Source organism: Ktedonospora formicarum, from assembly GCF_016587355.1.
GTDB classification, from domain to species: domain Bacteria; phylum Chloroflexota; class Ktedonobacteria; order Ktedonobacterales; family Ktedonobacteraceae; genus Ktedonobacter; species Ktedonobacter formicarum.
The window spans coordinates 57,672-288,357 of sequence record NZ_BNJF01000006.1 but is presented as its reverse complement, the minus strand read 5'-3'; the positions used below and the strand labels follow the sequence as shown (position 1 = coordinate 288,357).

Below are 230,686 nucleotides of genomic sequence, written 5' to 3'. Positions count from 1 at the left end.
CTTTGACCGAATTACTGGTTGCTCCAGGCTCTAAAGATTTGAATTCTGTTGGAACTCCGTCCACTAATGCGTCAGGGGTCCGAACGTTGCTTTCGTTGCTTTCGGGGACAGCGACGACTTTATGTCCTTCAGCGCTTAATAAGTAGGCCAGACGTTTCTCCCGTGCACTGAAGCTCTTCTGTGTTTCATCAATGCGCGATTGCAAATCAGTCAGACGAGCATTTATCTCTGATGATGACAATGTTGTCGGGATACCAGCCAGCACAATTTGAATGATCGTGTTTCTATCGTATCCTAATCCGACAAGATTTTCTATGTCTGACTGGTTCGCTCCATAGACGCCATTGGCAGTCAGCCAGTTCATAATATTTTGTACCTGAGGCTGTTGAGCTGGAGTAGTAGGCGTCGGTGTAGTGGGTTCTGGTGTAGTGGGCGTCGGTGTAGTGGGTTCTGGTGTAGTAGGCGTCGGTGTAGTGGGTTCTGGTGTAGTAGGCGTCGGTGTAGTGGGTTCTGGTGTAGTGGGCGTCGGTGTAGTAGGTTCTGGTGTAGTAGGCGTTGGTGTAGTGGGTTCCGGTGTAGTAGGCTCCGGTGTAGTAGGCGTCGGTGTAGTGGGTTCCGGTGTAGTGGGCGTCGGTGTAGTAGGCGTCGGTGTTCCGATGCCCGAACAGCTCGGCGCATTGTCGAGCCAGTAGTTGCCACCGAAGATGGTCCCTTTGAGACCGCCGAACGCGGGGTGCGAGTTCGTCAGCACCTGGCAGTAAGCGGCGATCGCATCCTTTAGTGTCGAGAACGGCCCAAGCTTCACCTCATACTGGACCGGGATATCTTTGCCGCCCTGTTTACTGCACAAACCACCATCGGTGAAGTTGCACGTGAATCGCCGCCTCCGCACCTCATCCATGGTACCCACAAATATCGAGCCTGGGCTAGAACTGACATTCGTGAGCGCGAAGACGTAGTAGCCGGATGGCGACGTTGGTGGCACCGTAGGACTGGGGGTTGGACTCGGCGGCACCGTAGGACTGGGGGTTGGACTCAGCTGTTCTCCATGGAGATGAAGGCATGCGGTACATGGTCCTTTGAGGGATTTCCCGTCGGCAGTGGGAACAGTGACAGTAACGTCATAGTCGCCCGCTGTGGCATCCTGCGTATTGAGATCGGCGGTCATCTGTGAGCCTTTTGAGCTTTCAACGTAGGTGACGGAATTCGCAGGAATGCAGGAAGACCCGTCGGACGTGCAGAACTGAAGAGTGGCGGTTGGAGTAAAGCCAGTCCCACTCACGACGACATGGAAGCTGGAATACCCGCCCGGGACATCTCCGGGATTGACTCCGCTGACTTTCACCTCACACCGATCATCGACGCCGACGCCACTCAGCCCGTTCACATAGTTTTTGAGCTGGGTAAACTTGCTGATGATCTGGTGTCTCGATTCTGACCCCTCTTTTAAGTAGGTCTTGAGCTTATGAGCCTCTATGTTAGAGGAAGTCGGGACGTGGAATATGCTCTCCTTGGCATCTTTGTCCAGAGGAGGGGGTGGAATGGATGTGTAGGGCGCATCTGAAACGCCTGTTACCCTAAGGACGTCGCCTTTCAACATCACGTAACGCGTTGGATCGGAATCAAGATTGCCTCCCCGGAAGCTCCATTTCGAGCCAAAAGGTGGCGCTATATAGAGCATTCCGACCGGTGGCCAGTCTTGTTGGCACCCTCTGCGATATTGGTCGCGAAATTCGCCTTTCCACCACAGTCGGAGCTGATTCATTGCATTGTGGATGAAGAATCCGCCCTGGCTATGCGATATGAGCACAACCCGTCTCCCGTCCTGGATGTTTTGCTTCACCTTGGGTAGCAAATTCTCGAAAACGGGCATGCTGCTATAATCCAGGTGGGTATCGAAGAGCTTTTGGAATACTGGTTGGAGAAAGCCAACTGGAACTATTCCGGCACCGAACTTGATTCTCCCAACAAATTTACCGCAGAGCTTGTTGAGGGTATCAACGCCCAGGAAAGACGAGCCCACCAGGTATTGAATGCATGGGTCCTCGTTCTCCAGATGCTGCCAGATCGAAAAGTTGTAGATGGGGCACAGGGTGGCAGCAGCATCTGGATCCTCCTCTTTTACAGCATTTTGGAGTTCAGCGGCTGCCTCTGAAAATTCTAGATATGTGTTGTTCACGCCGTTGACGAAGTAGAGCTGCGGACTGTTCTGACTGGCGGCTAGCTGCGTAGGGCACTGGTTTCCGACCGCTGAGGTACTCAAAGTGCGGGCCTGCTGTTTCCGAGCGAGATTCAATGTATGGCCGTCTAACGCTGCGCTGGTGCGCATGAGGGCGTCCTGTCCCGAGCGTGTTGCTACCGCTTTCTCCTCTGCCGCCGCCACTTCCCGGCGAATCGATGGGAAATCGATGCCAGCCTCGTGGGCTGCAAGCATGGCCGCCCCGAGGTTGTCAAAGGCTCGCTGTGCATCATCACCTTGAAGGAGAGAACCCGCCGTGGTCAACCTGGTCCTAAGGGTATTCATGGCTGTCCTGGCTCTTTCATCCTGGCCAGGATGCGGGGAGGGATTGGGGAGGGATTGCAGGCAATGGAGGCGATGACAAGGTAGGCAGCCAGAATAAGCACTCTAAGGATCGCCACACTACGTGTGAGCCGTGGCGGTGAGCCTGCTGTGCGTCGCTTGAGTTCGAGCGGCTTTTCTGTCTTCATCATGGACCTCCTACGATCCGTCTGCTCAGACAGGCTTACTCAGATCATCAACGCGCCAGTACAAAGCCGTTTTTCCCGCGATAACAGACCCTACCGTTTCTTCGAGGCAAAGCATCTTCGAAGAATGCCTCAAGATCCTAGTATGGGCGCGGGAGCTTCATGGCTAACTCAAATACGTTCATTCATTTCTTCCTTACATGAGAAGTGCCACTGAATTGCCTCATCCTCTCCTCTACCAAAAGAGAAAAAATTAGCTAATCAATTGAGGCATCACCCCAATTCTTCTGAGAATGTAGCATATTTGCTGTTATTATGCAACTCCACAATACTTTTTTGATTCTACTGGTAAACCCAAAGGAGGAGAGGATTGCGCTCATCATCTTCATTGATGAGCAGAGAACAATGTGCCACCACCCGACCCAGCCTCACGCACGGCCGTGGTATATGCGTGGCTTGCCTGGGCGTTTTGCGCGAACTGCGTGAGTGTGGCAGGTGAGGCTTGCACAAAAGCATGAGGAGCCCTCCAGCCGTGAGCGCGAGGAGGAAGGCATGACGGAGCACAGAAAGGTGAGCAGATCTCCTTGATGACCGGTCGAGTGTTACCATCAAAACCTCCGCCTCTGGATACCCCTGCCCTTCAAGGCCTGTCACTTACACACAACTATGAACGTTTGCAGAAGATCCTCAGCATGATGCGAGGGAAGGGTATTGGGAAAACACCCCTTGATGCACACTGATGTGCTTTTCGCTTGGCGAGACAAGCGATGTTTTCACCGAACGCGTGTCACCTCTGGCGTGGGGAAAAACGAGGCACCTGCAACGCATCGCTTCCGAGCTCTTTCTCAAGGTCGCATTTTTGTGTGTAAGTGTCAGTCCTTCAAACGTAGGGTATCTGACCGATTCTAATCACCTGGACACTTTGGCGCGTTGTCGAGCCAGTAAAGCTGCCCATTGACAGTGCCCTTCGTACCACCATAAGCTGGATGGGTTTCTGTGCGCATCCTACAGTATGCAGCCACAGCCTGGTCGTATGTGTCGTAGCCTTCGCTCTTGTCTAGCGTGCCGAGGACACCCACGTTGGGTTGGCCCGCGCAAGGAGGGGGTCCTCCATCCACAAAATTACAACTAGGCTTCTGCGCACCTTCCTTCCCACAGATATAGATGGAGCCACCAGACTCAATGTTGAGCACGTAGATGAAGTAAGGCCCAGCCGATTGACATCCTGGAACATCTACACGAGCGTAGTGGGACTTGTTTTTCTGCTCACCCAGCTGAACAGAATGGCCGCCAGAGAGTGAACCTAACCAACTTGATAAACCCCATGCAAGTAGACCAAGAACTACAGTTGCAGCAAGAGCACCAGTAAGTGTTGCTCCCACTAAACTTACGCCTTCACTCAAACCAAGTCTTTTCAAAATCCATCTGCCAATTGCAGAGAGAGCTCTTCTCACTATGCCTTGCTCTGCTGCAGCTTCCATAGCCGCGGCTTCCATAGCTTCAGTAGCAGCTTCAGTACCATGTGTAATTACTTGAGTTGCTTGCGGAGATTCAACGCCATACTGCTCCATTGCTTCTGTAACTTTTTTTAATCCATTCGCCAACCTTTCCGCAGACCAAGAAATCCCCCTTCTATTAAGAAACTTAGAAGCCTGACCTATGGTTTCTTGGTTTTGTAGCATTCTTTCGGCTATCTCGTAAGCTTGTCGCGCTTCCTCGCTTAAAGTATTCCAAAAAGGGAAATTTTGAGCCATAGCGCTCCTCCTGTTGTAAATGAGGTAGCTCAATGGCTCATGCACGGATGTGATACTAGTGGCGAAGGTAAAAAAGTGCTCTTCAGCTTGTCATGGTGGATGCCGTGTGTGAAAATTGACCTCATCACCAATACCTCAAGTGGTCATGAGCCATGTAATTACCAAATTTACCCCTTCCTTTCACGAAGCAAGTAGATGGTTTTGTTTTTAGAATGTAGCGGATGGGATCAAGGAGATGCCACTTCCATTCGGCTAGCCGAATGGGACCCTCTATCAGGCGCCAATACCCAGCTGGGGATCAGTTGGTGGCGATCTCCAAGTGATTATCTAACTATCAACTGATCCTTGATAAAGAAAAACTATCTGCTTCTCCACTTCGCCTGCCATTAGATCGACCATGGGAGCAAATAGCCTCTCTTTCCAATCACGCTATAATCTCTTATGGCTTGCTAGCCGTGACTGCAAGGTCAAGTTCGACATTGACATTTTCAAATCCAGCTCTCTTTAAGGCTTCCGCCACGAGTTTCACATCCTCATTCGGGAAAAAATTCATGTCGAAGGTTCCCCCTGATCGCAAGATTTTGTAAGCCCCCTGGGCAATCTCATCCAATCCAAGTTTGCTAATAAGCAACCTATTCCCTACAACCTTATCAACGGTTCCAGCCTCAAATAGAGTGCCGATCATTTCGCCTCTTTCCTTAACAAAATTAGGAATCCCAATACGTGGTGCGTCTATATTTGGATTTACATTGATAGCAGTTGGAGGCTCATGTGGAGCTCCTGTACCGCCAATATTAACGATAACTTCTTCGCCATTTGCCGCAAGTCGCCTGAGCAATGATCTTGCGATAACGATTTGATCTCCTTGAGCCCTTCGGTTGGTAGCGGTAGCTCTTTTTCTGGCAGAGACGATGACGGCTCCTCTGGTGTGGCTGGCGCTGGTGGCTCTACTGTTGTTCCTTTCCCAAGCCCTAATGCACTGGCCGCTCTTCGCACCAGCGACGACACTAGCGTGAAAACCCCAAATACACCTAAAGCTGTATTGGCTGCCTGTTTTCCAGCTTCCTGATAATCACCCTCGTTGAATGCCTCCTGTGCCCCAATAATACCTTCTCCGACTTGGCTAACAGGATTAATCGCGTTAAATGCGCTTCTTACCTTGTCCCCTACTCCAGGCCCAGGTGCATGACTATAGGTATAACCAATCACAGAAGCGAATAGCGCGCCTGCGCCAACCGCAGCCGCGACGGGTGATATTACTGATACCAGCGCTGTTGCTCCTGCCACCAGACCGAAAGGCAGCAACCCTTCGCCAACACCCCATAGAAATCGTCCAGCTTTTGACCACCATCCCTCATTCGTCTTAGGTGGTTGCTTATTCGGAGTCCATCCAGCAATTGCGCCCAGGCTGAGCAGCACACTAATAAGAATTCCAAGACCAATTGCCGCCTTTACAGCAGCAGCGATCGTGTGATAACAATCCTGAAGACTACCACAGTTATCGATGTACACTGCTGGAGAGGTCAGCTGCCACAGTATGACACCTCCATAGAGCCCAGTCGCTAACTGAATGTATAGTCGTCGCATGGCTTTTCCCCTTCTCCTAGCTGGTTGGCTTTCTTCCTGGTTGCACCAGTTGCTTTGTCTGCGGGAGAAGAAGAGCCATGATAGTGATCGAGATTCCTATCGTGAGCAGGTAAGGCTCAAAGCTCGCGCTCGGCGTAGCAACGAACAGCTACGCCTGGGTCCAAAATACATTGATCGCACCCCAGGCAAGCACATAGATGATCAATAAGGCAGCGAGCAGGCGCATCAGAACAGGAACACGAGCTACCAACCGGGTCCAGCTTGTCCAAAAGCTAAAGCGAGGTAAGATCGTGCCTCGCATGATGAGCAGGAACCACAAGAACAGGAAGAAGATTAGACCTTCTCTCGGATCTGTGAGAACACCTCCCAGAACTAACGTCGTGATACCTGCTGAGACAAGAGCACGAAGGAAGGGAGGGAGCCGCCTCAGCACACCTGGATGTGCATCCGCCTCTTTGAAACCTCTGCTCAATCGCTCCTCACGCTCTATAAAAGATGACTTTGCAGATGCTCGGTATGCCAGGACATTGCGTAACACGAACGAAAAGACCGCGAACCATATGATCCATTTACTCATTTCTGGGGTTTGCAGATAGTACATGGCCGCTGTGGTGGTATTGAGGCGATACCAACCCCAACCCCAGAAGGTGCGAATCAAGAGCGGAGCTGCCTGTATCCAGGCATACACGAGGCCTCCCTGGATACAGGCCCCGACAGCCACAACCAGCAGGGAAGGTGAGTGGTTCAGTCGGCTCAGCCAGGCCATCAGTGCTTTGGCACACAATGTAGGAATCACCACGAGGAGAGCGAAAATCACATAGCTCAGCAGGTGGGGCACGTAGATGTTCAGCACAGCTGTCTGCGGCGTGGCGTACCACTCTGCTAATGCTGGATTATGAGCGTCAAAAGCTGTATGCAGTGTATCTCCAAGGGCGTAGCCAAGGACGGTAGTCAGACCTACATTCATGCTGAAGGCACTGGCTGCCGCCGTTAAGAGCAGGAGCGCAAAGAGTTGAGTAAAAGGCACGAGCATTTCGCCACCCGCATATGGATTGGGCAGGATGCCCTCATGGGTTATGCCTTCGAGAGCGCCAAAGAAGAAGAGTAAGAGTGGCAGGAGTGTTGCAGCCAATGGAATGGTTAACAGATAGCTACCATCACGCCAGATCTCAGAGAGAAGAACCGAAGAGCGGCGAAACCAGATAGGAAGACGAATCCACCAGAGTTCTACGAACGGATTTTTGCTCGGTCGTGATCCAGTTCCTATAACTAGGGGGTGGCTGAGTACAACTGGAGAGACAGAAGGGTCAGATAGATGAAGTGGTGGAAGCGCCTGGTGAGACAATATATGTCCACAGTGGGAACAGAACTTCCCCAGAGGACGATTTGCATATCCGCAACTGTCACAGACAATAGGCAGTCCCTGTTGCTCTGATATATCGGGAGGGCTGAAAGCTCTCCGTGCTAAAGCAGCGGAGGTTCCAGGGGTTCGGCCCACGCTTCCAGTTCTTCTCCTTTGGCGAGAAGAACAGGCTCTAGTGGTGGTTCCCCTGGACTTTCGGGCAGACGCACTCTGGCTCGAGTCAGACCCAAGCTTCGGGGCAGGACCTGCCCCTCTCTCGCGCGTTGGATGAGACACTCGTGCGCTGCCCGCAGGCGCGCCTCCGCACCTTCCCAATACGAGCGCGTATCGGGCACACGAGGGGATGGGATCTGCTGGATCAAGGTAGGCAGCCAGAAACGCTGAGTAGAGATCGCGTTGAATGGGACCCACACCGCATTCGCACTGATGCCAGCGCTGAGAGAGCGGTTTCTTGACCTTCTTGCCACAGCCGTGACACCACTGGCTCAGCGCGGTGGTGCGTGTAGGGACTTCTATCAGGGTGCCGCCCGTGCTTGCAACCCCCAGAGGGGCACGGCGGTGCGTTTCAACAGTGCTACAAACATCCCTGGAGCTCGCAGTCCCACACTTGTGCCGAATTGCCTCTGCCATGCCTTGTAGGAGATCTTTTCAATGATGATGGCGTTACCCAGCGCAAGCACCTCATGCACTTTGCGTCCATGCAGGCTCTTTCGATGCGCCGCCAGCTTGCGCTCTTTGGTGGCCTTGCGTCGTCGGGTGGCCTGATAGTGCTTGCTCTGTTTCCACCGCAGTTTCTTGGTCCCTTGCTTCTTGAGACGTCCCTTCTCGTCGTAGTGCTCTGGATTCGCTGCTCGCCTTTGCCGATCCATCCGCCGCTGCAGACGACGAATGGCTTTGGCATCTGGAGTCAGTTCGGCGCAAAACACTTCCAGGCTGGCTTCCCCCTCTTGGGGCACGAGTGCCAGGCTCGAGGGACCAAGATCAGCGCCAACGACTCCTTGCCCAACGGTGTGTTTGGGCTTGTGGTGGGGCGTGCCCTCCAGGATGAGTTGCACACAGTAGCGGTTCCCTTCTGCATCGGCACCGTCCGCTCGCTTGCTGCTGGCAGGGCGCTGGAGGAGGCGAACGTATTTGATGCGATGTCTCAGGCCATGACACACTACTTCATCCTGCCAATCAATACGGGCTGGGAGGCGGTCACCGTTCCAGAGCAGATGCCCATCATTGCCTTCCTCGGGGGCTTGCAACACAAAGCGCAGACCAGTGTCATTGCGCTTGTTCTCAATGCTGCAGAAGCCTCGCCCTCGGCTCTTGAAACGCACGCGTTTGGCCTTGCCCAGGCAGACACGATTGAGAGCACGATAGGCGCGGGTGGCCAGCGTTTGGGCCAGCACCGCCTCGATGTGTTCGGCAATCCATCCCACGCGCAAGCTTTTGATTGCTTCATGCAATGCCGCCTCGGTGAACCCGTGCTGCTTGCGCAAGGCAGAGAACGCTGCTGCTCGTTGGGTCTTCTGCGTGCGAGGAAGAGCGCGAGCTGCTTGCCAGGCAGCGTCAGTACGCATGCGGCGCAGGCGTTTCTGCCCCTGGGAGAGGATGGCGTTGTAGAGGTGACGAGCGGCTTCCAGGTGAGCGCGGAGTCGAGTGGCTTGTCCTGGATCAACGACGAGGGGTAATTCGAGCAGAAAGGTCGGCGTTGCCGGTCGCTTCTCCTTAGGAGGTGGCTTCTGCTGTCTCTGGCGTGGTCCAGGCATGTCGGCTCCTTCTCTCCATTCCCACTGATACGTCGTGCTGATCTCCCTATTCTACCAGAACGAGGAGAAGAACACAAGTTCTATTGCAAAACACGCACGACGCTATTCCATTCGCGCACGAGAGCGGATGTGGCGATTCATCCCTGCCATCAATGAGCAGGGCTTTCTCGCCACCTTCTCTGTAAAATAATGACCCTCAAAAAACGCTGGCTCCTCCTGGCTATCTTGTCACTCGGCAGTGGAATTGCTCTACTGGTCCACGTCTTGACCCCTATCTCTCTTGGGCTGGCGCTGGTGGTAACAAGCATCCTCAATGTCTGCATGGGCTTGTTTACCTGGCGCAGTCTGGGTACCGAGGCTCGATCCGAATTGGTCAGGCGCGTCAAAGCAGGAGTGTTGGCGGGTCTGCTGGCGACGCTCCTATATGACCTTTCACGGTGGTGCATCGTGACCATCTTTCATGACACCTTCTGGCCGTTCGATATTTTTCCGCTCTTCGGGGTTGCGATAGCCGGCCACGCCCTGGCTCCAGACGTTGCGACTACCATTGGCCTGCTCTATCACTATCTCAACGGACTCTTTTTCGCGGTTGCGTACGCCATTCTGTTCGCTCCACGTCGATGGTGGAATGGTATCCTCTGGGCATTAGGGCTCGAGGCGTTTATGTTAGGGATCTATCCAGGGTGGTTGCATATCAAGGCGTTGAACGAGTTTGTGAGTATCTCGATGGTAGGGCACCTGACCTATGGAACCGTTCTGGGGATAGTCAGTCGGTGGAGTTGGGCCAGGCAGATGCCTGCAAGGCCCGCCAACACACGTGGGTGAAGGTTTCTACTCCACTCAAAAAACGCTTGCACTCAACCAGCATACTATCCCAGGGAACCAACCACAGAACACGCGACATGAAGGGTATAGAGGTGGAAGATTGATCCACCTGCTATTGGTGTGCTTCGTGACCAGATGTATTATTGCTGTGAATGCAGTGGCGTGGTCGCTCGATGGGAAATACCTGGCCTCTGCACTAGCAGAGGCTATGGTGCAGATCGGTGTGGCAGAGTAGGGCGAAAGAAGAGGAGATTGTGATGCCTGATGAGAAGAAAGTTAGCCCACCAACCATTGGTTGCTCGGTCGCATGGCTCATCATGTTTGTACTCATGGGAGGTATTGGGATATATATTGAAAACAGCCATACCCATCTAAACCAGGTGATGGAATTCCTGGTAGGGGACTTATGCTCCTTGGCATACTTGGTACCATTGCCGCCGTATCGATGACCTTTGATGCTATGAAGGCAAAACCAAGAAAAGCTCTGCCAAAAGAACCAGCAACTCCACCAAAGAAAGAGCCAAAGGTAAAACCCACAAAAACTCCATCGGAAGAATTCGCCCTTCCCTCTGCGCACACTACTGGCTTGCTTTCTCCTTACTCTTTACTTGATAAGCACTATCAGATCATGAGCTCTTTGGGGCAGGGAGGAATGGGAGCCGTCTATAAGGCTGCCGATATCAAACTAGGCAACCGGCCAGTGGCGGTCAAGGAAATGAGCTTGCATGGGCTGGACGCTCAGAAGGTCACGGAGGCCATTGACGCCTTCAAACGGGAAGCGCTACTGCTGGCTCGCCTGCATCATCCCCACTTACCGCATATCTACGATCATTTCGAGGAGGGTGGGCGTTGGTATCTGGTGATGGATTTCATCGAAGGGGAAACGCTGCAGGAGTATCTCGAGACAAGGGGGGGGACGACTGTCTGTGAGGGAGGCGCTGGACATCGGCATCCAGTTGTCTAGTGTGCTGTGCTACCTGCACCAGCAGCAGCCTCCTATCATCTTCCGTGACCTCAAGCCCGACAATGTTATGCGCATCCCTGCTGGCGATCTTTACCTGATTGACTTTGGCATTGCCCGCCACTTTAAGCCAGGACAATCCAAGGACACCGTCGCTTATGGAACCATAGGCTATGCCGCACCAGAACAATTTGGCAAAGCACAGACCACCCCTCGCTCTGACATCTATAGCTTGGGGGCAACCCTGCATCAGCTGTTGTCAGGGGACGATCCCGCGGAGAATCCTTTCCAATTCGCACCGCTTACGGGTGCTGGCATATCTGCTGAGCTGAGCACACTGATTCGGAGCATGGTGAAGACGATTGAGAATGAGAGGCCGGCCAATATGGCGGATGTAAAACAGGCCTTGCAACGGATCGCTGCTCACCCGGCTAAAGCCTGACACTTACACACACATATGAGCGTTTACAGAAGATCCTCAGCATGATGTGAGGAAAAGGTGATGAAAAAACGCCCCTTGATGCACATTGATGTGCTTTCAGCGTAGCAAGACACGCGACGTTTTTGCTGAACGCGTGTCACCTCTCGCGTAGGGAACAACGAGGTCCCTGCAGCGCATCGCTTCCGTGTTCTTTCTCACGATCGCATAGTTGTGAAGAAGTGACAGGCATTCATGCCGGGGAGGTCTCATACCAAGTTGCGTCCTAACTCAGATTCATCATGACGGTATCAGCCGAGGGCAAGATCAAAGAGGTCATCAAGCCTTGCTCAGGTGCCACCGCAGCGAGAACATAGCTCGACTGGCGAATGATCTGCTGGAGAGCCCTCGGCCTTACTCCAGGTGGAGCCCAGGCACGTTTAGGGATACTAATACGGCCAAGGCGCCCCTCATCCTGGGCCATCTTTAAGATTGGGCGTTTGTCCTCAGGTGGGCGAGTCGCGACCGCTGCTGCAACGCTGGCAGAGAAGTTTTTTCAAACTGCTCTTGAGCTTCGAGGCTCTCTTTCGGATGGCTCGGACGAGGCATGGGCTTGCGCCATCCATGGCGTTTGAGAAGCCGCGAAATCGTACTTTTATGGACCTCGTGACCTACCTGTGCTTCAAACGCCCGCTTGATTTCCTTAGCGGTGGCAATTTCTCCGCGTTCGGCTCGGCTGAAAAAGGGAGCCAAGAACGCTTGCTCTTCTTTCCAACTCCTATACTGGCGGCGGCGGCCTTTGCCAGAGGTTTCGACACCAGCAATTCCCAGGCGATTGTAGCTGGCTATCACTCGGTGGACCATAGCGACCGTGGTGCCAGTATGCTTGGCAATTTCACTGGCTTCTCGCGGATCAACCAGAGCGTTATAGATGATCAGCCAACGTTGCCGATAGAAGGGGCGTGGCTCCTGTTGCCATTTCGTTTTCACTACTTCGGCTGAGACCGTGTTTTGTTAATCGCAGAGATGACCTCACATGATAGACTAGGAGGATGAGTACCAGTTATCCTAGCGATCTTTCTGATGCAGAGTGGGAGTGTCTGCAACGCTATCTGCCTCCGCAGTCCAGGCGTGGCAGGCCACCAATTCACTTCCTGCGTTCCATTTTTGATGCGATCTTCTACGTACTGCGCACGGGCTGTCCGTGGCGCTATCTCCCAGCCAACTTTCCACCGTGGCAGACGGTCTTCTACCATTTCCGGCGTTTGCGCCTCAAAGGGACCTGGACGCTCTTGCTGCGGGCGTTGCACTGGGCTGAACGCGAACGGCAAGGAAGGCATCCTGACCCAAGTGCGGCCAGCATGGATTCCCAAAGCGTGAAAACAGTCGAGGAGTCGTCTGGGATCTGTGGCTACGATGCCCACAAACACATCAAAGGGTGGAAACGGCATCTTCTCGTGGATACGCTGGGCATCCCCATTTCCATCTACGTGACCCCTGCCGATACGCACGATACCAAGGGAGCCCGTGGTCTACTCGCAGGGCTCAAGTTTTTCGTGCCCCGTCTAAAAAAGATCTGGGCCGATGCGGCCTATCGCGGGCAGGAGTTGGCTGAATGCTGTCAAGCCACAGGAGAGTGGGAGCTAGAGGTCGTGGAACGCCCACCTGGCACACGCGGCTTCAGCGTGGTGCCCAAGCGATGAGTGGTAGAGCGAACATTGAGTTGGATCTCTCGTAACAGGAGAATGAGCAAAGACTACGAGCGCAAAGTGCAAACCAGCGAAACACTGATCCAGGTGACAATGATTCGCCTACTCCTTGCTCGTTTGGGGCGCAAGAACGAACCAGCTCCCAAACACCCCATTAGGGCGTAAACCGTTTCCAGTGGCCTTCGGAGATAACTTCCACTGCTCCATCAATCACTTTGATAGCAGTCTGATCATCGATCAAGTAGGACGGTACCGGCATGCCCGCGGCCCATTTTTCAGCATTGGCCATGGAATTGTCTGGCATCTCTGGGTGATCCAGGTGCGGAAACATCGCAAAATCAACCAGTCCCAGTGTTCTATCGCCACCGGTGGGCGGCTTCCACCCGACAAAGTCCTCCCCAATGCTGGGGGCCATCACCATGCTCCCGGCGCTCAGCCCCACCCAGACCGTCTCGGGAAGCTGGGGCAAGAGGTCCGCTAGCCCGGACTGCCGCATCCAGTGGCACAGATACAGCGCATCGCCGCCGTTCACCAGCAGGACGTCTGCCCCTCGGACCCAGGGGACCCAGCACTCTTCACCGATGCTGGGCAGCGCGGTGAGCTCCAGCACTCCCAAGGACTTCCAACCCAGCTCGCACATGGGTGTGGAGGACTGACCGGTAATGAAACGCCATGCCCCACCAGGACTGCCCATGGGGTGCCCGTACCCCGCAGTGGGGATGCAGAGGGCGCTGGACTCGGCAATGGGTTTGCCCAGCAGATCAACCAGAGCGTTACGAATGCTGTCATTTTTGATGCCAGCAGAGGTGAGAAGCAATTTCATAATGGTTTCCTTTCCAATCCATGAAGAGCCGAAAGTCTTTTCCGCTCATGCTCTTTGAGACTGAAGCAGAACGACCCCAGAACGTCACGACTCCGTTTCTCCTAGGTTGAGTCGTCTGCTCGCGCGCTCGCAGTCTTGCGCGACATCCGGTCTTCCGCTCACCAATTGCATGCAAGACATTCTCCCATCAAACCTGCGCAAAAACTTCTCCGATCTTGCTCTTTTGGTCATGCGGCATGACCGCCGCGCATTCCAAAACACGGTCTGAGAGATGAGAAGCCGCTCGTGTCATTCTGGCCATGCGCCCCTCCTCTGGAACTTTCGCCGTAGTGGTCCCATATTCCCCTTCCCGACGTCGCTGCAAAGAGAGCAGCTCCCCCAGCCTTGGAGAGGACAGGGGAAAAGTCGCCTTGCCCCGCGCAAGGTGACTCTTCCTCTGGAAAGGTACCCAATGGAAGGGCCGGTGATCATTCGGATGCCTCACTCTTCTCGTCTTTCTTTGCCGCCTGAAGAATCTTGACCATAGTATGAAAGAAGCGGGTGGTCGTCCTGCTCCAATGAATGTGGGAAAACGTCTGCAAGCATCGCCTTCCTCCATCTTTTGTTGTTGCTGCTTCCTCCGTAGGTGCCTCAAGACCAGCTGGTCTTTTTGGTCTTACCCCGCGTCCACAGCCAAGTTTGCGTCTTCGTCCGAGCCAGTACCGGAGACGGCTTGAGCAACGAGCCCGATCAAGCGAAGGGCTTCTTGCAAGACATTGTGTCCAGCATTGTGATCGCGATCCTGGGGAACATGAACATACGAGCAGGAGGGATTCTGACACACAAAGAGGTGATCCTTGAGGCTCATCTCATCCCAGGTCCATCCACAGCCGTGGCAGGTCTTACTGGAAGGAAAGAAACGGTCGACCTTGATCACCTGTCCACCTTGTTGAGTGGCTTTGGCTTCCAGCAGACGCACCAGCGTGCCTAGCGAAGCGTCGGAGAACGCGCGCGCTAGACGTCGGTTTTTGAGCAATCCCTTGAGGTGCAGGTTCTCCACCCCGATGATTCCATAACTCTCCGTCAGCCTGGTTGTGAGCTTCTGAAGGACATCCTGGCGCAAGCAGACGATCTGGTAGTGCAGGCGTGCCACCTTTCTGCGCGCTTTGTCCCGATTCGCGCGATCCCACCTTCCGGCGATGCAGGCGTTTGTTGGCTTGGCGCAGCTTCCCCAGCGCGGTTGTGAGAAAGGCTTGGTTCTCGACGTGCTCTCCCGTACTCAAGGTTGCCAGGCGGTTGAGTCCAACATCGATGCCCACCGCTGCCGCTTTCTCCATCGGGTTCGTGTCCGGAAGTTCGACCTGGATGGAAACAAACCACCACTCGGCGGTTCTGGTGATGCGTACCCCGAGGACTCTTCCCTGAAAGCGCAGATTCTCGGCCATATTGACCCAGCCGAGCTTGGGCACCCAGAGGCGATGATCTCTGATCTTGCATTGATCGTTGGCAAGAGAGAAGCTCGGCTTGCTGCGTTTCTTGCTCTTGAACTTCGGGCGGTGAGCCTTCCCCTCGAAGAACGCCGTAAAGGCTTTGCCCACATCAAGAAAGGGCTGGTCAGAGGCGTTCTTGGTCACATCCCAGGTCCAGGGGAAGGATGCTCGTCGGATCGCGTTGAATTGCTTCCTGAGCTTGAGGGCAGTTGGTTGCTCCTGGGCTTCGTACTGCCGATTCCACTCGGCGAGCGCCCAATTCCACACGAAGCGAGCCACCCCTGCGGCGCGTGCAAGGGCGTTGGCCTGTTCTGAGGTGGGATGCAGTCTGATCTTATGGGCGCGAATCATGCGGTTCTGCTCTTTCTCTTGCCTGTTGGTTTCATTATTGTAGAGCAAATGTTCTCATCTGTCAAGCAGCCCGAAAGCGTGGCGCCTTGCACATGATTGATCCCTTTTTCCTACTTTTTCGGTAACAGTTGCATCCTCTTTCGTTTTCACATATTCCACTTGCGGATCTTAGGCTCCTTCAAGTTGGGCTATTCTTTTTTTATTCTCTTATATTCTCTACTTAGAACGCAACTTGGTATCAGAAGCTGTGTGAAAAGGCTTTAGGAGCTGTTTTGAGCCAAACGCCTAAGCATGATCCGGATCATGGCGAGATAGATCCAGGCTTCCTCACTGCTGGGAAGCATTTCATAGTCCTTGCCCAGCCTGCGCCAGGTGGAGAGCCAGGCAAACGTTCGCTCCACAATCCATCGCCATTTGAGCACGTGGAAGCCACTGGGGCGGATCTGTTCCTTCTCAATGATCGCATCCTTTGGAGCCCAGGTGCCGCGCTGGCCGCTCCAGGGATGCTCAACCACCTCCACCTCCCAGCCGAGCATCTCTTTGACCCATTCGATGAAGCCCCCTTTCTTGTAGGCGCTGTCAACCCAGATCAGCTTGAGCCGAGGAAAGCAGCCTTTGAGCGGCTTCAAGAGGGGCTTCCCACCCTCATGATCTTGGAGACCAGCCTCATGCACCAGCACATGGAGGATCAGGCCCAGGGTATCGACGAGCAGATGCCGCTTGCGCCCTTTCACTTTCTTTCCGCCGTCATACCCGCGAACCCCCCTTTTTGACTGGTTTTCACCGATTGGCTATCGATGATTGCCGCACTGGGTGTTGGCTCACGACCCTGCCTGACCCGGACCTGTTCACGCAAGGTGGTATGCATGCGTTGCCACGTTCCATCCTTGCGCCAGATGCGGAAATAGCTCCAGACGGTGGACCACGCAGGGAAGTCATGCGGCAACGCTCTCCATTGGCATCCCGTGCGATCCACGTAGAAGATCGCGTTGAGCACCTCGCGCATGTCTGTGGTTCGCGGGCGCCCACCCTCTTTGGCTGATGGGATCAACGGTTCCAGGATGGCCCACTCCCGGTCAGTCAGGTCGCTGGGGTAACATCGGGATGACCGTCCGCAAGTCGTCTTCGGGGAGAATGGCTGTTTCCTCCGCTCTCGCCTTGTAATCCTGTCTTCTTGAGCAGATGGGGTCTCAGGAGATGAGACGGAACCGGAATGGGTCTTGACGTCGGTACTGTGCTGCCTCCAGCCCTGTCGGTTCAGCAGGCGATAGATCGTGCTGTCATCGACCAGGTGTCCCACGTGCTCCTCAAAGGCGTGGTGGATCTCGGCCACGGTCACGTTCTCTCCTTGGGCTGCACAGGCCACGAAAGGCTGGAGGAAGGCGTGTTCTTGTTCCAACGTAAGGTATTGACGACGCCGTCCACCTTTCCCAGGTGTCTCGATGGCCGCCACTCCCTCCCGCTTGTAGGCGGCAATGACCCGGTGGACGGTTGAGACTGACACTCCCACCGTTTTTGCAATGTCCTCAGCTTTTCGCGGAGCGGTTAACGCTTGATAAATGATCTCCCATAACTTTCGCCGCCAAGGACGCGATTCTCTTTGCATTCGGGCGTACACTGCGCCCTCGGACAGATGCGTGGCCGCATGGGTGACTCGATTTCCCATCAGCTTGCTCCCTTTCTTTTGTCTTCCTCCTTTCTAGAATACTACGCAGATTGCGAGTCGGCTTGGTATCTTTGCATACAGTTTCTCAGTTCTATGTCGCCTGGCAACAGCAAGCATAGTTACAATACCACCTAATGATTCAGCATTGCATGTGACCAACCTGCAATATCAAAATGTGAATACAGGCGCGACGTTGTATCAGGCATAGCCAACATACGACGCGATTAACCCGAACACGGCATCGGATGTCTCCCTTCTGTAGTGTGGACACCACATGACAATTCCACAACGAAATGCACTATCCAGATGTTTTTGAAGAGAAAAAGTGAAAAGTTCTCACCCTCTTTGGAGGTAAACAGGTTTTAGATAAAAAGAATTTTACCTACTTTCATACGTTCTGCATCAAGTGTTAAAGAAGCGAAAATGGACAAAATAAGCGAAATATTTATGATAGCATAATAGTATTCTTATTTGGTCGTGTTTTGATGCTATCGTACATTTACAATAAACAGACTTCCTAACAGAGAAGAGCGCCACAAAATGAGGAGGTAGCCTGATGAATAAGTTTGTCTGGAGAAATTTAGTGGGCAACGTTACCCTGAGCCTATGTATTGTTTGGTTGCTTCTGGTTGTCTCTGCAACTCAGTCTTCTGCTTCAAACAAGCAGAAGACCATCGGCATACTTCCTGCAGTCTCGCACAGCAAGGCAACTGACATACACAGACGCTTTTTGCGTTGCGACTATGATAGCTCATCGGGAAAGATGATTTGTTACGATACAGAGGCAACTGAGGCAACCAGACTGACAACTATCCCCACAATCAGAGGCGCAAAGGTGCTAGCCACTTTTTGCAAGCAAACAGACAGCATTTATCATTGTGATACCCATTACGAGAACAACACTCTTCAACGATGTGACCTCTTCTGGGACCGTTTCGGCGAAAAGTGGATTACCCTGAACTGCCAGTTGGTAAAGTGACGACTCCCCACGACAAACATCAGGTGACGCAGACGCTCTGTTGACTTGCTCCCCACGGCAAGGGGTGCGCCAACCAGTCACACCAGAAAGGCACTAGGTCATTGAGCTGCGGCAGATCGGTCAGTGACAAATGCGCTAAGACGCTATTCATATCCAGGTTTGCTGCGCCGTTCTCCAGAACTTAGACAAATAGGACCAGGCCACATCTGATGTCTGGTGAGCTTGATCCACTTTTTTGGAGAGTACAAATGAGTGGCTAGTGCAGCTTCCTGAGACCAGTCTCAGGAAGCTGCACTAGGTCATCAACGCTTCATACTGAGAAGGACTCAGGTAACCCAAAGAAGAATGACGACGTTGACGATTGTAGAAATATTCGATGTACTCAAAAATGGCGTGTTTGGCGAGGGCACGTGTTGGGAAAATGATTCCAGAGATGCATTCCCACTTGAGTGTGCTCCAAAACGATTCCATTGGGGCATTGTCGTAACAATTGCCCGTCCGGCTCATGCTCACCATCATGCCTGCTTGAGCCAATGCCCATTGATAGCCTGCGCTGGTGTACTGTAATCCACGATCAGAATGGTGCAGCAGCCCGGGCTTTGGTTGACGCCGCCGCAAGGCCATTTGCAATGCGCATTGGACCAGGGCTTCATCTTGAACTGCTGCCAAAGCCCACCCCACAACCGAGCGAGAGAACAGATCGAGGACTCCCGCCAGGTACAACCAACCTTCGTAGGTCCAAATCGCGGTCACGTCTGTCACCCACTTCTGAGTGGGAGCTGTCGCCTTAAAATCTTGACCCAGCACATTGGCAGCTTTCTGATGCGTTGGATCTTGTCGAGTGGTGCGGGCTCGGACACGCTTGTGGCGGGCTGAGAATCCCTGCTCACGCATCAAACGAGCGACGCGCTTGCGCGAACAGCGATAGCCCTGCGCTTGCAATTCCGCCAAGATACGCGGGCTCCCATAGCTCTGCCAGCTGGCAGCATAGGCATGCTCAATGGCTTGTTTCAACTCGCCATTTTTTCGACGATGCTGGCTCTCTGGGCGGTGGCGCCAGGCATAAAATCCGCTCACAGACACACCAAGCGTTGCACAAAGCCGAGTGACTGGATACTCTGACTGCTCATCAGCAATGAATTGGTAGATCATCGCTCGGGTTTCTAAAAGATGGCGAGTGCTTGGTTCAGCAGTTCACTCAGATGCTTCGCACGCACACCTGGGAACAGCTCGACACCTGGCTTGAGAAGGTGCGCGACAGCCAGATTCGCGAGTTGCAGGGCTTTGTGGCTGGGGTAGAACAAGACAAGAAGGCTGCGAAAGCAGGCCTAACCTTGCCCCAGAGCAATGGGATGATCGAAGGAAAAGTGAACAAACTGAAGTTGGTGAAGAGGATGGGCTATGGCAGGACAAGTTTTCCTCTTCTTCGTCAGCGCATTCTTCATGCGTTGTGGCGAAGAGGGCAAAGATGAAAACCCATGCTTCTGTCGCAAGTAGCAAGCAGCCTGAATCGCCAAGAGCGAGACAGATCCCAAACGTGAGCACTTGCCCTCAATGTTGAACACTGGGACACGCGTTTCCTGGTAAAGCCGCATCTCCTCTGGTATACTTCTTCTGTAATCTGTAAATTGTGTTCCTCAGAATGTCCTTGAAGGCGGAAAATGTTCATGGGAGATGATCTTGCGGGAAGATCGGGTGTTTCATCTCTGACGGATGCTCTTGTCACAGCATTTCGCTCGCTACCTGCCACCCTCGCTGTGGTCCTGGCTGGTTCTCGGACCAGTGGGATAGCTGATAGCCGTTCGGACATGGATCTCTACATCTATGCGGACAGCCCCCCTTCTCTTGAAGAGCGGACGATAATCATGCACCAATTCGCTGATCATGGAGAGATCGGCAACACGTTTTGGGAACCTGGTGATGAATGGGCTGATGTGCGAACCCGCCTGGGCGTTGACATCATGTATCGGAGGCCGCAGTGGATGGAACAGGAACTCAAACGCATTCTGGTACATCATCAGGCTTCCCTGGGATATTCGACTTGTTTTTGGCACAATGTCCTGACTTCGACACCATTGTGGGAGAGACAGGAATGGTTTACGAAGTTGCAAGCATGGGCGAGACAACCCTATCCTGTGACCCTCAAACATGCCATTATCGCCAAGAATCATCCCATCCTGCGCCGGACGCGCTCTTCGCTGCTTCATCAACTTGAGTTGGCTGTCCTGCGTCATGATCTGGTGAGCAGAAACCATCGGGTGGCAGCGCTGCTGGCAAGTTACTTCGATATCGTCTTTGCCCTCAACGAAGTGCCGCATCCGGGGGAAAAACGTCTGGTCGAATGGGTGTTGTCCTCATGTGTTCACGTCCCACGTGATCTGGAGGCACAAATCACGGCTGTGCTCTGTGCATGTACTGCGCATCGGGAAAGTGATCAGAGCCTTCTCGATCATGTCCAGACCCTTCTCAATGGCTTGGATGAAGTCTTATGTGCACAGGGACTCATCAACAGGTAGCCCTCAGAGAAGCACTGCGGCAAAGTCCAGACCGTTGCTATGAATGAAGCAAGCAATGAAGTCAGTTGTTCATTCCAGCAAATCACAGATGCCAATTTACCGAGAACCGAGCAAGAAAGCCCCCGCTCTTTTAGGCATCTCTCGGGAATCGAACCCGTTCCTCCGCTACAGCCAGAGATCCGTATATCTAGCCGGGCAAGAGAGGTTTAGAGCTACAAAAACACGCGAGGGCTAGTCATCGCCCTCTTCGCCGCCCCAGTCGTCGTCCTCATCATCCAAGTCTTCACTGGGCTTCCCGCACTGCCTCTTCTCGCGGTTGCGTATCCGCTCCTGTATGTAGAAGACATTATTAGGAATATAACGTGACGAACGAATTGCTGGTGTGAAACATCTCGCGCCAATGGCTGCGGTAGATTGATTCTTTAAGCCTCCTAAGTAGGAAACGACCAGACTGATAAAAAGCAATATTTATTATATCATTGCCTTGATATAGGCAACAAAGGGTTGAGCAAGGGAGGTTTTACCTATAGAGATTGTAGAGAGGCGTCCTATCGCAGATAATCTGGAAAGAGAGTAAGAGATTGTGCAGGCTGCCTATGCGCCGCTGATCTCATATGTTACCCACCGCTGCCATAGGCGCGAGGTAAAAAGCTCTCAGTGGAACGTTATTGTGTTTTATCCTGGCTTATAGGCTGGGAAAAAAGACCAGCCCTGAGGTGAGAGGAGATACAGTATTGCACTGAGGGAAGTTGCTGCATTGTTGTCTTATTGGTTGGAGGAACAGCGCATGTCGAAGGATCCCAACAAGGACCTGGAGCAGAAGGCTCAAGCGAAGGACTACAAGGCCAATCGGGAAACTAACCCAACGAAGGCCGCGCAGCTCCGTCAGGAGGCAAAGGAGCTCCGGGAAAAGAAGACAGAGTAGTCAATTGGCGAACTACTAACCAGATGATGAATGAGCAGCAAGCAATGGAGGCGGACAACCAGCCCGCCTCCATTGTGCTTTTATATCTCAAATTGTGCTCAAGCAAGGCAAGAACGGTTAGAATTGTATACCACTCAGCCCTGCAGGCATGGGGAGCATGATCAATTTCTCTACTATCTCTTGCATGCTTATAAAAATTATCAAACGCTGCTTGCACAAACCAATCGCATAGACTTTGCGCATTTACAAAAATGCGCATACGATCTTTTACAAAAAGAGCAGGTACACAAACATATTACCCACGATCTACGCTATATTCTTGTTGATGAATATCAGGATACCAATTATATACAGGAGCAAATCCTCCTCTCACTGGCACGCGCAACGGGGAAAAACAATCTCTTTGTGGTAGGGGATGAAGATCAGGCTCTCTATCGCTTTCGTGGGGCTACTGTACGCAATATTCTAGAGTTCGCCAGGAAGCGCGAATTTGAGGGGCATAATTTGTATTCAAGAATACGGACAAAAAAGGGCAAACATGGACAGACCTTCCCTTGAAACAGCAGCGACTTTGTGGTATATTTGTTCTACATTCATCGCAGAGGAAGAAGAGCAGAAGATGGTACGTGGCTACCGAGGAGAACTTGATCTCAATAACGCGCAACAGACACTTTGTCGCAAACATGCCGGGGCCGCTCGCTGGGCCTTCAATTATGGCCTTCGCCGCAAACAGGAAGCCTACAAAGCTGGGCAGAAAACGCCCACCGCCATCGATCTGCATCGCGAGATCAATGCCCTCAAGCCCTCCCAGCCTTGGATGCGCGAGGTCAGCAAATGCACCTTTCAGGAGGGGTTGCGCGATCTGGATGCCGCCTTCAAGCACTTCTTTCGCAAGTGCCGGCTCAAGAAAGCGGGCACTTGGAAAGGCTCATGTGGCTATCCCCGCTACAAAAGCCGGAAGAAAGCCATCGGTGGTGCTCGCTTCACCGGGAGCATTCGAGTGTCTCCTGATGCCATCCAGTTGCCCCGTTTGGGGGTGCTCCGACTCAAAGAGCATGGTTATTTCCCCTTGAACAGCAAGATTAGCAGTGCCACCATCCATGAGCAAGCAGGCAGGTGGTTTGTCTCGATCTGTGTGCATGAGCAAGCCGAGGAAGCGAAAGACCCTCAGGCAGCCACGGGCGACGTCAACAGAGAGCCCATGACCTGACCGTCAGGTCGCGACAAGCTTCTTATTGCAAAATGACTACGCTTGGGTTTGGAGGAGATCGGCAATAACCTGTGGCTGTTCAGTGGCCATAAAATGCCCACAGCCTGCCGCTACCTGTGCCATCACATTGCGACAACCAAACTTTTTGGTGAGCTCATTGGCCGTTGGCCCCGGCTTACCGGAGCCATAGTCACCCTCGATGAGGAAGAGAGGCACATCCAGCTCGTCGCGGTGAGATCTCATGAATACCCGGTTCTTTTGATAGGTTCGATACAAGCCAAGCCCAGCTCGCAGCTGTTCGGGAAGTGTATAGGCGCTCGCATAGTGACGCATGTCTGCGTCTGTCATTGCCTGCTTGTCCTTTGCGAAGCGAAGGAAGAAGGCCCTTTTAAAGTAGGTGTACTCACGACCACCAATAAGCCGTTCGGGAAGTTTGGGGAGACGGTGAAAGGTGAAGTGCCAGAGAAATGGCATCTTGACCATGAGGTCGGTGCTGGCAGTACCGGGGAGCGGGCCGTCCAATAGAGCGACACCTCGGGTTTCGGATGGGTAAAGGCGAGCATATGCATACGCGATCATGGCGCCCATATCATGGCCAACAATGTAGGGATTTTTAAGAGCAAGCTGGCTGGCCAGCTCGTGAATATCATGAGCCTGTGTCTCTGCATCATAGTCTGCTCGCGTCGCTTTGGACTTTCCTATGCCCCGTAAGTCAACTGCAAGAACGGTGTATCGGTCAGCAAGCAAGCACATCACCTTGCTGAACTCGTACCAGTCTTCCGAAAATCCGTGCAAAAAAATAATCGGCGGACCGCTACCACCCGATACATACTGTACTGACGCATCACGTAACTGTACAGTGTCGGACTGAAACGCTGCGCCGAGTACAACGTTTGCCGGATCCTTACTGTCTAGCCCAATAACGTATGGGTCATTCATAGTCGTTCCTCTTTTCTCGTCTCTTGTTGGCTGGTCTGTTGTTCATCAGCCTCCATGATGTGCGCAATCTCCTCCAGTGCGCCAGCTACTGTGTCTAATTGCTCCGGGTTGAGTTTGGTCATAATATGTCGCGTCCATTCTTCATTGAGCGAAGAGATCGTCCTGAGAATGTCTGCTCCGTGCGGCGTCAGCTCAAGCAACGGTGAACGCCGGTTTGCTGGGTTATCCTGGTAGACAACCAGACCTTCTTTTGCCAAAACGTCTGCAACACGCTGCACGCTCTGACGAGCATGGCCCATATCCCGCGCGATCTGCGCCACCGTCTGCGGCTGATAGCCGACTCGACCAAGCACTTGCCATCTGGCGCTGCTTTGGCCGATGGATCGTGTCAGTCTATCGCCGTTGCGCAGAAGCAACCCGTTGATCCAAAAAATGCTTAACGCGAACCTGCCGAGAGGGTCGTTTGGTTTTCCTGTTGATTCCATAGCAGTAGTATACCATCTTGACAGCTTACTGTCGAGATGACACCGTACTGTCAAGATGGTGCTCCTGTATTTTTCTTTACTTTCCAAGTATGCGGGTCAGGACATCCTCCAGGGCCTGCTCGGGTTGTGTCTTGTGTGCTGGGGAACGCCATGCGACGAATCCATCGGGGCGCACCAGAGCCATTCCGGTGGTGCTCACACCATAGGCTGCATACCAGCGTTCTTCGACATCGCGTAGCCCAGTGGGGCTGATCTGCCAGGCATCCAATGGCATGCCCAGGCGCTCAGCCACGATGCGCGCGGCAGTGATCCAGGGAAAGCCCTCCGAGCCTGCCAGCAACACAAAGTTTCGTCCGAACAGATCTATCGTCGAGAGACGCTCTCCGGCGCGCTCAAGCACCATATGGGGAGCACGCGTTCCTGGCTCTCCGGAGAGTGTCCTGGGATGCTGTGTCAGGGAAGCTCCAGCCGAGTCCAATTCTGCCACCATTGCTCCACGCTGGTAGCGGTAGCCGAAGATCAGCGAGGCATCATCGATCAGAGAACTGGAACCACTGTGGGTGCGATAGAGGAAGCGCTGCATCGTTTGCTCCACCATCAACTTGCCAACTGGGAGTCGCTCCTCTTGGTAGGAGGCGAGCAGAGAAGGAGCAGCTTGTCCACCCAGGACCAGGGCCATCTTCCAGGCGAGATTGAACGCATCCTGGATACCGGTGCTGGCCCCCATCGCGCCGGTAGGCAGGATTGTGTGTGCCGAGTCACCGGCCAGGAAGACGCGATCCCGCTGGTACTGCTCAGCCCAGAGGGCGGTCAGTTCCCACAGCCCCACTTTGACAGTATCCCAGGGGTAGGCAGGCAGAATCTTGACATCGAGATCGGACACGCCAACAGCGACGCGAATCTGCTCAATACAGCGCTCATCGGTCAGATCCTCACGGCGTTCTCCGCGCTCGGGATGCAGAGCGGAGGTAAACATCCAGCGCCGCTGATTGTCGATGGGCATTAGAAAGCCCTGTCCATCAGGCAACTGAGGATTATCGATGTAGCAGAGCGTAACTCGTCGCCCACGCAGAACCGCACTCAGATCGGCCTCAAAGATGATGTTGGGGATGTGGGCAATCACACCGGGTCCCTGCCTTGCGATGCCGAGGGTCCGGCGAACTGTGCTATGGTTGCCATCCGCACCCACCAGATAGCTTGCCCGTACCTGCCGCGTATCGCTGCTCGTTCGCTCACGAAGCAGAGCGGTGACGCCCTGCTCATTCTGCTCAAACGAGACAAGTTCGGTGTTGAAACGGACATCAACTCCCATCGTCTGCAAGTGGGTCAGCAAGATGGTTTCCAACTGGTCCTGGTCAATATGGCACCAGGAGGTGGGTGAGGCTGTATTCAGATCCTCTGGCGCGCCCTCGAAAAGCTGTTCGATCTCGTGCCCGGCCAGCGATTCGACGCGCAGGCTCTGGCCATCGTCGTCGAGGGGCGAGCGGGCGGCACGGATGGGAGCTTCGAGGTCAAGCGCGCGGAACAATTCCATCGTGCGTGGGTTGATGGCTCGTGCTCGCGGGAGACGTGCTGGTGCTGGATGGCGCTCAACCACCAGGGATGGAATGCCTCGCCAGCGGAGAAACAGTGCCATCGAGAGACCGACCAGGCTGCCTCCCACAATGAGCACTGGCGTCGTTTCATCAATGGTTGTCTGCGATATTCCTGTATTCATGTTGACTCCTTCGTATCTGTTTGGAAGACGGTGATCACGATGGTTTTTCTGGTCCCTGACCCTTTCGTTCAGGATACGAGATGTGACCGACACCTAAGAATATACAGGAGAGAAGGAGAAAGTCTGCTCACCCTTAGGGGTGGTTCTCGCTCTGCTCTCGTTGATTCCCTTGCGGAGTTTGAGCTTGATTCGACATTGGGTATCACTTGCATATTCTCTGGCGAGCAGATACAATCACGCAAAAGGGAGACTGTTGGGTATCATCGAAACAGCGAACGGAGGAGACCGTGTATGCCAAAAGCGAGCACCTATCTCCTGCTCTGGTCTCCAGAAGATGATCACTACGATCTCTGTGACCGGGGCGACCAGGAACATCCATTGCTCCAAGGTGACACCGACGCGTGGTTCGCCTGGCTGAGCGCACGCCACGCGTTCTCCTTCCGGGGCAGGAGCGGTTCTTTGTCTCTGCAAAAAGAGTGCCGCAGCCGTGGTCAGGATGGCTATTGGTACGGCTATCGCCGCCAGGGCAGACAGATGGTGAAAACGTATCTCGGTAAAAGCGGTGCGCTATCGATGGCCCGCCTGGAGGCCGCCGCCTGTGCCCTGGAAAAAGAGGTCCGCAAGATCAGCACAACACAGCTCGCGATCGGAGAACCATCACAGAGACGCGCTCAAGCAAGCGAACTGGCGCAGAGAGAGGAATGTGTCCTTGATCGAGACCGTCGCGTCCCTGCCGAGGATGGATGGGGCGAAGAAGACCTGCTGCTGGCACCGAAATTGTGTCCGCCGCGCTTGCCCTCCTCGTTTGTTGCGCGTGAACGCCTGCTTAGCCAGCTCGATGCGAGCCTGGATCATAAGCTGATGCTGATCACCGCCCCAGCAGGCTTCGGGAAAACGACGCTGGTGAGCCACTGGCTGAGTGAACGGCGTTCACGCAACGACTTTCCCCCCGTTGCCTGGCTTTCCCTGGATGTGGACGACAACCATTCCCTCCGTTTCTGGCGCTATCTCTTGACGGCCTGTCGGGCATGGCAGGACGATATTGGACGCTCTGCGCTCGCACATCTCTCGCCAGAAGAGACGCCGCCCTTCTCTTTCCCGCCATTGAAGAAGGCATTGACCCTCTTTCTGAACGAACTCACGCAGAAGCGAAAGCCTGGCATCCTGATCCTGGAGGATTACCAGGTCATTACGGCTCAGATCATCCATGAGACAATGGCGTTCTTGCTCACCAACCTGCCCTCAACCTTTCATATCATGGTGGTCACCCGGGTTGAGCCGCCGTTCCCGCTGATGAGCCTGCGCGCGCGCGACGAGCTCGTGGAACTCCATGCCAGTGATCTGTGCTTTACTCAAGAGGAGTCCCAGCGCTTTCTGCAACAGGCGCTGCCTGTTCCGCTAGAGCGTTCGATGATCACTCATCTGGACAAGTATCTGGAGGGATGGATTACCGGGCTGCGATTGCTGGCGCTGATCATGCAGAAAGATCACTCAGAACAGCAGTCCGCCGACTTCCCACCCCCCTTCAAAGGCAGCCATGCCTATGTGCTCGATTACTTCGTCAAACAGGTGCTCGATGCCCAATCGGAATCACTCCAAACGTTTCTCCTGCAAACGAGTTTTCTCAAACGCCTGACCGCTTCCCTCTGCGATGCTGTTACAGGGCGAAACGACAGTCAGGCCATCCTGGCAGCGATCGAACACGCAGACCTTTTTCTCCAGACGATTGGGGACGATGGGCAATGGTATCGCTATCACGCGCTGTTCGCTGAAGCGATGCAAGCTGAGGCACTGAAACGCCTGACGCAAGATGCCCAGATCTTGTGCTTGATGCGAGCAGCAGCCTGGTACGAGCAGCACGGCCTCCTGTCGGAAGCGATCGAAGTCACCTTGCAGGCACGTACCTATCCGCAGGCAGTCGCGCTTCTTGAACGCTATGTGGGACAAGAGCAGCACTACACCGAGCGTCATGATCTGTCTAGGATGCAGACCTGGTTGCAGCAACTCCCTGAAACGCTGGTGCTGGCACATCCGGTCTTGAGCTTCATCAATGCGTGTGCGCTCACTTTCCTCTCTGCCTCTGACCATCTCGCGCCGACGACCAGGGATCGTGTCCAGACCTTTCTGGATGGAGCGGAGCGGGAATGGAGAGGGGCCGGGCAGATCTTCAAGCTGGGTGAGGTTTCCGCTTTTCGCGCGCTCCTGGCTGCACGGCAGGAATGTGTCAGCGAAGCCGAGAATCTCGCGAGGCAGGCGTTGACCTGCCTTTCCGACGAGCGGTCCGTATGGCGTACCGTCTGTCTGGGTGTGATGGGAGAGGCTGCACGGCAGGCGGGGCAGGTTGCCACGGCGAGAGCATACTACCAGGAGATCCTCTCCCTTTGCGCGACGACCAATAATCAGCCCGGGAAACGGGTCGCGCTCCTCTCTCTGGGCGAGGTATGCGGCGCGGCAGGCGAATTGCGGCAAGCAGCCACGTTTTTCAGGCAGGTAGTAGAGCTGGCAGACGAGGACCTCTCTGATCTAGGCAAAGCGCTCACAGGTCTGGCGGAACTCTCCTATGAGTGGAATGATCTGGAGCGCGCCGAAGAGGAGGCACGAAAAGCGCTTGACCTGGCAAGACAACTGGCGGATGAGCCGCTTGAGGTGCGGACGACGCTTCTGCTGGTGCGGATCTCCCACGCCCGTGGAGAGGTCTGCCAGGCGCAGGAGAGGCTTTCGACGCTGCTTGCCCGTGCGTATCCAGCGCGTTCGCCTCATCTTTCTCGAACGATCCAGATGATGCAGGCACGCCTGCGCCAGGCTCTCGATCCCCTGACCGAACTTTCGCGCTGGCTTCCGCCCTCCCCGGAGCCAGAAGAGCATCTTCCCCAGCTGTATCGCCTCCAGGAAGCGTTACTGAAGGCGCGCTGGCTGCTCGCGCAGGGTAACGCCCTGGAGACGCTGACGTTGCTCGCCCCCTGGGAAAAGGAAACCAGGGACTCTGGACAGCTCCGGTGCTTGCTGGAGATAGATTTGCTGAGGAGCCTGGCCTATCACCGGCTCAAAGACGTGTCGAGCACAAGATCGCTCTTGCGTCACGTCATCAGTCTAGCAGTTCCAGAGGGATATGCACGGCTCTTCCTCGACGAAGGCGAAGCTCTGCTTTCACTGCTGCGTCCCTTCGTCTCTCGTATCCGCGAGAAGCACCTCCAGAACTATCTCCAGCACCTGTTGAAGCTGTTTGCCGCCCAGGAAAGATCGAGCCGCCCTGCCGCGCCTTCTCGCGCTCTGCTGACCGAAGATCTCTCGCTACAGGAACTTCAGGTGCTTCGTCTGCTGGCCGAGGGATACTCCAGAAAGGAGATAGCGGAGATGCTGGTGATTACAATCAATACCGTAAAAACCCATCTCAAGAATATCTATCAGAAAATGCACATCAATAGTCGTTTCGAGGCATGTGAACGAGCGCGCCAGCTTGATCTTCTCTAGCCAGTCCAAAGAGGCCAGGCCAGCACTCCTTCCTCTGAACCAGCTGCGCCCAAGGCAAAAAAAGTCCCCCTGTGCCGGCATCAGGTGCGAGGAGAGCGAGAGAAGAAGCTAGGCGACGTGTTGCGGTGTCAGGTCAACGTGGTACCCAAGCCGCTCTAGCTGCTTGACCAATCGCCGTTGTTTCTCGTGTTGGTCTCGTTGGGTAAAGTAGTCTTCCCCTTTCTCTTCATAGGGCTGCCCCGTAGTGAGCATCTGGTAGTAGATCAGCAGAATACTGTGTCCCACCGCCACTGCCGCATGTTTGCGTCCTCGTCCCTTGCTCATCCGCCGAAATTGAGCTCCCAGGTACGTTTTGGTCTTTCCGGCAGCGTGACCTGCTTGCACCAGGATGGTTTTGGCATGTCGATTCCCTTTGCGCGTCCGTCCACTCATCCGCTTGCCTCCACTTTCATGCTGCCCAGGGCAGATGCCCACCCAAGAGGCGAGATGAGCCGCATCTGGGAAGGTCCCCAGGTCCCATCCGATCTCGGCAAAGAGCGTTTCCAACACGCGTTGACTGACCCCAGTGATCGCATCGAGTCGTTCCATCGTCTCCTTCTGAGGGGCAAGGCGCTCTTCGATTTCCCGATCCAGCCGTGCGATACTGCGCTCAAGGTGCTCGACCATCATGAGGAGTTCCCCCAACAAGAAGCAGTGATGGGCTCGCATGCAGCCTTGCAAGGCAGGAACCAAGGCATCCCGTTTGTGGGGCGCTCGTCGCAACGCCAGATCTGCTAACACTTCCGGCCTGATCTCCCCGGCGGCCAGGGCATGCAGAATGTCACGTCCTGTTTTGCACAACATGTCCGCGAAGATGGAACTCAACTTGATGTTGGTTTCCTCCAGCAATTTGTGGATACGGTTCACATGACGCGTTCGCTCTTGCTTGAGATTGCTGCGATAGCGGGTCAGATCGCGCAAGTCGCGCTGGGGTTGAGGTGGAATGAAGGAGGCTTTGAGGAGGCCATGTTGCAACAAATCAGCAATCCATTGGGCATCTTTGGTGTCGGTTTTGCGACCAGGGACTGCCGCGCATGTGCTGGGCATTGACCAACACGATCTCGAAGAGCCCCTCCATCAGGTTGAAAATTGGCTTCCAATAGACCCCCGTGGACTCGAGGGCCACATGCGTGCAGTGGGCAGCTTGGAGCCAATCAACCAAGCGGAGGAGATCAGGGGTGAGCGTGGAGAAGCGTTGAAGCTCTTTGTGCTGCTTGCCATCCTCGGTATACCAGATCAGACACGCAACCACGAAGCGCTTGTGAACATCAAGACCGCAACAACATTGGTAAAGCACATGCATGGCAACCACCCTCCTTGGTGAAACAGAGAGACGTTGGTGGGTGAAAGGTCACCAATGGGGTATCTGCACAGATGATACTTTCCTCTTCGTGCTTCCTCTCAAGGAGCGACATGCGGTGGTGCATTTCGATACCCAGGAACATCTTTTTAGCCAAGCTCAAGGCTTAACAAGCGTGAACTTCGTCCTGCGCGTTGGGACCCTTCCTTCCAAGTATACCTTGGTTCATCCGCGGTGGTGCTCCGAAGGAGCATGCCTCTTTTTAGCACATAGCGCTATCTCTACTCCTCTCGCACATGGTATCCTTTCATCACTTTTCTCCGCTTATTGTTCTTTTCTCGCTCACCATACGTTATCGCTATGTCATCCACGGGTCAGACATAATCCCGCAAGAGGGGCGCTTCGCGTTGCTGCCAGGCTGAGAGAATACAGGTCGTGCGCTGGCAACACCCTCATATATCATATACGCTTTGTGCTAAAGGCTGAAAAAGAAAGAGAACTGTAGTACGCTTTGGTTTGTAAGCAAAAACAACCAAGGAGCGTACCTATGATGCTTGACAAAGCAACAGTTCTCACCACCCTTTTTACCATAGTTGACGATACAATGAAAGGGTCAACCGTGATCCAAGAAGCCTTACAGCGGCCTGGAAGAGCGCCACATCTCTCCGATAGCGAGTTGGTGACCATCGCGCTCTATCAGGAACTCATTGGCGAACCACGAGAGGACCACTTCTTCCGACTGTATCAAGCAACGCTGCGAGTCTTCTTTCCTGGACTCAACGAACGTAGCCGCTACAATCGTCGCAAGCGTGCGCTCTGGTCAGTGATTCTCGCCATCCGTTCAAGCTTGCAACTGGTGCAAGAGGGCCTCTTGTTGGAAGAGACGGCTGCCATTGACTCAGCTCCTGTTCCCTGCGTGAGCTACAAACGCAGCAAACGAGCAAGCGATTTTGTTGGTCATGCCGATTATGGGATTTGTAGCAGCAAAGCCATGAAGTACTTTGGCTTCAAATTGCATACCGTCGTGAGCCTCACTGGTCTCATTCTCGGCTTTGTGCTCACCAAAGCCAGCCTCTACGATAATCAGCCAGTCGTCGATGTGCTGGACTCGTTTCCTCATCACCTCCAGCGATTGTTGGGAGATGGAGCCTACAATGATGCCGCTCTTGAGAGGTATCTTGAACAGCATCGTTCCCTTGTTTTGTTGTCTCCTGCAAAAAACAACCAGACGGCAAAACGGGCAGAGGCTGACCAAAAGCAGCTCAACCGGTTACGCTTGATCTGTGAAACCGTCAATGCTCAGTTACAAGAACAAATGCATCTCTCCAGACACTCTGCCAAAAGCCTCTGGGGGCTGATCACCCGGATTGCAACGAAGGTCACTGCACAGAGTGCTGCGATGATGGTCAACGTCCTTTTAGGGAGGCCTGCCCTCCAATTAGCTGATCTGGCTGTCTAAACCATTAGCACAAAGCGTATATGTTTTAAACACATATGATAGCCCTCGACCATCAGGGATACGCATATTTTGTGTCACAAATAGATCGACTGTTTCGACTCGTGTATAGGGGGGTGAAGCAAGAGAGTGCCTTAGAACTCGCATGAGGATGGGAGCCTGGGTTCTCTACCACTCTCAATACATTTCGAATGAAATACGCAGCTAGCCGCGAGAGAAAGATAACACAACAAGAAAAGGATAGAGTGATGACGACACATCCAGATATACAATTCCCGGTGATCATTGTTGGCGGAGGCCTCTCGGGCCTCTCAGCCGCCGCCTATTTAGCGCGAGCTGGTTACACCGTGCTGCTTTTTGAGAAGGCCAGCACGCCTGGCGGGCGTGCGAGAACTCGCGAGCAGAACGGCTTCTTTTTCAATCAGGGAGCACATGCGTTTCGCCTGCATGGACCAGGGGAACAGGTGCTGAATGAACTTGGCGTCTCCTATAGCGGTTCGCTGCCACAGCCCTCCGGGTCTTCCATCATTGCGGATGGGAAGCTCCATCCTTTGCCAACCGGAGCAGCCTCTCTCTTGGGGACTGGTTTCTTGACCCCCGCCGCCGAGGCAGAATTGATGCGCGTGTTTGGTCTTCTCAAACATCTGAACGTAGAGGAACTCCAGGGAAAAAGCCTGCAGGAATGGCTTGAAGAGAAAGTCCAGCATCTACAGGTCCGTCAGCTTCTGCTCGCCAGAGCGCGCATCTCAACCTATACCGATGCGCCTGAACTGCTCTCTGCTGGCCTGGCTCTTTCTCTGCTGAGCAGGCAGGTCATCTATCTGGATGGTGGCTGGCAAACGCTGGTGGATAATCTCCGACAAAAAGCGCAGGAGGCGGGGGCACGCCTCATCACGCATTCACGTGTCAAGGCAATTGAGATTGCTGGGGAAGGGTATCGCGTGCGTCTGGCGGATGATACACCCTACGAAGCAAGCGCGGTATTGCTCGCCACTGATCCAGAAACGGCCTCTGCTCTGGTTGCCAATGGGACGCATGAAACGTTGAGCCGTTGGGCCGCGCAGGCAATCCCAGCTCGTGTGGCCTGCCTGGATATCGCTCTGCGCTCCCTCAAGAGAGCAGAGAACCTCGCCGCCCTGTGCATTGACCGTCCGCTCTACTATGCAGTGCACTCCGCCTCGGCACATCTCGCGCCGGAGGGGAGCGCCCTGCTTCATCTCATGAACTATCTGCGACCCGGCGAAACGGAGGAGCCAGATGCGAGCAGACAAGAGCTGGAAGGGCTGATGGATCTCTTACAACCTGGCTGGCGTGCTGAAGTTGTCGAGCAGTCCTTCTTGCCGCATATGATCGCCTCCAATGCGATTGTCCAGGCGAGATATGGTGGTCTTCCCGGGCGTCCCGGCCCAGAGGTTCCAGGGCTCCCCGATTTGTATGTGGCAGGCGATTGGGTTGGCCCAGAAGGGGAAAAGGCCGACGCTTGTTTTGCCAGCTCCAGGAGTGCTACCATGCTGATGATAGCGAAGTTCAGCGACAGGCAGAGCGCCTCCCTGCCCAGCTCGTCGGATAGCAGAGGCTAAACGGAAAGGGGCAACGTTTCTGTTGCGGGTATGCGCGCTCGTGGCGATCTTTCAGCAAGAATGCATACCTGCAACAGAAACATTTCATGATGAAAAGATCACCCACACAACAGGAAGCGACGTTCCAGAACTATAAATCGTTACTCTTTTCTATCGCCTACCATATGCTGGGCAGCGTGATGGACGCTGAAGACTGCGTGCAGGAAGCCTTCTTGCAATGGTATGTCTCAGAACAGGAAGAACCTGTGGAAAATCCCAAAGCCTATCTCTGCACGCTGGTCACACGCAGATGTATTGATCGGCTACGCTCCGCGCAAGCGCAGCGCGAGTCCTATGTTGGTCTCTGGCTCCCCGAACCATTGATCGAAACCACCGATCCATTCGAATACTCGGAGCGCAATGAAACACTCTCCCTCGCGTTTCTCCTGCTGCTGGAACGCCTGTCTCCTATTGAGCGGGCGGTCTTTCTCTTGCGCCAGATGTTCGATTACGATTACACAGAGATTGCGGACATCGTGGGGAAAAGTGCGGAAAACTGCCGCCAGATCATGCATCGAGCGCGGCGGCATCTGCCTACGCACCCCATTCACATGTCCGTACCTCATGCGAAGCCTCAGCAAGTGTTTACGCAGTTTTTCCAGGCGTGCAGGAACGGTGATATGGAAGGGCTACTACAGGTACTCTCAAACGAGATCGTGCTTCACACCGATGGCGGAGGCAAAGTCCGCGCGGCACATCATCCTTTGTACGGGCCAGATCGCGTGGCTCGCTATCTGCTTGGGATTCAGCAAATAGTGTTCCCTATGATGAAGGTAGCAATCCAACCAACACTCATCAATGGTCAACCAGGTATGATTGGCTACCTGGAGGAAGGTCTGGACCCACAGTTCCAACGACGCCAGCAGCGAGAAAGGAAAGAAAATAGTAAGCACCCAGACGCGTGGCATCAACGCCCCCTCGCGAAGGGAGAAGCGGCTTTTGCCATCGGATTGACGTGCGCGGACAATGAGGTCCAGGAAATCGATATCGTCCTCAACCCAGAGAAATTGCAACACATTCCTGCCCGCGATGTCGACGACACTGGCATCATCATTTGTGGGCGCTAGGGCTAATGTATGAAGCGCTCATATGTAGTGAGCGCGCGCCCTCCTTTTTCGCCAGAAAAACACTGATAGGCTATTCGCCTGAATTGTGTAGTGGAAATAGCAAAGAAGAACGTTATGAATATCATGCTGATACTTGTGATATTGAGATATGTGCATATAAGTGCTGGTATAATCTGGCTTGGTGATAAGATTTCGCTCCTGTATATCGTCTATCCCCTGTTAATCAAAGGCTCTGCCGATGTGGGGCGTACCCTTTCCATCAAGGTGCCAGCCATAACGAACCGCGTTGGTGCTGTTGCGGGAGCGACGTTGATTCTGGCTGGCATCCTCCTGGGAACATTCTTCGGACGTATCCAGTCTTGGGAGCGGCTCATAGAGCCCTATGGCCTTGCTTGGATGTTTTCCTTGCTCCTCACCATTGTGCTGGCAGTCGTCTCGGAGACCCGCCGCAAGATGATAGGGGAGCTATGGGATGAGGCAGGACAGGTTCACACACGAGCCGTCTCCCGCCTAAAAATGATTCGCTTCTGGGAGTCACTGGGTTTTGTGCTGATTATTTCCTGCATGATTTTTATGCATTTCAATTGAGATAGCTTCTCCAAGTACGGCACGTCATGATTTGCATGAGAAATTGGATGCATATGCGGCAACTGGTAGTCCTGAATATTGGATTGTGACCCTTGATGCTCATATTGTAGAGATGTTGGTGTTGGATCGTGATTTCTATCGCCCTCAGTTTTTTTACTGCCGATGATGTGCGACCTTCTCAGGTGTTGCCTGGTCTACCTGTGACAGTGGAGCAGTTCTTTGCATAGCGGATTCCTAAATATGAGAGAGGCCATTCTTACTGCCTTGAGTGATGAAGAACAGTCTCTCTCGTTTTATGTTAAGACTCCCCTTTGCGGTGTGAGCGTGCAAGTACATATACAATCGGGGCATTCTACACACCCAATGCCGCTATCCAGAAAGTACTTGAGGTCAATGGGAACGACTCCAGAAAACGCGCATTTGGGCGATTTAGCAGGGTATATTTGGTCCATCCCAGCATTGTGACTGGCTATCGGTCTAGATTGTTTGGAGAACGTCTGGTCTTCGGTATCCATGGGTGGTGTGTAAACTTGCACCATGTTTTCTGGCAGATTCGCAAGTTCTGAGACGACTTCTCCCTCCATCCCACTTGTCTGATCTCGTCCGGTGGCGTCAGAGATAGGCCCTGCTGTTAGGTACTTGACTGATCCTTGCCAGCGGATTCTATCCTCAAAGACGAAAGCTTCTGAGAAGTCACTATTTCATTGATTTGCAAAATACGTGATAATAAAGTCACGAAATTCGCGTGCAGCAACAGAGAGATATCGCTCTTTCGACCAGAGCAGGAGCAATTCTCGTTGACAGCGTGGCTCTTTGATATGGACGGCGGCTCCTATCTCCGGTATACTTTTCCAGATGAGAGCGGGAATAAAGGCAATGCCCAGTCCAGAATTGACAAGGTGCAACAACGCCGTAGGTTCGTCTCCCTCAAACACGACCTTCGGAGTAAAACCGGCCTGTTGGCAAAAAGTATCAGTGAGTGTGCGCAGGCTATATTCCTGCTTGAGTGCTAAAAAAGGCTCTTGCGCAACTTCGCTCAAACGGACTGTCTCGCGGTCCGCCAGCCGATGCCCCGGAGGGACCGCAAGCACAATTTCCTCCATCATTAATGACGCTTGCTCTATCCCTGGCTGTTCGATTGGACGGTCAACGAAGCAGAGATCAATCTCTCCGCGTTCAAGTTGAGCGATTATTACCTGACGAGGATTGCTAAAAAGGCGAATGATGAAGCCTGGATGACTATCACGAAAGCACTGGAGGAGGCCCGGGAGGAGATACTCGCTCATAGACGCAATCGCCACCTGCCCCAGCTTTCCTGCTGCCAGATCAGCCAATTCGCGTTGCCCTTCATTCAATGCGGTAAATACCTGCTCCACCCGCCGAAGAAACGCTTTGCCATACTGGTTGAGTTGGATTCTGCGTCCCTGGCGATCGAACAGCGAGACGCCCAGCTCGTGTTCGAGATGGATAATGGTCTTACTCAACGAGGACTGTGAAATATAGAGTTCCTGCGCTGCCCGCGTCATGTGCTGGGTCCGGGCAACGGTCTGAAAATAGCGAAGTTGGAGCAGATCCATTCACGTTAACCTTTCCTCCTCTTATGGCCTACAGACCATGAACAAATGGATAGATATGTATTGTATCGCATAAGCAAAGCAGACTACAATGAAACCACAGCGTCAAGAGCTTCTATTGAGCAGAGTTTTTCTCTAGAAGAGACGTATAGAAAAATGGATCGCTTGAATGCGCTGGCTACACCTATTCGCAATCAAGGGACAAAGTTGTGTCCATGCTCGCCGATATCACGGATGAGGCGCTCAGGCTAATGGGATCATCGGCCGCGTGGATATTCTGGTCAATAATGCTGGGTTGGTCCTGTTGGGTTTGATCGACGGTGCGAACCCAGAAGATTGGCATCATATGGTGCCAATCTTCTGGGTTCGCTTTACCCCACGCATGCTCCTTTACCTCTCCATAAGAGACAGAGGAGCGGACATATCGTCAGCATAAAGAACGGCTGACAACGCGCCTTGCTAGTGCCAGAAGAGGTTCATCTATTGCTCTGTTGTAAGGAGGTATTATGGAACTTGGAATTGCATTACCTACATCTGGTCATTTTGTCTCACGTGAGGCTATTGTGCGCGTCGCTCAGGAAGCTGAGCGCCTGGGTTACAAAGGACTCTGGACATATGAGCGCTTGCTGTATCCTCTCGCGGAGGTTGATTATGTTGGCAAAGGTGAGACCGGGCCTCTGGATAGATATTATCGTATAGCGTTTGAGCCTATTGAAACTCTCTCTTATGTTGCAGCTAAAACTGAGCATATCAAACTGGGTACCAGTATCATCAACACGCCGTTTCATTCACCGGTTGTCCTTGCGCGCCGCTTTGCGACGCTTGATCAGTTCAGTAATGGGCGAGCCATTGCGGGTCTGGGTCAGGGATGGATGGAACAGGAGTTTATCACGTCAAACGTCACACGCAAATATCGGGGGCGTGGCTCAGAAGAATTCATTGCTGCCATGCGTGCAGCCTGGGGACCTGATCCGATCCAGTTCAGGGGAGAGTTCTATACCATTCCACCTTCCCTCATTGACCCCAAACCTATTCAAAAAGGAGGAATCCCTATTATCATGGGGGATTCTCCACTGCTGCTCTGAAGCGTGCTGCGCGTATAGCTGATGGATTCAATCCAATTCCAACGAGCTTCGAGGAGTTGGAAGAAGTGATTCGTACATTCCGCTCGTATGCACAAGAATTTGGACGCGATCCATCCATACTCAAGATTTATGTTCGTGTGAACGGATTGATCACCACCTCTCCTCTGCCTGAAAATCGCCGACCTTTCCTTGGTGGCTCTCCAGATCAAATCGCACGTGATCTGGACCGCGTGCGCAAGTTAAATGTTGAGCAGATCTTCTTTAGCGAAATGGTCGATCCCGATATGGATGAGTATGTCACTTCCAATCTAGATGATTACATCGAGAGTCTTGCACGCTTACAGTCTCTTGTACATGCTTGACACTCCCCCGGATAAATCACGGGGGCTTTCTCGCTCGTTTCCTGTAAATGTATCAGGAAAACGCAAAAGCAAGAAGCTTGGGAACCGATCTGGGAGGAGTTGCTGAGCCAACTCAAACCAGCGGTACCCAACGACTCTGGTCAGTTGTGATCGTGGCATCAGCGGAGCAACGTGTTTTCTTACATCGTGGTCCTGGGCTGACACCGTTCTACGAAATTTCCCCAAACATGGACATGGGCTTCCCGGACTTTTTGGGAGGGAAGAAACTGGGAGTCTAACGCATCAGTTGTTCAAATTCCACTGGACGCGAGGTAAGTAAGGGTGGAATGTCGACGAATACGATGGTAAAAACATTCGAGTCTGGCGGATACCGCTATGCAACAAAAAAAGTTCCAGCAGGTCGAGGAACTGAACAAACGAGCGCTCGCCATCTATGAAATGGTTGGGGGCCCAACTTTCCAGAGCTCAGTCAGCCCTTACTTGGTTTAGCGATACTCTATCACCAAGAGGGGAAACAATTAGAAGAAGCAGAGGCGCTCTGTGGGAAAGACATTTGGGAGAGGGCGATTAATCTGGTTGCCGTCTCTGTTCCTTCAACGGGAATATAAATTATCATTTGTAGATCTGGTTGGTCCGCAACCTGAAACGTTTTCGCTTGGAGCGTCAGTAGACCAACCAGGGGATGTTTGAGATATTTATGCTCAGTTTGTACCTCCTGAACATTGTGATGTGACCACCACTCGCGAAAGGAAGGGCTCGCTTGTTTGAGATCGGTAATCAGTTCGTTTAACCACGCTTCGCCGATATAGCGTTGTGTGCTAGCACGGAAGAGGGCGAGCATTTGTTGGGCAGACTTTTCCCAATCGACGGACATATTCTGATGCTCTGAATTGGTAAAGAGAAACCAGAGGATATGGCGTTCATGGATGGCCATCTTGTCAAAATCTGCGAATACATGACATGCTAACTGATTCCAGGCAATGATATCCCAGCGGGGATTGAGAACCAGAGCTGGGTAGCTCCCCATTGCATCGAGAATGAGCTGAAGTGAAGCATCAATGGTTTGTGTTAGAGGCAGCGGTCTGACTGGTAACTGTTGGCGTGCGAGGATAAAGAGATGTGCTCGTTCAGAAGCATCTAATTGTAATGCACATGCCAGACTATCCAGAACTTGTTCTGAGACCGCAATGTCTCTGCCTTGTTCAAGCCATGTGTACCAGGTTGTTCCGACTCCTGCGACCATTGCCAGTTCTTCCCTGCGAAGTCCAGGGGTTCTGCGGCGCGTTCCAGGCTGTAAACCCACTTGCCAGGGAGCTAGGCGCTCACGACGAGATCGTAAAAATTGAGCCAGTTCTGTACGTCGTTCATGTTCATTCATCAAAACCTCCGCCTCTGGATACCCCTGCCCTTCTAGGCCTGATTCTTACCCACATCTTTTTGGAGGGGCTTCGCAAGCCAATCACGCTCCATGTGTTTGTGGAACACTCAACAGAGGAGTTGGCCTCCTGAGCTGCTCCACCGAACCTGAGTGGAAGATGTGGGTAAAAGACAGCCCTTCTAGGCATGGGGAGGAAAGAGGCGTTCCTTTTTGGGGGCGTGGGGAGACTCTTCTCCCACACCAATTGACAAAACACGCTCTCTATGAGAGAGTATCCGTATGGATAGAACACTTGTTTTACAGCTTCAACCAACCCATGAGCAAGCCAAACACTTGCAGCAAACGGTGCAGGAGCATACTGCTTGCTTCAATGCCGTGGCCGATGAGGGCTTTACCTCTGGGTGCTGCAATGGGATTGAGTTGCACAAGCGCACCTACTATGATCTGCGTGCGCAGTATCCCCACCTGCCTGCGCAACTGGTGTGTGCCGCCCGCGTCAAAGCCACCGAAGCCGTCAAGAGTGCGCTTGATCGTCTCAAGAAGGGGCGCAAAGCGAGCGCTCCTCGCTCTCGTCTCTGTCCTATCCGCTATGACCAACGCTCCTACTGGGTCAAATGGAACTCGCACACCTGTAGCCTCGCCACTGTTGAAGGGCGTGTGCACCTCTCCTTCACGGTTCCCAAACAGGCCCAGAAGTACATCGGTGGGACGGTGTGCAGTGCTGATCTGTGCTCCCGCAAAGGGACATACACCCTGCACGTCGTCGTACGTCTCCCAGATCCTCTTGTTCTCTCTTCTGATGACGTGATTGGTGTCGATCTTGGCCTCAATCACCCTGCTGTCACTTCCCATCGCCACTTCCTGGGAGAACGACGCTGGAAAGAGCAAGAGCGCCGTCTCTTCCGCCTCCGTCGCAAACTGCAAGCCAAAGGCACCAAGAGTGCGAAGCGCCACCTGCGCAAGCTCTCTGGCAAACTGTTTCGGCAACGCAAAGACCATGACCATGTCCTCTCCAAACGCATCGTCGAGCATGCCACTGCTGGTTCGACCATCGTGCTTGAGAACTTGACGCATATCCGTTCGCGTGCTCGCCTGCGCAAGGGAGAGGGACAGCGCCGTCTCCATTCGTGGAGCTTTGCACAGTTTCACTCCTTTCTCTCATACAAGGCGCAAGAGAAAGGGATTGAGGTGGTGAAGGTGGACCCTCGCCACACCAGTCAAACCTGCTCTCGTTGTGGGCATCAGGCGCGCAACAATCGTCGTTCTCAAAGCCTTTTCCTCTGTCGCGCATGCGGGCTCAGCGTGCATGCTGACCTCAATGCCGCTCGCAATATCCGAGAGAAACACCTTGCCAGCCTTGGTACATCTTTGGCTGGTGGGTCGCAGTCAGACGGCCTCTCGTCTCAAGTGATCTAGCTTAGGGACAAGCCCCTTGCTTTAGCTATGGGGTATCTGACTGACTCAAATCCTATCCTGGTAGTTGCTATACCAGAATATATTGACTCCTTGTTCCAATAGAGAAACTCTGGCATGATTTTATCACATCGGGTAATGATGCCGTGTGTTTACAATAAACGAGCTACTCAATGAGTAGTTGAAAAAGAAGGAAACGCTATGCTGCTAACTATCATTCTGGGTTTCTTTGGTGGTCTCTTTGGAGCAAATGGGATTCCCCACTATCTGACAGGAGTGACAGGCCAAGAGCATCCATCGCCGTTTGGGAGCTCATCAGTGGTGAACGCTATTGAGGGATGGGCGATGTTTCTGCTTGGTGGAATCTTATGGTATTTTGCCTGGATACAGAATTATGTCCTCTCTGCCTTTATCTCTGCCGCACTGGGCATGCTTGTAATCGCTCTTGTGCATACGCAGGTGTGGGTGAAGAATCCCGAATTTTATAAACGCATGTTGCCGGGGCGCAACTGAAGCTCCCCGTGCTCAAGCACTGACACTTACACACAAATCATGAAGGATGGATGCGTGGCAAGATGAACGCCCTCCAAGACATCCATAACGCGCATCCATCCTTTCCATAAGGTCTGCCAACCAGGGGACCATCGCTTTTGCGGTCGAGGGCGCGCAAAAGCGTGCCACACTTCTTGAGCAGTGGTGATGCTGCGATGCCGTTTCTCCAGAAAGGTGAGACCTGAATGGCATTTTGCGAAACCACGTCGGTCGCTGGGATGTCTCCCGCCTGCTGTGCCGTGTGTCGAATGACCAACAGACGCAAGGCAATGGGCGTCAGCACATATGCTTGCACCTAGTGCTAAAAGGAGGAAACAATGAGCATTGATCTTGACGTTGGGATATTTATAGACCGTGCAGATGATGAAGATGACCCCTATGGCTTTTATGCTCACTATGAGCAGGAATTTCATGCCATCAATACCTTCCTGCGCTCAATCGGACTTTCTGTACATCATGAACCACGATCCCTTGCTGATGGAGGGCCAGGGTTTCATCGCAGTGCAAAAACAGAGTTGCGTGCATTCAAGGACATTGTCTGGGATATTGAAGACAAAACCAGTTTGCCCCTCCCTCATCTCGCCACACTCAGCATAGAAGATGCCATCTACCTCCCTCTCCTCTTTGAGGACGTTCTTGCATTTGCTGACCGCCCTCTTGGCTCTTCCTATCAATTATTTGCGGAATGCCGCCTGCTCGCAAAACTCCTGGGTATCTATGATGATATTGAATATGCAACCAACACGAGTGAGCGCGATCCTCTCGTTCTCCTGATAGAGCAGAGGTTAGATCTGACCGAGAAGGAAACAAGCATTCCCTTCTCACCACTCAAAAGCCAGATGCTCCATTGGTATCCTCTGCTCGCAGAAAATCCCTGGTCCGTGACTGGAACTGGTGGCTGTATGCATCTCTACGAAGCCGCAAAATTCTCAATCAAGCAGAATGCCGCTGTCGTCATACATTAGTGTCTTATCTTGACTTACTCAATTGAATACTCATAAGAAAGCAAATACAGTCGCAAAAGAGCCCTTGAGAGTGCCTTTTATTGCTCGTTTCCATAAAGCAAAGATATTTCTGATCCCTTGTCAAAAAAATCCTGAGTATTGCACGAGCCAATGGAGCCACTCCATCCACATGCGCATCTCGCTGCGCAACCCGTGGTATCTTCAGCTCCAAGGTCCAAAGGCATATAGTTAGTTTTCTATTCTCTAGACAGAAAGTGACAAATAAGGACATGTATCTCCCCTCTTGCCAAAGCCGTGGTAATCTGGTATGTTTGTTCTACTCTCAGCACCGAGGAGGAAGAGCAACCGATGATCCGTGGGTATCGGGGAGAACTTGATCTCAATAATCGACAAAAGACACTCTGCCGCAAACATGCCGGGGCGGCTCGCTGGGCGTACAACTTTGGTCTTCGCCGCAAACAAGAGGCCTACAAGGCAGGAGAGAAATCACCCACCGCCATCGATCTGCATCGCGAGATTAATGCCCTCAAACCCTCTCTCCCATGGACATACGAGGTCAGCAAGTGCGCCTTTCAGGAAGGACTCCGCGATCTGGACCAGGCCTTCAAACACTTCTTCCGCAAATGTCGGCTCAAGAAAGAGGGGATGTGGAAAGGGAAATGTGGCTACCCACGATTCAAAAGCCGGAAGAAAGCCATCGGTGGAGCACGCTTCACCGGAACCATTCGGGTGTCTGCCGGTGCCATCCAGTTGCCTCGTTTGGGGGTGCTCCGACTCAAAGAGCACGGCTATTTCCCTCTGGGTGGCAAGATTAGCAGTGCGACCATCCATGAGCAAGCAGACAGGTGGTATGTCTCGATCTGTGTGCACGAGGAAGCGAAAGACCCCCAGCCAGCCAGAGGTAACGTCATTGGGGTTGATCTTGGCGTGAAAACCCTGGCGACCCTCTCTGATGGACGCACCTTCGAGAACCCCAAGGCGTTGCGCAAGAAGATCACGGCACTCAAGCGAGCTTCACGACGTCATAGCCGCAAGGCCAAAGGATCACGCAATCGCCAGAAAACCAAACAGCGCCTCTCGCGGATGCATGCCCGGATCGCCAATGTGCGCAACAATGCTTTACACCAAGCGACGGCCCAGATCGTGGCGAGAACCAAACCTGATCAAGAGCGGCCGCGTGTGATTGTGCTCGAGGATTTACACATTGCAGGCATGCTCAAGAACCGCCGGTTGGCTCGCGCCATTGCTGATGTGGGCATGTACGAGTTCAAGCGGCAGATGCTCTACAAAGCCGAACAGGCAGGGGTGAAGGTGCTGCTGGCATCGCGCTGGGAACCCTCCTCAAAAACCTGTTCCTGTTGTGGCTGGATCAATGAAACACTGACGCTTTCGGATCGGGTCTTTGTCTGCATGGAGTGTGAGAATGTGCAGGATCGAGATGCCAACGCCGCAAGAAACTTAGCAGCGTTGGCACAATGAAAACGGCGTACCGCAAGTTCTGCGGGAAGTGACGCCTGTGGAGCAGGTGTAAGACGAGCGAAAGGCTTGCTCTCTGCATTGAAGCAGGAACCGAACACTGTGTATGGCTTGTCCATATCTGAGTAAGTTTCGGAGAACGGGATACAAACGGTTGCTCCTGTTCCTGGTGCTGAATCACGCCACGGAATCGGGAAGAACAGAACGAGAACAAATGCGAGAAATGGCACAGAAATTGGAAGGATTGGGCTCGCATTTAGACAAGACTATGGGGTAGTATCTTCTAATGCCCACTTGTAGGCAGTACAGCCTCCCTCAAGGAGCACCAGAAAAGGAGAACGTGAGGCCTACTCGCTCAATGCATTTCTCGGAAATGACGCGCTTACCATCGTTCCGCCGCTCTATCCTGTTGCGCAAGTGGTTCAACTGCATTGCGGGCTACAGATGCTCCCATTCACCAGAGCATTTACTACAGAACTTCGGGCCACTCTTTGGCAGAGCAGAGACTTCGTTGGGAAGAAGAGAAAAAACGAGGGGGCTGCCTTCCCATTTGGGGGCGATGGCTGATATCGTCGCTGATCTCGCGTGTCAACTCTCAGTGATAGGCCCTGTGGCCTATGTAGAAGCTGAATTCTTTGCAGATGCTGGAGGCCAGAGTGCTATCGTCTGGCAGCAAAGGCAGATCATCCTGGCTCTCCAAGAAGACGGCATAGGAGCCATCAATACGGCCTTGCGATACCTGGGAGTCCAGGCAAGCAGCCCAACTAGCTGGTTTGATGAGTTTTCCATGGTTGGACTAGGGCGGGAACGAGACACAGAAAAGTGGGGAAAAGTAGTAGTCCAGCAGGAGGCCAACGGCGTGTCTGAATGGAAATCAGAACAACTACGAGCAGCCCTGACGAGAGCCGAGAAAGCTCTCAACGAACTTGACCCAATGAGTCCAATCTACCAGGTAGCGGAGCAGCAGCTTGAGGAACTTCGCCGCAAGACAAGAGACGAAGGCAACATTACAAGAATCCGAGCGAGAAAGCCCTGCTCATGGATGGCAGGGATGCATCGCCGTTCCTTGAAAGGCGCAGGGGAGGGGCGGATCCTCGCACCAGCGGATGTCGGAGCACTTGACGAGATGTGACCATACTGCTGTTCTATAGAACATATGATCTAAATACAAAGCGCAATGCACAGGAGAGATGGGATGATGAAGCGTCAGGCTGCAAGCAACCACACACAAGCACCCACCATCCGCACCCCCACGTTCCTGCTGGAACTTCGTCAAAATGGGCAAACCTTGCAACATTTTGTCCACCTGAGACGATAAACGTATCAGCCTCCCTCATTCTATAATTTTTAACAAGATGAGGAAGGCTCATCATACGAAGATTGTCTAGCTGAGCTTCGTATACGTTACATCGAAGTCGTGCTCCCACGTGGAGCCATCATGTGATTTCTCCCAAGAGGCAGTGATAGTTTTGCCGTTCTGGTGTACTGTGCCTTCATAGCGCTGCCAGAATCCTGGGGCTTCTCTCCACATCTTCCACACCCCTTCCAAGAAGCTCATCTCATAGATCCTCGAAACGCTTCGCGAGTCATAGTAGAGCACGGTATAGTTTGGGACTGATTCATCTCGGCCGATGAACCAGAGGGCTGCGGGTGCGCTTGCGAGTTTGTCGCCCATGCACATGAGCAAAAAAGCTCCATTCTGCACCCATTCGAAAGAGATTGATCCTTTTACTGTATCGGATGGATGAGGAAGAAAAGATGCATTGGCAAGTTCCATTGCCCAATCGCCAACCAACCCTTCAAGGGATTTGAGTGCAGGGTTTGGCTGAGGCGGAAGTGCCTTCTCTTGTGCATGAGTATATTCATCTGTCATCTGGTTCTCTCCTATTTACTTCCACAGGGAGTTGCTATTACATAGATAGCCCTAGTATATCCCACATTCCGCAGGGTAATTGACAGGAAAACTGAAATTGGATAAGGTAATCTCAGAACGCGCAAGGAGTAGAAAAAGCATGCAACGAGCTGAGGATTACCAGAACGAACGTTTGGACCATTTGGGCATTGTGGCGGGCGTGTGCCAGGAATTGGGCTTGGCGCAGTGGTTGGATGCCTTGGAACCCAACCAACAGCGCGCAGTGAGTTACGGGACCTCCACTGTCGCCATGATTCTCAATGGATTGGGCTTTGCCAATCGTCAGCTCTATCTGGTGCCACAATTCTTCGAAAATAAACCGGTCGCGCACCTCTTGGGAGCCGGCATCAGCGCGGACATGCTCAATGATGATTGCCTGGGACGTACCCTTGATTGGCTCTATGAGCACGATGTGACCACGGTGTTCGCTGGCATTGCCCATCAGGCCCGGCAACGTTTTGGGATAACAGCCCAGCACGTGCATGTGGATACGACCTCGTTTTCGGTGAATGGAGCCTATGAAACCGAGCAGGAACATGAGCACGTCATTGCAGTCACCTATGGCTACTCGCGCGATCATCGCGAAGATCTCAAACAGTGGATGCTGGCTCTGGCGACCACCCATCAAGGGGATATTCCGCTCTTTTTGCAGCCGCTTTCGGGCAACCGCAGCGATAAAGAGAGCCTGATCAAGGTGATTGCCGACCTGCATGCCCAATTGCAAGAGACAGAACCCGAGGAAAACCCGCTCTACGTGGCCGATAGTGGCCTCTACAGTGCAGAGAACATGCGCCAGCTCAATCAAACTGGGGTACGGTGGGTCAGTCGCGTCCCCGAAACGAGCAAAGAAGCCAAAGCCGCCGTGATGCAAGACGAGGAGGCGTGGCAACCCAGTGCCGATGGAATTCGTCACCTGGTCGTGCAGCACATGGATCTGCCTCAGGGGCCTGAGCGGTGGATCATCGTTCGCAGTGATGCTGGGATCAAGCGAGCGTTGCAGACGGCGCGCAAGCAGGCCGACAAGCAACTGGAAATGTGGAGCAAGAAGGTGTGGCATGTGAGCACGAAGGCATTTGCCTGCCGAGAGGATGCGCAACAGGCCTGGGAACAAAGTCTCAAAGGGCTGCCGCAGTGGCTGGATGCCTCGATGGAACTGAAGAGCCAGGCGGTTTTTGAAGGACGAGGCCGTCCTGCACGCAATGCGCAGCCAAGCGGGGTGCGTTGGAGTGTCACGCCCCAGGTTCTCCTCAACGAAAGCAAACTGTTGGCCTTCGCCCAGCGCAAAGCCTGCTTTGTCATTGCCAGCAATGTGGTGGATGAAGCCGAGATATCCAACGATGCGTTGATCAACCTGTATCTGGAACAGGGAAGCGTCGAACGGGGCTTCCGGTTCCTGAAAGATCCCTTGTTCCTGGCGTCCTCGGTTTTTGTGAAAAAGCCAGAACGCATCGTGGCCCTGAGCTTGATCATGGTGCTTGCCTTGTTGGTGTACCGTCTGGCGGAACATCGCTTGCGTGAGCAATTAGAGGCAACTGGGCAAACTATCCCCAATCAAGTCAACAAGCCCACGGCTCGACCGACGATGCGCTGGGTCTTCCAATGCTTTGAAGGCGTTGAATTGTTGCACATCCGCACCGCAGCCACCACGCAATCGCTTGTCCTCCGCTTGCAACCATTGCATCATCAGATCCTTTCTTTATTGGGGCCTGCCTCTCAACAATTCTATTTTTTTTCAGATTAAAACTGCGGAATGTGGGGTATATGGGAAGAAAAACTGAAAAACTTCTTCTGTTTTGCTCTCATCAACATAGAGCTCGCATCATATCGAAGTGAGCTTGTCCTATCAGTTCACTGCTGAAAGGAGGCCCCTTCGCGCATCGATGTGAGGTGCATATTCCTGTCCCAGTTTTTGCTCTATTTGATTGACTACCCATCATATCGTGTGATGCTCTGCACTCGTCTTTTCAGAATGACGCAAAAAAGCTTGCCACACCCCTCTGACTCAACTAAGTACAGTCAAGCAATGTTTTGGGAAATGAGGTAGACTGTTGGGAGATGGAGGGAGCCATGCGAAAACCACTGGAGATACCGACCCCAACAGCAGAAGAGTTGGAAGCCTTAGAGAATTTATACCGAACGACGCGAGATGTGCGGCAACGCACTCGAGCTCAAATGATCCTTTTAGCAGCAGAACAACGATTGATGGCCCCAGCCATTGTAAAGATTGTGCGTGAAAATGACTAGGCAGTGCGTAATTGGTTCAAGCGCTATCTGGCCGAAGGAATTGAGGGGTTGAAAGATCGACCAATGCCAGGGGCTCCCCCCAAAGTCACCAAAGCGTATACAGAACAGTTGCTCCAGGTGGTACGACAGCGCCCTCGTGGTTTAGGGCAGCCATATTCCATGTGGACCCTACAACGATTGGCTGATTATATGGCAGAGCAAACAGGAATCCGTGTCTCAGATGAGACAATTCGCCAGTTGCTCAAGGATGGTGAAATTGTCCTCTCCCGCCCGCAACACAAAGTGAGTAGCCGTTCTCCGAAACTGACCCAAACATGGACGAGCCATATTTCGCGTTCGGTTCCTGCTTCAATGCAGAGAGCAAGCCTTTCGCTCGTCTAACACCTGCTCCACAGGCGTCACTTCCCGCAGAACTTGCGGTACGCCGTTTTCATCAGGCCAATGCCACCAAATTCCTGGCGGCGTTAGAGTCTCGATCTAGGACACTTCCACACTCTAGGCAGGCAAAGACCCGATCAGAGAGCGTCAGCGCCTCATTGACCCAGCCACAACACGAACACGTTTTTGAAGAGGGTTCCCAGCGGGAAGCCAGGACCACCTTCACCCCTGCTTGCTCTGCTTTGTAGAGGATCTGCCGCTTGAACTCGTACATCCCCACATCAGCAATGGCTCGGGCTAACCTGCGGTTCTTGAGCATGCCTGCAATATGTAAATCCTCTAAGACGATCACACGCGGCCTCTCTTGATTGGGCTTGGATCTCGCCACGATCTGTGCGGTCGCTTGGTGCAAGGCGTCTTGACGAACATGGGCGATACGAGCGTGCATCCGGGCAAGTCGCATGCGCGCTTTCTGGCGATTGGCGCTCCCTTTGTGCTTGCGACTGTGACGTCGAGAGGCTCGCTTGAGGGCGGTGATCTTCTTGCGCAACGCCTTGGGATTCTCAAAGGTCCGCCCATCAGAAAGCGTTGCCAGCATTCTTACCCCCAGGTCAACGCCAATGGCTTCGCCTGTGGCTGGTTGGGATGCTTCCTTTTCCTCATGCACACAGATGGAAACAAACCATCTGCCTGCTTGCTCATGGATGGTGGCACTGCTGATCTTGCTGTTGAGAGGGAAATAGCCGTGCTCTTTGAGCCGGAGCATTCCCAAACGAGGCAACTGGATGGCATCAGGAAACACCCGAATGCTCCCGGTGAAGCGAGCGCCACCGATGGCTTTCTTGCGGCTTTTGAAGTGAGGATAGCCACACGTGCCTTTCCATGTGCCCTCTTTCTTGAGCCGGCACTTGCGAAAAAAGTGCTTGAAGGCCTGATCCAGATCGCGGAGCGCCTCCTGGAAGGCGCATTTGCTGACCTCATACGCCCAAGGAATCTCACTGTGCTTCAAGGCATTGATCTCGCGATGCAGATCAATGGCGCTTGGGGTGGGCTGACCTGCCTTGTAGCAGGCTTGCTTACGTCGCAAGCCATAGTTGTACGCCCAACGAGCGGCTCCGGCATGTTTGCGGCACAGCGTCTGTTGGGTGTTGTTGAGGTCCAGTTCGACCCGATACCCACGTGCCATCTGTTTTCCGCCTCCTCTGCATCCAAAGTAGAACAAATAGACCAGAAAACCATCACTTTTGCAAGAAGGTAGAGGCAAGTTGGTATATTTGAACATATTTAACTACATATGTCTAGAAAATACAAAACTAACTATAGCCCCGATCTCGATTATCTGGTAAAAAAAGACGATCGAAGAAGCGCGAGACGGGCTAAAGGAGGAGGACGTATTTTTTATGCAGATGAGTTTAATCTGAGTTGGTTCCCGACACTGCGCTCCATGTGGAGTCCCAAAGGTCAGCAGGTGATGATCCCTACTCCAGGGCAGCCAGACAAATACTATGGCATTGGAGCGGTCAACTATCATACAGGAGAAACAGTGGTCCTTTTTCGGCGACACAAGCGGCGTCAAGAAATTGCCCAGCTGTTGGAAGAGCTTGTAGAGAAGCATCTGAAAGGAACCATCTATGTCGCTTGGGATAATGCCACCACACATGAGTATGATGAGGTGGAGGCCGTTGTACGAGCGGCGGCAGGACGCCTCGTTCTCTTGTCTCTCCTAACCTACAGTCCATGGCTCAATCCGATTGAAATGCTCTGGCGGCATTTTTGCCGGGAAGTCACCCATTGTAAGTTGTTTGAAACGAAACGGGCACTGCTTGCCGCCGCTCAAGGTTTCTTTGATCGCTACAATCTGTGCCCAGAGAAGATCCTGTCAGTGATCGGCTCCAATGCCCAAAAAGTGGCTTGACTGTACTTAGAGCTAACCGTCCCACTGATATGGGAAGGGCTGGAAGCGTGGGCCGGATCCCTGCCCCCTCCGCTGCTTGAGCATGGGATGCTTCAGATCTTGTATCTCAGTCATGCGTATCCTCCTTGCGATAGCATTGTATACATATCCTGGGCCACTCTCATGAGAGGTGAATAAACCAGTCTTTTGACTCGTGTTTTCAGCATCGGCCCGCTACAGAGTCAGGCCCGCTCAAGGATAGGTTGGAGTGGGTAGTGGATCCCGGTGAGTTGCTCGGAAATAGTCCAGAGGCGCCGCGCCAGATCGGCGTCCTGCGCGCTAGCGGAGCGTCCAATGAGCATAGGGGCGCCGCGCATGTGTGCGAAATGGCGGGGCCCGGCGAAGCTGTTGCCGGGGATGTCGGCGACAGCGGCGTACAAGGTAGGCAGCGCGCCCATATTGGCGTCCTGCGCCAACAGCCGGATCATGATTGCGGACAGACCGGACGGAGGGTGACCAGCATGGCTATAGATGTTCGTTGCGACGTAGCCGGGGTGTGCCGCAGTTGCCAGCACTCCCGATCCTGCGGCGCTCAGCCGACGCTGCAATTCCGCAGTGAACAGCAAGTTCGCCAGTTTCGATTGCCCGTAAGCGCCAAACGACTGGTAGGGTTTGCGCTCCCAGTTGAGGTCGTCAAAGTCGATGCGACCAGCCCGCTCAGCCTGCGAGGCAACAGTCACGACCCGTCCGGTGATGTGCTCAAGAAGCAGGTTCGTCAGGGCGAAGTGACCGAGATGGTTGGTACCGAATTGCATCTCGAATCCATCAGCGGTGCGGGAAAGCTCCGGTCCACCCACACCCGCGTTGTTGATCAGCAAGTCGATCCTGCCATCCCAATTGGCGGCGAACGCCCGCACAGAGTCCAGGCTGGCGAGGTTGAGTTCGCGGACCTCGGTCACGCCTGCTGTAGCAGCCGCAGCTGCACTGCCCTTTTCGATATTGCGCACCGCGAACACGACTCGTGCGCCGACACATGCCAGCGCATGTGCCGTAGCCAGCCCTATACCGCTGCTGGCGCCTGTCACGATCACCGTCTTGCCAGCCATATTAGGAATGTCAACGACACTGAAAGTACTCATGAGAAATTCCTCCAGTAGATGTAGAGTATGGGGTTCGATGGTATAGCTACCCTGTATTCTGATCTTTTGTAGCGACAACTTGTTGTCTTCGCAACAACTTGTTACAATAGATAGTGTAGTCTGGACAGTACCACGGGGCAAGCATCAATACTTTTCTTTTGTTATGTATGCAACACGGAGGGAAAAATGTCGCACGAAGTGCGGGCAGACTTGCGAATCCAGCGCACACATAAATTCTTGCAAGAAGCGATGTTGAACTAATTACAAAGAAAGTGTTCGGTGCCATCACCGTGGGTGATATTGTCAAACGAGCCATGATCAACCGAGCCACGTTTTACCGCCATTATCAGGATAAATACTATCTGGTGGTCAAGATCTTTGAAGAAGCAGCCAATCATCTTTCTCTTTCCTCATTGATCCAGGACGCTCTCGATCAATTGACTATCTGAGGATAGGACGTATTACTGGCCAACCATGTGGTTTGTTGAATGTCACTTAAGGGGTACCCACAGAAAAGTGTGCGTCGAGTGTAGAATGGGAAGATCAATGGAGCAGGGCATGTGTGAGAGATACTTCCATAATGACAAACAGCAGAGAGACGCACTACAAACCTATCCCATCTGTGTCATTCTATATGTGCAAAAAATAGTCTGTGGCCTGAGACCCTGAAGATCTATAACCAGACATGTAGTGTCGCGCCGAGATGATGTTGAGTGCGCATAGCTAGATCAAGACAGGCCAGTGCCTCTGTGGAATGACATTTGACAGATGGGAACATTCTGTGCTAAGCTCCAAGCACCTTTTCAAATAGCTAACAACAAGGATCGTAATGCAGCCATGATGAAACTACTTCACCTCTCCCCAACCTGCCCTATACACACCCTTGCTCACTCTGTCGGTGTGTTCGCGCCGCATGCGGCGCGAATCGAGGAGTAAGCGGAGAGGCAAGCTCTCCCCATTGTTTCCCCTGCCCGGATCTCTCTTCCTCTTTTTCGCACCGCACCCCTCTTGAGATACGCTTGAACCAATTTCGCATCTCAACGCGGATGTCGCGTGTGAAAGGATTTCTATGTTTCCCCACTTTTCCAAACGCCTGCGCGCCTTCCCAAAGCGCGCACTGCTCATCAATCGTAACTATACTTTGTTGTGGCTTGGTGGGACGATCTCGCTGATTGGCGATGTGCTGTTCACGATGATGCTCATCTTATGGGTCGGGACGCTGCTTGAGAACCAGAGCACGGCTCCCCTTGCTGTCAGCGGCGTGGTGCTGGCAGCCGCACTCCCGGCCCTCCTGATTGGCCCATTCGCTGGCGTGTTTGTGGACCGCTGGCCCAAACAACGGACGATGCGCATCATGGATGCACTGCGGGCGGTGCTGGTGTGCTCCCTTTTGCCAATAAGTCTCCCGCTCCCACTGCCACTCGCTGTCAAGCTCACTATCATGTATCTTGTGGTGGCAGCCGTTAGTGGTCTGAGTCAGTTCTTCACTCCGGCGACCAAGGCGATCCTCAAAGAGGTAGTCCCAGAGGAGCAGCTGACCCGCGCTTCGGCGCTGACCGTCGGGGCTGGCGTGTTCAGCTGGGCTATCGGGTCTACCTGTGCCGGCATCTGCTACGTCTCATTGGGAGCCGGGTGGGCGATTGCCTTGAATGCTGCTTCGTTTGCCTGTTCCTGGGTGTTGGTCGGGCGCATGCGCGTCTCTGCTGCAGCAGAAAGGCGCGCGTCAGCCCACCCCACATCACTGCGGCGCGTCCTGACGGAACTGCGCGAGGGGTTGCGCTTCATCGGGGGCCAGCTCCAGCTCCGCACGCTTCTGCTTACCGAGAGCCTGTTTGCCTTTGGATGGGGCATTGTGAGCGTCCTGGCCTTCTTCTACATCACCCAGAATACGCATGTGCCCGTGAGCCTGTTTGGCCTCTTCAGCGCTGTACCAGCCATTGGGGGCATCCTGGGGACCTTGCTCGTTGATCGTGCGGCGGGGAAATTTGGAGCAACCAGTGTCTATGCTCGCGCGCTTCTCTTTGCTGGGGTGATGGTCGTCGTCTCAACCGTCCCGAATCAGGCGATCATTGACCTGGTGGGTTTCACGCTCATTGGCATTGCCACGATGCAGGCAGAGGTGCTGGTTGGACCCCTGGTCCTCTTTGCCACGCCAGAGCAGATGGTGGGCCGCGTCTTCTCCACCTTGGGAACCATCACGACCCTCTCATCATTGCTCGCCACGTTCCTCAGCGGGTTTGTGGGTAGTACGCTGCTGCAAGGGGTCGTCGTCCATCTGCCCACAGGCGAACTGAACGCGATCAACCTGCTTCATATCGGAGCTGGGGTTCTCATCTTTGTGGCAGGACTGCACGCCTCTTGCCAGTTCAGAACACTTCATGAGCGTACTCAGATGAACAGGAAGGCAGATCACCACCCAGGCACAGAGTGAAGAGATCTTGGCAGGAGATCTTGTAACACAAAAGCGCCAGACCCACAATATCCCCTCACCCCAGCCAACTTGAGAAAATCGGCGCGGGGTGAGGGACGTTTCCACGGACGCTCCTCGACATTCCGACTCAGATGGGAGGAAAACAATATGAGTGCTCGAGATGGTCCTTGAGACCACAGCCAGTCAGCAGAGCGCCGAGGTGCGAGGATATGTCCGTCCGCTACCCCATGAATTGGTACTGGATGAGGCGTGTCTGAGTACAAAGAGGCGACAGCGCTTCTGGAACAAGGGTAAAGGAAAGCAAAAGGGGGACACTTTTAGAGGCATGCATTGGGTTGCGTTTCTTAGGCAAAGAAACGTGTGGACAACTGTTCGCGTCTCTCCATACGCAATATGTGATTGCATACAGATCAAGATTGGTACAGAGATAACTGAAAATGAAATTCATCTCATGATAACATTTATAGAGTGTCTGGTTGGGGTTATGATATACTTAATGATATTCGATACACTTCCCCATTTTTACTTTTAATGAGAGAGAAAACGAGGAATATTGTATGACGCAGGCGAAGATAAAAATTCGTCGGAACATTTATTCGCTCACCTCCACGCAAATTGACAAGCTTATTCAAGCAATCAAAGGCCTCAAAGCAACGAAGGATTACGATACGTATGTGGAGACACATAGCGACAAGAGTGTTGTGGATCTGGTTCACGGGCAGCCCCTGTTCCTCCCTTGGCATCGAGCATTCTTGTGGCGCTTTGAGCAGCAGTTGAATCTAGACTTTGGCCTTCCCTACTGGGACTGGACCGATGATAGAGGTCAGACCGATGGCAAGGGGAAGGTCACGAACCGGGGACCCTTGTGGCAGGCAAATGTGTGGGGAGGAGCGGGATTTCCTGTCAAGGATGGTCCCTTTACGGTTGCTAACGGCTGGGAAACGGTTCCTATAACCGTTGGAACGCTGAGTTTTGACAAACAATTGCTGCGCGGACTCTCTCTTGCTCCCTCTTTCGGCACCTATCCTACTCAAGAGGATATTCGCCGGCTCTTTGCTTTCAGACCTGCTTATGACCCCTCCATCTATGATAGCTTTCGGGAAGAAATCGAATTTGGCCCACACGGATACATGCATACGTGGGTTGGTGGCTTGAATAATACAAATCCCACGACAAGCAACAGCGGTCATATGAGTTTCTTTGAGACCTCGGTGAATGATCCTATCTTCTGGCTGCATCATGCCAATATCGATCGTCTCTGGGCCCAATGGCAACGTCTGTTTCCCAAATCCCCTGTCCAGGCGCCGGGAATGGACGGCAATACGTATATGCCTCCTACCTTTGGGAAAGACGGTCAGATGTATGTGAAAGATGTACTTGATCTGAGCAAATTGAGCTACTTGTATGAGGAACCGCAGCAGGTCTCGGCTACCTTTCGCGGCACAGACACGCCACCGCCATACATTGATTATGATAAATTCTTTTATACAACCTCTACATCGCTCAAGCAGGGAGAGGCGTTTGTGTGGCCCACGACGGCTCCAACGAAAAATACCAATACCTCCAGTGACGCTGGTCCCGCTCTGGCCTATATTCATGCTAAACGCGAGGCCATCAATGCCTTTCGCGGAGAAGACGGCAATGAGGATCTTTTCACCTCTACCCAGGTAGCAGGCGGGACATGGACGGCGAAAAGCAGTTTTGAGACCAATGGTCAGGGAAGCTATAAAAGCGCTGGAGAGTTGGGCCTGGCCTGGTTTAAGGAGAAACTCTACTGCGTTTATCGAGGCCCGGGCGGCGACGAACAACTCTATGTGACGGCGCGCGACCAGAAGGGGATCTGGTCTCTGGCAACCCCCCTCAATGGTTCAGGTCTCAATTATAGTAACTCCGGGGCAGCCTTAGCGGTCTACAATAACACGCTGTATTGCGTTCACGCAGGAGCCAGAAACCACGACGATTTCCTCTGGTGGTCCTCAACGACGGATGGTGTCACCTGGACACAAGACCAACAGTTTCCTGGCAGTTATAGTATCGCCAGACCAGCCCTGGCTGTCCTCAGGGAACGCCTGTATTGTGTCCATCGCGGAGGCAGAGGATCAGATGGAAATCAACTCCATTGGACGCAGTTGATCGCCACAGCCACTGGACTGAGCTGGGAGGTCAGCAATGCTCTCCCCAACCACATCATTGATGATGGACCTGGGTTAGCTATCTGGGAAGGGGTAGAGCAACGAAAGCCGACAGATCCTCCGCAGCTCGTCCAGCGGCTCGTCTGCCTGTATCGCACCCCTGACAAACTGGCAGGACTCAGATATGCCACGGCGAAGGTGGAGAGCAATTATATCCTTAGCTGGTCACCTGAGCAGCCAGCCAAAGGCACCACTCAGGCCAGCCCGGCTTTGTTCACCGGACCACTGGCGCTGAAGTAATGGCTGTGTGATAAGGATGTGATCGCCTTGTACCGCTTGCTCGATGAAGATGATGTGACGTTTGAGACCCTCATGCAGCCTCACTGGCAGCAGACTCGCGAAGACCTCGAGAGACAATCCATCGATCTGCTCGTGCAGGATACGACCCAGATTGACTTATGACGCCATCCCAAAACCACTGGTCTGGGGTAGGTTGGCAATGAGCGGGGGCGTGGAATGTACCTGCAAACCGTGCTGGCTGTGCATGCTGAGAATGAGCAGGTCCTAGGCTGTGCCATGCAGGAGCCTTTTGTCTGTACTTCGGCTCCCCAAGGGGAAACACGGGACCAGCGACGGCAACACAGCCAACGGGAAACCGATATCTGGGCACGGTTGGTGAAACGATTGGGCTACTTTGAGCCAGGTCTCGTGATTCATGTTGGCGATCGCACTGCTGACCTGTTCGCGTTTTTTGAGGCCTCTCAGGCAACACACGCCCATTTTCTGGTGCGAGGCATGCAAAATCGGCGTGCCGAAGAGAGGCAAGGAGAAACCACCCATGTGCTTGATGCGATCCGTGGCTGGCCCTGCCAAGAGACATCTCCCTTCAAGGTGCCAGCCACCCATGGCAGAAGCGCTCGTTGGACCCAGATCCATCTCGCGTTTGGACCCCTGAACGTGTTGCCTCCTCGCAATGAGCCAGGAGCCAAACACCGTTATCCGAAACTGACCCAAATAGGGACAAGCCATATCTGGCGTTGGGTTCCTGCTTCAACGAACAACCTGCCTGGATCTACCAGGTCTTACAGGATCTCCACAGGCGTACATTCCGGTGTCACTCACCGTACAATGCCAATAGATGCTTTCATCTCGTGGGGGCCTCTGCGACCGCGCGCACCACCTATTCTCTCAAACCTGTTGAATAGGCTTCTTTCATGTCTTTCGCCTTCTTTCAGCTCAAAACTTATGCATACCACTAAAGTAGTCTCTTGCCAAGACAACGACCGGACACGTTCAGGTCAATTTGCCCCATTCGCTTTACATGCCAATTTTATATCTTTTATACTATATTTACAAGAAAACCGAGCGAGAAAGCCTCGGTCATTTATGACTCTGTTGGGAATTTTTGTTCAGACATCTGAACATTCCTGTCGAGCCATCTCCTTGAGACGAGCAAAGGGGCGGCTCGGCGCTCAAAACGAGCATGTTTGCTTTGAGCTTGCGCCTGAAGATGCGCAATGATGCGTACCACATTGATCCCAGCCGCAATCTGCACATGGTGCAGATGCGTCTTTCGTTCCCCTCGATAGGGGCTCCGTCGCAGCCTGGTCCGACGAATGGCTTGTGAAATGGTTCCTTCGATCCCGGCGCGTCTAGCATATTCTTCTTGGAAAGCAGGAGTGTATTGCTCCTTTCGGCGCTTCTCTAGCGCATCATATGCTTCTCGGGGCAGCAATTTGAGAATGCGCCCTTTGACTCCCGTGGTGCAATGCTCTCGTGCCACACACGCCTGACAGATCTTGGGAGGAAAGCGAACCTCAATCTTGTCCGTACCGTGTCGGTCAAGGAAAGGACCCCATCGCTGGCTCACGTGCCCTTGTGGACAACGGACGTGCTGGTGCTGCCAATCCACTTCAAAGTCGTAGAGCCCATACCCCTTCCCTGCTTGGGCTTGCCAACTGGTTGATTCCCGCAGCGGGCCGATCACCTGGGTTCCTTGCTTGGCTTGCGTGACAAGAGAGGGAGCGCTCATGTAGCCTTGGTCTACCAATAGGGTCGCAGGAGCGATCTTGCGTTCACGCAGATCCTGCAGGATCGGTTCCACTGCCAGGCTGTCAGGAACAGTCGCTGGGACGGTATGAACCTGGAGAATCAGATGAGGCGCGTGTGGATCTTGGTCGCAGGTCTCTGTCAGATGCACTTTGTACCCCAACCAGATCAATTCTCGTTTGCGTGACGAGCGTGCTTGTTCATCGTAGGGCGAAACGATCCGATTCTCATTGGTGACTGCAGGTCCATCTCGCCATCGTACCCCTGAGCGCCCCCGCTCGTAATGTTGCTCGAAGATCTGCCGAAGCCGCCTTACAGAAGGGAGTTGCCCCAGAGTAGAAGGCGTTTCTGGGTGGTCGAGACACTCGAAGAGTCGTGCGACGTCCTCTCCAACTTGGCAACGCAGCGCCTGTTGCTTGCTCTCTGACTTGGGAAAGCGTGTCATCTCAAAGCGGTGGACATACCGATCGAACCAACTGGGCTCCAGATGTGAGCCCAGCCACTCGGGATGCAGCTGTGCGAGATCATTGAGCGCAGCGCGCATGCTTTCGCCAACACTTTCGAGGCTATTGAGCGCCCGCACAGCTGCAATCACGGCAGTTGAATCGGTCCGTTGCTTGCCTCCAGCTTTGAGCCAGCCACGTTCCCGGCTGATGGTCAAGATGGGCTCGAGCACAAGCGATTGGGCGTGAGCATCGATGAGCCGTTGACGAAAATCACTCAAAATGGAAAAATCGAACCCTTCATCATCGAGAGGCAAGCTCAAAGCATACTTCCAATCAATGCGTGCCCGGACCGCTTCAGCTGCTTGGCGATCCGTCAGGTGCTCAATGGTTTGTAACACCGTGACCACTGCTAAACGCCAAGGGGCTTCCGCTCGTCGTCCTCGCTTGGGAAACAGGTGAGCAAAGGTCTCGTCCGTAAAGATGCTTCCTAATTCGTCTCGTAGGGTCATCGCGAGGGTTCCCTTGGGGAAAGATCGATGGGCAATTCGGCTGGTTGTTTCTGGAACCTCATCAAGAGGTCTGGGTTGCATCGACATACACAGGCTCCTGAATTTCACCTTCCACCTTCTTTGTGTGAAGATGATCCTTTTTTTCTTACCTTACCACCTTTGCCCTTTCTTGACGAGTTGTCTGAACAAAAATTCCCAACAGAGTCATTCATGCCGGGGAGTGTCAAAAAAGTAGAACCACTATTATTGCGCGCATTGCATATCTGGGAGCGAACGCTTGGTCCTGACGATCCTCTTGTCGCCTATACACTCTATAATCTCGCAGAAATTTTTCGCATGCAGGGTCGCTATGACGAGGCCCAACGACATTATCAACACGGCTTGCGAATTAACGAACAGTGTTTTGGTTCTGAACACACTGAAGTGGCTTTAATTCTCGCTGGACTTGCCAACCTCTATCGTGATCAGGGCAAGTCAGTGGAAGCGGAGCCGCTCTACCAGCGAGCACTCGCTATCCGAGAACAACACCTGGGTCCACTCCATCCTGAAACAGCGCAAACCTTGCATGATCTAGCCATTTGTTCTCAAAGGCAGGGCAAACTGGACACAGCACGCTCCCTTGCCCAACGCGCTCTAGGCATTCGCTTACAGGCTCTGGGAGAGGCTCATCCCAAAACGATTGAGACGCAGAGACTCTCGACGCAACTTGCACAGGAACAGAGACAGACAGAAAAATGACATTTTACTCCCCAGAAGAAATGCAAGCGTTTTATAGATACGCGATCCAGCCCAAGGAAAGAGAATAAACCGTCCTTGCACGAGAGGAACCACACAACTGCGAAGCCATTCAACACGAGCGGTAAGCTCACGTGCTAAGGACAACCGCTGTCGTGCAAGAGGTGAAAGATATGAGTAAAACATATCCTACTGCAATACCTGGCGCAGGCGCGATATCATACATTCGTGAAAATTGATACTACCTGCACTCAACCATGCCGGCATGACAGCACCCTTCGCTCGCTCAATATGCACCATTCGAGCGCGTTCATCTATCGGGACGCAACATCGGATCTAAGAAAATGAGCTTGAAAAGTTTGGAAAAATATTTGAAGCCCAGCAAGCATAGCAAAAAGCATACGAATTTCGTGAGCGAGCAGAGGTGACCAACCTCTTCTTGTTTATGATGCTTTAATCACGGTAATATCTAAGGCACGATATGGCTCTAGCACGTCATCTGGAACGCTTTGTTCTGTAATGATTGCTGAAAGCTCACTCAACTGACCTACGATGTAGGGAGACGCCGTATTCAATTTCTCTGGTGCTGTTAAGGCGATGACCTCTGATGCGCTGGCGATCATGGCACGCTTGAGGTACGCTTCTTCAAGATGATTGGTGCTGATGCCCACCGAGGGGTGTAAGCTGCCTACCCCAAGAAAGTAGATATCCACACGCATCATGCGAATGGTTTCTAGTGCGGCAGTTCCAAGTGTAGCCATGGCTTCTTTGAGGATATTCCCTCCCAAGAGCACGATGTCAATATATGGGTGATGCGCTTCTAACGCTACCGCAACGTGAGGATTGTTGGTCACTACCGTCGCGTGCAGGTCTTGGGGAAGGTGCTGGGCAACCTGGACATTAGTTGTACCTCCATCCAGAAGCAGAACGTGCCCGTTACGCACGAAGGGGATTGCGGCCCGTGCGATAGTCGCTTTTCTCGCTAGAGCTTGCGTTTGACGCAACGTGAAGCTCCCGTAAACTGGTGGACGTGGGAGTGCTCCACCATGAACACGCTCAAGTGCCCCCTCGGCTGCCAATTCACGCAAATCACGTCGAATAGTATCTTCCGAAATACCAAGCTCTTCGCTCACACGTTTAGCGACTACTTTTCCCTCTTGCGAGAGCACCTGCAAAATATATTGCCTTCGTTCCGCTGTAAGCATTCTCTCACCTTTGCTCGTTTTTCCATGCTTTTCTCTATTATTGCCGAATTATGGCTAGATATTCACACAAAACTCCTTGACATTGCACGAAATTGCACATATTATCTTGAATATGTATAGTATAGCATACATGGAAAGAAGGTCTGGCAACCATGCAACGCTTTCACTGCGATGCCATTTTATTCGATCTCGATGGTGTGCTTGTGGATTCAACAGCTTGCGTAGAAAGGTTGTGGTATCAATGGGCTATTCGACATGGATTAGATGCGCAGGAAGTTATCACGCGTGCCCATGGCAGACGCACTATCGATACTCTGCGTGCTGTCGCACCCACCCTTGCCATTGAAGGTGAGGTTCGACGTATGGAAAAAGCTGAAATAGAAGATATACAAGGGCTTATGAGCATCACTGGGGCTGCGAGTCTCTTGGCTGGTTTAGCACCTACCCAATGGGCAGTGGTCACCTCTGGCTCACGCGCACTTGCAACTACTCGTTTACGTGCGGTTGGCTTGCCTTTGCCATCGATCTTTATTACCGCCGAGGACGTCACTCAAGGCAAACCTCATCCTGAAGGGTATGTGAAGGCTGCGTGCCTGTTAGGAGTACCACCTCAGCGTTGTATTGTGCTTGAGGATGCGCCAGCGGGAATTCAAGCCGCTCTCAAAGCTCATACGACTGCTATCGCGGTTGCGTCCACTCACCAGCCATCGGAATTACAAGCCGCTCGTGTGTGTGTGCCGTCACTGGCAGCACTCCACGTGAATCAGCAGAAGGCTTCAGATCAAGCCAAGCCATCTTTAACCATTACGGTAATAAGAACAATATATGACCAGTTGCATGCTTTCTAATGAGCAATCATCTATACAGAAACAAACTGATCCTCATCCCATCTCTCCTGTGCAGGGCGCTTTGTGTCTAGAACATATGCTCCATAGGATAGTAGCATGCTGACCTCTCGTCAAGTGCCCCACCATCCGTTGTTGCGAGGATCCGCCCCTCCCTTCAGCCTTTCAAAGAACGGCGATGCATCCCTGCCATCCATGAGCAGGGATGCATCGCTCGGATTCTTGTAACCTTCAACGAAATTCAATGGCTTTACAACACGCTTCCACACAGAATTGTGATAAGCCCAAAAAACCTATATTTGAGAGAGTCCCCGATCCGTTATCCGAAACTTACCCAAATATGGACAAGCCATATTTCGCGTTCGGTTCCTGCTTCAACGAACAACCAGCCTGGATATACCGGGTCTTACAGGATCTCCACAGGCGTGAATTCCGGTGTAACTCACCGTACGAGGAGCAATTCTAGCAGAAACGAGGGACGAACGCAAGAGCAACAGATGTCAACGGAAAGAGATATTTGTCAACTCTTCAAGAAACTTGTTTTAACCCCGGCAAAGAGCTAGCCGTTTCCTGTTTTGTTGTTTAGCAGGCGATGGTGACCCCAGGCCACCGCTCCTGGCGATGATCCATGCAGGATCTCGACGTTCAAACCCATCTCCTGGCTGTAGCGACTGGCAATATCCTTGATCTGCTTGTCGTCTCCACGCCGTGCCAGAACCGCGACAGTGCCACCGCTACCTCCGCCAGTAATCTTGCCGCCATAGATGCGCGCAGCTGATCCAGCCTCACGTACCAGCGCGACGAGGCGATCTGTCCCGCTTGAGCCAAGCCCACAGGCGCTATAGCTGGCGTGCGACTGGTACATTAACTCACCCAGCAGGATAAGCTGCTCTTCGCTGACGGGGCGCTGCGCCAGCAGAGCGCGGAAGAGTTGGACGCGGTGATGCTCGTAGATAGGATGAGCGGTCGGCTGGCGCAGCGCGTAGGTACGGCACGGATCGATATGGGTTACCGTATCGGTCGAGCCACCATAGCGTTCAAGGAAGGTTGCCCCGTCAAGTCGCTCAGGAACGCGCTCACGATAGATACTCTCCCACATAGAGGGTGTGATATTCGCCAGGTAGCCCTGCCACTGCGGATCGCTTATGCTGACCTGTCCATTACCAAGCGGCCGCGCGGAGAGGCCCGCCTGTTCGGCGATGATGCGGTAGCCCATAAACGCGCCAATGCGCACCGAGCCATAGTCCGCGCCGGTCACGGCATGGCGAATACCGGAATCGATTCCCCATACCTCGACTTCTTCAGGCAACGCGATATTGCCTTGAAGCTCGGCTGGCTGGCAGAGCAGCGCCAGTAGGGTATCTTGCACGCCACAGGCTGCCGTCATCTGGTCCATGACGCCGCAAGGTGCATTGACAATCAGGTTCTCAACCTGTTGACAAAGCAGAGCCAGCTCACGTCCCGCCAGAGCCAGCTTGAATGACGCGGCCACGGCTTGCATCGTGGCAACTTCGAGGGCTGCCGATGAGCTAACCCCCTTGCCCGTAGGAACCTCGGAGTGGATGAAGATGCGCAGGCCTCTATTAAGCACAAGACCGCGCTCGTGTTGTAGGATGATGAGCACACCAGCCACATAAGCTGCCCAGGCGCGCCGAGGCTCCGCTGTGAGCAGGGTATGCGCGGCGCTGTAATCCAGGGCATGCTGGTTGGTCTGGAACGCGTCGAGGGGGAGAGTGATCAAGGGGTCGCTCGTATCCTCCTCGACATTGGTACTGAGCAGAGTGATAAGAGGCTCGTCCGAGGGCTGGACGGCGGCCCAGGTAGCCACACCCAGCGGGAGTTCCAAGACCAGTGAACCGGAGTAGTCGGCGATACCGCCCATCAGGTCCAGGCGTCCAGGCGCGCGCCCCACCCAGAGCGGAGCGTGCTCATTAAAGAAGTCGGCCTGGCTGTTGAGCACGACGAGAAAACGTTCTGCGTCAGGGAGTTCCCGCGAGGAATCTTCAAAACGCCACATCTATGAGGTCCTTTCTGCATCCTTATTCAGATTGGTCGCATTCTCCAGCAACCCTCGCTCGCGCAAGACATCACGCAGCATGGGGGCAACCTGCTGATAAATCTGCTCGTTAGCATAGCCAACCCAAGAGATGCCTGATGTGACATCCAGGGGAGCCGCTTGCTGATTACCATATTCATCCGTTATGATAAGCCCTGCCTCGCGTCCGATCAACTCGGTACAGAGATCATAGGGATGACAATTGAGGCCGAAAGCCTTACCGTGCCTGCGCGCTTGTGCATCGATCAATGGACGCAAATCGGCTATCCAGCGGTCGTGTCCCATGAGTAGTTCATATAATTGTCCCCCGCTTGATAGATACTGGTCCTCAAACGTCTGTGCCTGACCCGGCTTGACTGGCCCCAGGATGCGCTCAACGACGGTATCATCTATCGCGGCCAATTCGGCACGTCCACCGGGAAAGAAGCGCGAGATCGCGCCAAAGCCAGAGGCAATTGTACTGGCACGCGATGGCTGCGGCTTAAGTGGCTGGCGTTCGCCCGTGCGGAAGTTTACTCGCTCGCCGTCTACCCCCTGCCCGGCAATGGACCAGAAGCAATCGCTGAGGTGCTGTTTGATCAGTGGGATCTCCGTCTGGACTGCAATTTCAATATCTTTGAGCGAGGTTTGCGCGCCCTGATTGGGTGCGACCCCGGTAAGAATCCAGGCCGCGCGTTTCTGATAGACGACACCGCGCGTCCCGTCGATTGGATCGATAATGATGCGCAGTTCGGCTTCATCGGGATCAGTACCAGCCGGGAATGTGCGTATCCCGTCTTCATCCAGCCCTTCAGCGATGAGCACGAATGAGCGCTCGCGCCCCAGGGCCGTAAAGTGCTCTACCAGCACCTCTTCCGAGACGTGATCAAGGGCGAAGATAGTATCTCCTGCCTGCTCCCCAACGATGGTGGAAAGCTGTTCGATAGCCTGCTGTTCGCAACTTGCCACCACGCTATCTCGAATGGACTCGTGAATAGCGCGTATCCGCGCGAGCAGTTCGTTAGCGCCCTGGATCATTGCTCTTCCTCCCTTTCGCGATAATGGATTGTTGGGACGGCCAGCAGTTCAGCTGCTTTGGCCTCTGGAGAGGTGTCACTGATGAAGTTGCCACCGCCAATTTCGGGACCCGCGAGATACTTCAATACGCTGGGACGCCGCAGTGGTGGATGGAAGGCAATGAAGAAGTGGAAGGGACTATAGTCTCCCCCATCGGTAGGAGCCTGATGTAGCGCCATGACATAGGGGAACGACATCTGCCAGAGGTTGTCAAAGCGCACAGTGACATTCTTCAGGCCGCGTGCCAGCGCCTCCACCTCGTCGTCGCGTAACGCATAGATGTGCGAGACACAGCGCTTGGGTGCCAGGTAGATCTCATAGGCATAGCGCGCGAAGTAGGGCACAAAGGCGATAACATGTTCATCTTCGTAGAGAATTCTGCGCCCATCAGCTTGCTCGGCGGCGATAATATCGGCGAACAGGTAACGATCCGTTTCTTGGTGATAGCGGCGCGAGGCCGTCAGTTCTTGTTCGATAGTCTTGAATACAAAGTTGGTGGCATAGATTTGCCCATGTGGATGCGGATTCGATACCCCAACAACTTCGCCCTTGTTCTCGAAGCAGAGCACATGATTGACTTCTGGCCGCTTGCCAAGCTCGAACGTTTGCCGCTGCCAGACCCGCACTATCTCGCTGATGGTCTTGTGCGACATCTCGGCTACTGTTAGGCTGTGATTTGGACTAAAGGAGATTACCCGTGCCAGGCCATTGGCCCGACGCGCTTTATAGGGTCCAGGAGGAAGCACCACGTCTTCTGGTGCTTCCGGTCCGACGCAGGGGTGATCGTTGTCAAAAACATAGATGCTCTCGTAGTCGGGATTGCTGGCTCCACCGACACGCTTGTTACCGGGACAGAGATAACAATCTGCTACATACGATGGCTTAGGAGCCTCGTCGATAGAGACGACGGCTCCACTCCAGGGGCGATTCTGACGATGGGCCGCGATAACCACCCATTCTTCTCGCAAGGGATGCCAGCGTTCCTCCCATAAGCCACTGGCACGTTCGGGATCAGCATTCATATCTTATACCTCCTGAAAGCCATTGGGATGCGTGCTATGCCAGCGCCATGCAGTCTCCAGAATCGTCTCCAGTCCGTACTGCGCCTTCCATCCGAGCTCGCGCTCGGCCTTGCTACAATCGGCCCAGACCGCCGCAGGATCGCCAGACCGCCGTGCTCCATATTCAACCTTGAAATCAACGCCGCTAATCCGTTTGGCCTCTGTGATGACTTCCTGAACGCTGTGGCCCGTTCCCGTACCAAGATTGTAGGCTGCGCTCGGATGGCCCTGTGTCAGTTGCTCGAGGGCTTTGACATGAGCGACCGCCAGATCGATAACATGAATATAGTCTCTAATGGCAGTCCCATCGGGAGTCGGGTAATCGGTGCCAAAGACGGTAACCGAATTTGTGCGCCCGACGGCAGCCTTCATCACCAGAGGAATCAGATTGTGCGTGTAGTCCCAATCCTCGCCATTGCTATTGTCCAGCGCAGCGCCCGAGGCGTTGAAGTAGCGTAGCGCGCTATAGTGAATACCCGCCGTCACATCGTACCACTTCAGCAGGGTCTCGCCCATCAACTTGCTTTCACCATACACGCTCTCTGGCTTCTTGGCCGCGTCCTCCGACACTGGCAATTGCTCTGGCGTTCCAAAAATGGAACAGCTTGAGGAGAAGACAATAGAGCGTGTACCGTGGCGCGCCATTGTATCAAGCAAAGAGACTGTACCTCCTACATTGGTGCGAAAGTACTTCGCAGGCTCATGCATCGATTCGCCAGGAGCCTTATACGCGGCAAAATGGATGACAGCCTCTGGCTTCTCCTGCGTGAATAGCTGCTCCAGGAGCCCCTCGTCGGTAATGCTGCCCTGCCAGAACCGAACATCCTCTATCGACTGCTTATTCCCAAGTTCTAATGTATCGAGCACTACAACTTCGTAGCCACGCTCGACTAACTCATGTACGGTATGTGATCCAATATACCCGGCTCCTCCGGTGACTAGAACCTTCATCTGCTGCTTCATCCTTTCTGTCGCTTATCAGATAGCTTCTGCACTAAGTATAATGCACAATTCGCGCAGAATCAATGCGCGAATGAGCAATATTATCACGCAAAATTGCCCTAACAGCCTTGAATAGATGAAAGAGAATGCAACTGTTACCGAAAAGTAGGAAAAAGGGATCAATCATGTGCAAGGCGCCACGCTTTCGGGCTGCTTGACAGATGAGAACACTTGCTCTACAATAATGAAACCAACAGGCAAGAGAAAGAGCAGAACCGCATGATTCGCGCCCATAAGATCAGACTGCATCCCACCTCAGAACAGGCCAACGCCCTTGCACGCGCCGCAGGGTGGCTCGCTTCGTGTGGAATTGGGCGCTGGCTGAGTGGAATCGGCAGTACGAAGCCCAGGAGCAACCAACTGCCCTCAAGCTCAAGAAGCAATTCAACGCGATCCGACGAGCATCCTTCCCCTGGACGTGGGATGTGACCAAGAACGCCTCTGACCAGCCCTTTCTTGATGTGGGCAAAGCCTTTACGGCGTTCTTCGAGGGGAAGGCTTACCGCCCGAAGTTCAAGAGCAAGAAACGCAGCAAGCCGAGCTTCTATCTTGCCAACGACCAATGCAAGATCAGAGATCATCGCCTCTGGGTGCCAAAGCTCGGCTGGGTCAATATGGCCGAGAATCTGCGCTTTCAGGGAAAAGTCCTCGGGGTACGCATCACCAGAACCGCCGAGTGGTGGTTTGTTTCCATCCAGGTCGAACTTCCGGACACGAACCCGATGGAGAAAGCGGCAGCGGTGGGCATCGATGTTGGACTCAACCGCCTGGCAGCCTTGAGTACGGGAGAGCACGTCGAGAACCAAGCCTTTCTCACAACCGCGCTGGGGAAGCTGCGCCAAGCCAACAAACGCCTCCATCGCCGGAAGATGGGATCGCGCGAATCGGGACAAAGCGCGCAGAAAGGTGGCACGCCTGCACGACCAGATCGTATGCTTGCGCCAGGATGGCCTTCAGAAGCTCACAACCAGGCTGACGGAGAGTTATGGAATCATCGGGGTGGAGAACCTGCACCTCAAGGGATTGCTCAAAAACCGACGCCTGGCTCGCGCGTTCTCCGACGCTTCGCTAGGCACGCTCGTGCGTCTGCTGGAAGCCAAAGCCACTCAACAAGGTGGACAGGTGATCAAGGTCGACCGTTTCTTTCCTTCCAGTAAGACCTGCCACGGCTGTGGATGGACCTGGGATGAGATGAGCCTCAAGGATCGCATCTTTGTGTGTCAGAATCCCTCCTGCTCGTATGTTCATGTTCCCCAGGATCGCGATCACAATGCTGGACACAATGTCTTGCAAGAAGCCCTTCGCTTGATCGGGCTCGTTGATCAAGCCGTCTCCGGTACTGGCTCGGACGAAGACGCAAACTTGGCTGTGGACGCGGGGTAAGACCAAAAAGACCAGCTGGTCTTGAGGCACCTACGGAGGAAGCAGCAACAACAAAAGATGGAGGAAGGCGATGCTTGCAGACGTTTTCCCACATTAATTGGAGCAGAAGATCCGTATCCTGGCGGCTTCGTAAGTTTGGTGGGCCTTCTCCTGAAGGTGACCTATTTTCTCCAGAAGTTGCTCGCCTTGATATACTAGGTTCCTGGGTGAAAATATGTGGACATGAACATCGGTAATGACCAGCGCGGCATCTGTCTTTTCCATAGGTAAATCTTGATAGGTTTGATTCTGAAAGTGAGCTAGCCGCGACTCAATTCATTCCGGTTGATGTATTTTGACTCCGAGTTCTTTGAACCATGCGAGTAGGTCGGTAGGGGCCTCGCGATCAGTCACAAGGGTATGCATCGCGGTAGAGGGGGCGATGGCGTGCAGAGCGACTCGACCGAGCTTCGTGTGGTCCGCCAGCACGATAGTTTGGAGTGCGCGTTGGATGGTCCGCCGATGTGTCAGCGCTTCTAATTGGTTCGGGCCTGTCAATCCATGTTCAGGGCTTACCCCCGTTACGCCAACAAAGGCTTTGCCCACATACATCTGATTGAGGCTCTCTTCGGCTAGCGGACCCACAAGCGCGAAGAAGTCTGGTAACAACAAACCTCCAGTCAATGTGAGAGTAATATCCTTGAGTCCATTCAATTCCATAGCAATATTGACAGCGTTTGTCACAACAGTCAGGGGCCGAATCTGGACATGGCGAATGGCGCGCGCGAGGTGGGTGGTAGTGGTACCTGGAGTGAGGGCTATGGAGTCGCCTGGTTGGATTAGGCCGAGAGCGACGCGGGCAATCTGGGCCTTCTCCTCGATCTGCTTGTTCATATTTTCCTGAAAGGTCAGATCGTAGGCGTAGGCGCTATATGCAGGCATATCGACAGGCAAAGCGCCCCCATGCACCCGCCGCAGCAAGTTCTGTTGTTCCAGGCGTTCCAGGTCACGACGTATGGTGGAGGTGTTAACCTGGAGCTGCTGACTTAACTGTTCGGCACCCACACGTCCATGAAGGAGAAGTTCTTGTAAAATAAATTCCGCTCGTTTTGCCGGATTAGACATAGCGCTCCTTATGATGGATCAGCAGTGGTGCCGCCATTATATGGTGCACTTTGTGGAATGTCAAGCCGCAAGTGAAACAAATACCATGTAGCCGTAGCGGTGGTCGTTCGTTCTGCTATAGCAGAACGAGAGTACTGCTCCGATTTTCCTATGCGAATGCATGCGAACATACGTTCACACCGAATTTCGTTGTTCCTGTTTCATTCGCAGGTGCCTTCGGGACAAAGCCCTCTGGTCTTACCCCGCGTCCGCAGGCAAGTTTGCGTCTTCGTCCGAGCCAGTACCGGAGACGGCTTGATCAATACACCCGATCAAGCGAAGGGCTTCCTGTAACACATTTTGACTTGCGTTGTGATCTCGATCCTGCCCAAACTGCTCATATGGGCAAGCGGGATTCTGACACACAAAGAGGCGATCCTTGAGCGTCATCCCTTTCCACGTCCAACCACAACAATGACAGGTCTTACTGGAAGGAAAGAAACGGTCCACCTTGATCACCTCTCCCCCACGTTGCGCCGCTTTTGCCTCGAGCAGACGCCTGAGGGTGCCCAGCGAAGCATCGGCAAACGAACGAGCGAGACGGCGATTCTTGAGCAGTCCCTTGAGGTGCAGATCTTCCACACCGATGATCCCGTAACTATCCGTCAGCCTCGTCGTGAGCTTCTGCAGGACGTCCTGGCGCAGGCAGCTGATGCGATAATGCAGACGGGCAACCTTTCGGCGCGCTTTCTCTCGATTCTTTGATCCCAATTTCCGGCGGTGCAACCGTTTGTTGGCTTGACGCAGCTTCTTGAGTGCAGTTTTGAGGAAGGCTTGGTTTTCGACGTGCTCTCCTGTACTCAAGGTTGCCAGGCGGTTCAAGCCCACATCAATCCCGACGGCAGCTGGTTTCTTCACCGCGATGGGATCAGGGATCTCGACCTGCAGGGACACAAACCACCACTCTGCCTGACGAGTGAGACGTGCACCTGTGACCTTGCCCTCAAAGCGTAGATTCTCAGCCAGATTGACCCATCCGAGCTTGGGGATCCATATGCGATGATCCCCCACCTCCAATTGATCGTTGGCAAGGTAAAAGGAGGGTTTGCTTTGTTTCTTGCTCTTGAACGTGGGGTGTTTGGCTTTCCCTTCAAAAAACGCGGTGAAAGCTTTTCCTAGATCAAGAAAGGGCTGATCTGAGGCATTCTTCGTCACCTGCCATGTCCAGGGGAAGTGCATCCGTCGAATCGCGTTAAATTGCTTCTTGAGTTTCAAGGCGGTCGGTTTTTCACCGGCTTCATGCTGCCGATTCCACTCAGCAAGTGCCCAGTTCCACACAAATCGGCTGGTTCCTGCGGCTTTTGCAAAATACTCGGATTGCTCAGGTGTGGGATGGAGTCTGATCTTATGGGCGCGAATCATGTGGTTCTGCTCTTTCCCTTGCCTCATATTTGCCTGAGTATAGGGCAAATGTTCTTATCTGTCAAGAAGCCCGAAAGCGTGGCGTCTTGCCTACAGTTGATCACTTCTTCCCACTTTTTGGGAAACAGTCGCAATCTCTATTCGCGGCATAAAGAGTATTGAGGTTCGGTCACCGTGCCGTTGCCCTGCTCGTCAACGTCAATGCCATGAGCCGCCCCCAGTGCCTGTTCATCGAGGAACACGCGAAAGCGCACGGACGTTCCTCGCGCTGGCGGCCCCATGACGAGATGGACATCGCGGGCATGAAAGCGGGACGCGATACGCCCATTGGCCGTGTTGAGCACAATGGCCTCTCTCTCCACTGTCCAATTACCTGAAAGCACCCAATGATTGAGCCTCAAGCGCGCGGAGGCAGCATAGACGCGACGCGTACCCAGGACTGCCGTTATCCGAAACTTACCCAAATAGGGACAAGCCCTATCTGGCGTTCGGTTCCTGCTTCAACGAACAACGTGCCTGGATAGACCAGGTCTTACAGGATCTCCACAGGCGTACATTCCGGTGTAACTCACCGTACAAGGAGGAATTCTCGCAGAAACGAGATACGAATGCAAGAGCAACAGATGTCAACAGAAAGAACTATTTGTCCACTCTTCAAGAAACTTGTTTTAACCCTACTGGGTGACGCAAAGTGCTCAGTGTGTGCATTCCCGAGATAGTTTTCTGGAGACCTCAAGTCGCCCCAAATAGCGTCTGCTTCAGCTCCCGGGCATCGACCGAAACCAGTTCATCACCGATACCGCCGATGCCAGCCTCGACCAGCAAGTGTTGATGAATTATTTCCGACTGCTTGTAGGTGCCCTCCCCGAAGTGATGATGTCGAATACGGCCCTGCGCATCAACGAAATAGAGGGCTGGCCAATAGTGGTTATGGAAAGCGCGCCAGATCACATAATCGTTATCGATGGCGATCGGACAGGAGACCCGCAGGTCCCTGGCCGCCCAGCGCACGTTCGCGGAGTGCATACTGTCGGGAAGTACTTTCCGGTATTCTCAAGGACTTGTTGGAGCGTACTTTGCCGCATATACAGACATGCCAGACGGCGAAGGTGGTGAGCGGAGACCTGCTGCATCATCTTACTGATCCTCCTTCTGCTGAGCCGGAAGTGCTTTGAGCATCTGGTTAAGAGATCCTATGTCTTCAAAATAAAGCACTGTTTTGCCAGCTGCAACAACTAGAAAGGGATCAAGAGGGGCGAGACTGGTCCAGGCTAGGGGCAGCGACCGGACCTGTTGGGTCTGCGGATCAGCAAAGAAGACGCGTTCCTCTCCCCAAGCTAGACTCTGCGAGAGCGGGGAAAACTGTGGCCACAGAGGGGATGGAAGGGATGGGTAACGGTAAAGCAATGTTCACCATTCGTGTTATTAGGTGTAGTTGGCAGTTCGTTTAAATGGCCCTGTCGAAGGCCAGGTGAATCGGCTGAAATTCATCAAACGCTCCATCCCATCAAAAATTGCGCCATGCGGGGACCCCTGGCTTGAGACATGGGGAGGAGCATGGTGCACGCCTTTCTTCTTTTCTCGCATTTTGCTATTTGACACAAACTACACATATATGGTACACTTTGTGTATGGATAGGACCGTACGGATTCAACTTCAACCGAATATGGAACAAGCACAAGCCTTGCATGAGACGTTGGCGCAATTTACCGTTGCCTACAATCACGTGTGTGCCTCTGGATGGCAACACGGCGAGAAGAACGGGGTGAAACTTCATCATGCCACCTACTACGAAACGAAAGCCTTGTGTTCTGGTCTAGTGAGTGACTTGCTTATCCAGGCTCGTGTGAAAGCGACGGAAACGCTTCGCAGCGCCTTTACCTGGAAAGCCAAGAAAGAAGCTGCCTATCCTAAGAAAGTTGCGAGAGCAGAGAAACAAGGCAAACCAATCCCAGTTTTTAAGCCTGTTCGCTGCCCTCGCTCTGAGCAGTGCGCAGTGCGCTATAATATTCACACCTATTCCCTCAATTGGGCAACACAGACCATTCGTGTCTCCACCACTCAAGGCAAAATGAGTATCCCCTTTACCGTCCCTCATTTCAGTGAGCAGTACCGAGGATGCAAGGTTGCCACCGCGGACCTTCTCTCCCACAATGGGAAGTGGTGGTTGCACGTGGTTGTTGAGGTCCCTGAGCCAACAGTACCGCAGAATGAGACGGTTGTTGGTATCGATTTGGGATTGAATCGCCCCGCCGTGACCTCGCAACGTCGCTTTCTTGGCTCCCGCCACTGGAAAGAGATTGACCGCCGCCGTTTTCGCCTCCGTCGCAAATTGCAGTCCAAAGGATCCAAGTCTGCCAAACGACATCTCAAAAAGATGTCTCGTAAGCAGATGCTTTTCCACCGGGACTGTGACCATGTGCTTTCCAAACGCATCGTTCAACATGTTCCCCCCGGAGCAACGATTGTTCTTGAGAACTTGACCAATATTCGAGAAGGTGTTCGTCATCGCAAAGGCGAAGGGCAACGCAAACTGCATTCCTGGTCTTTTGCGCAGTTGTATAGCTTTATTGCCTACAAAGCGCAAGAGCAAGGAATTCCAGTTGAGCGTATTGATCCTCGTCATACCTCGCAAACCTGTTCTCAGTGTGGGTACCAAGCCCGCAATAACCGTCGTTCTCAATCGGTCTTTCACTGTCGCTCCTGTGGGTATCAGCTTCATGCAGACCTCAATGCTGCCTACAATATCCGAGACAAATTTTGTCTTGCTCAGGATGGTAGATCTGTCCTGAGTGGGTCGCCGTCAGACGGCCTCTCGTCTCAAGCTTCGGCTTAGGGACAAGCCCCTGCATTCATGCATGGGGTATCTGACGTATGGCCGAGGCGGCTTTGAACTGTTGCGCCAACGCGTTTTGAGCGCTGCTTAATTGCTGAGCACGAAGGATATGGAAGATCCCGTAGTACTAGACAGCTATGATAGAATAACGCAAATGGGGATAACAGAATTAAGGGGAGATAGAAGAGTTAGCCAGTGAACACATCTGAAAGTTTATCTATCACTACCACATTTTCAATCACAGATCGACTGCCGATCTTCAGCTATTTGGTCAGTTCCAATCGTATTCGCTGGTATCGTGTGATTATGCGAACCTTCCTCCAACATCACCGTGAGTTGTATAGCTACCAGCTCACGGCACACGAGGTTCGTGACGCTGTACGAGTCGCGTTTGATCCCAATTATAACCTGGAACAATGCCAGAATGACTTGCTCGCATTAAAAGAATGGGGCAATGTCACAACCATTTATGACTCCAGTCACGCCTCTTCCATTGCCAGCTTCCTCTCGCCCGCGCTCCTCTATCAGGCAACACCGGAGGCAATCGCCATTGAGACCTTTCTCGATGAGCAGAATCACGCCAGCGCTGCCCAGGGCTCGCTCCGTCAGGGCGATCTCCCACGGCTCTGGCAAGCGCTGCAGACTATCGATGAAGGGCTACAGGCAACTGCTCTCGACGCGAGCCCGACCCTGGGCCGCGAACTGGCAGAAGAATGGCAACGCGCCTTTGAGGTCTGGAACACCATGGCGCGCGAGGCCGCACAGTATCTGGCAAATATGATCAACGCAGCTCAACAGTCATACACGGACCTGGAGGCGTTTCAACAATATAAGTCGGCGGTCGTCGCCTATGTTCATGGCTTTGCCCAGGCCTTGACACAGTATAGCCGTCGCATTCGCGAACAACTGGCAGCATGGGACACCACAGACAAGCAGAAGCATCTAATCTCTATTATCGCGCAATACCTTGAGCCACCAACCCCCACAGCCGAGAACCGACGCTCGCCCGTGGAGTTACGACAGGAAGCAGCAAATCAAGTAGAAGCGCTGGTCAACTGGTTCGCTGAAGGAAAAAATGCTGACTCCTTCAGGCGCAATGCCCTGGCCGAAGTGGACAAAGTTGTTCGGCGCGCGTCGACGCTGGCAGCCGCCACCCGGCCCAGCGCCAACTACGCCACCCATCTTCACACCCTCGCCCGGCATCTGCTGACGACCAGGGACGGCGAGGAGGCGCAACAGTTGTTCTCCGTCGCCTTTGCCAACCATGCCCCGATCCATCTGCCAGAGAGCCTGGTTGGTACTCCCGGGACGACACCCGATACATGGTCAGTCAGCCCCTGGCAGGAGGCACCAGAGGTAACCGTGCATTTGAAGCCGGTCAATCGCAGCAATCGTGGCAATTTGCCTCTGGAAGATCCAATTATTGATAATCGGAACATTATTCGCGAACTGGTCATGCAACATGAGACCAGGCTACAAGCACAACGAGAACACATTGCCAGGCTCTTCGCCAGCCCCAGCCTGGATATTGGTGCAATGTGCAGTATCTCCACAGATGACCGCGCTGTGCTTATGGAGATTATCGACGCTTGCCTGGGTCACCCCTCTTGCCAGTATCGTGCTCTTGATGGTTCCACCATTACGTTATTGAATGTAGACGAACAGGTCTATACCCTGCTAGAGGCCGATGATGGTCTGCTCTTCCTTCCCCGTTATCAGCTCACTCGCCAGGTACCTGCCTCGCTACGAGCTCAAGAGGAAATGCCCGAGACCCAAGACAATACGTAAACGATCAGGCCTTTCAGAGAAGCCTAGTTTGTTTCAGTTCATGCAGGATAGAGGAAATGCAAGAGATTGAGGTTCAGCGAAACGAGGCGAGAGTGCCAGAAACACGTTCATCCCAGCGGGAGCGTACCTCGATTCGGCACGCAACCATGACTGCGGATCTTCTCAAAGCCCATGTGGCTTTGCTGGAGAAAGAGATCATCTTCGCCAAACAGGGGGATCTCTTTCGACTGGTACAGCATCATTATCATACGTTGCAAAGCTGGCATGACCAACATACAGGCTGGCGTATTCAACGCCATAGTGGTCTCGTTCGACTTGAGCGTCACCTGAGCGCAACAACACCTGGTTATCTGTATGACCGCTTGAAGGAGCCAAAGGATTTTGCCTGCCTGACATGGCTGCTCTGGTACTCCGAGAATCGTCAATTAACAGGCCGCGGTAACGAGCAGCAATTCTTGCTCTCCCAGGTCGCAGAGCAGATCCAGGAACAGTCGGCGCTAGGGTTGGATGGTGAGGAACCCTTCGATTTCCGCAGGTCAGGCGATCGCTATAGTATGCAGCGCGCGCTTCACTCCCTAGAAGAGCTGGGCGGGCTCCAACTGGTGGATGGGCAGACCAGGGAATGGGTCGAGCAGGCCAATACTGCCGATGTCCTGTATGAGTTCACCTCCGCAGCACGTTCGCTGGTCGCAGCACTCCATCCACACGCGATTGAATGCATGATGACTCGCCTGCAAGATCCAACGATGACCCTCCAACCGAACGTTCTGCATGACCTGCCTGAGAAGTCGCCGCTGAAGCGGGCCTGGCGCGCGCTCTTGCTCGGTCCAGCCATCTTCCGCTTCGACGATCCCAACGCCTTTGACGAATTACGCGTTCATGCGGAACACATCGCCAACGAATTGCTGGATACCTTTGGCTGGCTACTGGATATACGACGCGACTATGCCTGTGTCGTCCGCGCAAGCGGGATGGCAACGGGTCCCATCACGGCCTTGACGCCATATGGCACCAATGATCAGATCGCGCTTCTCCTCTGTCAGGCCATCAGAGACCGGGTCGAGACACACTCCTGGAGCCCTCCCGATGCATATGGCTGTCTGCGCATCACAATCGAGGATATGACAGACCTCTTTTACACCGTTCGCGAACAACATGGAGAGCACTGGGGCAATGAGGCTCGCAATAAAAGCTCACGCAGCCTGCTCCAAGAGGTGTACAAGAAAATGCGGCAGGTCGGATTGCTGCGTGGACCCGATGAGACCGGGCAGATATTGATCTTGCCCACCGCAGCGCGTTATGCCGCCACCTATGAGAAGCCCGCCCAGGAAGCCTCGACTTCCAGCCATAGACGAGGAAAGACAACCACGAGACGGACGACAATGAAGGTAAGCGCCACAAGTCTACCGGGATTAGAGTAAGGAAAGCGACCCTATGCAAGAAACGTTTGATACCCTTGCCGCGTGGTCGGCCACGCTGGATGAAGCCTCTGAAGATATACTTACACGCCAGGTCACCCGCTTCGTCGAAATCTTACAGGCGCAGGCAGGAGGGCCAAAGGGCTATCGTCTGCGACGCGTCATCCTGACGAACTTCTGGCTCTATGGACGCCAGGAGTTCGAGATTCCACATGGTCGCCTCTTCCTGGCCGGAGAGAACGCGAGTGGCAAATCAACGGTGCTCACAGCCGCCCTGCCACTTGCTCTAGAGGGAGACCTCCGCCCCAATCGCCTCGACACCTTCGGGGGCCGTGAGCGACGCATCGAGTATTATGTCCTTGGTGGAGCAGACTCAGCCACCCCGTACCATCATGAGCGCAGGACGGCCTATATCGCCCTGGAGTTTGAATGGTGCCACCCTGATGCGCCTCCAATTGCGGACGAGTTGCGCCAGCGCTGGGAGAATGGGGACCGAGAGCGCACACGTTTCCTGACCGTTGGCCTGAGCATCGCGGGCAATGCCAATACAACCGAGCGTATTCGACCCCTGCGCTTCTTGATTACCGACGGCTCACGGCTGGGCTATGATTTCGACACAGTCTATGAAACCAACAACCGCCATGAGCAACGCGCCTACGATCACCTGCGCTTCAAACAGGTGCTTGAGGGCCATGGAATGGTCTGCGAGACCCAGGCAGAGTATGAACGGCAGGTCGCGCGCTACCTCTTCGGCTTCCATGATGTAAAAGACTTTGAGAAGCTTATCAATCTTCTTCTGATCCTTCGCCGCCCTAACTTGAGCACGGAATTGAATTTCTCGCGTGTCAATGACTATCTGAAGATGTCCCTGCGCAAGATTTCGAGCGAAACCACTTCGCGCGTAATTGGCACCATTGAGCGCATCGACGCCATCCAGAGCGAGATTGAACGCGTCCAGGAAGCCTTTCGCGCAGCCACACACACCCATCAGGCACAACAGCACCTCGCCACTGTTCGCGCGCAACTGGCCGCTTGCGAATATAAAGGTGTTCACTGGATCGCGGACGCCACCCAGGAACGAGTGACGAGTATGCGCCGCTCGCTCGAGCGGGCCGAGCGCGAGCGCAACGACGCTGAGCAGCGCTCGCGTACGCTCCAGGAGGAGCAGCAGCAGATACATGGACAGATCAAGGCCCTGGAAGCCAGTGAGGGGCTGCAGGTCGCAATGCAATTGGCTGCAGGTCGCGAGCATCTGCAAGCGGTCACGTCACAAATGCATCTACAGCAGCAGAGTCTTGAAGCAGCGCGTCACTCTATCGAGGCCAGCACTGAAGGAGTTTACCGTCAACGTGTACGTTTTACGAAGATGAAGGAGGAAAGCGAAACCCGCCTGCATACCCTGCGTCGCATCGCTGCCGACGAGGCACTCTGGGAAACCGCCGTTGTGCAACTAGAAAGCGCTATCAGCCAGATCACCGCCCTCTCTCCTGAGACGCCAGCCACACCTGAAGTTCCCCTGGGTGTGGCATCCATGCTTGGAGAGCAATCAGATGAGCGTATTGCCTGGCTTCATCGTCTTGAAACGCTCCATCAGCAACGGGAGCAACTGGACAGCAAGGTGCAATACGCACGCCAACTTGAGACAACCCGCTTTCAAGAATTAGATGACGCGCGCCGCCACCTTCAGGGACTCCAGGACCGGGCCCGGCAGGCGCAGGAGCGGCTCGATCAAGCACTCGCCGAATTCCGTCCCTCTCACCACAGCGAGGACTATTCTCTCGACATGCCTGCGCCTGAAGAAGACAGCGACATGCGAGAAGAAGATGAGATGAATACCGGAAACCTGGTTGAGCAGTTCGCGTCATTGCTCAATGAGTATCGCCAGACAATTGAGCGCCTTGAGCGTGACTTAGTTGAGGCAGCCGACCTGACTCAGGATGAGATGAATGAGCTCCAGCTTCTTACCGGTGGACGGATGCGTGAGATCGAAGACCTCAAGGCCCTCTATGAGCAGAAGCAGGCAGAACCTGAGTATACCCCTCCACGCTCCCCTCGCCACATTCGCGCACGCGCGCGCCTGGCGGAAGAAGGCATCATAGCGCGTCCACTGTATAGCCTGCTCACCTTCGCGCCCGATCTTGATGGGCAGAAACAGGGGCGTATTGAATATGCCCTGGAAGACGCAGGACTGCTTGATGCTCTCGTCATCGCTCCCGAGCATCTGGGTGCCGCCGACGCCCTGCTGGCTCACGAAGCTCTCAGCGATTGTCGCCTGGACATCTCACGCTTGCAGCCTTTGGAGGAGCAAACAGACTATAGCAGCGCATTGTGCTTCGACATGAGTATTGGAGAAAGCCAGATCGATTGGCAAACCCTCACCAACGAGATCATCGCGGGACTGGGGCAGCAAGCTCACAGCAGAATGAGCGTACTCTATAGCACCGATGATGACAGAATGTGGACACATGGCTTCCTCACAGGGCACGCTGGTCCAGGGCTCGCGAAGTGTATCGGTCAGGAGACACGCCTGCGCACCAGGCAGCGCGAACTGGAAGAGTTGGACGCGAAGCGAGCAAGGCTAGAAGAGGAGTTGCACTGGTATACTACTCGCCTGCTCGACTATGAGAAGCAGTTGGCGCACTTGCAAGAGCAGCAAGCGCGGCTGCGCAAGGCACTCCCACAGAGCGGTATGTCTGAGCTCTACCCCGAGCTCGTCCAGACCCGTCAGACACTCGATACGGCAAGGGGGCGCTATCAGAAGGCGCGCCAGCAGACGCAGGAGGCACGTCAGAGCTACAACACTATCATCGCGCAATTAGAGCGTGAGAGTCGGGGCCTCCAGCCGCTCGTCAATGATCATCGTCGCGTCCAGAGTGCGCTCATCGGCATCATAGAACTGAAGAACCAGGCGCACGCCCTACAAACACAATTCCAGAGCATCACGCATACCTGGGAGGAACATCGCCAGGCCCTTGCCGCTCTGGAGAAGGCGAGGGACAACGAAGCCAATACCACTCGCCTGTATAACAATATACGGCAACAGGCCCTACAAGCCCAGGCTGAGATGCAAGAATTTCAACGTGTAACTTCACATACCAATACCGAGGAACTCGGCGAGCGACTCCACTCACTGCATGAGCGCGATAAACTCCTCACGACCGAGCTCGATGAAACCAAACAGAAGTTCACGCGCGCCGACGAGCGCTGTCAGAACTTTAGAGGAAATCTCGCAGAAGGAGAAGCCTACCTGGAGCTTGCCCAGGAGGAGCGCACCCAGAAGCAGACCCATTTCCTGGACCTGCTCCAGATGTATCCTGTGGAAGAGCTGATCGCAGTTCAGAAGGTCGATCCGCTCTCAGCCACAAGCCTCTTACTGCAAGGAGATCTTGCGGAAAGCGAGATTCCGACGCGCAAAGAACAGCTTGAGAATGCGTATCGCGAAGCCTTTAACACGCTCTCACGCACGTTCAATCATGAGCAGCCCATCCTGCTCGAATATGGGCCAGATCTCGATGATCAGGGGGATATCAGATACCTGAACGAGCATAGGAGTCGCCCAATCGAGCTCCTGACAATCTTACGTGAACGCATCGAGATGCAAGAAACCCTGCTCGACGAAGAGGAGCGGCAACTGTTTGAGGACTTCCTGCTGCAGGAGATCGCAGAGGCCATTCGTACCCATATTCTTGAGGCTGAGGAGTGGATTCAACAGATTAACAGCGTGCTCAGCAATTTGCCCATGATCGGCGAGCATTACGCTCTCCAATGGAAGCCCACGACCGAGTACGATCAAACTACGCTGGGGAGTCAGCTTGCCCAACACCACCGCCTCCTGCGCAAACCAGCACAGACATTAACACAAGAAGAGACCGAGACGCTCATGGGCGCGTTCCGGCGCGAAATTGAGGCGGTGCGCCTGCGCCAGCAAGAAGCGCCCGATATGAACTTCATTGAGGCACTGGAGCAAATCTTTGACTATCGTGAGTGGTTCCACTTTGATGTCTGGGTCACGCCAACAGGGGGGCAACGTCAACGCCTGACAGATCGCGTAGCGGGAACACGAAGCGGTGCCGAGCAGCTCTTCGCGCTCTATGTTCCTCTCTTCGCCGCTCTAGGCGCGCTCTACAGAAATGCCGCACCGGGTGCGCCGCGCCTGCTGGCACTCGACGAGGCTTTTGATAAGGTAAGCGCGACCAATACCCAGCGGATCATGGAGTTCCTGGTCTCACAGGACTTCCAATGGATCATGACGGGACCTCAGGTCAGTGGCGAGGGCTCGCGCATCCCTGCCAGCGCCCGCTACTTGATGATCCATCAAAAGGGCTCGTCCGTAGCGACCGCCTCGGCATCCTTCTGGAGCGATAAGCACTATCATACAGCAGAATAGGCAGGCAAGAGATGTCAGAAGCACCGCGCGAGAATCCAAACGTCCAGAGGGCTGTCTCCTTCTTCACCCAAGAGGGCTTCTCGCGCCTGCTCGCGCTTGTGCGCCAGAAGTATGTTGAGCAGGGACAGGTTGGAGGACAGGTGGTATTGGAGGAGAGCACGCCCCAGGAGCGGCGTGAGATCGCGAGTTTTCTTGGTAAACCAGCCTATCCCCCTGGCCTCCTCAAGCTCCGTCTCAGGGATCTCGATACAGCACTCAGGCAAAGCGGTTTCGCCTGCACGCTCCCCGAGTTGCTCGCGGCCAGCTTCCCGGCCTCGTCTCTGATCACGCGTCCACAGCACCGCGCCGCTCGCGCCGCCCACCATGAGACATTTAAGACTACCTTGAAGGAGCTCACGGCACATCTTCCCTCAGAGGGTCGTGGGCGCACCTGGCTTGAGGATGGGGTGCACGGGCTGACCTGGCTCTTCTCGCGCGCCAAAAACGCTGAGCACGGGGAACAAGAGCGCCAGCTCACGACAATACGCTATGTCGCGCGCATCCTTGACGAGCTGCCAGGGCGCGAAGCCCCACAACGCCTGGCGCTCTTTGCGCAAAGGACAAGTGGAGATCCCCACATGCTCGATCCCAACCGCGCGGCGGGACGCCTCCTCCTGCTGGCCCTTCATGATCTGACGGAACATTCAGCGCCCCTCCCTGCACAGGACCGAGAAGCGGAGCTGCGCCTCTACGCAGACGTTGGGCTCCAGGTCGATACCATCTCGTCGAGCGTTGCCGTCTTTCACCTGGGAGGCGCAGTGTCTATGGATAGCACTCCAGACCCACTTCTCACGGCGGCGGGAGCGCGCGTCCTCCTTCTGCCCTTACGCCAGATATTGGCGTGGCATAGCGCCTGGCCCGCCACGACGAACACCTACATTATTGAGAATCCCCAGGTCTTTGAGGAGATGAGTGATAGGTTAAGCAACACCCAGAGGCCACCAACCCTGATCTGCACCGCTGGCTGGCCCAGTGTCGCGGCAACAGCGCTGCTCGATCTGCTCGTCGTTGCCTCACCTGACCACCATTTTTATTACAGCGGCGATTTCGATTTGAAGGGACTACAGATCGCAGCCCATCTCCTAGCACGCTACACTGAGCGCCTCTCCCCCTGGCATATCGATCCTGAAGCCTATATGCTCGCATTGCAAGCCGGAGGACTGGCAGCCCCCACTGGCGAGCTGGCCCAATTGAAGACTCTTCCCTCTCTCTTCGCTCCTGTCGTTAGCAAGATGCAAGAGCAGGGTCAGTGGGCCTATCAGGAGGGCATTACCCATTTGCTCACTCCAGCTCCCGATCCGCTTTGAGAGACTTTCCCAAGAACGAAGAGTAGCCGATAGAAGAAAGGAGAACGAACCGTTATCCGAAACTTACCCAAATATGGACAAGCCATATTTCGCGTTCGGTTCCTGCTTCAACGAACAACTTGCCTGGATCTACCGGGTCTTACAGGATCTCCACAGGCGTGCATTCCGGTGTAACTCACCGTACGAGGAGTAATTATAGCAGAAATGAAGGACGAACGCAAGAGCAACAAATGCTAACGGAAAGAGATATTTGTCTCCTCTTCAAGAAACTTGTTTTAACCCCGAACAGATGAGCCAAAAGGACCAATGTGACGTGTGAGACGAGCAAACTAAAGCCTATCCATCGGATGTCACAGATGCCCAATGGGAACTGATAGAACCCTTTCTTCCCAAGGTGTCAGCCAACTAGACTCTCTTGGCGGGACATTGAATGATCTGTCGTTCCTAATCCAGGGTGAAAGCTTGCTTGTGGAAGCGTTTGCCATTGGGAATTGGCCTGGCTTTGCAATAGATCTCCAGGTCGTCGCCGCGCTCACGAACCAGATGGCTGCTCAAATACGCTCGATCGATATGCAGTTCCTCCAAGGAAGCTGCTTGCTGAGCCAAATCTGCACTGATAGCTTCGGTCACGCTGGCTTCGGGCGAGTTCGCTGGAGTGATTCCTACGGCTCGGATGAGGCCGGTGTCCAGGTCATGGAGCACATGCCGCTTGTATCCATCGACACGCACACTGCGACTTTTGCGACTATGACGCATCTCAGGGTCTTCGACGCTGATGCGCCGATTTTTTGCCATGCCTTTGATCAGACTTGCTTTTCCCTGCTCATTGACTTCTACATCTTGCGCTTGGATCTGTTGTGCAACTGAAAGAGACCGCTGAGCCAATTGCGCATCTTCCTGTTGCAGGGTCTGTACCCAGGTTTCCACAGCTTGTAACACGTTCAAAACCATCCCCAACGCCTCGTCTTTCTGGATTTGCTGATCCCAATCACGGTCCAACGCCGCCTTCAGGCTGCTTTCACAAATCAACTCTACTTTTGCCTCCTTCGCTACCTCGACCAGATCTCGCTCCTGTTGATCAGCTACCACGCGCAGAACCTTTTTGAGTGCGTGTCCTACCAAATTGAACGTATCCTCGACTCGTCCGGCTCCCATAATGGGCTGCTATCCAGGGCAGCACGTAATGCTCGTGAACCAAACTCCTGGTTCTGGTTGGCAAGCTCGATGGTTCGCTCAATGAGTCGGCGATCCACGTGTGCTTCGATGAGACGCTTCCGAAAAGCTACCAGGGTTCCTTTGCTGAATGGGGGTGATCATAGCTTCTTGAACTATGAACATTTCTTGCCATTTGTAGACATTTAAGGCCCTTGACTCATCTGCTCTACTCATTGCTAGTACGGCGAGTTACGTCGGAATGTACGCCTGTGGAGATCCTGTAAGACCTGGGAAACCAGGCAGGTTGTTCGTTGAAGCAGGAACCGAACACCAGATATGGCTTGTCCATATGTGGGTCAGTTTCGGATAACGGCTTATCGATATCCAGGCAGTCGAGCACTAATTGTCAGCGCCGATCCATGAGCGTTGCTTCAATGACTTCATCATCCGAGACACCCGTGTATGCTTGAACAATGGTTGCCGGGGCTAATTGCGCGGGGGAATGGGAGACTGTCCACGGAGACGCGGCGCATAAAACGTCGCCAGTTCTTCTTGGAAAGCGTCATCAAAGAGTTCATGGCGGTGATGTCGGAGAAAGATAAACAACTTTGCTCGCTTGATGTGTAGGATGATATTTTGCTCAAGGGATGATGGTTCAACTGGAGGATGCCAGGATAAGGGGCGCATGCAGTGCTCCTTTGCTTTTCAAAGCTCAGATGGGACGGCAAAGCTTGTAGGGGCGTGGAGCCAGCTCCTGTCATTACCCCACAAGCTTGCGCTCGTTTGAAACAGCTATCCTGTGATTTGACAGCCTGTTTGTCTTGTCCCGTGACACATAAACTGGTTCTTTGGTGGGTTTGTTTGTTGATGCAAATGGCTCCACCGTTAAGATGTTGGCTGAGGTGACCAGAGCTCTAGCAGATTCCCATCGAGATCGTATAAGTAGTAGGACAAAACGTTCTTCCAGTCAAAGTGAACTGGCCCATAGATCTCGATGTTGTGCCTGCGTACATGAGACACTGCTTCTTCAAGCTTTTCGTGGGGGACAAAGAAAGCATAATGAACCTTCTGGAAAGGGAGAGTGTTCCTCAAAGAGCAATGGGCCTTTATGGAGAGCAAGGCGCTGGAGATTCTCAGGCTTGCCAGCAAAGAACCAAGCCCATTGATCGTCGGCTTCACGTTGAGGAATGAGTCCTACCACTTCCCGGTAAAAACGAGCAGCGGCTTTCACATCTTTGACAATCAAGACGATTTCGGTCAGACCTGTACTAAACATTCTTGTTACTTCCTCTCTATACAGAGCTTCTTTTCGCCAACACAGTTGAGTATAGAAGCTCACAAGCCGGCTTTCTTTGTACAAAAGGCGAGATTCCTTACTGTACCAAAGGACAAAATCTGAAACCCTTTTCGTTCTCGTTCTCTGCATTAGCGAAAGAGCTTCGCGCCGAATAGGCCAGTTTAGCTCTACAGTACAAGGCAACGTATCAAGCCAGTGGACCACTTCGCAGTTTTGGCTCATCAATCGTCCAACTGTTTTTTGATCCATAAAGCGCCGTCTGAGGACAAACTCGCTGGCAAACTACATATCCCTCTTCTGCCTCAACACATCTAGCGAAGAGATTGCTCAAGGATTTCATCTGGAATGAACATGAACAGACTGCATTACCATCAGCTCTTGCGGCGAACAAGCTCCACGACCGGGATCTTCCTAGTCGTCTTCTTCTCGTAGTCAGCAGCACCTGGATGAGCTTGCATCTCCTTGGCATAGATCTGGTCGCGCTCCTCACCTTCAAGAAGCACTGCCGTGGCTTCGAATTGCTCTGTGCCAAGCTCGACGGTCACCTGTGGATGGGCGAGCAGGTTGTGATACCAGTCAGGGTTCGTCGGCGAGCCACCTTTGGCGGCAAAGATAAACAAGCGTTCGCAATCGAGAAGGTATGTCAGTGGGTTGATGCGCTTTTGCCCACTTTTCGCGCCTGTGGTGGTCAGCAAAAGCAAGGTCACACCCTCAAACGGTCCTCCGACCTTGCCCCCATGTGCGCGAAATTCCTCGATGATTCGCCGATTCCAATCATTAAAGTGAAAGTTCGGTTCTGCCATATCATTTTCCTCTCATGCATCGAACGATGGCGATCGTAGTCGTGCATTGCCATCATTTGATAAGATCTTTCAAGTTCTCTCCGCGAACCGCGAGGTAACGCGGAGATACTGGCTGATGACGTTTCTTTCGGTTCCATCCAAAGGAGTATATTGGTTCAAGTGAACTTGAAGTCAAGAGGGAAAAAAGCTGAATATGATGACGGAACCAAGCCGAGCAGGCATACGACCTTTAGGAACGCAAGCATCTCTTCGGCCTACAATGCTGCACGGTCGTCCACCTTTGCATGGAATTGGCCCGCTCTCTGCAGCTTTTGGCTAAGCTTCAGGGCTCTGCCTGATTTCTCGATCGGTGTTCCAGATGGCTTTTCTCTTTGATCAGCCCTTGTGACTTATCGGTTTCTCAGATAGAATGATTACCTATCACCCGCTCAAAAGATCGATTTATAGCGAGTGACTTCGCGACGAGGAAGAGATGTATGAATGTCAATGAAATTCGCGCTCATTACGATGATAGGTCGATTATCATGTACCAGGCCTATTCAAAAGCTATTGCTCTTCCTGCTCTACAAAACAATCGGTTTGTCCCTCCTTTTTCGTTCAACAGAATGACATGGATCAAACCCTCCTTCTTATGGTTAATGGATAGAAGTCAGTGGGGGTTAAAATCTGGCCAGGAAATGATTCTTGCCATTCGCATCACGCGAGGAGGATGGGAGGAGGCACTCTCGCAAGCCGTTTTGACATCTTACGATCCCCAAGTCTACCGCCATCCTGACGAATGGGCCGCTCAGTTTGAGAAGGCTCTGGTGCATGTCCAATGGGATCCAGAAAGAACGCTCCGTGGGAAAAGCCTTCCTGTCAACAGTATTCAGGTTGGTCTCAGCCGCCATATTATTGAGAAATATGTTAATGAGTGGACCATTGAGATACAAGATGCAACCCCTTTAGTGAGAAAGATACATGGATTGCTGCGGCAAGGGCAGGAGGCAAAAGCCAGGGGGTTTCTTCCAAAAGAGCGTGTTTATCCGCTAAAGCCAGCTCTTGCCCGACAGATTGGCATCAGGTAGAACTCCTTGTTAGAAGCAATGATACAAGTTCGCTCACAGGGGCCATTGTAATTGGCGCCTATGGCTGCTATACTCTCGTTATCTGTTCAGCAACCAACACCTATTATCATTAAAGGCTGGATGCTCATTCGGCCATGAAGAAAGGGGACGAATTGTGTTGGCACATGTCTCAGAGCATGGGCAGCAATATACGATACGCCTCCTGGTCTCGCACACCCAGCAGGCTATTGTGTAACAGAGCAATTCTCAATCTTCCTCTTTTGCTGTACCACCTCTCTGTGCTCTTTTTGGTACTTCTTACCCCTTGCGAGTTCACACTCTTTTTCTGATAGAACGAATGCCTGAGCACGCTCTTCCTCTTGCAGACCTGATGTGTATTGCTCAATGTGAGGAGCGTAAGCGTGTTGTTCTACTCACTCGTCTGGGAAAGTTGTCTTCCTATCAAGCTGAATGGGATAGACCATCAGTATGTTATAGAGACACATTCGGAGGGAAACCAATTGGCAAATCAGCAACATCTTGACCTTCTCAAGCAAAGTGTTCATGTCTGGAATCAGTGGAGGCAAGAGCATCCCAATATTCTGCCTGATCTCAGCCACTCAGATTTATCTTGGGCTTGTTTGAGTAATGCTGACTTGAGTGGAGTTAACCTCAACGGCGTAGATTTCACCTGGGCTGATCTCTATCGGGCTAATTTGATCAAAGCCAATCTCAGTCAGGCCAATCTCAGTGGCGCGGACCTGAGCGGTACGCATCTTTGTCGTGCCAACCTGGATGGGGCAGATCTCAATGGAGCGCTGCTGTATCGAGCAAACCTGCGTGACACAGATCTCAGCCAGACAAATCTACAGAAGGCGGTTCTTGAAGAGACAGTGCTGAACTGAGCACTGCAAAGAAAGGATAGTATGGCTAAAGATAGAGATGAAATTTTGGTTGTTGGGGAAGTCGTTGAAGTGTTTCCTAGTGCCACGTTTAAAATCCAAATCGATGAGAAGCATCATGTAATAGCGGTACCTGCCGGACGTTTGCGACAATCGAATATACGCATTGTGGCGGGTGATATGGTGCGGGTGGCGCTCTCACCTTACGACCTGACACGAGGTCGAATTACTTGGCGTGTCAACGGAAGTCGCGCCCCCCGTTAAATCGCAAGTGAGGGATAGCGCCATTGTTCTCCCTCCAAGTCTCTCTTCCGTGAGCTTGTTTTGGTGCTCCAAAAACTCTGGTATAGAAGAGCGTGGATGAATAGTGAAGTACCTCACGCCTAAAGGCGAGAGCTTCGACAGCGCTCGGTTGCCTGAGAAGAGGCAGCCGAGCATTGTGGGGCGCTTCCCGCCCCAGCCACCCTACGGGTGGACATGCGTTTCTTGCTCGTGAGCAGTGGTCCTTGCTCCTCATAGCGACGCAGCAGGTTGCGTGCTGCGTTCTCATCTCGGTCGAGCTCAGCACCACAGCGCGAGCAGGAATGCCACCGCACCGAGAGGTCTTTGGGCACCAGAACCGTTCTCCAGAACTTAGACAAATAGGATCAGGCCACATCTGATGTCTGGTTCCTGCTTCCACCACCACTGCTGAGCATCCTCAGTCTGACATGATGTCCACAGGCGTATGTGTTCCCGTAGAACTTACGGTACATGCAACCATGCTGCTAGGCGAGTACGGCAAGGTTGTAGGCGGCATTCAAGTCCCGATCCATGACTAGACCGCAATCCTCGCACACAAACATGCGAATGGCAAGCGTTAAGTCCTCTTTCACCCACCCGCACAGGTGGCACGTCTTGGATGAGGGTTCCCAATGTGAAGCCAGTTTGACCTGCACCCCAGCAAGCGCTGCCTTGTACAGCACTTGCTGCTTGAACGCATACATTCCCACATCTGCAATAGCACGCGAGAGCTTGCGATTTTTGAGCATGCCTGAAATGTTGAGATCTTCCAACACGATGCACGCTGGACGCTCGCTCGCTGGCTTGGTTCTCGCCACCAGAGCTGAGGTCACTTTATGCAAAGCGTCTTTGCGCACATTGGCAATCCGCGCATGCATCCGTGCGAGGCGCTGTTTCGCTTTGTCGCGGTTCTTTGAGCCTTTCTTCTTGCGCCCATGCCGACGTGAGGCGCGTTTCAGGGCATTGATCTTCTTACGGAGGGCTTTGGGATTCTCAAAGGCACGTCCATCGGAAACGACCGCGAGTGTCTTTATCCCTAGGTCGACCCCAAGAGACGCGCCCGTCGCTTGTGGTGGTTCGGGTTGCTCGCTCTGGACTACGATGGACACATACCAGCGTCCTGCCTTTTCACTGATGGTGGCACTCTTGATCTTGACATTCATGGGAAGATAGTCACGCTCTTTGAGCCGAAGCAGTCCCAGACGAGGTAACTGGACTGCATCTGGATACACGCGAATGGCTCCTGTAAAGCGTGCCCCGCCAATGGCTTTCTTCTTGCTTTTCCACCTGGGGTAGCCACATGTGCCTTTCCACGTGCCCTCTTTCTTCAAGCGACACTTGCGAAAGAAGTGTTTGAAGGCGTTGTCCAGGTCGCGCAATCCCTCTTGCATGGCACATTTTGAAACGTCATACGCCCAAGGAATCTCGTTTTTTTTGAGGGCATTGATCTCTCGATGCAGGTCAATGGCCGTGGGCGTTTTCTCGCCTGCCCGGTATGCTTCCTGTTTGCGACGTAAGCCATAGTTGTACGCCCAGCGAGCCGCACCAGTATGTTTGCGACAGGCTGTGATATGCGCGTCACTCAGATCCAATTCCACTCGGTAGCCTCGAGTGAGGAGCATCCTACACATCCTCCTCTTTCATCACTTGCTCAACACATGCTTTGATCTTCTCTGCTCGCCGTTTGGAGTTGCGCCGCCCGTAGATGCGTGCCGCCATACTGGTAATGAGGGCAACAAAGTCATCGACCAATTCATCCTGGGTATCGGTTGGCAAGATCACTTCAAGGTGACGATCTTGCACGGCAAGGAGTTGTTCAATGTAGTGGTAGCCGAAACGGGTTAAACGATCGCGGTGCTCAAGAATAATCGTGCCGATGCTCGTATCGGTCAAGAGGTTTAAAAGCTTGGGGCGATGGTCATTGAGCCCAGAGGCAATCTCGATCACTTCTTTGGCGACTTGATAGCCACGAGCCGCCGCATAGGACCGCAAGCGCTCCAGTTGTCGCGCTACATCTTCCTTCTGCTCAGCAGAAGAGACACGGGCATAGAGGGCAATGCGCCCAACATGTCCTGTCACCTGGATCGGATCACGCACAATCACCGTCCCAGTGGCCGTTTGATAGACATCAAGTTGTCCAGCTTTATACCACCGCCAGGCTGTTGTGTAGGAAACCCCCTGCTGTTTGGCATACTGACTGAGTTTCATAGCTATATTTTAGCATGTTTTGTCTATGTCTGTCAATATTCACTATAAAGATTTAGAACCCCACAACCACTACACACCTGACTCGTCTGCTGGGATGCCACCTTCACCAGTGTACCGCCAGCCTCTGCCACTTTGCAGGCACACAACGTGATGAGGCTCCACGCCGCGTCCAAGATGCTTTTGTTCAAGCCACTCTTGACTGCTGCTCCATTGGGCACATAGCGCTCACCCACCCCAACCATGCCACCCGTGGTGGAACGCCTTTCGCCGGAACCAGCCTCCTCCTTCTTGGGCTTGGGCCTCGCCGTCATGAGGAATGCGACTACTATCTATCGGCAGCTAGTGCACGTTTAAGCGGTATGACATCATGAGACGTTTGAGCGTTAAAAAGTGTCCGACAAGCAAGGAGCCAGGCATTTACTTTTATAATTTAATAATTTCAACAATATTCAAAACTACTTTCAATTACTGTCTTTCATTTTTAATTGCAATTTTTTTAAAAATAATGTACAATGAATACCTGGCAATCCTTTTCATGAGATGGGTTCCACGTAAAATAATCCTTCTTACACATTCATGCCTTCCTTCGCCTATTCTGGCGATCTTTGTAATACATATAGAGAAGAGAGAGATCAGTAGAAAGAGCACATCATGCAATCACTCATCCCTCTGTTGCTCTGCATTACCATCTTTTCTGCCTCTTTTGGATATATGTTTATTCGATATCATATCGAGTGGCAAGCCCTAAAGCGTGAGGTACACCCATGAGAGCACCTAAAGACGCTTTATAGCCTTACCATACGATACGAATACATGAATATCGAGTAGGTCAAGAAACATTTCTCTATGCAGAATACTATGGAATAGGGTGAATGCAGATGAATACGCAGGTAGGCGGCTCGCAACAGCAGGAATATACTTTCGGCTTCCATATGACTGGAAATATGTCTTTAAGCCTGAGCGGAGACTGAGTAAGAAGGTTGTTGAGCAGATTTCCGATATGCAGTCGAACTGAACCGCCTGATCCAATTGGAAATGTCTGGAAGTGTTGGCTAATCGCAAAAAGGAGGCCATGATGCAACCGCTTGTTCTTCTGTTACTCGTCCTTTTGCTTGCTCTTGGCACATTTAGCTACGTTGCCTTTCGAAACTACTCAAGGAAACGAGCACATGAAAAGAGACGTAATCTCTACCATGATAGGGTGTAGTTAGTTTTATGTTCTCTAGACATATGTAGTCAAATAGGCACAATTGTGCCTATTTGACTCTAACTTCTTGCAACAGCGATAGTTTTCTGGTCTATTTGTTCTACTTTGGATACAGAGGAGGCGGAAAACAGATGGCACGTGGGTATCGGGTCGAACTTGACCTCAACAACACCCAACAGACGCTTTGCCGCAAACATGCTGGAGCCGCTCGTTGGGCCTACAATTATGGTTTGCGACGTAAGCAAGCCTGCTACAAAGCAGGTCAGCCCACCCCAAGCGCCATTGATCTGCATCGCGAGATCAATGCTTTGAAGCACAGTGAGATTCCTTGGGCGTATGAGGTCAGCAAATGCGCCTTCCAGGAGGCGCTACGCGATCTGGATCAGGCCTTCAAACACTTTTTTCGCAAGTGCCGGATCAAGAAAGAGGGCACATGGAAAGGAAAGTGTGGCTATCCCCGCTTCAAAAGCCGGAAGAAAGCCATTGGAGGATGCCGCTTCACCGGCACCATTCGGGTCTTTCATGATGCTATCCAGGTTCCTCGCCTGGGAGTCCTTCGGCTCAAAGAGCATGGCTATTTGCCCACCACTGTCAAGATCACTAGCGCAACCATCAGCGAGAAAGCAGGCAGATGGTCTGTGTCGATCTGTGTGCACCATGCGTCCCATGCAGATGGTTTGCCACTTCTGGGAGAGGAAGAAGAAGGTCTACGACCAGCCACAGGCGAAGCCATTGGCGTTGACCTGGGGGGAAAAATGCTGGCAACGCTTTCTGATGGACGGACCTTCGAGAATCCCAAGGCGTTGCGCAAGAAGATCACCGCCCTCAAGCGAGCCTCGCGACGTCACAGTCGCAAGCACAAAGGGAGTGTCAATCGCAAGAAAGCACGCATGCGACTTGCTCGGATGCACGCTCGTATCGCCCATGTTCGCCAGAACGCCTTGCACCAAGCGACCGCACAGATCGTGGCGAGAACCCGCGCCCGATCAAGAGCGACCTCGTGTGATCGTCCTCGAGGATGTGCATATTGCAGGTATGCTCAAGAACCGCAGGTTGGCCAGAGCCATCGCCGATGTGGGGATGTACGAGTTCAAGCGGCAGATCCTCTACAAAGCAGAACAGGCAGGGATCAAGGTGGTTCTGGCTTCCCGTTGGGAACCCTCTTCAAAAACCTGTTCGTGTTGTGGCTGGATCAATGAGGCGCTGACGCTCTCTGATCGGGTCTTTGCCTGCCTGGAGTGTGGAAGTGTCCTAGATCGAGACGCTAACGCCGCCAGAAATTTGGTGGCATTGGCCTGATGAAAACAGCGTACCGCACGTTCTGCGGGAAGTGACGCCTGTGGAGCAGGGGTAAGACGAGCGAAAGGCTTGCTCTCTGCATTGAAGCAGGAACCGAACACGAAATGTGGCCTGTCCACGTTTGGGTCAGTTTCGGAGAACGGTGTAGCAAAAGAATGTTGCTATAGTATGAGGGATTTTGGTTATGCTGAAATGTTTGCTAGCCTTAGAAAGTGAGTTATTGCTTGTTGCACGAAACGCCTACGACCTCTTTCTCAGAGGAACCATCCAACAACCCAGCCATTCACATTGTGTATGAGTGTGTACTGCAAGAACGCGTACGGGAATCGGATTCCTATGTCTATGAACTTGCCTGCGCCATCATGTACCCGGCCACAACCGGGCACCTTTCGCTGAGAATCATGAGCACCCATTCCTATCGACGTTCCTCTCCAAAAGAGATTCCGTTTACCCGCCACGCAACGGGGGCTACGACCTATGTTGAGCTTCTCGACGATGAGCAGCTAGAGGCAAGAATTGTTGCTCCTGATGGTACCTACAGCAAAGCCATTTACTACGCTCATGGACAAGAACTGCTTGAACAATATGCAAGGCAAGTGGTCTCCACAATCCAAAGAATATAGTGTGAGTCAGCCGGTGAGGATCAATGATACATAAATCCCTCACGCCAGGCATAGATAGCAGCCTGGGTGCGATCCCCAATATGCAGTTTCGAGAGAACATTGTTGACATGACTCTTCACGGTGCATTCACTGATCACAAGGCGCGCAGCAATCTGCGTATTGGAGAGATCATCCGCATCAGCCAGATGGTCACCTACAATGGCTATCGTCACCCGGCATTGCTTGCCAAAATGGCCAGTACGGTCGACATTCTTAGTCACTGACGGTTCGCGTTTGGCATTAGGGCTGGCTGGTACGAGCACGAGTATCGAGCCTATGGTTTATAAATACCTCGATGCCCCAACGCGACTACGCTCTCTGCATGAGGCCCTCCAGGTGATTCTGGTCATGTGGACCCAGGAGGAAGCAGCCTTTGTGGGGACGCTGCACGAAGTAAGCAATCAGCCCAAAGGTGTGCAGCAACCCCATGTTCCGCTTCTCGTCGGCGGAAGTGGCGAGCAGGTGACGCTGAAGCTGGTGGCCCAATACGCCGATGCGTGCTACGCGTCCGCCGCTCCCCGCGGGGCTTGCATCGTGTTGCCAAGCCATGCTTCCTTAAAATGCTACCCGCTTGTGGCTATACGACGCGCAAAAGCAATGATGAACACCACACCTGAGCATCCTCCCCTTCTTTCGAGTACTCATCTTCCTTATCAGTGTTGCATGCTCTTTTTTGAAGAGGCGTTGGGTGGGCGTGGAGATGAGCAATACATCCATAAAGAGCCCACAGATGCCCTCAAGGCACCGATCAGCCTGCATAGGGTCACTCACTGGCGAAAGAAGCCTCAGCCGACCATAACGTACATAGCCGTACTCGGGATGCGGCGAGAGCGTGCAGCGCGATGCAGCGAAGACGCGTACGCTGATAGCCCACGCGCCAGGGTCTTCACTTGACCCTCATAAGGAGAACTCACACACATAGAAAAAGTGGTTATTCTTCTTGTATTGCACTGCGTCTGTCACGAACATATACATACCAACTGAGAATGCCAGGGCCTACGAGTATATAAAGTACGCTGAGATAGATATGAATGACGAGTTCAAGCGTCGATGATCCTTTAAGCTCAGTAAAAGCCAAATGCAGAGGATGTACAATCAAAAAGTACATCCCTGAGCCGATGAATAAAAAGCTAACGAACCTCCACACAGGCTCAATGGATACTAAGAAAGCGTTACGGTCTTTCTTCCATTGTGGACCATTGAGGAATTGTGAGTTTGAGTTGTTGACTGCACCAAGAAGAAAGAAGAAAGATCCTTCCACTATGAATTGGAGCGCATCAAGCGGCCAAACGAAGCTGGGAGGAGCTAGGGGACTAAAACCTGACCGAATGAAATTGTATGCATGTGTGCCTAGGAACCATATCATCAGACCGCACGTAAGCCCTAAGAGGAACGTCAGTGGGACAATACGTGAGAAAAGGTACTGCTCCGGAATACGTGGTCTTTGGCTATATCTCCTGTCTTCCATCTCTCTCTCCCGATACACAATAAATTTCATTCGCACATGCGAATGGTTGGATAGGCATTGTGAACCTCATGAATCCGTATTTATGTACTTATACGTTTGATTAGCTCAAGTATACAACGCTTTTTGTGTGATGTAGTTAAGAGGAAGCGAAAACGATGGGGCGATGAGACCATGTGTATACCCGATTGTTGAGGAGCGAGTGAACTGGCATTTGGAAGATGGGATCGATACGCTGTATGCCTGCCCTGATGCCTGGGCGCTACGGCATCGGTTTCTTCATCGGAAAACGGGCGAGGTGAGGCGTGCACGCTGTGATCGCTGGTCGTGGCCTCTCTTGTGATCCCAAAAAAAGGCGGATCTGTGGCGACACGTGATCGCTGAAGCTGAACTAATCCTGCGTATCGCCTTGATGAAAGCAGGAAAGACGATGGAGAGGCGGCGTGTGCGCTCACAACATGGGTGCAGGCGTTGCGTCAAGAATCAAAGGGTTGGGGTCGTGTAGGTGCTCAGAACCTGTTCAATCCCTTGATGCATTTGACATAGTCCATTTGATTGTGGCCCCTGCATCTGCTCAATCTTCCGAGATCGGGCGGGATCAGAAGCCTCCCGCGTTGGATGAGCTTGCATACATGGGTGATCGCTTGGTAATTGCTCGCTCATTTCCCAAACGATCAGAGATTCTGTGCGACAGATCACCTTCCCCTTACCTCATAATCCCCAGACTTTTGTCATGAGTGTGACGCATGACCACGCGTTTGGCGAGAGACCATGAGCACGCTTGCTACCTTACCATAAGGCAAAAGAAACGTCAGAAATAAATGGTAAATAACTTGAAATGTGGATCAGGCTCAAATTTGGTGAATGATGAGCTTCTATTATCGCTCCTTCCCATTGTTTGTGCTCAAATTTTCAACGTTTAACAGTCTATTGAAGATCTTATCACCAAGAGTAAGCCAGATCCGGAATGCCTTCAGGGACAAAGGCAAGGATGGCTATCGATTCGGCAAGTAGATTGAACAGTGCCGCTGTACGCGCCTTCTTTTTCACTGCGAAACAATACCCTGTCCCCTCGTGCGGCCAGCACATCCCCATACTGCCGAGCGGCTACCAGGTCTTCACTGGTTGGCCCTCCACGGTCATAGCAAGCGAGAACGCGAAGTGGCACCGCAGCCTACAACGGGATGGCAAGCAGCAATGAGGAGAAGGGATGCTGGTCTGAGGTGGCAGAGGCGACTGGTGGTGGTGAGGGTGGTCTTTCTGATCCTGATGAGGTCGCTAACTGTTGCGATGCTTCATGAGAGCTGCGTCGGTGTTGGCGGCGCGGCTGTGCACACTTGTTTTTCGGACATCAAAAGCGTCCTTTCTTCGTGTGATGCAACGACAATGCTCAGCGCTCCTTCCTGCTTTTTCGTCAGAGGAAGGAGCATTGGAGCAATGAGATAGAAGACGACGTTCAATGAGCAATTTTGCCACTCATGGATGGAGAAATCAGATGCATGTCATCGTAGGCGTTTGCCAATGAGTGTCTGGGTGAGGCGTGTGACGAGTTGTGGTTGTAGCTTGAGCAAGCGCAAGAGATGATAAAAATGGGTTCGACCCCATACGGAGGGCATAGAAATACCTTCCCACCGCGCAAGACGCTCCAGCAGGGGAAAGGGTGGATCGATGAATGGTGCCCCGGAGCAGGTGGATAGGCTTGCCGAAACAAGCCAACCTGCTCCGGGCCCATAGACGCGACAGAACGAGACATACAAGGTTGCCGTACAGGCATCGCAACTGGGACCATAGGGGCGTCGCACGGTAAACGGGCGCGCCGAAAAGAAGCCCTTGTGTTCTAGATCATGAAGCAGTTGCTCTTCATCATAGGCGGGTTTGATCCCATAATGAAAGCGAACACCACCAGGAAGTTTGCGCTTGATCTCCACCTGGTAGTGTCCCGCTGGCAGCCAGCGGCTCATGATGAGGACATCCTCGTCGATCTGGACCAACTGCGCCTTTCGCCCAGGCTCTTCCACGCGATGCTCTAGGCACTTAAAGTCTTTGCGAGACTTTTGGACCTCGATAGTGATGCGTTTGCCCGCTGCCATCTTTATGATCACGGTGTCATCTTTTCTACGGATCGACCAGGTTCCCTTCTCCAGCAGCTCCATCGCGCCATCAGGTAAGTGCAGCAAGGTGACCCCTGGAGCCATACTATTGTCGAAGGGAAGATGCGGGGGAGTGATCTGGAGGGCGAGATCAGGTTTTCTGTCTGGTCCAGGAAAAGGTATCAGACGGAAAACGAGAGATCCATATATTTCCTCTCCATCGACATGTATGTGGTATAGTTGTTTATGAGTAATACAAGGAGTAGAAGAACAGTCACGGATTTTCTCTGTCATTGTTCTGCAAGGTGGTGAAGTGGTTTGCTGCTCTATGAGTACTCTCTTTCATATCAATCTATCTTCTGGCGCCGCCTCACTTATCATTGCAAAGACCGCTTGTCTTTCATACACCTTTTGCTCCTTCGCCAAAAAACATAGGAATAACTAGCTCAGGAAAGCCTTATTATGCATATACAGCACCCCCTGGAAGAACTGGGAATCTATGAGGCTATCATCACGTCTTCTGATGATGCCATCGTGAGTAAAACACTTGAAGGGATTATTACCAGCTGGAATCCAGCCGCTGAGTCACTTTTTGGTTACACCGCCCAGGAAGCAATTGGGCAATCGATTCTCCTCCTCATCCCAGAGGAATTGCACTTTCAAGAAGAGGAAATCCTTACGAAGTTGCGTCGGGGCGAGCGCATTGAACATTTTGAAACGGTTCGCCAGCGCAAAGATGGTACCAGGATTGAAGTTTCCTTAAGTATTTCCCCCGTCAAAGATCGCAACGGGACGATTGTTGGAGCGGCAAAAATCGCCCGCGACATCAGCGAACGCCGCCAGGCAGAACGCGCTCGCCTCCAGCTTGCGGCTCTCGTCGAATCCGCTGATACATCCATCATTGGGAAAACGAGTGAGGGTATCATCACCAGTTGGAATCGAGCGGCACAGCTACTCTATGGCTACAGCGCTCAGGAGGTCGTGGGTCAATCCATCACCCTTCTTTTTCCAGCTGATCGTCAGGAGGAGTCTCAGATGATCATGGAACGTATTCGTCGGGGCGAGCGGGTCGAATTGTATGAAACGGTCAGGCAACGCAAAGAGGGCACACTCGTGCCAGTCTCCGTCGTTGTGTCTCCTATTTATGACCGGTCGGGTCTGCTCATCGGTGCCTCTGACATCGCCCATGACATCACTGAACGCAAGCGCATCGAAGCCCAGGAGCAGTTGCTTGCACAACTTAGTCAGGTCTTGGCCTCTACCCTTAATTCCCAGGAATTGTTAACCAAGATAGCACGCCTGATGGTTGCGAACCTGGCCGATTGGTGTACCATTGAGCTACTGAATGCGACAGGGCACCTGGAGCTAGCCGAGCTTGCACATAGCGATCCCGAGCAGGCATGCCTGGTGCGCACCCTCTACGAGCGCTTCTCTCCCGATCCTCATGCGTCGCTCGGAGCAGCGCGGGTGCTTCGCAGCGGGCATGCAGAACTCTACTTTGAGATCACCGATGATTTGCTGAGAGAAGCAAGGGGGAACGAGGAAGAGCTGGCTCTAGTCCGGCAGATGGGTCCTACCTCTGCGATACTGGTTCCACTGGTTACACAAGGGAAGATCACAGGGGTGCTCTCCCTGGTAAGCACGACATCTGGGAAACACTACAACGCGTATGATCTCGCTTTCGTGGAGGAAGTGGGCCGACGTATCGGTTTAGCCCTGGAGAACGCGCGGCTCTATCGAGAAGTTCAACAGAGCCGTGACCAATTCAACATTATCTTGCAGGGTGTGGCGGATGGCGTTCTCGTCTATACCCCGGATCATCGTGTCCTCTATGCCAACGAGGTCGCAGCGCAGATGTGTGGAGTGAGATCAGTCCACGAGTTGCTGGGGCTGACAGATGAGGTATTGCTGACGACCTTCCCACTGTTTGACGAGCTAGGCCATCCATGCACGCTTGATGCGCTTCCGCACCGCCATGTTCTGGCAGGTGCCCCAGAAGCCCAGATCACACTCCGAGTTCAAGGGATGGATCGGTGGGTGCAAATCATTTCCCGTTCAGTGCGGACCCAAGGTGGTGCTGTGACAATGGCCATCTCTATCTGGCATGATATTACAGAACGCATGCGGGTTGAGCAGCGGAAAGATGAGTTTATCAGTGTCACCAGCCATGAGCTCAAAACGCCAGTAACCAGTCTCAAAGGATTTGCCTACGTCCTACAGCGCCGCTTGATCAAACAGGGGGACGAGCAAGCCCTCTCCTACCTGGCGCGTATGGATGCCCAACTTGATAAACTGACTCGGCTCATCAGTGATTTGCTCGACATCTCAAGGATGCAGGCAGGCAAGCTTGCCCTACGCATCGAGGCGCTGGATCTGGATGCGTTGCTCGATGAGGTCGTGGACAATGTGCGGGCGAGCACCACAAGCCATCAGCTACGCATCGAGGGGCACACAGGAGCCCGGGTAATGGGGGATCCAGATCGGCTGGGGCAAGTGTTTATCAATTTGCTGACCAACGCCATCAAGTATTCTCCCAAAGCCGAGCATATCATTATCCGTCGTTTCCAAGAGGGAAAGCAGGTCATCGTCAGCGTGCAGGATTTTGGCATTGGTATCGACCCGAGCAATCACCATCGCATTTTTGAGCGCTTTTATCAGCTTACGGACTCTGAAGAGAAAACATATCCAGGGCTGGGTATTGGTCTCTATCTGTCCCAGGAGCTCGTCTCACGTCATCAGGGGCGCATATGGGTAGAGAGCCGCAAGGGGGTGGGGAGCACCTTTTTTGTTGCGGTGCCTCTGATGGAGCCTAAAGAGCATACGGCGCAAGTAGACGAGACAGCGAGAAAAGGAGGTGAGTGATGCCACATCCAATGCAACGTATTCTCATTGTGGATGATGATCCCGATATTCTTGAGGCCCTCCATATTATCCTGGAAGAGGAAGGCTATGAAGTCACGACAGAAGAAAAAGGTGATGCCCTCTTGCATTTGCATGACGACACTCTTCCCCATCTTATTATCCTGGATGTCTTGCTTTCGGGCAAAGATGGACGCGAGATTCTCCGGCGGCTCAAGAGCCAGCAGAATACGCGAGATATTCCCGTTCTGATGTTCTCAGCGCACCCAAGCGCAGAGCAAACCGTACGGCAAGCGGGAGCTGATGATTTCCTTGCCAAGCCCTTCAATATTGAGGAGTTCCTGGCAAGAGTCACGCACCTTCTCTCGTAGGGATTCCTCATCAGCGATTGAAGAAAGCAAGGAATGATCAGCAGCAAGCTCCATGTGGACTTGGTGTCCATTTCTAGTCCCGGAGAGATGCCAACCCAAGTTCCACTAGTCGTGTGTCATCGGGGGATCCCGGCAATGATAATGGTTGATGCATTTCGCAAGCCAATGGAACGGTGAGAATGCCGCTGGCTTACAGTTGTTCTTTCTCCCAAGGCTATCATACAAGTGAGACAGAGAAACCTGAGAACAATTCCTGGAGATAAGGGAAATGTCGATGATGGATCGCCATGATACCGGTCACAGTCCAGAAAACCAGAGAGCGCTGCCTGGAAAAATGCCTATCCAGCCAGACAGCGACTCGCTGATGATCTCGTTCTTGTTGACACTGAACATCCTGGCTCCGTTCCTGGAGTATCCACCCGATGCGCTGATCGTGATCGATTCAGCAGGTACCATTATTCTGGTGAATACCCAGATGGAAACCCTATTTGGCTATGACCATGATGAACTGATTGGTCGGCCGGTAGACCTCCTTCTTCCTGAGCATTTGCGCACGGCCCATGTAGCCCATTGGACGCACTATATGCAGGCACCCCGTGCGCGCCCAATGGGCATCGGGCTCGATCTGGTGGGGCAACGCAAAGATGGTAGCCGGTTTTTCGTCGAGATTAGCCTGCGGCCCATTCGGATTGAGCACACCCTGCATGTGATCGGCGCGATCCGCGATATGACTGCTCAACGCGAAGCGGAACGCGAACGGATGTTGATCTCCCGGCGCTTGCGCCAACAGGACAAACTGCTCAGTATGTCCCACGATGCGATCCTGGTACGCGATTCAGCGGATCACATCGTCTCCTGGAACGAGGGAGCCGAGCACCTCTACGGCTGGACCGAAGAGGAGGCTGTGGGCAACATCACCCATACCCTGCTCCAGGCACGTTTCCCCATCTCGCGGGAGGCCGTTGATTACACATTGGAGCAGCATGGTCAGTGGGAAGGAGAGCTCACCCACACCTGTCAGGACGGGAGACAGGTGATCGTTGAAAGCCGTCAGGCCCTGGTGCGTGATGAGCAGGGCTTTCCCGCCGCTATTTTGGAAATCAATCGAGATGTGACCGAGCGTCGACGTCTGGAACGGCTAGAGCGCGAGGCGCGTGCTGAGATCGATGCACGTTTGCATGTCCTACAAGTAATCCTGGATCACTTGCCCAGCAGCGTTTTTCTCGTGCAAGGACCTCAATTGCGCATCTTGCTTGCCAATCAGGCTGCCACTGAGATCTGGGGCGCGCCATGGTCACGAGGACAACCTGAAGAGGAGTTTATCCAGCAGCACGGCGCCTCGCTTTACACCCCGACTGGGCAACCACTTCCCTTGGAGGATATGACCGGCAGGCGTGCCATGGACTCTGGCAAACCCGTGCTCAATTGCCAGCTGGTAATCCGTCAGTCTGATGGAGCCAGCATTCCAGTTATCGTGGACGCGATCCCCTTGGAGCATCGCTCCCTGCTTCCCAGCCTTCCCCAGGAGATGACACTTGGGCCAGCTTCAGCAGAACGGGTGGTCCTGGTGGTCTATCGGAATGTGCGTGCCCTCAAAGAAGCGGAAGAGCTCAAAGACCAGTTTATTAGCCTGGCGACCCATGAACTGCGCACGCCTGTGACCATTATCGCGGGGTATGCCGACCGTCTGCTCTCCCGCGCAGCACAGGAGAAGGGGCATGCGCTAGACGAATGGCAACGGGAAAAGGTGCAGCAGATGAAGCACGCCTCGTGGCACTTAGCCAACCTCACAGGGGAGCTGTTAGATGTTACCCGGATGCAGGCAGGGCAATTCCAGTTGGAACGCCGCCCGACCGATCTGGTGGCCCTCACCCGGCAAGAGATCGAGCGGCTTCAGGCGACGACCGACAAACATCAGCTTGCCTTCCACACCACCGTTGCCCAGCTCTGGGCTCTGGTCGATGCCTTTCGAATCGAACAGATCCTGTCCAATCTGCTTTCCAACGCCATCAAATATAGTCCAGGTGGCGGTCTCATTGAGGTCACACTTGAGGAACACAAGGACACACATGAAGCCCATTTCCGCATCCGTGATCAGGGGATGGGGATTCCGCACGCCCAGCAAGCGCACCTCTTTGGACGCTTTGTTCGTGGCGAGAATGTACGCATCGCTGGTATCCGTGGCACAGGGCTGGGTCTCTATCTATGCCGAGAACTCATTGAGCGACATGGAGGGCACATCAGCTTTGAGTCGGAAGAAGGAGTTGGCTCCACGTTCTTCTTTTCCCTTCCCTGTACTGAAGCGGTTTACAGAAACTCGAGCGGGAAAGCCCTGTGATTGCGCTTGGAGCGCATTGAGAAAGATATTTCCCTATTTAAGGCATCATGGCCTTGCAGGATCCTCCAACGGATCGACTCCTCTGCATTCGTTTGCCCAAAATTCCGGTCGACTAAAAGCTGAACTCGGAGGCGCGGTCAGCGTCAAAGCAATCAACCTTTCCGGCTGGTTCGGGAGAAAGTGGTGTTTGCAGACAATCCTGTGTAAGCCCTTCTAGGGTGAGCGAATAATAACGGCGAGATCCCGATCAGAGAGGCCTGATGGAATCTCCATCAATATCTGGCGCTGCTCAACAGTCAGGTATGTAGTGGTCTTCTGGTGTCTCATTGGGATGCAATCCAATATCATGAAATATATAAGTATGCATCATTCTTACCACACTCAGAAAAAAGTAGTAATGTTAGAGTATTTTTATATCAATTGTCTTGCTTACCTGCACTTAGAGAAAAAACGTAGCTAGGCCAAATAAGGAGAGGCGAAGTCTGCTGCCTGATGCGCTTCAATTGAAAGGAGAGCGAAGGTGACCTACGATCTGACGCCAACACAAAGGCTTTTAGAGGTCCTCAAGCAAAGAGAATTCACCAAAGCGGAACGGGCCATAGCGAGAGAACAAATCGGGCACTATTATGCGAAAAAACTGACCATCCTCCAACAGCACCTCTTTGAGGCGTTGGAGAAGCGCCACACGGGAGAGCTTGACGCCTTCGAAGTGGATGAATATATTCACCGCTATCATAAGCAGTCTCAGGAGCTCTACGTCTACATCAACATGCAATCCCAATCCAATGCGAACCTTCCTTTCTGGCTGGCAATCATTGAGGCTGATGAACAAGGCAGAAACGTGTGGCAACCAACGACGATGCTTCCACATGAAGAACAATCTCCCTGACATCTACTATCAGGAAGCATTGCCAAGACTGAAGTGTGTTGTCAGCTACGAGCTTTGAGGGAAAACTATGAGACTTTCAGTTCTCTCAGGAGAGAGCAGCCTTTTCTTCGTCAATCTAGCAAGCTAGCAGCAAAAACGCGAATTCAATACAGATTAGGCGGTTCTCTCATTCAAGGATCGCCAGCGCTGAATTGGCCTGTTGGACAGAAAAAAGTTCAGGATCGTAAGACGCGCCAGCCCACTGACGCAAACGTGTGTACTCAGGATGCTTCGGATGCTGCAATGCCTCAAGCAAATCAGCGTAGCCACCTATCCCACCAGCATCCTCTGGAGGACAGGCCCGTTCACCAGCCAGACAACGAGGTGTCATCCAGAAAGCATCCTCATTCACATGCTCATCTTCGAGATGCTTAATCTTTTCAATCGTCACCTGATGCATCCAGCTATCCCCCAGGTCATACTCATACGTCAACGTCAGCCACTCGGCCCAGACTGTCGCATCGAGCTTGGTGCGTCGACTATCCCTGATGCGTATGCCTGTATCCTCCCACTCAGGATCAGGAAGCCCATACACAGTTGTCTTCTTATTGATAATGAGCCGGAACACATACAGATGCGCATTCTCCCAGCCCATAACGACTTGAAGCATTTTATGAAGCGTATGAAGGCTTATGGCGCCAGGCACGACCATTTTGCGCCAGATTGGTGGCTCAATCCCAACCAACTGCACATGCAGGTAATAACGACTCTCTGACTGATAGCTTCCCAAGTGCACCTCCTCTTCTCTATATTCTATAACAGATTAATTTCTCTCTGCTAGTGTACCATTATCCAGAACTTGCCCAAATAGGGACAGGCCATATCGAGGGGGCTCTCGCCATCTCACAACTGGCAGAGAGGCTTGACATTACCCCTCACTGGATCTATGATCGCATTCACAATGGCACCATTCAGATCAGCAAAGATGCGACAACCCACCTGTATCTGTTTCCTGACAAGCCCCGTACCCTCGAAGGGTTCGCGCAACTTGCCAAGGGAACGCTCAAGACGCTCCGTCGTCATCTGCTTTACCTCCTTGATCGGTTAGCCAAACGCTCTCGCGCTGAAAGACCAGAGGGAAGTTTGCCCGCTTTCGCGTAGGATGATCTTGCTTACGCTCAACCCTTATCCTCTCCATTACAGAGGGGCCTTCGCTTTTTCCCTCATCCTGTACCGGCCATGTTATCAGCAGATCTTGCGACCTGCCTTCCTGCAAGCAGGAACATGACTGGCTTACCACGTTCCACGTGTGTACCATACATGGGTTAGGTCCCGCCTCTTCGCCGGTGGTGGTGTTCATCTGCGTCAGGAGAATTTTGAACCCCTGATCTCACCACGTTACCTTTTGGTCAAGCCTCTCAGCATCTTTGGCTTGTTGTCGATCACGACGTTTATCAGCGGTTCACCTGGGCTGACCGCATCATGTTTCGCCCTAGCTCCACAACCGCTTGATGCTAGCAGTCATATCGTCCCCTCACGGTTTCGAGATCACCCTTTCGGGTGCGGCTACATTGTCTCAGGCGCACTTGATTCAGCCTGATAGGGCACTGGAGGCAGAACTCCAGGTAAGATCCTCCTTTCAAGAGTCCTTACAGCTACACACGTAGCTTCGTGTCGCACCAAAATCATCAACGCCGAGTGCCTTGGGAACCTCCTTTGAGAGCACAGGGATTTGCTTCGCGAGCCGGACAAGGGTGTCTGAGCTGGTTGGCATTCCTCCCTCGTTGAGCAGACGTGAGGCGAGCTGTGCGTTGAGGGCAATGGCGAAAAGACGCAACGTGGCGCTGCTGAGCCGTACCGTCCGTTGAGCGGAGACCGCAACCACTTCTGGAAGCCGCTCAGAGAAGGTAAGGCGAGGACACTGGACATTCTGGCAACGAAAACGCCGTACCAGAAGCTTCAATTGAACGGCCCGTCCACTACTTGGAAGATCGCGAGGCGAGCGCGTGTAGTAACAATGTACACGCTGACTTGCATGCTGACAGGATGGGCAAAGAGCAGTTGAACAAGTTGCAACCGCCTGAATGACCACTGTATTCTCAAGAACAAGCACCCGCTTGATGTCAAAACCTGGAAGTGAAAAGGGAAGATGAGACAAGAGAGCCACCTTAAAACGAAACTGGATTGAACATGTTCTTCATCTTTCTTTACGAATCAAGGTTGTAGCTTGAGCACGGAAGTTGCGGAAGATCCATTTTTCTGGGCCAATTCCAAATCGCAACGCATCCAGCAACATGTTGCCCACTTCCCCCGTCTCGATGGTCATGTGGGCCCCAGTAATACACATAGCACTCCCCAAATTGCTGCTGAAACGCCTCCATCGCCGCCCTGATCGCTTGCGCTGGATTGTTAACAAGCAAACTATATTTCACTGGGATCATCAAAATCGCGGAAGGCCCAGGATGTCTTGGGCAAGTATGATCTTGGGTCGGGTGAGAACTCTTGTCTTAGCCATTACCAGCGAATACGATGGTCTGATCGATTCATCACATGTTTCTCTACAGAGAAGTATATTCTTCAGGCTCAACTCTTCATTCTTGCATAAGCAGCACATTGCATATATACTTCTTAGGGAGATTGGGGAACAAAATCCTGGGGAACATACGATACAGATTGAAAGAAAGCCACTGCAAGCATGCCGAAAACTGCAAAATATACACTCAGCTGGTCAGTCGAGTACGCCTGTTATCAGCTCGCGACGAGGGGTGAGGCTGATATCGTCCCTATATATATCAATGATGAGCAGTGGTGGTATACGTGGTTAGAGGAGCATACATCCTTTGCGTTCAATGGTCAAAATGGTCATCTCACGCTCTTGAAAGAGGCGCGTGAACAGCGCGGCAAAAGTTATTGGTATGCCTATCAGCGCCAGGGTGCATACACAAAGAAACGCTATGCAGGACGAAGCCGCGAGCTTTCTATCGTTCACCTGGAAGATATCGCTGCACATTTTCAATCCATCAATCAGCGGGGAGAGGCGCCGACGCAGTCGCATATACCCTCAATCGTTCCACCTCCTACAGAGAACGCACCCCCGTTATTGTTGCCCAAGATCCAGCCGCCGCGTTTGGCGACCTCGCTGGTCACACGTACAGATCTGCTGGCACGGCTCGATGCTGGTCTGTACGCGAAACTAACTATGGTGGTCGCCCCGGCGGGTTTTGGCAAAACAACTCTGGTTCGCCAATGGATCGCTGCCCACAGTACAGACACGCTGATTGCCTGGGTTGCCCTGGATACACACGATAACGATCCGCAACGTTTCTGGCGTTATATCTGTGCCGCTTGCCAAACTTTTGGTATCTCTACCGACTTCCTTGCTGTCGACCTATCGCACAACATGGCATCGTTTCCATTTGCCGCGCCATCCCTGATAGAAAGTGTGCTCACACCGCTGCTAAACAATCTGACGCAGATGAAGGGCCATGGCATCCTTGTGCTGGACGATTACCAGGTCATCCAGAAGCCTCTGATTCAGCAGACCCTTATGTTTCTACTGGATTATCTGCCTTCGACGCTGCACATCCTACTTTTGTCACGGAGTATTCCATCATTACCGTTGGCCCGGTTGCGTAGCCGTGGTGAGGTGTACGACATTGGAGCCGGAGATCTCCGCTTTTCGGTGGCTGAGACGACTGACTTTTTGCGATCAACGTCAAAGTTCCTCACGCCTGAAATAATTGAGCGCATCACCATGCGTCTGGAAGGCTGGCCAGCTGGATTGTGTATGTTTGCTCTGAACCTGCCACACTATCAGAGTTTGGAAGAGATTGAGCGCCATCTCAACACAGTCAGTGGCAGCGACCACAGCTGGCAAGATTATTTTGTCAGAGAAGTATTGGAAACGCAACCGAAGTTTATCCAACATTTTCTGCTACAAACTAGTATCCTGGATCGTCTGACCGGTTCATTATGTTGCGCATTGACTGATAACGTCGAAAGTACCAGTGTGCTGGAAACACTGTTCCAAAAGAACCTCTTTCTGGAAAAAGTTGAAGGAGAAGGCGACTGGTATCGTTATCATCAACTCTTTGCCGAAGCTATGCGTCATGAAGCCAGTCGTCGCCTGGAAGCAGACGCACAACGGGAGCTTTTTCAACGAGCCAGCGACTGGTATGAGCAGCACGCCATGTTGCCTGAAGCCATTGAAGCGGCGTTCAACGCCAGGCAATTGCCCAGAGTAGCACAACTGCTATCCCATTTCACAAAAATTTCCACCACCGCTACCACACAGTTTGATCTCCTCAAATTAGTGCAAGCAGAGTACTGGCTGTCGCAAATACCTTACGAGTTGTTTGATAAGTATCCTGACCTCTATATAGCCTATGTAACCTCCCTGGCCTTTAGTCATGGCCCGGACAACATGACGCCTGAGACGCTGACATTAGCCGACCAGTTGCTCAGTAAAGTTGAGCACATCTGGCGTACCAAAGAAAATTACCAGGCCCTGGGCATCGCTTTTGCATATCACTCCATGATTAGCTACCGACAGGGAAACTTGGCGCGGGCCGTCGAGTTTGCCCGACAGGCCCTCAACTGGTTGTCAGATATCTGGAGTTCCCAGAAGGCAATATGTTGGACCATTATTGGCATTTGTGCATTTCAGGCACGGCAATTTGAGTTGTCACGCCAGGCCCATCAAGCATCGTGTAATCTCTGGGATACGCAGAGGCAGCTGCATGGCGTGCGTGGCAACACCGTCCTGATGGCCCTGGCCTGTCTTGAACTGGGCGAAATGCAACAGGCCGCAGCTTATTTGCAATGGGCGCTCGACGAAGCAAATCGCTATGACGATCTCAATGATGCAGCGCTCTCGCGCCTTGGCCTGGCCCATATTTATTACGCATGGAACGAACTGGATCGCGCGCGGCAGATGGCTCTGGCCATTACAACAATTCTAACAGAGCAGGAGAATCCTGAAATACATATCCGGGCTGAGCTGATCCTGGCGAAGGTACAGTGTGGTCAGAGCCAGTTTTCCGCTGCCCGGCAACGTATGGGTGCGCTACTTGCCCGACCTTCGTCGCGTAGCTCTTCTCTCCTCTATTACGAGATCGTATTTCATCAGGCGCGCTTGCTTTATTTCATGAATGATCTATACGCCGCGCAGCGGAGCTTGCGTTTGCTGGATCTCGTTGAACAACCACCTCATCTTACTGCTGAAAGTATAGCCACGGACACGAACTCATCCGGTCTGGTTGTGTATGAGGCTGCTGGCGCGAATCAGGATATTGATGAGCAGAGAACACTGCTGGACGCACGACTGTTGCTGGCGCAGGGCAATGCTCGTGAGGCTTGTGAGCTGCTTATGGATTTTTTTTTGCTGGCGCTGGCTGGGCGACTGAACAGAGCCATACTGGAGGCACTGGCGCTCTTCGTACTGGCCTTGATTACCGAGCATCGATTGCAGGAGGCCACGAAGACCCTGCACATGTTGCTCAGCCGGACGTTGACCGAAAATTATCTGCGACTCTTTCTGGATGAAGGCGAACCGATGGCGCGGGCCCTGCGTACACTCTTGCCCTCGATACATGAGAAGGCACAGCGCGCCTATCTGCTGACCATTTTGCATGCATTCCCCAGCTCGCAAACAGCCCAGCCCGAGCCTATGACCGCTGCCCTCCTGCTTGAGCCATTATCATCCCAGGAGACACGCGTGTTGCGCCTGCTGGTGGCCGGGCGCCGCAATCTGGAGATCGCGCGGGAACTGATTGTATCTGTAAACACCATTCGCACCCAGGTGCGCAGCATCTATCGCAAGCTCAACGTTACCAATCGCGTTGAGGCCAGCAATGTTGCGCATGAACTGCAACTCCTCTAATCTCCCACCATCATCCAACTGATCCATCTCCTCTAATCTCCAACTATCATCCACCTGATCGTCCAGCGGGATGATGTTAGCTATCCAAATATCCCGTACACTTACCACAGATCGCAGATATCCCTGTTAATCTTGATAACAGAGGGAAAAAACGCTCAATCCTTACTGCATAAAAAAATAATTTTAAACTCACTTATTGCTCACCTGGAGCAGTTATATGATTCTTTCAGATGCCATGTGAAATGCATGGCACAAGTCGTATGACTTGCGAAACTGTGAACGCCTGAGTCAGGAGGTTGTCTTATGCGTCGTTTCTGGGCTGCCGGTTTTCTGGTCTTGTCGGCACCATTGATTGCCGAGGGGGTAAAGGGATCAACACCGATCTCAATGGCCCTGAGTTTGGTTGCTGAGATACCGATCTATGGTGGTGGTGTTCTTCTTGTACGGGAACTGGTGCGTCATCGCCGGCGTGGATGGGCGAGCATCATACTTCTTGGCATGGTTTACTGCCTCATCGAGGAAGGTTTGGTCTTACAGAGCTTCTTCCATCCCACTCTTTATAATGCGTTCGACTGGGGTGCTCGTATTGTGGGCATCAACGGTGTCTATAGCATCTGGGCGTTTGGTTATCATGCCATCTGGAGCATTGCCATCCCCATCCTATTGACGGATCTGCTCTTCCCCGCGTTGAGCGACAGACCATACTTTGGACGGGTTGGACTGATCATCACCGGGATCGTGTTTGTGCTTGGCGTCCTCTTACTTGGTTTCATTACTCATGTAAGCATTGCTCCTGGATACTGGGCACCACCAGCACTGTTGATTCTGACCGTGCTCACAGTGATCGTATTGGGTATCGTGGCGCTCTTTGTATTGCCTCCACGGGTAACTCGTGACCGGTTGCAGAGCAGTGCCCCATCGCCCTGGCTCGTCCTGCTCCTGGGCGGTATCGCCGGTTTTCTCTGGCAGCTCGTGTTGATGTCAACCTCGCACTTCTTCCCTGCCCTGGTGCAGGGAGCGCTGGTGCTGATCCCTGTCGTCGTCGCCCTGGCCCTGGTCGCTGTCGTGATATGGCTATTGAATAGCTGGACAAAGACATACAACTGGGGGAAGGCGCACCTGCTGGCCCTGGTCAGTGGGGCATTGATCGCGCATACCGTCTTCGGCATCTTATTCCTGACCGATAGTATGACTGAACTCCTGGGACAGATCATACTAGGATTGCTCATAACCATATTGCTGGTGTTATGTGCTTTTCGCCTTGCCAGGAGGAGAGAGCAACATCAGGTGAACGATGCTGTGCAATATCGCTAAGCGGCATGAAGTCGTATCGCCGCACTACATTTCGAAAAGTATAAAAGTGGCTCTCTATGAAAGGATTGATCCTATGAGGAAAAACATCGATAAGGTTTCGACTTATGATGAGCAGACGTCGGTATTGATTGTTGGCGGAGGCGTGGTTGGTCTCTCGTTGGCCCTGTTTCTTCAGCATCAGCAGGTATCCTTTATACTGGTGGAGCGCCATGCGGGAACGTCCATCTTGCCGCGTGCACGTGGATTGCATTACCGAACACTGGAGCTGTATCATGAAATTGGCCTGGATCAGCAGATCTATGCTGCCGGTGCCTCTGTGATCAAGCAGGGGCGCTTTGGCGGTTTGCGTATCGGGCGCACATTGATTGACTCCGAAGAACAACCGATCGCTGTCAGGCCTAATCATCCTGGTGGCCTGCTGGGTCAGGATGCTTCACCTTCATTTTTCTGTTTCTGCCCACAGGATGAGCTAGAACCAATTCTGATCAAGGCCGCGTACGAGCGAGGAGGCGACCTACGTTTTTCGACCGCCATGACCTCCTTTGAGCAGGATGAAGACGGCGTCACTGCAATCATCATTGAGCGTACCAGTGGAGGTTCGCGCACCATTCGCGCGCAGTATATGGTTGCTGCGGATGGTGCACGCAGTCCTATTCGCACTGTTCTGGGTATCACCACAAGTGGTCAGGGCACAATTGAACATTATCTGAATATCTACTTTCATGCCGATTTAAGTGAGCTTGTACGTGATCGAACATTCAGCCAGTGCTCCATCGAAAATACTGATGTCCGTGGTCTCTTCATTTCAATCAATAACACCGATCGCTGGGCCTTTCATTTAAAATATGATTCAACCAGAGGTGAGCGGGCGGGAGATTTTCCTGCGGAGCGATGTCTTGCATTGCTGCGTAAAGCGATTGGTGTAGCAGACATCACAATTGAAATCAAGAACATTGGCCCCTGGGAAGCCGCCGTACAGATCGCGGATCGCTATCAATCCGGACGGGTCCATCTGATTGGCGATGCCGCGCACCTGATGCCACCCTGGGGTGGGCATGGAGCCAACACCGGTATTGCCGACGCCCATAATCTGGCCTGGAAACTTGCCGCTGTGCTCAAAGGCCAGGCCGCGCCTGCTTTGCTAGCAACCTGCATAGAGGAACGCCGTCCCGTAGCTAAAATGGCTGCGGAACAGGCTGCGCTCGGCACTGACATCTATACACGATATGGCATCGTCACGAACGACAACGTCGAATTGCTCAAGCAACGTATCAATCCCTTCTTACTGATCCTGGGATATCACTATCACTCCCAGAGCATTCTGGAGGAAGCGGGCAACATTGTCTTTGGTGAGGATACGTTAAGCGGGCAACCTGGCACACGTGTGCCTCACATCTGGTTTGAGCACAAAGACCAGAAATTCTCGACGCTTGACCTGCTCGGGAAACACTTTGTCTTATTCACCACCGCTGGTGAGGAGGGGAATGTCTGGTGCGAGGCGGCACAAGCTGCGGCAAAGCAGCTTTCCCTGAGACTGGATATGTATCGAATCGGTCCAGACGGTGACCTGTCCGATCCAGATGGTAGATGGCTGGCAGCTATACATGGCCAATCCGACAATATACTGCTTGTGCGTCCGGATGGTTTTGTCGCCTGGCGTGGTCATAGGGGTGAAGTCGTCAGTGCAGCAGCATTTGAGCGCATATTCAAGCATATTCTCGGCTTTGAGTTGACTGAAGCATAGAGATTTAACATGGTCAATGTACGATCGACCATGGAACATGTCTAATGAACATTAGTTGCCCCCTCGGCACATGGGCCTTATTGTAAATCGACGAAATAGATGAGGTAGGAATTGCAGGAAAAAATGAGGGAATATAGGATATTTGAGGGTTAAAAGGAGAAATAGATGAGAGAAAAGGAAGGCATGTGAAGGCTCCCCTACCGAGGGTGAAAAAACAGAGGAGCGGAGAAAGTGAGAAATAGGGGCAAAACACGAGGGGTGTGAGAGGAAGAAGAGCAGCCTTGGGAGAAGAGCAGGGCAAGGGGGAATGGATGATGGAGTGGCCTGGGGAGCGTGCTGAAAGAAGAGCCTTGAAGAAAGTGCTAAAAAAGCGGTTGTGTTGCAAAAAATAGGAGGAAAAGAAATAGAGCGTGAGTGGCCCTATCAAACGTTCTTAGGCTGCCACTCCAAACAGCTTGGCGACGAGCGCGACCTGCCCTCTCACATCCCCTCTTGTCATGCCTTGCAGTTGCCCTTTTCTCAGCATGTTCATCACCTCAAACCCCTGTACGGTTCGCCACGCCGTCTCAAAGAAGAAGAAGCCCATCCCCCGGTTTGGTTAACCGTTTGATACACCGGTGGTCTTGTTTAATGAGATTATTGAGATACTTCATCTGTCGCAATTCGCAGCTTGCGGAAATGTGCCCTTCTGCCTTGAGCTCATTGAAGGCTTTGGGGTAAGCTGCATTTTTGTCCACGTTGATGACACGTGGTTTGCTGCTATGAGAAGCTGCAAGGTTTTTGAAAAAGGGTATTGTCAACTTAAGCAAAATTGTAGAGCTTAAACAAGAGAAACAGATCCCAAAGTGGGGATGATGCCCATTTTTTGATCGCATTTTCTAGATAATCCTAGCGAATGTGGCGTCAATGTGGTGAAACCTCATCAACAAAATTTTTTAAGTTGACATATCCTCACATTTCGTCTTAATTATGGGATCCATTATAGGTTTCGATGGCACCCCTTTTTTCCTCGTTAAGAGGTCTCCATCGCGGAAAGAAAACGCGTTAAATCGCCAGGCGCCCTCCGTCAATAGGCAGTATTGCACCATGAATAAAGCTTGCTTCTTCGCTGGCAAGATAGAGGGCAGCCTCCGCAATCTCACTGGGGAAGCCCACTCTTCTTGCAGGAAGCATACTAGCCACTTGATCGAGTCTCTCGCCCATACTCTCCTCTGCTCCTGGAGTACGTACTGGCCCTGGTGCAATGGCATTGACATTGATCCCATTTGGTCCAAACTCTGAGGCCCATGCTTTCGTCAGAAGCGTCAAGGCCGCTTTGGTTGCTCCATAAAGTGATGCTGTTGGAAATCCTCTATGTGCTGAAATAGTGGTAATATTAATGATTTTGCCAGCTCTTCGCTCGGCCATCTGAGGAGCTAGGGCGGCGGTGAGATAAAACGGAGCTTTGAAATTAGTTGCAACTACAGCATCAAAAGTGGCTTCATCCGTTTGCCCCGTTGCACCGGAAAGCAAGAGACCCGCATTATTCACCAAGATATCAATTCGTCCAAATGCGTTCAATGCCTGAACTGCTAGAGATTCGATGTCCCTTTGTGAGGCGAGGTTCGCCGCGATAAAAACAGCGCTGCCGCCTGCAAGGCGTATCGCCTCAACAACGGCTTGCCCACGTTCTTTGTTTCTTCCTGTAATGATTACTTGCGCTCCTTCTCGAACAAATACTTGCGCAATTGCCTGCCCAATTCCTGACGTAGCTCCTGTTACCAGAGCGGTTTTCCCTTGTAAGCGCATAGTTCTCTCCTGCAAAAATGAAGATTCTTTAGTTCGTTGTCGTAGGATATTGAATCCTTCAAGCCCATACTGCCACTTTGAAAAGCCTAATACTATCGTTGAAATCACGTGTGATTTCCTTGTCGTGAAGAACAACAACAACGTTGTCAAGATGACAGCATGTAGATATCTATTGACTCAATCGTTTCGATTCTCATGCGAAGAACGAGTACTCATAACTATCGTTAAGATGAAAATGTCTTCATCTTGAACTTTTTTCTATCTCTCGTTCCACAGGAGTATACAATGCTTACGTCTTGAATACAAATCACTTTATTCATAAGTTTATGAATAGAATACAGATGAGCACGGCTGCCTGTAACGAGCACGCCCGTCAGAGGGTAAAGAAGCACAGAGGCATATTCCCCAAAAGATTCATCTTCTGCATGTTTCCAGCATCTGTAGGAGAGAAGTAATATACTAGCGATGTGTTACAATAGACGCAGTGCCAAAGGTAGTGTTGCAAAGAAAAAGCTGATCTGCTACAGTGGGGAGAAAAGAGCGAGAAAGGTCCCCAACATGAGCATTCACAGCCCGAATCCCTTCAAATGGCGTCACTTCCAGTCTGACCTCATTCTGCTGTGTGTGCGCTGGTATCTTCGCTATGCGCTTAGCTATCGGGACCTCGAGGAAATCATGCTGGAACGAGGACTGCATGTGGATCACACCACAATTTACCGTTGGGTCCAGCTATATGCACCTGAAATCGAACGGCGTTGCCGTCCTCATTTGGGTATTGTCAACTTGCCGACAAGCAAAACCTCTGGCATACTGATGGAATGAAAACAAACATCTCTGCGCCCAACTACAAAGGGTTAAAACAAGTATCTTGAAGAGCAGACAAATAGCTCTTTCCGTTAACATCTATTGCTCTTGCGTTCGTACCTCGTTTCTGCTATAATTACTCTTCGTACGGTGAGTTACACCGGAATGCACGCCTGTGGAGATCCTGTAAGACCCGGTAGATCCAGGCAAGTTGTTCGTTGAAGCAGGAACCGAACGCCAGATATGGCTTGTCCCTATTTGGGTCAGTTTCGGATAACGGCTCCGTTTCCCTTCTGAGATTATCAGCTATGCAGTGTGGCTGTATTACCGTTTCTCACTCAGTTATCGTGAAGTTGAGGACCTTTTGGCGCAGCGCGGGATCATCGTGACGTATGAAACCGTACGACAATGGTGCTTGAAATTCGGGCAGACCTATGCCAATGAATTGCGTCGTCGACGTCCTCGCTGTGGTGATAAATGGCATCTGGACGAAGTCTTCCTCACCATCCGTGGCGAAAGACAGTATCTGTGGCGAGCCGTAGATCAGGACGGCGACGTGCTCTACATCCTCGTGCAGAGCCGACGCAACAAGAAAACCGCCAAGCGCTTTTTCCGCAAGCTCCTCAAAGGGTGGCACATAGTGCCACGCGTGATTATCACCGATAAGCTCAAGAGTTACGGGGTGGCGAAACGCGAGATTCTGCCAGCAGTAGAGCATCGCCAGCACAAGCACCTCAACAATCGAGCCGAGAACTCGCATCAACCCACGCGGCTGCGTGAAAAGAAGGTGCGGCGGTTCAAATCAGCCAAACAGGCCCAACGCTTTCTCTCCGCTTTTGGTCCCATCGCTGGGCATTTCCAACCACGACGACACCAAATGAATCAGCTCCATTGCTCCATTCCTTCATCTCGTTCGGGCGCGGTCTTGTCCAGCTTACAAGAATCCGAGCGAGAAAGCCCTGCTCATTGATGGCAGGGATGCATCGCCGTTCCTTGAAAGGCGGAGGGCAGGGGCGGATCCTCGCAACAGTGGATGGTGGGGCACTTGACGAGATGTTCCCATGCTGCTATCCTATGGAACATACGATCTAGATACAAAGCGTCATGCACGAGAGAGATGGGATGAAGAAACGCCAGGCTGCAAGCGACCACACACAAGCACCCACTGTCCGTACACCCACATTTCTGCTGGAACTGCCCCTCGTGGTGAACCAGGGGCAGGCTAAGCGCCTGCGCGCCCATCTGGAAGCGGCCCGACAGCTCTACAATGCCATCCTCTCCCTTGGACAACAACGCCTGCGCCGCATGCGGGCTGATCCCGCCTGGCAAGAGGCCTGCGCCCTTCCTCGTGCCCACAAGGGGGAGCGAGCGGCGGCCTTCTCTGCCTTGCGCAAAGCCTATGGCTTCACCGAAGCTGCCATGCATCAAGCCGTCAAAGGCTTGCGTGTGGGCTGGATTGCTGAGCACATCGAGGCCGTGCTCGCGCAAACGCTGGCGAGCCGTGCCTATCGTGCCCTCAACCGCGTCTGCCTGGGCAACGCCAGACGAGTGCGCTTCAAAAGCCGAGGGCGAGGTTTCTGCAGCATCGAGAACAAGCGCAATGACACCGGCCTCCGCTTTGTGTTGCAGCTACCCGAGAAGGGAAACGCAGGGTTCCTGCTCTGGAACGAAGACAGGTTGCAAGCCCTCATCGATTGGCAGGATGAGGTGGTGTGTCATGGCCTGAGACATCGCATCAAGTACGCCCGCCTCCTCCAACGTCCCGCCAGCAGCAAGAGAGCGGCGGGTGCCGATGCCGAGGGCAACCGCTACTGTGTGCAGCTCGTCCTGGAGGGCATGCCTCACCACAAGCCCAAGCACACGGTTGGGCAAGGAGTCGTTGGCGCTGATCTGGGTCCCTCGAGCCTGGCGCTCGTTCCCCAAGAGGGGGAAGCCAGCCTGCAGGTGTTCTGCGCGGAACTGGCTCCTGAGGAGAGAGCCATACGTCGTCTCCAGCGTCAGATGGATCGGCAAAGGCGGGTAGCCAATCCGGAGCACTACGACGAGAAGGGTCGTCTCAAGAAACAGGGGAAGAAGCTGCGGTGGAAGCAGAGCAAGCGCTACCAGGCCACCCGACGACGCAAGGCCACCAAAGAGCGCAAGCTGGCAGCGCACCGTAAGAGCTTGCATGGGCGCAAAGTCCATGAGGTGATGGCGCTGGGCAAGACCATCATCCTCGAAAAGATCTCCTATAAGGCATGGCAGAAGCGTTTTGGTACAAGTGTGGGACTGCGAGCACCAGGGATGTTTGTAGCATTCTTGAGGCGCACCGTTGCAAGCACGGGCGGCACTCTGGTGGAAGTCTCCACACGCACCACGGCGCTGAGCCAGTGGTGTCATGGTTGTGGCACGAAGGTCAAGAAGCCTCTCTCCCAGCGCTGGCATCAGTGCGAATGCGGTATCGGACCCATCCAACGTGATCTCTACTCAGCGTTTCTGGCCGCCTACCTTGATCCAACAGATCCTCTTCCATCGTGTGCCCAATACGCTTCGTATTGGGAAGGTGCGGAGGCGCGCCTGCGGGCAGCACACGAGTGTCTCATCCAACGTGCGAGAGAGGGGCAGGTCCTGCCCCAAAGCTTTGGCCTGACCAGAGCCGGAGCGCGTCTGCCCAAAAGTCCAGGGGAGCTCCCGCTAGAGCCAGCTCTTCATCTTCAGGATGAAGAACTGGAAGCGTGGGCCGACCCCATGGAACCCCCGCTGCTTGAGCACGGGGAGCTCTCAGGAGGAGCACTCCTTTAGAGCCCCACACTCACAAGTGAGGTTCACCGCGCACTCATCTTTCGTAGTCCTTGAGGGTGATCGCATTGGCTGCAGTTTGGGTCGCTCGTGCCATCTTTCCAGTCAGAAACCCCTTCCAGGGCAGGTGTGGCAGCATTCGTATCATCTGGGTTCGCAGTTGGATCTCTAGTTGGGTGCGTGGAATAGAATCTTTGACGCCCTGGGCACCTAATTGCTGGTTTGCTTCGACATAGCCACGAAGTTCGCTCTCATAGCGAGCAAATGCCACCTGGTGATCACCACAGGCCTCAGCCAGTTCCCCCGCAAGCACATAGGCTCCTATGAGAGCGAGGCTTGTCCCCTGACCGGAGCCAGGGGACGCACAGTATGCAGCATCTCCTATGAGGACGACTCGACCGGTTGACCAGTGTTTCATATGAATCTGGCTCAACGAATCAAAGTAGAAATCAGGGGCATCCCACACGGCCTCAAGCAGCCGTGACGTCATTCCACCATTCTTCGCGAATTGCTCGGTCAGGAGATGCTTCTGCTGTTCACTATCACGATAGTCGTAGTGAAGCAATGGCGAAGTGAAGTAGAAGAAACTTTTTGCATCAGCGGTGTCACCTGCACTGTATATACCTACCATCTTCCCTGGTGTGCTGTAGTACCACTCCCAGTGATCAAGGTAAAAAAAGTTGGGCGTGGTGAAAATGGAGACATATGCCCCAGGTAGTGGATAAACTGCGACTCATCTCCGAAAGTGAGTGAACGTACATGAGAGTGAAGCCCATCAGCCCCTACAACCAGATCAAAGGTGCGAGGTGCTGCATGTTTGAATGTGACACGAACTCCATCCTCATCTTCCGCAAGAGACGTGATTGAATCGCCAAAGAGATACTCAACCTCATTATGAGTTCGGTCGTACAGGAGGCGAGAGAGTTCACCGCGTACAATCTCATCATCTCGTCCCTCACGATAATTGAGAATATCGGCGGGCATGGTAACAATTGTCTCATTCTTGCTATCAACATAAGTTGCACCTTTCATGGCGGTGCTCGCTTGCCAGAGAGCAGGGAGCATTCCCATTCGCTCGAGCACATCAATGGCTGCTCCCCGGATGTCAACCTTGTACCCTCCATCTCGCAGTGCTGGGGCTTGTTCGACAATGGTTGGCTGGAAACCGTAACGGCTCAACCAATACGCGAGGGTGGGTCCAGCAATACTTGCGCCTTCGATGAGAATACGCTGGTTCTTTTTCAGTTGATCGTTCATTGTCTGTTCTCCTTTATGCTCTTGGGTCAGAAGATGGAAACACTCCGTAGAGAACCATTTCAACTACTTGTTGACAGAGATCTTCAAGCGTGTGTGTATGTGTGTCTTCTTCCAGGTCCGAAGATGAGGATGTGGGTGAGAGTGTCAACACGTACATCAGACCCAAAGAAAACATATTCGCGATAAGCAGGCGTACATCAAGATTGGCACGCAGAAGCCCCGCTGTCTGTGCTTTCTGGAGAAAGGTGACAGCAGCCTCACCCCACCCCACCTCGCCATTGGGCATGGAGATAGTGGGAAACTGGCTGCCCTCAGTCCCCAGTTGCCAATCGAGGAGCCTGAGAAGATGGGGATGCCGACTTGCTAAGGAAAAGTACCACGTGACACAGACTGTGAGAAAGTGGCGAACCCGTTCTGGATCATGAGCAGCGTCCTCATCAGTAATAAAAGGAGCAATCATCTGCCCCAGAGAATTATTTTCCTGAATAATGAGCCGCTTGATGACAGCCCGATAGATGCCCTCTTTGCTCTCAAAGTAGCGATACAGCAGCGCGATGTTATATCCCGAGCGTTTCGCAATCATGTCCAACCGTGCGCCATCAAAGCCCGATTGTGCAAAGACTTCCTCGGCGGCATTTAATAATGCCTCTTGCGTGAGTGCAGCATTGCGTTCTCGCCGAACGGTCTGTTTTTCTTGCTCCGACATCGGTTTTCCCATCTCTTTCTTTGTAAGTAAAAATTTACTTACAAAAATCTTACCAGAAAATACAAACAAAATCAAGGGGCATAATTTGTTTTCAAGAATAGGGACAAAAAAGGGCAAACATGGACAGACCTTTCCTTGAAACAGCAGCGACTTTGTGGTATATTTGTTCTACATTCATCGCAGAGGAAGAAGAGCAGAAGATGGGACGTGGCTACCGAGGAGAACTTAATCTCAATAACGCGCAACAGACACTCTGTCGCAAACATGCCGGGGCCGCTCGCTGGGTGTACAATTATGGCCTTCGCCGCAAACAAGAAGCCTACAAGTCAGGAGCGAAAACGCCCACTGCCATCGATCTGCATCGCGAGATCAACGCCCTCAAGCCCTCTGAGCCCTGGATGTATTCGGTGAGCAAGTGCGCCTTCCAAGAAGGATTGCGCGACCTGGATGCCGCCTTCAAGCACTTCTTTCGCAAGTGCCGGCTCAAGAAAGCGGGCACATGGAAAGGCTCGTGTGGCTATCCCCGCTTCAAAAGCCGGAAGAAAGCCATCGGTGGTGCTCGCTTCACCGGGAGCATTCGGGTGTTTCCTGATGCCATCCAGTTGCCCCGTTTGGGGCTCTTACGACTCAAAGAGCATGGCTATTTCCCTTTGAACAGCAAGATCAGCAGCGCCACCATCCATGAGCAAGCAGGCAGGTGGTTTGTCTCGATCTGTGTCCACGAAGAAGCGAAAGACCCCCAGCCAGCCACAGGCAACGTGATTGGGGTTGACCTTGGCGTGAAAACCCTGGCGACTCTCTCTGATGGACGGACCTTCAAGAATCCCAGGGCGTTGCGCAAGAAGATCACGGCGTTGAAGCGAGCCTCGCGACGTCATAGCCGCAAGGCCAAAGGATCACGTAATCGCCAGAAAGCCAAGCTGCGTCTCTCGCGGATGCATGCCCGGATCGCCAACGTACGTAACAATGCCTTGCACCAAGCGACGACTCAGATCGTGGCGAGAACCCGCGCCCGATGCCGAGCGACCGCGTGTGATTGTGCTCGAGGATTTGAACATTACAGGCATGCTCAAAAATCGCCGGTTGGCCCGAGCCATTGCGGATGTGGGCATGTACGAGTTCAAGCGGCAAATCCTGTACAAAGCTGAACAGGCAGGGGTGCAGGTGCTGCTGGCCTCGCGCTGGGAACCCTCCTCAAAAACCTGTTCGGATTGTGGCTGGGTCAATGAGGCGCTCACCCTTTCAGATCGGGTCTTTGTCTGTCTGGATTGTGGAAACGTGCAGGATCGAGATGCCAACGCTGCCAACAATCTCGCAGCATTGGCACAATAAACATGGCGTACCGCAAGTTCTGCGGGAAGTGACGCCTGTGGAGCAGATGTAAGACGAGCGAAAGGCTTGCTGTCTGCATTGAAGCAGGAACCGAACACTGTGTATGGCTTGTCCATATATGGGTAAGTTTCGGAGAACGGCCTTTTTGTTGAGTATGTGATGGACAAAAAGAAGAAGCCTGTAACGAGGAGAACAGGCCATAGGCGTCAAGTTAAGAGAAGAGATCTCAACCTGACAGGTAAAAGCTCCTGTGTCATGATAGAAGTAGGCAAACTGCTATCAGAAACAGGAGCTTTTCTATGAAAAGTAGAGCACCCTTGTGCCAGGCCTTAGAGGAATTGATCTATAAAGATGCGCCTCGTTTGGCTCAAGAACAAGGATTGATTGTCCGTCATCGTTGCTTTTCTGCGAGCACCTTGCTGCTTTTACTCGTCTTTGGCTGGCTGAAACATCCATTAGCTGGTCCCAGTCAACTGGCCCGCTTTGCGCACTCGGTGGGGGTGAGAGTGAGTAAACAAGCAATCTTTGAACGCTTGACAAAGAACACAGCGCATTGGCTCTTGAGCGTGTTACAGCAAGCAGTTCACACGCTCCTTCTAACGTCTTCTTTATCTGTTGGGCTCCTAGCTCGTTTCCCTGCAGTTCTCCTCGAAGATACTACCTGTATTGAATTGCCATCGGCTCTCGCCTGGCTCTGGAAAGGAAGCGGAGGGAATGCATCTCCATCGGCTGTCAAACTCGGCGTGCGCTGGGATCTGCGCAGTGGCAGGTTGGACGGGCCAGCACTCCATCAGGGACGTGATCATGATAGCCGAACGAGCACCCACACACTGCCTTGCGGGCAAGGCAGTGTGTGGGTGGCAGATGCTGCCTATTACTCCCTCAAGCAGTTGCGTCAGATGGACCAACAAGGGGTCGTTTTTGTCATTCGCCCACGAGGCAATTTGGCCGTGAGTACACCCGAGGGGCAACGCTTGGATTTGGCATCTCACTTGTCCGCTTTGACCGACACAGTCATTGATCTTTCGGTCCGTTTAGGCTCCATTCGCTCCCTCTGGCTCAATGCGCGGATTATTGCCTTACCTGTCTCTGATGAGGTAGCTCAGAAACGCCGTGAGCATCTGCTGGACAAGGCCAACAAGCAAGGGCATGTGCCCTCCTCACATGCTCTTGCCCTTGCTCGCTGGACCTTGATTGTTACCAATGCGCCTGTGGAACGCCTCTCAGCAGAAGAAGCACTCCTGCTGTTTCGGGCGCGTTGGCAGGTGGAATTGCTCTTCAAGCTCTGGAAGAGTCATGGGCATGTGGATGAATGGAGCAGCCAGCTTCCCGACCATATTCTTTGTGAGTTCTATGCTAAGCTGATCGCTATGCTCGTGGAACATTGGGTTCTCCTTGAGAGTTGTTGGGATGATCCTCACCGTAATTGGATGCTCTGTGCTGATCTCTTTCGAGATCAACTCTCGCTCTTGGTTCTCGGCATTCGTGGATATATCCCTCTTTCTCAAGCCCTTGCATGTATCCGTGAAGCGTTGTTGGGAAGCGCTTCCATCCCCGCTCGAAGTACGCGCCCCAGTACCTCCCATCAACTTCTTGATGGGGTTTACTGGGGCTTAACTTGACGCCTATGGCCTGTAACGAGGAGAACAGGCTTCTTCTCAACCACCTATGAATGCCTGGATCTTAATTTAGTATAGTTATTTCCACAAAAAGCGGAACGCGGGCGGACCGCGCCATGCACGCGCCAGCTTGGCGTGTACACGTCGCGAATCCACCCGCGTCCTTCTTGCTCGGGATCTTGCTCACCTTGCCAGAGGGGGTGAGGCTCCTACAGGGAGCCCTGGGTCGCGAGGGTCGTCAGTACTATGCCGGCCATCTGGGGCCTGGTCGCCATGGGAAGGTCCTCGAAGATCAGGAAGATCTCCGCCTCAGTCCCAGGGTCGCTGGACTGCCTGGCCTGCTTGACCAGCGGAATCAGCTTGTCCAGTTCGGCCTGCTGGTCCCTGGTCAGCAGGTCACGCATGTATTTCAGTTCCCTGGGGGACAGGACACACGCACCCCTCATCGGGCCATCGAGGGGGGCCAGCACGGCCTGAAGCATTTCCTGGGCACTGGAACGGTCGCTCATCACGAGTCCTTCTGTGAGTTGACGGTGAATACATGACACAGAGCAATCGGTTTAGCCTATCCTTCTGTGGTGCTGAAGGAGGTTCATCTTTCGAGGTGAGCGGCCAACTCACCTGGTGGTTCCTTCTGTATCCTCCGCGAGGTCTCAACGATCAAGACACACGAGGGAACTACGTACGGGGATGAACCAGAACCCGGTCACCTGCCAACTCGCGAACGAGTAGCTTTTTTGATCGATGGGTGACGGACCGATAGACTCAGACCTTTAGTATAAAGAGAGAAAAGACAGAAATCAAGCCCAAACCTTTCCCTAAGGACCTATTCATCTCGTCTGACCAGGTGGAACATAAGAAGAAATGGCAGTTCTGGCGCGCGTCGTGATGATACTCTCAAATGTCATATTCAGCTGACAAAGAATCTAAATTGACCCATAAAATGCAGGTTGGTTGTCAATACGAAGCTCATCTGATAATATGCATACATTGATTGCTCTGTATAGGATGGGTGAAGGATATGACAAAGAGCCGGAAAGCGAAGCGAGAGAAAAAGAGGGAATATGTGCTTACTGTGGAAAGATCAACCAACTCAGTGATGACCATGTGATCCCTCAGTGCTTGTTCCCTGGGAAGTGCCCAATAGATACTCCCAGAGTTTATGCATGTGAAAAGTGTAATGGTATCATCAAGTCTGGTAATGATATGTATCTTAGAGACATATTATTTATGGACATGCATAGTGCTCAGCATCCAATTGTTCAGCAGTTATGGGATAAGTTTGAACGGGTTGTTCAGAGTAATCGATCTGTTGTAGCAAGGGAAGGATTGTCCACTAGCCAGTTGGTGAGATTGCACACGGCTTCTGGAATTTTTCGAGAATGGGCATATGAGATAAAGATCACTAAGTTTGCACATTTCCAAACAAGCCGCTTAAACGGCCAAGAGATCAGCAATGTGCTCGCTTGTGGCGCCTTGACGCGCGTGATCAGTGATCCATGCCACAAGCAAGCAGTGATGAATGTGCTGGAGATCCCGTTTGGCTTCCCCCAGCGTTACATGCCGTTGCCGCTGGGTCTGCAAGGAGCCGCGATGCTCCTCCAAAAAGGAGAAGGCGATCCAGCACAAACTCCAATAGCGCTGCAGCCCCTGGGCACTCATCAGTTGATAGTGATCAATGCCCAGCAGTTCTTTGACGTCTTCAAAGAAAACCTCGATGTCCCAGCGACAAGAGATATGGGTGAGCAGCTGCTCTACATCGGCCTGCAGATCGCTTGAAGCCCAAAAGCGAGTCCGACTCACTGGATCATCGAGATGCTGACGAATGATGATCAGTTGACAGCGATACAAGCTTTTCACCGAACTGTTCAATACATGCACCCACACCCGATGTTCGGGGTTGCGTGGCCAGGCATAGGGGACAAAGGCCGCATCCGGTAAGCTTTCGTCATAGGCGCAAAGTCGTTGCCAACGCCAGCCTTGTGGCGAGGTTGCATCCGGGATGCGCACTGAGCGATTGCTGCGCAAGGCCGTGGTAATCAAAAAGCCACGATCTCGCGCCGCTTTCCAGATGGCTTTGGCGCTGTACCAACTGCCGAGCAACACATGGGTGAACGTGTTCTGCGGTGGCTCAAACTGCTTGATGATCTCGATCATGAGGGCAATCTTGCTCTGGAAAGAGACCCCTTCTTGCACACAGGTCGCCTGCTGACGGTAGAGTCGGGGCTCGAGCGGAAAATGCTGTCCAAGCAAGACATAGAGGCCTTGCACCAGGGAATGGCCCTTGACCCGCTGGTTCTGCTTGCTGTCGTGATGTCGCCCCAGGCCTTGCATCTTCACTCCTTTCGGCTTGCCAATCGTGGAGTCATCGCCAATCAAGTAGCCTATGACGAAGAGCTTGCGAGGGCGACCTCGTCCAACAGGTTGCAACGTGCGCTGGTGTGAGAGATCCTGGTGGACCCAGGGCTGCATCTGAGCCACAAAGCGAGACCAAGCCAGGGCATGCAGAGGCGTTTGGTCCCACGGAGCTTGAGCAAAGAAACGGCTCAGACTTGCCAGGCTTTTGCTCCCAGCCACTGCCCGTTTGAAGTGCAAGAGCGTGAACCCTTGGGAACCGACGATCAACGCAAGCAGCACGGTGACGAAGTGCTGAAATTGTGGGCGCGAAAACAAGGTCTGCCAGCGTTCGAGATACTGGCGAAAACGCGCGTCCAGACATACAATAGGGTGTGGCATGGCTGACTCCTGACAAAAGACGTTTTTTGCTTGTTTCTTTTGTATCATGAGTCCTCCATGCTTTCAATTTTTTACCCATTTGGAAAGTGCAAACTTAGTGAAAGATTCCTCGTGAGCGTGTAACTGAAATATTCACAATGATGACACGCGGTTTGTATCAGCATTATGTAGGAAGAAGGCTTCCTCAACATTCACAATTTAAGGTAATGCGTATTCAAGGTAACTTGGAGCCATTTGAGACCACTGTTAGCACACTTTTACATCTAGGAGCTCCATTTATTAGTATTGGCGATGGAGAAGTATTCAAATGTATATATGCCTGTGCAGCCGAGCAGCCTGAAGTAAGTCTTTGGTTCCTTTGTTTTTACAAGAGTGTAGTATTCTCTGTGGTCACTAATCGCTAACAGCGTCACCTAGTCGTGACCACCATTAGGTGTTGAAATAGATGACCCCTCTCCTCCGATTGCGAGGAGAGGGGCTTTTGTTGAGGGCAATTAGACAGCAATGAAGAGTTGGTCGAGGTCTGCTATCTCTTTGTAGTTTTGTTCCCAGCGATTCTTGCGAGCATAGAAATCGGCGGCAAGCGGTGTAATGAGCGTTTTATAAATAACTTCGCTATTGTATGGTGCGTTCAATTTATCTAATTCTGTTTTTAATTTAGTGATGTCCCGCTCTTCAAGTTCTTGTTTGGCCCCTCTGCCTGCAAACAATTTATAAACTTCACTGGGCAAGCTTGTTGAAATTGTTAGCAACTCAGTTTCGATTTGTATTGTGTCGTGAAGTTGTGTGGGATCAGGGGCCCAGCCTTCCAGCACCCGTGCAATAATAAAAGCCCCTGCCATTTCGTGAAGATCACTTCTCATGTCAAAATAGAAGCATTCAGACAAATAGCTATTTTTTCTTAATCTCCATGGTATGCAGGCAATAGCCCTGCGTAGCTCATTGCCTTTCTGCCATACAACATGCAGGTGTTCGCCTTTGATATCCTCGCAATCGACATGATAGTTGACCGTTCCCCATGGCGTGCCAAGTAACTCGCCAGTGTCAGCATCAAAGATATCTTCTTGCTTAAGCTGGCGAAAAACCGAAAGGGTTACCTGATGGTTGCCTATTTTCAGCACCTTTACCTCAATGGCTACTTGTTTGATCAAGACATCGCTTGTGGTGAGCTTCTGTTGGATGTATTGATTCTCTTTTGCCATTTTACTTATCCCTTTCCTTTTATCCCTATTGCATCTGGCAATGAATGTTTCATATCATACAACAAAGCTCAGCGGAAAGGAACAAATACATATTTAGACAAAAAAAGAAGAAGCCTGGGAACAGGATAAATCAGGCTTCCTCTCATACAATGAAATGTGCCGATGCCACTCGTATGAACTTCCCTATCAGTTTCAGTATAGTCATCTTTACAAGCTCAACAAGAAGGAGGCTCCTGGAATCGGGACAGGAGCCTTCCATATGCACCTATGGACTTTGGCATGGTTCCCTTCTCAGTATAGCCATTGTCACAAAAAGAGAACCTTGGTGCTTAAATTAGAGGAGTGTGGCGTGGGATTCCTAGCCAAGGCATTTGTGAATCTCTCGATGGAAGTTCTGCATTGTCAGCTTTATATCCTGACTCATAGTCTTTATATATAGAAGGTCAAAAAGCGTAGCTTGAGGTATATCGCCAAGCATAGTCCACTTAGCCGTTCCTGACCTACCAGGGCGTTGATATAGATTAAGACCGTTCTCCGAAACTGACCCAAACATGGACAAGCCATATTTGGTATTCGGTTCCTGCTTCAATGCAGAGAGCAAGCCTTTCGCTCGTCTTACATCTGCTCCACAGGCGTCACTTCCCGCAGAACTTGCGGTACTCCATGTTCATTGTGCCAAGGCCGCGAGATTGTTGGCGGCATTGGCATCTCGATCCTGCACGCTGCCACATTCCAGGCAGACAAAGACCCGATCCGACAGGGTGAGCGCCTCATTGATCCAGCCACACCACGAACAGGTTTTTGAAGAGGGTTCCCAGCGCGAGGCCAGCAGTACCTGTACCCCTGCCTGTTCGGCTTTGTACAGGATTTGCCGCTTGAACTCGTACATGCCTACATCCGCGATCGCTCGGGCCAACCGGCGATTCTTGAGCATGCCTGTAATGTGCAAATCCTCCAGGACAATCACACGCGGCCGCTCTTGATCGGGCGCGGGTTCTCGCCACGATCTGAGCCGTCGCTTGGTGTAAGGCATCGTTGCGCACGTTGGCGATCCGGGCATGCATTCGCGAGAGGCGCTGTTTGGCTTTCTGGCGATTGCGTGATCCTTTGGCCTTGCGGCTATGACGTCGCGAGACTCGCTTGAGGGCCGTGAGTTTCTTGCGCAACGCCTTGGGATTCTCGAAGGTGCGTCCATCAGAGAGAGTCGCCAGGGTTTTCACGCCAAGGTCAACACCAATGATGTCACCTGTGGCTGGCTGGGGGTCTTTCGCTTCCTCGTGGACACAGATCGAGACAAACCACCTGCCTGCTTGCTCATGGATGGTGGCGCTGCTGATCTTGCTGTTCAAAGGGAAATAGCCATGCTCTTTGAGTCGGAGCATTCCCAAACGGGGCAACTGGATGGCATCAGGAAACACCCGAATGCTCCCGGTGAAACGGGCGCCACCGATGGCTTTCTTCCGGCTTTTGAAGCGGGGATAGCCACACGAGCCTTTCCATGTGCCCGCTTTCTTGAGCCGGCACTTGCGAAAGAAGTGCTTGAAGGCGGCATCCAGGTCACGCAATCCTTCTTGGAAGGCGCACTTGCTGACCTCGCGCATCCAGGGCTCAGAAGGCTTGAGAGCATTGATGTCGCGATGCAGATCGATGGCGGTGGGTGTTTTCTGCCCAGCTTTGTAGGCCTCTTGTTTGCGGCGAAGGCCATAATTGAAGGCCCAACGAGCGGCTCCAGCATGTTTGCGGCAGCGCGTCTTCTGCGCGTTATTGAGGTCAAGTTCTCCCCGATACCCACGGACCATCGATTGTGCTTCTCCCTCTGTGTCGAAAGTAGAACAAATATACCAGAAAATCACGGCGCTGGCAAGGGGGGATAGATGTCATTATTTGCCTACATCCGTCTCAAGAAGAGGAAACTAATTATATACCCTCTCCTCGCAATTGGGGAGAGGGCCTTTTGTGAGCAATGATTAAGGGCAAAAAGAAGAAGCCTATGGAACAGGGCGGTTCAGGCTTCTTCTCATATGCTGGAATGTCTCGCGACGCCGGTATGGGATTTCCATCTTCAGTATAGTCAACTTTGCAAGTCAAACAAAAAGAAGGCCCCTGGAATTAAACAGGAGCCTCCCGCATACAACATAAACCATCCCAGCCTGTTGAAAAAGTCCTTGTTGAGTTTGTTGAAGAACACATGAGCTTGGCTTGACACCCGTTTACACCGAGGAGATAAACGAGCAGAGAGAAGATTTTCAGGCAAAAGGAGAGGGCTGAGATTGACAAGGGAGAGGAACGTGCTGTGCAATGAAAGGGTGAGGAGGAGTATCAATAATGATGGGTTTGAAAGAGCGGGCCTTTGCCCCCTGCGTCGCAGTGTCGCTGGAGGAACTCGTTCCTCAAGATCATTTCTCTCGACACCTCCAAAAGGTGCTGGACCTCTCGTTCGTGTATGACCTGGTGCATGAGTCCTACGCTGCCGTTGGACGACCATCCGTTGATCCGGTGGTGTTCTTTAAACTCCAACTGGTCATGTTTTTTGAAGATATCCGCTCCGAACGCCTGCTCATGCGTCAGGTTGCGGATCGGTTAAGTGTGCGCTGGTATATGGGCTATGATTGAGACGAACCGCTTCCAGATCACTCGACCTTGAGCAAGATTCGCAAACGCTATGGTTTAGAGGTGTTTCGGCGCTTCTTTGAGGTCGTTATCAAACTGTGTCAAGAAGCGAAGTTGGTATGGGGCCAGGAGTTGTACTTCGATTCGACTCAGGTGAATGCCAATGCTGATCTGGATTCCCTGGCCCCTCGTTTTGTGGTTGAGGCACGAGAAGCTTTCCAAGAGCATCTCGCTGCCCTTTTTGAGTCCGAGCCAACCGAGCCTGAGGCGAGCGAGGGAAATGGCGTGAACGCATTGTCAGAAGCTGTCGCGTTGCCTACCACAATCTCCGAACAACAGCAGGAGGAACGTGCCGAAGAGAATGCTACTCGCCACGATTGGATCGCGGAAGAAGGCCACCAACAACGAAACGTGTCCGGTTCTTACCGGCGCACAGCTGATTTCCGTATCAGTACCACCGATCCTGATGCGACACCGATGCGTCTGAAAGGCGGAGGAACGCATCTGGGTTACCGCACGCACTACGTTGTGAATGGAGGCAAGCATCGGATCATCTTAGCCGCACTCGTGGTGCCGGGCGAGGTGAATGACAATCAGCCGATGCTTGACCTGCTTTGGCATGTGCTCTTCCGGCAACGCGTCCAGCCTACACAAGTGACTGGTGATATGATGTACGGAACCATCGAGAACATCAAGGCTATCGAGGATGCTCACATCCGAGCGTACATGCCCGTTGCGGAGAGAGGGTGAAATCTCTTTTTATAAGATGTTGCCACACATGGACAGAATATGCTAAAATATAGCTATGAAGTTAAGCACCTATGCACGACAACAGGGCATTAGCTACAAGACCGCATGGCGATGGTACAAAGCGGGCATGCTAGATGCCTATCAAACAGAGACCGGAACCGTCATTGTGCGTGATCCACAGACCGTGCAACCTCTGACGGGACGTATTGCCCTGTATGCGCGGGTCTCCTCACTTGATCAAAAAGAGGATTTAACCCGCCAACTTGCACGCTTAAAGGATTACGCAGCGGCCAAAGGCTATCAGGTCTCCAAAGAAGTGACAGAGATTGCCTCGGGACTCAATGACAAACGTCCGAAATTGGAAAAACTGCTCGCTGATAGCAGTATCGGAACCATCATTGTTGAGAATCGAGACCGCTTGACCCGCTTCGGCGCTCACTATATCGTCACGTTATTGGAGGCACAAGGGCGGCATGTGGAGATGATTTTCCAGACTGATACAGACGATGAGTTGGTAGACGATTTCGTGAGCGTTATCACCAGCATGGCGGCTCGTATGTATGGACGGCCTCACAGTAAACGGCGTGCTGAAAAAATCAAGCAGTGTGTTGAGCACGTGATGCAAGATGAGGAGCCCGAGGAATGCTCGTCAAGCAGGGCTATCGGGTCGAATGAGACCTCAATGATGCACAACAAACGCTCGCTTTGAGCATTGCGGGGCAGCTCGCTGGGCGTACAACTATGGTCTACGTCGCAAGCAGGAAGAATACAAAGCAGGACGGAAAACACCCTCAGCGATTGACTTGCATCGGGAAATCAACGCGCTCAAACAAAGGGACATCCCCTGGGCCTATGAAGTCTCAAAATGCGCCTTGCAAGAAGCCCTCAGAGATGTGGACAGCGCCTTTGGGCACTTCTTGCGTAAGTGCCGTCTCAAGAAAGAGGGCTTATGGAAGGGCAAGTGTGGCTATCCTCGGTTCAAGAGCAAGAAAAAAGCGATAGGCGGCGCTCGCTTCACAGGAGCGATCAAGGTCTCTCCTGATGCTCTCCAGTTACCCCGTCTAGGATTGCTCAAGTTGAAAGAACGTGGGTACTTGCCCATGAATGTGAAGATCGGCAGCGCCACGATAAGCGAAAAAGCAGGACGTTGGTCTGTTTCGGTGTGTTTCCATAGGGAACAGCCTGAACCAATACCAGCAACGGGCGCAGCTATTGGTGTGGACGTAGGTAGAAAGATGATGGCAGTGGTTTCCGATGGTCGTATGTTTGACAACCCAAAGGCATTGCGCAAGAAAATCACCGCCCTCAAACGAACGTCACGGTGGCATTCTCGTAAGGTCAAAGGATCCAACAATCGGAAAAAGGCTCAACGCCGCTGAGCTCGTATGCACACACGCATAGCCAATGTGAGAAACGATGCCCTGCACAAAGCAACCAGCGCTCTTGTGGTGAGAACCAAGCCCGAGAGTGAACGTCCGACGTGTATCGTGCTGGAAGACCTCAACATCAGTGGCATGCTCAAGAACCGCAAGCTGAGTCGAGCGATTGCTGATGTGGGCATGTATGAGTTCAAGCGTCAAGTCCTTGACAAGGCGGCATTTGCCGGTATTGAGGTGAAACTGGTATCACGGTGGGAACCATCGAGTAAAACATGCCATGCCTGCGGTTGGGTGAGAGAAGACTTGACGCTTGCGGATCGCGTGTTTGTGTGCATGGAATGCGGCGTGGTCATGGACCGTGATTTGAACGCTGCCTATAACGTAGCTGCTTTCGCCGAAAATGGTGGTGAGAGACGTACCGTGAGTTACACGGGAAGTGACGCCTGTGGACATCGCGTAAGACCTGAAACTTCAGGCAGTGGTGGATGAAGCAGGAACAGGACACGAAATATGGCCTGTCCATGTTTGGGTAAGTTCCTGATAACGGTAGAGAAAGAGAATGCAACTGTTTCCAAAAAAAGTGGGAAATAGGGATCAACCGTGGGCAAGACGCCACGCTTTCGAGCCTCTTGACAGATGAGAACATTTCTTCTCTACTGAAGAAAATAGGAGGCAAGAGAAAGAGCAGAACCGCATGATTCGTGCCCACAAGATCAGGCTGCATCCCACACCTGAACAGGCCACCTACCTTGCTCGTGCTGCAGGCGTTGCTCGCTTTGTGTGGAATTGGGCGCTCGCCGAACGGAATCGTCACTACGAAGCTGGGGAGAAACCCACTGCCTTGAAACTCAAGAAGCAGTTCAACCAGATCAGGCGGGAGCACTTCCCCTGGACCTCGGACGTCACAAAAAACGCCAGTGATCAACCTTTCCTCGATTTGGGCAAAGCCTTTGCCGCCTTTTTTGCAGGGAAAACACGCCGTCCGAGGTTCAAAAGTAAGAAGAAAACACGCCCCTCCTTCTACCTCGCGAATGACCAATTTGAACTTGCGGATCATCGGGTCTGGATTCCCAAACTCGGATGGGTCAATATGGTGGAGAATGTGCGCTTTGTTGGGAAGATCACAGGCGCACGTCTCACCAAAACGGCAGATTGGTGGTTTATTTCCATCCAGGTCGAAATGCCTGATCCCATCCCTGTGAAGAGACCGGCGGCTCTCGGCCTCGATGTGGGGCTCAACCGGTTGGCAACCTTAAGTACAGGAGAGGAAGTTGAGAACCAAGCCTTCCTCAAAACTGCGCTCTCAAAACTGCGCCAAGCCAACAAACGGTTGCATCGCCGCAAACCGGGATCAAAAAACCGCGAGAAAGCACGTAGGCAGGTAGCACGGCTGCATTATCGCATCAGCTCTTTGAGAGATGATGTTCTCCACAAGCTCACGACCAGGCTCGCAAATTGCTATGGAATCATTGGCATTGAAGATCTCAATCTCAAAGGATTGCTCAAGAACCGCACGCTTGCTCGTTCGCTTTCGGATGCGGCTTTAGGCAAGCTCTCGTCCCTGCTCAACACAAAAGTGGAGCAGCGTGGAGGGCAATTCATCAAGGTAGGCCGCTTCTTTGCTTCTAGCAAAACATGCCACGGGTGCGGGTGGAAGTGGGAAGACATGCAGCTTTCTGATCGAGTGTTTCTCTGCCAAAACGCGCACTGCGCCTATTATCAATTCACCCAGGAGAGAGATCACAATGCGGCCTTGAATCTTCTGGGTGAAGCCCTTCGCTTGATCGGGCTGGTTGATCAAGTCGTCAGCGGTACTGGCTCGGACGAGGACGCAAACTTGGCTGTGGACTTGACGTAAGACCAAAAAGGCCCGTGGGGCTTGAGGCTGTTGGGAATGAAGCAGCAACAACGAACGATGCGGCAAAACTGTGCTTGCATATGTTTTACTACATTTATCGGAGCAGAACGACCTCTGCGGAGCAAAGAAACGCATATGCGCGGTCGGAGCTTTTCCAGTCGTGAGAAGCACTTGCCGTCACTGAATCTCAGGAGAGTCTGGAAAGAGGGCATCTCTTTCGGTCCTCTTCCCTCCAAATATCTACAACTGTAAAACGAGAGCTTACGAACGCGTGTTTTACCCAGGTAGGGCATTTTCACATTTTGATCCGCACAGCGCGTCCGAGACGGCTCCGCAGTATCCTGAAGGGCCGAAAAGGAGCGATGCGCCGGAGGGACCAGCACTGGTCCCTCCGGCGCATCGCGGCGTTGCTACGCCTGGTTGTACCTCAGTGCAAGGTCGGTGACCTTGGTGAAGTACGCCTGACTCCTGCTCTCGCAGGCAGGCGTGTGCTCTTCTCCGGAAGGGCATCCCCGCCGACACGCGTTCTGGACGTCTATGAGGAGTGCCTCCTTGGCACGTTGGAAGACAGCCTTGTCGGACATATCCAGTGACACGATTCCTCCCAGAATCGTTGTCGGGTTCCCTCTAGCGATCGCTAGGGGATGAAATGGAGGGTTCCTTGCTTCCTTCGTTCACTCTCCGCGCATGCGATCTGAGCAAACATCCGCAACAGACCTCTCCGGGGGTCTCCTTTACACGCCACACCTTCTGCTGTCTTACGACGCGAACTCCTGCGACTGAATGAGACCCGTCTTGCTATCTTGCATTATAGCAAACACAACATGATCATGCATCTCTTCCAGCCATATGTATGGGAGAGAGAGCAGAGAAGACATTCCGGGTGCTTACGCATCACCTCATGCTGCCTGCTACCACCACTTGTTGTCTGAACGTTGCCTCACGCAAAAAAACTTGCCGCCCCCGCCCGGATCTGGCAATGACGATTGTTGAGAGAGAGGAAGAGTCGGTAGATAAAGGGCAATCGTCATGACCTGATTAGCGCTGGGTGCGGCAAGTTTTTTTGCGTCGAGCTCATCCAGGCCAAGAGACACTCGAACTCAACTCTGCATCACCTCCAAAAACGCGAGCGTGCGGGGCCTCCTCGTGAGAGGTGGTCCCGCACGCTCATGCGCAGAGCGTCAGTTGTTGGGGGCTATAGTTAGTTTTGTATTTTCTAGACATATGCAGTTAAATATGCTCAAATATACCAACTTGCCTCTACCTTCTTGCAAAAGTGATGGTTTTCTGGTCTATTTGTTCTACTTTGGATGCAGAGGAGGCGGAAAACAGATGGCACGTGGGTATCGGGTCGAACTTGACCTCAACAACACCCAACAGACGCTGTGCCGCAAACATGCTGGAGCCGCTCGTTGGGCGTACAACTATGGCTTGCGACGTAAGCAAGCCTGCTACAAGGCAGGTCAGCCCACCCCAAGCGCCATTGATCTACATCGCGAGATCAATGCCTTGAAGCACAGTGCGATTCCTTGGGCGTATGAGGTCAGCAAATGCGCCTTCCAGGAGGCGCTCCGCGATCTGGATCAGGCCTTCAAGCACTTTTTTCGCAAGTGCCGGCTCAAGAAAGAGGGCGCATGGAAAGGCACGTGTGGCTATCCCCGCGCGCAAAAGCCGGAAGAAAGCCATTGGAGGATGCCGCTTCACCGGCACCATTCGGGTCTTTCATGATGCTATCCAGATCCCTCGCCTGGAAGTCCTTCGGCTCAAAGAGCATGGCTATTTGCCCACCACTGTCAAGATCACCAGCGCGACCATCAGCGAGAAAGCAGGGAGATGGTCTGTTTCGATCTGTGTGCACCATGCGTCCCATGCAGACGATTTGCCACCTTTGGGAGAGGAAGAAGAAGGCCCACGATCAGCCACAGGCGAGGCCATTGGCGTTGACCTGGGGATAAAAATGCTGGCAACGCTTTCTGATGGACGTACCTTCAAGAATCCCAAGGCATTGCGCAAGAAGATCACCGCCCTCAAGCGAGCCTCGCGACGCCACAGCCGCAAGCCCAAAGGGAGTGCCAATCGCAAGAAAGCACGCATGCGACTTGCTCGGATGCACGCCCGTATCGCCCATGTTCGCCAGAACGCCTTGCACCAAGCGACCGCTGAGATCGTGGCGAGAACCCGCGCCTGATCAAGAGAGGCCGCGTGTGATCGTCCTAGAAGATCTACACATTGCAGGTATGCTCAAGAACCGCAGGTTAGCCCGAGCCATTGCTGATGTGGGGATGTATGAGTTCAAGCGGCAGATCCTCTACAAAGCAGAGCAAGCAGGGGTGAAGGTGGTCCTGGCTTCCCGCTGGGAACCCTCTTCAAAAACCTGTTCGTGTTGTGGCTGGGTCAATGAGGCGCTGACGCTCTCTGATCGGGTCTTTGCCTGCCTGGAGTGTGGAAGTGTCCTAGATCGAGACTATAACGCCGCCAGGAATTTGGTGGCATTGGCCTGATGAAAACGGCGTACCGCAAGTTCTGCGGGAAGTGACGCCTGTGGAGCAGATGTAAGACGAGCGAAAGGCTTGCTCTCTGCATTGAAGCAGGAACCGAACGCGAAATATGGCTTGTCCATGTTTGGGTCAGTTTCGGAGAACGGTGATACGGTAGTGCGAGAGAGGGGCAGATCTTGCCCCAAAGCTTGGGTCTGACCCGAGCCAGAGTGCGTCTGCCCGAAAGTCCAGGGGAACTACCACTAGAGCTTGCCATCCCACTGCAGTGGGATGGGCGAGAAGCGTGGGCCGACCCCCTGGAACCCCCGCTGCTTTAGCGCTGACACTTCTACACAACTATGCGATCTTGAGAAAGAACACGGAAACGATGCGCTGCAGGTGCCCGTTTTTTCCACACGAGAGGTGACGCACGTTCGGTGAAAAAGCCACTTGTCTCGCCAAGCCGAAAGCACATCATTGTGCATCGATGTGCGTTTTTTCCACACCTTTCCCTCGCATCATGCCGAGGATCTTCTGCAAACTTGCATAGTTGTGTGTAAGTGTCAGTGCTTTAGCGCGGGGAGTTTCAGACGCTCTGCTTTATGTACAAATTTTGAACGTCGTGATCTCCTCCAGAGGCGATTTCTCACACGATCAATGACTAGAACGGCTACAACAAGAGATTCAGGCGTTGCAAGCGGCCAATCAAACACTGCGCGAGTGTGTACGGGATCCAGGCCATTGAGAAGCTGCGAAAGCAGGTCAAGGACCAGAATGGTGCGGATTGTCTTTCAACAAGAGCGCATCAAGTCGTTTGAGGAGCAGCAGGCCAAAGACAGCCAGGTTCTCCACCATTTGGGTCGTTTAAGGCTTCCAATGATGCAGCAGGCTCACGTACACGAACAAACGTGCGATGCTCTGGTGGACATGGTGCTTCGCCCTGCCTCATGCCACCAGAGGGATCGTCAGTGAACGAAATGTGTAGCCACAGAAAGAAGGATGACCAGCATGAATCAGTCTCTTCGACGCTCCTCTCTCACTTCCTGGCTCTGTGTTGTCGGGATGGCACTGTTGCTTGCCTGCGCTTTGCTTCTGGGAGGAAATGCATTGTCCACACGATCAGCTGCAGCCCCGGCAAGCACTGAGTCAGTCGTCACTCAGGCTATCCACTCTTCACCCGTCATGTTCACACAAGCGATCTCAGCAAGTGTTGATCCCTATGCGCACCTACGTGAAGGGGTCTACTGGCGTGATGCCCACACACCTCAGCAGGTGCATCCGTTTGCTTGGTGCAGCAGCGTTGGCAAAAGCACTTTCTGCTAGCAGGAGGGAAGAGCCACTAGGAGAAGAATGCATCATCAGATTCCTCTTCTCCTTGTATATGACCTGAAACATAGATTTGTTCCACGTGTGATGAAGAATAAAATTATTCTTCATCAGTCCTCTGCAGTTGCTTTTGGAGTTCTTTGTCAGTGTTGCTATCAGGAAGGAAGAAACCAACACGAAAGTATGCTTGCCTGAAATGGCTTGCTGTTGATGCATCGGAATGAGGTGCGTCTTTGCAATGGAGCCATCCAGCCAGAGCAACTTCTTCTAAGGCCTCAATATATTCGCGCATGACCCCTTCTGCAGTATCTTTGATCTGATGGCGAAGAGCTTGATTAAAGCGCACAAGCAAAGGAGGTTCATAGGTTGCTACGTGAAGTCCTGAAGGAACTAATACGACCAGAACCATTGATTGGCGGGGACCTTCAGGGCTTTCAAAGGAGACGCGAAACCAACGAGAGGCGATCGTCGCATCGGCGAGATACGGCGCATCTTCATAGGTGCTACGTTGGGTCATATTTCCTCTGAGAACCTTCAATCCAACATGACGTTGAATGACGGAAATCACATCACTCTCTCGAATAATCTGGCTCTCGTCTGGGCTTGAATAAAAGATCTTGTCTGCTCCCATGTGTCCCTCCTTACCTATTTTAGGATGTGAGAAACAAGTAAGATATGTAAAACTTGGTAATATGAGGAAAACCTATCATACAATCGGTGTCAGAGGACCCCTTTAGTACTTCATTTGCATTGGAAGATAGAAAAACACGTTTTGACGGGAGTTCCAAAAGCGCTTCTCAGAGCTGTTTGCAGGAAACGCGAAATCCCTGACAAATCCTCCTTACTTACTCGATATGTCCAAGAGGTATGAATCACCTACATCGGAAGGCGGATGCATCTATAGTGGCAAAAATGCTAATGAGTCTCGCTGGCGCTTCAGCACTCAACAGCCCCAGAAGAGCGTTGTCCCTGTGAAGGTAAAGCCACCACTGCCGCCTGAGATACATCACACCCAACGTCTTTCTTTTACAAAGCCGTATCAAAACCAGAAACGCTCTTTACTATCCTTCTGTGCCATTGTTTACCACAGAATTAATGTGAATACAGAGCACGCCAGTTCCCACCATGGTGTGAACATGATCCACCTATTCCTCCCGATTTACTGTAGGTTCGTTCCATCGCTGCATTCCATGACATATCCATTGCCCTCCCAGAAGCTGGCAATGCGTGCAAAGTAGCTACAGAAGCTGGAGGGTGGAGCATAGATGAGCGCTCCATAGTTATAGTCGTAACCCCAGGGATTTCCGTTCACTCCCGTACGAGTTGGTGGCTGCGTTGGCTTCGGCTTTGGTTTCGCGGTCGGTTTTGGGGTGGGCTTCTCTGTTGGCTTTGCCGTAGGGGTTGCTGTTGGCACAGGTTTTGGCGTTGCTGTGGGAGTTGGTGATGGTATCCTGGTTGGCGTTGGACTCGGCGTCGCTGTTGGCTTTGCCTGTGTAGGTGTTGCGACGACCTGCGCGATGGTCTTCATTTGCTGTTTTGTTGCTGTGGGTACAACGGCAGCATTGCTTGGTGCGGCAGGTGGTAATGTCGCGCCCCAGGTGGTGATCCCACCACAGCAGGCACAGGTTGAGAGCAGGAAGACACCACAGACAAGCATAATGCGGGCGGCGAGCTTTTGACGTTGAAACCAGGCCCAGAAGCCTCGTTTGCGTGGAGTTAGTGGTGGAGTCACATGAGGTTGCGTAATATCACTATGGCACATCCCTAAAAACACATCCTTTCCATCGATGTCTTTCTATAGACGTAAGGGTTGAAAAAATTTAGGGTATGTACGAGAACTCTCAAGCTTCTCAGGCAGATCTTCAAACGCAAATAGCAGAGTATTTTTCTGGTCGTAGTTTTTCCTATACCTCGCCAGACGAGCCCCACTCCCAACGCTTTCCTGGTCATCCTCAGACATTCTGCTTTTCTATCCGCCAGAGCTTTACTCGTGTAACCAGGTTCTTCACTGATAAGGAGCGCATTTGCTCCTCTTGTCACTAAATGATCCCCTTGCGATGACCAAGCAAGATCTACAATCTCATACACTTGCTCAGCCCTAGAAAGTGGTAACATGACTGTATCATTGAAGAGTGGCGAACCACATGATCGAAAATCGACGGGATCGCGTGAATTTGGCCGTGCTACTGCATGGCCATACCGCACAAGACTCAGCGATCCTGACCACGACATCTGTCAATTGGCTAAAAGAATGCCGATAGAGGTCGATCACGAGAACGTTGACATGCAGGAGAAGGAGACGATGAGAATTCGTGAAGCCGAATTGCGCGATGCGGCTGCGATGGCACGGGTGAGTGTGGAGAGCTATCGGGCAGCCCATCGCGATCAGATTCCAGAGGAGAGCCTGATGCAATTGACGTATGAGGAGTCTGAACGCAACTGGGCACGTACGATACGCGAACTGAGTGAAGATGAAGAGCGCCAGGAGTACATTTATCTCGCAGAGAATGATGAGGAACAGATCATCGGCGTTGCGATGGGAGGGCCAGAAAGGTCGGACCATCCCTCTATACCGGAGAGATCTCTTTCCTGTATCTGCTCCCAGAGTATCATCGTCAAGGCATCGGGCGAGAGTTGACCATCAGGGTCGTGGAGTGCTTGGTTGAACAGGGGATGCATACCCTGCTCATCCGGGTCTTAAAGGTGAATACCCCTGCTCGTCGATTCTATGAAGCACTTGGAGGTCATCTCGTACCAGACGTGGAAGAGCAGTTGGATGAGGGAGGGGTTGTGCTTGTCCAAGTCGCCTACGGGTGGAGAGACGTGAACGTATTGCTGCTTTCAAAGAAGTAAATTTACACAGTGAAAGTCACGCGTAGAGCCGATGTATACGGAGCCTTTTGAACCAACACATGCCAGGAAATTCCCATCTGGAGAAAATGCAAATCTCTGAGGAAGCTCTTCTACTGGGATTGGAAAAGAGATGAGGCGATTGAGAGAGGACGCGTCATACAGATCAACACAATTGTGGCCAGTATCTGAACCTGCAAGGGCATGGCCATCTGGCGAGATTTCAAGGACTTCCATGTCAGATCCGGACTGAGAAAGAGCGATCATCTCAATCAGCGATTTTTTCTTCCAATCAAACATACAACGAACGATGTGCCCACACGAAAGAAAGAACACATAGCGACTATCCGGGGTAAATTCAAAGAAACGCGGATCTTGTATGTCTACCGCATCCGATTTGAGCAGAAAGTGGCCTTGTCGCTCAGAGAGGTTGTGATTCCAGAGAGAGGCGTGCATCTCCCAGTCAACTGTTAGAAAATACTGCTTGTCAGCAGTGTAGAGGTATCCCAGTGCATCTAAAAGAGTATGATGAAACGTTCGTAATACATGACCGTCTGGCGACAACACAGTGAAATGCTTGTCTTCATTGTCTCCATGGTCTTTCTGCATCACACACAGCGTTTGGTCAGAAAAAAAGGTGACAATTTATGTACTCCTCCGAAGACCAGGTTTTTGTCCAATGACCTGACGCTTCCTCCTTCCAAAAGTGCAGGTCTTGATCCATAGACAGAAAAGCATTTCCATGGGGAGCAAACTCAGTCCGACAAATCTCGCTGTTATGAGTAGCAGAGGTCAGCAGTGGATATACCCGCAGGTGTTGGCTTTGGGCAAAAGGGGCTGAATGATCATCAAACATGGTTGTTTCCATTCTTTGCAGAGTCTCTTGAGAGACTACTCATCCATAAAGACGGTAGGCCTTACCACGATATCAGCACACTCGTGGTACGCATCACCCCTGGAGGGCTCCATGCCTCAATAAATGATGAGAGCTCATGCCTGGGAATACGATGTTCTTGGATTGCCTCAACCAACAATTGCTCTGCAATGATTGCTATCGTAGTGGTTGGCAACAGTGGAACAAGAGCCATTCGTATATCTTCAACGTGGCAACTTTTCTGGCTCTTCCTCGATCCCAACATATGCGTGACCTGATTCATAAAGAGAGGAGTGTGAATACTGTGCCCCTGACGCTTCAGCCATTCCGTTACCGTATGAGGTGTAATTACCTCCTCAAGAGTTTCCTGCTCAAAGACTAAGACAGTGGCTGCTCCCACGGAACAGATTTCCACACCCTCTGGCACATACCGCCAGGTTGTCCCCAGGAGGAACATATACTCAGGATCTTCAATGACCTCATCAGCAGCATCCAGCAGTATTTGAGGAAGCGAAAGATTTTCTGGAGAAGGTACAACGTCTATTTTCTGAATCACATGATGTGCAAACGCCCACGAATTGCGCAACGAGGTGTGACCAGTCGTGAATCGGCGCAGAAATAGACCCCCTTGAAGAGAGAACAGAATCACTTTCAACAAGGAGGTGTTACGGTCTTGTTCTGCCTGTGGTCTCGCCAGCTCGTATCCAGCGAGATCACAAGCAACATGTGAAGAACGGAACTATCGCTAAGCTCTGGTTTCCATGGCTTTCGTGTGTGCAGGTCCGCTTTGCCCAGTTTCCCACTCCTCCTCAGCCTGAGGAGAAACTGGTTCAAAGGGAATCGAAGGGAACCAGAGGATAAGCAGGAGGCCGAGAAGGGCCAGAAGCAACATCGTCACAAAAACCCAGAACAAGCTCTGAGAGAAGGCTTGCCTGAGTTGTTCCAACAATGCCGCTGGCAGGACAGCACGTATACTGGGGGTGAGCAGGGTATTCACCGGCGATGTTCCTTCTGGCAACACATGTGCTGAAGAAGAGAAATGGGCGGCAATGGGTGTGAAGTGCTGTTGCATCTGCCCATTCAAGATCGCCCCCATGATGCCAACGCCTACTGTTCCCCCGATCATCCTTACAAATTGGGTTGACGCGGTTGCCACGCCTACGATCTCCTTGCGGGCCGTGCGCTGGACCGCAAGGGTATACACGACGCTGACCAGACCAAAACCGATGCCCAGGGGAACTAAAGCGAGTGCGAGAACGGCAACGCTCGTCTGCTCGCGGAAAAACACTGTTGTGGCAGCTCCTATCACCATGAAGAGTGCACCAACTCGTACGATCACGCGATAGCCAAAGTATCTCAAGATCAGCGAGGCCAGCATAGAGACAAGAGACCAGCTCAACAGGGTCGGAATCAGGACAGAGCCCGCAAGCGTCGCATTTCCCCCCAGCACGCCCTGGACAAAGAGTGGAACATAGGTAGTCAGGCTCAAGAGAAGGCTACCTAGCAGAAAACTGCCACTATTTGAGATAGCAATGGTGCGCTGAGTAAAGATCTCAAATGGCAGAATGGGCTCGTCTGTATGTTTCTCTATCAAGAAAAAGGCAATAATGAGAATGATTGCGGCCACTAGCAGAGCAAGACTGGGCAGAGATGTCCAGGTCCAGGCTGTTCCGCCTTGGAGCACGAAAAAGAGAAATGCCACAATGGCTCCTGTCATTACGATGGTTCCCACATAGTCCAGGTGATGCTTCTGGCGCGCAAAACGCTCTTTGAAAAAAATGGCGAGCAGAAGCAGAGCAGGCAAACCGATAGGGAGGTTGAGGTAGAAGATCCACGGCCAGGAGAGATGATCAACGATCAAGCCGCCCAGCAATGGACCTGCCACACTTGAGACTCCCCACAGCACCCCCACGCCCCCGATCAGCCTCGCATTCTCTTTCGCAGAGGCAGAGAGATCGGCGAGAATCGTCAAGACAAGTGGTTGAATAGCTCCTGCTCCCAACCCTTGCAACCCACGAAAGAAAACCAATTGTTCCATCGTCTGCGCAGAACCGCAAGCTGCGGAACCGAGAAGAAAGATCAGTGCTCCTATCAGCAAGATCCGTTTCCGGCCATAGAGATCTGCCAGCTTGCCATACAAAGGCATGAGAGCGGTAGAGGTTAGCAAGTAAGCTGAAAAGGCCCAGGAATAGAGCGCCATTCCACCAAGCTGGCTCACCACCCTGGGCATAGCAGTAGCGACAATCGTCGAATCGAGTGTTGCCAGCGCTAACACGAGCAGCAGGGCAACAATGGTTGTGATTTTTGTGTTGTTTTGCATACGTACATCTCCACACTTTTTCCATGAGTTCATCACAAGCAAAATACTCTTGTCATCTTCTTAACCCACCACAAGGAGAGAATGTGACGGCATTGCATACACAAAACTATGAAAGATCCAGGAGATGTGCGTCTGGGGACCAATTGCTGTCACATCAGACAAACTTCGTGTGTTATGTTTATGAGAACATCGAACGGAGGAAGAACATCAATGGAGAACCAGGAATGGTTAGCGCAAGCATTCGAGACACAGCGTCCCCACCTACAAGCGGTAGGCTACCGCTTGCTCGGTTCCAAAGCCGAGGCCAACGACGCGGTACAGGAAGCCTGGCTCAGGCTTCACCGCTCCGACACGAGCAACGTCCCGAACCTGGGCGGTTGGTTGACAACGACCGTGGCGCGTATCAGCCTGAATATGCTGCGTTCACGCAAATTGCATCGCGAGGAGTCGCTGGAAGCATTCACCTTTGAGTCAGACATCAGTTCCTCTCATGTCATTGATCCCGAGCAAGAGGCCGAGCTTTCCGACTCGATTGGGGTAGCGTTGCTCGTGATCCTGGAGACGCTCACCCCTGCTGAGCGTCTCGCCTTCGTGCTGCACGATATTTTTGCGGTTCCTTTCGAGGAAATTGCCCCAATTGTCGAGCGTTCAGAGGTTGCTACCAGGCAGCTTGCGAGCCGTGCTCGTCGTCGGATACGAGGTGGAGCGAGCGTCCAGGACGCTGAACTCACTGCAAATCGAGAAGTAGTTGACGCCTTTCTGGCTGCCTCACGTGCTGGAAACTTCGAGGCACTGCTTGCCCTCCTCGACCCGGACGTGGTGTACCGAACAGACGCACGTGTCGGCTCCGAAAAGGAGATTCGTGGTGCAGTTGCAGTGGCGAAGCAGCTTACTCGCCGTGCACAGGAAGTACAACCTATTCTGGTAAACGGCTCCGTAGGAATCGTCGTGGCTCCGCCTGGACAGCAACTTCTTGTCTCCCAGCTCACGATCACAGGTGGAAAAATCGCCCAGATTAATGTGATTTCTGACCCAACACGCTTGAGCCAATTGCATCTTTCGGTGCTTTCCGAGTGAGCAGTGAGATCTCTTATGACAAGTATTGCCAATGGGTCAGTAAATGTCCAGACCTCTTCGGAGTCCATCCCCTCAACACCTCCCTGTTCGGGGAAGTAGCTGTAGTCGCACACTACCTTCGGCGTGTCAGCGTACTGGCGTCAATTGAAGAGCGGGTACGTTTCGCCCGGCGTCGGTTTGGTCAGTACGATGTGATTGACTTTGTGGTCGTGTTGCTCGGCTACGCCATCAGTGGCGAACGCACGCTAGAGGCATTTTATGAGCGAGTGCTTCCGTTCGCCCCTGTCTTCATGGCCCTCTTCGGACGGGATTGCTTGCCTGCTCGCTCGACGCTGTCTCGCTTTCTTACTGCCCTCGATCAAACGGCGGTTGAGGCACTGCGCACGGTGTTTCTTGAAGATCTGATCGCCCGGCCTCTGGAGAAGGAGGAGAAGCCAGGTGGGTTGTGGGATCGACAGAAAAAGTATTGGCAGGTCTTTGATGTCGATGGCACACGGCAAGCCGCTCGCCAACGCGCCTTACCTGCTACGCCTGTTCTGCCGCCCGCCCAACGCCGCTTGGACGAGGTCTGCGCTCCAGGATACACAGGGCGCAAGCGGGGTGAAGCCGTTCGGACCAGGACGACGGTGCTCCAGACACATACACACCAATGGGTCGGCACTTTTTCAGGGACATCGGGAGCAGGCAACGGCGATTACCGAGGAGAGTTGCGGCAGGCGATGCAGGCGGTCAGCGCGTATGTGAAAGCACAGTCTCTTGCCCTGAGCCAGGCGGTGATCCGTTTGGACGGTCAATATGGCAATGGGGCCATTGTGGTAGATTTGGCGGGACTCTCGTATGTGATGCGCGGCAAGGACTACGATCTTCTCGATCTGGAGGTGGTTCAGACCCGTCTCACACAGCCCCCAGACCAGCAAACGAGCCATCCCGAAACGGGAATGCGTCGAGCGCTCTTTGACTTCCCTGATCTCGCTCTTTCGCCCACCGGACCACGCACACGGGTCATTGTTGCCACCCACCCAGCGACTGAAACTCCGGCGAAGATCGGCGCCACACGTGGCGAGGTGGTCTACGAGCTGTTCTACACCGCCTTGCCACTAGGAGCGTTCACTCCTGCTGATATCGTGGATCTCTACCTGCATCGGGGAGCGTTTGAGTGTGTGCTTGCTGATGAAGACCAGGAGCAAGATCCTGACCGATGGTGCTCACATACTGCCTGGGGCCAGGAGTTCTGGCAAATCCTTGCACAATGAGTTTGGAACCTCCGCCTTGAATTAGGGCATGCACTCCATCCCACGCCAATGCGCACAACGGAATTTGCCTCTGCTCAGGTAAGTGAGCCAGCGGAGGCCGCATCTGGTCCTGTCTCTCGATCACCTGAGTCAGCCCCCGTCGTTTATGGACCACCGCAGTGGGCACGTCCATCATACACCAAAGGATTTGCCGGAGCGGATTTCGCTCTCCAGCCTGATGGGACGCTGCGCTGTCCAGCAGGTCGCCCGCTCTATCCACAAGAGCGGAGACCAGAGCGCAATGGGTCGTTACGGGTACTTTATGCCGCACGGATCGGCCATTGTCGAGCATGTTCGCGGCGCGAACGGTGTCAAGAAAAAGCTTCGACCATCAAAGCGCGGCGGGTCAGTGCCGTCTACTGGCCTTTCCCTTCACGCTCCTCGGCCTCAAGCGGATCCTCTCCTGCACCGGAAGAACCTTCCCCTCCATCGGATCCTCATCCGGTCCTGTGGAGAGACTGGCAGCGTCGCTTTCATCGGCGGGAGCTAGTGAAACTCCTGCGTCACCAGCGCGTCGATGTTGAACTCGCTGAAACAGCTTCACCAGCTCAGTCGCCACCGATCCGACTGCTTTCCCGTGCCGAGCGAGCACGTTGGCGTCTCTCCTGGACTGAGCGTCTAGCACGCAATGCCCGCCCGAAAACTGCTCCAGAGATTTCGATCAGACTTTTCGGGATACCAGATGCCTTTGCCACGGCTCTCGGTCTCCGCATCGCCTGATCGTTTCTGCTCATCGAGTGCGACACGTCTTCAAGCCGCTTGACAGGCCATTTTCTCCACTCTCCTCATCTCGTTGCGCATCGCGTGGGCCTTGAGACACAAGGAAGGAATGGTGTCCTCTTGCACCTACTACCACGAGTGCGTCGAGGGCGTCACTCCTGAGGTCGCTCAGGCCGCTGAAAAAGCGGGAGACGCGATCCACACCTGCGCCGGTCGATGCACGCAAGGACGGTCGTCGGACATGGTCGCCGAACTGAGCGCCATCTCGAAGGATCTGACTCGCCGCGTCGCTGGCGTGATCTCAAGCAGCATCCGGATCATCGACGCGACGGTGACCAGCACACAGTCGAGATCACCGACGCGACGGTGACCAAGAGGTTCGCAGGAGTCACCGAGTTCGTCCGCCGGACCATCGTCCGCGAGGACGGTGAGGGGATCCAGTTCACGATCATCCTCATTGGGTTGACCATCGTCTAGGTCACCCCAACGAACATCAAGCACGCAGGTGTGCCGCTCGCTTCCTCACGGGGCGAGCGGCACATCGCCTTATCAGATCCTTCACGCGCACTATTCCACCACGCAAAAAAACTTGCCGCACCCGTTGACTAGGGGTGCGACAAGTTTTTTTGCGCAAGTTAAAGCCCAGGGAACAAGCCGCAACCAGAAGCGACCTATCGGTATAATTTGACCTCCCAACAGCCCTCCTTCGCAGACCCGTGAAGATCGAGCAAGAGGAAATACCTTGAACAAACGCAAAAACCAAGCGCTCAGGCAGTTCCAACAACGAAGAGATTCCGAGAAAGCGACAAGGATAATACAAGAGGAAGAGATCAACAGAACGCGGGTGGCCCGCGCCATGCACGCGCCAGATTGGCGTGTACACGGCGAGAGTCCGCCCGCGTTCGTCTTGCTCGGTGCCGTGCGTCCGCGCCGGATCAGTGGGGGATCTGCCTGACGAAGTCCACGAACAGAACATCGCCGCCGACGCATCCGCCACTCACCAAGAGCGACAAGAGGTAGGCCTTGGCCATCTCCTCGGGCATCGCCGCGATGAATGCTGCGATCTCCGAGGTGTCGGTCTCCGGGCTGATCACCTTGACCAGCCCGGCCCACTCCTCGTCGGTCGGGAAGCGCTGCTGGAAGTCGGTCGGGTCGTACTGCTGGGAGTCGCCCATGGCGAACTCCTTCCGTGATTGGGAATGGAACATGACACAAGCAATGGGTTTGGCCTCTCCTTCTGTGTTGCTGAAGGAGGTTCATCTGAACGAGACAAGTGGCCAACTCATCTCGCGGTTCCTCCTGTCTCTTCCGCGAGGTCTCAACGTACTAACACACGGGGAACTGTGTACGGGCTGAACCAGAACCCGGTCACCTGCCAACCCGCACGCGAGTGGCATGTTTCTATCGATGGTGACAATCGATAACTCAGGCTTCTACTCTATAAGAGAGAATGCACAAAATAGTTGTGCATCTTCGTGCAAAAAAACTTTTCGCACCCATTTCATTATGTTTTATGCTTAGCGTAACGTTTCAACGCTATCAGCATCTATCACTTGGCACATCACTGTGCCTTCCAGTCGTCCTTCCACCTTTTCTGACTGGACTTAAACGGGTCAACCTCAGTATCCCATGCAGGGCCGGTTGGGCCAACCAGCACTACCGCTGGTGGCCCAACCGACTCCTCTGTGACGAAGGAGGAGATGATGTCCCCAGACGTCAGGAATCAGTCTTGAAACTTCTTGCAGCCCTGGCTACAGGAGTTCGGAGTAGGACAAATACCGCCAGCCGGACAGTTGTTCTGCTCGTCCCTCTTGTCCAGGTCGTCGTCTTTGCCCTTACGCATCAGCATCACCTTTCGGTGTCGAGGTGCATCAGGCTCTAGTTGGCCTTCAGTCACCATGTTTGGGTGTAGTTCCGTCTTGCTGGTACTGTACATGGCGAACGCTCGCGGGATCTCTTGTCCAGGAGCCTTTTCTGCTACGAGTCCAGGCTGCTTGAGATCATGAGCAGCACCATGCCTTTGGTTTCCTTTGGGCTTTCACTCCTTTCTCTCACCTCATGAGAGCTACCTCATCATGGGGTAAAGGATCAGAATGACAGTGTTGGTCTTTCGTGTGTTCTCTCACCCCCCGCGCACAATCGAGAGCGATGGCAACTGAACAGGAGCAAGCGAACGATCCATTCGGGGACGAGGGGACCAAGCCCAACCCTCGTTCTGGCAAGCAAGATGCTCAACCATGTAGAATACAAAACGAGAACCCAAAACCGTCGTTTTTGCTAGCAGCCACAGTGCGAGCTTCTAGCCAGGAAACGACCAACCTGAGACCGTGGTATCCACCTGCTCGAGCTCAGCAAGGCGATGCGAGCGAGCGAAGGTAGGTGTGGTGTGCCCAGCGAGTGAAAAGCGCAAAGCGAGCGAAACACTCCAGCCAGGACCCCAAACAGTTCATTACCTTAAATATACAAGGAAGAGGAATATGTGTGCCAGGACAAGAAGCGGCCACTTTCCGGTCAAAATGCCCGAATAGCTTGCTATAAACCTTTCATCCATTTACTAATAGAACTATATTGGGGTCCCGCTACTCTGCCACTGGGAAAACTCGTCACTATCCACATCCACAGCCTTGTATCCGCGAGCAGCAAGCTCGCAAATGATTGCCGACTTGCCGGTTCCAGACATTCCCGTCAAAAGAATTCGCTTCATGACACCATACTCTTGCTGTCACAGTAAAGCCGATCAACCTGATCAAACAGGGTCGCATGGGGAGTTCTATGGTTCGTGGAAAGTATCATATCACACGAAGCAAGCGGTCTACATCGCCGAGAGTCTGCCAGACCCCACTCTTCAGAGTATTGGGAAACTGATTCTGTACGAGTATAAAGGAAACATCTTTTAAAAGGTTCTTGAATATTCCTATGCCAGGATCTTCAAGGACCTGCGATTTTATGCTTAAAATATAAAATATTTAATGTAATCTAATCTTAAAAGTCTTTTTTTATGAAAGGCATCTATAACGCTATTATGTGTTTGTTGAAAAGGGAAGATAATGCCACAGTCCTCCATTTCAGAAGATCGTCTCATCGCAATTCTTGCCACCTTACCAATACCAATCCATATCTACCAAGAAGATGATGGTCGTTACATGTGGGAAGTACAAACATTGACGAGTCAAGGAACCACTCAAACGTTTGAGGAAGCGTTCGACCAAGCGCTCACACAAGCGCTCACAAAGGCGCTCACTCGAGAACGAACACAGCCTTTGATGGGTGCGGCCCCCACAGGTTTCATACACCGCCCAGACTACCCAGACAGGCATGACACTCGATGAGCGGTTGGCTGTTCCGGTTGATGAGGATGACCCTGCTACTTGGCCTATTGATGGTCAATGGCCGGGAATATAGAATGGGCACATTTTGAGAAAGGGTACGTTCATGTCTCATGATAAGCAGCACTTTCGGATCTCTCGCACAAAGGATCTCTATGAAACTGGGAGGAATGAGTTTCTACGCTGGGTTGTCCTGTCAGACGGTCTAGAATGAGAAAATGATGCCACATAATCAGGAACTGTGGTTTCAACTATATGTAGAGTCACGAAGAAAAAGAGTAACCGCTCTTCTTTATTGAGTACATATTCTCAGACACCTCTTTCTGACTGAGTCCCAATGGGTATGTGCTCATCAGGCGAGTGAGTGTTTCAGCATATGAAACACTCACTCTTTTGTTCTCCAGGAAGAAGGTTGAGACTTTTTCCTCCATGATAAACCCCAAAAACCTTCTACAAGCCTTGTTCGGGGCCTACATGTTGGTGTCTGTTCCCAGATCAGCCTTCATACGGTGTTGAACATCTGGAACGCTCTAGGTTTGCACACGTACGTGTTGGCAGTAGGCTCGTGCCTGCTCATTTCCAATGAACCCGGCGAGAATTGCTTCGGCCTCAAACCGTCTCCCAAAGAGCGAGAGAATGCCTCCAGGGACAAATGCGAGGATGGCTATTGATTCTGGCCGGGCTGATTGAACAGCGTTGCTGTGCGCGCCTTCTTTTTCACTACGGTAGAGCAATCGATCTCCTCGTGCAGCCAGCACATCCCCAACTTGCCGAGCGGCTGCCAGGTCGCGCGCTGGTTGGCCCTCCTCGCTCATAGCAAGCGAGGAGGCGAAGGGGTACCGCAGCCTGCAACGAGATGGCAAGCAACGATGAGGAGAAGGGATTGCGGTCTGAGGTCGCAGAGGTGACTGGTGGTGGCGAGAGTGGTCTTCCTGATCCTGATGAGGTGACTGACTGATGAGATGGTTCATGAGTGCTGCGTCGGTGGTGGCGGCACTGCATTTTCGCCTGTTTTGGGCTCACGCGTCCCCAGTGCTTCTCGAAACTCCTGGAAGATGGCTGGATCGGTGCGGGTATCTGGCATCTCTTTCTCCTAACGTTCCTCTCAAACGATCCAACAAGATTTGACCGCCAACTCTGGCCTTTTCCCTGCCGTGTATAACGAAGCGGAGCATGAGAATGGGAAAACTTGATCGAGAATGGCTATTTTCCAAGCATTCTCCGACAAGTTGCGGGTATGATGGGTTGCTTGCACCTGCATCCGGAAACATGCTATACTCATTCCTGTTGGGAGGTTGGGAGGTACGTATTTCTTGGGAAGCAAAAACAAACACATGCCAAAATCACCCGATGCTCTGCTGACCTGGTCCTCTGAACGTCACGCCTATCAACTCCAGACTGCTGACCACGTCCTCATGTGGATTAGGTTGGGAACCGAGGAGTCGTGGTTTGCCTGGTTAACAGCACAAACCTCTTTCTCTTTCCAGGGCCAGTGCGGACAACTCAACGTCTACAAAGAGTCGCGAGCACGAGGTACAGGCTATTGGTATGCCTACCACACACGTTCCGGTCAAACCAGAAAACGCTATCTCGGGCACAGTCGCACTGTGACCCTTGCACGTTTAGAGGAGGTAGCTCAGAAGCTCCAGGAGATCGAGCAAGAACGCTTACAACATCTCTCACTGGTATCTACTTCACTTGCCAGGACCCAGAGTGGCAATAAGACCCTTTCCAGCCTCGTCGAGCTCGGCTCTGAGTTCCATGACCCCAATATCATGATGATAACCAGGCTCTCTCCTCCACGCCTGCCAGTCTCTCTTGTGGTGCGAGAGCGCCTTCTCACAGCCCTGGATACCGCTTTGTCCCACCCGCTGACACTGCTCTCTGCTGCTGCTGGCTGGGGCAAGACCACCCTGATCTCCGCGTGGGCCCAACGGCATCACGAGGCTGTTGCGTGGCTCTCTCTGGAACCATTGGACAACGATCCAACACGCTTCTGGATCTCACTCATCGCAGCCCTGCGCAGACGTTGGCCAGCACTTGGAGAGCAGGCACTCACTCAGATGCGCGCACGTTCTCCTCTGGCTTCGTGTGTAACGATTCTGCTTAATGAGTTGGCTGAGAGGACTTCGGAAGTCTCGCCCATCCTGCTGATCCTAGATGATTATCATGTGGTCGACGAGCCAACTATTCATGCTTCCCTGAGCCTCTTCCTGGCGCATTTGCCATCTCATGTGCATCTGGTGCTGTCCAGCCGTGTGGACCCGGATTTTCCCCTCGCTCGCCTCCGCGCCCGTGGGCACCTGTTCGAGATCCGTAACACAGACCTACGCTTTACCCAAGAGGAAGCACAGTCCTTTCTTATCCGGAGGATGGGAATTGCCCTCAGCGAGCGCGATGTTGCCCTCCTCGAAGCTCGCACTGAGGGCTGGATTGCTGGCCTCCAACTGGCTGCCCTCGTTCTCCAGAAACAGGCTGATCCTTCCGCCTCTGCGCAAACGTTCAACGGCAGCCAGCGCTTCTTGCTCGATTACCTGCGCGAAGAAGTCTTCGCGAGTTTTCCTGACGAGTTGCAGAACTTCTTGCTCCAGACCAGTGGACTTCCCTGTTTGAGTGCCTCGCTCTGTAACGCCATCACGGGGAGAGAGGATAATGATCTCTTGTTGGAACAGGTGGAACGGGCCAATCTCTTTCTCCAATCCCTGGATGAAAGCCAGCAGTGGTATCGCTATCATGCATTGTGGGCACAAGCATTACAACACGAGGCCCGCCGTCGCCTGGGAACAACCGTTGTGAATGAGCTTCGCAGCAAAGCGAGCCAGTGGTATGAACACCAGCAGATGCTTCCAGAAGCGATTGAGGCCGCGCTTGCCGCAGAAGATTTTGTCCGTGCTGCAACCCTGATCCAACAGTTTCTGGCCCCCAACAGCTTCCAGAATGAATTCCACCTGCTACGCTCCTGGTTGCTGCGCTTGCCGGAGGAGGTCCTGCGGACCCAACCAGACCTCTGTTTCTGGTATGTCCTCACCACGATGTTTACGGTAGATCGACGTGACCCTGCTATCCAGGAGCGTTCTGAGCGGTGCATTCAGTGGGCAGAGCAGGGATTTCAGGCCAGGGAGCAGTGGGAGCAACTGGGAGAAGCGTTGCAACTGCATGGCGAACTGCTTTTTTATTATGAAGATCTCACAAATTGGTATCGTCTGGCTTCCCAGGCACAACCACTAATTGGCGAACGCAGCTTTCTGTATCCCGATAATCTCCTATCGTCGGGCTATGGGGCCCTTCTTGCAGGAGAGGTAGAGAGGGCCAGACAGTCCTTTTTGCAAGCGCTGGAAATTTCAAAACGGATCAATTCGCTGGTGGCCGTGTTCGCCGCCCTGGTCTTCCTGGGAGATGTGAGCCTGGAACAAGGGGAATTACAAAGGGCCGCTCACACCTACACGCAAGCCCTGGCCTTCGTGGAGCAAGATCAGAAGCTGTCCCAACAGCAATTTCTGGCCACAGGCGGTCTGGACCCGTTCTACACGTCGTGGGCCTTTCATAGCCTTGCTCAACTGTGCTATGAGCGCAACGAGCTCGCAAGAGCGCAGGACTATCTCGCTCAAGCACAGGCGCTGAGAGCACAGCCAGAGGATGGAATCCATGTGAATGCTTCGGGGGCATTTGTCCAAGCTCGCCTCCTGCATGCATACGGAAAGACCATCCAGGCTCAGGAATTGCTCTTGCAATGGGAGCGGCATGCTCGTGTTCCCTTATCAGCAGATGTGATACACGCCTTGCTAGCACGACTCCGGCTTTCCTTGGGCGAGTTGCACACGGTCGAACAATGGATCCAAGCCAGGGAGCATGCATCGGGTTCCCAGGCGGCTGAGCAAGGTCCGTCACTCTTGAAAGAGCAGGGGGAAGCCCTACTGCTCGCACGTTGGTATATCGCGCAACGGGAAGGGGAAATCGCATTAAAAGCATTAGCGCCCTGGAAAGAGAAAGCCCAGGCACAGGGACGCAAGCGGAGCGTGCTGGAAATCCAGATTTTGGAGGCCCTGGCCCATGTTGCTTGCCAGGAACACAGCCAGGCCAGGTCCTCGCTCCTCCAGGCATTGAAACTGGCACAACCACAGAACTATCAACGCGTTTTTCTGGATGAAGGCTCTGCCATGGAAGCGCTGCTCAGAACACTCCTGCCAGAACTACGCGAGACCTCACTGCTACCCTTTGCGCATTTTCTCCTACGAGGCTTTGCACAGGACGTGCTGGTTGACCCCCCACAGAAGGTATCCAGGAAGGATACCTTACTCCTGGAACCACTCAGTCAGCAGGAACTACGAGTTTTGCGCCTCCTAGTTGCCGGGCGCTCGAACCCTGAGATCGCCAGCGAGCTGATCATCTCGCTCAATACCGTGAAAACCCATATCCAGAGCCTCTACCGCAAGCTGGATGTCCACAATCGTATGGAGGCCAGCGAAACAGCGCGGCGTTTGTCCTTACTCTAATCGTCCTCCTTCTTCTCTCACCCACTCACACCCCGTTCTCCGAAATTGACCCAAACATGGACAGGCCATACTCAGCATTCGGTTCCTGCTTCAGCGCAGACAGCAAGCCTTTCGCTTGTCTTACATCTGCTCCACAGGCGTCACTTCTCGCAGAACTTGCGGTACGCTCTGTTCATTGTGCCAATGCTGCGAGATTGTTGGCAGCGTTGGCATCTCGGTCCTGGACGTTTCCACACTCCAGGCAGACAAAGACTCGATCCGAAAGGGCGAGCGCCTCATTGATCCAGCCACAACACGAACAGGTTTTTGAGGATGGCTCCCAGCGCGAGGCCAGCAGTACCTTTACCCCTGCCTGTTCGGCTTTGTAAAGGATCTGCCGCTTGAACTCGTACATGCCCACATCCGCAATCGCTCGAGATAACCTGCGGTTCTTGAGCATGCCTGCAATATGTAAATCCTCGAGGACGATCACACGCGGGCGCTCGGCATCGGGCTTGGTTCTCGCCACGATCTGTGCGGTCGCTTGGTGCAAGGCATCGTTACGCACGTTGGCGATGCGGGCATGCATTCGCGAGAGGCGCTGCTTGGCTTTCTGGCGATTACGTGATCCTTTGGCCTTGCGGCTCTGGCGCCGCGAGAGGCGCTTTAACGCCGTGATCTTCTTGCGTAGCGCCTTGGGATTCTCGAAGGTACGTCCATCTGAGAGGGTTGCCAACCGCTTGATCCCCAGGTCCACTCCAATGACGTCACCTGTGGCTGGTTGGGATGCTTCCTTTTCCTCATGCACACAGATGGAAACAAACCATCTGCCTGCTTGCTCATGGATGGTGGCACTGCTGATCTTGCCGCCCAGAGGGAAATAGCCGTGCTCTTTGAGCCGGAGCCTTCCCAAACGAGGCAACTGGATGGCATCAGGAAACACCCGAATGCTCCCGGTGAAGCGAGCGCCACCGATGGCTTTCTTGCGGCTTTTGCGCGCGGGGATAGCCACACTTGCCTTTCCAGGTGCCCTCTTTTTTGAGCCGGCACTTGCGAAAGAAATGTTTGAAGGCGGCATCCAGGTCGCGCAATCCCTCTTGGAAGGCGCACTTGCTGACATCATACATCCAGGGCTCAGAGGGTTTGAGGGCATTGATCTCGCGATGCAGATCGATGGCGGTGGGCGTTTTCTGCCCTGCCTTGTGGGCCTCTTGTTTGCGGCGAAGGCCATAATTGAAGGCCCAGCGAGCGGCCCCGGCATGTTTGCGGCAGAGCGTCTTTTGCGCGTTGTTGAGGTCAAGTTCTCCCCGATACCCATGGACCATCTCTTGCTCTTCTCCCTCGGTGTTGAATGTAGAACAAAGATACCAGAAAAACACAGCTTTGGCAAGAGGCGGAAGAGATGTCATTATTTGTCTCTATATGTCCCAATAATAGAAAACGAGTTATACCCCTCATCTAGCTGCTTTCAGTGGGCCTCGGGGAACATTTCTTTGCCTGAGGGTCTTTCTGTGTCTTTTTTGCCTCACAGGTACTCTCCCATATACCGTTATCCGAAACTTCCCCAAAGATGGACAAGCCCTATCTGGCGTTCGGTTCCTGCTTCAACGAACAACCTGCCTGGATCTACCAGGTCTTACAGGATCTCCACAGGCGTACATTCCGGTGTCACTCACCGTACAAGGAGCAATTCTCGCAGAAACGAGGGACGAACGCAAGAGCAACAGATGTCAACGGAAAGGGAGACTGTCCACTCTCCCATATACCCTCTCCATCTATCATCGAGTGAAATAGACCATCGCTGTCACAAAAGTTCCCCCTCAACCCTCTTCCTATTAGGAGCCTCTTGTTAGAGAGAATGAGATTTTGTTCTATGGCATATTACAGTTAATAAAAGTAATATGCTCATGAGATGAGAGAATGACAAAGGGAAGATACGCATGGTAGAAAGCAATGTCCCGGTGAGCGGAAAAGGGACAATCAGCAAGTCCCGGTTCGCTCGCTGGTGGAATTCATATATTGTCACTCACCCAGTCATCAGCCGCCTGATGGAGTGCGCGATCCTCAAACATACTGGGCGCCGCTCCGGGCGGGTTTACGCCACACCGGTGAGCGCCCGACCAACGGCCACTGGCTTTGTGGTTCCGCTGTCCTTTGGTGAACAATCTGACTGGTACCGTAACGCGCTGGCCGCGAACGGTTGCGTGATCCAGTGGAAAGGCGTCGAATATCGGCTGATTGATCCACAGATGATAAGTTTGGCCGTGGCCCTCCCAGCCTACCATCCTGTTCATCGGTTGCTGTTGCCGATGATCGGGATCAAGCAGTTCATACAGTTCCGATATGCTCCGGTTGGTAGAGAGAAGGCATATCTGTAAGGTGGAACATGAACGAGAGCTTTGAAACGTATCGTCCATACCTCTTCGCCATCGCCTATCGCATGCTTGGAAGTGCGATGGATGCCGAGGATCTGGTACAGGAAACCTATCTGCGATACCAAACAACGCCCCCAGAGACGATTCGCTCGCTGAAAGCGTACCTGGCCACGATCATCAGCCGCCTGTGCGTGGATCAGTTGCAACTGGCGCGACACCAGCGAGAGCAATACCTGGGTCCATGGCTGCCGGAGCCGATTGTTACCACAGATGTATCAGAACTGATCAGGGTTGAGAAGCGCGTGGACGAATATGAGTCGATCTCGCTGGCCTTCCTGGTGATACTGGAGCAGTTGCAGCCGCTTGAGCGGGCAATCTTCCTGTTGCGCGAGGTCTTCGATTACGATTATGCTGAGATTGCGGCCATATTGGACAAAAATGAAGCTGCCTGCCGCCAGTCTTTGAGCCGGGCCAAGAAGCACCTGGTCGATCACCGACCGCGCTTCTCGGCGTCGCCCGAACTTCAGCGGCAACTGCTCACCAGCTTTTTCCAGGCTGTCGATGCAGGCGAGATGAACGCTTTGCTCGATCTCCTTGCGCAGGACGTCACGTTTTGGCTCGACGGTGGCGGCAAGGTAAAAGGAGCCAGGACACGACCAGTTTCTGGCGACCAGGCGGTAGCACGTTACTTCATCAATCATAGCGGCGCATTCAGAGCTACCTTGCCGGAGGGGGCGCGGATGGAACTGGCGGAAGCCAATGGTCAACCAGCGTTGATTCTCCGCGCAGGTGGGCGCGCCCTCGCTGTGGTGACCATCGACGTGGTGGCCGAGCGCATCCAGACGCTTCGCCTTGTTGCCAACCCCGATAAGTTGACACATGTCTGAAATAAATGGAGAGAAAGGAAACTGCTCCAATTAATGTGGGAAAACGTATGCAAGCATCGCCTTCCTCCATCTTTTGTTGTTGCTGCTTCCTCCGTAGGTGCCTCAAGACCAGCTGGTCTTTTTGGTCTTACCCCGCGTCCACAGCCAAGTTTGCGTTATTGAGAACTTAGACACACATGGACAAGCCATATCTGAGGTCCCATTCCTGTTTCACCCAGGGCAGTTTCGTCTATGTCGGTGATTCTGGTGATATTATCGACATCGCAACGTGTACCATTATCGGGAATCTTCCGAGCCTGAGCAATACACGGGTATTTCAGGAAATTGATTGGAGCAATGGACAACCTACCTTTACGACCAGCCTCCATGGTCTTGTCTATGTCCTCTGATTGTTTGAGCAACGGGTATCTTGAGAACAAGAGCAGCGCGAAGAGCACTGCTCTTGTGAGTGAAAAGACATATACTGACTGATATTGGTCACTTAGATCAGTAGCCAGAAGGCTCTATGCTTGGAGGGCGGATTTTCAAGGAAATACAGCCTGGTAGGTGAGCTTATTCCCCTGCCTCCGTACTGCCTGTTTGCCCTATGGTATAAGTGGCGTTCTTCCCTGAACTGCGCCCACAAATGGCAATGGTCCCCGCTGCCATGTCACTTCAAGGAAGCCAACTTTTTCTAAAAGAGGCGAAAGGTCCTCAACTCCCACCTGTAAGGCTGGGTGAGGAAAGAAATGGTGCGTGGAATGCGAGGCATCAACAATCAGCACCCTTCCTCCTGGTTTCAATACTCGATGCATTTCCCTCAATGCTGGCTCCTTGAGAGGAGGAGGAAGATGATGAAACATCATACTGGAGACAACAACATCAAAAGATTGCCCTGCAAAAGACATGGCCTCGATAGGTTCTAACAGAAACTTGACCTTGCTTGTTCTTTGGACTGCCTTCTGACGAGCACGAGTAATCATCTCAACCGCTGCATCAATTCCCACAACGGTTCCAGTTGGTCTAATCTGTTTTTCGATCACGAATGCCAAATCACCAGTACCGCAGCCAACATCAAGTACATGTTCTCCTGGTCGAATACGCGCCAGATCGGCAGTGCGACGTCGGAAAGCTGTGTCGCGCCCCAATAGCGCAAAAAAAAACAAACAGGTCATAGTATGCAGCCCAGTGAATCGTCTTTCCTATGGTAGCGGGCACATTGCTCTTAGAAGACCTATGCGAATGCTTCGTCATTGTACTTCCTCCATGATATACTGACTATACTATTCATTATTGAACACTTTGTTCACTTCTACTTTGCCAGAAAATTGATATGCTTTCAATAAACAATCTGTGAGAATGTTCCGCTAGCGGACACATGAGCCAAACTGTTCAGGAGTACGATGAAGCACAAGAAAACAGATCGACGCTCAACACGCACACAGCGACTCTTAGGAGAGGCATTGGTGGCATTGCTGCTTGAAAAGCGTTATGATGCGATTACAGTCCAGGACATCCTTGAGCGCGCAGATATTGGACGATCAACCTTCTATGAGCATTATTGGGATAAAGAAGATCTTCTCACCAGCCAAGCGGAATGGCTTGTCGAGTCGCTAGGGAATCAATTCGAGCAATCCTCCAAATCGCATCCCCATGATCCTTCTGTCTGGTTGCCTAGCTTGGCGCTGTTTGAGCATATTGCCACTCACTATCACCACTATCAGGCTCTGCTACGAGGGGGCGCAGTCACAATTTTCACGCAGACGCTTCAGCAACAACTTCGTATGCGCGTGAGGACACAATTACAAGCGACATGGACACGTTCGAATGAAGAAGATGTTCTTGATGCAGTAGCATCCTACGTTGTTGGAACATTCGTCACGCTCATGCAATGGTGGCTTGATTCGGAGATGTCCTGGTCTCCGCAGCGAACACACATGTTCTTTCATATGCTTGTGTCGTCAGGAATACACCAAGTCCTTGTTCAAGGACTTGAGCCTGGGAAAGAATCAGAGCAAGCTGAAAACTGAAGCTCCCCGTGCTCAAGCACTGATACTTACACACAACTATGTGATCTTGAGAAAGAACACGGAAACGAGGCGCTACAAGTGCCTCGTTTTTTCCCACGCGATAGGAGACAGGCGAACAGTGAAAACGCCGCTTGCCTCGCCTAGCTGAAAGCACATCAGTGTGTCTCAAAGTGGTGATTTTTCACCACCTTTCCCTTGCATCATGCTGAGGATCTTCTGCAAGCTTTTAGATTTGTGTGTAAGTGTCAGTGCTCAAGCAGCGGGGGTTCCAGAGGTTCGGCCCACGCTTCCAGTTCTTCTCCTCGAGGGTGAAGAATTGGAAGCGTGGGCCGAACCTCTGAACTTTTGGGCAGACGCGCTCTGGCTCGAGTCAGACCCAAGCTTCGGGGCAGGACCTGCCCCTCTTTCGCACGTTGGATGAGACGCTCGTGTGCTGCCCGCAGGCGCGCTTCCGCACCTTCCCAATACGGCTGGTATCGGGCACACGAGGGGATGGGATCTGCTGGATCAAGGGAGGAGGCCAGGAAAGCAGAATACAGATCACGTTGCACGGGACCCACGCCACACTCGCACTGGTGCCATCGTTCAGAGAGCGGCTTCTTGACCTTTGTGCCACAGCCATGACACCACTGGCTCAGTGCCGTGGTGCGTGTGGGAACGCGCCACCAGAGTGCCGCCCGTGCTTGCAACCCCCAGAGGGGCACGGCGGTGTGCCTCAAAAATGCTACAAACATTCCTGGTGCTCGCAGTCCCACACTTGTACCAAAACGTTTCTGCCATGCCTTGTAGGAGATCTTTTCGAGGATGATGGTGCTGCCCAGCGCCATCACCTCATGGACCGTGCGGCCATGCAGGCTCTTGCGGTGTGCTGCCAGCTTGCGCTCTTTGGTCGCCTTGCGCCGCTTGGTCATCTGGTACCGCTTGCTCTGCTTCCACTGTCGCTTCTTCGTGCCCTGCTTCTTGAGGGTGCGACAAGTTTTTTTTGCGCGAGTCAAAGCCCAAGGAACAAGCCGAAATCAGAAGCAATCTATCGGTCTAATTTGACCTCCCAACAGCCTTCCTTCGCAGACCCGTGAAGATCGAGCAAGAGGAAATACCTTGAACAAACGCAAAAAAGCAAGCGCTCAGACAGTTCCAACAACGAAGAGATTCTAAGAAAGCGAAAGGGATAATACAAGAGGAAGAGATCAACAAAACGCGGGCAGACTGCGCCATGCACGCGCCAGGTTGGCGTGTACACGTCGCGAATCCACCCGCGCTCGTCTTGCTCAGTGTCGTGCTCTTCCGCGAGGAGCGGAGGAGGAAGCCCGGATCAGGTCCACGTGAGCGCGTCGCGATGCACGCGCGCCCATCGGTTCACTGCGTCACCCAGTGGCTCGTGCAGTATCGCCGGGATGTCCGGACCATTCATCTGGAGCATCAACTCTGTTACCGCGAGCAGCTTTTCACGTGCCTCCCGCAGCTTGTCGCCGATGGCCTCTCGCGCGGTGGACGGCTGCAGTACGTTGAGCAGTTCGTCCAGTGCGCCAAGCAGGCCGTCCAGTGCGTCGGCCAACGCGGTGTCGCCCGTCTCGCGGGCCGCATCCCTCGCCTGTTGGAACTTCGCCTTCATTTTGCGAATCGCGTTCTCAAGGTCGCGCATGGGCATGGCGACCTCCCCTTCCGTGAAATCGGTTGGATGGTGCAGGACACAGAGCAATCGATTTGGCCTCTCCTTCTGTGTTGTGCTGAAGGAGGTTCATCAGAGAGAGACAAGTGGCCAACTCATCTCGCGGTTCCTCCTGTATCCTCCGCGATGTCTCAACGTACTGACACACACAAAGGAACTGCGTACGGGGATGAACCAGAACCCGGTCACCTACCTACTCGCGTACGAGTAGATTTTTTGATCGATGGGTGACAGACCGATAGACTCAGGCCACTAGTATAACACAAAGAGGTCGTGCACCTGCGTGCAAAAAAGCTTGCCGCACCCACTCTTGCCTGGATGCTGACTCATGCAAAAAACCTTGTCGCATCCGGTGCAAGCAGTTGGGGTGTCAAGTCCTCATTCGGCTCAAGCGCAACCGAAAACTCCTTCAGGCAAGTCCTTTGCGCCGTTAAGCTCATACATTCCATATAAGCTCAACAATTTTTTTTCAACAGCCTGAGCCCATTAACTGCGATCGCTTGCCGTTCTCCGAAACTTACCCATATATAGACAGGCTATACACAATGTTCGGTTCCTGCTTCAATGCAGAGAGCAAGCCTTTCGCTCGTCTTACACCTGCTCCACAGGCGTCACTTCCCGCAGAACTTGCGGTACGCCACGTTCATTGTGCCAATGCCGCGAGATTGTTGGCGGCATTGGCATCTCGGTCTTGTACGTTTCCACATTCCAGGCAGACAAAGACCCGATCTGAAAGGGTGAGCGCCTCATTGACCCAACCACAACGGGAACAGGTTTTTGAAGAAGGTTCCCAGCGCGAGGCCAGCAGCACCTGCACCCCTACCTGTTCGGCTTTGTAGAGCATCTGCCGCTTGAACTCGTACATGCCCACATCGGCAATCGCTCGAGCCAGCCTGCGGTTCTTGAGCATGCCTGCAATATGCAAATCCTCTAAGACGATCACACGCGGCCGCTCTTGATCGGGCGCGGGTTCTCGCCACGATCTGGGCGGTTGCTTGGTGCAAAGCGTCTTGGCGCACGTTGGCGATCCGAGCGTGCATCCGTGAGAGGCGCTGCGCGCGCTTTCTGGCGATTGCGTGATCCTTTGGCCTTGCGACTCTGGCGCCGCGAGAGGCATTGTAACATCGTGAGTTTCTTGCGCAGTGCCTTGGGGTTCTCGAAGGTGCGTCCATCAGAGAGGGTCGCCAGCTGCTTGATCAAGAGGTCAACGCCAATCACGTCGCCTGTGGCTGGCTGGGGGTCTTTCGCTTCCTCGTGCACACAGATCGAGACAAACCACCTGCCTGCTTGCTCATGGATGGTGGCGCTGCTGATCTTGCCATCCAGAGGGAAATAGCCGTGCTCTTTGAGTCGGAGCATTCCCAAACGAGGCAATTGGATGGCACCCGCAGACACCCGAATGCTCCCGGTGAAGCGGGCACCACCGATGGCCTTCTTCCGGCTTTTGCGCGCGGGGATAGCCACACGAGCCTTTCCATGCACCCCCCTTTTTGAGCCGGCACTTGCGAAAGAAGTGCTTGAAGGCGGCATCCAGGTCACGCAAAGCCTCTTGGAAGGCGCACTTGCTGACCTCGCGCATCCAAGGCTCAGAGGGCTTGAGAGCATTGATCTCGCGATGCAGATCGATGGCGGTGGGCGTTTTCTGCCCAGCTTTGTAGGCCTCTTGTTTGCGGCGAAGACCATAATTATACGCCCAGCGAGCGGCCCCGGCATGTTTGCGACAGAGTGTCTGTTGCGCGTTATTGAGATCAAGTTCTCCTCGGTAGCCACGTACCATCTTCTGCTCTTCTTCCTCTGCGATGAATGTAGAACAAATATACCACAAAGTCGCTGCTGTTTCAAGGGAGGATCTGTCCATGTTTGCCCTTTTTTGTCCGTATTCTTGAATACAAATTATGCCCCCTCTTGTGTCAACGAGTACTCCATGCTTTGTCGCACAAGCAGATCAGCATCCTTGCCGGCGCATGAAAAGAGGGAGAGAACGTGAAAGATAAAGAAAAGAAGAGGAAGTCAGTATGATTGAGCTCCTAGAAACGGCTCGTTTGCGTTTACGCCCTTTCCAGCTGGATGATGCATCAGCCTTGTTTGCATATGCCTCTGACCCCGAAATTGCTCGCTTGGGCATGTGGCCTCCGCTCACAACCGTAGAGGAGTCTCACGAAGAGATTGCAGAGATGCTTGAGGGATACGGCAGAGGGGATCAATGGAGTTGGGCGATTGAGATCAAAGAGGATCAAACCATGATTGGTCGATGCGATTTGCTCAAATACAGGCAGCAGCACCGCAATGCCGAGATTGGGTACGCTTTGGCCCGTCATGCTTGGGGAAAAGGATATGCCACTGAAGCCATTCATACTCTGATCCGCTTTGCTTTCAGCCAATTAGCGTTGCATCGGTTGGAAGCGCTTGTGTTACCTTTCAACGTGGCTTCTCTTCGCGTGTTGGAAAAAGTAGGGATGCAGCGTGAGGGCATCAAACGGCAAGCCTACTTCCTTGAGACGCATTTTGTTGACCTGTTCGACTATGGATTACTGGCTGAGGACTATCAAGGCGGGAACAAGCAAGGAGAGCAGGTCCGCTAAACAGCTTCTAAAACGGCTCGCCCTTCGACCAACCGACTCCTGTGGTTCACCAGAAGCGTGCCAGATCCATAAAACTGCGGTTTGACAGGCGAATATCTTTTCGACTAAATCTTTACAAACTAGCCAGAGAAGCCAGAAAAGGGGAGTGAGAGACACCGAATTTCTGCCAGATAAAATTTTTAGGCAGCATGAAACAGTTTTTCTCGACCGAGGCTGTCCTCTCGCAAACGAAAACACACGATTTTCTGCCATATAATCCTTCGTGCGGGGATTTGAAGGCGGAAACCTCGCCAGCACATCCCTTACCCAGAGCAGCACACACAGTGGCGGAAACATCCTGAGATGATGTACAGATTCGGGGTGCAGCCACACCCGGACAAAAAAGTCAGGTGGTACCTGCTCCGACCTCTGTAAGCAACTTTCCCCGTGAGCGTGGATGGACAACATGCTGCTTTGAGCTATCTGCCTATGATATACTGAAAAGACGATAATGCCTCTATGGACAGAGGCGCATTTTTGTCTTGCAAGAACCAAAGAAACAAGGAGCGCGCACGATATGGCGAATCAGGAACAAGTTGATCTTCTCAAACAGGGAGTGGGTGTATGGAATGCCTGGAGAGAGCAGAATCCATCGATTACCCCTGACCTCATCGAAGCCAACCTCTCTGGAGCCAACCTCCGTGAAGCCAACCTCTCTGGAGCCAACCTCATCGAAGCCGACCTCACCGGAGCCGACCTCCGTGAAGCCAACCTCTCTGGAGCCAACCTCATCGAAGCCAACCTCTCTGGAGCCAACCTCAAATCAACCAACCTCTCTGGAGCCAACCTCAAATCAACCAACCTCTCTGGAGCCAACCTCTCTCAAGCCGACCTCTCTAAATCCACCCTTTGGGACGCCAACTTCGAAGGAGCCAGCCTCACCGGAGCTAACCTTGAATATGCTGACATCCGTAGAGTCATATTGCAACAAATGAACCTCTCCAGAATGAACCTCTCTGGAGCCAACCTTGAATATGCCGACCTCCAAGATTCCAACCTCTCCAGATCCAACCTCTCCAGAATAAACCTCTCTCATGCCAGCCTCTCTGGAGCCAACTTCTATGAAGCCAACCTCTCTCAAGCCGACCTCACTTACGCCCATCTCACTTTTACCAACTTTAAATATGCCGACCTCACCGGAGCCAACCTCTGGGGAGCCGACCTCACCGGAGCCGACCTTGAATATGCCAACCTCACCGGAGCCAACCTCACAGAAGCCAACCTGCAAGGAACTCACACCGAAGGAGCCATAGGACTCTAAGAGACAGTGAAGGGATGTTCGCGCGAGAGACATCCCTTCACCTGCCGACGCCAACCGACCGTTGCTCTGCACTTCCTTCCACCACCAGGCTTTCCAGCATCTCCTTGCTCGAAGCCGAGACACGTCTTGCTTGTCTCACCAGAAGCATTGCCCACCACATCATGTCTACCATGAAACAGGTCCGATTCCGACGCATTTCTTTTCGTTTTTGGCAGATGTTGCGAGCGTCCTGTAAGGAAATGACATCTGTGACAGGAGGATTATGCTCGTCAATGGTCCCTTGGGGACGCGAGGAAAAGATATAAGGCAGAGCACGCCTGTTTTGCATCTCAATTTTGCTAATACCGCGAAAAGTTATGGCATAGACACGGAAAATTGTTGGATCTGTCCCGCTTTTGGTGAAGGATGAGTGTATTCCCCTGGCAACATTTGCTTCTTGAAATCAAGAACGTCACTCGTACTGACGAAAGAGATCTCAAAAGTGAAACAGATCCATTTGTGGGAGAGAAGGTGTCTGGCAATATCTCCTGCGCAAGCGACAAATCACTAACGTGTTGGAACGGACACAATACTACAGGGGTTTGACCAGCTTCACGTCTTCGTCGAGATAGCCCAAATGCCGGTAAAAACCGAGCGCCTGCTCATTGGCAGCCCCGGTTGCTAAGGAGATAAACCGATAGCCCTGCTCTTGCGCCCATTGCTCACATGCTTGGAGCAGGGCTTTTCCCACGCCACGTCCCTCCTCTGCTTCGCTGACGACCAGTTCGCCGATGTCTGCCTGCGGTTCGCCTGTAAAGTGGGTACTGGGATCAACACAGACAAACCCAAGTCGCTCTTGCTGCTCGTCTTCGGCCACGAAGACCATTGCTTTCTCCTGCTGGTGCTGGTCAATGCTGCCTGTAATCCAGTTCTGGAATGTCGCGAGCCATGTCTCCCGATCACGCCAGGCAGGCATACCAATCGTCAGGCGCGGCGACAAGCCAAGCACAAACTCACGATCAGTCTCAACATAGGGACGCACATGTATCATTCAGAACCTCCTATATGCATTTCATCAATATGTGCATATTTATGTAAATGCAATTATAGCAGCAATCAGAAGTAGGTGACAAATGCTCTGAGATGCAAATCTCATTCTTTTTGCAATAATTTTTTAATAGCTAGCGAAGAGACAAAGGCCTAAATACATGGATTGGGAGAGAATAACAACATAAGCTCATCTATCACCACAAATGAGCCAGATCCAATTATTCAGGCAAACGACAAGAACCACAGGCTGCACCAGATCAGGAGCAAGAGAAGCGCAAACCAGTAGCCAACCGGTCGCCTGGATGCCAGATATCGCATACAAAGAAATCTCCTTTGGGAAGAAACACAACAACAAGAAACGTCGGAGATGGGAAACAGCTCTATGCAGAGGGAGGACTACGACAGCAGTGACGCTGCATACCATTGGCTCCTTTCGGGTAGAAAAAAGCCCTTGCCCCACCGCGCAGAACGCAATGGGAGCAAGGGACTCAGGACACAAAAAACACCAATGGGCGAGGCTGTCTCTGCCTCATCCATTGGTGATTGGTATGAACGTTAGATGGTAAACGACGAGAGGATTAACGCACAAAGTGATGCGAGATCGACGGACGCTGGTTGCTCAAGTGTGCCTTGGAGTTGGTACCACTGTTCCAGCAGTGCCGTCAGGACCGTCATATGCGACTCGATCTCTGTGCGCTGAATAAACAATGTCCAGGTCTCACGCCGCAGGGTCAGAAAACGCCTGGCATGTTGCGATGAGAGATCCAGTTGCCGCTCCAGAACGCGGAGCGTATAGTGAGACTGAAGGTGCGTCTGGGGAACGGGTTTGTTGATACCAGTGAGAATGAAACGCACCTGCTGGCTTTGTCCCAATTGGATGCCTGCTTGATAGGCATGAGGCACCTGTGCAATCTCATGCTCCAGGCGTGCGCTCTCCCGAGTCCATTGCTCCTCCCAGCGAGCATGCATCTCCTGATTGGAGAAGTAGGTTTGTGAAAGCTGTTCTAGCAGGAGTTCACGCGCTTCAATAACGTGACTGAGCCCATGAAGACAGCGTGGAAGGCACTGCGCATCTAGATGGAACCGGGAACGCAGCGTCTCAAGATAGGAACGGTGAGACGCGATGCCATGTTTGACCTGTCTCAAGCGATGTTCCCACTGTCGACGTTCGCTCTCCTACCATCGTTGAAGCGCGCGTTCTTCCCGTTCTACAAGCGCACGGGTTGGAACGCTTGGACGTAGATACGTTCCAGTCCCAAGTGCCAGGTTGGCTCTGCCAGTCTCGCACGTCTGGACCGCTTCAGACCAGTGGTGCAGGCAGGTGTCCATCACGGTTGCCGTATATTGGAGATCGGTCAAAATGGTGGCAATGGAGACATCTTCCCGCTCAAAACAGTGGTACTGTTCCATCGTCTCCATCATTTCGCGCAGGGTACCTTCTGCCGTACAGGTAGCGCCACAGGGACATTCAGCAGCAGAGGAGGCACGACTCATAGGGTCCGATTCCTTTCGAATGAAAACAATGAGGCCGAAAGGAGACAGACCCATCAGACCAGGCAACAATGGTTGCTGGTCTACTCAGAGCCATGCTCTGAGTCTGGGTTGGTTGCACCTCCTTTCGGTCTCTCTCACATCTCGAACACAACCTGTCCGAGAACAATCGCCAGATCCCACGCGGCCAGTGGAGCGACTCAACACATCTCGCGTGGAGTGTCACCAGACCAGTGGTGTGCCAGAGCGACTCAACAGCACACCGCTAGTTCGTGGGTCACAAGATCTGACTCCGCGACGAGAGAGCGGAGCCAGGCGATGGTAGTGACAAGACCCACTTCCTTGCCCTTCATTGTGAAGCGACAAAGCCACCCTGAACGCAGTCAGGATCTATTCGTGCCATTGACGAATAGCATCATCACTATCCTCAGTTATACCCAAGAAATGCATATTCGTCGATATGGGTTTGAGCTGTATCCCATGCCAAATCGCGTCATTATGCACCATCTACAGAGAGTGGTGTCACATATACATGTGACACATGCATTTCTTTGTACCACCCTTCCGGCTACATGACAGGCTCCTTAAAGCATTGAGGCAGTAAGATAAAAGATCCCGAACGTTCGAGACATTTTCTACAGGAAAAGGGCCAAAAATGTCTCGAACTATTGGGATGCGTTTTTGTTCCATTTTTGATGGAAAAGGATCCGCAAGGACACCTTGCCAGTCGTCTATCCTACAGCGCTCCCCCGTATATGTGTAGGTGGTAAACCAGAATAATAAGGTCATAGGCTGCGCTAATATCACTGTGGACTGGATTGCTCCTGTTTTGACTTTTATCGGATAACAGCGTTATACTACATGCGTATCAACGCATGTAGTAAATACATTATGATCTATTGGGTCTATTGACCTTCTTGTCAATGTGCTAGTCTACAGAGGAACAATGAAAGAGAGTCGAGATGGAACTCGTACTTACCCAACGAAAAGATTATCAGGTCCACGTCACCTGCGATAATCACACCTCCCACACCTTTGACCTGCAACCATTACGGCTTCTTGGTCATTGGTTTGAACGCATCACTCATGATCCGATCAGGTATGGACAACTCCTCTTTCGTGCTCTCTTCCCTACAGACTCCCTAGCACGGCAATCGTTGAATACGCGCCCAGAACGCATTGTGCTGGTAGCGACAGATGATGATCTCGATACTCTGCCCTGGGAATATCTTTATGGTCCCACTGGCTTTCTAGTCCTCGAAGTACCTTTTGTGCGCGGGCTTCCCATAGAACAACGTCTCTCGCCACCTGTTCTCGAGACAGCATTGCATATCGTGGCCGTTCCTTCAAATCCATTGAGTCCTCTGGTTGAACCACTCAATATCGATGCGGAGTGGGAGTATCTCAAAGAGAGTATCGACCCACTCCCATTCAACATCACTCTGGAGCGTGTTCGTCCTCCCACCTTACAACAAGTGCGCAGCCTGCTTGCCAATACACATCAACGCGTTCTGCACTTTATGGGACATGGAGGACAGGTAAAGGATGGAGCATTCCTCCACTTTGAGAAAGAAAATGGAGATCTGGATCTCGTTGACACGGAACAATTGATCTCCCGCATACGTGACACCACGTTTCTCATCACGCTCAATGCTTGTGTGAGCGCCTCACCTGGACCAACAGCGTTCAGCAATCTGGCGGCGTCTCTCGTCAAAGCCAACGTCCCATATGCGCTTGGTATGCGTTTCCGCATTTATGATGATGATGCCCTCGTGTTTTCCCGCATATTCTATACGGAACTGGCACAAGGTGCCTCCGTTGAAGAAGCCTTGTTGCGTTCCCGTCGTTGCCTGGCCAAGAGACCCCGAACGTGGACAGTCGGTGTCCCGGTCCTCTATACGTCTCTAGCAACACCAACAGGTGGCTTTGTGCAGCGTGCTGGCACACCGTACATAGATGAACATCAACCACGCATCGAAGTAAGTAGTATAGCCCGTGCAATCGGAACCTTTCAGGGTCGCACAGATGATCTGAAGCGTCTGGGGAACCTGCTCACTGGCAACAATCGGCCACGCATTCTCACCATCTGTGGTAGCGGTGGACAGGGCAAGACCTCGCTGGCTCGTGAGGCGATTGAACGCTTTGCCTATGCCTGGTCGGGTGGTGTCTGGGGCATTATGCTCGATCCACTTCCCGATCGCCCACGCTTTGTAAATGAACTAGCTCAATTTCTGGGGATTGATATCCAAGAGATTCCTCATCTAGAGGACCTGGAACGCCAAATCTTACGCTCCCTTGCCTCAAGACGTATCCTGTTGGTGCTAGATAATGCTGAAACGCTCGTCGAGGCCATTGAGACTAATAATTCCCAGGCTATTCTACTCACTCAATTTCTGCAACAGTTGGCAAATACATCGGTGAATCTGCTCATCAATTCACGCATCCAACTGGGTTGGCCAAATGAAATAACCCATGAATTGGGGGCTTAACCGCAGAAGAGGGAGCACTCCTCTTTAGGCAACATGCCCCTGAACGTCTAGAAGCAATTGGCAAAGATGAGGCTCAGGAACTCAGTAAGAAAATAGAAGGGCACCCACTGGCTCTTCGCCTGCTTGCAGGCGCATTCAACGTGAGCAAACTTTCTCTGAAAACCTTTATCCAACAATATGAAGAACAATTAGTTCACGCCGAAAATACCTATGTTGATGAGGAACACCGACATCGCAAACTCTATGCGAGCATTGAAACCAGTATCCGCTACTTAGATCATGAATTGCGCAGTCTGCTCAGTAATCTTTGGATTTTTCAAGCACCGTTCTTGCCAGAATTCGCCCACAACATTTTCTGCTCAGATACAGAAGACACAGCTACGTTGCCCTCACCAATACGCACGCACCTGAAGACCCTCTGGCAACGTGGATTATTGGCTCGTATCACAATCACAGCACATGATGGCACACATGATCTCTATCATCTTTTGCCAACCACACGCCCGTATATTCAGACGTATATGCATAGCACAATGCCACAGAAAGAGTTATTTCATCGCTACAGTGAACTGTACGAAGAAATAACGGGCTGGGCGTATTATGATACCCACCAGAACGCTCTCGCCATTGCTTTCGTGCAACAAATTGAAAAGGATCTGGAACAAGGAATACGTTACGCTGATGTTGCCAAACAAAATACATACAAAACACATTGGGCATGGATCCTTTATCGCTTAGGAAAACCAGATGAAGCACGAACTATCTTCGAAGAAGTATTGGAAGAAGTGCAGGGATACGATCGGCCACTCGAGTTACAGATACTCGATCATTTGACCGTTCTCTATCAAGCTATGGGGCAGCTACAACAGGCCCTCATGCTTTATGAACAAATTCTCCCCATCAGACGCGAAAGCGCTGACCGTGACGGTGAAGCACGCACCCTCAACAAAATGGCTGACATCTATCAAACTATGGGCCAGCCACAACGCACGCTCTCACTCTATAAGCAAGCACTCTCCATCAGCCGCGAAATCGCCGATCATGACGGTGAAGCGCACACTCTCGGCAAAATGGCTGGCATCTATCGAAACATGGGCCAATTACAACGGGCTCTCTCATTCTTTGAGCAAGCTCTCTCCATCAGACGCGAAATCACTGATCGCGATGGCGAAGCGACTATCCTCGAAAATATGGCTTTTACGTATCAATTCATGGGCCAGCCACAACGAGCCCTCCCGCACTATGAGCAGGCTCTCTCCATCAGACGCGAAATCGCTGATCATGATGGTGAAGCAAGCACTCTCGACCTGATGGGCTTTTTATATCAAAATATGGGTCAGCCACAGCGTGACACATTCTATGAGCAAGCACTCTCACTCTATGAGCAAGCCCTCCCCATCAGTTGCGAAATCACTGATCGCACTGCCGAAGCAAGCACTCTCAACGATATGGGGCGGTTATATCAAAAACTAGGCCAACTGCAACGGGCTCTCTCGTACTATGAGCAAGCCCTCTCCACCAGCCGCGAAATCGTTGATCGTGACGGCGAAGCGCGCACCCTCGAGGATATGGGGAATGTCTATTTAACCATGGGTCAGCCACAACGGGCTCTCTCGTACTATGAGCAGGCCCTCTCCATCAACCGTGAGATCACTAATCGTAACGGCGAAGCGCACACGCTCGAAGCTATGGGTAACATCTATCGAAGCATGGGTCAACCACAACGGGCTCTCTCATACTATGAGCAAGCTCTCCCTATCAGACGCGAAAGCGGCAATCGCGCTCGAGAAGCAAGCACCTTACACGATCTGGGTAACATCTATCGAAGCATGGGTCAGCCACAACAGGCCCTCTCGTATTATGAGCAAGCTCTCCCTATCAGACAGGAAAGCGGCAATCGCGCTGGCGAAGCTCTTACCCTCGTCAAGATGGGCCAGGTATACCAGAATCTGGGCGAACAACAACAGGCCCTCTCACTCTTTGAGCAAGCTCTTTCCATCAACCGTGAGAGCGCTAATCGGGCTGGCGAGGTGCCCCCTCTTCTTGGTATGGCTTTCTCATATCTGACCATGGGCCATTCTCAACGTACCCTCTCGCTCTTTGAGCAGGCTCTCTCCATCAACCGTGAGAGCGCTAATCGGGCTGGCGAAGCTCTTTCCTTTAACTATATTGCTAATGCCTATCGAATCATTGGTCAACAACAACAGGCTCTCTCGTATTATGAGCAAGCTCTTCCTATCCTACGCGAGATCGGCAATCGTGGTGGTGAGGTGTCCACACTCCTGGGTATGGCTGACGTCTATCGGGAACTAGGCCAGCCGCAACGGGCCCTCTCACTTTATGAGCAATCTCTTTCCTTCAGTCGTGAGATCATCCATCGTGACAGTGAAGCGCATACCCTCAACAAAATAGCTGGCATCTATCAAGCCACAGGTCAGCCACAACAGGCCCTCTCGTACTATGAGCAAGCACTCCACATCTGGCGTGAGATCGTTGATCTTGCTGGCGAAGCAAGCACTCTCGGAGATATAGCAAATATCTATCAAGCCACAGGCCAAACGCAACAGGCCCTCTCGTACTATGAGCAAGCCCTCTCCATCAGACGCGAAATCGCTGATCGTGACGGCGAAGCGACTATACTCCACCGTATTGCGAACGCCTACCAAGCCACAGGCCAGCCACAACAGGCCCTCTCGTACTATGAGCAAGCCCTCCACATCTGGCGAGGGATTAACAATCGATTATCCGAAGCAATTACCATCGAAGCTATGGCTAAAGTGTATCGAGATGCTGGTCAACTTCGACAGGCCCTCTCGTACTATGAGCAAGCCCTCTCCATCAACCGTGAGGTTGACAACTACACCAATCAAGGTTCCACGCTCTTTAGCATGATAAACATTCTCGCGAATGATACGGACCCTGAAAACATATACAAATCATTACAGTATGTACAACAGGCTCGGCAGTTAGTAGAGCACCATAGTTTTCTACTAGATGGAAGAGGAGTCGTAATAGAAGATATCCACAAACTCGAGATGTTGATACAGCAGAGATTGATAGCGGTTCAAGGAGAAGTCCAGCCACCCACGCTCCCCCCTGAGAGCCTGTAAAAAAATTAAGCTGCTAATGAAAAATGAATCTAGCGTTCCTGACACGGCTGCTGCTGTTGCGTTTGATGCTTCCTCGCGAGCTGTGCAAGCATCAAGCGGATCATCGCAATGTAGAGCATTGATTCACTGCTTTCGATTGATCGTTCATAATCTTTCGCGAGCCGACGATACCGATTGAACCAGCCAAATGTTCGTTCAATAACCCAGTCACACTACCCACCAATGTCGTTTTCTGTTTCTGACTGGCTGCCATGGTTCTTTCCTTTCGTGATTCGCTGGTATGATAGCCCCATTAAGGTTGTTCGGCACGTGATGTATCTGTCCAGAGGTGGCGGAAATCGTCTCCTATCGCGCGCTGATGATATGCTCGAAGCCGTTCCTGTTCCGCTTCATCAGCCCAGATAACCCAGCGGTGCAAGGGCTCATCGAGTTGGCGTGCTCGAACTGTCCCTTGACGAATCCAATGCAAGAGGGTCCCACGCGGGATATGCAGCCAACGAGCCAGTTCGGTTGGCCACCATTCATCAGACAGAACCCCTTCGCGATGTCGAATGCGCGGGTGAGGCGCTTTCACCCCGATCTCGCGCTGCACCTGTGAAACGGTTGCTGGGCGAAAACCCTTGGTGGAACGGGGTGGACGAAAACCTTCCTCATTCAGCACCTGTGCAATCGCCACTGCCGTCCACCCTGCTTCAGTCAACTCCTGCACCCGCTGACAGATCTGTGGATAGGTCGAGAGTTCGCGTACCGTCCTGATGGGTCGAAGCAGAACCCCTTCTGTGTGACCCCCACCGACCCATTCGATCCGTACCTGCACCTGCTCGTTGTTCCCTTGCACATTGACCATGACGCGCTCGACAACCTGCCGGAGAATCTCTTTCCGATCCGCATCCGTTGTGGTTGGAGCTGCCCAGATCGCGGGAATATCGGTTGCCAAGCGACGAATCGCCTCTCGTTCAGACTCCGAAAGGAGGCGTGGTTTTTGGTGGAGAAACCGATGATATGCCTCTTCCAGTTGTTGTTGTGCGAGCAACTTCTCTTCCCATGCTCGTTCCAGCGTTCGAGCTACCAGCCGGTGTTCTGGCTCAACCGCGTGATACTGGCGAGCTGCTCGCTCCGCTTCGTACACCGCTCGTTCTCGCCGGTGCTGCCAGAGTTGATCGAGTTCAGCACGCTCCTGCTCCATCTGTTTAGTCGCCGCTAGAGACAGTTCTAAGGTGGCAGGCTCCCGCATCCGCCAACACTTGCTCGCTGACAAAGCGATCCAGACACGGACCTGCCAGGTGTTGACACCTCGGTTCTCCATAGTGAGTGTGACGCTCGACACATTCATATGTGTGTCGAGGGCCATCGCCATCGTAGTGAACGTTCAGGCGACAACCACAGCGAGCACAGACGACTAACCCGCCTAAAAGGGCTGGCCCGCTCCGCGCTGTCCCCATGGCATCGGCACGAGCCCGATTGGCTTGCAACCGCTCCTGGTTCCGCTCATACTGCTCGGGAGAGATGTAAGCCGGACACCGATTGGGGAGGAGGACAAACCAATCTTCCTGGGGGACAACGACCCGGCCCGCTCGTGGGTGCTCTTCCTGTTTGCGGCGTGGATCTTCTTGGCGTCGCCCATAGACATAGGAACCTGCATACAAGGGATGTTTGAGCATCATCTGGATCGTGGCCCGATTGGGACGGCGCCAGACCAGCTCTCCTTTGCCCGGTCCCTCACGGACACGAAGCCCCAACTGGATCTGATGGTGAGCCAGATAGCGCACAAGACCTCCGAGGGTTCCAAGCTCGTCAAACGTGCGGAAGAGGAACCGCACCACGTGCTGCACCTGTTCATCCGGATCGAATTGGATCTCACCTGTCGGGCTCCAGACATACCCAACGGGTAGGGCAAACTGGAGGTCACCCCGTCTGGCTTTACTCAAGCGTCCCTGATACATACGTTGTTTGAGGATATGGAGCTCTGCTTCTGACATGGTCCCCTTTAATCCAAGCAGTAACCGATCATTGTACAATGTAGGGTCATAGATCCCGTCAACATCAGCAATTAACGTGCGGAAGAGAGCACACAACTCCAAGGGTTGATGCCAGTCCTTGTTGGAGCGGGCCAAACGTGACATCTCCACTCCGAAGATGATTCCAACGTGATCCAGGCTCACCTCCAAGACCAGACGTTGAAAGCCGACGCGTCCCTGCGTACTCGTTGCTGACTTGCCCAGATCGTCATCAATCACCAGAATACGAGAAGCATCCCATCCCAACGCCTGGGCTCTGTTTACCAATCCATATTGCAATCGGGTGGACTCTTGATGGTCCAGGACTTGCTGGGGAGTAGATTGACGCACATAGACGACCGCAAGCCGTTCCTGATGAAAAGGACGGAGTTTCTCTGAGCGCATCTCATCCAAAGCAGTGAAGCCGGATTTACTCCGTACAGTCGTCGCGTTCATCGCCGTCCTCCTTGCTTGGTACACTGCTCTGTTTCAACTGGCGTTCGAGCAGGTGGCTTAACAGCCAGAGGAGCCGTTGACGATTGACTTGAGGCAGATCCGCCCACAGGACTGTTACATGCCTGGAATTGGGCGGGGGGGAACTGCGTTGGGTAAGAGACTGGACATGGAACACCACCTTCCTCATGCACTGCATTTTGGGCCTGCCGTCGGTGCTCAACCCAGCTTAGCAAGTTTAGCAGCCCACTCACACCAAGCATAGGGCGTGGTGCCGGTTCTGTCAACCGAAGTATCTCAGGGGCATTGTGATTGGGTGTTCTCTACTACCCAGCGATGCGGGAGTACTTCAAAACCTTTCTGCTTGTCAGAACGTTTGACTATTTCAAGTACCCGCTGACAACACTCTTTGACCCAGGAGACCAACTGACCTGCATACCCCCCATCAGCCCAAATATGAGCTAGGCGAGGGAAACGCTCTGGGATTTGCTCTAAAACCAGCTTGGCCCCATCTCGATCTTGGATAGAAGCGGCATGAACGACAACAATAAGCAATAGTCCTAGTGTATCTACCAGGATATGGCGCTTGCGACCTTTCACCTTCTTACCAGCATCATATCCTCGCTCACTTGCAATCTCCGTTGTTTTAACGCTTTGGCTATCAAGACAAGCGGCACTTGGTTGGGCATGGTGCCCTTCGGACAGACGCAATTGAGTGCGGAGGGTCTCATTGATGGCTTGCCAGAGTCCACATCGCCGCCAGGTATGATAGTAATGTGAAACAATGCCATATGGTGGAAGATCACCTGGCAAATCTCGCCAGGTGCATCCGTTTCGGTTCAGATAAAAGATGGCGTTGAAGATTTCCCGTCGGCAATATTCGATTTTGCGGCCTAATCGCTTGGGGCCAGGCAAAAGTGCTTCAATGATTTGCCATTCCATATCAGTGAGATCTGTTGTATATCCTTTTCTTGATGTCATACCTGGCTTGCGATCTTCCCATCATGCGTGAGATGAAAGCAACCAACGTGCCAACAACAGCACGTTGGTTTTCATTCACTGAGCTGCCTTAAACTCATATTCTGGAGCAGAGCTTCTGTGACTTTCCCGGAGGATTCCACGCGGCCTTGGACCTATTTGAAAGCTGCGAGTACTTCTTCGGTAATCCGTTCAAATTGGAGCTGCCCATTAGGCCCGATCAGACGAAGCGTAAACCCTGTTGCACCAGCCTGCACAAACTGCCGCAAGCGTCGGGTGCAGGTCTGAGGTGAGCCAAAAACAGTGCGCATCTCCACCTCAGCACGCGAGAAATCATGTTCATAATAGCCATCTAAAAACCGTTTACACTCCTCAAATGCTTCTTCCTCATTGTCATTGACGTTGATATCCAGGTAGAAGTAGGCTGGAAAATCGGCGGGAAGCTCTCGCCCCAGTTCATGGGCAGAGTGCCGGATGTCCGCCAGATTGTGTGCGAATTCTTCAGGAGAACGGGCAAGAGTCATCCAGCCATCTGCATATCTGGCAACTCGCTGTAAAGCCCGCGCGGCCATCTTTGGCTTGCGCGAATCTGTCGCAGTAGAAATCCAGATGGGCAGCGGTTGCTGGACCGGACGCGGGAGAACCGTTACCCCATGAAACTGATGATATTCCCCATCATAACTGATCGTTTCTCCAGTCGAGGCCAGACGCAAGATCTCAATCGCTTCCTCCATGCGCCGCATGCGCGAGGCTGGATCGATGTGAAAGGCGGCGAATTCTGCTTCAAACGCGCCTCCCTGCGCTCCAGGAGCTCCTTGACTGGCATTGAAAATCATCCGTCCCTGTGAGAGCACATCCAGGCCATACCATTGATATGCAAGCTGTAATGGGTCACGCAAAGGCGTGCTGGTCAAACTAGCTGGCCCCAACCTGACCCGCCGGGTTCGTGCAGCCAAGGCAGCTAACAACACGAGGGCATCCAAGCGTGGCTTAGCAAAGATGGAATCGCCAACCCACACTGAATCCCATCCAGCCTCTTCGGCTCTTTGTGCCAGTGTCAACAGATCTTCAGCCGTCGCCGCTCCTGTGACTACGCTCCGATTCGACAAGACCAGTCCAAATTGAGGTGTATGAGAGAGGCTCATCTCCGTTTCCTTTCCTTCCTCTGTTTAGATGACTTCAACAATGACCTCGACCTCGACAGAAACATTGCCTGGAAGTCCTGCCATGCCCACCGCAGAGCGCGCGTGCTTCCCGGCCTCTCCGAATACCTGAATGAGCAAGTCCGAATAGCCATTGATGACCTGAGTATACTGCGTAAACTCAGGAACCGCATTCACCATACCCAGCACTTTGATCACTCGCTTGACCCGATCAAGCTCTCCTACCGCCTCCTTCAGCACTGCCAGATGCTGCAATCCGACGTAGCGAGCATGCTCATAGGCCTCTTCTGCGCTGAACTCCCTTCCAACTTTTCCGATCATCCACTCACCATTGGGCGCTTTCGGTGCAGCGCCAGACAGATAGAGGAGATTGCCGACACGCACAAACAGCTCATAACTCCCCATACGCGGGAAAACTGCGGGTAGCGTATATCCAAGCTCGGCCAAACGCCGTCCAATCGTCGTCATCAGAAAATCCTTTCCTCTTTTCAGCTTTTCCCACAGGCTCACTACCTGTGTTATGGTGAGCATATCAGCGGAACGATTTGAAAACCAGACAGAGTTTATGGTAGCATGATGAGTACCAGTATTCAGACTTGAGGGCAGAGAAAAAGAGGCCAATGCAACAGAGCAACGACAAACAGCGCAGAGCAGAACTGGGAGCATTTCTGCGCACGCGGCGGGCTCGCCTTTCCTCCACACAGATAGGCATGCCGGTAGCCCCACGCAGACGTACGCCTGGGCTGAGGCGTGAAGAGGTCGCTATCGCAGCAGGTGTCAGCACCACCTGGTATACCTACTTGGAGCAAGGGCGAGATATTCAGGCGTCAGGTAACATTCTCTCCAGTCTGGCGAATGTATTACAGTTAACGGAAGACGAACGAATCCATCTCTTCACCCTCGCCAATCAGCCGCTCGCCACAAAGAGTTCTCCACTAGAGGAGTCGTTACGGCGTACCTATCAGCGGGTGCTCGATGAACTTGGAACGATGCCTGCGCTCCTCACCGGGCGCACCTACGACATTCTAGGCTGGAATCGAGCAGCGACGCTGGTCTTCGGCGATTTTGAGCGGATTCCAGCAAGCGAGCGCAATGTTCTCTGGTTGCTTTTTAGCAAAACGCGCTGGAGTAAAAAGATAAGGCTGTTCATTGAGCGAGACCAGTATGCAAAAGAGGTTCTGGAAACCTTCCGCAGCCGTATCACGGGCCATCAGGCCGATCCGTCCGTCCAGGCTTTCATTGAACGTCTTCAACAGGCGAGCCCAACATTTCGCGATCTCTGGGCAGAACACAACGTCCGCTCAACCTGTGCCACCAGAAAACAACTCCAGCACCCCCTTGTGGGCAAGATGACCCTCGATTACGTTAAATTTCAAGTGATCGAGCACCCTGATATTCGCTGCCACATGTACCTTGCAGCAGACTCAGAAACGGCGCAGCAACTTCATCGCTTGCTCAAAGATGAGCCACTCTCTGCTGAGAGCATCTGACTGGCCTCAATACAATGGCTTGGCAACGTTCTATTTTTTTACAGGCTCTTAGATCTGAGCCTGGCCACCATCAACGAACAGTTCGGTCCCATTCACAAAACTGCTGTCATCGGAAGCGAGGAACAAGACCGCTTTTGCGATTTCTTCAGGGTCGCCCAGCCGCCCTAACGGAACAGTACTTGCCAGATATGTCAGCAATTGTCGCGTATGCTCCTCATTTTGTCCTAGACCACTCAGTCCTGGTGTGTTGATCGGGCCTGCACTCACAGCATTGACGCGAATATGTCGGGATTTCAGATCCAGAGTCCAGGAGCGTGCGAATGACCGCACCGCGGCCTTGGTTGCACTGTATACGCTGAATGCTTCCCCTCCCTTGATGGAAGTTGTGGATGCACTCAGAATAATCGAACTGTCATCCTTTAAGAGTGGAAGAGCTTTTTGTACGGTAAAGAGCAACCCTTTGACGTTTGTGTTGAATGTCTGATCGAAGTGTTCTTCTGTAATTTCTCCCAAGGGAGAGAAGGATCCACCTCCAGCGTTGGCAAAGAGGACATCGAGATGGCCATGTTGCTCTTTGACAAGGGAGTAAAGCCGATCAAGGTCCGCTAGATTGGAGACATCGCTTTGTACGCCCGTGACGTTCTTCCCGATTCTTTTGATGGCTGCATCCAGTTCGCTTTGTCGGCGACCCGTAATATAGACATAGGCCCCTCTGAGGCGAAGAGTTGAGCTGTGGCAAGGCCAATACCGCTGGTTGCTCCCGTGATGACGGCAATTTTCCCTTCAAGTTTTGTCATGTGTTTCCTCTTGTGATAAGTATCTCTGCAAAAGTCTTCACTTCTGATGGTCTGAGATAAGGCAACGTTTTTGCCCTCAATCAGCGAGAAGTTCTAGGAAAATTATATCTTCCTCAACCCCTTTTTCAGAGAGCGTTATGTATCGTTCGAGTATCGTTTTGCGGAGGCGAAATGGCTACTTGCCCAGGAAAACTATAATGTTGAAAGAAATACCTCTGTTCGTGTATTGGTTGAGTTGCCAGGAATGAATCGAAAGGAAGGCCAGGAGAAAACCTCTTGAGGAGAAATGATTCTTTGCGCCGACATCGTATACAGCGCAACTGGCGTCAACAGGATCTCGCTGATCAACTGGGGACATCACGCATCACCGTACATCGGTGGGAACAAGGCAGTCAGCAGCCGAGTGCCTATTACCGTGTCAAGTTGTGTGCACTCTTTGGGTTGAGTGCACAGGAATTAGGACTCGTGGAGGAGAGCCCACCGCTGGCAGAAAACCTCCCGCCATCGGAGAGTCTAGCCTCAAAACGAAGGCTATCAGATGTTCTACCCACCGAGATAGACGCGCTGTGGACGGTACCGTATGCGCGCAATCCCCATTTTACAGGACGTGATGAACTCCTCGACCAGATCATGCAGGTGTTCTCACCTCACATATCGAGGCAGCCATCCGGTCTCTGCCAGGCGGTCTTAACACAGGCGCAGGCTCTCCGGGGATTGGGTGGGGTTGGCAAAACCCAGATCGCGGCTGAATATGCCTACCGTAGTCGGGCACAGGGACGTTATACCCATACACTCTGGATGAACGCGGCCAGTGAAGAGGCTCTACTGGCCAGCTTTATCAAGGTCGTTGATCTGTTGCCTGCTTTGCGTTCCTCGGGCGAGACGGATCAGTGTACCCTGGTGGCACAGGTTCTGCGCTGGCTGGAGCGGTGTCCGCAACCCTGGTTGCTCATCTTGGACAACGCTGATGACCTTTCCTTTCTTCAGCCGTATCTTCCTCAGTGGGGCAACGGCGATATTCTACTTACCACGCGGGTGCATGCAGTCGGCTCTTTGAGTAGCTCCTCTATCGAAGTGGATACCATGGGTATGATGGAGGGAATACAACTCCTGCTCCGGCGCGCACAACGCTTCACCTATGCCACGGATTCGGAGATCAACGAAGCCGGTAATCTGGTGATAGAACTTGGCTCTCTTCCTCTCGCTCTTGATCAAGCTGGAGCATACATCGAGGAGACTGGATGTAGTGTCCATGACTATCTCCAACTCTATCGGCAGCATCGTCATGCCTTGCTTGCTCAACGTGGTAAGCAAGCGACAGGCTATCCCGAGTCGGTAGCAACTACCTGGTCTCTCTCGTTTCAACGCATTGCGCAGACGAACCCGGCAGCAGTCGAATTATTACGTCTCTGTGCTTTTCTCCCGCCAGACCACATTCCCGAAGAATTGCTTATCGATGGTGCATCCTATTGGCCTTCTCTACTGCAACAAGCAGTGGCTGATCGTTTCAGCTTCGACCAGATGCTGAGTACCTTGCTCGCTTTTTCCCTGGTGAAGCGTCTGACCCAGGACAAGATGCTGAGCCTTCATCGTCTGATACAAGTGGTGCAGATGGAGACGATGGGACGAGAAGAGCAACACCGATGGGCAGAACGCCTGGTACATGCACTCTCTGCTCTCTTTCCTCATGATCCAACCGACCCGATAGCCTCCTGGCCCCAGTGTCAGCGCTATCTGGCGCAAGTGCAAGCATGCGAGACTTTCATTGAGGAGCATCAGTTGCTGTTTCCCGAAGCAGCTGATCTGTTGGATCGAACGGGGACCTACCTGCGAGAATGCGGGTCCTATTCCCTTGCAGAACTTCTCTATCAACGAGCATTGCATATCTACAAACAACTGTGGGGATCTACACATCTTCAAGTTGCTGCCGAACTTAGCCATCTGGCAGCGCTCTATTATCAGCAGGGAAAGTATGAGCAAGCAGAACATCTTTACCAGTGCACACTTCATATGTGGGAGCAATTGCAGGGACTCTCTCATCCCAACATTGCCATTTCACTCAATGGGTTGGCGAATCTCTACCGGGAACAAGGAAAATATGAGCAGGCAGAACCACTCTACCTGCAGGCGCTGCACATCCTTGAGCAACAGGTATCTTCTCCAATGATTGATCCAGCGCATATCTCTCGGGCAAGACGAAATGGGACTGTGGTGCAGCCATCACCCAGGCGGATACTCCCTATCCACAATCTGCAGAAGACAGCCGAACATCCTGAGGTAGCTACCCTGTTGAACAATCTGGCCTATCTTTACATTGAACAGGGAAAATATGGACAAGCGGAACTGCTCTATCAGCGGGCGTTGCACATCCGTGAGCGCCAACTGGGACCTGAGCATCTCCTGGTCGCCTATTCGCTCTATGGAATGGCGAATCTCTACCGGGAACAGGGAAAATATGGACAAGCGGAACTGCTCTATCAGCGGGCGTTGCACATCCGTGAGCACCAACTGGGACCTGAGCATGTCCTGGTTGCCTATCCATTGAACGAGCTGGCAATCCTCTACTCTGAACAGGGGAAATATGAGGAGGCGGAACCACTCTATCAGCGGGCACTTCACATTTGGGAACAGCAGTTGGGATCTGGGCATTCTCAGGTAGCTTCTCCATTGACTGGACTGGCAAATCTTTATCGGGAACAGGGAAAATATGAGCAGGCGGAAGCTCTTTACCAGAGGGCGTTGCACATCCGCGAGCACCAGCGAGGACCTGAACATTCCCAGATCGCCTATCCCCTCGCTGGACTGGCAAATCTTTATCGGGAACAGGGAAAATATGAGCAGGCGGAAGCTCTTTACCAGCGTGTGCTTCATATCCAGCAACAGTGGGGACCAGAACATGCAAAGACGGCGAGCGTATTGCACGATTTTGCGATTCTTCAACAAGCTCAGGGCAAGACGGCAGAAGCTGAAGCGCTCTATCAACGCGCACTGACGATTCGTGAACACATCCTTGGACCAGATCACCCCCTGACAATCAACACTCGTGAACGCCTGTATAGTATGTAGTGGGACAAAAATTCCTGCACCTTGCCCGGTCAGTTTCAGATGGCTTGTTGTCCAGGCTCAGTCAGGAAAGCGAACAGAAGTTGAATCACATGCAAGCTCCCAGGCTTTTCTTGCCCAATTCGACTGCGCACCGTTCTCCGAAATTGACCCAAATATGGACAGGCCATACCCAGCATTCGGTTCCTGCTTCAACGCAGAGAGCAAGCCTTTCGCTCGTCTTACCCCTGCTCCACAGGCGTCACTTCCCGCAGAACTTGCGGTACGCTCTTTTCATTGTGCCAATGCTGCGAGATTGTTGGCGGCATTGGCATCTCGATCCTGCACGTTTCCACAATCCAGACAGACAAAGACCCGATCTGAAAGGGTGAGCGCCTCATTGACCCAGCCACAATCCGAACAGGTTTTTGAGGAGGGTTCCCAGCGCGAGGCCAGCAGCACCTGCACCCCTGCCTGTTCAGCTTTGTAGAGGATTTGCCGCTTGAACTCGTACATGCCCACATCCGCAATCGCTCGGGCCAACCGGCGATTCTTGAGCATGCCTGTAATGTTCAAATCCTCGAGCACAATCACACGCGGTCGCTCTTGATCGGGCGCGGGTTCTCGCCACGATCTGAGCAGTCGCTTGGTGCAAAGAAGTGCTTGAAGGCGGCATCCAGGTCGCGCAATCCTTCTTGGAAGGTGCACTTGCTCACCAAATACATTCAGGGCTCAGAGGGCTTGAGGGCGTTGATCTCGCGATGCAGATCGATGGCGGTGGGCGTTTTCTGCCCAGCTTTGTAGGCTTCCTGTTTGCGGCGAAGGCCATAATTGAAAGCCCAGCGAGCGGCCCCGGCATGTTTGCGACAGAGTGTCTGTTGCGCGTTATTGAGATCAAGTTCTCCTCGGTAGCCACGTACCATCTTCTGCTCTTCTTCCTCTGCGATGAATGTAGAACAAATATACCACAAAGTCGCTGCTGTTTCAAGGGAGGATCTGTCCATGTTTGCCCCTTTTTGTCCCTATTCTTGAAAACAAATTATGCCCTTCAGACGCCAACGCCGAAAGTGGTAAAAAACGGTCTGCCAGGGCGGAAAGTTCGAGGGAAGATAGCGCCAGGGGCAACCGGTTCGCAGAACATAAAAGATTACATTGCAGATTGTTCGTAGTGAATGCGTTCGTGGTCTGCCGCATGAAGGTTCGGCAGGAAGATACTATTGCAGATGCTCCCACGCAGCATCAGAAAGGTCGCTTGGATAGGTAATATTCATCCTCACAGTGTATCAGATTGTGTCCTTCGCAGCATTCCCAAACAGGCAATGAGAACCTTATTTTTTTCTGCTATACTCAGCTAGACAACAGAGATGAGAAATGCTTTCAGATGTGAGGAGCCAAGCGAATGACACAACAACTACCCTCGGATCTTACTCCCCTGATCATCGAAACACACATGCCTGATACCAACCCCGAGAACGTGTTCCATTACTGGACACAGCCAGCTCTCCTGCAAAAATGGTGGCCACAAGAGGCCGAGATTGAACCACGTCATGGCGGGCGCTATCACTTGAGATGGCCAACCATGAATTGGCATCTGCGGGGACACTATACCTGAAGCAGGCTGTTGGGTTCAACGATGGCGCGTTTGCCATGGACCCACCTCGGCCAGGGTTTCTGCTTTGACAGAATAATAGGCATAGGCTCCTTGTTTGGTCACCCCAACAAGACCCATGTCACGCAGGATACATAGGTGACAACTGATCGCTGGTTGTGCGAGTGTGCAGCGTTGTACAATCTCTGAGACACAAAGGGTCTCATTCGCCTGAGCCAGGATCTGTAACAGATGGAGTCGAAACGGATCTACCAGAGCTTTCAATTGCCTGGCGACGCGATCCATTTCCTCGTTCTTCATCCTGCCGGCATGGTCCTGTTCTCCAGACGTGGGAGTGGTGATTGGTGTGGGAAGAACGGGTAGATGTTCATAACGATTCATTGGTAAAATGTACGAAGGAAATGAGCATGACGAACACAACAAATTCCTCGACCACCGTCAATGAGAATCCGCCAACGCTACGTCTGGTTTGGCCACAGTGGCAAGGTGCGGGCGTGGAATCTATTCGCTCTTTATTCCAGGAGGTTCCTTTCGAGGAAGCTCGCAGAGGCTATGCAGTAGGTGCTACCGTGCTGAACGCAGTGCTGCCAGCACACAACGGACCAACCGCTCTCGTTCCGGTTGAGTCTGGCAATCTTGGTCTGGGCAAGCAGGACGGGATCGAAGCGAAGGCGGCTGTGGTTGCACAACTGGCCGCAGCCTTGGAGGTGATAGGTCGCTACAACCCTGGGCGCATCCTCACGCTTGGCGGAGAGTGCTCGGTGAGCGTGGCACCTTTCTCCTTTTTGGCAGAGCGCTATGGGAATGATCTTGCAGTGCTCTGGATTGACTCGCATCCCGACGTTGGCACGCCCGCCAGTCACTACTCTGGATACCATGCGATGGCGGTCTCCGTTCTTATCGGTTATGGAGACCCGGAGGTGCTTCGCCTTCTGCCTGCCACCATTGATCCAGGTCGGGTGGCTCTGGTTGGCCTGCATTCCTGGACCGAAGATGATTTCCCAAATATCGCCCATTGGGGGATCAGCTCATTTCATCCTGACGAGCTTCGCCGCTCCAGTCAGCCTCTGCTCAATTGGCTCAAGGCGTCAGGATGCTCACGGGTTGCCATTCATTTTGATGTCGATGTGGTCGATAGCAACGAGATTGTCTTCGGTCTTGGTGCGGAGCCTAGCGGCCTGACGAGCGACAATGTGCGACGGGTGGTTGCTGACGTGCGTGCTGTCGCCGATGTCGTCGGCTTGACGATTGCCGAATTTATTCCGCGCCAAGTCATCCGACTCCAGCAGGTGTTGCGCAACTTTCCGCTCATCTAATATCCATTCACGGAAAAATTGTCCCGGGTTCCAATTTTCGCGTAATGGATATGTGGAAGCAGGTGTCAACCATCATATTGGCTGGTGCCATGGGCCAACGTGTCCAAGCTCGTCTGATCTCACCTTGCTTGAGAGGCCGTTTGAGATGGACACCTTACTCACTCTGATTAGACGACTCGCTTTCAGCGAACGAACGCAAGCCTTTCCATTTCTCCCTACAATGTACAAGATTTCGGCGAAAGAAGCTAGATGAGGAGCAGTTTTTCCTGAAAACCGGGTATCCAGCGTTCAAGATCGAGGGCCAGATCTGCTCACTTCGTAGGTCTGGCACGATTTTGGTAATGGATGAGTTTGCAAAGCTGAGTTGGCTCTTCTTGAGCCTAAACGGCCTCGTTGAGGGGTAAGTTGGTGACCCGGCGCAGGTAGTAGCTATGTATCCGTGTGGATGGTTTGCTGCAGAGCGGACAGCATGGGCAAACCTGTGTTGAAACAGCAGAAATAGTGATCACTTTCTCACTCATTTCGATATCCATGACCGCGAACTGCTTTGGGAGAGCGACGACTTGCTTGACTTCCATCTTCTTCAGGACCTTTCCACAAAAGCCTTTTTATTGATGTAGAACGATCTGGCGATGGATGAGTAGCACAGCTATTGGTAGCTAGACAAATCGCTCCAGATGCGAATGAGCCTGCATCGTTTTTGGAAATTCGTGCGCTCCTGTGGTCAGAGAAAAGGATCTTGGGGAGAGGGGTAGCACACGCCCGTAATGATCAGCTATACTAAAAAGACAAAGGCCTACAAAAAGGGGGAGAGATGATTACGGAACGCCAATCAAGGCTGATTCGCTGGAGTATCCTAGCCAGTTTAGGGCTGTTCGTCCTCAGCAGCACAATGCAATTACTTGCCCATCCGGCAGTCGTAATCTCTGGGGGAGCGACTTGGTGGTCTATTTGCTTCTGGCCGTGCTGGCCTTGCTCATCTATGGCTGGTTCGCGCTCTTTCTCACGCGCAGAGGAACAACAGACGAGCGTGTGGCGCTCCACCAAGGACTCGTCTGGGGACTCCTGTGTGGAGGAGCATGGGCAATCGAACTGCTCGTGGCCAATCTTCCACTTGTTCCGTCCAAGCAACTCACGTTCGTGTTGTATGAAAGCATGGCGTGGCTCGGTTTTCTACTGCCGATGCTCCCTAGCCTGCTTGCTGGGTGGCAAACCAAGCGTATCGGGCCGGGTCTTCAGGCGGGTGTGCTTTGTGGGATGCTGGGGGGACTGATCATTTTCTTCACCTGGCTGCTGTTCTCGGCTCTTCTTTTTCAAGCAGGACTGCGTGACCCGCAAACTATTGCGGAATTTCGGCATAGCGGCCTCTCAGATATCACGACGTACATGATCAGTGATTGGCTGGCCGCTTTGATCGGTCATCTCTGGATTGGGTTGATCACCGGTCTGCTCCTTGGCATTCTTGGAGGAGCTGTTGGGAAGGGAGTCCGTTGGGTAAAGAAGACTTCTGATGAAACGAACTGATACCACGCCTCTTTTCAGTTACAACAAGCGAAAAGAGATTGCATCGTTGCGAATTTCCATATTTCCAGAATCATGAACCGCTTGTGGGGCTGGTTCCCAAGCATCGAATGGTTGTGCTGCTCATCCTTCGCACCAAAATCCCACCTTTCGCGCTGAAAAAGGGGTCTTGGTCATTTTCGGTGGAAAAGCGCATCAACAATTGAAAAGAAAAGGCTTGGGTGGCTTCTGTAGCGATCTTTTGCTGTGTTTTTCCACCGAAAATGACCAAGACCCCCAAAACCGGCCCACTCTTCGTGTCATTTACCACAGCCCGAAGCATTAATAATAATGATGATCATCACAGTACCAACCTTTGCTCCCCAGAAGAAGCACAAGCGTTTTATAGATACGCGATCCAGTCCAGGGAAAGAGCACAAACCGTCCTTGCACGAGGGGAACCACACAACCGCGAAGCCATTCGACACGCGCGGCAAGCTCACGTGCCAAGGATAACCGCTGTCGTGCAAGAGGTGACAGGTCGGACTTGCAGGATCCTCTGACGGATCGACTCCTCTCCTACTCGCATACCATCTCAAGTGTCGGTATGCAACATCTGACTTGCAGGATCCTCTACCAGATCGACCGAGTTGCTACTCCTCCATTCAGAGGGAAATGAACATATTATAAAGGACTTGCAGGATCCTCTACCGGATCGACCGACCTGCTACACATCTCAATGTTTGAAGCGGCCAGCGTCTTATCAAACTTGCAGAATCCTCTACCGGATCGACCGACCTGCTACCGCGGGCTGAGAAACAGAAATGAATCGTATGTTTTTGCGTTTTGGTCGTTTGTTGTCCTTTGTTGGGCGCCTCAGAACCTCAATTTTATTCGATATACCTCTGTGAGTATACCATGACTGATGCGTTTTCGAAAACCTTTTTTTGTTCAAAAAGTGCGGGGATTTTCGGACATCTTTCATCTATTTCTTCTCTTAATTCCCGTGATTCAGGCATATTTTGCAGCCTATCAGGGCCATATCAGTCCCCTTTTCCTACACTGTTCGTGGGATTTTCGAACCGTACGCAGCAAAGGGCAGAATATTATAGGAGAACATTACACATGCGCTTTGTAGAGGAGCAAAAAAAGCCTTGTAATGTATTTAAAAGATAAATAGCCTAGATACAAGGAGCGATGACGGGTATAAGGCAGCATGAATCCACTCAAGCTCCTGGCCGAACATGCAAGCATAGAAGCGAAAATCGAGGTTCCCTCTGATTGGAAAGATACGCAACCCGATGACTAAGGTCTCTTCGGGAAGCCTGATTCAGCCTCCATAATCATAGAAGAAGAGGTAGATAGGATTGATAACATGTCAACAGAAACCATCCTGATTGGCATCGTCTGGATCTCTGTCTACCTCTTCCTCCAGGCCAACGTTTCTCAGAGAGCCTGAGTTGCTTCATACATAGGCCAGCCCACTCTTGTCAACAAGAGACAATTTCTTCTCATAACTCACCCTTCACATTCAGTCACCAGACCCCATGAGTAAACTCAGGGGCTTGCACCTCACCTCCCTCTCCCAAGGAAACAGGGGTGGACGCATTGACGAGCAGGACGAGCCTGCGCGCGGTGAGGACGGGTGACGAGCGGTTCAACCAACCGCCACTTCCCGCAGGAAGTCGCCCCACACGGAAAAGGGTACACAGGTTGAGCGAGCGTACAGGGCGTTGGCCCTCATGCTGATCCGTGCATGCTGAACAGTTCGACCGATGCAGGGATCCATGCATCACAAACCGTTTCTCTTGCGTCAGAGGAGTGCCTTTGTGCTGACCTGTTCTGAACATCTACACATCTCTTCGCGAGACAACACAGGGAAACCGGAAAGGAGAGGACAATCCCCTTACCCATACGCCTGAAAAGGACTCGGCATTCCTCCCCGCGTATGATTGCGGGAGTCTCCTGCCTCGATTCAATGAAGCTGATATATACTCCATGGGAGCGAAACTGCTCATCATCTTGTGCTTCAGGAGGATATCAGTCATGATGTTATGGAGAACAACACTCCCCTGGAATGCTTCCTTCGAAAGCCCTTTGGTTCTAATAACGTGTAACACATATCTGCTTGTCTGACCAGCAGTACGGCTCATATGGCCTTACGGCTTCTATGTAATAGTTTTAGTTTCAATGTACTATACGAAGATCCGCTGAATGATATATCTCTCCAAAGATGTGGAGGTTCAGAAAAGTGAATGGGTCTCTAGCCCCTGCTAGACGCTACTCGTCCTGCTGTGTGGGAAGAAACGCATCTCTCTTCAGCAATTCCATTGATTGGGCGTCAAACCACTTCGCCGTCTAAGCATAGTTGGACAATCTTGTTTAGGCAATAAGAGTCTATTCAGCTCATTCTCAATGGAGACAATGATTTCTTCCGCCCAGCGTGGCATTGTATGCAATTCACCTGCAGATTCGATGTCAGCAAGATTGCGCAAAGAGTTTTTCAATCCTCTGATGATGGCTTCTCATCTTCCTTTGTTTCTTCAGGCGCCTCTTTCTTCTGCTGAGACTCGCCTGCGGATGCTTTCTCTGCAACTTGTATTGGCGGAGTAGATGGTGTTTCGACTTCTGATGTCGACGTGTCCTTGGTTTTCCAGAAAGACAATTCTTGGCTGAGGTGCTCTCCTTTGATTTTCCCGATACGACTACTGAAAAGTTGGAAATTCTCCTCTTCATTTCCCGTATAGGGATCAATACCACTAGCTATGGATGCGGTGGCCCACAATAAATCCCTTAGGGATGCAAGAATACTTAAGGTATTGTCAACTTATGTACAAAAGCAAAAGTTACGAATGAGCGATAAGGAGAAATACTCTGGAAAGGCGATGAGAAATGGGGAGGTCTGGGTGGCTATGCAGCCAGCCTGGCTCCAGTCACCTCATACCATTGCTGGAATCGGCTCTGTAAGATAGCACGGTACTCCCTAGCGCACAAACGATGTCTTCGTGGCTGGAATTGTCCAGTGATGGCACCGAAGGCCGAAAGAAAGCGTTGGGCGTGTTTGCCTGATTTGAACCGTCGCATCTTCTTTTCACGCAGTCGTGTGGGTTGGTACGAGTTTTCCGCTCGATTCTTCAAGCGTTTGTGCTGCCGATGCTCCACACCAGGGAGGATCTCGCGTTTCGCCGCCCCATAACTTCTGAGTTTATCGGTGATAATGACACGAGGGACGTATTGGAGCCCCTTGAGGAGAGAAGCGTTTTGCCGCGTGTTTGTTCCGTCGACTCTGGACAAGAATGTCGAGTACGTTGCCATCCTGATCCACTGCTCGCCAGAGAGTGTGTTTCTTGCCGCAAATGGTGAGAACCATTTCATCCATATGCCACTTGTCGCCACAGTGAGGGCGGAGACGACGCAACTCATTGGCGTAGGTCTGTCCAAACGTTACACACCATTGCCGGGCCGTTTCATAGCTCACAATGATCCCACGTTGTGCCAAGAGCTCTTCGACATCACGAAAACTGAGTGAGAAACGAAAATAGAGCCATACCGCATAGCTGATAATTTCGGGCGGAAAGCGATAACCTTTGTGATCGGGAGCAATGGGAATTGTTTTCATAGAGCTACTTTAACACATTTTTCAGCTCTATCGTCAAGTTGACAATACCCTCAGTCCCAACCTCGATCGTTGCTTCCGGATGAGCCACCAGATTATAATACCAATCCGTATTCTTGGGGCCATCGCCAACAAATGGCCGCCGCCTAACCTGAGGAGGCCAACGCACAAGAGGCTGACATACTCAACCCTTTGAGTATATCAGCCTCTTTTTCCTCCCGAGAGAGATGACTCCGTCTGTTAGGCATCCTCTTGTGGGCGAGGTTCCGCCTGTGGCTCAGGAGTTGCAGGAGGAACCAGAAGCAGACTCATGAACCAACCCACCACACCAGCAAGCGCGATGCCTCCCGTCCACAGATGAATTGACCACCAGACCCCACCAATCAGGAACACCGCCAGGAAGTAGAGGCTATACAGGATGATAGGGACTACGGCCGCAAAGAGACGCAACTGAACAATACGTGGGGAAGTGGGTCCAAGCCAGCGATAGAGAGCATCAGCGATGAGGCCGGCAATGCCAGCGACAGGAATAACCCAGGGGGTGGAATGGAAAATGCTCATCCCAAGTCCGTTCACTCCCAGGAGAAAGGTCAGCCAGCCAAAGGGCAGTCTGGTTCCGAAGCGTCGAATTGTCAGGAGCAGCAACGCCATCAACAGAGCGCTTTGGAGAAGAATACTGCTCACCCCCACGACCTCAGCAATATCCTGGCTGGTTCCCCCTGCATCCAGAAGTGCAGGAGTCGAGTGAGTTGTGAGAGAAGCAACAAAGGGAGTTGCAGCCGGACGATATCCAACCCAGGCCCAGGGATGATCAAAGGGGTGAAACTCGCTCGTGAAAAAGGTGAGGATAGAGAGCGCCAAGGTGAGTGAGAGTACCACCAGGAAGGATGCCCCCCGGGTGGTGGTCACGTGCCACCAGGCAGAACGCAATCCACCAGTGACAAGGAGGAATCCACTTGCAGCTAGGAGCAGATGTGTCGGGCTGTAGAGCGCTTCAAGGTTGGCCTCAATCCCAAAGAAGATGTGCCAGAGCATGTCCCCAACACCACCCAGCAAAAAAAGTCCTACCCCCAGAAGCGAGAGATTATACCCGACGGGAAGCGCCTGACGGAGGCTGGCCCCACGAAGGCGTGCCCGCAAGAAAGAGCCAACAAGGATGATTGCGGCCCCCAAGAAGCCGCTGTAGAGGAAAGCATGCCAGGGCGTGAAAAAACTGTCGGGCAGTTCATTGGCATGTGCCCACCCATCGAGGTAGAGCCCCAAGACAAACCAAGTAGAGAAGAACGCGATGCTCCATTCAAACCAGGGACGCACGTTGGCGCGTCCCTGGTTTGAATGGAGCAGAGATGATGCTGTCTTCATAACAGATATTTCCTTTCCTTAGGAAAATGATCTCTTTATACTCAGTGAGGCAAGGCTCAACCTCTCGTTTCACCACATCTGTTTGCAGGAGGATACGTCATCGGCTGGCCTTACCCTACCCACCGGGGATGGGTTTGAGCAAAGCATACCCCCCCGACGGGTATTTGTCAAGAGGATGCCAGAGAGCTACCGTCTTTCCTCATCATGCGCCTGCAAAGAGTGCTCTTGCGGAAGCAAGAGCCACATGGATAAAGATTCTTGGTGCGGATCAGCAGAGCTTTCGCCAACGAACGTTCCTCAGAAAACTGGATGCCGGTGTTCGCCCCTGTATGGTCGCGATCGCATACCTGCTGGACTGTTTCTCTGCCTTCCAGTTGCTCGGATCGTTTAATCGACTCGCCCTGTCGACGAAAGTCTTTGACCCGACAATGTTCGGCTATACGAATACCTTGCAAGGCGACCTGAGAGCAGGTACTGAGGAGAAGGTGGCTCGCTCCTTCTCCTCAGTGAGAGCGCCCCATTTCTTCAGGCTTGCCCCCAGGGAAATGCTGTTGACTCTTCAGCGATATGGATATTTTGGATATCCTCGAAACATCGCCTCTGCAAACATCAGGAATTCCCAGTTTTGGGTGTATACTAGATGCCTCTCCACCTCCATTCCAATTCCCAAATGCTAGCTCCCGTTCACGCGCTCGATAGAGTCTCATGGTCTCCTTTTCCCCTTTCATCGATGCGTGACGAGTTTTCTCTTTCGTGACGAGATGGGATGACACGGCACGCTACGCTTGTATGTCTGCTTGAAAGGGATTTTGCATGCGACAAAACAGACCATCAACCGGACTTCCTCCAGCTGGGAACGTGAAGCGTCTCCTTTGGATCTTTCGCCCGCATACGTGGCGTGTCGTTCTCATCATGGTCATGATCCTGATACATGCTCCCCTTGGGACCACCGTTGTCCCCGAAGTCACGAAAATCATCATTGACCAGGCATTGCCCCGCAGAGATCTCCCCCTCCTGGCTTGGCTGGCGCTGACGCTGATCTCACTGCCGATAGTGACTGGCTTGGTCAGCATTGCTCTGGATTACTTGAACGTCACGCTGGCTCAAGCTCTCATGCACCACTTGCGCCTTGGTGTGTATATACATCTTCAAGCCATGTCCCTCCGCTTCTACACCTCGCAACGCACAGGTGAGATCATCTCACGCCTGACCAACGATATCAACGGAGTGCGTGATGTCCTCAGCAAGACAATGAGTGAAACGCTCTCCAATACGATCGTAATGCTAACCACACTGGTTGTGATGCTCAGTCTCAATGTGCCACTGACACTTCTTTCCCTCGGCTTGGCACCCATCTTTCTCTTTCTGACACTGCGTGTGAGGAAGGTCGTACGAGGAGCGAGCAAAGAGACGCAGCAGACATTGGCCGATGTCTTGTCTATGCTTGAGGAGACGCTCAATATCAGTGGAGTCCTCCTTATCAAGAGTTTCGGCAGGCAACGAGCCGAGACGACACGTTTCCGAGCGACAAGTGCACAGCTGGTGACCATACAGGTCCGCCAGACGATGATCGGGCGCTGGTTCCTCTTGAGCTTGCACCTCTTTTTCAACATGGTCCCGGCTCTGGCGTATTATTTCGGAGGGCTTCAGGTCATGGGAGGCCGGATCAGCCTGGGTTCACTGGTCGCCTTGCTCACACTCCAAAGCCAATTCTTTCCCACCCTACGTCAGTTGCTCGGCGTCCCTCTCGGCATCCAAGCAGCACTCGCCCTCTTCGAACGCCTTTTTGTCTACCTTGATCTTCCCATCGAGATTGCCGATCGTTCCCATGCCAGGGTACTTGGTCAGGTCACCGGACATATTCGCTTCCATCATGTGCATTTCCGTTATCAACCGGAGCGACCAACGCTGAGAGAGGTCGATTTCACAGTTCAACCAGGGCAACTCGTCGCCCTGGTTGGTCCAAGCGGCGCAGGTAAGACCACCACGGCCTATCTGCTCCCCAGGTTCTACGATGTGGAGCAAGGCATGGTAGAGATCGATGGCCAGGATGTGCGCTCCGTGACGCAGGAGAGCCTCCTCCAGCAGATCGGGATCGTCACCCAGGAAACCTACTTATTCAACGCGACGATTCGCGAGAATATCGCCTACGGATATCCCTGTGCTACGGATTATGAGGTGATGACCGCAGCACAGGCTGCACAGATCCACGAACGCATTCTGCAACTGCCTCACGGCTACGAGACCGTGGTGGGCACACGTGGCTACGCGCTCTCAGGTGGAGAGAAGCAGCGCGTCGCCATCGCTCGTGTCTTACTCAAAAATCCACGCATCTTGATTCTCGACGAGGCGACTAGCGCCCTCGATACCCATACCGAGCGCCTCATGCAAACGGCTCTCGCAGAACTCAGGAGAGGACGCACGACGCTGGCGATTGCGCATCGCCTCTCGACGATCCTCTCTGCCGACCAAATCTTGGTCATGAACGCTGGACGCATCGTCGAGCGTGGAACGCACACCCAACTCCTCCAGCAAGGTGGGCTCTATGCCCAATTCTACCAGGAGCAAGTGCCCTCGCGCTCACCTCTACCACATCGCTTCTGCCAAACCGAGCAATGAGATGCCTCCCCTAACACAAGGAGCCTGTCGCCAAAGGAGGCAAGAACACCTCTTCTCAAAGCCTCCTTCTCCTCACTGAGAACATTTCCGCTTCTTCCGGTTTCTACGGCTTCAACTGCGTTGTTTCCCATGCCCGTAAGAGGCGAAGGGTTCTTTGCAGAAGCTTGTCAAATCCTTGGACTCCTGAACTAGGCTGCAACCATGCAAGAAGTGCCGTGTGCCAGATCTCTCGTAACATGACAAACATCGGAATACTCGCCACATCGGTCTTCGAGAGAGGCTGTTGTTCCATATACCCTTGCAGAAAAGCATTCCAGAGGATGTCATCTGGATCCATCTGGTAAAAACCTTCACTCCACCGTACAGTGGCAAGATCAGACATATTTGTGTGTAAGCATCGGGCATAAATGACCGGGGCTTTCTCGCCCGTTCCCATGTAAACTATACTGTGTCATCCCGAAATTGCCCGTCATCCGTTTTTACAAGGGAGGAGGGACATTTCACAAAAGCGCCTGGAGGGCTTCGAGGGTGATCTATTCGCGCCCCCAGTAGTCCCTGTTGGCGATGAAGATGAGTAAGCAAAAGAGAAGGGAGAATACTATGGCAACAGTCGAATTAATTGATGGACGTCGGTTCGAGAACGTGACGTTAACGGACGTCACACAGGCCGAAGAAGATGGCCGCCAAACCGCGACAGCTCACATTGGAGACGCAACCTATTCTGTGGAGACATGGGGTGGGCTGTGGAGTGAGTACGAGGCTGAGCCTCATACTCCTGTGTTTGACGACGAGGATCTATGAGGAGAGAGCAACCAAGGACGAGTGGGTGACATTCACCCATTAACAATCGAATACGGGCCAGCAGCTGTCGTTTCGCAACCGCTAATTGTCGAGGACAAGATCATGAATCGCCTCCGGCAACTGGTCGCGCTGCCAGCTGCATTCTCTCCGGACAGCATTCTCTCCATCACCTTCTCGCTTCATGGGCGCAGATCCGAAGGCTTCACCAACTCGCAGAGGTGGAGGATGTGCTCTGCACATGCGGCTGCTCATGAAGCGAGAAGGTGAGGATCCGAATCCGTAAGCGTCCCGCCGCGGCAGATGGTGATAAATCAAGAATCGCGATCTTTGGGTAGGATCATATTGTACCTTTTATGAACATAGATTTTCGCATTCCTTAAAATTCCCATCTGCTTATGGCTATACGATGTACAAAAACAATGATGAACACCACACCTGAGCTCCCCCCTTCTTTTGAGTACTCATCTTCCTTATTAGTGTTGCATGCTCTTTTTGAAGAGGCGTTGGGTAGGCGTGGAGATGAGCAAGACATCCATAAAGAGCCCACAGATGCCCTCAAGGCACCGATCAGCCTGCATAGGGGTCACTGAACAAGACATCCTGGCGAAAGAAGCCTCAGCCAACCATGACGTACATAGCCGTGCTCGGGATGCAGCAAAAGCATGCGGTGCGATGCAGCAAAAACGCGTAAGCTGCTAGCCCAAGCACTAGGGTCTTTGCTTGACTCTTATAAGAAGAACTCACACCTTTATGTGTGAAAGCATATTACTCCTGGCAATACTACTCGTCTTGAGCGAAGGGGTCTAATTCCTTCCCCAGATAATAGTAGAATGGGGGAAGGTGTTTCATTGGAGCTAAGTCTTTTCCATAGAGGTTATACTCCTCTACTGTCCCTATTGCATAGTAGTGAACACCGCCTTTCCTTACCTCCACAGTATAAAAACTTGTCCCCCCTTCGTCATTATCGAGAGTGAATTGATCCTTTAATGATGCATCTTTATAGCCATCTATTTTGAGCCGCTCAAAAAATGCTTGTTTGGCCTCATGACTTGATTCCCTCAAATAGTCCTCCCGATGCGAAAGTGTGAATTGGGTGTACCAGCCTGCGTAACAATACATCAATTCCTCAGGTGTAAAACTGCTCCAGCTCTCCCAATCGATTCCAATAAAGCTCCATGTGATTGGTCCTGTAAAGCCAATGCCCTTTATTCTTTCACTTAGTTCGTATTGAACCAGAAAGGCTTGTGTAAGACCTACACTCGGCCACTTGACCTCATTTTCGTAAATGACATACGCTTCTCTTGGTTTTTCCCCGAATTCCATTGGATGGGCTAACCAATTTTCCATCTCATTTACTGCCCATTGCTGGTCTTTTTGTTTGGACAATGTGTTCCTCCTGAAAAGAAAAATAAGATCGTGAGAGAGCTAAAGGAAGCGTGCATTACGAGCTTCCCTTCATGTGTTATTGAGCTTAAGTATATAACGATTTGATTTGCCTGGGTCACGCTGAGTATGTATGAGAGGAGTTGGATGATGTATTGACCAGGAAATCCCCTGACGGTAGAAGAGCGGGCGGAATGGCATTTGGAGGATAGAACCGATACGCTCTATGTGAGTCCAGATGCCTGAACGTTGCGTCATCGGGAAGCGGGCAAAGTGAGGCGTGCGCGCTGTGATCGCTGGTCGTGTCTCTCTTGTGGTCCGAGAAAGATGGATATGCGGCGACAAGTGGTCGCTGAAGCTGAGCCAACGCTGCATATTGGCTTGGCGGCTTTCGTCAAGACAATGGAAGAGGCGGCGCGTGCGCTCACAACGTGCTACTCGGAAGAGATCGGCACTACTGTAGCGATGCGTGCACTTGCAGGATACTCGCACGGATCGACCGACCTGCTACTCAATTATATCGCGGGATGCCGTGTAAATGGAGTGGATTCTTGCAAGATCCTCCTTCGGATTGACTCCTCTTACACTTCTTACACTCGACCTGGCTCACAACAAAGAGCTTTGATATGCACTTGCAGGATCCTCCTTCGGATCGATTCCTCTGACACAGGCCGTGCAATCTACCATAGCGGGAGCAGCGATTGTCTTACAGGATTCTCGTTCAGATCAATCTAGCTCCTTACGGTGTTTCGCGCGCACATAGCCATACGTGCAGGATCCTTGTGCGGATCGATCTAACTCCTACAAGCTCATTGCGCGAGGAGTACGCGCTCTCATTCTCTCTTGCAGGATCCTCTGACGGATCGATCTAACTCCTACTTTCGATTGACGAAGATTTCAACATCTGGTTTAAGGACTTGCAGGATCCTACTTCGGATCGACAGAATTGCTACGAGTAAAATATGCAGCAGACACCTCTCATCCAACTTGCTTGCAGAATCCTCTGGCGGATCGACAGAACTGCTACGAATACCATCATTGATTCGGATAACCACGTTTTAATCTTGCAGGATCCTCGTACGGATCGAACGAGCTGCTACGCCCATCATCTCATTACCGCAACCATCACCAATATAGCTTGCAGGATCCTCAAGCAGATCGACAGAACTGCTACCTGACGCCCTCCTGCCCGCAAAAATGGCAGACCTTGAGCTTGCAGGATCCTCAAGCGGATCAACAGAACTGCTACTAGCAGAATACCGATCACATTCCCAGAAGTCATTTGACTTGCAGGATCCTCAAGCGGATCGACAGAGCTGCTACCCTGGCTTGACGGCCTGGCGACCTTATTGGAGAAAACTTGCAGGATCCTCAAGCGGATCGACAGAGCTGCTACCGTCGTACCGCTCGTTCACTTCCGCCAGCAGCTTCATCACTTGCAGGATCCTCAAGCGGATCGACAGAGCTGCTACCTACTACTTGCTCTACGAGAATGAGCGCGCCGCCTGGACCTTGCAGGATCCTCAAGCGGATCGACAGAGCTGCTACATGCGAGCGGGACAGCTATCGTGGTATGTGAGCGCTCTTGCAGGATCCTCAAGCGGATCGACAGAGCTGCTACCTTGAGCCTTGTCTCTTCAGGGTCCTTCTTGCCTTCGCCTTGCAGGATCCTCAAGCGGATCGACAGAGCTGCTACCCCTACTTCCCAGGTAAATACGTCATTCTTGCCTATCTTGCAGGATCCTCAAGCGGATCGACAGAGCTGCTACTGTTTTGATAACAGCGGTTGTTGCGGGATATTCTATTCGAACTTGCAGGATCCTCAAGCGGATCGACAGAGCTGCTACCTGCTGAAGGTGCATTCAGACATCATCATGTGATTGAACTTGCAGGATCCTCAAGCGGATCGACAGAGCTGCTACATCCACCCTTTTCAGGTACGATTGCCGAGGGTTATCTGTCTTGCAGGATCCTCAAGCGGATCGACAGAGCTGCTACCCAGGCAAGCCCGCGCAGGTGCTAGTAAAGAGTATCTTGCAGGATCCTCAAGCGGATCGACAGAGCTGCTACTACGCTCCACAGCCTCATTCAAAATGCCTACCATATTCAACTTGCAGGATCCTCAAGCGGATCGACAGAGCTGCTACTTGAGTGAGGCATTAAAGACGAATACTCTTTATCTAAACTTGCAGGATCCTCAAGCGGATCGACAGAGCTGCTACGCCATTGTACTGGCGTATATCGCATTGCCATAGGACTTGCAGGATCCTCAAGCGGATCGACAGAGCTGCTACTGATGAGCCTGTCCTGTTCGCGCACATCAGTCCCATATCTTGCAGGATCCTCAAGCGGATCGACAGAGCTGCTACATAGCCGCGATCTGCACCAACTGGTAAGGACAACACTTGCAGGATCCTCAAGCGGATCGACAGAGCTGCTACTGATTCTCATACTCTTGTAAGAGTTGCTGTGTGGTACTGGACTTGCAGGATCCTCAAGCGGATCGACAGAGCTGCTACTGCCCGCTATAGCTGCTGCATGGAAGAAACTTAGCAACTTGCAGGATCCTCAAGCGGATCGACAGAGCTGCTACAGCGTCGATGGTGAGACTCACACTCTCAACATTAAACTTGCAGGATCCTCAAGCGGATCGACAGAGCTGCTACCGCAGGGTGGTAAATGATGGTGGGTGGTATGTTTTTACGTTTTAGTTGTTTTAAGCCCGTTGTTGAGCGTCTCATGGTCTCGAATTTAATCGATATGCTTCTGTGAGTATACCATATCTGGTACCTATTCGAAAATCGTTTTTTTGCCCAAAAAGCGGGGGGATTTTCGGGCGCCTTTTGTCTATTCCTACATCTTTCTATTGTTTCTCAGGTTAATTTTGCAGCATATCAAGGCCAATTTAACCCTATTTAACTTTGAAGCTTCAGGGATTTTCGGATGAGGCTCGGGAAAGGGCAAAATATAGATGGTTATAGATAATCAACGAATGGCAATGAAAGAAATCTTCATTCCATTCTGTATAGCACTAAGTGGTGCATCCACCAAATTAACGGACATTGGCCGGGATGGCAATCCCAGATGAACGACGAGGGCGATGACGCCGCCTTCGCCCCCAAACGAAAGGATGACGATGAGCGTTCCAGTAAACTGTCGCTCGATCAATAGCATCGCAGACCTGTTCCCAGGTCTCGAAGCGCCGCCCTTTGAGCGCCAGGGAACGCAGCGTTTTCCACCAGGGCTCAATCAGGTTCAAGTAAGCTGCATAGGTCGGCTGGAAGACGAATTCCCAACGCGGATACTGCAAAGCAAACAGCAGGACATCGGTTGCCCGATGCATTGCCAGATTATCCAAGATCGCGTAGATGCGTTCGATGCTTTGGGGAACCCACTGCTCAACCTGGTTGAGAAAATCGATCCAGTTTTCCGTCGTTCGCCGGTCGTAGGGCCTCGTCAACGCCTCGCCAGTGGCAGGTTGAAAGGCACCAAAGATATACCCCTTGGCCCGGCGTCCATAGTCGATCTCCTGGCTGGCCCGCTCGGCGGGCTTGCCCTTCTCTGGAGCGGGCTGAGCATGAACCAGTTTCTTCCCCAGAAAACTTTTCGCCGACTCAGGGCCCATTTCATCGAGATTCACGACGGTGCTCCTCTTTGGTGGAACCGTGTAGAGGGTAGTGATGAGCCCCTTTTTTTGGCGAAGTCGGGATCAACCCGTTCGCCAAACCAATGCTCATCTTTGCGCCATCGCAGCCCTTCCGCCTGCAAGATTTCGTTGATCCGGCTGCGCTTGATGGCGATCCCTTTTTCCTCATTGAGGTACACCTCAAACCGATCTAGGGTCCAGTGCCCAAAGGGCAAACCGAGGTCATCGGGCTTGGTAAGAGCGGTCGCCACCACGACTGAGACCTCCTGGGGACTATATGTTGGCGGTCGCCCGGTTCGGTCCTCATCAAAGAGTCCAGGTAATCCTGCCTCGTTAAAGCGATGGAGCCAGTTGCGCACGGTATTCTCCGCGACTCCTAACCGGGTCGCGATCTGGGGAACACGCTGCTGTTCGCTCGCCCATTGCACTATCTTGGCTCTTTCTACCTGCCTTGCTGGCGCTGTTCTAGAACGGCTCAAATGCTCTATCATCTTGCTTTCTTCGTCAGTCATCGCTCGTACTTGTAAAATCTTTGGCATGGAACACCTCACTTTTGAGATGTTCCTATTTTACCATTACTTGGTGGATGCACCACTAAGTTTGCACATTTACAAACAAGCCGCTTAAGCGGCCAAGAGATCAGCAATTTGATCGCTTGTGGTGCCTTGACGCGCGTGATCAGTGATCCATGCCACAAGCAAGCGGTGATGAATGTGCTGGAGATCCCGTTTGGCTTCCCCCAGCGTTACATGCCGTTGCCGCTGGGTCTGCAAGGAGCCGCGATGCTCCTCCAGAAAGGAGAAGGCGATCCAGCACAAGCTCCAATAGCGCTGCAGCCCCTGGGCACTCATCAGTTGATAGTGATCAATGCCCAGCAGTTCTTTGACGTCTTCAAAGAAAACCTCGATGTCCCAACGACGAGAGATAGAGGTGAGCAACTGCTCCACATCGGCCTGCAGATCGCTTGAAGCCCAGAAGCGGGCCCGGCTCACTGGATCATCGAGATGCTGACGAATGATGATCAGTTGACAGCGATACAAGCTTTTCACCGAACTGTTCAATACATGCACCCACACCCGATGTTCGGGGTTGCGCGGCCAGGCACAGGGCACAAAGGCCACATCCGGTAAGCTTTCGTCATAGGCGCAAAGGCGTTGCCAACGCCAGCCTTGTGGCGAGGTCGCATCCGGGATGCGCACTGAGCGATTGCTGCGCAAGGCCGTGGTGATCAAAAAGCCACGATCTCGCGCCGCTTTCCAGATGGCTTTGGCGCTGTACCAACTGCCGAGCAACACATGGGTGAGCGTGTTCTGCGGTGGCTCAAACTGCTTGATGATCTCGATCATGAGGGCAATCTTGCTCTGGAAAGGGATCCCTTCTTGCACACAGGTCGCCTGCTGACGATAGAGTCGGGGCTCGAGCGGAAAATGCTGTCCAAGCAAGACATAGAGGCCTTGCACCAGGGAATGGCCCTTGACCCGCTGGTTCTGCTTGCTGTCGTGATGTCGCCCCAGGCCTTGCATCTTTACGCCTTTTGGCTTGCCTATCGTCGAGTCATCGCCAATCAAGTAGCCTATCACGAAGAGCTTGCGAGGGCGACCTCGTCCAACAGGTTGCAACGTGCGCTGGTGTGAGAGATCCTGGTGGACCCAGGGCTGCATCTGAGCCACAAAGCGAGACCAGGCCAGGGCATGCAGAGGCGTTTGGTCCCACGGAGCTTGAGCAAAGAAACGGCTCAGACTTGCCAGGCTTTTGCTCCCAGCCACCGCCCGTTTGAAGTGCAAGAGCGTGAACCCTTGGGAACCGACGACCAACGCAAGCAGCACGGTGACGAAGTGCTGAAATTGTGGGCGCGAAAACAAGGTCTGCCAGTGTTCGAGATACTGGCGAAAACGCGCGTCCAGACATACAATAGGGTGTGGCATGGCTGACTCCTGACAAAAGACGTTTTTTGCTTGTTTCTTTTGTATCATGAGTCTTCCATGCTTTCAATTTTTTACCCATTTGGAAAGTGCAAACTTAGTGGTGCATCCACCAAGTAATGGTAAAATAGGAACATCTCAAAAGTGAGGTGTTCCATGCCAAAGATTTTACAAGTACGAGCGATGACTGACGAAGAAAGCAAGATGATAGAGCATTTGAGCCGTTCTAGAACAGCGCCAGCAAGGCAGGTAGAAAGAGCCAAGATAGTGCAATGGGCGAGCGAACAACAGCGTGTTCCCCAGATCGCAACCCGGTTAGGAGTCGCGGAGAATACCGTGCGCAACTGGCTCCATCGCTTTAACGAGGCAGGATTACCTGGACTCTTTGATGAGGACCGAACCGGGCGACCGCCAACATATAGTCCCCAGGAGGTCTCAGTCGTGGTGGCGACCGCTCTTACCAAGCCCGATGACCTCGGTTTGCCCTTTGGGCACTGGACCCTAGATCGGTTTGAGGTGTACCTCAATGAGGAAAAAGGGATCGCCATCAAGCGCAGCCGGATCAACGAAATCTTGCAGGCGGAAGGGCTGCGATGGCGCAAAGATGAGCATTGGTTTGGCGAACGGGTTGATCCCGACTTCGCCAAAAAAAGGGGCTCATCACTACCCTCTACACGGTTCCACCAAAGAGGAGCACCGTCGTGAATCTCGATGAAATGGGCCCTGAGTCGGCGAAAAGTTTTCTGGGGAAGAAACTGGTTCATGCTCAGCCCGCTCCAGAGAAGGGCAAGCCCGCCGAGCGGGCCAGCCAGGAGATCGACTATGGACGCCGGGCCAAGGGGTATATCTTTGGTGCCTTTCAACCTGCCACTGGCGAGGCGTTGACGAGGCCCTACGACCGGCGAACGACGGAAAACTGGATCGATTTTCTCAACCAGGTTGAGCAGTGGGTTCCCCAAAGCATCGAACGCATCTACGCGATCTTGGATAATCTGGCAATGCATCGGGCAACCGATGTCCTGCTGTTTGCTTTGCAGTATCCGCGTTGGGAATTCGTCTTCCAGCCGACCTATGCCGCTTACTTGAACCTGATTGAGCCCTGGTGGAAAACGCTGCGTTCCCTGGCGCTCAAAGGGCGGCGCTTCGAGACCTGTTCCCAGGTCTGTGATGCTATTGATCGAGCGACAGTTTACTGGAACGCTCATCGTCATCCTTTCGTTTGGGGGCGAAAGCGGCGTCATCGCCCTCGTCGTTCATCTGGGATTGCCATCCCGGCCAATATCCGTTAATTTGGTGGATGCACCACTTAGTGTGTATAGATTGTTAGGTGTTTTTCTTCTAAAATGGAGGCTATTTTTGGTGCAGTTACTCTTGCAGGATCCTCTGACGGATCAACCTCTCTCCTACCAGCCGCGAGTGCCTTTATCCATCATCTGGCGTATAACTTGCGGGATCCTCTACTGGATCGTCCTCGCTACTACACCTCGACCGCGTGGTCGTTCTCTGCGTGCCATACCAGCTTGCAGGGCCATCGCTCGGGTCGAACGACCTGCTACTCAATCTCGTGGCCTCGGTGAAATTAGCTATGATGACTTGCATGATCCTTTAACGGATCGACTTCTCTGTTACTTATCGACTTTTTTCTTGAACGATTTCCCCTTCCCAGACTTGCAGGCACCTATATCAGATTGGCTCCTCTGCTACAGTACTGGCAAATCCTATTTCGCCAAGTGTCTAGCTACTTGCAAGATCCTCAAGTGGATCGTTTCCTCGGCTACTCGCAGATTTCACGCTATGTTGTTTTGAGCGATAGGTCTTGCGGGATCCTCCGACGGATCGTTTTCTCTGTTACATCGCTGAGAAATATGCCTACGGCATGCTCACGCAATCTTCCAGTATTGAACCATCACCACCTCCTCCCTTTTTCCCACCTAAACCAAGTGGTTTGCAAAAACTTGTTCCAGGGGCCAGAGAGAGGCATGCACAAGAGGTTTTACGACTACAAGAAAGACACAGGAATCAAATCACTGAGCATGCAGAACGTGAACAACGGCGTCAGTATTCTCTGGCGGGAGCCAGATCCGATCATGAAAAGAAGGTGGATGCGCAACGACGCAAAGTTGAGGAACAGCATGCAGAAATCGATGCATTCCATCGGGATCTCAAGAGCGGCTCACCCAGCGCTATCACAAACTATTTTACCCTTGTTCTGACCTCAAGTGAATATCCAGAAGGCTTTCCTCAACAGGCAAAAGTAGCCTATATCCCAGAATCAAAACAAGCGATCGTGGAATATGACCTTCCTTCGCTTGACGTTATCCCTGCAGTCAGTACTTATAAATACCTAAAGACGAAAGACGCTATTACAGAATCCGCTCGCTCATTAGCTCAGCGGAAAACACTCTATGCCTCTGTTCTGTCTCAGGTTGTCTTACGGACGCTCTATGAGCTCTTCAAAGCCGACCGTATGGGATACCTGGAAACCACCGTTTTGAATGGCTATGTTGAGAGCCTGGATAAGGGAACAGGACATACGATGCGAACCTGTCTTGTGACGGTGCGAACCAACCAGGATACATTCAACAAACTCAACCTCAAGCTGGTCGAGCCTGAAGCTTGCCTCAAGGTACTCAATGCCTCTATCTCAAAAAGTCCCTCAGAGTTGGCGCCTGTGAGGCCTGTGATGGAACTGAACATGGTTGATCCACGCTTCATCGAGAGTACGGATATTCTCTCCACTCTTGACCAGCGCGTCAACTTGATGGAGCTTACCCCCAACGAATTTGAAGGACTCATAACGAACCTCTTTCAAAAATGGGCCTGGAAACCAGGCAAACGCAGGCCTCACGCGATGGGGGCGTTGACTGTGTCGCTTTTGACCCACGACCCATTTTCGGCGGCAAGGTTGTTATACAGGCAAAACGCTACAAAAATACGGTAGGAGTGAGCGCGGTACGCGACCTCTTCGGCACACTGCAAAATGAGGGCGCATCGAAAGGCATTTTAATTACAACCAGTGGATACGGCAAAGCGTCGTACGAATTCGCAGAAGGCAAGCCTATCGAACTCTTGAGCGGCAGCAACCTGCTCTATCTCCTGGCAGAGCACGCAGATATAGAGGCAAAGATCGAGGCCCCTTCGGACTGGAAGGATGCGCAACCTGATAACTAAGATCTTTTTGGAAAGTCTCACTCAGGCCCCATAATTCATAGAAAAAGCACGAAAATTGGGCGTGGAGAGGCAGATATGATTGATAACATGTCAACAGAAACCATCCTGATTAGCATCGCCTGGATCTCTGTCTACCTCTTCCTCCAGGCCTACGTTTCTCAGACCGTGTTTTGTTCATCACAAAGATGGCCTCACATGATAAACTGGAAGGATGAGTACAAGTTATCCCTGGAATCTGTCTGATGCAGAGTGCGAGTGATGTGATTTCGTATAACTAGGTTCTGCAAGCAGAACCTAGTTATACGAAATCACATCACTCCTACATTACTATGCAGTCCCCTTCACAGATCAGGCGGACAACTTGCAGGATCCTCCCTCAGATCGACTCCTCTGCTACATGCATTGTCTGCTGACGCTAATTGCACATGCGAAAATCTTGCAGGATCCTCTACCGGATCGACTCTTCTGCTACCTGATTGTAGCGCACGCTGGCGTATTGCGGAACGGGGCTTGCAGGATCCTCTACCGGATCGAATACTCTGCTACTATATCCATAACCATAGATAAATGATCCTCACCGCTCTTGCAGGATCCTACGACGGATCGATTCCTCTGATACCTCTCTCTCACGCGAATTTGATTTGCCTCTGCCAGACTTGCAGGATCCTCTACCGGATCGACATCACTGCTACCTGGATAAGGTACTCAAGACCCTCACATATAGCGACTTGCAGGATCCTCTACCGGATCGAATACTCTGCTATCCTGACCCTCACACATTGAAATATATCAATATGCATTGCAGAATTCTCTACCAGATCGACTTCTCTGCTACATCCGTATTCACGATGCAGTAAGCGCGAACCCTATCTTCTTACAGGATCCTCTAACGGATCGACTGACATGCTACTTCGCCGAGGTCGACGCGTAAAAGCTCTCCCGACCACTTGCAGGATCCTCGCACGGATCGCCCCAACTCCTACATACACAGTGGCTCATCTTCTTTTCCATCCTCTCGTCCTTGCAGGATCCTCGAGAGGATCGACTCCTCTGCTACTCAAGTTCGCCATTCCGTGGCAGCGGCTTGCAGGATCCTCTAAAGAATCGACCGAGTTGCTACACCCCACGCACGAAAGCTGTTACCGTAGTGCATATATGCTTTCAGGATCCTCGAGCAGATCGACTCCTCTGATCCCCCTCGTAGCACATCCACATAGCAATTTTCAAAGAGTCTTGCAGGATCCTTAAGCAGATCGACCTAGCTCCTACAATCATAGGCAAAGGATTTACTCCAGCTCATCTATCACTTGCAGAATCCTCGCACGGATTGACCAAGTTCCTACAAAATAGAAGAGACCATGTATTCCCTAGAGGCAAGTTTACTTACAGGATCCTTAAGCGGATCGACTGACATGCTACGCCCAGAGAATTGGCGTGTCATGCATCAACAATCTTGCAGGATCCTTAAGCGGATCGACTGACATGCTACCAAATAACATGGATCAATGCGCATGCGGCAATGAGACTTGCAGGATCCTTTATCGGATCGACTGACCTGCTACGATTACTGGTGTATGGCCCTTGATTTTTCACCAACCTCTTGCAGGATCCTTTATCGGATCGACTGACCTGCTACCAGGACCAGCAGGCAGAAGCCAATGTATTAAAACGTCCTTGCAGGATCCTTTATCGGATCGACTGACCTGCTACATGCTCAAGCAGCCTACCACCATTGACCCAATCAACGTCTTGCAGGATCCTTTATCGGATCGACTGACCTGCTACAATGCCCCTCGCGTCTTGCGGGTGGATGAGGTTCAATCTTGCAGGATCCTTTATCGGATCGACTGACCTGCTACCGCAGGTTGAGAAATGTGAAGGGGTGGTATGTTTTTGCGTTTTGGTCGTTTTGAGCCCTTTGCTGAGTATCTCAGAGCCTCAATTTTATCTGATATACCTCTGTGAGTATACCATAGCTGATGCGTTTTCGAAAATCGTTTTCTGCCCAAAAAGCAGGGGGATTTTCGGATAACTTTTATAATGAATTGTATCTTTATTCTCGAAATTCAGGAAATTTGTATGCCTTAAGAGGCTCTACCCAAAACCCAGGGCTAAGCTGAACCATGAGAAGGAGGGAAGATCACGGAAAGCCACGAGCAGGAACAGGAAGCTGCCAATCGTGATTGAGCATGTCGACTCGCAAGGCGACCACCGCCGTCGCATGAGCGCGCAACCAGCGCATTCCGCGCCGTTTCATGCGTCGATTGATCACCAGGGAGACCGCCCGCTCGATGATCCCGCTGCCCACTGGGTAGCCCTTTTGCTTCCAGTGCTCATAGGACCCGATCCAGTCGCGCTGTTTGTCCAGATAGATGATGGCTTGCCTGAGGGCTGCGAGGCGCTGAGAAGGTTGATCGGCGAGTTCCCGTCGCCGCTGCTTGAGTTGAGCTTGAGCCTTCTCAACCTCTCCTTTCCATAACCAAGTGCTCAACTGGCTCACCAGGCGTGCCTGCTCCTCTTGAGGATGCTTGGTGAGCGCCCCTACCGCATTGGCCGCTTTGCGCACTGTTCGCCACAGGTGCGGCCAATCCAAGATACATTCCGCATGAGGAAAATGCGTGCTGGCTTCCTTTTTGATCCAATGGGCTCCATCAGCCACCACGACCTGAGGGTGCTGTTGCAATCCCAGCTCGTGCACCGCTTGGGCTGCTTGTTGACCCAGTGCACGAGATGGAGCAAAGGTCGCCACATAGCGACGCCTGCTCCAGCGGCTGCGCTGGCGGGGAGGATGGCGATGGGTCTGCATGTAGCGATTCACCTGCACCCAGGTCATGGCTGAGTTGGGCTGTGGTGGCACGGCGCCCCATTCTTGCCGCTGGCGATGACCCCCACTTTGCCTTCCATCCCTCCTCGTTTGTCCCGATTGCAGATCCATCCTCCATCCAGCCCAATCACACAACGTTGCTGCTCCTCTTGTGGCTGCGCGGGCGGGGTGGAGGGGAGCAAGGTCGCGGACTCGGCCTGCTGGGCCTGGTGATGGGCCACGATCTTGCCCTGTTCATTGGTCAGCAAACGAATCTCTTCGGCGCTGATCTGGGCTCCAGTGAGCCGTTTGAGGCACCCGGCGGCTTGCCGATAGGGCCAGGAGGCACCCACCATGATCGCCGCTTCGCGCAATGGCTGGGTGACCCGAGCCTGGTGCAACGTCGAGAGCAAGCGCTTGCAAGGACACCAGCGCTGGTGGCATCGCTGGCAACGAAAGCGACGTCGAGCCAGGTACACTGGTCCGAAGAGGGTCTGGATGTTTCGGCCTGTGGTACCTTCGGTGCGCACCTGTGTGCTGCCACAGCGAGGGCATCCTCGATGAGCGTGTTCCCACACTCCCACGACGTCTTTGAGCGTGGAACGCGTCCAGCGTTGACCTGCCTGTTGCACCTGTTCTTCCATCTGGGTCAAGCTGGCATTTGCATTCACCTCAAGCGTGAGCGATACTGTTACCTGCATGAGAGATTCCTTTCTGTGCTTGTTTTCAGCTTTGTGCGCATCCTATCACAGCTCGAAATCTCTCTCTTTCTAGCCCCGAGTTTTGGGTGCAACCTGATAAGCCCAGATCGGCGCACGTATAGTCCCTTAAGCTCTATAATCCGCAATTTCCGTTCGAAAATCCCCTGGCTTTTGGCGCAAAAAAACGATTTTCGGAACAGCACAGTTTATGCTATACTAGAGGAGAAACATTCATCAACATTGACGCGCTGAGAGGCTCAAGAAACGGCCTAAACTAACCAGAATAGAAAAACACACCACCTATACTGACCCACAGCTATTCGGTAGCAGTGCCTTCGATCCGCGAGAGGATCCTGTAAGTTTATCAGGGCCAGCCCAATACCGGGCAAAACCTAATGGTAGCAGTGCCTTCGATCCGCTAGAGGATCCTGTAAGTTCAGCCACTTGCTGTGCTAATGTCCATATATCGAGTAGCAGTGCCTTCGATCCGCTAGAGGATCCTGTAAGTCGCATGAGATCGCGCCGGGACAGATCCACTTGTATCGTAGCAGTGCCTTCGATCCGCTAGAGGATCCTATAAGCGCGACGGAGACAGAAGCGATCATCCAGGCAGAGGGTAGCAGTGGCTTCGATCCGCTAGAGGATCCTGTAAGTTGCTATGCAAACCCTTAACGCAAAAGAACAGGAAAGTAGCAGTGGCTTCGATCCGCTAGAGGATCCTGTAAGATTCATTGTGGTCGACCAGAATCTCGTATTGATCTCGTAGCAGTGCCTTCGATCCGGGAGAGGATCCTGTAAGAAACGAACCGGAACCACGTCACAGTCGAAGAGTAAAGTAGCAGGGCCTTCGATCCGGGAGAGGATCCTGTAAGGACAACACAACCATAGCGCAAAAGAACGCGGGCGCAAAGTAGCAGGGCCTTCGATCCGCGAGAGGGTCCTGTAAGTGCTCTTCACTCGCTTGTCTGGCTGTAAGAGATGGCTGTAGCAGTGGCTTCGATCCGCTAGAGGATCCTGTAAGCAAAACACGCACTGACACTTGAGAGTGCACCAATCCCGTAGCAGTGGCTTCGATCCGCTAGAGGATCCTGTAAGTTGCATAATTCCAGTTCTTTTTGTGCTTCCTTCAGAGAGTAGCAGGGCCTTCGATCCGCTAAAGGATACTGTAAGTTGCATATACAGTTCCACAGGCAACGCATTGCTATTTGAAGCAGGGCCTTCGATCCAAATGAGGATCCTGCAAAACTGAGACGTAGAGAGGTTTACGTAGCCTGGAAACTGGTAGCGGGGGCTTCGATCCGATTCAGGATCCTGCAAGTTCGGGCGATCTGTCCTTTTCGCCCGCCCTTGCGATGGGTAGCAGGGGCTTCGATCTGAATGAGGATCCTGCAAGAGACTGGGCGAACTTTACCGCGCCTACCGCCGCGAAGCAGCAGTGGCTTCGATCCGTTTTAGGATCCTGCAAGACCTCACACTAGCGTTGTATGAGGCTACGTCATGTGGGTGGCAGGGGCTTCGATCCGTTTTAGGATCCTGCAAGTTATCATGCTCCATTTCATCGTAATCAATAACGGGAGTAGCAGGGGCTTCGATCCGATTCAGGATCCTGCAAGGTTGTGAAGACAGAACACCCCGATTTATACCGCTTTGTGTAGCAGGGCTTTCGATCCGCTAGAGGATCCTGCAAGTCTTGTAGTTTGATTTTGCCAGGCAGTTGATGGACCTTGTAGCAGGGCTTTCGATCCGCCTGAGGATCCTGCAAGGTTCCATACCTGGGCTATGTGCATACTAAGCTCTAAGTAGGTAGCAGGGCATTCAAGCCACATGAGGATGTATTAAATATGGTTTGGTTTCAAGCAGAATAGCCAGGAAAGCAGGGCATCAACTTTTCTTTCCTGGCTATTGTGGCATATGCAGTTGTAGAGTTAGGACTGGATCTGGTACCAGCCATTGCCTTTGACGACATTCTTACCAACGTGGATGAGTTCGCCAAGGGCGAGTAGTTCGAGGAAAGGTTCCAGGTCGCCTTCGAAGGTAGCTTCGCCCATCAATCCACTGGTGGGAGTCGTACGCTTCTGGCGATTGGAGTAGCTGCGCAACTCTTGCCAACACGTGTTGTCAGCGACACAGCGAACGCCATCAGCTAGGTGTGCAATGGCGTCGCGCTCTTCCTTACTAAACGCAATTTCGGCGTTGCCGTAATGTTGTTCAAGGGCCTGATAGCGTTCGAGCAGACGGCGAATGAGCGGGCGAAAGCGGGCCTGCTGGACCAGATGATCCTGGTCGATGAGGCGCAATGGTGTAACAAACCGCAGCGTCATACGCCGCCGGTTCAATTGCTCGGCACGCCGCTTATAATCTTCCGGCTGGATCGTAATCACTGGGGCCTGAACTCGCATATTGCCCGCTTCATAGATGGTTTGCTGCTCGTTTGTGAAAGGGTGAAAGGCTTCAACACGCTCGACACGTATCTGTCCACGTTGACCCCGATGCTCATCCAACCGAAGCCCCAGGCCCTCACGTTCGAATTGCTGGATAGAGAGCATAATATAGGGAAGCAGTTTGACAATACCTCCTAGCAGTGTCATCTCAAAAGAGAAGCCGTCACCTGGTTGGTAGCGCCTGGCTCCCTCCAGGGGTGGAGTGATGACATATGGGCGTGGGATATCGTGGCCCCAGGAATTATCTTCCCGCATAGGGGCAGCAATGGCGCTGACTGGGCAGGTCGCATTGAGCACGCATACGCTACATGAGGGTGCGCTTTTATTCGTGCAAAACTGGTCCATGATAGCATAAAAGAAACTCCCCCGTAGTGAAGCGCCACTATGTGTATCCAGTTCTAATAGTGTGTGGGCGCGAACTCGAAAGCGGAGGTGCGTCGTCGTTAAGGCGGCGGATCGTAAAAGGGTCTGCATCCTATTCCTCCTTGAATAATTTTCTATACGGGTAGACGTTGATACCAGCTATAACTACGCGATGAGCGTATTTGCTGGTATGGTAGCACAACATGACGGAGTACACGATCTTTATGGAGAACGATCTTCGCCTCATTGTACGTGTCGGCTTGCTTAAATGTCAGGCTGGGGCCACAATCATCCAGCATCTGGAGCGTACCATTGACCTCAAAGGCTTGCAAACCATCCGCAGTAAGATGGAGAAACTTTCCCTGAGGAAGCTCTGAGCTATTCTCTGGCACAGCGAGAAGTTGGAGAAAGCCCCCCCGCTTCCCAATGTAATTGACATATGTGGCTAGCTCAGGCAGTACCCGCGTCAGAGGTGCTTCATCTGGATACTGGCAAGCAAAGCGCAAGCTACCTTTATAATTGACGTATTCCCGGTAGGCGATGGTAGGTTGCATAGGATATTCCTTCTTCTCCCGCGCCTTCAGGGCTTTCTCGGCATTGCTCTTGTCCTTGAGTTCTCGTCGGATCTTACTAAAGCTCTTCACAACAATCATCTCTTCAGGTGGCTCAAGGTAAATTTCCAGATCTCGTAGGAAAGGGAACAGCCGTTCCCCTTCCTGGAGTCCACGCACGCGAATAGCAGCACTCAACAGCGCCATTTTGATCGCGAATGGCGTTGGTATCAATAGTGTCTTGCCACCCGAAGAGGTCGCATTCGCTGGTCGAAGTGAGAAAAAAGAGACGGGGAGGTAGTGTGCGACGGTCCACATAGATAGCCTTCCTGTGTTGCTAGAATGTCAGGGCTTGCGGTGTGCTGGTATCAATCAAGGAGCGCATGCGTTGCGCGAACTCGCTGAGGGTATCGAACGAATGGAGACGAACATGTTCAGGACCTTGCCCGTTAAGCGCCGTCGCAATCTCCTGAGCCTGCTTGCGATAGGCGAAACGGTGCTCCCGATCACTCCCTCCCATAAGTGGGCTGAGAAGTGGCGCGGGTATAGCGCTGTCGCTGGTAGAGATAAACCCCTCAAGCGCGACAAGGTGCGGCAACTGGGTCGAGCGCATCGCACCATTGAGTTCGAGGAAGGAATACATCACGCCCTCTAGCAGTAATGCCGCACGCTTCTGACGCTCCTCTTCACTGATGGCATAGCTCTGAGTGATGTCGTTATAGCCGATACGCCCAAGTTCCAGGTGACAGACAAAGGCGTATACACCGCTAGATGCCGGGCGATGGAAGATGTTTTGCCCCCTATTGGCGCCCGTTTTCTCCTGATCGTTGGCATCTTCTTTGCGCTTATTTTCGCCTCGCTCGGAGGCGTATTTGACGTGAAAGTAACTCTCCGTACGTGAAAGTTCGGGAAGCGCCACTACCCAGCCAAACTCACAGATAGATTTGCGCGGGACCGAGCGTTTCTCCTCTGTCACCAGGATGCCACCAATATCATCCATTGCACAGTGCTGAAGTAATTGGTCAATGAAGTCTGCATCTTTGATGCCCTTCGTCTTTTTGAGAAATGTATCATCGGCGTTGATGCGGTTGACATTGAAACGCTGACAACTGGTACACAAGCTGATATGCTCCTCCTTAGCACGGCGATAGTAGTGCTCCATCAGAACGTGTTTGAGCATATCGCCAGAGATGGCATTGACGTTATGCAGCACGTTATCTTCGCCAACAATATCGATCATGCGAGTCTGAATCTGATTCCCCTCACCACCTTCATTATTGAGGCTATGGACATTGAGGGTCATGCGTGCAGCGATAGAAAGCGAAACCAGGGAATTGCTTGTCGTGGACATTGTTCTTCACTCCTTCTTTAGGCTTCTTCTTGCACCAGTTCTGTGTTTATAAAATCGTCGCTGATATCATCGGCTTGCGCATCTTCGGACTTCAATGTGTCCAGACGTGAGTAGCCATAGGCGATAAGCATGGATGCGACTAACTCTGTAGGATAGGTGTCCAGCAAGTTGCTGAGTTGTATCATGTCATTCGATGAAGATGGGTAGCGAAGCTTATGAGTTCGATAATCATCCTTCGTCAAACGGCGAGCCAATTTCTTCGCGAGCTTCTCTTCTTCGCGCGCGGTCTCCGCATTATAGAGAAAGAGAAATTCGCTCAGCGCTGCCATGAACTCTTCGCGGTAACGAGCCTTGCGCATGAGATCCTGCCCAAGCCCATACCGAACCTCATACTTCGTATCTTTGTCCTGACTGCGTCTCCACTGCGCTCGTACTGTAGCTTCGCGAATGGCTGACGCGATGTTCTGAAAGCCTGGTGTTTCCAGAATGGTACGTAAGGATGTGTTGTTTTGGTGGCTCATAATAAGTCGAAGCAATCCTTCCTTTGTAAGTTGTGGAAGCCAGCGTTTCGCGTCTTTCTCACGCTCGCGCTGGCGAAACAGGTAGCCGCCATAAAGCGCGGCAAATTTCCAAAATGGGCGAAGATCATGTCCAGAGAGAAAGTCACGATAGGCACGCAGGAGTTCCAGCTCTTCATTTCCCTCTTTCCCTTGATATCCCTCAATGCGTCTGATGACACGAAGATGCTCTGCTAGAAGCAGGTCTGCCTGCTCTATTGCAGGCAACTCTGTCAGATCTGGGAACCAGGTTGGCACATTAATGGTGGAAGCGTTCATGATCGCATGCGCGCTTCCCATATCCTTGTAAAAAGTGACATCCAACCCACTCGCAATACTGACGATAGGCGAAGGTTCCCAATCCTCAAGCCCTTGTCTGCTGGTAAACGCCTCCCTGCGATGTTTTACCAGGACCTGGGTGAGACGCAGAGCCGCGAGAATATCCTGTTTGATGGCAGTACTGGACCAGCAGATAGCACGGAACTGCTCCATCATGCGCGTGAGCGTATCCAACGCTACTATCTGTGGCACAATCACATAGGTTTTGCGGTCCTTACTCCCCTTGAGCATATAGGGTGCGGCACCAAGCATAAAACCCTTGAACTTCAGCAACTCCAGCAGCCAGAAGCTCTCTAATCCGCCACTGTGTAGCTTATTGCTCTTCGTTGTATTGGCCCCCTTGCCGGTCGTGGGATTGATAACCTGAACGGCGGTCGCCATCGATTTTCCGCCTATATGCTGCTCCTTTGCCAGTCTCTCCCAGCTTTTGATGGCGACATTCACACCGTTCTCTCGTTGTGAGAAGAGTCGATAAAGAAGACCAATAGCCAGCCATTGTTGCTCAACCGTCAAACCTTGCCAGCGCAAGGCTATATCATTGAAGGTATCAGAGACCTTGAATATATTGATGGCCTGGTAGTGCGCCAGTTCTTTGCGTGGCCCGGTGCTGAGAACTTGTTCTAACTCTGGCTCATGCCTGAAGCGAGCATCAGGTGTCCGCAACCTGGCTGGAAGCTGCTGAAGCTGGGCGATCAGTCGCTTCTGTTTCTCACGCTCTTTGTCGTACTCAAATCCGTTTTGAAGAATGTGCCCCTTCTTACCCTGGCGTTCATCCTGCTTCACAGTGATAAGCGGCTCAATGAATGGAATTGAGCGGCTACTATAGAACTCCTCCTCATACAGTGGTTCAGAAAGCTCAATCGCAAACGAATCTCCGCAATTGCGGATGAAAAGCCGACTATCATGCTTCCTCAGCACCTTCAGCACTTCCTGAAGAAGCTGTGCCCATCCAAGTGCAAGGAGGGTATCGGCAGAAGTACCACTCACTTTGTTAATCCAAAAAGTATGCATGCTCTTTACTCGCTGTATTGTAGTGATTTCGAGAGAATAACGCATGTATGCACAATTACACATACCTCAAACTTTAGAAGAAACGTAGCGGTCTGCACGCTGATCTGCCAGGCGCAATGCACGCACGATCACAAATGACAGCCAGGTCTCACATCTTTTGTCCTCGCTTGAAGCCACATCGGGGCGCGTACAGATCTCCTTTGAGACAGTGATAGGGTCCAAATCCCCCGCTTCCAGAGTGAGACATAACTTGCTGAGGTCAACGCTCCAGGAATCGTCGCGATTCACAGCCTGAATGGCCTTCTCAACCGCTGAGAAGGCTCCAGGTTGGACGCGAGTTTGTCCATATTCATGCGCTTTTGGAGTATGATGGTGAGCGATAGCGGTACAGACCGCGCGCAAGATGGGTAAGTTTGGGTGATCTGCCTGGAAGATGCCAAGGCTTTGCGCAAGCATGCTGCGCCCAATCATGACGCTCTCACAAGAATGATTTGGGCGTTTCCCTGGTACCTCTTTCTGCCATTTGCGCTGCTCCTGCGAGCGCCAGTCATAGTCTGTTTTAGCGAAGAAGACATCATCGGCGGGTTCCTGGTAATCTTTGGCCCAGCTGTTTTTTTCTCTGAGGAGACGCTGCCACGCACGCGCCCACGTTTGCCATGTGTCTGCCAGTTTCCCCAGATCGTGAGTCGCGATAGCCAGTTGGATCGCATGATCAATCGTACCCGCTTCCAGACCTAGCCTCGTTTCGAGGCGCTGCATTGTGTAGGCCAGTTCTGCGTAGATGACCTGGTAGTAGGCATCAGCCAGCCCTCCAATGTGTTGTTCATAACATTGTAGCCTTGTTGGTTCTCCTTGACCGCTGGAGCGTTTGCGCTCGCGAAGCACGCTCTGATAATTTTGCTCAAGGAGTCGCAGTTCCCACTCAGGAGAGAGCGGTAGACGTCCATCCAAAAAGACGAGCCCAAGCCTCTGATCATAGGTGACAAGCTGATTGGGCATTGCTAACATGAGTGTGTTGGGTATCTGGTGAGGATTGTTCACATGATCCCACGTATACGTTATCGCGATATGGCTATCCTCGTCTTGCTCCTGCTGTTTCCCCTCAGAGGGCGCAAGAATCGCCTGCTTACATATCCAGTTCAGCCCAAGCTCAGAGCAACGCTGCTGCAAGCGTTCCCAATGTTTGCCCATAAGTTGCCCAGGACGGAAGGCAAAACTCTGCCAGCGCCAGGGTTCTGTTGTGATCTCGTCATCAGGTGCATTATGGATAAGCAGCTGGACCTGTAGCACATCACGGATGAGATCCATAACATTGCCACGCTCATGAGTACGCAGGCTTGTGGTAATGGCTTCTTGTAGCTCACCACGATGCGCTTCATACTGCTGGAGGAGTTGAAGGTCGCTAGCCGTGTGGACTTCATTGATAAGCGCTTGTTCCTCTCGAAAGCCCAATGGTTGGCCTGTAAACCGCTCTAGAGCTTGCCAGGTGTGTTCACAGAGCGCAACCTCATACGGGAGGCTGGAGACGGATTGTTCGTCTTCATCGAGTGGTGAACGGTAGACCAGGACACGACCATGTTGTTGCTCAAAGCGAGCGCAGCGACCTGCACGTTGGATTAAGCTATTCGCAGGTGCAATCTCTGTATGCATTACCTCTACTGAGATATCCAGTCCAACCTCGACGACCTGTGTCGCAACCACAATCACGCCTTTGCCACCCTGATAGGCTCCCTCAAGCCATTGCTCCTTGCCGAGTAAGCGGGACAAATCCTCTCCTTGGCGCTTTCGATCATCGTCAGTAAAACGGCTATGGAGTAGGCGCAGATCTATGTCGAGTCCCGCCTGTTGTATTGCCTCATCTAACTTCAGATAGATTTCTTGAGCACGTTGTACAGTATTGCAGACGACGAGAGAACAGCTCTGGTGCTGTTGAAGAATAGATGTGGCGCTCATCGACGTTGTGCATCGTTCGAAGCGGCGCTCACGTCGTTTATTCAGCTGAGCCAATTCTTCGTCATCGACGGTAATGACGTCAGCATCAAGTATCTGAGCAAGCTGTTCCACCAACGCTTGTGGTAGCGTCGCGCTCATAAAGACGAAGCGAGTGATATCTTTGACCTGGCGGAGGAACTCCAGGCAGGTGGTCAAGCCGCCTTTATAGCTTCTGCCTCCTTCTGCCACTGGATAAAGATGCGGCTCATCTAATATCAGATACGATGAGCACATGGCTCCAACATTGATATTGGCGCGTCTGGTGTCCAGGCTATACGGCACACCTAATGCACTTGCCAAGAATTGATCGATGGTGCAAGCGGTAAGCACCGACTCAAATTGAGGATCTCCAGGTGTCTCGCCCGTCTGGATGGAAAAGAGGTCGTGCCCGAAGTAGCCGTATCGCTCTTGAAAATCGTCGAAAAGATCGGGATTCAGTTCCTGCAACCATTTCTGGCATAAAGCATGGTATTGTGTGGCTAGCGAGCGTGTTGGCACGGCATAGATGGCCTTTGCTGGCAGCAGACCTTCTTTAAAGGCAAGGTTCTGGAGAAAAGGCAAGCTTGCGGCGAACGTCTTTCCCCCTCCTGTTGGCACAACCAGAATCACATTTCTGCCCGCTGCGATGGCCCGTAATAGCTCTTCCTGGTAAGGATATGGTGTATGCATCGTTTCTAGTCCTTCCTCCGAAACAAATTTGGATCAAATGTGCCAGGAGAGCGCGTTTCCGGCGCAGTTAGACCATACATACGCATGGAGCGGCGGAGATGCTTGATGGTGCTCTCACGCAAAGCGAGTGGCTCTAGCACTTCGCAGTCGCTTCCCCAACCTCGAATCCACGGCTCAATCTCTAGCGTATCGCCAATAATGGCCGTCCAGTCGCAGCCATCTCGATTCTTCTTCACCTCCTCGGAAGGGTGCCAGCGTGTTTCAAGAACACGTGGTGTGGCACGAGCACTAAAACGCAAGCGCACTCTCACAGGCTCTTCGTCACTGTACATGATTGTCCAGGCCTGTCGCAGCATCGTAGCAGCATCAAAGTCTTCTGGTATTTCGAATGTTTTATCCGTCAATTCTGCACGCGTTATGCGCTCCAGTTTATAGGCGCGCCTTGCCTCTCCCATGCTACTATAACCCAACGCATAGATAGTGCGACCAATTGCTGACGGTTCTAGCAGGTAAGGATGGAACAAACACTCAAAACTACGGCGGTGAGGAGGTTCATAGTAGAGGCGAACCTGCCGTTGCAGCACCCAGCCACTCGCGAGAGCAAAAAAGATTCCCGATTTGTCAGGGCGTTGCGAATCCTCAAAGTTTAAAAGTGCGAGTAACATCTCTTCGCGCTTGCGCAGCGATGGTGGCAACGCATCCACGAGTTTCTTAAGCGCCATGGTCACATGCCAGTTCTGCTCATCCTGTGTCTGGGCCAGGAGTCTAGCTGCCAGATAGAGTGCAACCGCTTCGGGATAGCTTAGCGAAAGTTCAAGCTGTGGCGTCATTGCACCTTCTAACAAAACCCAGTCATGTCCCTCCTTGGTAATAGGGAGAAGGCCACTCAGACTCAGGTCGCGCAGGTACTTACCAGCAGTATCCTCATTGACCCCAAGTTGTTCAGCGATTTCCTTCGTGCGGTATCGTCTGTCCGGCACCTGAAAAAGCTTGATGATATATAACAGATTTTCTAACCGTTTCCGTGCCTCTAAATTCAGCAAGTGTATGCCTCCTTCATTGATTGATGAGTAGAGTATACCCTCCGCAATCCGCCAAACCGTCGGAAAAGTAGTGAGGACAATCAAATTTCAAAAAATGGCCGAAAAACTACAAAATCAAGAGAGAGGCCTCGCCTGTAAATCCCATAAAACCTTACAATACCGGAGATAGTATAGAGGAAAAATAGAAGCTCTGCTATAAAAATGACATAAAAATTTCTGATTCCCCTCTCTCATTTTGCCCTTTTGTGGGCCGTGTTCGAAAACCGTTACTGCCCAATATCTAAAGAGGGTGAAAATGGCCCTAATAAGGAGCCAAACATGCCAGAAAAAGCTGTAACAGGGCAAATTACGCCTGTTTTGTCTTCGAAAATCCCCTGCCTTTTGGCGCAAAAAACGATTTTCGAAACCCATGGTCATCTGGTATACTAGATGAGGCATAGCAAACACAGTTGACATTCTGAGAGGCTCAAGAAACAGCCTAACGCAATCAGAATAAGAAAATACACCACCACCTTCTCGCTACAGCGCCGCGGTAGCAGACTCTTCGATCCGCCAGAGGATCCTGTAAGATTCGTGGGCCTCCGTCTGGTCGGACTCAATTTCGAGGTAGCAGACTCTTCGATCCGCCAGAGGATCCTGTAAGCGTAGTGACGACGGGGGGAGCCGGAGGCAGGACCACGGAGTAGCAGACTCTTCGATCCGCCAGAGGATCCTGTAAGATTCACTCATGAGGAGTCTCAACAAAAGACATGAGGTAGCAGACTCTTCGATCCGCCAGAGGATCCTGTAAGTCTGCAATTTGTCTTTTTCGCTCTAGTGAGAGCGCATGTAGCAGACTCTTCGATCCGCCAGAGGATCCTGTAAGTTTGAATGGAGCCTGTGTGAGAGCAGAGCGGATAGAGTAGCAGACTCTTCGATCCGCCAGAGGATCCTGTAAGTGATATTGGCCATAGGGCCACCAGCCGTGGGCTGGTCATGTAGCAGACTCTTCGATCCGCCAGAGGATCCTGTAAGAATCGCGCCAGCATTCCTTGTGCTCGTCTGTATGATCGTAGCAGACTCTTCGATCCGCCAGAGGATCCTGTAAGACACTCCAGAGCCAGAGGCACCTTGGGATGGGCGGCGTAGCAGACTCTTCGATCCGCCAGAGGATCCTGTAAGGCTTGGTATTGCGGTAGTGATTGGGATTGCTGCTCTCGAGTAGCAGACTCTTCGATCCGCCAGAGGATCCTGTAAGTTCTCGGCCTTCTGTTTGCGCCTCCCCTTCTCTGGTGGTGTAGCAGACTCTTCGATCCGCCAGAGGATCCTGTAAGACCTCCTGCCAGCCAGCAGCCCTATAGCACGCGCCCGGGTAGCAGACTCTTCGATCCGCTTGAGGACACTGAACGTGCAGCTATGTTGACAAGCTTCATACGAGGTATAAATGTGAGCATTCATGCATTTGTTAAGCACCATGGCTACCTACTCGTCAATGACAGTAAGTAGCCGTGGTTTACATGAAATCGAGACCGCATATCCCTTTATATGCGTTGCTTAGACCATATCGTTACAGAAGCGCCGGAATTCGCAGGTTGGGCAGCGGTGTGGAGTTCGCGTCGATACAGGAAACGCTTCTCTTTCAAGCAACTGGTGGATCTCCTGAATCACATGCCTAACTTTCTTGCGGAGGGCAACAGTGATAGCAATCTTTTCCGCTTTGCGCAGAGGGATGGAATAGAGAAAGCCATTTCGAACGGGCATTTGGAGTTCCTCCTCTAAAAGTAGCGCGTAAGCAGCCAGCTGGAGCTTAAAGTGCGGACCGGCCTTTTGCTCAGAATATTTGTAATCGACGATAATAGCTTCTTTGTCCTCGGCTTCCCATGAAGGCGTGATAATTACAAGATCCATTTGTCCTTTGATACCCAACAACTCAGAGGCCGCAAAGTAATTAAACAGACGCTCTCCTTGCTCTATCTGGTATTTTTGGAGGCTGCGGCGCGCTTCTTTTTCCTCCTCTTCGCGATGGCTTTGAATACCTACTTCCATAGAATAGGTTACGGGTCGGATATCAGGCAAGCAGTATCGATAATAAGGAATTCTAGGGCAGCAGAGATACTGTTTAAGATCCGTTACCTCTAATAACCATGGCTCACTCATTATTCTGCCTCTCCTCACGCTCAATCGACTTTCTTCCCACCCAGGCTTTTTCATCGAGAGGGAACAACTGGATATTTGCTCCATGCTTGCCCAGACGTTGATGCACTTTTAAGAGTAACTCACGTTGATGGGCAGGTGAAAGCTCGCCCAGAAAGGCACTATACTGGATGCGATTGAGGCCGTAATCCAGACAAACGTCAGCGACCTTACTGCGAGTGCCATCATGCGTGATATCGTAGATCAGTAGATAGCGCATATTTCTCACTTCCTACCAGCCAGAGACAAAAGGAATGTAAGCTTCACGCTCCTCACGTAAGAAACAAGCGAGATGACGCGCCTGGTTTTGCAGGATAAAACGGAGCGCCTGCCGTTTACCTTCGTAAAGTTCAGCGCTTCCATCAAGCCGCTCAAAAACTTTTTCTGCGATCTTACGACGAGTCGCTTCCGTCAGAAGTCGCTCCTCATCTTGCTCCAGACGTACATGTTTGTTGAACAAACCAATGATCGTGCGGTCCACGACACATTGGCGAAACTCTTCAATCAGGTCAAGTACCAGGCTTGGCTTCCCTGGCCGATCTGCATGTAAAAATCCAGCATATGGGTCGAGTCCCGCGAGAAGAATAGCTTGCTCTACCTGAGCATAGAGCACTCCATAACCGTAGTTAAGCGAAGCATTGAAGAGGTCTTTGGCACCACGCGTTTCGCGTCCCGGCCATTGAAGCGTGGCTGGCACAATAGCCGCAACAATGCCCCAATAATATTGTGCTGCGTGCCCCTCTATAGAAAGGAGTCGTTCACGAATATCTTGAATACAATCTCCAGGTAATTGCTCAACATCCTGTACATGATCACGAAGAGTAACAATTGTCGTGAGAATAGTTTGATAGAGTTCAGGCTCCTGTTCTTTACGAGATTTGGCAAAGTAGCGCAGCAGGTTAAGCTGGTTCTGTATTTTTCCCACCACAAAAGCCCTACTTACAATTCCACCTTGAGGTCTCTTATACGCCTGCAATTGGGCTCTCCGCGTCAAAACAGTCCCTATCAAACCTGAAGTATATAAACCAGCAAACGTACGGCCATACTTATTGAGATAGTGAATAGGGATACCCTCTTCACTACACATCCTGACCACATCACTAGAGATACCTATGCCGCTATCCACGATAAGAATCTGCTTCAAATGGATCAATGGTGCCTCCTGCACCATTTTCTGCTCACGATAGACGCGAATTCGGCCTTGATGCTTGCCAATAAACATACCCTTGCCCTCTACAATCAAATCCATTTTAGAAAACCTCTCGTTTTCTCGCCAGGAATATAGTAGCCTAGCGCAAACTAACGTATCGCTTCACGAACAATATCGCCGTGCTTAGGCAACAGTATAAAGATTGAGTTCCGCCAAACCGTCGGAAATATTTGGATAGAAAAAGAAAAAGTCAAAATTCTGAAAGCAAGGATAAAATCAGCTCGTGAATGGTGACGCCAAGCGCATCAACCTCACGTTGATATATCTCCCTCCTGACGCATTTTTAAGGCTTTAAAAAGGCGGGCTTGAAAATCGCCGCCCTATGACGGAGAAACAGGGCGTAATCAGCCCTTTTAAACTCTCGCGTGACCATGAATTGCCCTAAATATGTCTTTAAAACATACTCTACATTTCGAAAATCCCCCGGCTTTTGGAGCAAAAAACGATTTTCGAAACCCGACGCAATCTGGTATACTAGACGAAGTAATTCAAATAAAATCGATGCTCTGAGACGTCCAGGAAACGGCCTAACCTCATTCAAAGAGGAAAACACACCGCCCACGGCAAACTGCAACTACACGGTAGCAGAGGCTTCGATCCGTCTCAGGATACTGCAAGTCTTTATTTCAAAAGCTACACAGGATGCATGTGCTATGTAGCAGAGGCTTCGATCCGTCTCAGGATACTGCAAGTTGGCCCGGTGGATGTTCTACGCGATATCAAGGGGAAAGTAGCAGAGGCTTCGATCCGTCTCAGGATACTGCAAGTTCCTATTGGGAAGGCGCTACCTAGTTCCACCTGTTAGTAGCAGAGGCTTCGATCCGTCTCAGGATACTGCAAGAGCAACCTCAGGGGTCGTGTCCTGGAAGGTAGAGTTCGGTAGCAGAGGCTTCGATCCGTCTCAGGATACTGCAAGACTATGACCGCAAACACGACGCTATGGACTGTAAAAGTAGCAGAGGCTTCGATCCGTCTCAGGATACTGCAAGGAGTGTAGAAGGCTCAGAGACTCCAATTACTCTTGGTAGCAGAGGCTTCGATCCGTCTCAGGATACTGCAAGAGAATTAAAGGCACTGAGGCATTATCTGATGACGAATGTAGCAGAGGCTTCGATCCGTCTCAGGATACTGCAAGGATTAAGAAGATAACGGCGGCGCTGCCTGATGTTGGCGCGTAGCAGAGGCTTCGATCCGTCTCAGGATACTGCAAGTCGCTTCAATAGGTTAAGCAATGCCAGCATCTTTCTTGAGGTAGCAGAGGCTTCGATCCGTCTCAGGATACTGCAAGGCACGTATGAGCAGGTAAGTTCTATTCACCTTGAGCGGTAGCAGAGGCTTCGATCCGTCTCAGGATACTGCAAGTATAAGGTGCGACCAGACGGGTCGCAATGGGAAATAATGTAGCAGAGGCTTCGATCCGTCTCAGGATACTGCAAGAGCGCGCCAGGTATCTTGTCCACTACCGCACGGGTGTAGCAGAGGCTTCGATCCGTCTCAGGATACTGCAAGAGGCATAGGCGCGCGGTGGCTCTATTCCTAATTCGTCAGTAGCAGAGGCTTCGATCCGTCTCAGGATACTGCAAGTATGTACGGTTAACGAGTCGCTTTACCAGTTGGTTACGTAGCAGAGGCTTCGATCCGTCTCAGGATACTGCAAGTCATATATGGGAGCATCTTCATCTGAACTAGCTGAGCGTAGCAGAGGCTTCGATCCGTCTCAGGATACTGCAAGTCATAAAAGCGAGTGTTGTCAAACAGGTCTATCCATGGTAGCAGAGGCTTCGATCCGTCTCAGGATACTGCAAGCTCCAAAGTGTGCAAGCATTGCCGCTGGGTTGCTGCCGTAGCAGAGGCTTCGATCCGTCTCAGGATACTGCAAGTTCTTTTTGTTTGGCCTCTTCACACAATTCCATTAGGTAGCAGAGGCTTCGATCCGTCTCAGGATACTGCAAGAGCTCCATATCGAAGAAGAGCACTTTCATCGAGTTGTCGTAGCAGAGGCTTCGATCCGACTGAGGATACTGCAAGTGTTTGGGTCGCACCTTGAGCCGCGTTCTGGTTACGTATAGCAGGGGCTACGATCCGTCTCAGGATACTGCAAGGTCGAAGGTTGCCGCGAGGCTGTCGCGGCGGGGGTGAATATAGCAGGGGCTTCGATCCATCTCAGGATACTGCAAGTGCATCGCGACCGCTTCAAACGCCACAGTGTCGATAGTGTAGCAGGGGCTTCAATCCGTCTGAGAACACCACAAGGGTTGCGGCATTCCAATCTTTATGATGCCAGCAAATATGCTAGCAGGGCATGATCCGAACTAAGGTATGGTAAGAAGCAAAAGAATAAACTGGGCCTCAACGATGAGAAATATATCCCATCGTTGAGGCCCAGTTTATATGGCTATCAGGCAATTTCAACCCTTCGTACTTCCCAAAAGTGAGTTTCATCGATGTCCTACGACGAATTTTTTGGATGTTTCTGATTCTTTTATAGGAAAATGTGATTTATAATGATAAATACAGTTTTAACATTTCATATTTCCTAAATTATTAAGAAATTTTACACCTCTACCGTAGATAATGCGACATAATTGATACAGAAGGAGGTTCAGTCATCTACTATGGTGCAGAAGCAACCACCCCCACGCTTTACGCACAAATTATTGCGGTTACAGCAAGAGCGCCAAAAGGACGAGGTGACAATTGATGAATACCAGTCTCAATTAACCTCAATCATTGAAGAGGAGATACACTCAGGCGAAAAATACAATCAGGATGAACGAAGAGCATATTTATGGACACAGGCAGAGGATGTTTGGAAAAAGCTAGAAGATCAACGTGAGAAGGACAAGCAAGAAAAGGATAGACTATCTACTATGCAACTTTCTCAAGCCGAGGCAGAGAAATTACGCCCTTTCACAGAGTATATCCAAAAGATTCTCGACGAGGATCTTCCTGAAATGCGTGCTAATTCTCGTCGAGCTTGAGGCTGGTACAATTTTCTCCAAGGTGCAGTGATTTTAGGTTCTGCAATCGCAACAGCCATTGTGAACATCAGCGAGTTGCCACGCTGGGAAACGTCAATTGTCACTGTCATTGTTGCGGCAACGTCAGGCATTCTTGTCGCCTACAAATTCAAAGACAGGAGCACAACACTCCAACAGACAGGAGACCTTATTAAAGCTAAATATGAGTCATTCCGCCTCCATCTTGATGAATATGACACCTCAGATATTGAGGCAAGGTATAAGCTGCTTACGCGAAGGCTGAAGCGATTGAAAGAAGAACAGCGTAGCCGAGAACTATTATTGGAGCAATCACCAGAAACAAAGCAGGCTCAACCTGCACAGGCCTAACACGTACCTGAGCGCAGTCACATTTACCATAGCGTCATTTCAGAAGCAGTTTCAACAAGCGGGCTCTTTTTCTGGACATTGCTAGCGGCGTTTACGAGCATTGTCACGGATGATTTGCAAGTTGAGAAGTTCAGCAACTTCGTAGGTAGTGACGGTACCATGGCGTGGGCGTAGGCGAATGAAGACCGGAAAGTGTCCGATACGCCCATGCAGTTCAGCAAGTAAGACCATGCTCGCTGGCGCGTACCCTGGTGGATTGATGACCAGGGGAAAAGTTTGCCATTGCTCAGTGGTAAGGTGAACCATCTCAAGGGCAGTGACAATCTGCGGCTCCATTGGCTGCTCCTGATCGATCTGCACTGGTATAGTACGCACCTCTTCGATGGTCCTCCCGGCAAGGCGCTCGATTTGCTCCTGCTGCGCCAGTGTAAGTGGGTGACTGAAGTTGAGTACGATCATGTGCTAAATCCTCGGAAAAGTTGGTCTTTCGATTTGACGTTTAAGAACATCTCGAAGCTGTGGTAAATCTTCTCTTGTAATAATTACAACACCTAATTGATGGGCAAGGTCTTTCAAAGACTGATAGCTTCTTCTGGATTTAGGCTGGTCCGTGATAAGTAGTTTGGTAACAGCACGCCCCCCCAACCAATGAGAAATTGAATGCAACTTATCTATGTGATTAGATCCGAATGCTCCTTTCCCGGTTTTACATTCTCCAATGATTATCTGCGCTTTATACATTATCAGCAAGTCTAATTCTTTTTTAGCTTGTCCATCACTAACATACCACGCCCTCTGATGGTCATCAACAAAGCGTTTCCCATCTACTATAGTTGGTACTTCATTCCAAGCATATAGTTCCAACCAATCACCAGTACCTAAAAATTGAGCTGCCGCTGGCGAAGTAAATTGACAGGTTATGCTTCCAGTAGCATCTGTGTCAAGCTTGATTAATTTGTACGTGTTAGAAAGTAATTCGAGAAGAGGAGAAGCCGCTAGGTCCGGATCTGATATAAAACCAATCTCTCCAACTTTCTTGTCATGCATTACGACAGTAAAGTCTGCGGTATACTTGGAGAGGGCCAACTCATTTGCGATATGGCTCCAACTTTCCACAAGCGAACGGTACTTAGGAATCTTTTCCATATGATGCGGGCTACAAGTGCGATGGTAAAGTTTCATGTACATTTCTACGTTGGGGTGAAAAGTCTCTGCAGGAGCTTCTACAATAACGTCTCTTTCCACGGAGACAAGCTTGTCATAAAGTGTGCTTATATATAAGCACGGGATATTTCTTTGCTTGGCGAACTCATAAGCTGCTATACCTGTCACCTTGGGGCCAGCGCCGATAGTAATGGTCCAATCAGCCTCGGGATAAAGTTGTATAGCTTGTTCACATGCTTTTTGACCGGCCGCTAAGCTATAGGCATTAATATCTGATATAGGTTGACACTCTTTACAGATTGAGGAGGATTCGACTACATCGATAAAACCTTTCTCAAAATCCCATCCTTCTTCGGACTTTATATAAACGACAATCTCTGGCTTTACATAAAAAAACGCTATAGCATCAGGCAACGCCCTTCCACCAGCAATAATTAAAAGTGCTTTCTTTTTTTCTCCCATGAGTTGCCTCCTTTTCTTCGTTGGACAACAAACTAAAACTTCACTATAAACGCTCTTCACTTAGCTCCATTCTTCCATAGCCGCTGGAGGTTTTTGCGCCGATGCCAGCGTTGGCGAGCGCTTGCTTGAGGATCTCGAAGGTCCTATTAAGCCAGGGTTCGGGTTTCTCTAGATCGGGCGCGGCAAGGGCGACGAGGTAATCGCCAGTGGTGCTGAGGAAAGGGATAGGAATTGGGCTATCCCAGTCGGCAGGCGATTGTGAGCCGTCGCCGTAGTATTCCTTATGGTGGACAGTAATGATATCACGCTTGAGCAGGCTCGATACCTGGAAAGCGTTCTCAGAAATCTGCGGGATGGGAAGCGCGTCAAAAAAGGTGATATAGCCCGCCTGCTCAGTATCGCCGAAGATGACGCGGTACGCTTCACCATCATGCTTCCACATGTCCCCTTCAAAGTGCTGGCGGGTGTAGCTGGCGGCTAGCCCTTTGAGGGCACTGCCAGGCAGGTATGGAACCCCATATGTATGGTGAAGTGCAATGGAAGTTTCCAAAACGCTCTCGCTGCCCAAATTGATAGCAATACGTCCCTTGCTGCTGGCCTTACAGCAGAGGATATGGTTGCCATAATCTGTTTGTAGGCTATCGTGCCAGCGCTGGTAGAAGAGGATGTAGGTCGTGGATATAGGAAGACTGGCAACCTGCGCAACGAGGTTCTGGCGACTTCCTGTATCATTGGTGTTATGGCTAGCAATATATTTGTCCAGCCATAGACCCGCGTGCATCCCTCGTATCGTATCATCTGATATTCCCCACCCCTTGGTGCCTTTGAGATCCAGGCGATGTAGTGGTCCCATCTGAAAATCATCTTTCAGTGCTTGCCTCATGCTTCGTCCTCCTTATCGACAACACTGGCATCCTCAACATCAAGGATTGATTGGGCATATCGTTTGTACCAGAGTAATGCCTGACGAACCTGGTACGTTATTTGCATATAACTGGTAAGCGGAGCCTGCCGAACGGCTTCAAGTAGATCGCCTGTGCTGTCATAGCCAATAGTCTTGCTCAGGTCGGTGAGCAATTGTTTATGAGGAGGCTTTTTGCCACTACGCGAGTTGACAAACTCTAGTGCCTGAGCCAATCCGGCTGAGTGAATGAGGACCGGAAGCCGGTGAGCCATACCACCGTACTGGTTACGCTCTTTATCTCCCTTCTCTTTCTCCTTATAGGCAGTAACATACTCGAAGGCATGAAGAGCGTATTGCTGATCACGTGTATACATGGCTATTACTCCTGTCCAGCAAATTGGACGCGACAGAGCCCACGTCCCACAGTGGCTTTGCCACCGAGTTGGATGGTCCTACTAGAGAGTTGCCTTAGCAGCCGGAGGATTTGCTGAATGCTATACCCTCTCTTGGAGGAGGGCATCGCGAGCACCAACCCGGACAAGATACTTTCGGCGGGCAACGCCTCTTCATACCACAATCCACCTTGCTGGACCGTTTTCACCTCTTCTTGAAGGCGGATACGCGCTGTGACCTCTGTTGCATTGGTTACCAGGAAAGTGAAAAGGTCGTCATGGACAAGGCACAAACGAGTAGTAAGCATGTCTCTCCATTCCTTATCTTGATTTCTCGGATAGAGAGTCGTTGCTAACCATTCAGCCCAAATGGCGGTGGCATTGGGATCAGGTCGAGCGTTCAAATCAAGATCCTCAAGATAGACCCGGTATTCTTTTGATCCATTTGGTGCTTGCCAGGTAAGAGCGCTGTCCTGTCTCGCGAGCAGGCATGTTCCGTTATCGGGTACTTCTGGAATAGTCAGGCGAGCTACATCGATTTGCGTGTCCTCCATTTCGCGCCTCAGACGGCGAAGCACTAACGGAGAGGTAACCCAGGCGAAGGTGCCAGCCAGGCTACGCACTGGGAAGAGGAGGAGACGCTGATCCGAGAACTGAACCAAACTGGCGCGATTCTCTTCCACCGCTGGATTGTCCGGGCCGAAGATCGGCAGATACGTCTCCTTCTGATCCCCATTGAAAGCGCGTGTGCGCAAAGCTCCCTTGAGCGATGAACCGGGGAGAAAGGGGATGCCAGTTGCC

General features: G+C 52.4%; 201 protein-coding genes, 22 pseudogenes and 5 CRISPR repeat arrays (2 of these 228 only partly in view). Of the genes and pseudogenes, 102 read left to right on the top strand and 121 right to left on the bottom strand.

Annotated features, from left to right (window positions below; translation table 11 throughout):
• From K3T82_RS39340 to K3T82_RS39310, 7 genes and pseudogenes are all read right to left on the bottom strand, one after another.
• On the bottom strand, positions 1-2,524 hold the 5' portion of the coding sequence (locus K3T82_RS39340) for a CdiA C-terminal domain-containing protein (RefSeq protein ID WP_220198960.1). It extends 197 nt beyond the left edge of the window; 2,524 of the gene's 2,721 nt are visible here — the first part of the coding sequence; the start codon lies at positions 2,522-2,524; its stop codon lies beyond the left edge, outside the window.
• A complete protein-coding gene (locus K3T82_RS39335) occupies positions 2,521-2,712 on the bottom strand; it encodes a hypothetical protein (protein ID WP_220198959.1) in 192 nt (63 codons plus the stop codon). The genes K3T82_RS39340 and K3T82_RS39335 overlap by 4 nt, the downstream gene beginning before the upstream one ends.
• 899 nt (positions 2,713-3,611) lie before the next feature.
• On the bottom strand, positions 3,612-4,460 hold the full coding sequence (locus K3T82_RS39330) for a hypothetical protein (RefSeq protein ID WP_220198958.1): 849 nt from the start codon (positions 4,458-4,460) through the stop codon (positions 3,612-3,614).
• 439 nt (positions 4,461-4,899) lie between these two features.
• Positions 4,900-5,145, bottom strand: a complete 246-nt coding sequence (locus tag K3T82_RS39325; protein ID WP_220198957.1) for a hypothetical protein — start codon at positions 5,143-5,145, stop codon at positions 4,900-4,902.
• Between the two features lie 59 nt (positions 5,146-5,204).
• Complete coding sequence (locus K3T82_RS39320) at positions 5,205-6,047, bottom strand: hypothetical protein (protein ID WP_220198956.1); 843 nt, start codon at positions 6,045-6,047, stop codon at positions 5,205-5,207.
• A gap of 148 nt (positions 6,048-6,195) precedes the next feature.
• Positions 6,196-7,392 (bottom strand): hypothetical protein, encoded by a 1,197-nt coding sequence (locus tag K3T82_RS39315; RefSeq protein WP_220198955.1) that lies wholly within the window; start codon positions 7,390-7,392, stop codon positions 6,196-6,198.
• Positions 7,393-7,511: 119 nt separating this feature from the next.
• Positions 7,512-9,164: pseudogene (locus K3T82_RS39310) on the bottom strand (nuclease/transposase family protein).
• A gap of 189 nt (positions 9,165-9,353) precedes the next feature.
• On the opposite strand from K3T82_RS39310, the gene K3T82_RS39305 reads away from it, so the two are divergent.
• The 3 genes from K3T82_RS39305 to K3T82_RS49425 all read left to right on the top strand — a co-directional run bounded on the left by K3T82_RS39305 (position 9,354) and on the right by K3T82_RS49425 (position 11,392).
• Positions 9,354-9,989: a DUF6789 family protein gene (locus K3T82_RS39305; RefSeq protein ID WP_220198954.1), complete on the top strand. Its 636-nt coding sequence runs from the start codon at positions 9,354-9,356 to the stop codon at positions 9,987-9,989.
• 406 nt (positions 9,990-10,395) lie between these two features.
• Complete coding sequence (locus tag K3T82_RS49430; protein WP_220198953.1) at positions 10,396-10,953, top strand: protein kinase domain-containing protein; 558 nt, start codon at positions 10,396-10,398, stop codon at positions 10,951-10,953.
• Positions 10,916-11,392 carry a serine/threonine protein kinase gene (locus tag K3T82_RS49425; RefSeq protein ID WP_220198952.1) on the top strand — a complete coding sequence of 159 codons (477 nt, stop codon included), beginning with the start codon at positions 10,916-10,918 and terminating at the stop codon, positions 11,390-11,392. The genes K3T82_RS49430 and K3T82_RS49425 overlap by 38 nt, the downstream gene beginning before the upstream one ends.
• Positions 11,393-11,854: 462 nt before the next feature.
• On the opposite strand, the gene K3T82_RS39290 is transcribed toward K3T82_RS49425, so the two are convergent.
• Entirely contained in the window at positions 11,855-12,358 is a 504-nt protein-coding gene (locus K3T82_RS39290; RefSeq protein ID WP_220198951.1) for a helix-turn-helix domain-containing protein, read from the bottom strand.
• 62 nt (positions 12,359-12,420) lie between these two features.
• On the opposite strand from K3T82_RS39290, the pseudogene K3T82_RS39285 reads away from it, so the two are divergent.
• A pseudogene (locus K3T82_RS39285) lies at positions 12,421-13,242 on the top strand (IS5 family transposase).
• Here K3T82_RS39285 and K3T82_RS39280 read toward each other — a convergent pair.
• From K3T82_RS39280 to K3T82_RS39260, 4 genes and pseudogenes are all read right to left on the bottom strand, one after another.
• Positions 13,232-13,900 carry a Type 1 glutamine amidotransferase-like domain-containing protein gene (locus K3T82_RS39280; protein ID WP_220198950.1) on the bottom strand — a complete coding sequence of 223 codons (669 nt, stop codon included), beginning with the start codon at positions 13,898-13,900 and terminating at the stop codon, positions 13,232-13,234. The pseudogene K3T82_RS39285 and the gene K3T82_RS39280 overlap by 11 nt on opposite strands.
• 655 nt (positions 13,901-14,555) lie before the next feature.
• Positions 14,556-15,720, bottom strand: a pseudogene (locus K3T82_RS39275) (RNA-guided endonuclease InsQ/TnpB family protein).
• A gap of 260 nt (positions 15,721-15,980) precedes the next feature.
• Positions 15,981-16,804 (bottom strand): IS5 family transposase gene (locus tag K3T82_RS39270; protein ID WP_236031787.1). Its coding sequence is split into 2 segments (ribosomal slippage): positions 15,981-16,489 and positions 16,489-16,804, totalling 825 coding nucleotides; the frame shifts between segments, so codons are not numbered across the junction.
• Between the two features lie 1,855 nt (positions 16,805-18,659).
• Positions 18,660-19,526 (bottom strand): annotated as a pseudogene (locus K3T82_RS39260) (IS3 family transposase); the annotation flags it as partial.
• 20 nt (positions 19,527-19,546) lie between these two features.
• Between K3T82_RS39260 and K3T82_RS39255 the strand changes: the two are divergent.
• A pseudogene (locus K3T82_RS39255) lies at positions 19,547-19,837 on the top strand (transposase); the annotation flags it as partial.
• A 195-nt stretch (positions 19,838-20,032) separates the two neighbouring features.
• Positions 20,033-20,881: a nucleotidyltransferase domain-containing protein gene (locus K3T82_RS39250; RefSeq protein ID WP_220198948.1), complete on the top strand. Its 849-nt coding sequence runs from the start codon at positions 20,033-20,035 to the stop codon at positions 20,879-20,881.
• 231 nt (positions 20,882-21,112) lie between these two features.
• Here K3T82_RS39250 and K3T82_RS39245 read toward each other — a convergent pair whose 3' ends face one another.
• Positions 21,113-21,346, bottom strand: a complete 234-nt coding sequence (locus tag K3T82_RS39245; protein WP_220198947.1) for a hypothetical protein — start codon at positions 21,344-21,346, stop codon at positions 21,113-21,115.
• Positions 21,347-21,668: 322 nt separating this feature from the next.
• Here K3T82_RS39245 and K3T82_RS39240 point away from each other — a divergent pair, with 322 nt between their 5' ends.
• The 3 genes from K3T82_RS39240 to K3T82_RS39230 are packed head-to-tail and all read left to right on the top strand — an operon-like array spanning position 21,669 to position 23,016.
• Entirely contained in the window at positions 21,669-21,806 is a 138-nt protein-coding gene (locus tag K3T82_RS39240; protein ID WP_220198946.1) for a hypothetical protein, read from the top strand.
• A gap of 30 nt (positions 21,807-21,836) precedes the next feature.
• A complete protein-coding gene (locus K3T82_RS39235) occupies positions 21,837-22,364 on the top strand; it encodes a UvrD-helicase domain-containing protein (RefSeq protein ID WP_220198945.1) in 528 nt (175 codons plus the stop codon).
• Positions 22,345-23,016 (top strand): RNA-guided endonuclease InsQ/TnpB family protein, encoded by a 672-nt coding sequence (locus tag K3T82_RS39230; protein WP_220198944.1) that lies wholly within the window; start codon positions 22,345-22,347, stop codon positions 23,014-23,016. The genes K3T82_RS39235 and K3T82_RS39230 overlap by 20 nt, the downstream gene beginning before the upstream one ends.
• 36 nt (positions 23,017-23,052) lie before the next feature.
• Here K3T82_RS39230 and K3T82_RS39225 read toward each other — a convergent pair whose 3' ends face one another.
• From K3T82_RS39225 to K3T82_RS39215, 3 genes are all read right to left on the bottom strand, one after another.
• Positions 23,053-23,955 carry an alpha/beta fold hydrolase gene (locus K3T82_RS39225; RefSeq protein WP_220198943.1) on the bottom strand — a complete coding sequence of 301 codons (903 nt, stop codon included), beginning with the start codon at positions 23,953-23,955 and terminating at the stop codon, positions 23,053-23,055.
• The gene (locus tag K3T82_RS39220; RefSeq protein WP_220198942.1) at positions 23,952-24,440 is read right to left on the bottom strand and encodes a MarR family winged helix-turn-helix transcriptional regulator; all 489 of its coding nucleotides are present in this window, start codon (positions 24,438-24,440) and stop codon (positions 23,952-23,954) included. Before K3T82_RS39220 ends, K3T82_RS39225 begins: the two co-directional genes overlap by 4 nt.
• Before the next feature lie 76 nt (positions 24,441-24,516).
• The gene (locus K3T82_RS39215) at positions 24,517-26,157 is read right to left on the bottom strand and encodes an FAD-dependent monooxygenase (RefSeq protein ID WP_220198941.1); all 1,641 of its coding nucleotides are present in this window, start codon (positions 26,155-26,157) and stop codon (positions 24,517-24,519) included.
• 291 nt (positions 26,158-26,448) lie between these two features.
• On the opposite strand from K3T82_RS39215, the gene K3T82_RS39210 reads away from it, so the two are divergent.
• The gene (locus K3T82_RS39210; protein ID WP_220198940.1) at positions 26,449-29,628 is read left to right on the top strand and encodes a winged helix-turn-helix domain-containing protein; all 3,180 of its coding nucleotides are present in this window, start codon (positions 26,449-26,451) and stop codon (positions 29,626-29,628) included.
• Positions 29,629-29,736: 108 nt separating this feature from the next.
• On the opposite strand, the pseudogene K3T82_RS39205 reads toward K3T82_RS39210, so the two are convergent.
• Positions 29,737-30,970 (bottom strand): annotated as a pseudogene (locus tag K3T82_RS39205) (IS110 family RNA-guided transposase).
• Between the two features lie 544 nt (positions 30,971-31,514).
• Between K3T82_RS39205 and K3T82_RS39200 the strand changes: the two are divergent.
• The 5 genes from K3T82_RS39200 to K3T82_RS48490 all read left to right on the top strand — a co-directional run bounded on the left by K3T82_RS39200 (position 31,515) and on the right by K3T82_RS48490 (position 35,863).
• On the top strand, positions 31,515-32,426 hold the full coding sequence (locus K3T82_RS39200) for an IS982 family transposase (RefSeq protein WP_220193845.1): 912 nt from the start codon (positions 31,515-31,517) through the stop codon (positions 32,424-32,426).
• A gap of 245 nt (positions 32,427-32,671) precedes the next feature.
• Positions 32,672-34,003, top strand: a complete 1,332-nt coding sequence (locus K3T82_RS39195) for a phytoene desaturase family protein (protein WP_220198939.1) — start codon at positions 32,672-32,674, stop codon at positions 34,001-34,003.
• Between the two features lie 86 nt (positions 34,004-34,089).
• Entirely contained in the window at positions 34,090-35,109 is a 1,020-nt protein-coding gene (locus tag K3T82_RS39190; RefSeq protein ID WP_220198938.1) for an RNA polymerase sigma-70 factor, read from the top strand.
• Between the two features lie 114 nt (positions 35,110-35,223).
• Entirely contained in the window at positions 35,224-35,697 is a 474-nt protein-coding gene (locus K3T82_RS39185) for a hypothetical protein (protein WP_220198937.1), read from the top strand.
• Positions 35,698-35,728: 31 nt separating this feature from the next.
• Complete coding sequence (locus K3T82_RS48490; RefSeq protein WP_307811334.1) at positions 35,729-35,863, top strand: hypothetical protein; 135 nt, start codon at positions 35,729-35,731, stop codon at positions 35,861-35,863.
• A gap of 535 nt (positions 35,864-36,398) precedes the next feature.
• On the opposite strand, the gene K3T82_RS39175 is transcribed toward K3T82_RS48490, so the two are convergent.
• Positions 36,399-37,274: a LysR family transcriptional regulator gene (locus K3T82_RS39175; RefSeq protein WP_220198936.1), complete on the bottom strand. Its 876-nt coding sequence runs from the start codon at positions 37,272-37,274 to the stop codon at positions 36,399-36,401.
• A 181-nt stretch (positions 37,275-37,455) separates the two neighbouring features.
• Positions 37,456-37,617: a hypothetical protein gene (locus tag K3T82_RS39170; RefSeq protein ID WP_220198935.1), complete on the bottom strand. Its 162-nt coding sequence runs from the start codon at positions 37,615-37,617 to the stop codon at positions 37,456-37,458.
• A gap of 160 nt (positions 37,618-37,777) precedes the next feature.
• Here K3T82_RS39170 and K3T82_RS50505 point away from each other — a divergent pair.
• Positions 37,778-38,718 (top strand): annotated as a pseudogene (locus K3T82_RS50505) (TIGR03619 family F420-dependent LLM class oxidoreductase).
• A 77-nt stretch (positions 38,719-38,795) separates the two neighbouring features.
• Positions 38,796-38,996: a hypothetical protein gene (locus K3T82_RS39155; protein WP_220198933.1), complete on the top strand. Its 201-nt coding sequence runs from the start codon at positions 38,796-38,798 to the stop codon at positions 38,994-38,996.
• A gap of 221 nt (positions 38,997-39,217) precedes the next feature.
• Here K3T82_RS39155 and K3T82_RS39150 read toward each other — a convergent pair whose 3' ends face one another.
• The gene (locus tag K3T82_RS39150) at positions 39,218-40,096 is read right to left on the bottom strand and encodes a helix-turn-helix transcriptional regulator (RefSeq protein WP_220198932.1); all 879 of its coding nucleotides are present in this window, start codon (positions 40,094-40,096) and stop codon (positions 39,218-39,220) included.
• A gap of 279 nt (positions 40,097-40,375) precedes the next feature.
• On the opposite strand from K3T82_RS39150, the gene K3T82_RS39145 reads away from it, so the two are divergent.
• Positions 40,376-41,512, top strand: coding sequence for an RNA-guided endonuclease InsQ/TnpB family protein (locus K3T82_RS39145; protein WP_220198931.1), 1,137 nt, complete (start codon positions 40,376-40,378; stop codon positions 41,510-41,512).
• 198 nt (positions 41,513-41,710) lie between these two features.
• Positions 41,711-42,022 (top strand): hypothetical protein, encoded by a 312-nt coding sequence (locus tag K3T82_RS39140; protein WP_220198930.1) that lies wholly within the window; start codon positions 41,711-41,713, stop codon positions 42,020-42,022.
• Between the two features lie 37 nt (positions 42,023-42,059).
• Here K3T82_RS39140 and K3T82_RS39135 read toward each other — a convergent pair whose 3' ends face one another.
• Positions 42,060-42,344, bottom strand: a complete 285-nt coding sequence (locus K3T82_RS39135; RefSeq protein ID WP_220198929.1) for a hypothetical protein — start codon at positions 42,342-42,344, stop codon at positions 42,060-42,062.
• A gap of 34 nt (positions 42,345-42,378) precedes the next feature.
• Here K3T82_RS39135 and K3T82_RS39130 point away from each other — a divergent pair, with 34 nt between their 5' ends.
• The 4 genes from K3T82_RS39130 (at position 42,379) to K3T82_RS49415 (ending at position 45,820) form a co-directional block, all read left to right on the top strand.
• Complete coding sequence (locus K3T82_RS39130; RefSeq protein WP_220198928.1) at positions 42,379-43,026, top strand: hypothetical protein; 648 nt, start codon at positions 42,379-42,381, stop codon at positions 43,024-43,026.
• Between the two features lie 348 nt (positions 43,027-43,374).
• A complete protein-coding gene (locus tag K3T82_RS39125; RefSeq protein WP_220198927.1) occupies positions 43,375-44,505 on the top strand; it encodes an RNA-guided endonuclease InsQ/TnpB family protein in 1,131 nt (376 codons plus the stop codon).
• A 337-nt stretch (positions 44,506-44,842) separates the two neighbouring features.
• Positions 44,843-45,634, top strand: coding sequence for a hypothetical protein (locus tag K3T82_RS39120; RefSeq protein ID WP_220198926.1), 792 nt, complete (start codon positions 44,843-44,845; stop codon positions 45,632-45,634).
• 63 nt (positions 45,635-45,697) lie between these two features.
• Positions 45,698-45,820, top strand: coding sequence for a hypothetical protein (locus K3T82_RS49415; protein WP_268886722.1), 123 nt, complete (start codon positions 45,698-45,700; stop codon positions 45,818-45,820).
• Positions 45,821-45,886: 66 nt separating this feature from the next.
• Here the strand turns inward: K3T82_RS49415 and K3T82_RS39115 are convergent, their stop codons facing one another.
• Positions 45,887-46,375, bottom strand: a complete 489-nt coding sequence (locus tag K3T82_RS39115) for a hypothetical protein (RefSeq protein ID WP_220198925.1) — start codon at positions 46,373-46,375, stop codon at positions 45,887-45,889.
• A 139-nt stretch (positions 46,376-46,514) separates the two neighbouring features.
• Here K3T82_RS39115 and K3T82_RS39110 point away from each other — a divergent pair, with 139 nt between their 5' ends.
• The 3 genes from K3T82_RS39110 (at position 46,515) to K3T82_RS39100 (ending at position 49,039) form a co-directional block, all read left to right on the top strand.
• Positions 46,515-48,155, top strand: coding sequence for an IS1634 family transposase (locus tag K3T82_RS39110; RefSeq protein ID WP_220193725.1), 1,641 nt, complete (start codon positions 46,515-46,517; stop codon positions 48,153-48,155).
• Positions 48,156-48,481: 326 nt separating this feature from the next.
• On the top strand, positions 48,482-48,658 hold the full coding sequence (locus K3T82_RS39105) for a hypothetical protein (RefSeq protein ID WP_220198924.1): 177 nt from the start codon (positions 48,482-48,484) through the stop codon (positions 48,656-48,658).
• 3 nt (positions 48,659-48,661) lie between these two features.
• Positions 48,662-49,039 (top strand): helix-turn-helix domain-containing protein, encoded by a 378-nt coding sequence (locus K3T82_RS39100; protein ID WP_220198923.1) that lies wholly within the window; start codon positions 48,662-48,664, stop codon positions 49,037-49,039.
• A gap of 52 nt (positions 49,040-49,091) precedes the next feature.
• Here the strand turns inward: K3T82_RS39100 and K3T82_RS39095 are convergent, their stop codons facing one another.
• Entirely contained in the window at positions 49,092-50,222 is a 1,131-nt protein-coding gene (locus tag K3T82_RS39095; RefSeq protein ID WP_220198922.1) for an RNA-guided endonuclease InsQ/TnpB family protein, read from the bottom strand.
• A 108-nt stretch (positions 50,223-50,330) separates the two neighbouring features.
• Here K3T82_RS39095 and K3T82_RS39090 point away from each other — a divergent pair, with 108 nt between their 5' ends.
• Positions 50,331-50,951 carry an IS630 family transposase gene (locus tag K3T82_RS39090; RefSeq protein WP_220198921.1) on the top strand — a complete coding sequence of 207 codons (621 nt, stop codon included), beginning with the start codon at positions 50,331-50,333 and terminating at the stop codon, positions 50,949-50,951.
• Positions 50,952-51,172: 221 nt separating this feature from the next.
• Here K3T82_RS39090 and K3T82_RS39085 read toward each other — a convergent pair whose 3' ends face one another.
• A complete protein-coding gene (locus K3T82_RS39085; protein ID WP_220198920.1) occupies positions 51,173-52,069 on the bottom strand; it encodes an oxidoreductase in 897 nt (298 codons plus the stop codon).
• A 272-nt stretch (positions 52,070-52,341) separates the two neighbouring features.
• Here K3T82_RS39085 and K3T82_RS39080 point away from each other — a divergent pair, with 272 nt between their 5' ends.
• The 4 genes from K3T82_RS39080 (at position 52,342) to K3T82_RS49410 (ending at position 57,094) form a co-directional block, all read left to right on the top strand.
• Positions 52,342-52,518: a TetR family transcriptional regulator gene (locus tag K3T82_RS39080; RefSeq protein ID WP_220198919.1), complete on the top strand. Its 177-nt coding sequence runs from the start codon at positions 52,342-52,344 to the stop codon at positions 52,516-52,518.
• A gap of 620 nt (positions 52,519-53,138) precedes the next feature.
• Positions 53,139-54,500, top strand: coding sequence for an MFS transporter (locus K3T82_RS39075; RefSeq protein ID WP_220198918.1), 1,362 nt, complete (start codon positions 53,139-53,141; stop codon positions 54,498-54,500).
• Positions 54,501-55,057: 557 nt separating this feature from the next.
• The gene (locus K3T82_RS39070; RefSeq protein ID WP_220198917.1) at positions 55,058-56,932 is read left to right on the top strand and encodes a tyrosinase family protein; all 1,875 of its coding nucleotides are present in this window, start codon (positions 55,058-55,060) and stop codon (positions 56,930-56,932) included.
• A gap of 27 nt (positions 56,933-56,959) precedes the next feature.
• Positions 56,960-57,094, top strand: coding sequence for a hypothetical protein (locus tag K3T82_RS49410; protein ID WP_268886721.1), 135 nt, complete (start codon positions 56,960-56,962; stop codon positions 57,092-57,094).
• A gap of 102 nt (positions 57,095-57,196) precedes the next feature.
• Here the strand turns inward: K3T82_RS49410 and K3T82_RS39065 are convergent, their stop codons facing one another.
• On the bottom strand, positions 57,197-57,661 hold the full coding sequence (locus K3T82_RS39065; protein WP_220198916.1) for a hypothetical protein: 465 nt from the start codon (positions 57,659-57,661) through the stop codon (positions 57,197-57,199).
• Positions 57,662-58,016: 355 nt separating this feature from the next.
• On the bottom strand, positions 58,017-59,723 hold the full coding sequence (locus K3T82_RS39060) for an IS1182 family transposase (protein ID WP_220198915.1): 1,707 nt from the start codon (positions 59,721-59,723) through the stop codon (positions 58,017-58,019).
• Positions 59,724-59,846: 123 nt separating this feature from the next.
• On the opposite strand from K3T82_RS39060, the gene K3T82_RS39055 reads away from it, so the two are divergent.
• The gene (locus K3T82_RS39055; RefSeq protein ID WP_220198914.1) at positions 59,847-60,374 is read left to right on the top strand and encodes a tetratricopeptide repeat protein; all 528 of its coding nucleotides are present in this window, start codon (positions 59,847-59,849) and stop codon (positions 60,372-60,374) included.
• 440 nt (positions 60,375-60,814) lie between these two features.
• Here the strand turns inward: K3T82_RS39055 and K3T82_RS39050 are convergent, their stop codons facing one another.
• Entirely contained in the window at positions 60,815-61,576 is a 762-nt protein-coding gene (locus tag K3T82_RS39050; RefSeq protein ID WP_220198913.1) for a DeoR/GlpR family DNA-binding transcription regulator, read from the bottom strand.
• A gap of 152 nt (positions 61,577-61,728) precedes the next feature.
• Between K3T82_RS39050 and K3T82_RS39045 the strand changes: the two genes are divergently transcribed.
• Positions 61,729-62,424: an HAD family hydrolase gene (locus tag K3T82_RS39045; RefSeq protein ID WP_220198912.1), complete on the top strand. Its 696-nt coding sequence runs from the start codon at positions 61,729-61,731 to the stop codon at positions 62,422-62,424.
• A 556-nt stretch (positions 62,425-62,980) separates the two neighbouring features.
• Here K3T82_RS39045 and K3T82_RS39040 read toward each other — a convergent pair.
• The 4 genes from K3T82_RS39040 to galE are packed head-to-tail and all read right to left on the bottom strand — an operon-like array spanning position 62,981 to position 67,545.
• On the bottom strand, positions 62,981-64,438 hold the full coding sequence (locus K3T82_RS39040) for a galactokinase (RefSeq protein ID WP_220198911.1): 1,458 nt from the start codon (positions 64,436-64,438) through the stop codon (positions 62,981-62,983).
• Positions 64,439-65,494: an FIG domain-containing protein gene (locus tag K3T82_RS39035; RefSeq protein ID WP_220198910.1), complete on the bottom strand. Its 1,056-nt coding sequence runs from the start codon at positions 65,492-65,494 to the stop codon at positions 64,439-64,441.
• Positions 65,491-66,555 carry a galactose-1-phosphate uridylyltransferase gene (gene galT / locus K3T82_RS39030; RefSeq protein ID WP_220198909.1) on the bottom strand — a complete coding sequence of 355 codons (1,065 nt, stop codon included), beginning with the start codon at positions 66,553-66,555 and terminating at the stop codon, positions 65,491-65,493. Before galT ends, K3T82_RS39035 begins: the two co-directional genes overlap by 4 nt.
• 3 nt (positions 66,556-66,558) lie before the next feature.
• Positions 66,559-67,545 (bottom strand): UDP-glucose 4-epimerase GalE, encoded by a 987-nt coding sequence (galE, locus tag K3T82_RS39025; protein ID WP_220198908.1) that lies wholly within the window; start codon positions 67,543-67,545, stop codon positions 66,559-66,561.
• 270 nt (positions 67,546-67,815) lie between these two features.
• On the opposite strand from galE, the pseudogene K3T82_RS39020 reads away from it, so the two are divergent.
• A pseudogene (locus K3T82_RS39020) lies at positions 67,816-68,979 on the top strand (RNA-guided endonuclease InsQ/TnpB family protein).
• 315 nt (positions 68,980-69,294) lie between these two features.
• On the opposite strand, the gene K3T82_RS39015 reads toward K3T82_RS39020, so the two are convergent.
• From K3T82_RS39015 to K3T82_RS50500, 5 genes are all read right to left on the bottom strand, one after another.
• Entirely contained in the window at positions 69,295-70,083 is a 789-nt protein-coding gene (locus K3T82_RS39015) for a DeoR/GlpR family DNA-binding transcription regulator (protein ID WP_220198907.1), read from the bottom strand.
• A 237-nt stretch (positions 70,084-70,320) separates the two neighbouring features.
• Positions 70,321-71,484 (bottom strand): RNA-guided endonuclease InsQ/TnpB family protein, encoded by a 1,164-nt coding sequence (locus K3T82_RS39010; protein ID WP_220198906.1) that lies wholly within the window; start codon positions 71,482-71,484, stop codon positions 70,321-70,323.
• Between the two features lie 137 nt (positions 71,485-71,621).
• Positions 71,622-71,948 carry a hypothetical protein gene (locus K3T82_RS39005; protein ID WP_220198905.1) on the bottom strand — a complete coding sequence of 109 codons (327 nt, stop codon included), beginning with the start codon at positions 71,946-71,948 and terminating at the stop codon, positions 71,622-71,624.
• A 268-nt stretch (positions 71,949-72,216) separates the two neighbouring features.
• The gene (locus K3T82_RS39000; protein WP_220198904.1) at positions 72,217-72,510 is read right to left on the bottom strand and encodes a thioredoxin domain-containing protein; all 294 of its coding nucleotides are present in this window, start codon (positions 72,508-72,510) and stop codon (positions 72,217-72,219) included.
• Positions 72,511-72,621: 111 nt separating this feature from the next.
• Entirely contained in the window at positions 72,622-72,891 is a 270-nt protein-coding gene (locus tag K3T82_RS50500) for a DUF5372 family protein (RefSeq protein WP_420799395.1), read from the bottom strand.
• 224 nt (positions 72,892-73,115) lie between these two features.
• Between K3T82_RS50500 and K3T82_RS38995 the strand changes: the two genes are divergently transcribed.
• From K3T82_RS38995 to K3T82_RS38975, 5 genes are all read left to right on the top strand, one after another.
• On the top strand, positions 73,116-74,321 hold the full coding sequence (locus tag K3T82_RS38995; RefSeq protein WP_220198903.1) for an RNA-guided endonuclease InsQ/TnpB family protein: 1,206 nt from the start codon (positions 73,116-73,118) through the stop codon (positions 74,319-74,321).
• A gap of 195 nt (positions 74,322-74,516) precedes the next feature.
• The gene (locus tag K3T82_RS38990; RefSeq protein ID WP_220198902.1) at positions 74,517-76,109 is read left to right on the top strand and encodes a DUF2397 domain-containing protein; all 1,593 of its coding nucleotides are present in this window, start codon (positions 74,517-74,519) and stop codon (positions 76,107-76,109) included.
• A 56-nt stretch (positions 76,110-76,165) separates the two neighbouring features.
• Complete coding sequence (locus tag K3T82_RS38985; protein WP_220198901.1) at positions 76,166-77,530, top strand: TIGR02678 family protein; 1,365 nt, start codon at positions 76,166-76,168, stop codon at positions 77,528-77,530.
• Between the two features lie 13 nt (positions 77,531-77,543).
• The gene (locus K3T82_RS38980; RefSeq protein ID WP_220198900.1) at positions 77,544-81,914 is read left to right on the top strand and encodes an SbcC/MukB-like Walker B domain-containing protein; all 4,371 of its coding nucleotides are present in this window, start codon (positions 77,544-77,546) and stop codon (positions 81,912-81,914) included.
• Positions 81,915-81,925: 11 nt separating this feature from the next.
• Positions 81,926-83,260, top strand: a complete 1,335-nt coding sequence (locus tag K3T82_RS38975) for a TIGR02679 family protein (RefSeq protein ID WP_220198899.1) — start codon at positions 81,926-81,928, stop codon at positions 83,258-83,260.
• A gap of 447 nt (positions 83,261-83,707) precedes the next feature.
• Here K3T82_RS38975 and K3T82_RS50935 read toward each other — a convergent pair.
• From K3T82_RS50935 to K3T82_RS38955, 4 genes and pseudogenes are all read right to left on the bottom strand, one after another.
• Positions 83,708-84,136 (bottom strand): annotated as a pseudogene (locus tag K3T82_RS50935) (transposase); the annotation flags it as partial.
• A gap of 688 nt (positions 84,137-84,824) precedes the next feature.
• Positions 84,825-85,009 (bottom strand): annotated as a pseudogene (locus K3T82_RS38965) (transposase); the annotation flags it as partial.
• 433 nt (positions 85,010-85,442) lie between these two features.
• Positions 85,443-85,691, bottom strand: a complete 249-nt coding sequence (locus tag K3T82_RS38960; protein WP_220198896.1) for a VOC family protein — start codon at positions 85,689-85,691, stop codon at positions 85,443-85,445.
• A 392-nt stretch (positions 85,692-86,083) separates the two neighbouring features.
• Positions 86,084-86,515 (bottom strand): nitroreductase family deazaflavin-dependent oxidoreductase, encoded by a 432-nt coding sequence (locus tag K3T82_RS38955; protein ID WP_220198895.1) that lies wholly within the window; start codon positions 86,513-86,515, stop codon positions 86,084-86,086.
• A gap of 476 nt (positions 86,516-86,991) precedes the next feature.
• Between K3T82_RS38955 and K3T82_RS38950 the strand changes: the two genes are divergently transcribed.
• The 3 genes from K3T82_RS38950 (at position 86,992) to infA (ending at position 88,727) form a co-directional block, all read left to right on the top strand.
• Positions 86,992-87,582 (top strand): DUF4291 domain-containing protein, encoded by a 591-nt coding sequence (locus K3T82_RS38950; protein WP_220198894.1) that lies wholly within the window; start codon positions 86,992-86,994, stop codon positions 87,580-87,582.
• Between the two features lie 401 nt (positions 87,583-87,983).
• Positions 87,984-88,466: a pentapeptide repeat-containing protein gene (locus K3T82_RS38945; protein ID WP_220198893.1), complete on the top strand. Its 483-nt coding sequence runs from the start codon at positions 87,984-87,986 to the stop codon at positions 88,464-88,466.
• A 21-nt stretch (positions 88,467-88,487) separates the two neighbouring features.
• Entirely contained in the window at positions 88,488-88,727 is a 240-nt protein-coding gene (gene infA / locus K3T82_RS38940; protein ID WP_220198892.1) for a translation initiation factor IF-1, read from the top strand.
• Positions 88,728-88,846: 119 nt separating this feature from the next.
• Here the strand turns inward: infA and K3T82_RS38935 are convergent, their stop codons facing one another.
• The 4 genes from K3T82_RS38935 to K3T82_RS38920 all read right to left on the bottom strand — a co-directional run bounded on the left by K3T82_RS38935 (position 88,847) and on the right by K3T82_RS38920 (position 91,264).
• A complete protein-coding gene (locus K3T82_RS38935) occupies positions 88,847-89,077 on the bottom strand; it encodes a transposase (RefSeq protein WP_236031827.1) in 231 nt (76 codons plus the stop codon).
• A gap of 153 nt (positions 89,078-89,230) precedes the next feature.
• Complete coding sequence (locus K3T82_RS38930) at positions 89,231-90,367, bottom strand: RNA-guided endonuclease InsQ/TnpB family protein (RefSeq protein ID WP_220198891.1); 1,137 nt, start codon at positions 90,365-90,367, stop codon at positions 89,231-89,233.
• Between the two features lies 1 nt (position 90,368).
• A complete protein-coding gene (locus tag K3T82_RS38925) occupies positions 90,369-90,953 on the bottom strand; it encodes an IS607 family transposase (RefSeq protein WP_420799394.1) in 585 nt (194 codons plus the stop codon).
• Positions 90,954-90,985: 32 nt separating this feature from the next.
• Positions 90,986-91,264, bottom strand: coding sequence for a hypothetical protein (locus tag K3T82_RS38920; RefSeq protein ID WP_220198890.1), 279 nt, complete (start codon positions 91,262-91,264; stop codon positions 90,986-90,988).
• Positions 91,265-92,291: 1,027 nt separating this feature from the next.
• Between K3T82_RS38920 and K3T82_RS38915 the strand changes: the two are divergent.
• The 3 genes and pseudogenes from K3T82_RS38915 to K3T82_RS38910 form a co-directional block, all read left to right on the top strand.
• Positions 92,292-93,122 (top strand): annotated as a pseudogene (locus K3T82_RS38915) (RNA-guided endonuclease InsQ/TnpB family protein); the annotation flags it as partial.
• Complete coding sequence (locus K3T82_RS50495) at positions 93,085-93,459, top strand: RNA-guided endonuclease InsQ/TnpB family protein (RefSeq protein WP_420799393.1); 375 nt, start codon at positions 93,085-93,087, stop codon at positions 93,457-93,459. The pseudogene K3T82_RS38915 and the gene K3T82_RS50495, both read left to right, overlap by 38 nt.
• Before the next feature lie 227 nt (positions 93,460-93,686).
• Positions 93,687-94,082 (top strand): hypothetical protein, encoded by a 396-nt coding sequence (locus K3T82_RS38910; RefSeq protein WP_220198888.1) that lies wholly within the window; start codon positions 93,687-93,689, stop codon positions 94,080-94,082.
• A 20-nt stretch (positions 94,083-94,102) separates the two neighbouring features.
• Here the strand turns inward: K3T82_RS38910 and K3T82_RS48485 are convergent, their stop codons facing one another.
• The gene (locus K3T82_RS48485) at positions 94,103-94,201 is read right to left on the bottom strand and encodes a helix-turn-helix domain-containing protein (RefSeq protein ID WP_307811332.1); all 99 of its coding nucleotides are present in this window, start codon (positions 94,199-94,201) and stop codon (positions 94,103-94,105) included.
• 51 nt (positions 94,202-94,252) lie between these two features.
• Between K3T82_RS48485 and K3T82_RS48480 the strand changes: the two are divergent.
• A pseudogene (locus K3T82_RS48480) lies at positions 94,253-94,631 on the top strand (LLM class flavin-dependent oxidoreductase); the annotation flags it as partial.
• A gap of 1,157 nt (positions 94,632-95,788) precedes the next feature.
• Complete coding sequence (locus K3T82_RS38895; protein ID WP_220198886.1) at positions 95,789-95,929, top strand: hypothetical protein; 141 nt, start codon at positions 95,789-95,791, stop codon at positions 95,927-95,929.
• A gap of 140 nt (positions 95,930-96,069) precedes the next feature.
• Here K3T82_RS38895 and K3T82_RS38890 read toward each other — a convergent pair whose 3' ends face one another.
• Positions 96,070-96,285 carry a hypothetical protein gene (locus K3T82_RS38890; protein ID WP_220198885.1) on the bottom strand — a complete coding sequence of 72 codons (216 nt, stop codon included), beginning with the start codon at positions 96,283-96,285 and terminating at the stop codon, positions 96,070-96,072.
• A gap of 292 nt (positions 96,286-96,577) precedes the next feature.
• Between K3T82_RS38890 and K3T82_RS38885 the strand changes: the two genes are divergently transcribed.
• Positions 96,578-96,787, top strand: a complete 210-nt coding sequence (locus K3T82_RS38885; protein ID WP_220198884.1) for a hypothetical protein — start codon at positions 96,578-96,580, stop codon at positions 96,785-96,787.
• 301 nt (positions 96,788-97,088) lie between these two features.
• Here K3T82_RS38885 and K3T82_RS38880 read toward each other — a convergent pair whose 3' ends face one another.
• Positions 97,089-97,763: a hypothetical protein gene (locus K3T82_RS38880; protein WP_220198883.1), complete on the bottom strand. Its 675-nt coding sequence runs from the start codon at positions 97,761-97,763 to the stop codon at positions 97,089-97,091.
• 375 nt (positions 97,764-98,138) lie between these two features.
• Here K3T82_RS38880 and K3T82_RS38875 point away from each other — a divergent pair, with 375 nt between their 5' ends.
• The 4 genes from K3T82_RS38875 to K3T82_RS38860 all read left to right on the top strand — a co-directional run bounded on the left by K3T82_RS38875 (position 98,139) and on the right by K3T82_RS38860 (position 104,133).
• Complete coding sequence (locus K3T82_RS38875) at positions 98,139-100,538, top strand: PAS domain S-box protein (RefSeq protein WP_220198882.1); 2,400 nt, start codon at positions 98,139-98,141, stop codon at positions 100,536-100,538.
• Positions 100,538-100,906, top strand: coding sequence for a response regulator transcription factor (locus K3T82_RS38870; RefSeq protein ID WP_220198881.1), 369 nt, complete (start codon positions 100,538-100,540; stop codon positions 100,904-100,906). Before K3T82_RS38875 ends, K3T82_RS38870 begins: the two co-directional genes overlap by 1 nt.
• A gap of 274 nt (positions 100,907-101,180) precedes the next feature.
• Entirely contained in the window at positions 101,181-103,244 is a 2,064-nt protein-coding gene (locus K3T82_RS38865; protein WP_220198880.1) for a sensor histidine kinase, read from the top strand.
• 520 nt (positions 103,245-103,764) lie between these two features.
• Positions 103,765-104,133 carry a hypothetical protein gene (locus tag K3T82_RS38860; protein ID WP_220198879.1) on the top strand — a complete coding sequence of 123 codons (369 nt, stop codon included), beginning with the start codon at positions 103,765-103,767 and terminating at the stop codon, positions 104,131-104,133.
• 166 nt (positions 104,134-104,299) lie between these two features.
• Here the strand turns inward: K3T82_RS38860 and K3T82_RS38855 are convergent, their stop codons facing one another.
• The 4 genes from K3T82_RS38855 to K3T82_RS49405 form a co-directional block, all read right to left on the bottom strand.
• Positions 104,300-104,908 carry a plasmid pRiA4b ORF-3 family protein gene (locus K3T82_RS38855; RefSeq protein WP_236031826.1) on the bottom strand — a complete coding sequence of 203 codons (609 nt, stop codon included), beginning with the start codon at positions 104,906-104,908 and terminating at the stop codon, positions 104,300-104,302.
• 107 nt (positions 104,909-105,015) lie between these two features.
• A complete protein-coding gene (locus K3T82_RS38850; RefSeq protein ID WP_220198877.1) occupies positions 105,016-105,195 on the bottom strand; it encodes a hypothetical protein in 180 nt (59 codons plus the stop codon).
• Positions 105,196-105,751: 556 nt separating this feature from the next.
• Positions 105,752-106,270: a transposase family protein gene (locus tag K3T82_RS38845; RefSeq protein ID WP_220198876.1), complete on the bottom strand. Its 519-nt coding sequence runs from the start codon at positions 106,268-106,270 to the stop codon at positions 105,752-105,754.
• Positions 106,271-106,309: 39 nt separating this feature from the next.
• On the bottom strand, positions 106,310-106,438 hold the full coding sequence (locus tag K3T82_RS49405) for a hypothetical protein (RefSeq protein WP_268886720.1): 129 nt from the start codon (positions 106,436-106,438) through the stop codon (positions 106,310-106,312).
• A 369-nt stretch (positions 106,439-106,807) separates the two neighbouring features.
• Between K3T82_RS49405 and K3T82_RS38840 the strand changes: the two genes are divergently transcribed.
• The 3 genes from K3T82_RS38840 to K3T82_RS38830 all read left to right on the top strand — a co-directional run bounded on the left by K3T82_RS38840 (position 106,808) and on the right by K3T82_RS38830 (position 113,051).
• Positions 106,808-109,993, top strand: a complete 3,186-nt coding sequence (locus tag K3T82_RS38840; protein ID WP_220198875.1) for a winged helix-turn-helix domain-containing protein — start codon at positions 106,808-106,810, stop codon at positions 109,991-109,993.
• A 303-nt stretch (positions 109,994-110,296) separates the two neighbouring features.
• A complete protein-coding gene (locus K3T82_RS38835) occupies positions 110,297-111,307 on the top strand; it encodes a hypothetical protein (protein WP_220198874.1) in 1,011 nt (336 codons plus the stop codon).
• 73 nt (positions 111,308-111,380) lie between these two features.
• Entirely contained in the window at positions 111,381-113,051 is a 1,671-nt protein-coding gene (locus K3T82_RS38830; RefSeq protein ID WP_220198873.1) for an FAD-dependent monooxygenase, read from the top strand.
• A gap of 433 nt (positions 113,052-113,484) precedes the next feature.
• Here K3T82_RS38830 and K3T82_RS38825 read toward each other — a convergent pair.
• Positions 113,485-113,803, bottom strand: a pseudogene (locus K3T82_RS38825) (DDE-type integrase/transposase/recombinase); the annotation flags it as partial.
• Between the two features lie 292 nt (positions 113,804-114,095).
• Positions 114,096-114,839 (bottom strand): SDR family NAD(P)-dependent oxidoreductase, encoded by a 744-nt coding sequence (locus tag K3T82_RS38820; RefSeq protein ID WP_220199046.1) that lies wholly within the window; start codon positions 114,837-114,839, stop codon positions 114,096-114,098.
• A 558-nt stretch (positions 114,840-115,397) separates the two neighbouring features.
• Here K3T82_RS38820 and K3T82_RS38815 point away from each other — a divergent pair.
• The 3 genes and pseudogenes from K3T82_RS38815 to K3T82_RS38805 all read left to right on the top strand — a co-directional run.
• A pseudogene (locus K3T82_RS38815) lies at positions 115,398-115,622 on the top strand (IS6 family transposase); the annotation flags it as partial.
• 298 nt (positions 115,623-115,920) lie between these two features.
• Positions 115,921-116,502 (top strand): annotated as a pseudogene (locus K3T82_RS38810) (IS6 family transposase); the annotation flags it as partial.
• A gap of 263 nt (positions 116,503-116,765) precedes the next feature.
• A complete protein-coding gene (locus K3T82_RS38805; protein ID WP_220198872.1) occupies positions 116,766-118,424 on the top strand; it encodes a zinc ribbon domain-containing protein in 1,659 nt (552 codons plus the stop codon).
• Between the two features lie 34 nt (positions 118,425-118,458).
• Here K3T82_RS38805 and K3T82_RS38800 read toward each other — a convergent pair whose 3' ends face one another.
• From K3T82_RS38800 to K3T82_RS38790, 3 genes are read right to left on the bottom strand one after another with little or no spacing between them, the layout of a single operon-like run.
• Entirely contained in the window at positions 118,459-119,052 is a 594-nt protein-coding gene (locus tag K3T82_RS38800) for an FAD-dependent monooxygenase (protein ID WP_220198871.1), read from the bottom strand.
• Positions 119,046-119,678: an FAD-dependent monooxygenase gene (locus K3T82_RS38795; RefSeq protein ID WP_220198870.1), complete on the bottom strand. Its 633-nt coding sequence runs from the start codon at positions 119,676-119,678 to the stop codon at positions 119,046-119,048. Before K3T82_RS38795 ends, K3T82_RS38800 begins: the two co-directional genes overlap by 7 nt.
• A gap of 13 nt (positions 119,679-119,691) precedes the next feature.
• Positions 119,692-120,384, bottom strand: a complete 693-nt coding sequence (locus tag K3T82_RS38790; protein ID WP_220198869.1) for a TetR/AcrR family transcriptional regulator — start codon at positions 120,382-120,384, stop codon at positions 119,692-119,694.
• Between the two features lie 119 nt (positions 120,385-120,503).
• Between K3T82_RS38790 and K3T82_RS38785 the strand changes: the two genes are divergently transcribed.
• The 4 genes from K3T82_RS38785 (at position 120,504) to K3T82_RS38770 (ending at position 123,880) form a co-directional block, all read left to right on the top strand.
• On the top strand, positions 120,504-121,532 hold the full coding sequence (locus tag K3T82_RS38785) for an RNA-guided endonuclease InsQ/TnpB family protein (RefSeq protein ID WP_220198868.1): 1,029 nt from the start codon (positions 120,504-120,506) through the stop codon (positions 121,530-121,532).
• Complete coding sequence (locus K3T82_RS49400) at positions 121,450-121,716, top strand: transposase (RefSeq protein WP_268886719.1); 267 nt, start codon at positions 121,450-121,452, stop codon at positions 121,714-121,716. The genes K3T82_RS38785 and K3T82_RS49400 overlap by 83 nt, the downstream gene beginning before the upstream one ends.
• 299 nt (positions 121,717-122,015) lie before the next feature.
• Complete coding sequence (locus K3T82_RS38775) at positions 122,016-123,338, top strand: IS4 family transposase (RefSeq protein WP_220196579.1); 1,323 nt, start codon at positions 122,016-122,018, stop codon at positions 123,336-123,338.
• Positions 123,339-123,451: 113 nt separating this feature from the next.
• Positions 123,452-123,880 carry a hypothetical protein gene (locus K3T82_RS38770; RefSeq protein ID WP_220198866.1) on the top strand — a complete coding sequence of 143 codons (429 nt, stop codon included), beginning with the start codon at positions 123,452-123,454 and terminating at the stop codon, positions 123,878-123,880.
• A gap of 889 nt (positions 123,881-124,769) precedes the next feature.
• On the opposite strand, the gene K3T82_RS38765 is transcribed toward K3T82_RS38770, so the two are convergent.
• The 4 genes from K3T82_RS38765 to K3T82_RS38755 form a co-directional block, all read right to left on the bottom strand.
• Positions 124,770-126,071, bottom strand: coding sequence for a transposase (locus tag K3T82_RS38765; RefSeq protein WP_220198865.1), 1,302 nt, complete (start codon positions 126,069-126,071; stop codon positions 124,770-124,772).
• A 494-nt stretch (positions 126,072-126,565) separates the two neighbouring features.
• Entirely contained in the window at positions 126,566-127,273 is a 708-nt protein-coding gene (locus K3T82_RS38760; RefSeq protein ID WP_220198864.1) for a hypothetical protein, read from the bottom strand.
• Positions 127,274-127,940: 667 nt separating this feature from the next.
• Positions 127,941-128,102, bottom strand: coding sequence for a zinc ribbon domain-containing protein (locus K3T82_RS50490; protein WP_420799397.1), 162 nt, complete (start codon positions 128,100-128,102; stop codon positions 127,941-127,943).
• On the bottom strand, positions 128,044-129,072 hold the full coding sequence (locus tag K3T82_RS38755; protein ID WP_236031824.1) for an RNA-guided endonuclease InsQ/TnpB family protein: 1,029 nt from the start codon (positions 129,070-129,072) through the stop codon (positions 128,044-128,046). Before K3T82_RS38755 ends, K3T82_RS50490 begins: the two co-directional genes overlap by 59 nt.
• A 526-nt stretch (positions 129,073-129,598) precedes the next feature.
• Between K3T82_RS38755 and K3T82_RS38750 the strand changes: the two genes are divergently transcribed.
• The 12 genes and pseudogenes from K3T82_RS38750 (at position 129,599) to K3T82_RS38685 (ending at position 137,670) form a co-directional block, all read left to right on the top strand.
• Positions 129,599-129,886 carry a transposase gene (locus K3T82_RS38750; protein WP_220198863.1) on the top strand — a complete coding sequence of 96 codons (288 nt, stop codon included), beginning with the start codon at positions 129,599-129,601 and terminating at the stop codon, positions 129,884-129,886.
• Between the two features lie 27 nt (positions 129,887-129,913).
• Positions 129,914-130,633: a transposase gene (locus K3T82_RS38745; protein ID WP_220198862.1), complete on the top strand. Its 720-nt coding sequence runs from the start codon at positions 129,914-129,916 to the stop codon at positions 130,631-130,633.
• Positions 130,634-130,688: 55 nt separating this feature from the next.
• Entirely contained in the window at positions 130,689-131,342 is a 654-nt protein-coding gene (locus K3T82_RS38740; RefSeq protein ID WP_420799391.1) for an IS607 family transposase, read from the top strand.
• A gap of 10 nt (positions 131,343-131,352) precedes the next feature.
• Positions 131,353-132,501: pseudogene (locus tag K3T82_RS48475) on the top strand (RNA-guided endonuclease InsQ/TnpB family protein); the annotation flags it as partial.
• A gap of 205 nt (positions 132,502-132,706) precedes the next feature.
• A complete protein-coding gene (locus K3T82_RS38720; RefSeq protein WP_220198859.1) occupies positions 132,707-133,870 on the top strand; it encodes an RNA-guided endonuclease InsQ/TnpB family protein in 1,164 nt (387 codons plus the stop codon).
• Between the two features lie 362 nt (positions 133,871-134,232).
• Positions 134,233-134,463: a hypothetical protein gene (locus K3T82_RS38715; protein WP_220198858.1), complete on the top strand. Its 231-nt coding sequence runs from the start codon at positions 134,233-134,235 to the stop codon at positions 134,461-134,463.
• Positions 134,464-135,202: 739 nt separating this feature from the next.
• A complete protein-coding gene (locus K3T82_RS38710; protein ID WP_220198857.1) occupies positions 135,203-135,598 on the top strand; it encodes a helix-turn-helix domain-containing protein in 396 nt (131 codons plus the stop codon).
• Positions 135,519-136,058 carry an RNA-guided endonuclease InsQ/TnpB family protein gene (locus K3T82_RS49395; RefSeq protein WP_220198856.1) on the top strand — a complete coding sequence of 180 codons (540 nt, stop codon included), beginning with the start codon at positions 135,519-135,521 and terminating at the stop codon, positions 136,056-136,058. The genes K3T82_RS38710 and K3T82_RS49395 overlap by 80 nt, the downstream gene beginning before the upstream one ends.
• A gap of 16 nt (positions 136,059-136,074) precedes the next feature.
• Entirely contained in the window at positions 136,075-136,371 is a 297-nt protein-coding gene (locus K3T82_RS49390) for an RNA-guided endonuclease InsQ/TnpB family protein (protein WP_220198855.1), read from the top strand.
• A gap of 173 nt (positions 136,372-136,544) precedes the next feature.
• Positions 136,545-136,685 (top strand): hypothetical protein, encoded by a 141-nt coding sequence (locus K3T82_RS38695; RefSeq protein WP_220198854.1) that lies wholly within the window; start codon positions 136,545-136,547, stop codon positions 136,683-136,685.
• Positions 136,686-137,121: 436 nt separating this feature from the next.
• Positions 137,122-137,319 carry a hypothetical protein gene (locus K3T82_RS38690; protein WP_220198853.1) on the top strand — a complete coding sequence of 66 codons (198 nt, stop codon included), beginning with the start codon at positions 137,122-137,124 and terminating at the stop codon, positions 137,317-137,319.
• 36 nt (positions 137,320-137,355) lie between these two features.
• A complete protein-coding gene (locus tag K3T82_RS38685) occupies positions 137,356-137,670 on the top strand; it encodes a hypothetical protein (protein ID WP_220198852.1) in 315 nt (104 codons plus the stop codon).
• 103 nt (positions 137,671-137,773) lie between these two features.
• Here the strand turns inward: K3T82_RS38685 and K3T82_RS38680 are convergent, their stop codons facing one another.
• Both K3T82_RS38680 and K3T82_RS38675 read right to left on the bottom strand, forming a co-directional pair.
• Positions 137,774-138,304: a hypothetical protein gene (locus K3T82_RS38680; protein ID WP_220198851.1), complete on the bottom strand. Its 531-nt coding sequence runs from the start codon at positions 138,302-138,304 to the stop codon at positions 137,774-137,776.
• Positions 138,305-138,832: 528 nt separating this feature from the next.
• A complete protein-coding gene (locus K3T82_RS38675) occupies positions 138,833-139,435 on the bottom strand; it encodes a hypothetical protein (RefSeq protein WP_236031823.1) in 603 nt (200 codons plus the stop codon).
• 540 nt (positions 139,436-139,975) lie between these two features.
• On the opposite strand from K3T82_RS38675, the gene K3T82_RS38670 reads away from it, so the two are divergent.
• Positions 139,976-140,311, top strand: a complete 336-nt coding sequence (locus K3T82_RS38670) for a GNAT family N-acetyltransferase (RefSeq protein ID WP_220198850.1) — start codon at positions 139,976-139,978, stop codon at positions 140,309-140,311.
• Positions 140,254-140,526 carry a GNAT family N-acetyltransferase gene (locus K3T82_RS50485; protein WP_220199045.1) on the top strand — a complete coding sequence of 91 codons (273 nt, stop codon included), beginning with the start codon at positions 140,254-140,256 and terminating at the stop codon, positions 140,524-140,526. Before K3T82_RS38670 ends, K3T82_RS50485 begins: the two co-directional genes overlap by 58 nt.
• On the opposite strand, the gene K3T82_RS38660 is transcribed toward K3T82_RS50485, so the two are convergent.
• From K3T82_RS38660 to K3T82_RS38650, 3 genes are all read right to left on the bottom strand, one after another.
• Positions 140,515-141,132, bottom strand: coding sequence for a WD40 repeat domain-containing protein (locus K3T82_RS38660; protein WP_220198849.1), 618 nt, complete (start codon positions 141,130-141,132; stop codon positions 140,515-140,517). The genes K3T82_RS50485 and K3T82_RS38660 overlap by 12 nt on opposite strands.
• 308 nt (positions 141,133-141,440) lie before the next feature.
• Positions 141,441-141,953, bottom strand: coding sequence for a hypothetical protein (locus tag K3T82_RS38655; RefSeq protein ID WP_220198848.1), 513 nt, complete (start codon positions 141,951-141,953; stop codon positions 141,441-141,443).
• Positions 141,954-142,142: 189 nt separating this feature from the next.
• Positions 142,143-143,717, bottom strand: a complete 1,575-nt coding sequence (locus tag K3T82_RS38650) for an MDR family MFS transporter (protein ID WP_220198847.1) — start codon at positions 143,715-143,717, stop codon at positions 142,143-142,145.
• 210 nt (positions 143,718-143,927) lie between these two features.
• Here K3T82_RS38650 and K3T82_RS38645 point away from each other — a divergent pair, with 210 nt between their 5' ends.
• From K3T82_RS38645 to K3T82_RS48460, 3 genes are read left to right on the top strand one after another with little or no spacing between them, the layout of a single operon-like run.
• Positions 143,928-144,794 (top strand): sigma-70 family RNA polymerase sigma factor, encoded by an 867-nt coding sequence (locus K3T82_RS38645; RefSeq protein ID WP_220198846.1) that lies wholly within the window; start codon positions 143,928-143,930, stop codon positions 144,792-144,794.
• On the top strand, positions 144,791-146,047 hold the full coding sequence (locus K3T82_RS48465) for a hypothetical protein (protein WP_236031822.1): 1,257 nt from the start codon (positions 144,791-144,793) through the stop codon (positions 146,045-146,047). The genes K3T82_RS38645 and K3T82_RS48465 overlap by 4 nt, the downstream gene beginning before the upstream one ends.
• A 48-nt stretch (positions 146,048-146,095) precedes the next feature.
• Complete coding sequence (locus K3T82_RS48460) at positions 146,096-146,806, top strand: hypothetical protein (protein ID WP_236031821.1); 711 nt, start codon at positions 146,096-146,098, stop codon at positions 146,804-146,806.
• A 168-nt stretch (positions 146,807-146,974) separates the two neighbouring features.
• Here K3T82_RS48460 and K3T82_RS38635 read toward each other — a convergent pair whose 3' ends face one another.
• Entirely contained in the window at positions 146,975-147,307 is a 333-nt protein-coding gene (locus K3T82_RS38635) for a hypothetical protein (protein ID WP_220198845.1), read from the bottom strand.
• A 434-nt stretch (positions 147,308-147,741) separates the two neighbouring features.
• Positions 147,742-147,981: a hypothetical protein gene (locus K3T82_RS38630; RefSeq protein ID WP_220198844.1), complete on the bottom strand. Its 240-nt coding sequence runs from the start codon at positions 147,979-147,981 to the stop codon at positions 147,742-147,744.
• A 338-nt stretch (positions 147,982-148,319) separates the two neighbouring features.
• Here K3T82_RS38630 and K3T82_RS38625 point away from each other — a divergent pair, with 338 nt between their 5' ends.
• Positions 148,320-148,688, top strand: coding sequence for a hypothetical protein (locus K3T82_RS38625; protein ID WP_220198843.1), 369 nt, complete (start codon positions 148,320-148,322; stop codon positions 148,686-148,688).
• A gap of 681 nt (positions 148,689-149,369) precedes the next feature.
• Here the strand turns inward: K3T82_RS38625 and K3T82_RS38620 are convergent.
• Complete coding sequence (locus K3T82_RS38620; RefSeq protein ID WP_220198842.1) at positions 149,370-149,510, bottom strand: hypothetical protein; 141 nt, start codon at positions 149,508-149,510, stop codon at positions 149,370-149,372.
• A gap of 1,152 nt (positions 149,511-150,662) precedes the next feature.
• Positions 150,663-151,103 carry a hypothetical protein gene (locus tag K3T82_RS38615; RefSeq protein WP_220198841.1) on the bottom strand — a complete coding sequence of 147 codons (441 nt, stop codon included), beginning with the start codon at positions 151,101-151,103 and terminating at the stop codon, positions 150,663-150,665.
• A gap of 363 nt (positions 151,104-151,466) precedes the next feature.
• Between K3T82_RS38615 and K3T82_RS38610 the strand changes: the two genes are divergently transcribed.
• Positions 151,467-154,625 (top strand): winged helix-turn-helix domain-containing protein, encoded by a 3,159-nt coding sequence (locus K3T82_RS38610; RefSeq protein WP_220198840.1) that lies wholly within the window; start codon positions 151,467-151,469, stop codon positions 154,623-154,625.
• A 172-nt stretch (positions 154,626-154,797) separates the two neighbouring features.
• Here the strand turns inward: K3T82_RS38610 and K3T82_RS38605 are convergent, their stop codons facing one another.
• Positions 154,798-155,616 (bottom strand): RNA-guided endonuclease InsQ/TnpB family protein, encoded by an 819-nt coding sequence (locus K3T82_RS38605; RefSeq protein ID WP_220198839.1) that lies wholly within the window; start codon positions 155,614-155,616, stop codon positions 154,798-154,800.
• Entirely contained in the window at positions 155,537-155,929 is a 393-nt protein-coding gene (locus K3T82_RS38600) for a helix-turn-helix domain-containing protein (protein WP_220198838.1), read from the bottom strand. Before K3T82_RS38600 ends, K3T82_RS38605 begins: the two co-directional genes overlap by 80 nt.
• Before the next feature lie 615 nt (positions 155,930-156,544).
• Between K3T82_RS38600 and K3T82_RS38595 the strand changes: the two genes are divergently transcribed.
• From K3T82_RS38595 to K3T82_RS38585, 3 genes are all read left to right on the top strand, one after another.
• Positions 156,545-156,982, top strand: coding sequence for a nitroreductase/quinone reductase family protein (locus K3T82_RS38595; protein WP_220198837.1), 438 nt, complete (start codon positions 156,545-156,547; stop codon positions 156,980-156,982).
• Positions 156,983-156,990: 8 nt separating this feature from the next.
• A complete protein-coding gene (locus K3T82_RS38590; RefSeq protein WP_220198836.1) occupies positions 156,991-157,866 on the top strand; it encodes an RNA polymerase sigma-70 factor in 876 nt (291 codons plus the stop codon).
• A 176-nt stretch (positions 157,867-158,042) separates the two neighbouring features.
• On the top strand, positions 158,043-158,255 hold the full coding sequence (locus K3T82_RS38585) for a hypothetical protein (RefSeq protein ID WP_220198835.1): 213 nt from the start codon (positions 158,043-158,045) through the stop codon (positions 158,253-158,255).
• Positions 158,256-158,450: 195 nt separating this feature from the next.
• Here K3T82_RS38585 and K3T82_RS38580 read toward each other — a convergent pair whose 3' ends face one another.
• Positions 158,451-159,020, bottom strand: coding sequence for a class I SAM-dependent methyltransferase (locus tag K3T82_RS38580; RefSeq protein ID WP_220198834.1), 570 nt, complete (start codon positions 159,018-159,020; stop codon positions 158,451-158,453).
• 228 nt (positions 159,021-159,248) lie between these two features.
• On the opposite strand from K3T82_RS38580, the gene K3T82_RS38575 reads away from it, so the two are divergent.
• Positions 159,249-159,875 carry a TetR/AcrR family transcriptional regulator gene (locus tag K3T82_RS38575; protein ID WP_220198833.1) on the top strand — a complete coding sequence of 209 codons (627 nt, stop codon included), beginning with the start codon at positions 159,249-159,251 and terminating at the stop codon, positions 159,873-159,875.
• 245 nt (positions 159,876-160,120) lie between these two features.
• On the opposite strand, the gene K3T82_RS38570 is transcribed toward K3T82_RS38575, so the two are convergent.
• On the bottom strand, positions 160,121-160,786 hold the full coding sequence (locus K3T82_RS38570; protein ID WP_420799390.1) for a hypothetical protein: 666 nt from the start codon (positions 160,784-160,786) through the stop codon (positions 160,121-160,123).
• A 302-nt stretch (positions 160,787-161,088) separates the two neighbouring features.
• Here K3T82_RS38570 and K3T82_RS38565 point away from each other — a divergent pair, with 302 nt between their 5' ends.
• Positions 161,089-161,775 (top strand): hypothetical protein, encoded by a 687-nt coding sequence (locus K3T82_RS38565; RefSeq protein WP_220198832.1) that lies wholly within the window; start codon positions 161,089-161,091, stop codon positions 161,773-161,775.
• 412 nt (positions 161,776-162,187) lie between these two features.
• Here the strand turns inward: K3T82_RS38565 and K3T82_RS38560 are convergent, their stop codons facing one another.
• Genes K3T82_RS38560 through K3T82_RS38550 form a run of 3 tightly spaced genes read right to left on the bottom strand, consistent with a single transcriptional unit; the run spans position 162,188 to position 163,402 of the window.
• The gene (locus tag K3T82_RS38560; protein WP_220198831.1) at positions 162,188-162,487 is read right to left on the bottom strand and encodes an RNA-guided endonuclease InsQ/TnpB family protein; all 300 of its coding nucleotides are present in this window, start codon (positions 162,485-162,487) and stop codon (positions 162,188-162,190) included.
• Positions 162,484-162,804: a transposase gene (locus tag K3T82_RS38555; protein ID WP_220198830.1), complete on the bottom strand. Its 321-nt coding sequence runs from the start codon at positions 162,802-162,804 to the stop codon at positions 162,484-162,486. The genes K3T82_RS38560 and K3T82_RS38555 overlap by 4 nt, the downstream gene beginning before the upstream one ends.
• A 31-nt stretch (positions 162,805-162,835) precedes the next feature.
• The gene (locus tag K3T82_RS38550; protein WP_220198829.1) at positions 162,836-163,402 is read right to left on the bottom strand and encodes a helix-turn-helix domain-containing protein; all 567 of its coding nucleotides are present in this window, start codon (positions 163,400-163,402) and stop codon (positions 162,836-162,838) included.
• Between the two features lie 157 nt (positions 163,403-163,559).
• Here K3T82_RS38550 and K3T82_RS38545 point away from each other — a divergent pair, with 157 nt between their 5' ends.
• Both K3T82_RS38545 and K3T82_RS38540 read left to right on the top strand, forming a co-directional pair.
• Positions 163,560-164,126, top strand: a complete 567-nt coding sequence (locus K3T82_RS38545; protein WP_220198828.1) for a GNAT family N-acetyltransferase — start codon at positions 163,560-163,562, stop codon at positions 164,124-164,126.
• 556 nt (positions 164,127-164,682) lie between these two features.
• Positions 164,683-165,426 (top strand): pentapeptide repeat-containing protein, encoded by a 744-nt coding sequence (locus K3T82_RS38540; protein WP_220198827.1) that lies wholly within the window; start codon positions 164,683-164,685, stop codon positions 165,424-165,426.
• 571 nt (positions 165,427-165,997) lie between these two features.
• Here the strand turns inward: K3T82_RS38540 and K3T82_RS38535 are convergent.
• From K3T82_RS38535 to K3T82_RS38525, 3 genes are all read right to left on the bottom strand, one after another.
• Complete coding sequence (locus K3T82_RS38535; protein WP_220198826.1) at positions 165,998-166,456, bottom strand: GNAT family N-acetyltransferase; 459 nt, start codon at positions 166,454-166,456, stop codon at positions 165,998-166,000.
• Positions 166,457-167,010: 554 nt separating this feature from the next.
• The gene (locus K3T82_RS38530) at positions 167,011-167,601 is read right to left on the bottom strand and encodes a hypothetical protein (RefSeq protein WP_220198825.1); all 591 of its coding nucleotides are present in this window, start codon (positions 167,599-167,601) and stop codon (positions 167,011-167,013) included.
• Between the two features lie 30 nt (positions 167,602-167,631).
• Positions 167,632-167,949, bottom strand: a complete 318-nt coding sequence (locus K3T82_RS38525; RefSeq protein ID WP_220198824.1) for a hypothetical protein — start codon at positions 167,947-167,949, stop codon at positions 167,632-167,634.
• Positions 167,950-168,908: 959 nt separating this feature from the next.
• On the opposite strand from K3T82_RS38525, the gene K3T82_RS38520 reads away from it, so the two are divergent.
• Positions 168,909-170,435 carry a CHAT domain-containing protein gene (locus tag K3T82_RS38520; RefSeq protein ID WP_220198823.1) on the top strand — a complete coding sequence of 509 codons (1,527 nt, stop codon included), beginning with the start codon at positions 168,909-168,911 and terminating at the stop codon, positions 170,433-170,435.
• A 140-nt stretch (positions 170,436-170,575) separates the two neighbouring features.
• A complete protein-coding gene (locus K3T82_RS38515; protein WP_220198822.1) occupies positions 170,576-173,545 on the top strand; it encodes a tetratricopeptide repeat protein in 2,970 nt (989 codons plus the stop codon).
• Between the two features lie 29 nt (positions 173,546-173,574).
• Here the strand turns inward: K3T82_RS38515 and K3T82_RS38510 are convergent.
• The 7 genes and pseudogenes from K3T82_RS38510 to K3T82_RS38480 all read right to left on the bottom strand — a co-directional run.
• Positions 173,575-173,751 (bottom strand): annotated as a pseudogene (locus K3T82_RS38510) (transposase); the annotation flags it as partial.
• A gap of 86 nt (positions 173,752-173,837) precedes the next feature.
• Complete coding sequence (locus K3T82_RS38505) at positions 173,838-174,779, bottom strand: recombinase family protein (protein ID WP_220198821.1); 942 nt, start codon at positions 174,777-174,779, stop codon at positions 173,838-173,840.
• Positions 174,736-175,998: a recombinase family protein gene (locus K3T82_RS38500; protein ID WP_220198820.1), complete on the bottom strand. Its 1,263-nt coding sequence runs from the start codon at positions 175,996-175,998 to the stop codon at positions 174,736-174,738. The genes K3T82_RS38505 and K3T82_RS38500 overlap by 44 nt, the downstream gene beginning before the upstream one ends.
• Positions 175,973-176,173 carry a hypothetical protein gene (locus tag K3T82_RS38495; protein ID WP_220198819.1) on the bottom strand — a complete coding sequence of 67 codons (201 nt, stop codon included), beginning with the start codon at positions 176,171-176,173 and terminating at the stop codon, positions 175,973-175,975. Before K3T82_RS38495 ends, K3T82_RS38500 begins: the two co-directional genes overlap by 26 nt.
• Before the next feature lie 137 nt (positions 176,174-176,310).
• A pseudogene (locus tag K3T82_RS38490) lies at positions 176,311-176,976 on the bottom strand (IS5 family transposase); the annotation flags it as partial.
• Between the two features lie 152 nt (positions 176,977-177,128).
• Positions 177,129-178,118 carry an LLM class flavin-dependent oxidoreductase gene (locus tag K3T82_RS38485; RefSeq protein ID WP_220198817.1) on the bottom strand — a complete coding sequence of 330 codons (990 nt, stop codon included), beginning with the start codon at positions 178,116-178,118 and terminating at the stop codon, positions 177,129-177,131.
• A gap of 24 nt (positions 178,119-178,142) precedes the next feature.
• Positions 178,143-178,604 (bottom strand): RidA family protein, encoded by a 462-nt coding sequence (locus K3T82_RS38480; RefSeq protein ID WP_220198816.1) that lies wholly within the window; start codon positions 178,602-178,604, stop codon positions 178,143-178,145.
• Positions 178,605-178,756: 152 nt separating this feature from the next.
• On the opposite strand from K3T82_RS38480, the gene K3T82_RS38475 reads away from it, so the two are divergent.
• Positions 178,757-179,626, top strand: a complete 870-nt coding sequence (locus tag K3T82_RS38475; protein WP_220198815.1) for a helix-turn-helix transcriptional regulator — start codon at positions 178,757-178,759, stop codon at positions 179,624-179,626.
• A gap of 48 nt (positions 179,627-179,674) precedes the next feature.
• On the opposite strand, the pseudogene K3T82_RS38470 reads toward K3T82_RS38475, so the two are convergent.
• A pseudogene (locus K3T82_RS38470) lies at positions 179,675-180,423 on the bottom strand (SDR family NAD(P)-dependent oxidoreductase).
• 294 nt (positions 180,424-180,717) lie between these two features.
• Between K3T82_RS38470 and K3T82_RS38465 the strand changes: the two are divergent.
• The gene (locus K3T82_RS38465) at positions 180,718-183,489 is read left to right on the top strand and encodes a tetratricopeptide repeat protein (RefSeq protein WP_220198814.1); all 2,772 of its coding nucleotides are present in this window, start codon (positions 180,718-180,720) and stop codon (positions 183,487-183,489) included.
• A gap of 270 nt (positions 183,490-183,759) precedes the next feature.
• Here K3T82_RS38465 and K3T82_RS38460 read toward each other — a convergent pair whose 3' ends face one another.
• The 3 genes and pseudogenes from K3T82_RS38460 to K3T82_RS38450 form a co-directional block, all read right to left on the bottom strand.
• Positions 183,760-184,059, bottom strand: a complete 300-nt coding sequence (locus tag K3T82_RS38460) for an RNA-guided endonuclease InsQ/TnpB family protein (protein ID WP_220198813.1) — start codon at positions 184,057-184,059, stop codon at positions 183,760-183,762.
• Positions 184,060-184,190: 131 nt separating this feature from the next.
• The gene (locus tag K3T82_RS38455) at positions 184,191-184,469 is read right to left on the bottom strand and encodes a helix-turn-helix domain-containing protein (RefSeq protein ID WP_220198812.1); all 279 of its coding nucleotides are present in this window, start codon (positions 184,467-184,469) and stop codon (positions 184,191-184,193) included.
• 39 nt (positions 184,470-184,508) lie between these two features.
• Positions 184,509-184,736, bottom strand: a pseudogene (locus K3T82_RS38450) (transposase); the annotation flags it as partial.
• 128 nt (positions 184,737-184,864) lie between these two features.
• Here K3T82_RS38450 and K3T82_RS38445 point away from each other — a divergent pair.
• A complete protein-coding gene (locus tag K3T82_RS38445; protein WP_220198811.1) occupies positions 184,865-185,077 on the top strand; it encodes an SRPBCC domain-containing protein in 213 nt (70 codons plus the stop codon).
• 15 nt (positions 185,078-185,092) lie between these two features.
• On the opposite strand, the gene K3T82_RS38440 is transcribed toward K3T82_RS38445, so the two are convergent.
• Positions 185,093-185,374 (bottom strand): ArsR/SmtB family transcription factor, encoded by a 282-nt coding sequence (locus K3T82_RS38440; RefSeq protein WP_220198810.1) that lies wholly within the window; start codon positions 185,372-185,374, stop codon positions 185,093-185,095.
• Positions 185,375-185,481: 107 nt separating this feature from the next.
• Here K3T82_RS38440 and K3T82_RS38435 point away from each other — a divergent pair, with 107 nt between their 5' ends.
• On the top strand, positions 185,482-186,390 hold the full coding sequence (locus K3T82_RS38435; RefSeq protein ID WP_220198809.1) for an arginase family protein: 909 nt from the start codon (positions 185,482-185,484) through the stop codon (positions 186,388-186,390).
• 380 nt (positions 186,391-186,770) lie between these two features.
• Here K3T82_RS38435 and K3T82_RS38430 read toward each other — a convergent pair whose 3' ends face one another.
• Positions 186,771-186,968 carry a hypothetical protein gene (locus tag K3T82_RS38430; RefSeq protein WP_220198808.1) on the bottom strand — a complete coding sequence of 66 codons (198 nt, stop codon included), beginning with the start codon at positions 186,966-186,968 and terminating at the stop codon, positions 186,771-186,773.
• A 364-nt stretch (positions 186,969-187,332) separates the two neighbouring features.
• Here K3T82_RS38430 and K3T82_RS38425 point away from each other — a divergent pair, with 364 nt between their 5' ends.
• Entirely contained in the window at positions 187,333-187,914 is a 582-nt protein-coding gene (locus K3T82_RS38425; RefSeq protein ID WP_220198807.1) for a hypothetical protein, read from the top strand.
• A gap of 318 nt (positions 187,915-188,232) precedes the next feature.
• Here K3T82_RS38425 and K3T82_RS38420 read toward each other — a convergent pair whose 3' ends face one another.
• The 6 genes and pseudogenes from K3T82_RS38420 to K3T82_RS38395 all read right to left on the bottom strand — a co-directional run bounded on the left by K3T82_RS38420 (position 188,233) and on the right by K3T82_RS38395 (position 192,868).
• The gene (locus K3T82_RS38420) at positions 188,233-188,400 is read right to left on the bottom strand and encodes a hypothetical protein (RefSeq protein WP_220198806.1); all 168 of its coding nucleotides are present in this window, start codon (positions 188,398-188,400) and stop codon (positions 188,233-188,235) included.
• 1,025 nt (positions 188,401-189,425) lie between these two features.
• Complete coding sequence (locus tag K3T82_RS38415; protein ID WP_220198805.1) at positions 189,426-189,740, bottom strand: hypothetical protein; 315 nt, start codon at positions 189,738-189,740, stop codon at positions 189,426-189,428.
• 653 nt (positions 189,741-190,393) lie between these two features.
• Positions 190,394-190,675 carry a hypothetical protein gene (locus tag K3T82_RS38410; protein WP_220198804.1) on the bottom strand — a complete coding sequence of 94 codons (282 nt, stop codon included), beginning with the start codon at positions 190,673-190,675 and terminating at the stop codon, positions 190,394-190,396.
• Positions 190,676-190,800: 125 nt separating this feature from the next.
• A pseudogene (locus K3T82_RS38405) lies at positions 190,801-191,509 on the bottom strand (IS6 family transposase).
• Positions 191,510-191,513: 4 nt separating this feature from the next.
• Positions 191,514-191,675 carry a nitroreductase/quinone reductase family protein gene (locus tag K3T82_RS50480; protein WP_220198803.1) on the bottom strand — a complete coding sequence of 54 codons (162 nt, stop codon included), beginning with the start codon at positions 191,673-191,675 and terminating at the stop codon, positions 191,514-191,516.
• Between the two features lie 71 nt (positions 191,676-191,746).
• Positions 191,747-192,868, bottom strand: coding sequence for a hypothetical protein (locus K3T82_RS38395; RefSeq protein ID WP_220198802.1), 1,122 nt, complete (start codon positions 192,866-192,868; stop codon positions 191,747-191,749).
• 813 nt (positions 192,869-193,681) lie between these two features.
• Between K3T82_RS38395 and K3T82_RS38390 the strand changes: the two genes are divergently transcribed.
• Positions 193,682-195,487 (top strand): ABC transporter ATP-binding protein, encoded by a 1,806-nt coding sequence (locus K3T82_RS38390; RefSeq protein WP_220198801.1) that lies wholly within the window; start codon positions 193,682-193,684, stop codon positions 195,485-195,487.
• Positions 195,488-195,590: 103 nt separating this feature from the next.
• Here K3T82_RS38390 and K3T82_RS38385 read toward each other — a convergent pair whose 3' ends face one another.
• Positions 195,591-195,824: a hypothetical protein gene (locus tag K3T82_RS38385; protein ID WP_220198800.1), complete on the bottom strand. Its 234-nt coding sequence runs from the start codon at positions 195,822-195,824 to the stop codon at positions 195,591-195,593.
• 263 nt (positions 195,825-196,087) lie between these two features.
• Between K3T82_RS38385 and K3T82_RS38380 the strand changes: the two genes are divergently transcribed.
• Positions 196,088-196,288 carry a hypothetical protein gene (locus K3T82_RS38380; protein WP_220198799.1) on the top strand — a complete coding sequence of 67 codons (201 nt, stop codon included), beginning with the start codon at positions 196,088-196,090 and terminating at the stop codon, positions 196,286-196,288.
• 81 nt (positions 196,289-196,369) lie between these two features.
• Here K3T82_RS38380 and K3T82_RS50475 read toward each other — a convergent pair.
• The 6 genes and pseudogenes from K3T82_RS50475 to K3T82_RS38355 all read right to left on the bottom strand — a co-directional run bounded on the left by K3T82_RS50475 (position 196,370) and on the right by K3T82_RS38355 (position 203,242).
• Positions 196,370-196,596 (bottom strand): annotated as a pseudogene (locus K3T82_RS50475) (hypothetical protein).
• Between the two features lie 472 nt (positions 196,597-197,068).
• Positions 197,069-197,674, bottom strand: coding sequence for a hypothetical protein (locus K3T82_RS38375; protein ID WP_220198798.1), 606 nt, complete (start codon positions 197,672-197,674; stop codon positions 197,069-197,071).
• Positions 197,675-197,743: 69 nt separating this feature from the next.
• Entirely contained in the window at positions 197,744-198,163 is a 420-nt protein-coding gene (locus K3T82_RS38370) for a hypothetical protein (protein ID WP_220198797.1), read from the bottom strand.
• Between the two features lie 424 nt (positions 198,164-198,587).
• Positions 198,588-200,337: a CRISPR direct-repeat array (repeat unit 37 nt; unit sequence CTTGCAGGATCCTCAAGCGGATCGACAGAGCTGCTAC).
• Positions 200,338-200,723: 386 nt separating this feature from the next.
• Positions 200,724-201,311 (bottom strand): transposase, encoded by a 588-nt coding sequence (locus K3T82_RS38365; RefSeq protein WP_220198796.1) that lies wholly within the window; start codon positions 201,309-201,311, stop codon positions 200,724-200,726.
• Positions 201,308-201,856, bottom strand: coding sequence for a helix-turn-helix domain-containing protein (locus tag K3T82_RS38360; RefSeq protein ID WP_220198794.1), 549 nt, complete (start codon positions 201,854-201,856; stop codon positions 201,308-201,310). The genes K3T82_RS38365 and K3T82_RS38360 overlap by 4 nt, the downstream gene beginning before the upstream one ends.
• 84 nt (positions 201,857-201,940) lie before the next feature.
• Entirely contained in the window at positions 201,941-203,242 is a 1,302-nt protein-coding gene (locus K3T82_RS38355; protein ID WP_220198795.1) for a transposase, read from the bottom strand.
• Positions 203,243-203,395: 153 nt separating this feature from the next.
• Between K3T82_RS38355 and K3T82_RS38350 the strand changes: the two genes are divergently transcribed.
• The 3 genes from K3T82_RS38350 (at position 203,396) to K3T82_RS38340 (ending at position 206,410) form a co-directional block, all read left to right on the top strand.
• A complete protein-coding gene (locus K3T82_RS38350) occupies positions 203,396-203,944 on the top strand; it encodes a helix-turn-helix domain-containing protein (protein WP_220198794.1) in 549 nt (182 codons plus the stop codon).
• The gene (locus tag K3T82_RS38345; protein WP_220198793.1) at positions 203,941-204,528 is read left to right on the top strand and encodes a transposase; all 588 of its coding nucleotides are present in this window, start codon (positions 203,941-203,943) and stop codon (positions 204,526-204,528) included. Before K3T82_RS38350 ends, K3T82_RS38345 begins: the two co-directional genes overlap by 4 nt.
• A 1,525-nt stretch (positions 204,529-206,053) precedes the next feature.
• Positions 206,054-206,410 (top strand): restriction endonuclease, encoded by a 357-nt coding sequence (locus K3T82_RS38340; protein ID WP_220198792.1) that lies wholly within the window; start codon positions 206,054-206,056, stop codon positions 206,408-206,410.
• A 1,381-nt stretch (positions 206,411-207,791) separates the two neighbouring features.
• Positions 207,792-208,269: a CRISPR direct-repeat array (repeat unit 37 nt; unit sequence CTTGCAGGATCCTTTATCGGATCGACTGACCTGCTAC).
• 281 nt (positions 208,270-208,550) lie between these two features.
• Here the strand turns inward: K3T82_RS38340 and K3T82_RS38335 are convergent.
• The 11 genes from K3T82_RS38335 to cas1 all read right to left on the bottom strand — a co-directional run bounded on the left by K3T82_RS38335 (position 208,551) and on the right by cas1 (position 223,652).
• Positions 208,551-209,267, bottom strand: coding sequence for a transposase (locus K3T82_RS38335; protein WP_220198791.1), 717 nt, complete (start codon positions 209,265-209,267; stop codon positions 208,551-208,553).
• Positions 209,240-209,914: a hypothetical protein gene (locus K3T82_RS38330; RefSeq protein WP_220198790.1), complete on the bottom strand. Its 675-nt coding sequence runs from the start codon at positions 209,912-209,914 to the stop codon at positions 209,240-209,242. The genes K3T82_RS38335 and K3T82_RS38330 overlap by 28 nt, the downstream gene beginning before the upstream one ends.
• 323 nt (positions 209,915-210,237) lie before the next feature.
• Positions 210,238-211,084: a CRISPR direct-repeat array (repeat unit 37 nt; unit sequence GTAGCAGTGGCTTCGATCCGCTAGAGGATCCTGTAAG).
• A gap of 755 nt (positions 211,085-211,839) precedes the next feature.
• Positions 211,840-212,829 carry a CRISPR system precrRNA processing endoribonuclease RAMP protein Cas6 gene (gene cas6, locus K3T82_RS38325; protein WP_220198789.1) on the bottom strand — a complete coding sequence of 330 codons (990 nt, stop codon included), beginning with the start codon at positions 212,827-212,829 and terminating at the stop codon, positions 211,840-211,842.
• 23 nt (positions 212,830-212,852) lie between these two features.
• Complete coding sequence (locus tag K3T82_RS38320) at positions 212,853-213,587, bottom strand: hypothetical protein (protein WP_220198788.1); 735 nt, start codon at positions 213,585-213,587, stop codon at positions 212,853-212,855.
• Between the two features lie 19 nt (positions 213,588-213,606).
• Positions 213,607-214,620, bottom strand: a complete 1,014-nt coding sequence (locus K3T82_RS38315; protein ID WP_220198787.1) for a DevR family CRISPR-associated autoregulator — start codon at positions 214,618-214,620, stop codon at positions 213,607-213,609.
• Positions 214,621-214,637: 17 nt separating this feature from the next.
• The gene (locus K3T82_RS38310) at positions 214,638-216,527 is read right to left on the bottom strand and encodes a hypothetical protein (RefSeq protein ID WP_220198786.1); all 1,890 of its coding nucleotides are present in this window, start codon (positions 216,525-216,527) and stop codon (positions 214,638-214,640) included.
• 66 nt (positions 216,528-216,593) lie between these two features.
• Positions 216,594-219,188, bottom strand: a complete 2,595-nt coding sequence (gene cas3, locus K3T82_RS38305) for a CRISPR-associated helicase Cas3' (RefSeq protein ID WP_220198785.1) — start codon at positions 219,186-219,188, stop codon at positions 216,594-216,596.
• 5 nt (positions 219,189-219,193) lie between these two features.
• Positions 219,194-220,231 (bottom strand): helix-turn-helix transcriptional regulator, encoded by a 1,038-nt coding sequence (locus tag K3T82_RS38300; protein ID WP_220198784.1) that lies wholly within the window; start codon positions 220,229-220,231, stop codon positions 219,194-219,196.
• A gap of 532 nt (positions 220,232-220,763) precedes the next feature.
• Positions 220,764-221,619: a CRISPR direct-repeat array (repeat unit 37 nt; unit sequence GTAGCAGACTCTTCGATCCGCCAGAGGATCCTGTAAG).
• A gap of 145 nt (positions 221,620-221,764) precedes the next feature.
• On the bottom strand, positions 221,765-222,367 hold the full coding sequence (gene cas4, locus K3T82_RS38295) for a CRISPR-associated protein Cas4 (RefSeq protein ID WP_220198783.1): 603 nt from the start codon (positions 222,365-222,367) through the stop codon (positions 221,765-221,767).
• Entirely contained in the window at positions 222,360-222,623 is a 264-nt protein-coding gene (cas2, locus tag K3T82_RS38290) for a CRISPR-associated endonuclease Cas2 (RefSeq protein WP_220198782.1), read from the bottom strand. The genes cas4 and cas2 overlap by 8 nt, the downstream gene beginning before the upstream one ends.
• 12 nt (positions 222,624-222,635) lie before the next feature.
• A complete protein-coding gene (gene cas1, locus K3T82_RS38285; protein WP_220198781.1) occupies positions 222,636-223,652 on the bottom strand; it encodes a CRISPR-associated endonuclease Cas1 in 1,017 nt (338 codons plus the stop codon).
• A gap of 542 nt (positions 223,653-224,194) precedes the next feature.
• A CRISPR array of direct repeats spans positions 224,195-225,866; the repeat unit is 37 nt; unit sequence GTAGCAGAGGCTTCGATCCGTCTCAGGATACTGCAAG.
• 437 nt (positions 225,867-226,303) lie between these two features.
• Here cas1 and K3T82_RS38280 point away from each other — a divergent pair.
• Together K3T82_RS38280 and K3T82_RS38275 are read left to right on the top strand one after the other, a co-directional pair.
• Positions 226,304-226,594: a hypothetical protein gene (locus K3T82_RS38280; RefSeq protein WP_220198780.1), complete on the top strand. Its 291-nt coding sequence runs from the start codon at positions 226,304-226,306 to the stop codon at positions 226,592-226,594.
• Positions 226,595-226,621: 27 nt separating this feature from the next.
• Complete coding sequence (locus K3T82_RS38275) at positions 226,622-226,963, top strand: hypothetical protein (protein WP_220198779.1); 342 nt, start codon at positions 226,622-226,624, stop codon at positions 226,961-226,963.
• Positions 226,964-227,044: 81 nt separating this feature from the next.
• Here K3T82_RS38275 and csx15 read toward each other — a convergent pair whose 3' ends face one another.
• The 5 genes in view from csx15 to cmr4 are tightly spaced (at most 43 nt apart) and all read right to left on the bottom strand, a layout consistent with a single transcriptional unit that may run on beyond the window.
• On the bottom strand, positions 227,045-227,422 hold the full coding sequence (gene csx15 / locus K3T82_RS38270) for a CRISPR-associated protein Csx15 (RefSeq protein ID WP_220198778.1): 378 nt from the start codon (positions 227,420-227,422) through the stop codon (positions 227,045-227,047).
• Positions 227,423-227,425: 3 nt separating this feature from the next.
• Positions 227,426-228,589, bottom strand: a complete 1,164-nt coding sequence (locus tag K3T82_RS38265) for a Card1-like endonuclease domain-containing protein (RefSeq protein WP_220198777.1) — start codon at positions 228,587-228,589, stop codon at positions 227,426-227,428.
• Between the two features lie 43 nt (positions 228,590-228,632).
• A complete protein-coding gene (cmr6, locus tag K3T82_RS38260; RefSeq protein WP_220198776.1) occupies positions 228,633-229,472 on the bottom strand; it encodes a type III-B CRISPR module RAMP protein Cmr6 in 840 nt (279 codons plus the stop codon).
• Positions 229,469-229,867, bottom strand: a complete 399-nt coding sequence (gene cmr5, locus K3T82_RS38255; RefSeq protein WP_220198775.1) for a type III-B CRISPR module-associated protein Cmr5 — start codon at positions 229,865-229,867, stop codon at positions 229,469-229,471. The genes cmr6 and cmr5 overlap by 4 nt, the downstream gene beginning before the upstream one ends.
• A 5-nt stretch (positions 229,868-229,872) precedes the next feature.
• Positions 229,873-230,686: the 3' portion of a type III-B CRISPR module RAMP protein Cmr4 gene (cmr4, locus tag K3T82_RS38250; RefSeq protein ID WP_220198774.1), read on the bottom strand. Its footprint extends 98 nt past the window's final position; 814 of the gene's 912 nt are visible here — the last part of the coding sequence; its start codon lies off the right edge, out of view — the gene reads right to left on this strand; it ends in the stop codon at positions 229,873-229,875.

What these genes read in the sequence shown, in the direction of transcription:
- K3T82_RS39335 (WP_220198959.1), bottom strand. Translation starts at nt 2,712, where the DNA reads ATGATGAAGACAGAAAAGCCGCTCGAACTCAAGCGACGCACAGCAGGC.
- K3T82_RS39330 (WP_220198958.1), bottom strand. Translation starts at nt 4,460, where the DNA reads ATGGCTCAAAATTTCCCTTTTTGGAATACTTTAAGCGAGGAAGCGCGA.
- K3T82_RS39325 (WP_220198957.1), bottom strand. Translation starts at nt 5,145, where the DNA reads ATGATCGGCACTCTATTTGAGGCTGGAACCGTTGATAAGGTTGTAGGG.
- K3T82_RS39320 (WP_220198956.1), bottom strand. Translation starts at nt 6,047, where the DNA reads ATGCGACGACTATACATTCAGTTAGCGACTGGGCTCTATGGAGGTGTC.
- K3T82_RS39305 (WP_220198954.1), top strand. Translation starts at nt 9,354, where the DNA reads ATGACCCTCAAAAAACGCTGGCTCCTCCTGGCTATCTTGTCACTCGGC.
- K3T82_RS49430 (WP_220198953.1), top strand. Translation starts at nt 10,396, where the DNA reads ATGCTCCTTGGCATACTTGGTACCATTGCCGCCGTATCGATGACCTTT.
- K3T82_RS39280 (WP_220198950.1), bottom strand. Translation starts at nt 13,900, where the DNA reads ATGAAATTGCTTCTCACCTCTGCTGGCATCAAAAATGACAGCATTCGT.
- K3T82_RS39250 (WP_220198948.1), top strand. Translation starts at nt 20,033, where the DNA reads ATGGGAGATGATCTTGCGGGAAGATCGGGTGTTTCATCTCTGACGGAT.
- K3T82_RS39240 (WP_220198946.1), top strand. Translation starts at nt 21,669, where the DNA reads ATGTCGAAGGATCCCAACAAGGACCTGGAGCAGAAGGCTCAAGCGAAG.
- K3T82_RS39235 (WP_220198945.1), top strand. Translation starts at nt 21,837, where the DNA reads ATGAGCAGCAAGCAATGGAGGCGGACAACCAGCCCGCCTCCATTGTGC.
- K3T82_RS39230 (WP_220198944.1), top strand. Translation starts at nt 22,345, where the DNA reads ATGGACAGACCTTCCCTTGAAACAGCAGCGACTTTGTGGTATATTTGT.
- K3T82_RS39225 (WP_220198943.1), bottom strand. Translation starts at nt 23,955, where the DNA reads ATGAATGACCCATACGTTATTGGGCTAGACAGTAAGGATCCGGCAAAC.
- K3T82_RS39220 (WP_220198942.1), bottom strand. Translation starts at nt 24,440, where the DNA reads ATGGAATCAACAGGAAAACCAAACGACCCTCTCGGCAGGTTCGCGTTA.
- K3T82_RS39215 (WP_220198941.1), bottom strand. Translation starts at nt 26,157, where the DNA reads ATGAATACAGGAATATCGCAGACAACCATTGATGAAACGACGCCAGTG.
- K3T82_RS39210 (WP_220198940.1), top strand. Translation starts at nt 26,449, where the DNA reads ATGCCAAAAGCGAGCACCTATCTCCTGCTCTGGTCTCCAGAAGATGAT.
- K3T82_RS39200 (WP_220193845.1), top strand. Translation starts at nt 31,515, where the DNA reads ATGATGCTTGACAAAGCAACAGTTCTCACCACCCTTTTTACCATAGTT.
- K3T82_RS39195 (WP_220198939.1), top strand. Translation starts at nt 32,672, where the DNA reads ATGACGACACATCCAGATATACAATTCCCGGTGATCATTGTTGGCGGA.
- K3T82_RS39190 (WP_220198938.1), top strand. Translation starts at nt 34,090, where the DNA reads ATGATGAAAAGATCACCCACACAACAGGAAGCGACGTTCCAGAACTAT.
- K3T82_RS39185 (WP_220198937.1), top strand. Translation starts at nt 35,224, where the DNA reads ATGAATATCATGCTGATACTTGTGATATTGAGATATGTGCATATAAGT.
- K3T82_RS39175 (WP_220198936.1), bottom strand. Translation starts at nt 37,274, where the DNA reads ATGGATCTGCTCCAACTTCGCTATTTTCAGACCGTTGCCCGGACCCAG.
- K3T82_RS39170 (WP_220198935.1), bottom strand. Translation starts at nt 37,617, where the DNA reads ATGATGCCAATCTTCTGGGTTCGCACCGTCGATCAAACCCAACAGGAC.
- K3T82_RS39150 (WP_220198932.1), bottom strand. Translation starts at nt 40,096, where the DNA reads ATGAATGAACATGAACGACGTACAGAACTGGCTCAATTTTTACGATCT.
- K3T82_RS39145 (WP_220198931.1), top strand. Translation starts at nt 40,376, where the DNA reads ATGGATAGAACACTTGTTTTACAGCTTCAACCAACCCATGAGCAAGCC.
- K3T82_RS39140 (WP_220198930.1), top strand. Translation starts at nt 41,711, where the DNA reads ATGCTGCTAACTATCATTCTGGGTTTCTTTGGTGGTCTCTTTGGAGCA.
- K3T82_RS39130 (WP_220198928.1), top strand. Translation starts at nt 42,379, where the DNA reads ATGAGCATTGATCTTGACGTTGGGATATTTATAGACCGTGCAGATGAT.
- K3T82_RS39125 (WP_220198927.1), top strand. Translation starts at nt 43,375, where the DNA reads ATGATCCGTGGGTATCGGGGAGAACTTGATCTCAATAATCGACAAAAG.
- K3T82_RS49415 (WP_268886722.1), top strand. Translation starts at nt 45,698, where the DNA reads ATGATGAAGCGTCAGGCTGCAAGCAACCACACACAAGCACCCACCATC.
- K3T82_RS39115 (WP_220198925.1), bottom strand. Translation starts at nt 46,375, where the DNA reads ATGACAGATGAATATACTCATGCACAAGAGAAGGCACTTCCGCCTCAG.
- K3T82_RS39110 (WP_220193725.1), top strand. Translation starts at nt 46,515, where the DNA reads ATGCAACGAGCTGAGGATTACCAGAACGAACGTTTGGACCATTTGGGC.
- K3T82_RS39105 (WP_220198924.1), top strand. Translation starts at nt 48,482, where the DNA reads ATGCGAAAACCACTGGAGATACCGACCCCAACAGCAGAAGAGTTGGAA.
- K3T82_RS39095 (WP_220198922.1), bottom strand. Translation starts at nt 50,222, where the DNA reads ATGGCACGTGGGTATCGGGTCGAACTGGACCTCAACAACACCCAACAG.
- K3T82_RS39090 (WP_220198921.1), top strand. Translation starts at nt 50,331, where the DNA reads ATGTCTAGAAAATACAAAACTAACTATAGCCCCGATCTCGATTATCTG.
- K3T82_RS39085 (WP_220198920.1), bottom strand. Translation starts at nt 52,069, where the DNA reads ATGAGTACTTTCAGTGTCGTTGACATTCCTAATATGGCTGGCAAGACG.
- K3T82_RS39075 (WP_220198918.1), top strand. Translation starts at nt 53,139, where the DNA reads ATGTTTCCCCACTTTTCCAAACGCCTGCGCGCCTTCCCAAAGCGCGCA.
- K3T82_RS39070 (WP_220198917.1), top strand. Translation starts at nt 55,058, where the DNA reads ATGACGCAGGCGAAGATAAAAATTCGTCGGAACATTTATTCGCTCACC.
- K3T82_RS39065 (WP_220198916.1), bottom strand. Translation starts at nt 57,661, where the DNA reads ATGGCTTGTCCCTATTTGGGTCAGTTTCGGATAACGGTGTTTGGCTCC.
- K3T82_RS39060 (WP_220198915.1), bottom strand. Translation starts at nt 59,723, where the DNA reads ATGTCGATGCAACCCAGACCTCTTGATGAGGTTCCAGAAACAACCAGC.
- K3T82_RS39055 (WP_220198914.1), top strand. Translation starts at nt 59,847, where the DNA reads ATGCCGGGGAGTGTCAAAAAAGTAGAACCACTATTATTGCGCGCATTG.
- K3T82_RS39050 (WP_220198913.1), bottom strand. Translation starts at nt 61,576, where the DNA reads ATGCTTACAGCGGAACGAAGGCAATATATTTTGCAGGTGCTCTCGCAA.
- K3T82_RS39045 (WP_220198912.1), top strand. Translation starts at nt 61,729, where the DNA reads ATGCAACGCTTTCACTGCGATGCCATTTTATTCGATCTCGATGGTGTG.
- K3T82_RS39040 (WP_220198911.1), bottom strand. Translation starts at nt 64,438, where the DNA reads ATGTGGCGTTTTGAAGATTCCTCGCGGGAACTCCCTGACGCAGAACGT.
- K3T82_RS39035 (WP_220198910.1), bottom strand. Translation starts at nt 65,494, where the DNA reads ATGATCCAGGGCGCTAACGAACTGCTCGCGCGGATACGCGCTATTCAC.
- galT (WP_220198909.1), bottom strand. Translation starts at nt 66,555, where the DNA reads ATGAATGCTGATCCCGAACGTGCCAGTGGCTTATGGGAGGAACGCTGG.
- galE (WP_220198908.1), bottom strand. Translation starts at nt 67,545, where the DNA reads ATGAAGGTTCTAGTCACCGGAGGAGCCGGGTATATTGGATCACATACC.
- K3T82_RS39015 (WP_220198907.1), bottom strand. Translation starts at nt 70,083, where the DNA reads ATGTCTAATCCGGCAAAACGAGCGGAATTTATTTTACAAGAACTTCTC.
- K3T82_RS39010 (WP_220198906.1), bottom strand. Translation starts at nt 71,484, where the DNA reads ATGATTCGCGCCCATAAGATCAGACTCCATCCCACACCTGAGCAATCC.
- K3T82_RS39000 (WP_220198904.1), bottom strand. Translation starts at nt 72,510, where the DNA reads ATGCACTCCGCGAACGTGCGCTGGGCGGCCAGGGACCTGCGGGTCTCC.
- K3T82_RS38995 (WP_220198903.1), top strand. Translation starts at nt 73,116, where the DNA reads ATGGATAGGACCGTACGGATTCAACTTCAACCGAATATGGAACAAGCA.
- K3T82_RS38985 (WP_220198901.1), top strand. Translation starts at nt 76,166, where the DNA reads ATGCAAGAGATTGAGGTTCAGCGAAACGAGGCGAGAGTGCCAGAAACA.
- K3T82_RS38980 (WP_220198900.1), top strand. Translation starts at nt 77,544, where the DNA reads ATGCAAGAAACGTTTGATACCCTTGCCGCGTGGTCGGCCACGCTGGAT.
- K3T82_RS38975 (WP_220198899.1), top strand. Translation starts at nt 81,926, where the DNA reads ATGTCAGAAGCACCGCGCGAGAATCCAAACGTCCAGAGGGCTGTCTCC.
- K3T82_RS38960 (WP_220198896.1), bottom strand. Translation starts at nt 85,691, where the DNA reads ATGTTTAGTACAGGTCTGACCGAAATCGTCTTGATTGTCAAAGATGTG.
- K3T82_RS38955 (WP_220198895.1), bottom strand. Translation starts at nt 86,515, where the DNA reads ATGGCAGAACCGAACTTTCACTTTAATGATTGGAATCGGCGAATCATC.
- K3T82_RS38950 (WP_220198894.1), top strand. Translation starts at nt 86,992, where the DNA reads ATGAATGTCAATGAAATTCGCGCTCATTACGATGATAGGTCGATTATC.
- infA (WP_220198892.1), top strand. Translation starts at nt 88,488, where the DNA reads ATGGCTAAAGATAGAGATGAAATTTTGGTTGTTGGGGAAGTCGTTGAA.
- K3T82_RS38930 (WP_220198891.1), bottom strand. Translation starts at nt 90,367, where the DNA reads ATGCTCCTCACTCGAGGCTACCGAGTGGAATTGGATCTGAGTGACGCG.
- K3T82_RS38925 (WP_420799394.1), bottom strand. Translation starts at nt 90,953, where the DNA reads ATGAAACTCAGTCAGTATGCCAAACAGCAGGGGGTTTCCTACACAACA.
- K3T82_RS38920 (WP_220198890.1), bottom strand. Translation starts at nt 91,264, where the DNA reads ATGACGGCGAGGCCCAAGCCCAAGAAGGAGGAGGCTGGTTCCGGCGAA.
- K3T82_RS50495 (WP_420799393.1), top strand. Translation starts at nt 93,085, where the DNA reads ATGTTCGCCAGAACGCCTTGCACCAAGCGACCGCACAGATCGTGGCGA.
- K3T82_RS38885 (WP_220198884.1), top strand. Translation starts at nt 96,578, where the DNA reads ATGGCTATCGATTCGGCAAGTAGATTGAACAGTGCCGCTGTACGCGCC.
- K3T82_RS38875 (WP_220198882.1), top strand. Translation starts at nt 98,139, where the DNA reads ATGCATATACAGCACCCCCTGGAAGAACTGGGAATCTATGAGGCTATC.
- K3T82_RS38870 (WP_220198881.1), top strand. Translation starts at nt 100,538, where the DNA reads ATGCCACATCCAATGCAACGTATTCTCATTGTGGATGATGATCCCGAT.
- K3T82_RS38865 (WP_220198880.1), top strand. Translation starts at nt 101,181, where the DNA reads ATGATGGATCGCCATGATACCGGTCACAGTCCAGAAAACCAGAGAGCG.
- K3T82_RS38850 (WP_220198877.1), bottom strand. Translation starts at nt 105,195, where the DNA reads ATGACGACGGAGCGTCTTGAGCGTTCCCTTGGCAAGTTGCGCGAACCC.
- K3T82_RS49405 (WP_268886720.1), bottom strand. Translation starts at nt 106,438, where the DNA reads ATGACCATCGAGACGGGGGAAGTGGGCAACATGTTGCTGGATGCGTTG.
- K3T82_RS38840 (WP_220198875.1), top strand. Translation starts at nt 106,808, where the DNA reads ATGCCGAAAACTGCAAAATATACACTCAGCTGGTCAGTCGAGTACGCC.
- K3T82_RS38835 (WP_220198874.1), top strand. Translation starts at nt 110,297, where the DNA reads ATGCGTCGTTTCTGGGCTGCCGGTTTTCTGGTCTTGTCGGCACCATTG.
- K3T82_RS38830 (WP_220198873.1), top strand. Translation starts at nt 111,381, where the DNA reads ATGAGGAAAAACATCGATAAGGTTTCGACTTATGATGAGCAGACGTCG.
- K3T82_RS38820 (WP_220199046.1), bottom strand. Translation starts at nt 114,839, where the DNA reads ATGCGCTTACAAGGGAAAACCGCTCTGGTAACAGGAGCTACGTCAGGA.
- K3T82_RS38805 (WP_220198872.1), top strand. Translation starts at nt 116,766, where the DNA reads ATGAAGAAACGCCAGGCTGCAAGCGACCACACACAAGCACCCACTGTC.
- K3T82_RS38800 (WP_220198871.1), bottom strand. Translation starts at nt 119,052, where the DNA reads ATGGTAGGTATATACAGTGCAGGTGACACCGCTGATGCAAAAAGTTTC.
- K3T82_RS38795 (WP_220198870.1), bottom strand. Translation starts at nt 119,678, where the DNA reads ATGAACGATCAACTGAAAAAGAACCAGCGTATTCTCATCGAAGGCGCA.
- K3T82_RS38790 (WP_220198869.1), bottom strand. Translation starts at nt 120,384, where the DNA reads ATGTCGGAGCAAGAAAAACAGACCGTTCGGCGAGAACGCAATGCTGCA.
- K3T82_RS38785 (WP_220198868.1), top strand. Translation starts at nt 120,504, where the DNA reads ATGGACAGACCTTTCCTTGAAACAGCAGCGACTTTGTGGTATATTTGT.
- K3T82_RS49400 (WP_268886719.1), top strand. Translation starts at nt 121,450, where the DNA reads ATGCTCAAAAATCGCCGGTTGGCCCGAGCCATTGCGGATGTGGGCATG.
- K3T82_RS38775 (WP_220196579.1), top strand. Translation starts at nt 122,016, where the DNA reads ATGAAAAGTAGAGCACCCTTGTGCCAGGCCTTAGAGGAATTGATCTAT.
- K3T82_RS38770 (WP_220198866.1), top strand. Translation starts at nt 123,452, where the DNA reads ATGCACGCGCCAGCTTGGCGTGTACACGTCGCGAATCCACCCGCGTCC.
- K3T82_RS38765 (WP_220198865.1), bottom strand. Translation starts at nt 126,071, where the DNA reads ATGCCACACCCTATTGTATGTCTGGACGCGCGTTTTCGCCAGTATCTC.
- K3T82_RS38760 (WP_220198864.1), bottom strand. Translation starts at nt 127,273, where the DNA reads ATGGCAAAAGAGAATCAATACATCCAACAGAAGCTCACCACAAGCGAT.
- K3T82_RS38755 (WP_236031824.1), bottom strand. Translation starts at nt 129,072, where the DNA reads ATGGTCCGTGGGTATCGGGGAGAACTTGACCTCAATAACGCGCAGAAG.
- K3T82_RS38750 (WP_220198863.1), top strand. Translation starts at nt 129,599, where the DNA reads ATGATGGGTTTGAAAGAGCGGGCCTTTGCCCCCTGCGTCGCAGTGTCG.
- K3T82_RS38740 (WP_420799391.1), top strand. Translation starts at nt 130,689, where the DNA reads ATGAAGTTAAGCACCTATGCACGACAACAGGGCATTAGCTACAAGACC.
- K3T82_RS38720 (WP_220198859.1), top strand. Translation starts at nt 132,707, where the DNA reads ATGATTCGTGCCCACAAGATCAGGCTGCATCCCACACCTGAACAGGCC.
- K3T82_RS38715 (WP_220198858.1), top strand. Translation starts at nt 134,233, where the DNA reads ATGCGCCGGAGGGACCAGCACTGGTCCCTCCGGCGCATCGCGGCGTTG.
- K3T82_RS38710 (WP_220198857.1), top strand. Translation starts at nt 135,203, where the DNA reads ATGGCACGTGGGTATCGGGTCGAACTTGACCTCAACAACACCCAACAG.
- K3T82_RS38690 (WP_220198853.1), top strand. Translation starts at nt 137,122, where the DNA reads ATGGTGCGGATTGTCTTTCAACAAGAGCGCATCAAGTCGTTTGAGGAG.
- K3T82_RS38685 (WP_220198852.1), top strand. Translation starts at nt 137,356, where the DNA reads ATGAATCAGTCTCTTCGACGCTCCTCTCTCACTTCCTGGCTCTGTGTT.
- K3T82_RS38680 (WP_220198851.1), bottom strand. Translation starts at nt 138,304, where the DNA reads ATGGGAGCAGACAAGATCTTTTATTCAAGCCCAGACGAGAGCCAGATT.
- K3T82_RS38675 (WP_236031823.1), bottom strand. Translation starts at nt 139,435, where the DNA reads ATGTGCCATAGTGATATTACGCAACCTCATGTGACTCCACCACTAACT.
- K3T82_RS38670 (WP_220198850.1), top strand. Translation starts at nt 139,976, where the DNA reads ATGAGAATTCGTGAAGCCGAATTGCGCGATGCGGCTGCGATGGCACGG.
- K3T82_RS38660 (WP_220198849.1), bottom strand. Translation starts at nt 141,132, where the DNA reads ATGCAGAAAGACCATGGAGACAATGAAGACAAGCATTTCACTGTGTTG.
- K3T82_RS38650 (WP_220198847.1), bottom strand. Translation starts at nt 143,717, where the DNA reads ATGCAAAACAACACAAAAATCACAACCATTGTTGCCCTGCTGCTCGTG.
- K3T82_RS38645 (WP_220198846.1), top strand. Translation starts at nt 143,928, where the DNA reads ATGGAGAACCAGGAATGGTTAGCGCAAGCATTCGAGACACAGCGTCCC.
- K3T82_RS48460 (WP_236031821.1), top strand. Translation starts at nt 146,096, where the DNA reads ATGCGCACAACGGAATTTGCCTCTGCTCAGGTAAGTGAGCCAGCGGAG.
- K3T82_RS38630 (WP_220198844.1), bottom strand. Translation starts at nt 147,981, where the DNA reads ATGGGCGACTCCCAGCAGTACGACCCGACCGACTTCCAGCAGCGCTTC.
- K3T82_RS38625 (WP_220198843.1), top strand. Translation starts at nt 148,320, where the DNA reads ATGCTTAGCGTAACGTTTCAACGCTATCAGCATCTATCACTTGGCACA.
- K3T82_RS38620 (WP_220198842.1), bottom strand. Translation starts at nt 149,510, where the DNA reads ATGAAGCGAATTCTTTTGACGGGAATGTCTGGAACCGGCAAGTCGGCA.
- K3T82_RS38615 (WP_220198841.1), bottom strand. Translation starts at nt 151,103, where the DNA reads ATGAACCATCTCATCAGTCAGTCACCTCATCAGGATCAGGAAGACCAC.
- K3T82_RS38610 (WP_220198840.1), top strand. Translation starts at nt 151,467, where the DNA reads ATGCCAAAATCACCCGATGCTCTGCTGACCTGGTCCTCTGAACGTCAC.
- K3T82_RS38600 (WP_220198838.1), bottom strand. Translation starts at nt 155,929, where the DNA reads ATGGTCCATGGGTATCGGGGAGAACTTGACCTCAACAACGCGCAAAAG.
- K3T82_RS38595 (WP_220198837.1), top strand. Translation starts at nt 156,545, where the DNA reads ATGGTAGAAAGCAATGTCCCGGTGAGCGGAAAAGGGACAATCAGCAAG.
- K3T82_RS38590 (WP_220198836.1), top strand. Translation starts at nt 156,991, where the DNA reads ATGAACGAGAGCTTTGAAACGTATCGTCCATACCTCTTCGCCATCGCC.
- K3T82_RS38585 (WP_220198835.1), top strand. Translation starts at nt 158,043, where the DNA reads ATGGACAAGCCATATCTGAGGTCCCATTCCTGTTTCACCCAGGGCAGT.
- K3T82_RS38580 (WP_220198834.1), bottom strand. Translation starts at nt 159,020, where the DNA reads ATGACCTGTTTGTTTTTTTTTGCGCTATTGGGGCGCGACACAGCTTTC.
- K3T82_RS38575 (WP_220198833.1), top strand. Translation starts at nt 159,249, where the DNA reads ATGAAGCACAAGAAAACAGATCGACGCTCAACACGCACACAGCGACTC.
- K3T82_RS38570 (WP_420799390.1), bottom strand. Translation starts at nt 160,786, where the DNA reads ATGACCAAGCGGCGCAAGGCGACCAAAGAGCGCAAGCTGGCAGCACAC.
- K3T82_RS38565 (WP_220198832.1), top strand. Translation starts at nt 161,089, where the DNA reads ATGCACGCGCCAGGTTGGCGTGTACACGTCGCGAATCCACCCGCGCTC.
- K3T82_RS38550 (WP_220198829.1), bottom strand. Translation starts at nt 163,402, where the DNA reads ATGGACAGATCCTCCCTTGAAACAGCAGCGACTTTGTGGTATATTTGT.
- K3T82_RS38545 (WP_220198828.1), top strand. Translation starts at nt 163,560, where the DNA reads ATGATTGAGCTCCTAGAAACGGCTCGTTTGCGTTTACGCCCTTTCCAG.
- K3T82_RS38540 (WP_220198827.1), top strand. Translation starts at nt 164,683, where the DNA reads ATGGCGAATCAGGAACAAGTTGATCTTCTCAAACAGGGAGTGGGTGTA.
- K3T82_RS38535 (WP_220198826.1), bottom strand. Translation starts at nt 166,456, where the DNA reads ATGATACATGTGCGTCCCTATGTTGAGACTGATCGTGAGTTTGTGCTT.
- K3T82_RS38525 (WP_220198824.1), bottom strand. Translation starts at nt 167,949, where the DNA reads ATGAGTCGTGCCTCCTCTGCTGCTGAATGTCCCTGTGGCGCTACCTGT.
- K3T82_RS38520 (WP_220198823.1), top strand. Translation starts at nt 168,909, where the DNA reads ATGGAACTCGTACTTACCCAACGAAAAGATTATCAGGTCCACGTCACC.
- K3T82_RS38505 (WP_220198821.1), bottom strand. Translation starts at nt 174,779, where the DNA reads ATGCGGGAGCCTGCCACCTTAGAACTGTCTCTAGCGGCGACTAAACAG.
- K3T82_RS38500 (WP_220198820.1), bottom strand. Translation starts at nt 175,998, where the DNA reads ATGAACGCGACGACTGTACGGAGTAAATCCGGCTTCACTGCTTTGGAT.
- K3T82_RS38485 (WP_220198817.1), bottom strand. Translation starts at nt 178,118, where the DNA reads ATGAGCCTCTCTCATACACCTCAATTTGGACTGGTCTTGTCGAATCGG.
- K3T82_RS38480 (WP_220198816.1), bottom strand. Translation starts at nt 178,604, where the DNA reads ATGACGACGATTGGACGGCGTTTGGCCGAGCTTGGATATACGCTACCC.
- K3T82_RS38475 (WP_220198815.1), top strand. Translation starts at nt 178,757, where the DNA reads ATGCAACAGAGCAACGACAAACAGCGCAGAGCAGAACTGGGAGCATTT.
- K3T82_RS38455 (WP_220198812.1), bottom strand. Translation starts at nt 184,469, where the DNA reads ATGGACAGATCCTCCCTTGAAACAGCAGCGACTTTGTGGTATATTTGT.
- K3T82_RS38445 (WP_220198811.1), top strand. Translation starts at nt 184,865, where the DNA reads ATGACACAACAACTACCCTCGGATCTTACTCCCCTGATCATCGAAACA.
- K3T82_RS38440 (WP_220198810.1), bottom strand. Translation starts at nt 185,374, where the DNA reads ATGAAGAACGAGGAAATGGATCGCGTCGCCAGGCAATTGAAAGCTCTG.
- K3T82_RS38435 (WP_220198809.1), top strand. Translation starts at nt 185,482, where the DNA reads ATGACGAACACAACAAATTCCTCGACCACCGTCAATGAGAATCCGCCA.
- K3T82_RS38430 (WP_220198808.1), bottom strand. Translation starts at nt 186,968, where the DNA reads ATGGAAGTCAAGCAAGTCGTCGCTCTCCCAAAGCAGTTCGCGGTCATG.
- K3T82_RS38415 (WP_220198805.1), bottom strand. Translation starts at nt 189,740, where the DNA reads ATGTTCAGAACAGGTCAGCACAAAGGCACTCCTCTGACGCAAGAGAAA.
- K3T82_RS38395 (WP_220198802.1), bottom strand. Translation starts at nt 192,868, where the DNA reads ATGAAGACAGCATCATCTCTGCTCCATTCAAACCAGGGACGCGCCAAC.
- K3T82_RS38390 (WP_220198801.1), top strand. Translation starts at nt 193,682, where the DNA reads ATGCGACAAAACAGACCATCAACCGGACTTCCTCCAGCTGGGAACGTG.
- K3T82_RS38385 (WP_220198800.1), bottom strand. Translation starts at nt 195,824, where the DNA reads ATGGATCCAGATGACATCCTCTGGAATGCTTTTCTGCAAGGGTATATG.
- K3T82_RS38380 (WP_220198799.1), top strand. Translation starts at nt 196,088, where the DNA reads ATGGCAACAGTCGAATTAATTGATGGACGTCGGTTCGAGAACGTGACG.
- K3T82_RS38360 (WP_220198794.1), bottom strand. Translation starts at nt 201,856, where the DNA reads ATGCCAAAGATTTTACAAGTACGAGCGATGACTGACGAAGAAAGCAAG.
- K3T82_RS38355 (WP_220198795.1), bottom strand. Translation starts at nt 203,242, where the DNA reads ATGCCACACCCTATTGTATGTCTGGACGCGCGTTTTCGCCAGTATCTC.
- K3T82_RS38350 (WP_220198794.1), top strand. Translation starts at nt 203,396, where the DNA reads ATGCCAAAGATTTTACAAGTACGAGCGATGACTGACGAAGAAAGCAAG.
- K3T82_RS38340 (WP_220198792.1), top strand. Translation starts at nt 206,054, where the DNA reads ATGGGCCTGGAAACCAGGCAAACGCAGGCCTCACGCGATGGGGGCGTT.
- K3T82_RS38330 (WP_220198790.1), bottom strand. Translation starts at nt 209,914, where the DNA reads ATGCAGGTAACAGTATCGCTCACGCTTGAGGTGAATGCAAATGCCAGC.
- cas6 (WP_220198789.1), bottom strand. Translation starts at nt 212,829, where the DNA reads ATGCAGACCCTTTTACGATCCGCCGCCTTAACGACGACGCACCTCCGC.
- K3T82_RS38320 (WP_220198788.1), bottom strand. Translation starts at nt 213,587, where the DNA reads ATGTGGACCGTCGCACACTACCTCCCCGTCTCTTTTTTCTCACTTCGA.
- K3T82_RS38315 (WP_220198787.1), bottom strand. Translation starts at nt 214,620, where the DNA reads ATGTCCACGACAAGCAATTCCCTGGTTTCGCTTTCTATCGCTGCACGC.
- K3T82_RS38310 (WP_220198786.1), bottom strand. Translation starts at nt 216,527, where the DNA reads ATGCATACTTTTTGGATTAACAAAGTGAGTGGTACTTCTGCCGATACC.
- cas3 (WP_220198785.1), bottom strand. Translation starts at nt 219,188, where the DNA reads ATGCATACACCATATCCTTACCAGGAAGAGCTATTACGGGCCATCGCA.
- cas4 (WP_220198783.1), bottom strand. Translation starts at nt 222,367, where the DNA reads ATGAGTGAGCCATGGTTATTAGAGGTAACGGATCTTAAACAGTATCTC.
- cas2 (WP_220198782.1), bottom strand. Translation starts at nt 222,623, where the DNA reads ATGCGCTATCTACTGATCTACGATATCACGCATGATGGCACTCGCAGT.
- cas1 (WP_220198781.1), bottom strand. Translation starts at nt 223,652, where the DNA reads ATGGATTTGATTGTAGAGGGCAAGGGTATGTTTATTGGCAAGCATCAA.
- csx15 (WP_220198778.1), bottom strand. Translation starts at nt 227,422, where the DNA reads ATGATCGTACTCAACTTCAGTCACCCACTTACACTGGCGCAGCAGGAG.
- K3T82_RS38265 (WP_220198777.1), bottom strand. Translation starts at nt 228,589, where the DNA reads ATGGGAGAAAAAAAGAAAGCACTTTTAATTATTGCTGGTGGAAGGGCG.
- cmr6 (WP_220198776.1), bottom strand. Translation starts at nt 229,472, where the DNA reads ATGAGGCAAGCACTGAAAGATGATTTTCAGATGGGACCACTACATCGC.
- cmr5 (WP_220198775.1), bottom strand. Translation starts at nt 229,867, where the DNA reads ATGTATACACGTGATCAGCAATACGCTCTTCATGCCTTCGAGTATGTT.